Source organism: Streptomyces sp. H51 (genome assembly GCF_035656535.1).
Classification (GTDB): Bacteria; Actinomycetota; Actinomycetes; order Streptomycetales; family Streptomycetaceae; genus Streptomyces.
The window spans coordinates 1-166,013 of record NZ_JAYMHD010000081.1 but is presented as its reverse complement, the minus strand read 5'-3'; the positions used below and the strand labels follow the sequence as shown (position 1 = coordinate 166,013).

The window sequence follows — 166,013 nt, the reverse complement described above, 5'->3', positions numbered from 1 at the left end:
GGCGGTGACCAGCTCCCGCAGCGGATGCCGGGCCAGCACCGCGTCCACCTCCGGCGTCAACGCCGCCGCCAGCCGGGTGGCCACGGGCAGCGAGTCGTCGTCCAGGGTCTCGGCGGCCGCCAGCACCGTGGCGCGCGCCCCCTCGGGCACCCCGGCGGCAGCCCGCCGGTACAGCTCGCCGCCTTCCTCCAGGACCAGCCCGGTGTCGATGCCGGCGGGGACCTTGACGCGGGCGCGGTGGCGCCAGGCGGTGACCGGGTCGCTCCAGGCCTCCACGTGGTAGGTCCAGCGGCCGGTGGCGTCGGGTGTGACGGTGGCGCCCCAGCGGTCGGTGCCGGGCGCCAGTTCCCGCATCGGCGTCCACGGGCCCGGACGGCCCTCCGGACCGGTCAGGACCACGTTCGCGGCGACCGCGGTGTGCCCCTCGCCGAACACGGTCGCCGTGACGTCGAACGATTCGCCCACGACCGCCTTCGCCGGGTGCCTGCCGCACTCGACGAGCGGCCGGACGTCGCGTACCGGGATGCGGCCGATGGCCTGGGACCAGCTCATGGGTGTCACCTCCGCCGTGCTCGAGGCCGGACCCGTTGGCCCGGCCGGGGGTACAAGCCGCGCCGGAAGGATCTAGCTCCGCGCGGGGGTACGGCGCGCCGCCGCGGGTGGGGCGCGCAGGCCGGCGGGGGCCGTGCCGGTCCGGTCGTCCTCGTCCCGCAGGTAGGAGATCAGGGTGCTGTGCAGATAGCGTTCGGCCGCGTCGGCGGCCTCGCGGGCGCAGCGCTTCCCCATGAGCACGCAGAGGGTGTAGCCGGAGTCCTCGAAGGTGGCCCGCACCGCGCGGTCCGAGGGGGATGCGAGCATCGCGCGTTCCCAGGCCCGGTACCGCCGCAGTTGCCGGGCGACTTCGGCCTTGGCCGGCAGCAGCATGGCGCCGTTCACCTCCCGGGACTCGATGGCACGTCTCCCGACCGTCGGGCGGTGACCGGGCACGGGCGCGCACGGTCCGTTACGGGCAATCGAGGTCTTCACACATGGTGCACGGGTGATGACGCATCGTCTTGTTGGGGATTCAACGACCTTCGGCGGCCTTCTCGTGTTGCACGAATGGCGTACCGCTCTCACTCTTGAGGTGACTCAGGAGCGATCAGCGCTCACGCTCCGCGTTCGGGGCCCGTCCCGCGGGGACGGGGAGGAGCGGGGACTTCGCCGGTGAGGAGCCAACGAGATGAAGACCGCAGTGCCCTGCTACTACCACCTCGACGTGGAAGTCAGCCCCGATCGGGTCCGACAGGTCAGGCGCATCCTGGCCGCTCACCTCCGGTTCTGGAACCTCGACAACCTCGTCGAGCCCGTCTGTCACGGCACCGGGCTGCTGCTCGAGGCCATCGACGAGCACTCCACGGACAAGAACACCTCGATCGAGATGTGGTGGAACGGCCAGCATCTCATCACCGCCATCGGCGGCAACGACTCCCAGCTGCGCCCGGACCAGGACCTGCGGAGCTGCCTGCAGTGGATCGCCGCCATGAGCGACGGATGGGGCTGCTGCGCCACCGACAACGGCAGCAAGGTCATCTGGTTCTCGCAGCGCGCCCGCGCCGGCGAACGCGTCCCGCTGGTGCCCACGGCGCCCGCGCCGAGCCTGCGCGAGGGGCTCCAGGTCCCCCGCGAGGTCCCGGTCGTCGCGCTCGCCGGCGCGGCCGACGGCACCGGCGCCCTCCAGGACGCCCGGTGACGGCCAGGCGACGGCGCAAGGCAGGGGTGCCCGTGTGGAGCGGGCACCCCTACCCGTTGGGCGCCTCCTTCGACGGCGAGGGCACGAACTTCGCCCTGTTCAGCGAGGTCGCGGAACACGTCGAACTGGTCCTCGTCGACGACGACGGCGGCGAGCGCCGCGTCCCGGTGGCGGAGGCCGACGGGTTCGTCTGGCACTGCTACCTGCCCGGCGTCGGACCGGGGCAGCGCTACGGCTACCGGGTGCACGGCCCCTGGCACCCGGAGCTGGGCCACCGCTGCAATCCGGCGAAGCTGCTCCTCGACCCGTACACCCGCGCGGTGGACGGGCAGGTGGACGATCACCCCTCCCTCTTCGAGCGGGCCTCGCACGGCCGGTCCCGGGCCGACAGCGCCGGGCACACCATGCTCGGTGTGGTGACCGACCCCGCCTTCGACTGGGGCGACGACCGGCCGCCCGACCGGCCGTACGCCGACACGGTGATCTACGAGGCCCACGTCAAGGGCCTCACCTGCACCCACCCCGACGTGCCCGCCGGTCTGCGCGGCACCTACGCCGGCCTGGCCCACCCCGCGGTCCTGGAGCACCTCACCTCGCTGGGGGTGACCGCGGTGGAGCTGATGCCGGTCCACCAGTACGTGCAGGACGGTGTGCTGCGGGGCCGTGGGCTGTCCAACTACTGGGGCTACAACACGATCGGCTTCTTCGCCCCGCACAACGGCTACGCCGCCCGCGGCAGCCGCGGCCGGCAGGTCACCGAGTTCAAGACGATGGTGAAGGCGCTGCACGCGGCCGGCCTCGAAGTGATCCTGGACGTCGTCTACAACCACACCGCCGAGGGCAACGAGCGCGGCCCCACCCTGTCCTTCCGCGGCATCGACAACGCCTCGTACTACCGCCTGGTGGACGGCGACTGGAAGCACTACTACGACACCACCGGCACCGGCAACAGCCTGCTGATGCGGCACCCCTACGTGCTCCAGCTGATCATGGACTCGCTGCGGTACTGGGTCACCGAGATGCACGTCGACGGCTTCCGCTTCGACCTCGCGGCGACGCTGGCGCGGCAGTTCCACGAGGTGGACCGGCTGTCGGCGTTCTTCGACCTCATCCAGCAGGACCCGGTGATCAGCCGGGTCAAGCTGATCGCCGAGCCGTGGGACGTGGGCGAGGGCGGCTACCAGGTGGGCAACTTCCCGCCGCTGTGGTCGGAGTGGAACGGCAAGTACCGTGACGCCGTACGGGACTTCTGGCGCGGGGAGCCGCACACGCTCGGCGAGTTCGCCTCCCGGCTGACCGGCTCCTCCGACCTGTACCAGCACAACCGGCGCCGTCCGCGTGCCAGCGTCAACTTCGTGACCGCGCACGACGGGTTCACCCTGCGCGACCTGGTCTCGTACAACGACAAGCACAACGAGGCCAACGGCGAGGACAACCAGGACGGCGAGAGCCACAACCGGTCCTGGAACTGCGGCGTGGAGGGCGAGACGGACCGTCCCGCCGTCCTGGAACTGCGCGCCCGCCAGCAGCGCAACTTCCTCACCACGCTGCTGCTGTCGCAGGGCATCCCGATGCTGTCCCACGGCGACGAACTCGGCCGCACCCAGCGCGGCAACAACAATGCCTACTGCCAGGACAACGAGGTCTCCTGGATCGACTGGCGGCTGACCGAGGAGCAGCGCGGCCTGGTGGACTTCACCCGGTACGTCATCGGACTGCGCCGCGCCCACCCCGTGCTGCGCCGCCGCCGGTTCTTCCGCGGGGAGACCGTCCGTCGCGCCGGCCAGCCGCTGCCGGACCTGGTGTGGCTGGCGCCGGACGCGCTGGAGATGACGGAGGAGGACTGGCACCGGTCCGACGCGCACTCCGTCGGGGTCTTCCTCAACGGCGACGCCATCGCCGAACTCGACGCGCGCGGCCGGCGCGTGGTGGACGACTCCTTCCTGCTGCTGTTCAACGGCTACTGGGAGCCGATGACGTTCCGGCTGCCGGACGTCGCCTACGGCGAGCGCTGGCGGACACTCCTCGACACGGCCGAGGCGCAGGACGCCCCCGACGAGGTGGAGCACAAGGCGGGTACGGAGATGACCGTGGAGGCGCGCAGCCTGGTCGTGCTGTCGCGGCCCTCCCACGCCGCGCGGTGAGGCGGGGGCGGGGGCGGGGGAGCGTGCCGCTTCGGCGCTCGCCCGTCCCCGCCGTACCGCGGTCCCTCGGCTCTCACGGCCCCCCTCGCGGCCCTGGCGCTCGCGCGGTGCCCGCGGGCTGTCAGTGCTCGCGGCGTGAGGTCACCGTGAACTGGGCGCCGTCGCGGTCGCGCAGCACGGCCTCCTCGCTGCCCTTCGACAGGACGCTGCCGCCGTGCCGCTCCGCGGCCCGGACGCTGGCTTCCACGTCCACGACGGCGAAGTGGACCTGCCAGTGGGGCCGGATCCGCGGGTCGGGGGCCGCTCCCAGGGCGCCCGACTCGATGCGCGCCACCACGTCGCCCTGGCTGCGCAGCACGACCTCCCCGCCCTCGTAGCCGACCTCGCAGCAGCCGGGCTTCCCCGTCGCCCAGCCGAGGACCTCGCCGTAGAAGATCGCGGCGTCGAAGGCGTCGCGCGTGTGCAGCCGGATGAAGGTCGGGGCCGCGCGGCGCCAGCTCTCCCACTCCGAGACCAGTTCCCCTTCCCAGATCCCGAACGTCGCGCCGTCGCGGTCGGCCAGCAGCGCCGCCCGGCCCGGCGGGAAGGAGATCGGCCCCACCGCCGTCGTGCCGCCGCGCTCCTGTGCCCGGGCCACGGCCTGGTCCGCGCCGGGCACGGCGAAGTACGGCGTCCATGTCACGACCATCTGCCACATGGTGGCCACGGCGGCGATCCCGGCGACGGGCGTGCCGTCCGCCAGCGCGATCCTGAAGTGCTCGCCCAGCTTGGCCGCCCGCCACCGCCAGCCGAACACGGCCGTGTAGAACTCCTCGGTGGCGCGCAGGTCGCGGCTGGTCAGACTCACCCAGCAGGGCGCGCCGAACACGGAGTGCGAGGAGACCACGCTCGTCGCAGGGCCGGGGCGTGTGATGTCGTGGTTCATGGCTCACGTCCAGGTCTCGTCCACCGGCGGCCACCGGTCTGCCACCGGTTTGCCACCAGTGTCCGACCGGAACGGCTCTCCGCGCCTGTCGAGTACCCCGGCGAAGCGGCCGAAACGGCGGCCTCGCCGGGCGGCTCCCCGGTGGCGAGCGCCCGCGCGAGTGACGAGCATGGAAGGGCCGGACACCAGTAGGCCAGCGGCCGGCGGGAGGTGGCCATGCCCGTGGACGGGGGCTCGGACCGGATCGTCGAGCTGCAGCAGGAAGTCGACCAGCTGAAGGAGGCCATCGCCTCGCACGCCGTCGTGGACCAGGCGATCGGCATGGTCGTCGCCCTCGGCCGTCTGTCGCCGGACGAGGGCTGGCAGGTGCTGAAAGAAGTCTCCCAGCACACGAACATCAAACTGCGGAATGTCGCGGAATTGATTCTCATCTGGGGCCGCAACGGAACACTGCCCCCGGAAATTCGCGCTGAATTGGAAGAGGCGCTGGACCGTTACGGTCCCCCGCAGATCCCCGGCGCCCCGCCGCAGTGACGGGACGCCCTGCCGCCCGCTCCCGGTTCAGCCGGTCTGCGTCTGGGGCTGCGTCTGGGTCTGGGGCTGGCTGTCGGTCTGTGCCCCTGGCTGGGTCTGTGCCCGCGGTTGCGCCTGTGTCTCGCTGAGGAGTTCCCTGCGCAGCTCCGCGAAGCAGCCGCTGAGCAGACGTGAGACGTGCATCTGCGAGATGCCGAGCTGCTGCGCGATCCGGCTCTGCGTCATGCCCTTGAAGAACCGCAGGTAGAGGATGGTCCGCTCGCGCTCCGGGAGGGCCTGCAGGCAGGGGGCGACGGCCACCCGGTCGACGACGACGTCGTAGGCCGGGTCGGACCCGCCGACGGTGTCGCTGAGGGCGTACCCCTCGGTGCCCGGCACCTCGGCGTCCAGGGACAGTGCGGAGAAGCACTCCAGGGCCTCCATGCCGGTGCGCACCTCGCTCTCCTCGAGGCTCGTGTACACGGCGATCTCGGCGACGGTCGGGGCGCGTCCCGGGGTCGTCTGCGACAGCTCCTTCACCGCGTGCCGCACCCGGTTGCGCAGGTCCTGGACCCGGCGCGGCACGTGCAGGGTCCACATGTGGTCACGGAAGTGGCGCTTGATCTCACCGGTGACGGTCGGCACCGCGTACGCCTCGAAGGCGTGACCGCGTGCCGGATCGTAGTGGTCGACGGCCTTGACCAGGCCTAGGGCGGCGACCTGGTACAGGTCCTCGAGAGCCTCACCGCGTCCCTTGAAACGGACGGCGATCCGTTCGGCCATGGGCAGCCAGGCCTGGACCAGCTCGTCCCTGAGCGCCTTGCGCTGCGGTCCTTCCGGCAGCCGCGCGAGCCGTTCGAAGGCCCGCGCCGTGTCGGGCGCGTCGTCGTGCGGATGCGGCGTGGTTCCGGTGGTGACGCGCATGGGCGCACCTCCCTCGGCCGGTGCTGTGTGGACAGACACCACGGGAGGGGCGGGCATGGACCTGACGGAGAGCATCCGGGGCCTGCTGCCGGCTCCCGCGGACGTGCCTCCGGTCCGAAGCACTGCGATGCGCATTCCCGTCCGAAGGGATTCCAAAACAACAAGGCCAATACGGTGACGCAAGGCGACCGGGCGATTCTGAATCGTCGCGGGAATTGCCCGCGATCGCCACGGACCGGAATCACAGGAATTCGTCATGTGAGCCCGGCCGCGGCCGGTCCAGGCGCGGCCCGGCTGCTGCCGACACCGCCTGCCGACACCGCCTGCCGGCCTCCCCGGCCGGCGTCCCCGGCCGACACCCGCGGCCGGGGTCCGGCTCGGCGGGTGGCGGGGGTGGCGGGGGTGGCGGGGGTGGCGCGCCCGGCATCGTCGCGGCGTCCTCGCTCCCGGCCCGGCCGGCCCGCTGAGGGAGCCGGCCGAACGTGATGTGCGGCACGCGTGTGCCCGTGCGTTCCGGGGCGCACCGCCGATTGTTCCTGCGCACGGCTTGATCAGCGATCAAAGGGGGTGAACCGGTCGCCCACAGCGCATTCCGCTCATTTGACAGTGCACTGAGCCCACAGATAGGAAGCAGCTCTCTGAGGTCGAGAGGTGGATCGTGTACGAGCCCAACGTGGTCGGGGACTGGCAGGAGTACGACGAGCATGCCGGTCTGCGTGTCCGCGTCCACCGTCTCGAGGCCGCCGAGCCGCCGCGGGGACGTGACGACGCGGCCGCCGGACTGACGTACTTCAGCCTCCGCGTCACCGTGGAGAACCGGGGCAGCCGGAACGTCGGCATCCACCTCGAGGACGGTCAGATCGACGTGCGGACCGGTCCGGACGGTGAGGCCGCCTTCATCGACTGGCGCAACTCGCAGTTCGTCGAGGGCTTCGACGTCTATCCGCTGCGCCGGGTCACCGCCGTGCTCTACGCGGCCGGACCGGAGACGTCGCTGAGCCGGATCGACGTGCAGGTCCAGCTGCGGGTCGACGAGGAGTGGGCCGACCGCCGGATGTGGGTGGGCGGCATCGGACTGCACGAGCAGGGCGCCGGCGCGGCCCCGGGCGCCGGCCGCGACTGCCTGGCCCACCAGGTCAGCAACTACCTGCGGGACCAGGCGGAGAAGGGCACCGCCTGATCCCGCGCGCCGGAGTGCGGGACGCCGTCGGTGATCCCGCGCGCCTCAGTGCGGGATGCCGTCGATGATCTCGCGGGCGCCCTGGCGCAGCAGAGCGACCGCGACCGATGTGCCCAGCGTGGCCGGGTCAAGCCGTCCCGCCCACTCGTGGGCGTTCAGCCGGGTCTTGCCGTCCGGGGTGAACACACAGGCGCTCAGGGACAGTTCACCGCTGCGGTCCACCCGCGCGTACCCGGCGATCGGGCTGTTGCAGTGGCCCTGCAGCACGTGCAGGAACATCCGCTCGGCCGTGGCCTCGCGGTGCGTGTCCGTGTGGCCGAGCCCGCTGACCGCGTCGATGAGGTCCGCGTCGCCCTCCCGGCACTGCAGCGCGAGGATGCCCGCGCCGATCGGCGGCATCATCGTCTCGGGGGAGAGGATCTCGGTGATGACGTCGTCCCGGCCGATGCGCCGCAGGCCGGACACCGCCAGCAGCAGCGCGTCCGCCTCGCCGGCCGCCAGCTTCTCCAGCCGCCGGTTGGCGTTGCCGCGGAAGGGCACGCACTCCAGGTGCGGGTGGGTGGCGGCGAGTTGGGCGACCCGGCGCACGGAAGAGGTGCCGATCCGGGTCCCCTCGGGCAGCTCGTCCAGGGTGAGACCGTCCGGATGGACCAGGGCGTCGCGGATGTCGTCGCGTTCGAGGAACGCGGCGAACGTCGTCCCGGCCGGCAGCGGCCGGTCGGCGGGCACGTCCTTGACGCAGTGCACCGCGAGGTCGGCCTCGCCGGCGAGCAGCGCGGCGTCCACCTCCTTGGTGAAGGCGCCCTTGCCCTCGACCTGGGACAGGTCACCGAGCCACTTGTCACCGGTCGTCCGCACCGGCACGACCTCGGTGCGCACGCCCGGGTGACGGACCGTCAGTTCCGCTCGTACACGCTCCACTTGGGCGAGCGCCATCGGCGAGTCACGGGAGACGATCCGGATCAGTTCGGGTACGGACATGCGGACACGATAGACCCTCGGACGGCAACGGCCGCGCGCCACCGCCCGGTCGGCCGCCCGGCGTTCAGCGGCGCAGCACCGTCTCCCGCTGCATCCGCGACAGCTTCTCGGGGTTGCGCACGGCGTACAGCCCGGTGACGAGGCCGTCGTCGACGCGGACCGCCACCACGGTGTCGATCGCGCCGTCCATCCGCAGTACCAGCGCCGGACAGGCGTTGACCTGTGCCGGCCGCAGCGACGCCGCGGTGATCCGGCCGAGGCCGCCCGCCAGCAGACGGGCCACCTTGTCGGCGCCCCTGACCGGCTGCGGCACGGCCTGCCTGATCCCGCCGCCGTCGCCCAGGAAGACGACGTCCGGCGCGAGGATGTCGACCAGGCACTGCAGGTCGCCGGTCTCCACCGCCCGTCGGAACGCGTCGAGCGCGCTGCGGGTCTCCGCGGGGGAGACCGTCCCGCGCGGCCGGCGCGCGGCGACGTGCGCCCGCGCCCGGTGCGCGATCTGCCGCACGGCCGCCGGGCTCTTGTCGACGGCTTCGGCGATCTCGTCGTAGCCGACGTCGAACACCTCGCGCAGCACGAACACCGCCCGCTCGGTGGGCGCGAGCGTCTCCAGCACCAGCAGCATCGCCATCGACACGCTGTCGGCCAGCTCGACGTCCTCGGCCACGTCGGGCGCGGTGAGCAGCGGTTCGGGCAGCCAGGTGCCCACGTAGGACTCCTTGCGGCGGCCGAGCGTACGCAGCCGGGTCAGCGCCTGGCGGGTGGTGATCCGCACCAGGTAGGCGCGCGGATCCCGCACCGCGGCGAGATCGACGCCCGCCCACCGCAGCCAGGTCTCCTGGAGGACGTCCTCCGCGTCGGCGGCCGAGCCGAGCATCTCGTAGGCGACGGTGAAGAGCAGGTTGCGGTGGGTGACGAAGGCGTCGGTGGCGGCGTCCGTGCCGCCCGTGCCGCGCGCGGGTCGCCCGGCCGTGTCCCTCGTCCGCTCGCTGTGCTCGCTCGTCACCGGCCGCTCCTGCCTGTCCGTTCCCGTCGGTGTCACACGCACAGGACGCCGCGGCCCGCGGATCCGTGACATGCGCGGGTGGTGGCGCACGTCACAGGCGCGCTCTCGTCACAGCGAGCGGGGCGCCGGCATCTCGTGTTCGTCCGGTTCACAGCCCACGAGTGAGGACGCCGTCATGGACGCCCGTTTCGACATGTTCGCCAACGACATCGCCGCGAAGTTCGGCAAGCGTTTCGCCAACGCCTCCCTGGTGATCGGCCAGTCGCCGCTGCCGAGGTCCACGCAGGAACTGGTGTCCCTGCGCGCCAGCCAGATCAACGGCTGCGGCTGGTGCATCGACCTGCACACCAAGGAGGCCGCGGCCGCCGGCGAGAGCGCGGTCCGCCTCCATCTGGTCGCGGCCTGGCGCGAGGCCACCGTGTTCACCGAGGCCGAGCGGGCCGCCCTGGCGCTCGCCGAGGAGGGCACCCGCCTCGCCGACGCCCACCAGGGCGTCTCCGACGAGACCTGGTCCCAGGTGCGCAAGCACTACGACGACGACCAGATCGCCGCGCTGGTCTGCCTGGTCGCCATGATCAACGCGGCCAACCGGCTCGCCGTGATCGTGCACCAGAAGGGCGGCTCCTACGAGCCCGGCATGTTCGCCGCCGCGTTCGGCTGACCGCCGACGCCCGCGTCCGGCCCGGGGCACCTTCCCCCCGGGCGGGACGCGGCGCGCGTCGTACCGCGGCCCGCCGACCGCGCTCGGCCGCGGCCCGCCGACCGCGCTCGGCCGCGGCCCGCCGACCGTGCTCGGTCGTGGCCCGCCGACCGTGCTCGGTCGTGGCCTGTAGGCCGTGCTCGACCGCGGCCCGCCGACCGTGTCGCCGGCTGTCGGCCGTAGGCACGGGCTGTCGGCCGTATCACCGCCTGTCGGCCGTGCTACCGCGGCCCGGCCCGTCGGCCGCGCAGGCCGCCGCCCGGGGCTCCGGCCGGACCAGCAGCGGGAGTGCCGCCGCCGTGAGCAGCCCGCCGGCCAGGAACGTCCCCCGCACCCCGGCCACGGACAGCAGGCCGCCGCCGAGCAGCGCCCCCGCCGCCACCCCCACGTTGAACGCGGCCGAGTTGGCCGCCAGCGCCGTCTCGGTGCGGCCCGGCGCGACCCGCAGCACCTGGCTCTGCGTCGCCATGAAGACCGGCCCGACCGAGGCGCCGAGCAGCATCAGCAGCGCCACGGCCGCCGCCCGGCCGCTCCCGCCCGCGTACAGCCCGAGCAGCGCCGCCGCCTGCGCCGCCACCGGCACGCTCAGCGTGGCCCGCGGGAACCGGTCCAGCAGCGGCCCGGCCAGGCTCACCCCGGCCAGACCGGCCACGCCGAAGGCGAACAGCACCCCGCTCACCGCGCCGACGCCGAACCCGCTGACGTCGCGGAGGAAGGCGACGACGTACGTGAAGCCCGTGAACGCCCCCGTCACCGACAGGGCGGTCGTGGCGAGGACGGTCAGGAACCGGCGCAGGTCGGGCGCGGCACCGTACGCCGCGTGACTCTCCTCGGGCCGCGAGGTCGGCAGCAGGAAGGCGACGACGGCGAGCGAGACCAGCGCGAGACAGCCGAGCACGGCGAACGGCGCCGGCCAGCCGCGGTGCCCGCCCAGCCAGGTCCCGGCCGGCACGCCGAGCACCGTGGCCAGCGATCCGCCGACCGACAGCAGCCCGACGACCCGGCCCCGCCGCTCGGGCGGGAACAGCCCCACCGCGACCGGGCCCGTCACCGCCCAGAACAGCGCCTGCGCGAGCGCCGTCGCCGTCCGCGCCGCCAGCAGCACGCCGTACGAGACGCTCCCCAGCGCCGGGACCCAGCTCGCCGCCGCCAGCAGGGCCAGCAGCCCGGCGAGCAGATACCGGCGCGGCACGGAGCGGGTGAGGTGCGCGACGGGCAGCGACGCCACCGCCACCGTCAGGCCGTACCCGGTGACCAGCAGGCCCGCCGCGGCGAGCGACACCCGCAGGTCGGCCGCGATCAGCGACAGCAGGCCCACGGGCAGGTTCTCGACGGTGTTGAAGGTGAACGCCGCCAGCATCAGCGCCGCGACGAGGGCGCCCCTGTGCCAGGCGGCCGGACGTCCGCTGCCCATCCAGGTGTCCTCCGGGGTAGGTGGTCGAGGTGGCCGCCGACCGGGCCGGGGCCAGCGTTTCCGGAGGCCCGGCGCGGCTTCTACTGTTTCGGCCGGGACCGAATCAGTGAAAGCCCCGCTCCGGGAGGCCGTCTTGCCGCTCACCCTGCACCTGGGCCCCGACGACCTGGCGCGCTGCCGGTTCGCGATCTCGCCGCTGTGCCAGACCCACGAGGCGCTGCGCATGCTGCGCCGCCCGGCCCGGCACGGCTACCACCGGGCCTGGCTCGGCCGGACCCGCCGCACCCTGGCCGGCCTGGACCTGTCACCCCTGTGGCTGTTCGTCCCGCGCCCCGGCGGCTACACCCCCGACTTCCTCGGCGCGCCCCCCGACGATCCGTTCCCGTCCATCGACGACGAGCTGGCGCGGATGCGCGCCACCGACCCCTGCCTCGCCCGCGCCGAGATGGCCCGATCGCTCGCCTGCACGCCCGGGCTCGCCGAGTCGGCCGCGGGCCGCGCCGCCCTCGACGACCCGGCAGGTACCGTCCGGCGCCTGGCCGACCTCACCGAGCGGGCCTGGCACGCCCTGCTCGCCCCCGACTGGCCGCGCCACCGGGCCGTCCTGGAGGCGGACATCGCCCACCGCTCGCGCCGGGCGGCCGACGGCGGCCTCGACGCGCTGCTCACCGGCCTGCATCCCGGCATCGACTGGGCCGGCCACTCCCTCACCCTGCGCATGTACGGCGATCTCGCCGACGCCCAGCGTGCCGACGGGCGCGGCGTCCTGCTCATGCCGAGCGTGTTCGTCTGGCCCGACGTGGTGAGCGGCTTCGCCCGCCCGTGGCAGCCCACGGTCGTCTATCCCGCCCGCGGTATGGGCCGGCTGCACAGCGCACCGGCGCCCCGCCCGCCGGAGGCGCTCGCCCGGCTCCTGGGCCACCGGCGCGCCGCCGTCCTCACCGGCCTGACCACGCCCGCCTCGACCACGGAACTCGCCCGCCGGCACGGACTGGCCCCGTCCACCGTGTCGGCGCACCTGACGGTCCTGCGCGAGGCGGGCCTGCTCGACGCGCGCCGCCGGGGCTACTACGTGCTGTACGCGCGCACGGCCCTCGGCGACGCCCTGGCCGAGGGCCGTTAGCCGAGTGGCGTCGGTCGAGGACCGTCGGTCGAGGACCGTTGGCCGAGGACCGTGGCCGAGGACCGTTGGCCGGGGGCGTCGGTCGAGGGGCGTCAGTCGAGTCGGGTCAGCCGAGTTGCGTCAGCCGAGTCGGGTCAGCCGAGGGGGGAGTTGAGCTCGATCGCGCGGCCCGCGGCGGCGAGGGCCCGCTCGTCGCCGACGTCCAGGGCCGTGTCGGCGAACTTGACGACGTGCTCGTCGCCATGGGCCAGGGCCCGCTCCAGGACCTCCTCGGCCGTGGCCCGAGCCGCGGGCGGGCAGGCGACCGGTTCGGCGGGGGCGTACATCGCGGTGACCGCCGCCGACGCCGTCCACGCCGCGCGCAGGCTCGGCGCCCACAGCTCGCGGGGCAGCGAATCCAGCGTCCTGAGTACCGCGTTGGGGGCCGTGGCCGCGTGCACGAGCATGATGGCGTCGCCGTGCCCGTGCGTGGCGTAGCGGTGCGTCGCGGCCCGCACCAGTTCGGCGAGCCGCCGGTGGGCGGTGTCGGGGTCGGTCACGTCGTCCGCCCAGACCGGCAGCCGGCGCACGGCGGCCAGCCGGGCCGGGAACCCCTGCGGTTCCTCGGTGATCGCGGGGACGGCGTCGAGGGCCTGAGCGGCCGTCGGCGCGCCCGGCAGGGCGGCGATGCCGGTCACCGGCCGGTGCCGGGCGGCCCAGTAGCCCAGGCCGTGGGCGAGTTCGGTGAGACGGGGCGTGTTCTCGGCGGACTCCAGGGCGCGTACGGCGTGGCCGACGCGGATCACCGGATGCGTCGAGCCGCCGTACATGCCGGGCAGCAGGCGCGGCCACCACTCGGCGAGCACGTCCCGCCACGGGCGCTCGGCGAGCAGCCGGGCGAAGAAGTCGATCCAGTCCGCGGCCCGGCGCGGATCCCCCAGCGCCGAGGGCCAGTCGTCGTCGGTGACGGGTGCCACGCGGTCGGGGAAGTCCTCGAGCTTGCGCGTGTACAGGTCCAGCCAGCGGTGCACGGCGTCCGCGTGCCCGCGCGCGGCGAGCGCCTCGACGACCATGGGGGCGTGGTTGGTCAGCCTGCCCAGGCGTTCCGGCCCCGAGGCGTGCAGGCGCTCCAGCGCTTCCTCGAACCGTCCGCCGGTGCCGCTCGTGTGGTGCGTCCCGCTCGTGTCCATGGCCAGCAGGCTAGGCGGCGGCGCACGGCGCCGGATCGGTCCGCGGAAGCAGCCTGCCTCCGGCTCGGGTCCTCGGTCCTCGGTCCTCGGTCCGGGAGCCGGGGTTCGGTCCGGGACGAACGGCGCGACCCAGCGGCTGTGCTCGGCGATCGCCGCCGGCCTGCGGCACGCCCGAGCCGGTCCGTCCGTCCCGGCGCGAGGGACGGGCCGGACCTCGTGCGGGGGCTCCGCCGCGCCGCGCACGGCAGGGTTCCCGGAGCCGGAGCGGCTCCGGGAACCCTGAGCGACCGGAGTGAGGGGCGGTCCGACGGACCGGCCCCCGGGTCGGGCGCGTCGCGTCAGGCGTTGGGGTCGAAGGCGATGCCGGACGGGAGCGCCTTGGACAGGTGCGGGGCGAAGCTGTCGTCCTTCAGGCCGAAGTGGGCGCTGCCGAAGTCGTACGCGCTCAGCTTGTCGCGCAGGCCCGCGGGGTAGCCGTTCCAGCCGACGAGCGGCGGGTACTGCCAGGTGCCCTTGTGGTTCTCCGGCGGTTCGTCGCCCGAATTGGCCGGCCGGAAGCAGTGGGTGCTGATGCCGTCCTTGTGATAGACGATCTTCGCGTGGGTGCCCTCGAACCGGACGCCGGACGCCGCGTGGACGGTGAACGAGCCGTGGTTCGACGTCGAGACGTACTTGACCTGGTCGTCCTGCACCCAGACCACGACGTGCTCCCAGTCGTGGCGGTGCCCGCCGATGCTGGTGCCGGCCAGGGCCTGGTCCTTCTCGAAGTACAGCCCGTACATGTAGGCGCACCAGCCGTTGTTGCACTTGGAGCGCGAGTAGCTGTTGGTGTTGTCCAGGTCCGAGGCGTCCCGGCAGCTGCCGTTGAGGGCGCCGGTCGGCTTCAGGCCGCCGTTGATCGTGCCGTCGGGGCCGATGGCGGGGGACGAGTAGCAGCCGTCGGTGTCGTAGTCGAACGCCGGCTGGTACGTGAACTCGGCGGCCTCCGCGTTGGCGGGCAGCGCCTGGGGCGGGGCGGCGAAGGCGACGGCGGGGAAGGCGACGACGAGAGCGGCGGCGCCGGCCAGACCGGTCAGCCATCTCCTGCGGTGTGTCCTGAACTTCGTTGACGACACTGCGTGCTCCTCTTGAGCGCAGCCCAACGGCTGTGGGGGGAAAGGGGAGTTCAGCTTCCCCGCTTTTCACGTCCGGGCCAAGGGGTCACGCGCGTACCGACGGTGAACCGCTGCCCAAGCCTTGGATCACGGCGCGGCGTCGGGCGAGTGCGTCGCCGGTGTCAGACGGGATCGTCCGGGAGGTTGTCGGGCAGGCCGTCCGGAATGTCGTCGGGCAGGCCGTCCGGGAGGTTGTCGGGCAGGCCGTCCGGAATGCCGCCCGGGAGGTTGTCGGGGAGGCCGTAGGGGAGGTCGTCAGGCAGGTCGGCCGCCGCCTCCTCGGGTGCCAGGTCGGGCCTGAGCCGCAGCCAGGACGGCTGGCGCAGCATCCCGGCCCGGGTGCGCACGCTGTAGCGGACCTCGCCGACCAGCCGGGGCAGCACCCAGCGCGCCCCCGCCACCGGCGGCGCGGGATCGAAGGGGCACACGTCCGACACCGCGGCGCGCAACAGGGCCGCCAGCCGTGACCGCTCCGCCTCGCTCCAGCCGGTCCCCACACTGCCGACGTAGCGCAGGCGTCCCGCGGCGCGCTGGCCTACCAGGACGGCGCCGGGCAGACCCGTCAGACGGCCCTTGCCGGGCAGCCAGCCGCCCACGATGACGTCCTCGCTGCGCATGTTGCGGATCTTGATCCAGGAGCGGGAGCGCACACCCGGCTCGTACACCGAGTCCAGGCGTTTGCAGACCAGGCCCTCCAGGCCGTGCTCGCGGGTGGCGCGCAGCGCCTGCTCGCCGTGCCCGACGAGGGCGGCAGGCGTCGACCAGAAGGGGCCGTCGAGGGCGAGGCCCTCCAGCCGCCCGCGCCGCCGGGTGTACGAGAGCCCGACGAGCGGGCGGCCCGCCAGATGCATGACGTCGAAGAGCACGAGATGGACAGGCGCCCGCGCGGCCCGGCGCGCGGCCCGCTCCGGCGCGTGCGCGAGACCCATCCGGGACTGCAGCAACTGGAAGTCCGCCCGCCCCTGTTCGTCCAGCGCGAGCACCTCCCCGTCCAGTACCGCCGACGTGGTGCCCAACGCCCGCCCCAGCGGCGTGAGTTCGGGATAGGCGGCGGTGATGTCCTCCCCGGACCGGGCGCGCAGCAGCACACTGCCGTCGCCTTCGAGGTAGACGACCACCCGCTGGCCGTCCTGCTTGGTCTCGTAGGCCCAGCGCGCGTCCTGCGCGGCGGGGGGCAGGCTGCCCGGGGTGGCGAGCATGGGCGGGATCAGCGGCAGGGTCACGGCAGAAGGTCTCGACGCTCCCGCCCACCGCCACGCATCCCGCCCACCGGTTTCCCCTGAACGGCGCAACCGTCGGCCGGGAAGGGGGCGCGGTCGCGTTCCGGGAGGTCGTACTTGCCCTCGCCGAAACCGAGTTGAACGCGTCCGCCGCCGACCGAACCGGGCTCCGGCCCGGCGGTCGACGGCTCGCGTGAGCAGCGCGTCGGTTCCTCAGGAGGCGGCGGCCGGCGCCTTTGCCGCCTGGGGCGCGGCCTCGGCAGGGGACAGGGGCCGGCGGCGGGGGATGAAGGATGCCACGGCGAAGGCGAGCAGGGCGGCGCCCGCGCCGAGGCCCATGACCGCCTTGAAGCCGCCCTCCGACGGCAGTTCGTAACCGCCCAGGCTGATCGTCATCTGGGACAGCACGACACCGGCGATCGCGCTGGCGACCGACGTGCCGATCGAGCGCATCAACGTGTTGAGGCTGTTCGCGGCGGCCGTCTCCGACAGGTCCACCGCGCCCATGATCAGGGCGGGCATGGCCCCGTACGTGAAACCGATGCCGGCGCCGATGACGCAGGACACCACGACGAGGTGCCAGACCTGGCTCATCAGGACGATGTTGAGGCCGTAACCGGCGGCCACGACGAGCGCGCCGATCATCAGCGTCACCTTCGGGCCCTTCGCCCGGGAGACCGCGGCCGACACCGGGGCGAACGCCATCATCACCAGGCCGGACGGCGCCATCACCAGGCCGGCGGTCAGCAGCGACCTGCCGAGGCCGTAGCCGGTCTGCTCGGGCATCTGCAGCAACTGCGGCAGGACCAGCGACATCGCGAACATCGCGAACCCGATCGCGACGGAGGCCAGGTTGGTGACCAGCACCTGGCGGCGGGCGGTGGCGCGCAGGTCCACCAGCGGCTCGGAGGTGCGCAGTTCGAAGCGGCCCCAGGCGAGCAGCACCAGGACGGCGACGGCGAACAGTCCGAGGGTCAGGCCGCTGGACCAGCCCCAGTCGGCGCCCTTGGAGATCGCCAGCAGCAGGCAGACCAGCCCGGTCGCCATGCCGAGGCCGCCCACCACGTCGAAGCGGCCGCCGCTGCGCACCGCGGACTCGGGCACGAACAGCAGCACCAGCGCCAGGGCGACCGTGCCCATGGCGGCCGAGCTCCAGAACAGCACGTGCCAGTCGAAGTGGTCGGCGATCAGCGCCGCCGTCGGCAGGCCGAGGGCGCCGCCGACGCCGAGGGAGGCACTCATCAGCGCGGTCGATCCGGCGAGCCGCTCGGGCGGCAGCTCGTCCCGCATGATGCTGATGCCGAGCGGCACGACCGCGGCCGACAGGCCCTGCACGGCCCGTCCGACGATCATCGGCACCAGCGACTCGCTGAGCGCGCACAGCACGGAGCCGGTCACCAGCAGGATCACGCTGACCAGCAGCATGCGCCGCTTGCCGAACATGTCGCCGAGCCGGCCCACCACCGGCGTGGCCACGGCGGCGGCGAGCAGCGTGGCGGTCACGGCCCACGCGGTGTCCGACGCGGGGGCGTCCAGCAGCTTGGGCAGTTCGGGGACGATGGGGATGACCAGCGTCTGCATCAGCGATACGACGATGCCGGCGAAGGCCAGCACGGGCACCACGGCGTTCGGCCGCGGCGGGTCCGAGGCCGTGGCGTCGGCGGGTTCGGCGAGGGCATCGGGCATGGAGGTGCCTCCGGGTCGGGGGTGGAGAGTTCGTGCGTCGCCTGCGGAATTTAAGGCAGGTGATTGACTTACTGTAGCGCCTGCCCCTGCCGTCCGCGCGACGGCCGGAACGGACGGCCGCGGTGGACGGCCGCGGCGGACGAGGTGGCCACAGGGGACGGAGACGGCGGAGACGGCGGAGACGGCGGCCGGGCGCGGACTGGTGGGCGGATGCCGGCGGACGCGGACAGAGGCGGGCGGGAACGGCACGGACGGTGCCCCGCGCGTGCCTGCGGCCGGGCGCCCACCGGGCCGGTGCGCGGCCGGTGCGGGGTGGGCCGGTGCCCGTGTGACGTGCCGTTGCGTAGGCTTTCGCGCGGGAGGCCGCCGTGGTGGCGGCGCACCCGTGGCGGCTCGAGGGACTGGCCGCCGACGGGCGGAGCGAAGTCCCGGTGCGGTGGTGATCATGGTCGGCGGCACGGTGCGGGCGCGGCAGGCGAGCGCGACCCGGGAGCTGATCCTGACCGCCGCCGAGCGGCTGTTCGCCGAGCGTGGTGTGAACGCGGTGTCCAACCGTCAGGTCGGCGAGGCCGCCGGGCAGGGAAACAACACCGTCGTCGGCTACCACTTCGGCACCAAGGCCGACCTCGTCCGCGCGATCGTCCGCAAGCACGCCACCCGTATCGAGGAGATCCGGTCCCGGCTGCTGGCCGGGATCCGCGATTCCACCGACGTGCGCGACTGGGTGGACTGCCTGGTGCGCCCCATGTCCGAACACCTCGGGGAGCTGGGCGGCCCCACCTGGTACGCGCGGTTCTGCGCTCAGCTGCTGACCGACCCGGCGCTGCGCGACATCGTCGTGGAGGAATCCCTCGCCTCCCCGTCCCTGCGCGAGATCATCGACGGACTGAACCGGTGCCTGCCCGATCTGCCCGCAGAGGTCCGCGCCGAACGCGGCGAGATGGCCCGCCTCCTGATCGTGCAGATGCCCGCCGAACGGGAACGGGCGCTCGCCGAGGGCAGGCCGACGCCCCGGTCCACCTGGCACGACGCCGCCACCGGCCTGACCGACGCCATCGTCGGCATCTGGCTGGCACCGGTGACACCGGGCACCTGACGCGCGCGCCCGCCGCCGAGCAGGCGCGGTGACGGGCGGACCGGGCCGCCGCGCATCCGGTCCCGCGGCCAGGGGCCCGTTGTCGCTCCGTCCGGTGTGGCCGGTCGCCGGGCACATCGGGGCCGAGATCACGGGCGTCGACCTGACCGGCGACCACGGCGCCCGCGTCGACCCGCCCGCGGCGACGATCCTGCGCGCCGAGTCGGTGCCTCCGTACGGCGGTGACACCACCTGGTCGGACCTGGCGGCCGCCTACGCCGGACTGTCCGCGCCGGTCAGGGAGTTCGCCGACGGACTCAGGGCCGAGCACCGCCTCGGCGTCGGCTACCAGCCCCGGCCCGGCGACGACGCGTACGTGCGGCGGCTGCTCGACCACCGGGTCGTCTCCCTGCACCCGCTGGTGCGCGTGCATCCGGAGACGGGGGAGCGGGTGCTGTTCGTCAACGGCCACTGCGTCGAGCAGATCGCCGGTCTGTCCCGCCCGGAGAGCCGGGCCGTGCTCGACATGCTGCTGGAGCGGGCGACCCGGCCCGAGTACGCGGTGCGCTTCCGGTGGGAGCCGGGCAGCGTGGCCTTCTGGGACCACCGGGCCACCATCCACCTCGCGCCCGCCGACAGCGCGCACCTCGGGTTCCCCAGGATCACGCACCGGGTGATGCTCGCGGGCGACGTGCCCGTCGGGGTGGACGGCAGGCAGTCGGAGCCGGTCGTGGGCACCCGGCCGGGCCTGTGGTGACACGCCGGTGCCGGCACCGACGTGGCAGGCGGACCGTGCGGCAAGGCGATCAGACCAGCGGGATGATCACCTCGTCCTCCACGGGCGGGTCGACCTCCTGCGCGCGGTTGCCGGTGGCGGCGTGACAGCGCAGCCGGATCGCCTCCGGGGTGACGTCCAGGCGCAGGAACTGCTTGAAGAACGGCGGGCTGTACGTCGCCGAGCCCGGTGAGAACAGCCGGGTGTAGAGCTTGCGCACCGGGAGCCGGAACCGTGAGGTGCGGTCGGGACGGCCGCCCGCGCCCAGCAGGCTCGCCAGCAGACGCATCCGCCGCGACACCCGCACCGGGCCGCCCGGCGCGCGGGTCGGCGGGATGCCCAGGCGCTCCGAGACCACCGCCGTGGCCTCGGCCTCGGTGAGCGCGAAGAAGCGGCGCAGCCGCAGCCGGCGGCCGTAGAGCGCGCTGTAGAAGGCGAGGGAGTCGCCGCGCAGCGGATAGCAGCGGAAGTCCCGCTCGGTGACGCCGGCGATGCCGACCCGGGGGATGGTGTGGGTGGCGTGCATGAACGCGCCGCCGCCGCCCGAGACGACGTACTGCACGGTGCGGCCGTCCACCTGGACCGGGTAGCGCTGGTAGTTGTGGATGTCGCCGCCGATCGCGGCCACGTAGCGGTGCTCGGGCGCGCGGACGATGTCGTCGACGGTGCCGCCGCCCTCGATGGGGCAGGGGTGGTGCTCGCCGTCCACGTACAGGGGCGAGCCGGTGATCAGGATCTTCGGTCGGGGTCCTGCGGACACCTCGCGCAGCCATGCGCCCTGCTCGGCGTCGAGGGTGCCGAGCAGTCCGGTGTCGATGCCGACGATCCGCACCGGTCCGGCGTCGATGGCCCAGTAGGGGCCCGGCTGGACGGCCTGCTGCTCCGCCGACGAGCGCAACTCCCGTGCTTTCCCCAGGTGCTGACCGTCCGTCGGGCGCGGTCGGTGCCACAGGAGCGAGCGCAGCCAGGCGCGGGTGAGCGGGCGCGGCGCCGGCTCGGGCGCGAGGGGAGGGGCGTCGTCGCAGAAGACGCGCATGAAGGCGCCCAGGTCCTCGTACCAGTCGTGGTTGCCGGGTATCGCGTATATCGGCGCCCGGTAGTCCTGGTACGGGCGGAAGAACTTGGTGTCGTAGTCGTCCGCGCTGCCCACCGGGTAGATCACGTCGCTGGCGATGACGGCGAAGTCGGTGCCCCGGCCGACCTTCAGCAGGCCCGGCACGACCGCGTACTGGGAGTCGTCGCCCTCGCCGGTGTCCCCGACGACCAGGAAGGAGAAACGGTCCGGGCCGTCACGCCGGATCACCTTGTCGGCCGGTGCGCCGGCCGCCGCGCGCTGGGCCACCCACCGGCCGCGGGTACGGCCGGTGGGATCCCCGAACCAGGAGGCCAGTACGCCGTTGCGGGCGGCCCACAGGGTCTTCGGGCTGAGCCAGGAGAGCTTCTCGACCTTGTGCGGCATCAGCCGCCGGTAATCGCCGCGTTCCGCGGTTCCCCAGCCGGCGCCCGCGGCGGTATCGCGTGAAGAGTCAGACACCGGTGCACGGTAACAACGAGGGCAGTCGGCGATCGAGACCGGTCAGGTATCAACTCGACTGCGTGGGGTGCTGATTGGCTGCCCGTCAGATGGACCGCGGGTCAGGGGCCGGTGGAGGGGGCGGACAGGGCCGTCCGCTCGCACTCCTCCAGCCAGCGCAGGTACCAGCGGGCGAACGTCAGCGGTGTGCCGTCCTCGTCGAGGAGCGGGGCGAGGTCGACGTCGTCCACGCGGCAGTCGGACCAGATCGTGCCGCGCCGGGTGCCGCTGACTATCAGCCACTCCCGCTGGGCGCAGCCCAGATGGCAGATCGCGACGGCGCCGGCGGTGCGCTCCGGGGCGAACAGGACCGCCGACCACCTCTCGTCCCACGCCTCCATGGCCTCGTCGAAGTCCTCGATGTCGGTGAAGTCCTCCTCCTCGGGGCACTGGGAGAGCAGGCTCTTCAGCAGTTCGGGGTCCGGGCCGTGCTCCGGGAACGGCTCCGCGAGCCTGCCGAGGTCGGCCAGGTCCGCGCCGTCGCCCTCCCAGCGCCAGCGGCCCCGCACGCGGCGCACCGGGAACACGCCGTACGCGGGCCCGGCGCCGCCCGCGCCGACGTGGAGCAGGAAGTCCCGGTACTCCTCGGGCAGCCGCACGCCCGTCTGCGTCTCCAGCTCGGCCAGTTCGGCGGGCGCGAGCGGTTCCTCCAGCACCCACTCGTGTCCTACGGCCCCGAAGACCTCGCCCCTGGCCGCTGCCGCGCCCACCGCCGCGACGCGCTCACGCACGCCAGCCCACCACCGATCGTTCATGGGGAGGACCGTACGCGCCGCCACTGACAACCGGACCGGGCGGCCCGCCCGCGGCCCGCCACGCAGCCCGCCCGCGGTCCGTCAGGAGCCCCGCCCGCGGCCCGCCACGCAGCCCGCCCGCGGTCCGTCAGGAGCCCCGCCCGCGGCCCGCCACGCAGCCCGCCCGCGGTCCGTCAGGAGCCCCGCCCGCGGCCCGCCAGGAGCCCCGCCCGTGCCCTGCCGGAAGGCACGCCCGTGCCCCGCCGGACGGTGGGCGCCGGCCGAGTCCGGGCGGGCCGTCCCTGGTCAGCGGGCTGCCCTGCCCTGCCGGTGCGCGGACAGAGGGATAACCCTCGAATGCCCGGAGCAGGGCTGACATGCCCTGGTCAATCCTGCCATCCTCAACTGCCGCGCACCCCCCACGTGCCCGTCGCAACGTCACGGTCCCGCACAGCTGTCTCGTCCCGGTCAGTACACCCGTCTGCCCGGTCTGTTCCCGGCCGCCCCCGCGGTCGTCGCAGTAGGAGAACGAGTGAGACGCATTCCCCGCAAGCGCGTCGCGGTAGGAGCCCTGGTCTCCACCGCAGCCATGCTCGCCGTCGGCATCCAGTCGGTCCCGGCGACCGCCACGCCTGCCGCCGCCCACCCCAGCCCCCTGCGCACCGGTGGCCTCGAGGCCAAGCTGACCCCGGCCCAGCGCACCGCGCTGATCAAGAGCGCGGAGAAGAAGACGGCCGCCACCGCCCGCACGCTCGGCCTGGGCGCCAAGGAGAAGCTCGTCGTCAAGGACGTCGTCAAGGACAACGACGGCACCGTCCACACCCGTTACGAGCGCACCTACGCCGGCCTCCCGGTCCTCGGCGGCGACCTCGTCGTGCACACCCCGCCCGCCGCCAAGGCGTCCGGCACGGTCGGCACGACCTTCAACACCAAGCGCACCATCAAGGTCGCCTCCACCACCGCCACCCTGACCAAGGCGGCGGCCGAGACCAAGGCGCTGAAGGCGGCCCGCGCGCTGGACGCCAAGCAGCCCGCCGCCGACAGCGTCCGCAAGGTCATCTGGGCGGGAAGCGGCACCCCGAAGCTGGCCTGGGAGACCGTGGTCGGCGGCCTGCAGGACGACGGCACGCCGAGCCGGCTGCACGTCGTCACCGACGCCACCACCGGCAAGGAGCTCGGCCGCTACCAGGACATCGAGACCGGTACCGGCAACACCCAGTACAGCGGCACCGTGACGCTGAACACCACGCTGTCCGGTTCGACGTACCAGCTGTACGACACCACGCGCGGCGGCCACAAGACGTACAACCTCAACAACGGCACGTCGGGGACCGGCACCCTGATGACCGACGCGGACGACGTCTGGGGCACCGGGTCCGGCTCCAACACCCAGACCGCCGGCGCGGACGCCGCCTACGGCGCCCAGTCGACCTGGGACTTCTACAAGAACACCTTCGGCCGCAGCGGCATCAAGAACGACGGCGTGGCCGCCTACTCCCGCGTCCACTACAGCAGCGCGTACGTCAACGCGTTCTGGGACGACAGCTGCTTCTGCATGACCTACGGCGACGGCTCCGGCGGCACCCACGCGCTGACCTCGCTGGACGTGGCCGGCCACGAGATGAGCCACGGCGTCACCTCCAACACCGCCAACCTCACCTACAGCGGAGAGTCCGGCGGCCTGAACGAGGCGACCTCCGACATCTTCGGCACGGGCGTGGAGTTCTACACGAACAACTCCTCCGACGTCGGTGACTACCTCATCGGCGAGAAGATCGACATCAACGGCAACGGCACCCCGCTGCGCTACATGGACCAGCCCAGCAAGGACGGCGGGTCCAAGGACAGCTGGTACTCCGGCATCGGCAGCCTGGACGTGCACTACTCCTCGGGCCCGGCGAACCACATGTTCTACCTGCTGTCCGAGGGCAGCGGCAGCAAGACCATCAACGGCGTCACGTACAACAGCCCGACCTCCGACGGTGTCGCGGTCGCCGGGATCGGCCGGGCCGCCGCCCTGCAGATCTGGTACAAGGCGCTGACGACGTACATGACGTCCAGCACCAACTACGCGGGCGCCCGCACCGCCGCCCTGAACGCCGCCGCCGCGCTGTACGGCACCAACTCCACGCAGTACGCCGGAGTCGGCAACGCCTTCGCCGGCATCAACGTCGGCAGCCACATCACCCCGCCGAGCAACGGCGTCACGGTGACCAACCCGGGCAGCCAGTCCTCGACCGTCGGCACCGCGGTGAGCCTGCAGATCTCGGCGAGCAGCACCAACAGCGGCTCCCTGAGCTACGCCGCGAGCGGCCTGCCCACCGGCCTGTCGATCAACAGCTCCACCGGCGTGATCTCCGGCACCCCGACGACGGCGGGCACCTACAGCACCACCGTCACGGTGACCGACTCCACCGGCGCGACCGGCACCGCCTCCTTCACCTGGACGGTCAGCTCGGGCGGCGGCGGCACCTGCACCTCGGCCCAGCTCCTGGGCAACCAGGGCTTCGAGTCGGGCAACACCACCTGGACCGCCTCCAGCGGTGTCATCACCAACTCCACCAGCAAGTCGGCCCACGGCGGCTCGTACTACGCCTGGCTGGACGGCTACGGCTCCACCCACACCGACACGCTGTCGCAGTCGGTGACCATCCCGAGCGGCTGCAAGGCGACGCTCACCTTCTACCTGCACGTCGACACCGCTGAGACCACCACCAGCACGCAGTACGACAAGCTGACGGTCACCGCCGGATCGACGACCCTGGCGACGTACTCGAACCTGAACGCCGCCTCCGGCTACACCCAGAAGTCGTTCGACCTGTCGTCCTTCGCCGGCTCCACCGTCACCGTCAAGTTCAGCGGCGTCGAGGACTCCTCGCTCCAGACCAGCTTCGTCGTGGACGACACCGCCCTGACGACCGGCTGATCCACCGCACGACCACAAGCACAAGCACAAGGACCTCACCCCGCGCCGCGGGGTGAGGTCCTTCGCGTCGGCCGGGCGGCCGTCAACTCAGCGGGTCGAGCGTCAGACAGGCTTGCTGGGGGCTGCCGTCGTGCACCAGCGACTCCTGGTTGCCGACGTCGTCGAAGGCGAACGCGTAGGCCTTGCCGTCGGCCATCCGCGCGTGGATGTTCCGGGCGTAGTGGTTGGTCACCGCGTCCTGGTAGAAGTTCGCGGCGGTGGTGTCCGGCTGGTCGGGGTCGGCCAGCAGCGTGGAACGGTTGAAACCCGCGCACAGGGTGCGGGAGATCGGGCCGCGCACCTGGTCGTTGGGGGCGTCGAGGAGCTTGTGACAGCCGAAGACGCTGTCGGCGTCCGGCTTCTGGAAGCTGGTACCCACCCCCGTCCTTCAGAAGGTGCGCTCCAGCAGGTCGAGCAGCACGGCCCAGTGCCGCTCGGCGCCCTCCTCCTGGTACGCGGCCGTGTCGGCCTGGGTGTAACCGTGGCGGGCGCCCGGGTACACCTCGCACCGGTGCCGTACGCCCGCCGCGGTCAGCGCGTCTTCGAGGATCTTCATCTGCTCGGGCGGCATCGAGGGGTCGTCGTCGGCGTGGCCGAAGTACAGCTCGGCGGTGATGTTCCCGGCCGCCAGGTGCGGGCTGTCCGGCGCGTCCGTGGCCAACTGCCCGCCGTGGAAGCCGGCCGCGGCCGCGACCCGGTCGGGGTACGCGCCGGCGGTGCGCAGAGCCAGCCGGGCGCCCATGCAGTAACCGGTCAGCGCCACCGGGCCGTCGGCGACCAGCGGGGAGTCGGCCATCCAGCGCAGGTAGGCGCCGGCGTCGCGCATGGCGAGTGCGGGCGTCAGCGACCGCATCACCGGGCTGATCTGCTGCCAGATCTCCGGCCGCGCGGCCGGGTCGATGAACTCGGGCAGGTCGAAGACGGGCGTACGGCCGTGCCGGTAGAAGAGGTTCGGCAGCAGCACCGTGTAGCCCGCGCCGGCGAGCCGGTCGGCCATCGACCGCAGGTGCGGCCGGATGCCGAAGGCGTCCATGAACAGCAGCACGCCGGGGTGCGGGCCGCCGTCGCCGGGATGGACCAGACAGGCGTCGGCGACGCCGTCCTCGGTGGGGACGTCCACGGCTGTTCCCTGTACGGAGGTCATGAGGGGCTGCCTCTCTGCGGTCGACGGCGGAAACGCGCACCACCGGCCCGACCTGGGCCGATGATCGAACGCCCATGTTTCCACGGGGCGAGACGTCCGCTTCGTCCGCCCCCGGGTCTCACTCGAACCGTGTCGCGTCCCCCGCGCCGCGCCGTACGATCTCCGCCTCGCCGCCGGAGAAGTCGATCACCGTCGTCGGCTCGGTGCCGCACTCGCCGGAGTCCACCACCGCGTCCAGCACGTGGTCCAGCCGGTCCTTGATCTCCCAGCCCTGGGTCATCGGCTCCTCCTCGTCGGGCAGGAGCAGCGTGCTGGACAGCAGCGGCTCGCCCAGCTCGGCGAGCAGGGCCTGGGTGACGACGTGGTCGGGGATGCGCACACCCACCGTCTTCTTCTTGGGGTGCTGCAGGATCCGCGGCACCTCCCTCGTCGCGGGCAGGATGAAGGTGTAGCTGCCGGGTGTGGACGCCTTGATCGCCCGGAACACGTCGTTGTCGATCCGCACGAACTGACCGAGCTGCGCGAAGTCCTGGCACACGAGGGTGAAGTGGTGCCGGTGGTCCAGGTGACGGATGGAACGGATGCGGTCCACCCCGTCACGGGTGCCCAGCCGGCAGCCCAGCGCGTAGCAGGAGTCGGTGGGGTACGCGATGAGGGCGTCCGCGCGGACGAGGGCGGCGATCTGGCCGATGGTGCGCGGCTGGGGATTGTCGGGGTGCACGTCGAAGTACTTGGCCATCTGCCGAGCTTATGCCGTCCGCGCGCGAGCACCGCACAGGGACGGCCCCGGACGGGCTGCGCTCGCGGGGGCGGAGGGGCCGCGCCGGCGGGGGCGACGGGCTTGCGGTGAGGGCGAAGGGAGCGCGGTGTTCCGGTGGCGGAGGCGCCGGACTGCCGGAAGGCAGGGGCCGTGCCATCGGGAGTCGACGGGGGAGTGTCGGCGTGCCCGGACCCGGCTGTGCCGTCGGGGGGGGCGTGGGACCGTCCGTCGGGGCCGGTGCCACGGTGCCGTTGGGACCGGGCGGGCCGCGCCGGCGGGGTTTGTGCCGGTGGGCGCCGACCGGACTCGGGGTCGGGGGCCGTCCGGGTGGTCGGGGGGCCGACCGGGAGGCGTTGTCAGGGGGCGACCGCGGTTCGCGGCGCCGGGCGCCGGGCGGGTCGTGTGGGGTAACGTCCCCGAGCGATGTGCCGAGGCCGACGCGCTGGACGAGGAGAAGCCCGACATGGCTGGCCGTGAGGACGGGACCCGCACCACGGCGGTGACGCAGGACGACGGCCCGGAGTGGGCGCAGCAACTGCTCGATCACCTCCGGCCCACCGGACGTGACGTCCGCAAGGTCGTCGCCTGGCTGGCCGGCGCCGTGCGGGGCACCGCCTGCCTCCAGGACGGCTCCGGCGCCCTCCTCGCCGGCACCCCGACGCCGCTGGAGCAGGACCTGACCGCCGACATCGTCTCCGGCCGGATCGCCTCCGCCGCGTGGGACGGCCGGGGGCGCCACCTGCGCCTGGTACGGGTCGAGCGGCCCCGGCCCGCGTCGGCCGGCGTGCTCGTGGCCTCCCGCGAGACCCCCTTCGACCGGCGGGCCTCCGACATGGTGACGTACACCGCCCAGGTGCTGGAGGTGCTGCTCCGGGCGCGGGCGACGTCCGCCGCCGGACGCCGGCTGGAGCGGGCCACCGCCGATCTGCGTCTGGCGATCCTGCAACTGCTGATGGTGGAGGACACCGTCTCGGCGCGCCGGGTGGCCGCGGGCCTGTGGCCCGGTCTGCTCGACGCGGACACCGCGTGCGTGTACGTGCTGGAGGGGCACGTCGACGACCGCGACCGGACCGCGGAGGAGTGCATCGAGGCGACGGGCGAGCGGGTGCTCGTCGTGCGCTGCCCCGCCATGGACGCGCACGTCATCGTCGTCGCCCCGCACGACACGGCCGCCGACGAACTGCGCGCCCTGATCGGCCGGCTGCCCGGCACCTTCCTCGGCGGCAGCGCCCCGCAGAGCCTCGCCCGCACCGCCGCCGCCTACGGCCAGGCCGTCAGCGCCCTGGCGGTGGCCCGCTTCCGGCCCGACCGGCAGGCCGTGTACGCCGAACGCACCCACCCCGAGCGGCTGATGGACCCCGCCGCGCTGCACCACTGGACCGCCGGGGTGCTGCGCCCCCTGGACGGTCTGGCCCACCACACCCGCGCCGAACTCCTCGCCACCACGCGGCTGGGCCTGGAGTTCACCGCCGTCAGTGCCGCGAAGGTGCTCGGCGTGAGCCGGAACACCGTCCGCGCCCGCATGGAGCGCGTGGAGGCCCTGCTGCGGACGGACTTCTCCGACCTCGCGGTCCGTGCCGTGGTCCACCTGGCGCTGAACGCGCACGCGGGCCTCACCGAGACGCCGCAGGCCGGCACCGACGCCGCGGCGCGGGTCCGGCTCGGCGACCTCCTCACCGGTGCCGCCCTGCGCACCTGGGCCGACGACCTGCTCGGACGCCTGGCCGCGGACAGCCGCGACCTGCGTCGCACGCTGCGCACCTGGATCGCCGCCGGGGGCAACGCCGAGCGGGCCGCGCAGACCCTCGGCGTGCACGCGCAGACCGTGCGCGAGCACGTCCGCAGCGCGGAACCGGTGCTGGAACGCCAGCTCCTCGCCGCCGGCAGCGACCTCTACGAGGTCGTCCTCGCCCATCTGGCCCTCGGCGCACTCGAACCGCCCGCCCTCCACGGGGCATAACCGGGTGATCCGGACTCACTTGTGCACAGGTGAGTCCTCGGGACGCCGGGGCGGGCACCGGCACGATTCACAAAGCGCGGACCAGCGACGTAGGTTCGACGGACCGCGGGGGCGCGACCGGAACGGGGGACTGGTCGGCCCCCCGCGGTCTCACCCGCGCAGCCGCACCGGGATCTCCTGCCAGCCGGACGCGATGAAGGACGGCACCTGCCGCAACTGCCGCTCGTCGACGGCCAGTCGCAGGCCGGGGAAGCGGTCGAAGAGGGCGGGCAGCGCGGTCAGCGCCTCCACGCGGGCGAGCGGAGCGCCGATGCAGCGGTGCACACCGATGCCGAACGCCAGATGGTCGTCGGCGCCGCGGGCCGCGTCGAAGTCGTCCGCGGCCGGCCCGTAGTGGGCGGGATCGAGGCCCGCGGCGGCATACGTGGTGATGATCGCGTCGCCCGCCGCGACGGTGACGTCGCCGACGGCGATGTCACTGACGGCGAACCGCAACGGCAGCGCGGCGATGGACGGGTGCACCCGCAGCGTCTCGTCGACGACCGCGTCCCAGCCGATCGTCCCGGCCCGTACCGCCGCCAGTTGCTCCGGGTGCGTGAGCAGGGCGACCACCGCGTTGCCGATGAGGTTCACGGTGGTCTCGAAACCGGCGCCGATCACCAGCAGCAGCGTGTACAGCAGTTCCTCGTCGCTGAGCCGGTCGCCGTCCTCGTCGCGCACCCGGATCAGCTCGGTGGTGAGGTCGTCGCCGGGGTGCCGGGTGCGGTGGGCGATCAGCGCGGGCAGCACCGTGCCGATCTGCCGCTGCACCGAGGCGGCGTGCTCCGGGCTCGGGTCGGAGGTGTCCATGATGGCGGCGATCAGACGGGCGGTGTCGTCGACCAGTTCGTCCGGCACGCCGAACAGTTCGCAGATGATCCGCATCGGGAGGGGATGCGCCAGCGCCGCCTTGACGTCGACCACGTCCGTGCCGGAGGCCGCCATGGCGTCGAGCAGGTGCGCGGTGATCGCCTCGACCCGTGGGCGCATGGCCTCGGTGCGCCGGTGCGTGAAGCTCGGGGCCACCAACTTGCGCAGGCGGGCGTGGTCGGCCCCGTAGGTGGACAGCATGTTGACCACGCCCACCCAGCCCAGGATCCAGCCCCAGGAGGGGTGTTCGCCGATCTCCGGCCACAACTTCCAGTGCCGCCGCGGGTCCTTGCTGACCCGGGGGTCGAGGATCAGGTCCTTGAGGATGTCGTAGCGGGTGGGCGCCCAGGCGGGGATGGAGCCGGGCAGCTCGACGGGCACGATCGGGCCGAGGGCGCGCAGACGGGCGGTCTCGGCGGCGATGTCGGCGCCGAACGGATCGAGGGCGACGCGGTCGGTCACGGTCACGACGGATCTCCAGGATGGTCACGGTCCGCGGCCCCTCGCGGAGACGCTCGCAGGACAGTACACACCGCCGTCGATCACTCGCGCCCGGTTGAGCTGAATTTCGCCGTCAGGATTGCCGATTCCTGATCGTTTCCCTGCCGGCCTCTGAACTGCCGTGCCGGTGCGGCCGGTTGGCGGCCCGCACCGGCACGGCGGGCAGGCGTCAGCCGTTCGGGACGATCACCGCGCGTCCGCTGATCGTCCCGGCGTGCAGCCGCTGGTAGGCGAGCGGGGCGTCGTCCAGGGAGAAGGTCTCCGTGTGCACCGACACCGCTCCGGAACGGGCCAGCGCCAGCACCTCGATCAGCTCGCTGCGGCTGCCCCAGTACGGGGAGCTGACCGACACCTCGAACGGCAGGTGCCCGAAGCCGACGGGCAGTGCCGCGCCGGCGATGCCGACGATGGAGATGTCGCCCTCGACGGCCGCGACGGCCGCCGCCGTCGCGACGGTGGGCTCGGCGCCGACGAAGTCGAACACCGCCTCCGCGCCGACCCCGCCGGTGATCTCGCGGACCGCACCGGCCGCGGCGGCGTCGGACAGCACCGTCTCGTGCGCGCCGACCTCACGGGCCAGCCGCAGCTTGTCCTCGCTCACGTCGAGGGCGACGACCCGGGCCGGGGTCAGCGCTCGCAGCAGCTGCACCGCGACGTGCCCGAGCCCGCCCGCGCCGATGACGACCGCGGTGGTGCCCGGAACCAGCTTGGGCAGCGCCCGCTTGACGGCGTGATACGGCGTCAGGCCCGCGTCGGTCAGCGGGACCGCCGCGACCGGGTCGAGCTCCTCCAGCGGCACCAGGTGCCGCGGGTCGTCCACGAGCAGGTACTCCGCCATGGAACCGGGCCTGCCGAGCCCCGGCGGGAAGATGCGCAGCTTCTCGGCCCGCAGGCAGTAGTTCTCCTTGCCCTCCGCACACTTGACGCAGGTGCCGCAGCCCCAGGGCCCGTACACCGCGACCGCGTCGCCCTCGCGCACGCCGGAGGTCCCGGCGCCCAGCGCCACGACCGTGCCGACGCCCTCGTGGCCGAGGGTGAGCGGGAGTTCGTACGGAAAGCCCTCGGCGGGCCAGCTCATCACCGCGATGTCGGAGTGGCACACGCCGGCGGCGGTGACCTTCAACAGGACCCGGCCGGGGCCGGGTTCGGGGTCCGGGACGGTGACCACCTCGGGGGCGGCGCCGATGGTGCGGTACTGAAGTGCCTTCATGACCTTGCTCCTCGGTGCGGTTCAGACCGCGGTGTAGGCGCCGTCGACCAGGTGGTAGCTGCCGGTCACGAACGAGGCCCGGCCGGACAGCAGGAAGACGATCAGTTCGGCGACCTCCTCGGGACGGCCGAGCCGGCCGGCCGGGTGCAGCCCGACCAGGCCGTCGTAGGCCGCCTTGTCCATGCCCTGCAGCAGCGGCGTCTCGATGAAGCCTGGGCCGACCGCGTTGACGCGGATGCCCTTGGCCGCGTACTCGGCCGCCGCCGTCTTGGTCAGCCCCACGACGCCGTGCTTGGCGGCGACGTAGGCGGGGGAGCCGGGGAAGGCGACCGAGCCGAGGATGGAGGCCACGTTGACGATGGCGCCGCCCTTTCCGGCCGCCTCCATCACGGGCAGTTCGTGGCGCAGGGAGTAGAAGACGCCGTTGAGGTTGGTGTTGATGACGCGCTCGTAGGCCTCGATGTCGTACTCGCCGGTGGGGGCGCTGGGTCCGCCGATGCCGGCGTTGTTCACGGCCAGGTCCAGGCCGCCGAAGGTGTCGACGGCGAAGGCGACGGCGGCGGCCACGGACTCGGGCCGCGTGACGTCCACCTCCACGGCGGCGGCGGAGATGCCCTCCGCCTTCAGCGCGGCGGCCGCCTTCTCGGCCCCTTCGGCGTTGTAGTCGGCGACGACCACGCCGGCACCGCCGGCGCCCAGCCGGCGTGCGGTGGCCAGGCCGATGCCGGAGGCGGCGCCGGTGACGAGGGCGGTCTTCCCGGCGAACTCGGTCGCGTAGTCGGTGACGGGCTCGGGGGTGTGGGTGCTCATGGTGCTCTCACTCTTCGGTGGTGCTGTGCGCGGCCGCGGACGCGGCCTCGCCGGTCAGGGCGTCGTAGGCCCGCTCCACCAGGGCGGCGAGGTCTGCGGCTCCCGAGTCGTGACGGCCGTCTCCGCGGGCCCAGATGCGCAGGGCGGCGGTGAGCACCCCGGCGGCGTCCACCACGACGGCCGGGCGCACGTCCCGGACGTCGTCGGCGCCGAGCCGGCCGGCGATGATGCGGATCGACTCCTCCTGGGCGTCGCCCCGGATGCGCTCGTAGGCGGCGAACAGCGCGGGCTCCTCGTCCACCAGGCCCAGCAGGCGCCGCATCCTGGGGCGCACGTGCCAGGCCGGGTTGTCGCGGTCGGCGAGCCACTCGCGCACGGCCCGGCGGTAGGCGAGCAGCGGCGGCTCCGCCGGGGGCCGGGCGCGCAGCAGCGCGTTGATGCGGTCGCCGTCGCCGCGCACGAAGTCCAGGGCCGCGTCCGCCTTGCCGGTGAAGTACCTGCTGAAGGTCCGGCGCGTGACGTCCGCCCGCTCCGCGATCGCCTCCACCGTGGTGGCCGCCGGCCCGCGCTCGAGGATGAGGTCGAGGGCGGCCCCCGCCAGCGAGTCGCGGGTCTGCCGCGCCTTGCGCTGCCGGCGGTCCTCCGTGACGGACATGGGCTGCATCGCCTCCCTCGCCTCCATCGTGCGCCTCCCTGGCCTCCACGGTCACCTTGGCGCCTGATGTCCCAATGGGACAGATGTCCCGTCGGGACATGCTGCCGGAGGTCGCAGGACGAAGGAATCGATCGTGCCGACAACGGAAACAGCTGCCGACACTTGTCCAGGCGATGTTTTCCGTCGTATGGTCCGGCTGTTCGATCGGTACGCGACATCCCGAGGTGACCCATGGACCGCTCCCGCCTGCAGGACCTGCTGGCCCGCGAGAGGGCGGAGGCCGTGCGCCGCTGCCCGCGCTCGAAGGACGCCTACGGGCGTGCCGACCACCTGTTCGGCCGGGTGCCGATGACGTGGATGAACAAGACCGCCGGCCCCTTCCCGCGCTACCTGGCCACCGCGCGGGGCGCCCGGGTGACCGACATCGACGGGCACGAGTACATCGACTTCTGCCTGGGGGACACCGGCGCGATGGCCGGTCACTCCCCGGCCGTGGTGGCCGAGGCGGTCCGGCACCGGTTCGCCGACCAGGGCGGGGCCACGGCGATGCTGCCGACGGAGGACGCCGAACTCGTGGGCGCGGAACTGACCCGCCGCTTCGGCCTGGCCCGGTGGAGCTTCTCGCTGACGGCCACCGACGCCAACCGGTGGGCGATCAGGCTGGCCCGCGCCGTCACCGGCCGCCCGAAGATCCTCGTCAACAGCTACAGCTACCACGGCAGCGTCGACGAGTCGCTGATCGTGGTCGGCCCGGACGGCAACGGAACCGCCCGCCCCGGAAACGTCGGGGCTCCCTGCGACGTCACGCTGACCAGCCGGGTCGCGGAGTTCAACGACCTCGACCAGTTGGAGCGCGAGCTGGCCCACGGCGACGTCGCCGCCGTCCTGATGGAGCCCGCGCTCACCAACATCGGCATCGTCCTGCCCGAGCCGGGCTACCTGGCCGGAGTGCGGGAGCTGACCCGCCGGCACGGCACCCTGCTCATCAACGACGAGACGCACACCTTCTCGGCCGGACCCGGCGGCTGCACCGCCGCCTGGGGCCTGGAGCCCGACCTGCTCACCATCGGCAAGGCCATCGGCGGCGGCATCCCGGCCGGCGCCTACGGCCTGTCCGCCGAGCTGGCCGAGCGCCTGCTGGAGCGCGACGACCTCGACCTGGTCGACATGGGAGGCGTCGGCGGCACGCTCGCCGGCAACGCCCTGTCGATGGCCGCGGTACGCGCCACGCTGGAACACGTCCTCACCGACGAGGCGTTCGCCCGCATGGACGAGCTGTCGCAGCGGTTCGAGGCGGGCGTGCGCGCGGGCATCGAGGCGCACGCGCTGCCCTGGTCGGTGAGTCGGCTCGGCGCCCGTACCGAGTACCGCTTCGCCGACCCGGCGCCGCGCACCGGCACCGAGTCCGCGGCGGCCGCCGACCCCGACCTGGAGGACTTCCTCCACCTCTACCTGGCCAACCGGGGCATCCTGCTGACGCCGTTCCACAACATGGCCCTCATGTGCCCCGACACGACCGAGCAGGACGTCGACGCCCACACGGAGCTGTTCGCCGCCGCCCTGTCCGAACTGGCCGGCTGACCCGGCGACAGCGGAAGGCGGAAGGAAGGGAGGACGCAGGTGGACGAGATCGACCGGGCCATCCTGCGCGAGCTGCAGACCGACGGCCGCATCGCCTACGCCGACCTCGGGCCCCGGGTCGGGCTGTCGGCGTCGGCCGCCCGGCAGCGGCTGCAGCGGCTGCTGGACTCCAAGGCCGTCCAGGTCGTCGGTGTCACCGACCCGATGTCCATGGGCGGGCAGGCCATGGCCCTCCTCGGCATCCGAGTGGACGGCGACCCGCGTCCGGTCGCCGACGAACTCGCCCGGCGCGCCGAAGTGGTCTACTCGGTGCTGACGTCGGGCGGCTTCGACCTGTTCGCCGAGGTGGTCGCGCCGGGACCGCGGGAACTGCTCGACTTCGTCAACGACGTGGTGCGGCCGATCGAAGGCGTCGAACAGATCCAGCCGTTCCCCTACTTCGGCATCCACACCCACCGGTTCCTGTGGGACCTGGGCTGATTGCCCGGCGCGAAGCGGGTACCCGGACCGCCCCGGAACGAGAACGCTGGAGGAGGTTCGGATGACCAGCAGCACGGACACCGGCCGCGTGACCGGTACGCAGGACAAGGACTACAACCTCATCTGGTACGTCGAGGCGTGCCTGAACAACGCCCTGCGCCTGGAGACCTACATCCAGGACGCCGAACGCGCGAAGGACACCGAGGCCGCCGACCTGTTCCGCAAGGCCCAGGCCGACAGCCGCAAGGGTGCCGAACTCGGCAAGGAACTGCTGCGGGCGCGCCTCAACGGCGGCTGACGACGACTCACCGGGGCCCGGCGATCCGTGCGGCACACGGCTCGCCGGGCCCCGTGCGTGCCGGGCCCGCGCTCCCGACCGGCCCCGACCGCGTCCCCGCCTCGCCCCGCCGCCGTCCTCCGCCGCCGCCCCGACTCCGTATCCCGACCGGGCCGCTGCCGGCCCGTCGGCCCCGCCGATGCCGGGACGGAAACGGCGGAACGGGTGAGGCGCGCGACGCCGCGGCCGTCGATCTCCTCACGCGGCAGGAGGACCCGCGCGCACGGCGCGGTGCACGGCGCGGTGCACGGCGCGGTGCACGGCGCGGTGCACGGCGCGTCGTCGCCGCGGCCCGCGGCAGCCTGCCGGTCGGCCCGCGGCACGTGCCGCGGCGCAACATCCTGGTTCGCGCGCTGGACGCGGGCCACCCGATCACCGCCTCCCTCGGCCTCGACGGCCACGAGCCGGTGGCCGCGCTGTCCGTGCCGCTCCCGGCCCCGGACCTCGCCCACGGGGCCGTCCTCGCGGTCCGCGCCGGCCGGGCGTTCGGCGACGGCGAGGCCGCCGCCGTGCCCTACGTCGCCCGGCTCGCCGCCGACCGTGTGCAGCTCGCCGCCGACCGTGTGCGGCTCGCCACCGGACACCGCCCGCGGCGGGACAAGGCCCCGCCCCTCGCGGTGGGCCCGCTCGCCGGACCGCGCCGCCCGCACCCCGGCGCCGAGACGGCCACCCGCTCGCGCCCGCCGGCCCGGCACGGCGCTGGGCGGCGACTGGTTCGAGACCGTACGCCTGCGCCACGGACGCACCGTTCTCGTCGTCGGCGACGTGAGGGGGCACGGTCCGGACGCCGCGGCCGACATGAACGCCTACCGCTCGACGCTGCGCCACGCCGCCGCCGCCGCCGGCCTGCCGCCGCACCGCGTCCTGCGCCGCACGGACGCGATCACCGCCGCGGACGCCCGGCGCGGGCCCGCCACCTGCCTGCCCGCTCTGCCGGACCCGGCGGGCCGCGGTCGCCCTCGCCGCCGCCGGGCGGGCGCGAGGGGTTTCCGGCCCCGGCCCGCGCCTCCCGCCGGCCGTCCTCCACCCGGACGGCACCGGCGAGCCGGCCCCCTGCCGGCCGGTCCGCCGCCGGTCACCGGGCCGGCCGACCACACGACGACCACCCTGCCCCTGGGCGCCGGCGACACCCCGGTGACGTTCACCGACGGACTCGCCGAACGCCGCGGCGAGGACATCGATCCCTCGCCCTCCCGGCGGCCGGCCCGGCCGCGCCCGCACCCCGGCCCGGCCGCCGGGCAGGTCCTGGAGGGGAGCGTCGTCCGCCCGGCGACACCGCGGGCGGACGACGACACCGGCCGTCCTCACCGGCCGCCTGCGGCCCCGGCCCGGCTGAGCCCGCCGGCCGCCCCGCGCAGCGGGACCTGGCTCCGTGCGCTCTCGCCCGGCGCCGGGGTGTCGGGGGAAGATGGGCCGGCAGGCAACACAGGTCAACCGATGTGGAGGAGCGGGCACATGCAGCACGAGCGAGCGGGCAGTCCGGCCGGCCCCGAGGACCTCGTCGACGTCGCCCGGCTGGTCACCGCGTACTACGCGCTGCACCCGGACCCGGCCGACCCGGCGCAGCGGGTGGCGTTCGGCACGTCCGGGCACCGCGGATCGTCCCTGGCGGCGGCGTTCAACGACGACCACATCGCCGCGACCAGCCAGGCCATCTGCGAGTACCGCGCCGCGCAGGGCACCGACGGCCCCCTCTTCCTCGGCGCCGACACCCACGCCCTGTCCGAACCCGCGCGGGTCACCGCACTGGAGGTGTTCGCGGCCAACGAGGTGACGGTGCTCATCGACAGCGCCGACGGCTACACCCCCACCCCCGCGGTCTCGCACGCCATCCTCACGCACAACCGCGGACGCGCCTCCGGACTCGCCGACGGCGTCGTCGTCACCCCCTCGCACAACCCGCCCGCCGACGGGGGATTCAAGTACAACCCGCCGAGCGGCGGACCGGCCGGCTCCGACGCCACCTCCTGGATCCAGGACCGGGCCAACAGCATCATCGCGGGCGGCCTGAAGGACGTACGGCGCATCCCCCTCACCCGGGCGCTCGCCGCGCCCACCACCGCCCGCCACGACTTCCTCGGCGCCTACGTCGCCGACCTGCCGAGCGTGCTGGACCTGGACGCGGTCCGCACCGCCGGGGTGCGCGTCGGCGCCGACCCCCTGGGCGGGGCGTCGGTCGCCTACTGGGGCCGCATCGCCGAGCAGCACCGGCTCGACCTGACCGTGGTCAACCCGCTCGCCGACCCCACCTGGCGGTTCATGACGCTCGACTGGGACGGCAAGATCCGCATGGACTGCTCCTCGCCGTACGCGATGGCCTCCCTCATCGAACAGCGCGACCGTTTCCAGATCGCCACCGGCAACGACGCCGACGCCGACCGGCACGGCATCGTCACGCCCGACGCGGGCCTGATGAACCCCAACCACTACCTGGCCGCCGCCATCGCCTACCTCTACGCCCACCGCGATCAGTGGCCCGCGGACACCGGGATCGGCAAGACGCTGGTGTCCTCGGGAATGATCGACCGCGTCGCCGCCGACCTGGGGCGGCGGCTGGTCGAGGTGCCCGTCGGCTTCAAGTGGTTCGTCGACGGGCTGGTCGACGGCTCGCTCGGTTTCGGCGGCGAGGAGTCGGCCGGCGCGTCGTTCCTGCGCCGCGACGGCTCGGTGTGGACCACGGACAAGGACGGCATCATCCTCGCGCTGCTCGCCTCCGAGATCCTGGCCGTCACCGGCACGACACCCTCCGAACACTACGCGGCCCTCACCGCCCGCTTCGGCGCGCCCGCCTACGCCCGCATCGACGCCCCGGCGACCCGCGAGGAGAAGGCGCTGCTCGCCCAGCTCTCGCCCGCTCAGGTCGGCGCGGACACGCTGGCCGGAGAGGCGGTCACCGGAGTGCTGACCGAGGCACCGGGCAACGGCGCGCCCATCGGGGGCATCAAGGTCACCACCGAGAACGCCTGGTTCGCGGCCCGTCCCTCGGGCACCGAGGACGTGTACAAGATCTACGCCGAGTCCTTCCGCGGCCCCGAGCACCTGCGCCAGGTGCAGGAGGAGGCCGAGGACGTGGTGATGGCGGCCCTGGGCGGCTGACGCGGGCGGCGGCGCCGTGCTTCCGCAGGCTGGGAGCGCGACGCCGCGGCCTGTCGCCCGAAATGGTTAATATGAGGGAGTTTTACCCTGAAGGGGCCGATGCCCTCACCGGAGTGATCCATGTTCCGCACGCGCCCGACGGACGACGGGGACGAACTGCTGGCCAGGCTGTCCTCCCTGACTGCCCAGGCGCGCGAACTCGCGCAGCAGCAGCGCTCCCGCGTCGAGCTGGCCATCGCCCTGCAGCGCGGCATGCTGCCCCCGGACCTGCCCGAGGTCCCCGGTTACCGGCTGGCCGTCCGCTACGCGCCGGCCTGCCACGGCCTCAACGTCGGCGGCGACTGGTACGACGCCTTCACCATGCCCGACGGCCGCCTCGGGCTGTCCATCGGCGACGTGCAGGGCCACAACATCGAGGCGACCGCCTTCATGGGCCAGGTCCGGGTCGGCCTGCGGGCGCTCGCCTCCGTCACCGGCGAGCCGGGCGAACTGCTGACCTGCACCAACGACCTGCTGTTGTCCCTCGGCACGGACCTGTTCGCCACCTGCACCTTCATGCGGCTCGACCCGGCGACGGGAATCCTGGAGAGCGCGCGGGCCGGTCACATCCCGCACATCTGGGCCACCGCGGACGGCAGGTCCGGCATCGCCGAGACCCGGGGCGGCCCCCCGCTGGGCGTCCTGGCGGGGGTGCGGTACCCGGTGACCCGGCACCGGCTCACCACGGGCGGCGTCTTCATCATGCTGACCGACGGGGTGGTCGAGGGGCCCACCCTGAACGTCGACGAGGGCCTCGACCGGGTGGTGCGGCTGGCGGGCGCCGCGGCGGTCGCCGGGATGGAGGCGGGCGCGCTCGCCGACGCCGTGCTGAAGGTGGCCGAACGGGTGGGCCACGAGGACGACGCGGCCGTGCTCGTGGTCGGCCACGACCGGCCCGGCGTTCAGCCGTAGGGCCCGACGCCGGGGCTCTCGCCTCGCCGCCGCGCCGAGACCGGTGTCTGATGGCATCTGTGGTGACCAACCAGGACCTCCGGCGGACCGGTGCCTACGTCCTCCAGACGCTGGCCGTGGCCGCCGCGTACTTCCTGGGCGGCCGGCTGGGGCTGCTGGGCCACCTCGCCGCCAAGCACGCGGTCATCTCGCCCGTCTGGCCCCCCACCGGCATCGCCGTGGCCTGCCTGCTGGTGCTCGGCCTGCGCTGCTGGCCCGGCATCGCCTTCGGCGCCTTCCTGGTCGTCGCGTCCGTCGCCCCCTCCCTGCAGCCCAGCGCCATCGGTACGGTGTTCGGCAGCACCGCCGCGCCCGTCGTCGCCTTCCTGCTGCTCCGCGCCGTCGGCTTCAGCGCCGACCTCGCCCACCTGCGGGACGGCCTCGAACTGGTGTTCCTGGGGGCGCTGGCCGCGATGACGATCAGTGCCACCAGTGGCGCACTGCTCCTGCTGCTCACCGACAAGATCTCCGCGGGCGGCTTCTGGACGGTGTGGCTGGCCTGGTGGGTGGGCGACGCCATGGGCGTCCTGATCGTCACCCCGATCCTGCTGATGCTGCGTAACGCGCGATGGCCCATGGACATGTCCCGGTGGAAGGAGGCCGTCGGCACAGCCGTCCTGATCGGCGCTCTGGTGCCCCTGTTCAGCTACAACCGTGTCAGCGCGCTGTTCCTCGTCTACCCGCTGCTGATCTGGACGGCCCTGCGGTTCCAGCCCATGGGCAGCATGCTGTGCGCCCTGTACGCCTCCGTCCTGGCCACCCTCGCCGCGATGGACCGGGCCGGCCCGTTCGACAACCTGACCCGGGCCCAGGTGCTGATGAAGCTCCAGGCGTACAACGGCTCCATGGCCCTGACCGCCCTGCTGCTGTCCACCGTGATCACCGAGCAGCACAACACCAGGAGGTCGGTGGCACAGGCCTGCCGGGAGTTGGTGACGGTGCTGGAACACCTCACCGCGGGGGAGCCGCCGGAGACCCGGCAGCCCGAGGAGCGCTGAGCCCGCCCGTCAGTTCCACAGGGGCAGGGTGACCGTCCGCGGCTGGATGCCGGGCCTGCTGCCGTGGTACCCGAGGGTCAGCCGGGTGAAGTGCCGGACGTGCGGCCGCTTCCCCCAGGGCGCCGGGCGGCCGAGCCGGACGGTGACGCGAGCGGAGCGGAAGCTGCCCGCCGCGCAGCAGGGCTCGCGGTCGTCGACCGCGTTCACGCCCTCGGCCGTCGCCGAGTCCGGCCCCCACCGGGACCGGCGTGGCGCGGTCCGGCGGCTGTCGCCGTCACCACAGGCCGGCAGGAAGCCGGCCTGCCGTACCCGGGGGTGCCGGAGGCAGTCGACCAGTACGGGAACCCGCTGCCGCGCGACCTGCCCGGCCGGTCCACCACCCGAACGGCCCCCGGCGACGGGTCGGCAGCCGCGGCGGCGCGGCTGGATGGGGAGTGCGCGCAGCCGTGGGCCCGCGCGGTCCAGGGGTCAGGACGGGCAGCAGGCGTCGGTGGTCAGGCAGGTGCTCAGGGCCGAGTGCAGGCGTGCCGCGCTGGTCCATTCGCAGCCGCGGGACGGCGCTATGTGCCAGTGCGGGCCGGGGCCCGTGGTGCGGTGCGGGGGCGGGACGACGACGTGCGAGCCCGAGGTCAGGACGGACACCGGGGCGAGGCTCCAGCCGGCCGCGGAGCCCGGCCGGACCAGCCAGTACAGGATGCGGCCGTAGCCGTCCGTGATCACGGCTCCCGTCTCGTCCCCCAGGTGCCGCAGCGCGTGCAGCCCCAGGTCGAGCGGCACCCGGACGGCGTCCCACCAGTAGCCGGCGGCCAGCAGCTTCGCCTCGGGACTGTCCCGCGGCATCCACCGTGGAGCCCAGCTGCCTGTCATCACCCTCACCGGTCCTCCCGTCCGACGTCCCGACCCTAGGGCCGGCGCGGTACCGCCGACTTGCGGTCACGCGCACGGAAGTTGTGACGGTACGCAGCGGGCGCGGCCGGACCTCGTCCGGCCGCACGACGGCGACGTAGCGTTACGGGCCGTATCGGCGCAGGAACATCCAGGAGGCTGCGATGGGTCACCCCGACCCCATAGTGATCGACCCGACGGGCCGGGACATCCACGGCGAGGCCGCCCGGATCCGCGAGCGGGGACCGGTGACCCCGGTCGAACTCCCCGACGGCGTCGCGGCGTGGGCCGTCAGTGACCCCGGCCTGCTCAGGCGCCTGCTCACCGACCCCCGCGTCTCCAAGGACCCGCGCCGCCACTGGAGCAGCTGGATCAACGGCGAGATCGCCCCCGAGTGGCCGCTGTTCACCTGGGTGGCGGTGCAGAACATGTTCACCGCGTACGGCGGTGAGCACAAGCGCCTGCGCGCGCTGGTCTCCAAGGCGTTCACCGCCCGCCGCACCGCCGCGCTCCAGCCCCGGATCGAGGAGATCACCCGGAACCTGCTGGACCGGGTGGAGCGGGCCGGGCGGGACGGGCGGGTGGTCGACCTGCGGGAGGACTTCTGCTACCCGCTGCCGATCCAGGTGATCAGCGAGCTGTTCGGCCTGCCCGAGGACCAGGGCGCGGAACTGCGCGCCGTCGTGGACGGCATCTTCCACACCTCCGCCACCCCGGAGGAGGTCACCGACATCTACACCCGGTTCTACGCCGCGCTCGCCAGGCTCGTCGCGCTCAAGCGGGAGTCGCCCGGCGACGACCTGACCACCGCCCTCATCGCGGCCCGCGACGACGAGGACGGCACCCGCCTCAGCGAGCAGGAACTCCTCGACACCCTGGTGTTGATGGTCAGCGCGGGCCACGAGACCACGGTCAACCTCCTCGACAACGCCGTGCACGCCCTGCTCACCCACCCCGACCAGCTCGCCCTCGTCCGCGACGGCGGCGCCTCCTGGGACGACGTGATCGAGGAGACGCTGCGCGTCGAGGCGCCGGTCGCCAGCCTGCCCCTGCGGTACGCCGTGGAGGACCTGGTGATGGAGGAGTTCGGCGGCCCCGCCGGTGTGGTGATCGGTAAGGGCGAGGCGATCCTGGCCGCGTACGCCGCTGCCGGGCGCCACCCGGAAAGGTACGGCGACGACGCGGACCGCTTCGACGTCACCCGCGTCGACAAGGAGCACCTGTCCTTCGGCCACGGCGTGCACTTCTGCCTGGGTGCTCCGCTGGGGCGGCTGGAGGCGCGGATCGCGCTGCCGGCGCTCTTCGACCGCTTCCCGGGGCTGCGGCCGGCGGTGCCCGGGCAGGAGCTGGAGCCGGTGGACTCGTTCATCTCCAACGGACACCGCTCCCTCCCGGTGCACCTGCGCTGATCACTCCCCGCGCCACCAGCCCCGCAGCCGGGACCCCAGGCCGCGCCCCGCCCCGGCGGCGGCCGGAGCGGCGGCGGCCGGAGCGGCGGCGGCCGGAGCGGTGGCGGCCGGAGCGGTGGCCGGCCCCGCGGCCGGCGCCGCCGTCACGGGGGCCCGCCGTGCGGGCGGCGGACCGTCACCCGCGCCCGGCCCGGTGACGGCGGCCGGCGGGAACGCCACGGGCAGCGCGGCCAGCGCCCGGTGGAACGGACCGGGCCGCCAGAGGAGGTCCTCGGCGGGCACCGCGAGTTCCAGGTCGGGAAGGCGGTCCAGGAGCTTCTCCACCGCGGCCGCCGCGATCAGCCGGGCGGGACCCTGCGCGGGGCAGGTGTGCGGGCCCGCGCTCCACGCCAGGTGGGCGCGGTTGCCCGTGCGCCGGTCGGCCGCCAGCGACGGGTCGTTGTTCGCCGCGGCGAACGAGATCACGATCGGCCGGCCCGGGCGCAGCGCGACGCCCTCGTACACGACGTCGTGCAGCGGGTAGTGCACGCCGTAGTTGGCCATGGGCGGGTCGTTCCAGAGCACCTCGTCGAGGGCGTCCTCCACCGGCAGGCTGCCGCCCGACAGGTCGCCGGCGAACCGGTCGTCGGACAGCAGCAGCCGCAGGCTGTTGGCGATCAGGTTCTGCTGCGGTTCGGTGCCCGCGCCCATGAGCAGGACGAGGGTGTGCACCATCTCCTCGTCGGTGAGTCCGGCGGGGTGCGCCAGCAGCCAGGACGTCACGTCCTGCCCGGGCTGCCGGCGTTTCAGCGCCACGAGGTCGAACAGGGTCGTGGCGAGCAGCTCGTTCGCCTGCTCCGCGTCGACCCCGTCGAAGATGCCGGACATGCCCCGCACGAGCCGCTCCCCGTACTCGGCCGGGCAGCCGAACAGGTGGTTGAACACCAGCAGCGGCAGGACCTGGGAGTACTCGCCGAGGAGATCGGCCTTGCCCGCGGGCGCGAACCGGTCGACGAGGGTGTCGGCGCTGGTCTCGACGTATCCGCGCAGCGTGTTCGGCTCCACACGGGCCAGGCTGTCCATGATCGCGCCGCGCAGTCTGCGGTGCTCCGCGCCGTCGGCCCACAGCGCGTTCGGCCGGTACATCATCATCGGCACGACCGGGCTGTCGGCGGGGACCGTGCCGTCGGCCAGGTCCTGCCAGCGGCGGGGGTCCTTGGAGAAGGTCTCCGGGCTGCGCAGCACGTGCAGGGCCGCCTCGTAGCCGAGGACGAGCGACGCCTGGACGCCGGGGGCCAGTTCGACCGGGGCGATCGGGCCGTACCGGCGCAGCCGCCGGTAGACGGCGGCCGGGTCGGCGGCGAACTCGGGCCCGTGCAGGGCCTCATGGGCGGGGCAGCCCGGTGGCGGGCCGGCCGGCCGGGGTGGTTCGGGGCTCACACGTGCTCCAGTCGGCCGTCGGCGGCTCCGCTCGTGCGGAGCCGGGAAGCGGGGAGGGTCATGAGGTACTCGACGAGGGAGATCAGCGCCCGGGTGGAGGAGACCGGGTCGCGGGCGTCGCACCGGACGAGGGGGGTCTCGGGCAGCAGGTCGAGGGCTTCGCGGACCTCGCGCAGTTCGTGCCGGGGCGCGTCGTCGAACTCGTTGAGGGCGACGGCGTAGGGGAGGCCGAGTTCCTCCAGCACGCCCATCACCTCGAAGGACTGGCCCAGCCGCCGGGTGTCGGCGAGCACCAGCGCGCCCAGCGCGCCGCGCGTCATGTCCTGCCACAGCTGGGTGAACCGCTGCTGGCCGGGGGTGCCGAAGAGGTAGAGCACCAGGTGGTCGTTGAGGGTGAGCCGGCCGAAGTCCAGGGCGACCGTGGTGGTCGTCTTGTCGTTCATGCCGGCCAGGTCGTCGACGAGGGCGCCCGCCTCGGTCATGACCTCCTCGGTGCGCAGCGGACGGATCTCGGAGAGCGCCCCGACGTAGGTGGTCTTGCCGACCGCGAAGTGACCCACGATCAGCACCTTGACGGCGGTCTGCACACCGGGCCGCAGATAGCGGTCTTCAGAGGCGGGCGCGGAGTGCATCGAGCACCTCCTGGAGGATGGTGAGGTCGGACGGCCGGGCGGCCGGGACCGGCGCGCGGGTGACGATGTGGCCGCTGTCCATGAGGTCGGCGATCAGCACCTTGGTGACGCTGACCGGCAGTGCCAGGTGGCCGGCCACCTCGGCGACGGACAGCGCCCCGGGCCGGCACAGCTCCATGAGCCGGCGTTTCTCCGGGTTCAGCCCGGCCAGCGGCAGATCGTCGGTGGCGATCAGCAGGGTGACCAGGTCCAGGGTGTTGCGGGTGGGATGGGCGCGGCCGTCCGTGACGACGTACGACCGCACCAGCCTGTCGGGGCGTGGCCGCGGGGTCATGCCGGACTGCCGGCGTCCTGTCGCGCGGGGCTGGTCAGCTCCTTGCCGAGCCGGTCGACCAGCTTGTGCATGCGGTAGGTGACGGCCTCCATGTCCACCTCCTGGGTGGTGGACACCGCCAGGTAGGCCCCCTCGCCGGCGGCGACCAGGAAGACGTAGCCGTGCGCGAACTCGATGAGGGTCTGCCGCCACGGGGTGTGCGGGGTGCCGGTGAACTCGGCGGTGCTGCGGGATATGGACTGCACGCCGGACAGGCCCGCGGCGAGCCGTTCGGCGTCGTCCCGGCCGATGTCCTTGGAACAGGCGCGGAGCATGCCGTCGGCGGAGAGCAGGATCGCGTGGAGCGCCTCGGGCACCTTCAGCACGTCGTCCAGCATCCAGCCCAACTCGTTGTTGGTGGGCCCGGTCATTCGTGGGTGTTCCCTTCGTGTTCCTGGGTGGTGTGCCGGGCGTCCCGGCCGAAGCGGGTGCCGCGGGCGAAGGCGCCCATGCGCCGGGCGTGCTCCTCGGCCGAACGGCCGCCGGTCTCCTCGGCCGGCCCGGCCGCGGGCTCGGCCTCGTCGGCGCGGACGGACCGGCGGCGACGCTTCGGCAGGCCCCCGGACGTGGTCGGCCGGGCCGGGTCGATGTCGGGGGCCGGTGCGGCGCCGGGCACCGCCTCCCGGGCGGCTGTGACGGCTGTGGCGGTGGTGGCCGCTGTGGCGGGGGTGGTGGCCGCCGTGGTGCCAGTCGCGGTGGGCTCGGTGCGGGGCGTCGGGCCGGTGGTGGCCGTCGGCCCGGTGGCGCGGGCGGCCGGCGCGGCGGCGGTCACCGCGGGCCGCGGGGCGGTGTCCGGGTGTGTCAGCAGCGCGGACGGCAGGAACACCACGGCCCGGACACCGCCGTAGGGGGAGAGGGTGTCGGCGGAGACGCTGAAGCCGTAGCGCTCGGCGAGCACGCCGATCACGGCGAAGCCGAACCGGGGCGGGTCGCCGAGCCGGGTGACGTCCACGGACCGTCTGCCGGAGAGCAGTTCGGCGGCGAGTTCGGTCGCCCGGCCGTCCATGCCCACTCCCGCGTCGTCGATCACGACGCAGGCTCCGTTGTGCACGCTCTGCAGGGTGACCTCGACGTTCGTGTTGGGCTGCGAGTGGCGTGCCGCGTTGTCGAGCAGCTCGGCGATGGCGAGCACGACCGGCTCCACGGCGCGGCTCCCGACGGCGATGTCCACCTCGCCGTGGATGCGGATGCGCCGGTAGTCGCGGATCCGGGAGGTGGCGCCGCGGACCACCTCGACGAGCGCGGAGGTGGCGCGCTGGCGGCCCGGCCAGGAGCCGCAGAGCACGGCGATGGCCTGCGCGCGACGGCCGAACTGGGCGTTGGCGTGGTCGATCTCGAGCAGGTCGCGCAGCACGTCGGGGTGGTCGTGGCGGTCCTGCATCTCGGAGATGGACACCTGCTGCTCGTTGGCGAGGGCCTGGATGGAGCGCATGGACGCCTTCAGGGCGGCCTTCGCCGACTGGTCGGCGCGGGACTGGGCGTGCTCGACGGCCTGCGAGAAGCGTTCCAGTACGGCGTCGAGGCACTTCGCGAAGTCCGTGCCGTCCAGGCGGGTGTCCAGCGGGCCGGACGCGGGGGCCGGCCGGAGGGAGAGGTCCTCCAGGGCCGGCAGCCGGACCGTCACCAGGTGGCGCAGTTCCTCGTCGCGCGCCCGCAGGCCGTCCGACAGTTCGGCGTTCCGTCGGCGCTGCAGTGCGGTGATGCCGCGCTGCCGCACCAGCAGCACGGTGACGGCGCACAGGCACAGGCCCAGGCACCACGACACCGCCTCCGGTATCTGTTCGGTCATGGAGTCCTCTGTGGCGGGCATGGGTATGGATTGACAGGTCGCATGACGCTAGCGGCGCCCCGGACGGGCGTACTTGCCGGTACGCGAACGGAAGTTGCCGCCGGACGCATCGGTCCCGCCGGGCCCGGGAGTACCCCTGCGGTCACACAGGTTCCCGCCGCCCCACGGGCCCCACGGACGCCTCCGACGGGTCCGCTCGGCCCAGGTGGACGCGTCGGTCCGACCGACTTCCCTTTGGCATATGCCAATGTCCTTCCGGGGGTGCATTCCGGGTGGGTAGTTGCACTAGGCTGCCACCAAGTAACTCTCGGTATTCGCATGGGCCAGAGCTTTGCCTGTGCGTGTCGTCGCCACACGCCGCAACGGAGGGGTGCGTTGCCCGCGGGAAGCTACGTCGTGGAAGAGCAGACCACGGTTGACGTGGGTGCGCAGGACAGGGCCGACTTCTGGAGCGAGCACATCGCGTCGTACCAGTCCCGGATGGGCTACCGGTACGCACGGCTCGACGACTTCCACGGGGAGACGGTCCGCCAGCGCAGCGACACCTACCAGTTGGTCAGATACCGGTCCGACGAGATCGAGTACCACCGCACCCTGCAGCAGATCCGGCAGGACCCCGACGAGGACTACCGCTTCCTGGTCCCGCTCAGCGGGCGGATCGTCATGCGCTACGACGACGAGCAGGCGGTCGTCGGGCCGGGCTGCGGCACGCTGCTCAACTTCCAGACGCCCTTCCAGTGCCTCCAGGACGCCTCCGTCCGGGCGTTCATCTTCACCATCCCCGCACGCGAGATCGACGGACGGCTCAGCCGGACGTCGCCGACGGCCGCCGGTGTCGACCTGACCAAGGGCCTGGGCCGGGTGGTGAATTCCGTGCTGAACGACATGTACGAGGAGCGGTACTCACTCACCGACCCGGAGTTCGACGCCGTCGCCGACCGCGTCGTCGACCTGCTGTGCATGCTCGTGGTGGGCGACGAGCGCCCCGAGGCGCCGGGGCATCTGGCCCAGGTGGAGGCGATGGTGCGCCGCTACGCCCGCGCCCACGCCGCCGACCCCGGGCTCACCGGTACCTCCATGGCCCACGCGCTCGGCTGGTCCCTGCGCCAGATACAGCTGGCCCTGCAACGCGCGGGCACCACTCCGCGTGACCTGATACGCGAGGAGCGCCTGCGTCTGGTCCGCGATCGGCTCCAGTGCGGCAGCTGCGCGCACATGACGATCACGGAACTCGCCTACGCCACGGGCTTCTCCTCCGCCAGCGCGCTCAGCACGGCCTTCCGCCGGCGCTTCGGGGTGAGCCCCCGCGAGATGCGCCTCGGACCGCGCTGATCCCCGGTCCGCCGCCTCAGCGGGCGGCCGGACCGTGCGGGGAGTGCAGGGTCAGCCGGAGCCAGCTCGCCCAGCCGACCGGCTGCGGCATCCAGAAGCTGACGATGCGGTACAGCAGCGCCGCCGCGATCGCCTGGTCGGCGCGCAGTCCCTGGACGACGAGCAGCGCGCCGAGGCTGGCCTCGGCGATGCCGACGCTGCCCGGAGTCAGGCGGAGGCTGATGGAGATCTGGGTCAGTCCGTAGGCGACGAGGACGCCCCGCCACGGCACGTCGATGTCCAGGGCCCACAGGCAGGCGGTCAGGGCGGCGGCGTCGCACACCCAGTTCAGCGACGCCAGGGCGAACGGGCGGCCCCAGTGCCGCAGGCCGGGCTGGATGCTCTCGGCCTGGTGCAGTACCTCGGACAGCAGTTTCCCGAGCCGGCGCAAGGCCGGCCGGTTCCCGGCGACGCGGTTCCCGGCGTGCCGCATCACGCCGCGCGCGGCGGACGAACGGGTGAGCGCGACGGCCGACACGGTCACGGTGGCCAGCACCGCCGCCGACACGAGGATGACGGCGCGCAGTCCCGGGGCCGGTCCGGCGGGGTTCGCCACCAGCGCGCCCACGGCCAGCAGCGACGCGAGGGTCAGCGCGGACAGGGCGCCGGACACGGCCAGCATGGCGACGCCCAGCGCCAGGCCGATCTGCCGGCGGCGCAGCTGGCGGATCGCCCACGCCACGGACAGGGCGCTGCCGGCCGGGATGACACCGGCCATCGCGTTGGCCGCAAGCACGAAGGCCGTCATGGTGCCCAGGCCGGGCCGCACCACGGCCCGGCGCAGCAGCCACCGCTGCAGGGACGCCAGCGCGAGGAAGGACGCCGCCTCCAGCGCCACGGCCACCGTCAGCTTCACGGGGCTGACGCGAGCCAGGAGTTGGGAGGCGCCGGACAGCTCGTGCCGGTGCGAGGCGGCCGCCACGGCGGCGATGGCGACGAACGCCGTCAGGCCGGCCCACCAGGCCCACACCTGCCACCGCGGCCGTCCGGCCGCCGGCACGGCCCCGGACGGCCGGGCCGACACGGAGCCAGGGGCGTCCGGCGGCTCCGGACACCGTCCGGTCTCCCCGCCCGGCGCGTTCATCGTCCGGGTGGTGTGCGGCGAGTGGCCGGCGGACGCGGCGGCCGATTCCGGGCGGCGGCCGGTGCGTGCCGGGGCGGCGCCGCGGGCCGGGCGGCGCCCACGACGGCCGGCAGCCGTCGACGTCGTACGGCCCCCGGTGGCCTCCCGCGACGGCCGGAACCGCGACGGCCGGAACCTCGACGGCCAGGACCCTGGAGGTCCGCGCCGGGGCGGCTTGGACCGGGGTGGCTCGGGCCGGGCAGGTGGGGACCGCGGGGCTCCGGGCTGCCCGGGGCCGGGCCGGGCTGGACGGGGCGTGTCATGGCGCGGCCTTCGGAGGGGTGCCGGGCCGGTTGCGGCCCGGGCCCGGACCCGGGTCGGGGGCGGGCCGCGCGTGCGCCGCGGTGTCGGACGCGGACGACCGGCCGGTGGACCGGTTCCGGCCCGGCGCGGGCGCGGGTCCGGCCGGCTCCTGGCCGCTTCGATGCGCGGCGGCCTCCTTGGTCACGGACACGCGGCGGGGCGCGATGGTCTCGCCGGCAGGACGCGCACTCGGGGGCTCGGTGCCCAGCAGCCGGTAGACGGCCGACCCGTCGACGGTCTCCTCCACCAGCAGCACATCCGCCAACTGCCTCAGCTGAGAGCGGTGTTCGGTCAGCAGGCCGATGGCCCGCCGCTCGGCCTCGCGCAGCAGCCGGGCCACCTCGCCGTCGATGGCGGCCTGGGTGGCCTCCGCGAAGGGGCGGCTGCTCATGGGCGTGCCCGAGCCGCCGAGGAAGACCGAGCCGCCCTGCGGGTATCCCACGGGACCGACCTCGGGCGACAGCCCGAACTCGCGCACCATCTTGGTGGCCAGCTCGGTGGCTCCCGCGAGGTCGTTGGCGGCCCCGGTGGATCCCTGGCCGAGCACGACCAGCTCGGCGGCGCGGCCGCCCAGCCGTACCGCGAGGGTCTGCGTGAGATAGTCCTCCCCGTACAAGTGGCGCTCCACCAGCGGCAGTTGCTCGGTGACGCCGAGCGCCTGCCCGGCGGGCAGGATGGTGACCTTGGCGACCGGGTCCGCGCTCGGGGACAGGGCGGCGACCAGGGCGTGCCCGGCCTCGTGGACGGCGACGGCCTCCTTCTCCGCGGGCAGCAGGACGTTCGAGCCCTCGCGGCGGCCGAGCAGGATCCGGTCCCGGGCCGCGTCGAAGTCCCCGGCGGAGAGGATCTCCCGGCCGTCGCGCACGGCGACGATGGCGGCCTCGTTGGCGAGGTTCGCGAGGTCGGCACCGGAGAAGCCGGGCGTCCCGCGCGCCACCACGTCCAGGTCGGCGTCCGGCCCGAGCCGCTTGTCCTTGCAGTGGACGGCGAGGATCGCGGCGCGCTCGGCCAGGGTGGGCAGCGGGATGACGGTCTGGCGGTCGAAGCGCCCGGGCCGCAGCAGCGCGGGGTCGAGGACCTCCGGCCGGTTGGTCGCGGCCAGCACGACGATGCCCTCGGACGCCTCGAAGCCGTCCATCTCGGACAGGAGCTGGTTGAGGGTCTGCTCGCGCTCGTCGTTGGAGACGACCGAGCCGGCCGCGGCGCGCCGGCCGCCGAGCGCGTCGATCTCGTCGACGAAGACGATCGCGGGGGCGCGCTTGCGGGCTTCGGCGAACAGGTCCCGCACGCGGGCGGCGCCGACACCGACGTACATCTCGACGAAACTCGATCCGGCCACCGACAGGAACGGCACGTCCGCCTCGCCCGCGACCGCGCGCGCCAGCAGTGTCTTGCCGGTGCCGGGCGGGCCGACCATCAGCACACCGCGCGGTGCCATGGCCCCGGCCCGGCGGTAGCGCTCCGGCCGCCGCAGGAAGTCGACGACCTCGGCGATCTCGGACTTGGCGCCCTCGTAGCCCGCGACGTCCGCGAACGTGGTGCTGGGCCGTTCCGCGTCGAACACCTTCGCCTTGGACTTGCCGACCCCGCCCAGCGCCCCGCTCATCTGCGCGGCCCCGCCCTTCGACAGGCGCCGCCAGAACCAGATGATCAGCAGGAACGGGCCCAGCAGCAGCATCCAGGACAGCAGCTGGGAGCCGAACGACGGCGAGGAGGACGACCGGGACGCGGTGACCTCGACCTTCTTCTTCTCCAGCCGGTTCAGCAACTGGTCGCCGGCGAGCTGCACCGGGACGACGGTGGTGAAGCCGTCGCCGTCGGTGAGGGTGCCGCTGGCCTTGCCGTCGCTGTCGATCGTCACGGACTTGACCTTGCCGTGATCGACGTCGTCGACGAACTGCGTGTAGGTCAGGTTCGTCTTCTCCGACCGGATCGAGCCGAGCTGCGGCAGCGCCACCCACATCCCGATGACGAGGATGATCGCGAGCGGCCACAGCCAGTGCCGCCAGGCAGGCGGAGGCGGCGGCGCGGTCGGCGTCGGCCGGTCGCCGGGCGGCGGTGACTGGGCCTGCTTGCTCATCAAAGGCTCCGTACGGTCTGGAACACGGCCGGCCTCCACTGTCCGCCCGCCCCGCGTCACGCAGTAGGGACCTTCCGCCCTGCGGCATGGGGCCACCATTCCTCCGGGCTTTCAGTGTCCTCCACATGCTCCGGGAGCGGCGGGCCGCGCCGGCCCGGCCCGCGGTGTTGTACGCGGCCACGTCCGGCCGCCTCAGGCGGCCGTGAGCCGGTCCAGCTCCTCGCGGATGGCCTCACGCAGGGCGTCGTGCCGGGGGCCGAGCGCGTACCGGGCCGCGCGCCACCGCTCGGGCGGGTACAGCCATACCGGCCTGCCCGCCAGCTCGGCCGGCTCCCAGGCGAAGCGCGGCCACACATGGGCGTGGAGGAACGGATCGGTGTTCCCCAGGATCTCCAGGTTGACGCGGCGGAAGGCGGGGTCCAGGCGGGCGCAGGCACGTTCTACCGCCTCGCCGAGCCGGTCCATGTCGGAGAGGAAGGCCGACCGCCTGGGCCGGGGGAGGTCCGAGAGCCGTTGTACCGCGGGATCGTCCACCAGGAGCACCGAGTAGCCCGGCAGGAACTGGACGTCCCCGATCACCGCGAATCCGGCGTCCAGCCTCCGCAGCACCGTCGGATTCGTGCCGCGGAGCGCGCTGCCGATCCGGTCACCGCGCCAGTCGTCCCTGCGCCGGTCGTCCCCGTGCCCGTCGCCACCCATGGACGCGATCCTGCCACCCCTCCGGCGCGCGGTGGAACAGCCTCCGCAAGTGCTGGCCTGGTGCACGGCCGTGGTGGCCGCCCTCGCAGTCGGCGCGCTCGTCATGGCCCGCCGCGCGCCGCTTCTCCTGACGCGGAGCCGGCGCGGCCGCCCTCCGTGCCGTGGTACGGCCGGACACCTCCGCCTCCGTGACCGGCACCCACCCGTGTGCCCGGCCACGGAGGTCCGCGGCCCGCACCCGCTCGCGCTCCCGCATCCCCGCGCACGACCCCGCCCGGCGCCCCGTGACCGGGCTCATGGCGTGTCCGTGCACGGGTGCGCCCGGCCGCCGCGGTCCGGCGGCCGGGCGCGAACGGTCCGGCGGGACGATCAGCCGGACAGCCGAACGGTCGAACCCGGCCGAACGGCCGAACGGCCGAACAGCCGAACGGCGGAACGGCGGAACGGCGGAACGGCCGAGCAGTCGATCAGCCGAGCAGTTGATCAGTCGATGTCCGAGGCGTAGCGCCTCGACCTGCTCTGCCGTGTCCCGCTCGACTCCGCGGCCCGGACCGCCGCGCTGGCGGCCAGTGCCAGCAGCAGGGCCACCGCACCCGTGATGACGTTGCTCACGATCGTCTTGGTGGTGCTGGCGTTGCCGGCCACCACCCAGGGCGCCACGATGGTCCACACACCCAGGGCGCAGGCCGCCCAGGCCATGCTGTGGGTGCGTTCGTAGGCACGGCCGAACCCGCTCATCGTCAGCGCGTAGCCGATGCCGACCAGAAGGTTGGTGACGGCCAGCGTCGAGATGCCGTTGAAGCCGACGATCCAGGGAGACGCTGCGAGGTACAGGCCGGTGAGAAGTGCCAGCGACTCGACGGCCTGCCCCCGGGGCGTGCTGGTGGTGCGCTCGGCCATCTCGTGACGGAGCCGCATGTCGACGATGTCGGGATGCGTCTCCATCGATGACCTGGGAGATGTTGCCATGATGCTCACCTCTGAAGGGTGACGGTGTGTGTGCATGACCACGGGTAACCACGCGGGCCCGTCCGAACCGCCGTTCCCGGCGGCGACAGGCCGGGCCGCCGGGTCCTCGTACCCTGGTCGGCGTGTCAGCCAGCCGTCTCCACCGTGTCGCCGTCCTCGTCCTCGAAGGGGCCAAACCACTCGACGTCGGCATTCCCGCCCAGGTGTTCACGACGCGCAGGAGCATGCCGTACGAGGTGAAGGTGTGCGGCGCGGCGCCCGGCCCGGTGACCGGCGGGGACGGGCTGTCGTACTACGTCGCCGACGGTCTCGACGCGCTGGAGTGGGCCGACATCGTCTTCGTCCCCGGATACCGGTTCCCCGACCGTGACGATCCGCCGCGGGACGTCGTCGACGCGCTGATCGCCGCGCACCGGCGAGGGGCACGGCTCGCCGCCATCTCGACCGGTGCTTTCGCGCTCGCCGCCACCGGCCTGCTCGACGGCCGGCGCGCCACGACGCACTGGCACTACACGCGGGCGCTGGCGGCGCGCCACCCCCTGGTCAACGTGGACGAGAACGTCCTGTTCGTCGACGAGGGCAGCGTGCTCACGTCAGCCGGTGCCGCCTCGGGCATCGACCTGTGCCTGCACATCCTGCGCCGCGACCTCGGCGTGGCCGCCTCCAACCACGCCGCCAGACGCCTGGTCGCCGCCCCCTACCGCAGCGGTGGCCAGGCACAGTACGTGCCGCGCAGCGTGCCCGAGCCGCTGGGCGAGCGGTTCGCCGCCACCCGCGAGTGGGCGCTGCACCGGCTCGGCGAGCCGCTCACCCTGGAGTCGCTGGCCCGGCACGCGGCGGTGTCGCCGCGCACGTTCTCACGGCGGTTCGCCGAGGACACGGGGTACACGCCCATGCAGTGGGTCATGCGCGCCCGTATCGACCTGGCACGCGAGCTGCTGGAGTGCTCGGAGCGGAGCGTGGAGCAGATCGCCGCCGACGTCGGTCTCGGCACCGGCGCCAACCTGCGACTGCACTTCCAGCGCATCCTCGGCACCACCCCCAGCGAGTACCGGCGCACCTTCACCCAGGGCGAGTAGCCCGGCCCCACCCGGGGCGAGCAGCCGGGCCCCACCCGGGGCGAGCAGCCGGGCCCCACCCGGGGCGAGCAGCCCGGCTCCACCCGGGGCGAGGTGGTCCGGCTTCGTCCGGGGCTGGCGAGATCCTTGCGAACCGTGGCGATCACGCCGCTGTCCCGCGCGGGTGCCGCGCGCGAGCCTGGGGGCGAAACGAAGGGACAACATTCATGACTCGCATCGCCATCAACGGATTCGGCCGCATCGGACGCAACGTGCTGCGCGCCCTGCTCGAGCGCGACAGCGCCCTCGAGGTCGTCGCCGTCAACGACCTCACGGAGCCCGCCGCCCTCGCGCGCCTGCTCGCGTTCGACACGACGTCCGGCCGGCTCGGCCGCCCGGTGAGTGTCGACGGGGACGTCCTGGTGGTCGACGGCCGGCGCATCAAGGTGCTCGCCGAACGCGAGCCGGCACAGCTGCCGTGGGCCGAACTCGGCGTCGACATCGTCCTGGAGGCGACCGGCCGCTTCACCTCCGCCAAGGCCGCGCGGGCCCACATCGACGCGGGGGCGAAGAAGGTGCTCGTCGGCGCCCCGTCCGACGGCGCCGACGTCACGCTCGCGTTCGGCGTCAACACCGACGCCTACGACGCCGAGCTGCACACGATCGTCTCCAACGCCTCCTGCACGACCAACGCGCTCGCGCCCCTGGCCTCGGTGCTCGACCAGCTCGCCGGCATCGAGCACGGCTTCATGACCACGGTCCACGCCTACACGCAGGAGCAGAACCTGCAGGACGGCCCGCACCGCGACCCCCGCCGCGCCCGCGCCGCCGGCGTCAACATCGTGCCGACCACGACGGGCGCCGCCAAGGCGATCGGCCTGGTGCTGCCCGGCCTCGACGGCAAGCTGTCCGGCGACTCGATCCGCGTGCCGGTGCCGGTCGGCTCGATCGTCGAGCTCAACACGACCGTCGCCCGCGACGTCACGCGCGACGAGGTGCTCGCCGCGTACCGCGCCGCCGCCGAGGGGCCGCTCGCCGGCATCCTCGAGTACTCCGACGACCCGCTGGTCTCGTCCGACATCACCGGCAACCCGGCCTCGTCGATCTTCGACTCGGCGCTGACCCGCGTCGACGGCCGCCACGTGAAGGTCGTCGCCTGGTACGACAACGAGTGGGGCTTCTCCAACCGCGTCATCGACACCCTGGAACTGCTCTCCGCCCGCTGACGGACCGCCGCCGGTACTACCCGCCCGGCGTCCCCGCGGCCGGCGACCCCGTGTCGACCGGCCGCGGCCGGTGGATTCCCGGTGCTCCCGGCCGTTTGGCCCGGGCGGTACCGGGAATCCGCGCGTTCGGCGGCGGAGGGCGCGCCGGGAGCCGTGGCGCGGGATGTGGTTCCGGCGCTCCGGGCCGCGTGAGATCGTGGTGCCCGGCGACGACCATGGGGAGGTGCAGGGCGGAACCCGAGGCGCGCGGACAGACCGGCGGCGCCGCGCACGCGGCACGACGGACGCGCGGGGCCCGTCCGACGCATCATGAACGCGATCCGGACGACGAGTGAGACGGAGCCGGACGGCTCCGGCGCGCACGCCGCGTCGGCGCGCGCGCTGGCCCGGCTCGCCCTGCTGTGCCTGGCCGGTGCCGTCGCGGCCGTGGTGGCCGGGGCGGGACAGTGGCTGATCCTCCTGCTCGGCCTGGCCGGGCTGGCGCTGGCCGGTGCGGGCCTGTGGTGGGCGCTGGCGCACCGCGGGCCGGTGCGCCTGCTCGGCGCGGTGCTGGCGCTGGCCTCACCGGTGGGTGTGCTGGTGCTGTACGCGGTGTCCGGGCTGTGGGTCGTGGCCGTCAGCGCGGTGCTGGCCTGGGTGGCGGCGCTGGCCTGCGCCCGCGGCGCGCTGCGCCGGCTGCGCACCCCGCACGGCATGCACTCCCGCTCGGCCCGCCCGCCCCGCAGACCGGTGCTGATCATGAACCCCCGGTCGGGTGACGGCAAGGTCGGCCGGTTCCGGCTGGTGGAGCGGGCGGAGGCACTGGGCGCCCGGGTGATCCTGCTCGACCTCGACGCCGACCCCGACCCGGTGGCACTGGCGCGGCAGGCGGTGGCCGAGGGCGCGGACCTGCTCGGCGTGGCCGGCGGCGACGGCACGCAGGCCCTGGTGGCGGCGGTGGCCGCCGAGCACGGCCTGCCGTTCCTCGTCGTGTCCGCCGGGACCCGCAACCACTTCGCCATGGACCTGGGCCTGGACCGGGAGGACCCGGCCCGCTGCCTGGACGCCCTCACGGACGGGGTGGAGCTGCGGGTGGACCTCGGCGACGTGGCCGGACGGCCGTTCGTCAACACGGTGTCGTTCGGGACGTACGCGGAGATCGTGCAGAGCCCCGAGTACCGCGAGGCCAAGGCCGCCACCGCGCTCGGCCAACTGCCCGACCTGCTCGGCGGCGAGGCCGGCACGGTGCTGCACGTACGGGCGGACGAGGAGCGGCTGAAGGTGCCGCAGACGCTGCTGGTCAGCAACAACCCCTACGCGCGGGCCGACCCGCTGGGCGGCGGGCGCAGGCCGCGGCTGGACGGAGGCCGGCTCGGTGTGATCGCGGTCTGCGTCGAGAGCGCGGCGCAGGCCGCCGAACTGGCCCTGCGCGGTGAGCGGGCCAGCAGCGTGACCTCGCTGACGGCGCGCCGTGTGGTCGTCGAGGCCGAGGCCGAGCTGATTCCGGTGGCCGTCGACGGCGAGGCGCTCACCCTGCCGCCGCCCGTGGTGTGCACGGTCCGGCCCGGTGTGCTGCGGATACGGGTGCCCCGGCACCGTCCCGGTGCGCCCTACGTCGCACCGTCGGTGGACTGGCGCCGCGTCGTCCGTCTCGCGCTCGGCCGTACCCCCCTGCCCCTCCGGAAGAAACAGGAACAGACCGATGACTGACAGCCGCCCGCAGGTCCACCGGGCACGGCACCGTCTGCTGCGCGACCTGGGCGCCCTGGACCAGGCGCTGTACGAGGCCGTGACGGTCACCGAGACGCCCACCCTCGACTCCGCCCTGCGGCGGCTGTCCGCGGCGGCGGACCACTCCAAGATCTCCTTCGTAGCCGCCGCGACGATGGCGCTGTTCCCCGGTCGGCCGCGCCGTGCCGCCGTGCTCGGGCTCGCGGCCGTCGGCGTCGCCTCGGCGACGGCCAACCTGCTCGGCAAGCGGCTGGTACGCAGGCGCCGACCGCACCGCGCCGAGGACTCGCCGTTCCCGGGGCGGCACGTGCCGATGCCGGCGTCCGCGTCCTTCCCGTCGGGCCACACGGCCTCCGCCGTCGCCTTCGCGGCGGCCGTGGGGCCCGCGTTCCCGGCCGTCGCCGTGCCGTTCGGCCTGCTGGCCTGCGCGGTCGGCTACTCCCGCGTCCACACCGGTGTCCACTATCCGGGTGACGTCATCGCCGGCGCCGTCCTGGGCACCGGGGCGGCGGCCGTGGTCCTCGGCGCCGCCCGCCACGAGGTGCACGGGCGGCACGTCGCGGTCCGGTGACCCGGGCCGCCCCCCGGCCGCCGGCCCGCGCGGGCGCGTCAGTGCCCGTGGCCCCCGCGGCCCCCGTGACCCCCGTGTCCGTCGGCCAGCCGTTGCAGCACCGCCTGTGCCATGGCCTCCTCGCCCTTGGCGTTGGGGTGGGCCGGGGCCGCCGGTGAGGTGGGCCGCAGGGGCTCGATCCAGCGGTCCGCGGGGGACTTGCACATGTCATGGCCGACCGTGGGCCCGTACGTGTCGACGTAGTCGGCGCGGTTGAGCCCGGCCACCAGGCGCAGCATCAGGTTGAGGCGCTTCTCGGTGTCCTTCAGGTAGCCGAAGTCCTTCGCCGCGAACGGCACGGTGGGGAAGCAGCCGCTGCCGTCGTCGGGCAGCAGGTCGGGGTATCCGACGACGAGCACGCGCGCGTGCGGGGCCCGGTCGTGCACGGCCCTGAGCACCCGGGCCACCTTCGGCGCCGTCTCCAGCACGGCCAGCGCCAATTGGTCGGTGCCGGAGGAGGTGTAGTGGCGCCGGCACGGGTCGCCGGTGAGGTCGGAGGTGCTCAGCCCGGCGCAGGTGGCGATGATGGAGCCGAACCCGACGTCGTTGCCGCCGATCTGGACCGTCACCAGGTCGGTGTCCCGCCGCACGGCGTCGAGCTGGGGCCCGTTGCCGCCCTGCGGTTTCCACATCTCCTCGGTGGTCGCCCCCGCACAGCTGACGTCCTCGAAGCCGGCCACGGACCGCTGCGCCGCCACCAGCGAGGGGTAGTTGTGGTCGGAGCGGGCGCAGTCGGCGTCCACCTGCCGAGGTATGAGCGGCCCGGAGGTGTAGGAGTCGCCGAGGGACACGTAGTGCGTGCCGCGGCCCGTTCCGGGGCCGTGCGCCGCCGCCGGCGCGGTGAGCACCAGGACGAGGGCGCAGCCGCTCGCCGCCGCCGCGGCGACCCTGGTACGACGGCGGCCCGACGTGGGTGCGGCTGATGGAGTGTCACGCTTCAAGAAGAGCCTCCTGATGAGAACCGGCGGGCAGGTCGAGGCCCGCCTGGCCGTCGCCTGTTCGACCGGCCTTGTATACCGGCGGGTAGCGGCCGCGGGCCAGAGGGGTGCGGCAGCGAGTCGGCCGCTCATGACACCGCCGACGCCGACCACGGTCAGCGGCGGCGTCGACGCACGCCGGGACCGGGGGAAGAAGCGGGCGCGGCCGGCCGTTCAGCGGACGTCGGCGACCGAGAAGACGCCCGGCTCGGTGACCGCGTACAGCACCCCGCCCACCCTCAGCGGCGGCAACTCGCTCGGCGTCAGCTCCTCGAAGGAACGGCCCTCGGTGTCGAAGGCGGGAGCCGTGCGTCCGATCTCCTCGCCGGTCCGCGGATCAAGGGCGAGCACGCTGGTGTCCGGCAGCAGGACGTACAACCGGTCCCCGTGCACGGCCGGTTCGCTGAACACCCGCAGGCTGCGCGAACTGGTCCACAGCGGCTTGCCGCGCTTCAGGTCCAGGGCGAGCAGCGTCTCGTTGTCGTAGTCGAAGACGTACATGACGTCGCCGTGCACCAGCGGCGGGGCCTCCGGCGTCACGCTCCACGGGAAGTCGATCCGGCGGATGGCGCCGTCGCCGAGGTCCTGCGCGTACAAGGCCGCGGAGGACCCGGTGCCGCCCTCCCAACGGGCGTAGTACGCCGTGTCGTCGTGGACCGTGGCGAGCCACAGGTCGCCCTGCGGGGCCTTCAGCGTGCGCAGCGTCCGGCCGGTGCGCGCGTCGAGACGGGCGATCCCGCCCGAGCCGCCGCGCAGGTCGGCGTAGAGGATCCCGCGCGACCCGGCGTGGAACGGGTTCGCCGAGCCGGAGGTCAGTTTCCGCCGCCACAACTCCTCGCCGGTGCGCGGCTCGTAGGCGGCATAGCGTGCGGTGTCGGAGGGCCCGGGCTGATCCAGCCGCACGAGCAGGACACCACTGAGGTACGCGTACGTGCCGACCGGGCCGTCCAGATGCCACAGCCGCTCGCCGGTGCCGGCGCCGAAGGCGTCGATGCCCTCGGAGCGGTCGGCGGCGGCCGCGTACACCACGCCGTCGTGGACGACGGGGCGGCTCAGCGAGAAGGTGTGGGGCTGGGCGCCGACCATGGGTTTCGTCCAGTCCACGCGGCCCGTGGCGGGGTCGAGACGCATCAGCGCGACCCGCGGGGAGGAACAGAAGACGCCGAGCGTGCCGGGCGTGCACGCGGGGCCGATGCCGGAGTTCTCGTCGGCGTCGGCCCGCGGGTCGTACCGCCACGGCTTCCAGCCGGACGGAACGTCACGGGACGCCGCCCGCGCGTCGGCCGTACCGCCCGTTCCGGCCGCGCTCGTGGGCGCGTGGTCGCTGCGGACCGCCATCGCGGCGGCCGCCGCCAGGACGGCCGCCGCCGCGAGTGCGGCCCACAGTTTCCCGCGGTGCCGTCGCCGTCCCGGCGGCCCGGACTCGGGGGAGGGCGGTGCGGGGGACGCCGGCGGCACCGTCGGCGTGGTCACCGGTCCGGGGGAGGGCCGTGCACCGCGTTCGCGGGCGGGGTCCCGGACCGGCCCGGGCCCTCCGGCGCCGTCTTCCCGGCCCGGCAGCCGCGGCGGCAGCGCGGTCAGCATCTCGAGGGCCTCGCCCGACGTGGGCCGCCGCTCCGGTTCCTTCGCCAGACAGGCGGACACCAACGGCCGCAACGGCACCGGCAGTCCGTCCAGCCGGGGCTCGCTGTGCACCGTGTTGTACGCGGCGAGATAGGCGTTCTCCGCCTCGAACGGGCTGCGCCCGGTGGCCGCGTACACCAGCACCGCGCCCAGCGCGAAGACGTCCACGGCCGGGCCGACCTCGCGCGGGCGGCTGAACTGCTCCGGCGCCATGAACGGCGGCGAGCCCATCACGATCCCGGTCTGGGTGCGCACGTCGCTGCTGGCGGCACGCGAGATGCCGAAGTCGATGACCCGCACCGCCCCGTCCTCGCTGCCGCCCTCCAGCAGGAGCACGTTGCCCGGCTTGAGGTCCCGGTGCACGACCTCCGCGCGGTGGATCTCCCGCAGCGCCTCGGCGAGTTCGGTGCCCAGGCGGCGCAGCGACGGCCAGTCCAGGGGGCCGGAGTCGGTGACACGGTCGGCGAGGGTGACCCCGGGGACGAACGCCGTCGCCATCCACGGCCGTTCCGCGTCCGCGTCGGCGTCGACGACGGGCGCGGTGAACGCGCCGCTGACCCGCCGCGCCGCCGCGATCTCCTGCCGGAACCTGGCCCGGAACTCGGCGTTGTCCGCGTACCTGGCGTGGACGACCTTGACGGCGACGGCCCGTCCCGACACCGACCGGCCCAGGTAGACGACGCCCATGCCGCCGGTTCCGATCCGCGCCTCGATCCGGTACCCGCCGACGGACCGCGGATCGTTCTCGCGCAGGGTCACCGCATCTCCTTCACCGGCCCGGGGCGGGTCCGCGCGGCCTCGAATGGCATGGACCGCTCACTCTACTGGCCCGCGTACGAAGCGACTTCGGTGAACAGGCGGCGGCCCGGCAGCGCGGCGGCCGGCTGGGGGCGGCGGGGCGGGGCGGGGGAGAGGGGGCACCGCCCGGCCGGCCTGCGGGGCGGGCGAGCCGTCAGCCGGGGCCCGCCGCGCGGTCGGCCGCGCCTCCGGCGCCGAGGAGGCCGGTCGCGGGGAAGGCGTCCCCGGCCCGGCGGCGCGACGCGAGGCGCGACCGGCGCAGCACGAGCGGCGGCAGGGCGGTGCGCGCACCCTGCGCCAGGCGCAGCCAGGCGGGGACGTACACGGCGGTGCTGCGGCGTTCGACGGCCCGGGCCAGCCGGGCGGCGGCGGCCGGGGCCGGGCTGACACGGCGGGCCGGCGGCGGCATCTGGGCGCGCAGCTCGCGCAGCACCGGGTTCCGCTCCGCGTCGCGGACCATGTCCGTGTCGATCCAGTTGAGGTAGGCCGTGCCCACGGCCATCCCGTCCGGGGCGGTCTCGGCGCGCAGCGCGTGGGCGAAGGCCTCGACGCCCGCCTTGGAGGCGCAGTAGGCGCTCATCCGCGGGGCCGCGCCGATCGAGGCCAGCGAGGCGATCTGCAGGTAGTAGCCGCGGGTGTGGGTCAGGTCGGGCAGGAAGACGTGCGCGGTGAACGCGCTGCCCGTCAGGTTGACGTCGATCACGCGCCGCCACCGGGCGAGGTCGGCCGTCGCGAAGGGGCCGCCCTCGGCGATCCCCGCGTTGGCCACCACGACCGACGGGCGGCCGAGCTCCGCGCGGACCCGTCCGGCCGCCTCGCGGAGGGCCGCCGCGTCCGTGACGTCGACCTCCAGCGCCATGGCCGCCGTCGGCAGCGAGGCGGCCAGCTCTTCCAGGCGCGCTCCCTCGTGCCCGAGCAGTGCCAGGCGGGCGCCCCGGCGGGCCAGTTCCCCGGCCAGGGCCGCCCCCAGGCCCCGTGCCGCTCCGGTCACCACGGCGGTGCGGTCCCTCAGCGGGCTGTCGTGCATGGCTCAGGGCCTCTCCGTGCGGTTCACGTCCCGGGCGTGGCGCCGGGCCGGGCGGTGTGGTGCGGGTCGCCGGCGGTGCGGCGCGCCTCCTTCATCTCCGCCTCGTACAGGTGGCCGCGGCCTGCGGCGAGGTCCTCGACGACGGCGCGGTTGAGGTCGCGGAAGGCCTCGTAGTAGGTCCTGTCGTACGCCTCGACGATCTGGAAGGTCCAGTGGCCGGGGATGACGTTGCGCCCGATGACCTCGGTGCGGACCTTCTCCGCCCATTCCGGGTGACCGGCCTCGCGCAGCAGGGCGACCGCGCGGTCCAGTTGCAGGTCCGCGGTGCCGGTCAGCTGGTGGAAGTCGTACAGGCGGCCCCTGGCCCGTTCCGTGGTCTCCAGCGCCTTCGACAGGGCTCCGAGTGCCTCCACCGTCGCGTCGTCGACGTTCTCGGGACGCCGGTGCGCCGCGTCGGGGCCGTCCTGGGGGATGTGCATGGTTCGTGCCGTTCTCTCGTGTCTGTCTGTTCTCCGTCCACGCCGTGGGCCGCCGGCAGGCCGGCCGGCGTCAGCGCGGGGACGGCCGCCTGCGGCCCGTCCGGTCGCGGTGGGTGAGCAGGCGCTGCGCGGTGGCCAGGCCGAGGCGGCCGGAGGCGCGCAGCGCGGCGCGCGCGGCGTTGGCGCCGCAGGCTCCGTGCACGCCGCCGCCGGGGTGGGCGCCGGCGGAGGCCAGGTACAGACCCTTCACCGGGGTCTCGGGACGCCCGCTGCCGGGCACCGGACGGAAGACGAGCTGCTGGTGGACGGCGGTGGTGCCGCCGTTGATGGCGCCGCCGTCCAGGTTGGCGTCCAGGGACTGCAGGGTCGTGGGGGCCAGGACGCGCCGGGCGCGGACCAGGCCGCGGAAGCCCGGGGCGAAGCGCTCCACCTGGCGTTCGACGCGGTCGGCCATGACCTCCCGCTCGCGGGCGTCCCAGCAGCCCGTGACGCCCTCCTGCCCGGCGTCGGCCCGGATGTCGCGCGGTACGTGGGTGTAGGCCCAGGCCGACTCCGTGCCACGGGGCGAGCGCGCGGCGTCCGCGGTGGTCATCTGGCCGAACAGCAGGAAGGGGCGGTCCGGTACCCGGTGCCGGGCGATCTGCGCGGCGAACCGGGTCAGCTCGTCGATCCCGCCCGCCAGGTGGACGGTGCCGGCCCGCCGCGCCTGCTCCGCCCGCCAGGGGACGGGACCGTCGAGCGCCCAGTCCACCTTGAACGTCGAGAAGTCCCACTGGAAGCGCCGCAGGTCGTCCAGGAGCTGGGCGGGCAGGTGGTCGGCGCCGACGAGTTCGCCGTACAGGGCGGGCACCGGCACGTCGGCGAGGACGGCACGGCCGGCGGCGAGGGTGTCCCCGCCGGCCGTGCGCACGCCGACGGCCCGTCCGCCACGCACCACGACGCTCTCCACCCGCTGCCCGCACCGCACGCTCCCGCCGCGCGCCGCCAGCCGTCGTACCAGCGCGCCGGTCAGCGCCCCGGAACCGCCGACCGGCACCGGGAAGCCGTACGTCTGGCCCAGCATCGACATCAGCCAGCCGAACCCCCCGCTGCCGGTGGACTCCGGCGCCAGGTCGGCGTGCAGCGCGTTGCCGGCCAGCAGCAGCCGGCCTCCTTCGCCGCGGAACTCCTCCTCGCCCATCCGCCGCACCGGCAGCGCCAGGGTGCGCGCCATCCGCAGGCCGCCCGCGGCCCGCAGCCGCAGCGCCAGCCGGCCCGCCGCCCGCACCGGCGGGAACGGCGTGAACAGCGCGTCCAGCAGATCCGGACGCACCCGCTCCCACACCTCGTGCAGATTGCGCCAGGCCTCGCCGTCCCCGGGCGCGAACGCCTCCAGTGAGCGTGCCGTGGCGTCCACCCGGCGCTCGAGGACGGCGCAGCTGCCGTCGTCGAAGGGGTGGGCCAGCACGCTGGGCGCGTGGGTCCAGCGCAGGCCGTGGTCCTGCAGCCGCAGCCCGGCGAGGATCGGAGAGGCGGCGGCCAGCGGATAGAAGGAGCTGAACAGGTCGTTGACGAAATCCGGGTCGACGCCCGTGTCGTGCCGGACCGCACCGCCGGGCTCCGGCTGCTCCTCCAGCACCTCGACGCTCCAGCCGGCGTCCGCCAGCAGGTTCGCCGCCACCAGCCCGTTGGGGCCGGCCCCGATCACCACGGCATCAGGCATGGCCGTCCGCCCCGGCCGTCCGCACCGCTGCGGTCACCACCGGGCCGGGCCGGCCGGGCACGACGGCGCGCTCGGCCTCGCACACCTTGGCGAGGCGGGCCAGCATGGCGCGATGGCGCACCTGGATGAACGCCTCGAAGGCCCAGTTGTGCAGCACGCCGCCGGCTCCCCGCAGCGGGTGCTCGTCCACGACGACGAGGCATTCCTCGCCCCACGGACGCAGCTCGATGGCGATCCGCGCGGTGCCCAGGAACCCCGCATGGGCCTCCAGCTCGACCGCGGATCCCTCCTGGCAGCCGCGGACCACGGTCTCGTTCCGCAGCACCACCGGGCCCAGGTTCACCTCGTACCCGAGCGCCGAGCCCACCTCCGGCCAGCGCCCCCGCAGCGGGCGGGACGCGCTGGTGCCCACCACCCATTCGGCATACCGCTCGGGGTCGGCGAGAACGGACCACACCGTGGCCGGACTTTCCTTGATCAGTCGATGCCGCACCGCCACGGGTGCCTCCCTGGTCTCTCCTCGGGCATGTCGTCGCGGCCGAGTGCCCCGGGCGGTGCGGACGAATCACCTTCCCCCGCCGTCCGACCGCCGCGCCCCCGGTCAGCCGGTGGCCGGGGCGGTCGCGGGCCGCGAGGGCGCCATCGCCCACCGCACCGCCGAGGTGACGGCGGTGCCGAGCGGGCGCACGCACCACTCGTCGACCACCGGCAGCCTGGGCAGGCGCAGCTCCCGGGCGGCCCAGGACGGCAGCAGCGACACGGCGTTCGCCGCCAGGACGCCGTACGGCAGCCTCGCGGCGAGCGGGACCGGCGGGTCCAGGAGCAGGAAGCGGGCGGCCTGACGCGCCTGCGCGGAGGCCCGCAGCTGGGGACGGTAGCCGTCGAGCACCCGCGCGAGCTCGGCCCGGGTCGTGGGCGGGTCGGTCACCCCCAGCGCGGCCGCGACCCGGGCCGTGTCGGCGACGTAGCCGTCGCAGCCGGACGCGGACAGCGGCCGCGCGCCGTAGCGCTGGTGCGCGCGCAGGAAGCTGTCGACCTCGGCGGCGTGCACCCAGGCCAGCAGACGGGGATCGGCGGCGTGGTACGCCTCGCCCTCCGGGGTCACGCCGCGCACCCGCTCATGCACCGCCCGGACCTGCTCGCACGCCTCCCGCGCGTGTGCCGCGGTCCCGTAGGTGGTCACCGCCAGGAAGGTGCTCGTCCGCTGCAGCCGGCCCCAGGGGTCGCCGCGGTAACCCGAGTGGGCGGCCACGGCCGCCATGGCGAGCGGGTGCAGGGACTGCAGCAGCAGTGCGGACAGCCCGCCGATGAACATCGAGGCGTCGCCGTGCACCCGGCGGACGGGGCGCTCGGGCCCGAACCAGCGCGGGCCGGGAGTGAGGTGGATACGGTCGCGGTTGCGGGGGCCGTCCGGGCCGGCCACGCGGGCGAACAGACCGTTGCCCAGCTGCTCCCGCAGACCTGCCGCGGTGGATCCGATGCGCTTCCTCAAGGCCGGGTCCTCCTGCCTGCTCGACGAAGACGACGAAGACGACGAAGACGACGAAGACGACGACGGCGACGACGGCGACGACGGCGACGCGGCGCCGGACCGGCCGCCCGACTCCATTGTTCCGCGGTGCCCGGGCGGGCGGATGCGGCCGCCCACGGCCGGCACCGCCGGACACGGCCGGCCAGGCCCACCGGCGAATTCTCCCGCGAAAGAGCACGGCCGGATAAGGGCCGGAGCGCGGCCTTTTCGGGAAATAGCGAGCGGGTCCCGTCGGCCTTGTGCCGACGGGACCCGCTCAGGTGTCGGGCTCTATTCTACCAGCGGTACCAGCGACTCCGTCGGCCGCCTGTCTCCGCGCTCCGCAGCACGAAGCCCAGCAGCCACACCACGAGCACCACGACGGCGATCCACCACAGGGCCTTGAGCGCGAATCCCGCGCCGAAAAGAATCAGGGCCAGCAGAAGAACGAGAAGCAGGGGAACCATGATTATCAACCTCCGAGACTTCTGGTGCCCGGGGAAATCCGGTTCACGCCTCGAATTCCGGCTGTTTGTTTCGCTTACCGCCGGGAATTCGAAGACGCCGCGCATTACCGGACGATGTCAGGACTTGGCGGCCCTGGCGGCCTCCGCCTCGGTGTCCGCCCGAGCCGTCGTCAGCGAACCGCCGGCGTTCTCCAGGTGCGCCCGGACGAACCACTGGAACTGCTCCAGGTCCCGCAACTGCTCGATGAGCAGGTCCTCCGTCGCCGGGTCGATCTCCCCGACGACCTTGATCGCGGAACGCACGTCCTCGATCAGGCCCGTGTACACGACGTCCAGCGCGCCGAGGTGCGCGATGGCCTCCTCGCGGCCGATGGAGTAGTCGTCCCAGGTGCGCTCCTCGACCAGGGACCCGGGCGTGCCCTGGGCGACCCCGCCCAGGGCGGCGATGCGCTCGGCGACGTCGTCGGCCATGTCGCGCACCCGGTCGACCTGCGGGTCGACCATCTGGTGCACGGCGATGAAGTGCGGCCCCACCACGTTCCAGTGCACGTGCTTCAGCGTGAGGTGGAGGTCGTTCAGGGCGTGCAGCCGCAGGCGAAGGACGTCGATGAGCCGACCGGCCGCCTCGCGCTCGATGCCCGGCACCGTGTACTGGGGGGTGTGGTCCTTCGCCATGTTCACATCTCCTTCTCCGTGGGGTGAGACAGGAGTTCTGGTGCCCCGCCGCCGCGGCGGCAGACCTGTGACGTGGCGCTCGTGCACGGATCGGACGAGCCCGACGGAGCCCGGTCAGGTGACGCCCACCGCCGGCCCGCGCGCCGGGCCGGCGCCGTCTACGCCACCCGCACCCCCACGATGCAGGTGTCGTCGTCGGTGTCGGACCTGCTGTGGGTCAGCAGCCGGTCCAGTTGCTGGTCCAGGGTGGGCGGGACCGTGCGCGCGGCCGTGAGGAGCTGGGCCAGCGACTCCTCCACGGACCGGTCACGGCGCTCGATCAGGCCGTCCGTGTACATCAGCAGCGTGTCGTCGACGGCCAGCTGCACCTCGTGCTCCTCGTACGTCGCCTCCGGCAGGGCGCCGAGCAGCAGGCCCTTGAGCAGGGGCAGCGCCGCCGCGTCGGAGCCGCGCACCAGGACGGGCGGCAGATGACCCGCCCTGGCCCAGCGCAGGGTGCGCCGCTCGGGGTCGTACAGTCCGCACACCGCCGTCGCCGTGACGGCGCCGGTCAGGTGGTGGGCCACCATGTTGAGCCAGGACAGCAGCTGGCCCGGCCCGGCGCCCGTCACGGCCAGCCCGCGCAGGGCGTTGCGCAGGACGACCATGCTGGTGGCCGCCTCGATGCCGTGCCCGGCGACGTCCCCCACGCACAGCAGCACCAGCCCGGACGGCAGCACGACCGCGTCGTACCAGTCGCCGCCGACCAGTTGCTGCGTCTCGGCGGGCCGGTAGCGCACGGCCACGCGCAGGCCGGGAGCCTCCAGCGGGGCCTGCGCCGGCGGCATGATGGCGTGCTGCAACTGCAGGGCGAGCCGGTTGCGTTCGCTCGCCTGCTGCTCGGTGTGCGCGAGCTGGTCGCGGGTGGCGGCCAGTGCGACCTCCGTCCAGTGGTGGGCGGAGATGTCCTGGTAGGCGCCCCGTACGACGAACAGCCGGCCGTCGGAGTCCAGGACCGGCTCGGCCACCACCCGGATGTGCCGGGTCACCCCGTCGGGCCGCTGCAGCCGGAACGCCGTGGACGCCGGCCGGCGGTGGTGCACCAGGGTCCGCAGGAACCTGCCGATGGCCACGGCGTCGTCCGGGTGGGCGTGGGCGGGCAGATCCTCCAGCGGTACCGGGCCGCTGGTGGCGGGCCTGCCGTAGAGGCTGTACAGCTGCCCGTTCCAGGTGATCTCACCGGTGAGCAGGTTCTCCTCGAAGCCGCCGATGCGGCCGAGGCGCTGGGCGTGCTGCAGCAGGCTCGCCAGACGCGCCGTCTCGTCCTCTATGCGCCAGATCAGCAGGACACTGCCGCCGTGACGGCTGATGTTGATGTCGGCGACCGCCGCCAGCGGGACGTCGTCCACCAGGGCGGTGAGCCGCATGCGGTGCGCACGGAACGGCTCGCCCGTGGCGTAGACCCGTTCGACCTGCTCGAACAGCTCGCTGTCGCCGGCGGCCATCGGGTACGCCTCCAGCAGCAGGGCGCCGTTGACCACACCGCGCGGCCGGCCGGCCGGGTCGAGGAAGCGGCTGTTGACGTGGTGGATGCGGAAGTCGACCAGCTCCCCGGCGGGGTCCAGGTACGGCACCAGCACCAGGGCCGGGTCGTGCAGCCCGTCGGCCAGGGCCGTCAGCTCGGCGACGTCGGGCAGCGGGCGCGGCGTCGGATCGTCGTCCGGGCGGTGCAGGGCGTGGTTCTCCAGCGTGTGCGCGCACAGCTCGGCCAGCGCCTCGACCTGCCGGACGATCTGCGGCGGCTGCGGCTCCAGCGGCGCGGGCCAGACGATCTCCAGCACACCGTGGATCCGGCCGCCGTTGCTCGCCGGTACGGCGACCCGGCCGCCGTCGGGGTGATGGTGCTGGCCGACCGACGGCAGGCCGGTCTCGGCCAGGCAGCCGATCCACCGGCCGGACCGCTCGCCCAGCCCGCGCCGGGCCACGGTCGCCACGCCCGGCGGCACGTACCGCCAGCGTCCCGCCTCCGCGGCGGAGAACCCGGCGCTGCCCGCGAGGGTGAGGGAACCGTCGGCGCCCAGCGCCCAGATCGCCACCGCCACCGCCCCGAGCGGTGTCAGGGCGTGCTCCAGCAGCGAGTCGGCCACCGCCTGGGCGTCGTCGGCGGCCAGCGCACCGCTCTCCGCGGCCCGCAGCCGCACGGCGGAGGACCCGCCGCCCGGCACGTCGTCCCCGGCACCTTCCGACGTGGCCGCGAGGAACGCGGTCGTCACCTCGGACAGCCGGTCCCGCGAGGCCTGGTTGATGACCTCCACCGCGAACTCCAGCGGCGTGACGCCCGCCTGCTCGGTCAGTTCGGCCAGTTGCCGCGCCGCCTGCGCCGGCCCGCACCCCAGCCGCTCGACGAGGATGCCCTTGGCCAGTTCGATCAGGGCGCGCCCCTCCGCCTCCGCCTGCGCCTCCCGCACCTCACGGCGCAGCCGCTGCACGGTCGCCGCGAGCCGGCCCACCGGCGTGGCCCGGCCCGCCGCGTCCGGGTCGGCGCCGACGACGGCGGCCGGGGCGCCGCCCTCGCGGGCGGTGGGCACCGCGGCGAGCAGGCCGGGACCCGCCGCGTCGTCGCCGGACCCGTCACCCGGGGAGACGCCGGTACCCTCCGGCTCGGACGGCTGCTGGAGTTCGCTCACGGTTGACCTGTTCCTCGGCTCCGGCGTCCGGGGACGCCACCTGATCGGCTGGTGCGCACGGCGGCGTGACCCGGTCTCACGCCGACAGCCAGCGCCGGACGCGGCCGATGAGGTCGTCGGTGTCGACGGGCTTGGTGACGTAGTCGTTCGCGCCCGACGCCAGGCTCTTCTCCTGGTCCCCCGGCATGGCCTTGGCGGTGACGGCGATGATGGGCAGCTCGGCGTACTGCGGCATCGCGCGGATCTCCGCGGTGGCGGTGTAGCCGTCCATCTCCGGCATCATCACGTCCATCAGGACCAGCGACACGTCCGGATGGGCGAGCAGCATCTCGATCCCCTTGCGGCCGTTGTCGGCGTGCAGGACCTGGAAGCCGTGCAGCTCCAGCACCCCGCTGAGCGCGAACAGGTTGCGCGCGTCGTCGTCGACCACGAGCACCGTACGGCCGAGGAAGGCGTCGTCCACGACCTGCGCGGCCGGGCGCTGCGGCTCCTCGGCGCGCACCAGCGACAGCACGTCGCCCGGCTCCTCGGCGGACAGGTGCAGCGTGACGCGCTCGCGCAGCTCGTCCAGGCTGGAGAGGAAGTCCAGCGGGCGGCCGTCGGCGCGGGAGCGCAGCATCTGCTCGTGCGCCAGGTCCACCCGGTGACCGGTGTGCACCAGCACCGGCACGCTGGACAGCGCGGAGTCGCCCCGCATGGCCTCCAGCAGCCGGGCGCCCTCGTCGTCCGGCATGCCCAGTTCCAGGACCACGCAGTGGCAGGGTTCGGCGGCCAGCGTCGCCGCCGCCTCCTGGGCGCCGACGGCCGTGATGATGTCGATCGCGCCCAGCGGGTCGTCGGGGTCCGGCGCGACGTCGGCGACCGCGCGCTCGGCGACGAGGGTGAGCAGTCCGCGCGGGCGCTCCTCCACGACCAGCAGCCGCCGCCTGCGCTGTTCCTGCGTCCCGCCGTGGCCGGCGGCCTGCGCCGGGGCCTGCGCCGACGCCTCCGCGGCGGCCGAGGCGGGCGCGATCTCCGCGGGCCGGCCGCCGCCGTCCAGGAGGTCCTCGAAGTCGGCGCGCGCGACCGGCAGGTAGAGCGTGAACGTGGAGCCCCGGCCGGGCGCGCTGTCGACCGTGACGGCGCCGCCGAGCAGGTGGGCGATCTCCCGGGTGATGGACAGGCCGAGGCCGGTGCCGCCGTACTTGCGGCTGGTGGTGCCGTCCGCCTGCTGGAACGCCCCGAAGATCGTCTCCAGGTGCTGCCGCGGAATGCCGATGCCGGTGTCCTTGACCCGGAAGGCCACCACCGGACCGCCGCGGTGGACACCCCGCGGGACCTCCCGGTCGGCGGCGGGCTCGATGCGCAGCTCCACCCCGCCCTGCTCGGTGAACTTCACCGCGTTCGACAGCAGGTTGCGCAGGATCTGCCTCAGCCGGGAGTCGTCGGTGAGCAGGTCGGCGGGCGTGCCCGGGGCGGTGGCCACCGTGAAGTCCAGGCTCTTCTGCGTCGTCATCGGCCGGAACGTCGCCTCGACGTACTCCAGCAGCTTGCGCAGCGGTACGCGTTCGGGGGCGACGTCCATCTTGCCCGCCTCGACCTTCGACAGGTCGAGGATGTCGTTGATCAGCTGCAGCAGGTCCGAGCCCGCCGAGTGGATGATGCCCGCGTACTCGACCTGCTTCGGGGTGAGGTTGCGCGAGGGGTTCTGCGCCAGCAACTGGGCCAGGATCAGCAGGCTGTTGAGCGGGGTGCGCAGTTCGTGGCTCATGTTCGCCAGGAACTCCGACTTGTACTTCGAGGCCAGCGCCAGCTCCTGGGCGCGGGTCTCCAGCTCCTGCCGGGCCTGCTCGATCTCCAGGTTCTTCGCCTCGATGTCGCGGTTCTGCGAGGCCAGCAGTGAGGCCTTCTCCTCCAGTTCGGCGTTGGAGCGCTGCAGTTCGTCCTGCTGCACCTGCAACTCCTCCGACCGCGACTGGAGTTCGGCGGTCAGCCGCTGCGACTCGTCCAGCAGCTCGTCGGTACGGGCGTTGGCCACGATGGTGTTGAGGTTGACGCCGATGGTCGGCATCAGCTGGGCCAGGAAGTCCTGGTGGATCTGCGTGAAGCGGCCGACCGAGGCCAGCTCGATGACGCCGAGGACCTGCTCCTCGACCACGATGGGCAGCAGGATCAGGGCGCTGGGCACGGTCTGCCCGAGCCCGGAGGAGATCGTCACGTAGCCCGGCGGCAACTCCTCCACGCTGATCGGGCGCCGGTTGCGGGCGGCCTGCCCGACCAGGGAGCGGCCGACGGGGATGCGCTCGGGCCGGCCGGCGTCGTCGGGGTAGCCGTAGGAGCCCACCAGCCGCAGTTCGGGACCGCGTGCGGTGTCCTCCGCCAGGTAGAACGCGCCGTACTGCGCCGACACCAGCGGCGTCAGCTCGTCCATGATCAGCTCGGCGACGACGGGCAGGTCGCGGTGACCCTGCATCAGGCTGGAGATGCGGGCGAGATTGGTCTTGAGCCAGTCCTGCTCCTGGTTGGCCCGCGTGGTCTCGCGCAGGGACTCCACCATGGAGTTGATGTTGTCCTTCAACTCGGCGACCTCGCCGGACGCCTCCACGGTGATCGAGCGGGTCAGGTCGCCCTCGGCGACGGCGCTCGCGACCTCGGCGATGGCGCGGACCTGCCGGGTGAGGTTCCCGGCGAGTTCGTTGACGTTCTCCGTCAGCCGTTTCCAGGTGCCCTCGACGCCCTCCACCTCGGCCTGTCCGCCGAGCCGGCCCTCGCTGCCGACCTCGCGGGCGACGCGGGTGACCTCGGCGGCGAACGACGACAACTGGTCGACCATCGTGTTGATGGTGGTCTTCAGCTCCAGGATCTCGCCGCGGGCGTCCACGTCGATCTTCTTCGACAGGTCGCCGCCCGCCACCGCGGTCGTCACCAGCGCGATGTTGCGCACCTGGCCGGTGAGGTTGTTGGCCATGGAGTTGACGTTGTCGGTCAGGTCCTTCCAGGTGCCCGCCACGTTCGGCACGTGCGCCTGTCCGCCCAGGCGGCCTTCGGTGCCGACCTCGCGGGCGACGCGGGTGACCTCGTCGGCGAACGCGGACAGCGTGTCGACCATCGTGTTGATGACGTCGGCCAGCGCCGCGACCTCGCCCTTGGCCTCGACCGTGATCTTCTGCGACAGGTCGCCGCGCGCCACGGCCGTGGCGACCTGCGCGATGGAGCGGACCTGACCGGTCAGGTTCGACGCCATCACGTTGACGTTGTCGGTGAGGTCCTTCCAGGTGCCCGACACGCCCCGCACGATGGCCTGTCCGCCGAGGTTGCCCTCGGTGCCGACCTCGCGGGCGACGCGGGTGACCTCGTCGGCGAAGGCGGAGAGCTGGTCGACCATCGTGTTGATGGTGTTCTTCAGTTCCAGGATCTCGCCGCGGGCGTCGACGGTGATCTTCTGCGAGAGGTCGCCCTGGGCGACCGCGGTGGCGACCTGGGCGACGTTGCGGACCTGCGCGGTGAGGTTGCCCGCCATGAAGTTCACGGAGTCGGTGAGGTCGCGCCAGGTGCCCTTGACGCCCTTGACGTCCGCCTGTCCGCCCAGGCGTCCCTCGGTGCCTACCTCGCGGGCGACGCGGGTGACCTCGTCGGCGAAGGCGGAGAGCTGGTCGACCATCGTGTTGATGGTGTTCTTCAGTTCCAGGATCTCGCCGCGGGCGTCGACGGTGATCTTCTGCGAGAGGTCGCCCTGCGCCACCGCGGTGGTCACCTGCGCGACGTTGCGGACCTGCGCGGTGAGGTTGCCCGCCATGAAGTTGACCGAGTCGGTCAGGTCGCGCCACACGCCGCCGACGCCGGGCACCTGCGCCTGTCCGCCGAGCCGGCCCTCGCTGCCGACCTCGCGGGCGACGCGGGTGACCTCGGCGGCGAACGACGACAGCTGGTCGACCATCGTGTTGACGGTCTCCTTCAGCTGGAGGATCTCGCCGCGCGCGGGGACGTCGATCTTCTGCGACAGGTCGCCCTTGGCCACCGCGGTCGCCACCTGGGCGATGTCGCGGACCTGGGTGGTCAGGTTGCCCGCCATGGCGTTGACCGAGTCGGTCAGGTCGGCCCAGGTGCCCGAGACGCCCGGCACCTCCGCCTGGCCGCCCAGCGTGCCCTCGGTGCCCACCTCGCGCGCGACGCGCGTCACCTCCGAGGTGAAGACCGACAGCTGGTCCACCATGCCGTTGAACACCGTCGCGATGTCGCCGAGCAGGCCCTCGCCGTCGGACGGCAGCCGGGTGCCGAAGTCACCGTCACGTACCGCGGTCAGTCCGGCCAGCAGCTGCCGCAGCTCCTGCTCGCCCGGGGCCCGGTCCACGGCCTCGATCGTCTTGCTGGTCATGCGCGCCCTCGTTCCGCTTCCCGCTTCCCCAAGAGCCCTCACCCCGAGGGCTCGGAACCGTGCCGGGTCCCCTTTCGGCCCCGCTCACCGTCCGCATTTCCGCAGTCCGTGGATCGGCCGGATGAGAAAATCCGGTGAAGGTTAACCCAGTTGTCGTGCGACAACCAAAGGCCGATGCGAGCACTTCGGCCCGCCCGAAGAACTTCCGAACCCGGTGGAATGGCCGACCTTTTCGGGGGTACTCGAACTCGTTTTCCGATGCTCGGGGCGCCTTCAGGAATCGCCTGTCCCGAGCATCCGCAGGGCCTCGTGCAGCCCCCGGGGACGGAGCAGGCCGGACCCCTGGGGGCGGCCCCAGCCGGGGCCGCTCAGCAGCACCGCGCTGTGCGTCCGGGCGCCGCGCACACCCCAGCGGGTGACGGCGAGCCGACGTGCCAGCGGGAGGTCCGCCGTGGAGCGGGACTGCGACCAGAGCACCGCGGCGCCGGGACCGACCCGCCGCATCGCGTCGGTGAGCGCCTCGGCGGGCACCGCGCCGCCGAGCACGATGGTGGGCACGCCCCGCTCCGCCAGTGCCGCGCCCAGCGCCTCCAGGGGCAGGGTGTGCTGCTCGTCGGGCAGACAGGCCAGCAGCACCGGAGGGGTCCCGGGCCTGCGGGGCGCCGCCGCCGCGTGCACGTAGGCGTGGCGGAGCGTGGCGGAGACGTGCCAGGACAGCAGGTGCTCGACCTCCAGGTACCGGTCTCCGGCGGACCGCCACTTGCGGCCCACGGCCCGCAGTACCGGCGCGAGGATCTCCTCCCAGGCCACGACCAGGCCGTAGGTGCGCACCGCCGACGTCAGCTGCTCCTGCACGCCCGCCGCGTCCAGCCGTACGGCCGCGCGCGCCAGGCCCCGGCACTCCTGCCGCACGTCCCCCAGGGGCAGGCCGCTGGGGGAGCGCGAGGCGCGTGCCGCCGGGCGGACGTCCGGCGGCACGGGGACGGCGCCGCGGACGAGACCGGAGACCGACGCCGGCACCCGGCCGCCGGCGCCTGTGCCGACGGTGCCTGTATCGACGGTGCCTGTGTCGACGGTGCCCGTGTCGACGGTGCCTGTGCCGACGGTACCTGTGCCGACGGTGCCCGTGTCGACGGCGCCGGCGCGTTCCTTCGCGGCCCGTGCCGCCTCCGCCGGGGGGATGCCCGCGGCCGTGAGCCGGCACATCTCGAAGACCATGGCGATGTCGTCGGGCGACCACCGCCGGTGGCGTCCGTCGGCGCGGGCCGCCGGGCCGAGGCCGTAGCGGCGGTCCCAGGACCGCAGGGTGGTGGGCGACACGCCCAGGCGCCGGGCGAGGAAGCCGGTGGTCACACCGGCCGCGGGGAAGCCGTCGGCGTCCTGCCGGCTCACGTCCACCGCGTCCCGCCCGGGTGACAGCCCCCGACGTCGATCACAGCCGCCTCCGCTCACGTCAGAGCGACCGGCGGTCCCGGCACCGGTCGTCGCACCCCTGCTTCGGCGCGGGCACCGCCGACGGATGCAGCGACCGGTCTCCGGCGCGGATCACCCGAGGGAGACCGCCGCCCGGGCCGGCATCCCCACTACGGGCCTCTTTCCCTACGCCGGCCCTGGGCCGCGAGGCGGGACCGCTCCGGTCCTGCCCCTGGGGAGGAGCGTCCACGGATGTCGGATTTCGTGCCGGAGCTGCCGCCGGGGTACCGGGCGCGCCCGGCCACCGCAGACGACCTCGGCGACATCCATCGCCTGGTCACGGCCTGCGAGCGGGAGCTCTACGGGCAGGCGCACACCGATCTCGGCCGTGTCGCCGACTTGGCCGGACCGGGTCTGGACCCGGAGCTGGACACCCGGCTGATCCACGACCGGACGGGGCGGCTGGTCGCTCGGGCCTGGGTGAACCGGCGCTCGGAGGTGGACGTCCACCCCGGGCACCGCGGCCGTGGCCTGGGCGGCGCGCTGCTGGGCTGGGCCGAGGCCCGTGCCCGGCGGACGGGTGGCGCGCGCATCGTCCAGACCGTTCCGGACGTCGACGGACAGGCTGTCGCACTGCTGCGCTCGCGCGGATACGAGCCGATGGTGACCGAATGGCTGCTGGAGTTCCCCATGCCGCAGGAACCGACCGTGCCCGAGCCTCCGGCCGGCATCACGGTCCGGCCCTTCCGCCCCGGCGACGAGCACGACGCACACCGAGTCGTCGAGGACGCCTTCGACGAATGGCAGCAGCGGCGCAGGTCCTACCGGGAGTGGGCCCGGCACACCGTCGAACGCCCGGCCTTCGCCCCCGCGATGTCGGCGCTGGCGTTCGCCGATGGCCAACTGGTCGGCGTCGCGCTCTCGCTGGACCTCCCGGACACCGGCGAGGGCTGCGTCGAGCAGGTCGCGGTCCGCCGCGACCACCGCGACCGGGGCATCGCCCGACTCCTGCTCCGCACCGTGTTCCGCGGCTTCCACCGGCGGGGACGGCAGGCGTGCACCCTCTGGACGCACTCGGAAACCGGCGCACTCGGCCTGTACCTGAGCGTGGGCATGAGGGTCCGGCACAGCTCCACGGTCCTCCGGAAGAACCTGCCGGCAGAGTGATCGTCGGCCACCACACCGCAGCCCGGGCGAGGTCGGGCGCGGCGGCGGGACCGGGGCGGCCGTCAGCTCGGGGGCGCGGTGGCGGTCTCGTCGTCGTACACGAGGAGGCCGTCGGGGCGCAGGCGGGCGCCCGGCGTCGGGCGGTGAGCCGTGAGGCGTCCGTCGTGCATGAGGTGGCGGACGAGCGCGCCGCGGGCCAGGACGGCGAAGTCGGCGATCAGGCGCCGGTGGCACCGCCACCACACCGCCTCGCCGCACATCACCGCGGTGCGCTCCGCGCGTGCCTGCCGCAGCAGGTCGTCCATGGCGGCGACGAACTCCGGGCTGCGGGTGTGCGCGGCGTAGCCCCGGAAGGAGACGTTGCGCCAGACCGTGTCGGGCGAGTCCGGCGGCGGTCTGCGGAAGCCGCCCAGGCGCGGCTCCCAGCGGTAGGCGACGCCCGCCTCGGGCAGCCACCGCTCCAGCCGCTGCCGGGACATGTCCGGGTGGCGGCGGCTGCCGGGCGCGGTCCGGACGTCGACGACGGCGGTGACGCCGGCGCCCCGCAGCAGGTCCGTCAGCGACGCCCGGTCCGCGGTGCCGTGCCCGAAGGTGATCAGCTCGGGCCGGGGCGGCGGAGCTTCCGGCGGCGGGGTCTCCGGCGGGGCGCCGGTCCGGTCAGGGCCCATGGACCGAGTGCAGCAGGTCCGGGCCCGGTCGGCACGCCGGGGCGCGGGGCCCCCGCGGGGCCCCGCGCCGAAGTGCGCGGAAACGGGACGGCCGGCGTCCCGTTCGCTCAGCCCGGGAAGCGCCCGGTGGAGCGCAGCTGCCAGCGGCGTTCCGCGTAGGCCAGGTCGTCGCGCCACAGCCGTCCGGCCGCCGCCTCCATGAACCGGCACAGCACCGGGGCCATCATGCGGGCCGCGGCGAATCCGGGCCGTTCGGACGAGGCGACGACGGCCTCCACGACGGCGGTGCGGGGACGGCCCCGCTCGTCCGGACCCAGCGGGGTGGCGTGCGTCTCGACGACCGAACCCCGCCCCTCGCCCTCGGTGATGCGCATGACGACCGTGCGCGGTCCGGGTGTGGTGAAGACCGCCCGCACCGGCACGACGAGCCGTCCCGCGACCTTGAAGGAGACGTCCACGGTGAAGCCGTCGTCGGCGTCCGCCCCGCCCCCGTCCGTCCCGTCGCCGCCCGGCGTGCCGACGACCGTGAGGTCGACGAAGGAGTACGGATGGAACCAGGCCCCGTGCCACGGGTCGAGCCGGTTGGCGACGACGTCCTCGGGCTCGCACACCCCCACCCCGGTGTAGACGGCCGCGAGGGAGCGGGCCGGCTCCGGGCGGGACGGGACGACGGGGGCGTCCAGCGGCGCCTCGCCGCCCACCGGGTCCAGGCGCACCCAGACCAGGACGCCGTCGTCGTGCACGGGCAGCGGCTCCCACCCGGCGAACGGCGCCCCGTCCAGGGCCAGCCCGTGCCAGTGGCACACGAGCGTCCCGCAGCGCACCGGGCTGTCCGCGAGCGGCGCGCCCAGGTGCGGGCAGACGCCGGGACCCGCCGCCAGCCGCCCGTCGGCGGTGCGCCACACCACGACCTCCTGCCCGGCCACCGTGCCGGACAGGGGCCGGTCGCCGCGCACCTCACGCGACGCGCCCACCACGAACCAGTTGCCGGAGGGGCGCGCCTGGGCCCGCTTCAGCGCTTCGGCGATCACCGCGGGGCGCGCCTGGCGCCAGGTCGGCCGCTGCTGATGCCAGCGCACCGGGTGCCGGCGGAGCGACAGCGGATAGCGGCCACGGTCCTGCGGTCGGCGGGGCATCAGGCGACCCTTTCCTGCATCGGTTCGGACGCGGCCCCGGTCCCCGTCCCGGCCGGCGTGGTCTGCGGGGTCTTTGCGGTGTGCGTGGTCCCTTCGGTCCGCGTGGTCGGCGTGGCCTCCGTGGCGGACGTGGCGACGTTCCGGTTGCCGGTCCGGCGGGCGCGCAGCCTGGCCGCGACGACCCGGGCCAGACCGTCGGCGGCCACCACGGCGCGCCGCCGCCGCGGGACCACGGCCCGGCGCTGCACCGAGCGGTAGCCGTCCTCGGCGACCGCGTCCAGGATCCCCCCGTACAGCACGAACGCCGTACGGATGCACGGGCGGGAGACCGGTTCGAGCATGGCCAGTCCGGGCGCCGCATCCCGGTACACCTCGCGCGTCAGCCGCTCGAACTCCCGCAGCGCGGCGGTGATCCGGCGGTCGGGGCGTCCGGTGTCACGGCTCCAGCGCAGCAGGTCGCGGTCCACACCGTGGGCCGCCAGCAGGTCGGCGGGCAGGTAGACGCGGCCGCGGTCGAGGTCCTCGCCGACGTCCCGCAGGAAGTTCGTCAGCTGGAACGCCACGCCCAGGGCCGCCGCGTGCGGCTCCGCCTCCTCGCGCGGGACGACCGTGCCGAGCACCGGCAGCATCTGCAGGCCGATCACCTCCGCCGACCCGTAGGTGTAGCCGCGCAGGTCGCGGTAGGTGGCGTAGCCGGTGACGTCCAGGTCGGCGCGCATCGCGGTCATGAAGTCGGCGAAGTGCCGGTGGTCGATGGCGTACCGGCCCGCCGTGTCGGCCAGGGCCCGGACCACGGGCTCGTCGCTGTCCCCGGCGCGCAGTCCCGTCTCCAGCTCGCGCTGCAGCCGGGCCAGCCGCGCCGGGCGGTCGTCCGCGGAGGCCGCCGGGCCGCCGGTGCCGAGGGCGTCGACGATGTCGTCGGCCCAGCGGGCGAAACCGTACAGGGCGTGCACCGCGGGCCTGCGCTCCACCGGCAGCAGCCGGGTGGCGAGGAAGTACGTCTTTCCGTGCCGGGCGTTGAGCCGCCGGCAGTGCGTGTACGCCTGCCGCAGCGCGGGATCGGCGATGCCGGCTGCGTCGAGTTCGCGGTCGGTCACGCCGGCCTCCCTTCCCGGGACTCCCGCACGACCGGCCGTGGTCGCGCGCCGGCGCGCGGGGAGCGGCCGGCGCCGGTGATCCGCGCCGCGGCCAGCTTCCCGGACAGCAGCACGGTCGGCACGCCGACGCCGGGGGTGGTGCCGCAGCCGGCCAGGACCGCGTTGGCCGTACCGCGCGGCAGGTTGCGCGGCCGGAACGGACCGGTCTGGGCGAAGGTGTGGGCGGCGGAGAAGGGCGAGCCGGCGGCGTGTCCCTGCGCCTGCCAGTCGGCCGGTGTGACCAGGCACTGTTCCTCTACGGCGGAGGCGATGCCGTCGAGGCCGCGCCGCTCCAGCTCGGTGAGCAGGCTGTTGCGGTAGCCCGGGGCCAGGTCGCCCCAGTCCGCCGCGCTGGGGCCGAGGGCGGTGTTGGGGGCGGGGGCCAGGATGTAGTGCAGGTGCCGTCCGGGCGGGGCGAGGCCGGGGTCGGTGGTGGTGGGGCGGGTGATGAGCAGGGACGGGTCGCTCATCAGGCGGCCGGTCTCGGTGAGTTCGGTGAACGTCCGCCGCCAGGCCGCGCCGAAGGAGATGGTGTGGTGGGCCAGCCAGGGCCAGGTGCGGTCCGTCCCGGCGTGCAGGATCACGCAGGACGGGGAGAACCGCAGCGGCACCGGGCGCTTCGGCGCGTGGCCGAGCAGGCGGTAGGCGACGGGCAGGTCGGGCGTGAGGACCACCGCGTCGCAGGGGATCCGGTCCCGGTCGGTGACGACGGCCGTCACCCGGTCCCCGGAACGCTCCAGCCGGGTGACCGCCTCCCCGAAGCGCAGCTCCGCCCCCGCGTCGGCGGCGGCGTCCGCCATGGCCCGGGGGAGCGCGTGCATGCCGCCGCGCGGGAAGTACACGCCGGCCACGGTGTCCATGTAGGCGATCACGGCGTAGGCGGCCAGGGCGCGGGCCGGTGACACGCCCGCGTAGAGGGACTGGAAGGAGAAGACCCGCCGCAGCCGTTCGTCGTGCACGAAGCGGCCGATGCGCGCGTCCAGCCGGCCGAACCCGCCGAGCGCGGCCAACCGGGCGAGGTCCGGGCCGAGCAGTTGCAGCGGGGAGTCGAAGTTGACGTCGATGAAGCGGCGCATCTGCGCCCGGTAGAGCTTCTCCAGCCAGGCGCGCAGCCTGCGGTAGCCGGCTGCCTCGCGTGGTCCGGCGAAGCGTGCCACCTCCGCCTCCATCGCCTCGGCGCCGGTGTGCACGTCCAGGGTGCTGCCGTCGGCGAAGCGCGCCCGGTAGGCCGGGTGCAGCGGCAGGAGTTCCACCCGGGCGTGCAGGCTGTCGCCGACGGCGGCGAAGGCCTCGTCGGCGAGGTGCGGCATCGTCAGGACGGTGGGCCCGGTGTCGATGCGGTAGCCGCCTCGCACCAGGCGCCCGGCACGCCCGCCGGGCGACTCGTCGCGCTCGACCAGGGTGACCCGGCGTCCGGCGCCGAGCAGGTGCAGGGCGGCCGCCAGCCCGGACAGACCGGCGCCGACGACCACGACGTGGTCGGTGCGCCCGGGAACGGTGCGGGTCATCGGCGCGCCCCCTGGTCCGCGGCGGCCAGCAGCAGGGAGACGGGGACCGCGCTGTCCGCCGCGGGGTCCGTGGCGCCCGCGGCGTCCCCGGCATCCCCGGCGTCCGGGGACCCGGTCGGTGGCGGCGCGGCGGCGGAGCGCAGCAACGCGGTCAGCCGCTGTCCGGCGTGCGGTTCCAGCGGGGCGGCGTCCAGGTGGCGCAGCCCCTGCGCCACCAGCCGCCCGATCTTGACCTCCACCGTGTGCCGTGCCCCGGTGGCCGTGAACACCTCGCGTACGGCGTCCAGTTCGGCGTCGGAGGCGTCGGCGCGGCCGAGCGTGTCCCGCAGCACCGTCAGGGCGTCCCGGTCGCCCGCCGCCTCGGCCCGCGCCCGGGCGACGGCGGCGAGGTAGGTCGGCTTGCCGGTACGCAGATCGCCCCCGGCGGGCTTGCCGGTGCGGCGGGGGTCGCCGAAGACGTCGAGGACGTCGTCGCGCAGCTGGAAGGCGAGACCGACGCAGCGGCCGGCCGAGCACAGCGCCCGGGTGGTGAGCGGGTCCGCGCCGGCCAGGGCGGCGCCCAGCGCCAGCGGACGCTCCACGGAGTACAGCGCGCTCTTGAGGCAGGCGGCGCGGATCGCGCGGGCGAGGGACCGCGCCGAGGTGGCCTCGCCGTGGGCGTCGAGGTACTGCCCCGCGACCATCTCCATCCGCATGGTGCTCCACAGCTCCCGCACCCGGCGGGCGGTGTCCGGCGTCAGCTCGGTGTCCGCGACCACGTCGTCCGCCCAGGCCAGGGCCAGGTCGCCGGCCAGGATGGCGGCCGCCTGGCCGAGGCGGGAGCTGCCCGGCCCGGCGGCGCGGGCGTACTGGGCGGCGACGTCGGCGTGCAGCGCGGGACGGCCGCGGCGCAGCGGCGCGGCGTCCATCACGTCGTCGTGGACCAGGGCGCAGGTCTGGATGAGTTCCAGGGCGGCCCCGATCCGCAGGGCGGCGTGCGGCGCCGGGGGCGCGCTGCCGGCACAGGCGCGCTGCGCCCACCACACGAGGCGGGAGCGGGTGAACTTGCCGCCGTCCTCCGTGAACCGCGCGACCCGCGCGGCCAGGTCCCGTGCGAACAGCGGGTCGACCGCCTCGGCCGCGGCCACCCGCTCGGCGAGCAGGCCGGCCAGGACCCCGCGCACCGCCCCGGTCACGTCGGCGTCCACGCCGTGCGGATCGTCCGCGCCGGGCACGTCGCCGTCCACCGCGTGCGGACGGGCCCCGGTCACCACGCCGTGCGGATCGTCCGCGCCCGGCACGTCGCCGTCCACCGCCTGCGGACCGTCCGCGCCGGTCATGCCGGCGTCCGCGGCGTACGGGTCGTCCGCGCCCGCCGGGTGCGCGGCGGTCGCCGCGCCGTGCGGGGCGCCGTACGGCCGGTCGGCGCGGGGGCGGTCCGGCGGACGTCGGTCCGCACGGTGATCCTTCGCCGCGGTGGGGCTCATGCCGGTTCCCCTCATCGAGATCCTCGCGATCAGAGCTGGCGTCGTCGTCATCGTCGTCATCGGTTCCGCGCGGGCCGGGGCGACGGATGCGGCGATCCCTGCCGGATGACGGCTCTCGCGCCGGCTGCTGCCGAATTTTCGATGCAAAGACGATGCGAGTTGTGCCGGGGTGCATCGAATCCGCACGGTGGAGTGGTCGTAGTCGCTCTCAGTGGTGATCAGGCTCAGCAGAGGAGTAGCCATGACGACCGCACAGCAAACCCTCGCGGACCTCGACGAGACCGAACTCGTCGACGGTTTCCTCGCCGGGGACGAGGCGTGTCTCGAGGTCGTCCACCGCCGCTGGGGCCCGCTGGTGCACACCCTCGCCAAGCGCTCGCTGGGCGACGCGAGGGAGGCGGAGGACGTCACCCAGTTGGTGTTCCTGGCCGCGTGGCGGGGCCGGGCCGGGTTCGTCCCGGGGCGCGGGACCCTGCCGGCCTGGCTCGTCGGCATCGCCCGCCGGAAGATCGCCGACGCCCTGTCGGCCCGCACCCGGCGGACCGAGCTCGTCGCGGCGGCGGGCGCCAGGCTGCTGCTGACGATCCCCGACCAGGGGGCCCGGCCGGAGGCGGCGCTCGACCGGGTCCTGATCGCCCGGGAACTGGAGCGGCTGCCCGCACCACAGCGGCGCGTGCTCAACCTCGCCTTCTACGACGACCTCACCCAGACCCAGATCGCCGAACTCACCGGGTGGCCCCTGGGCACCGTCAAGAGCCACGCCCGCCGCGGGCTGCACCGCCTCGCGAGCCGTCTCGCCGACGACGAGGACGAGTACGCGGCGTGACACCGGTGCACGAACGATGCGCGCACCGCGCCGGAGCCGGTACGGCTCGGTAGGCTCACGCGGGACGCGACCGCGGGGTGACGTACCGCATCCGAACGGGTACCCCGGCGGGAATGTTCCGGACAGGCGGGACCGGTGCGGGAGGAGTGTGCAGCACGTGCTCGAGGCGGACGTCGCCATCATCGGAGCGGGAGCCGCCGGGCTGTCCCTGGCCCACCGCCTGTCCTGCCCCGGCCCCGGGATGCGGCGGCTGTCCGCCGTCCTGGTCGACGCCCCGCCCGGCCCGCTGCGCCCGCCGCCACGCACCTGGTGCTTCTGGGAGGCGGGCCGCGGCCGCTACGACGCCGCCGTCACCGCGTCCTGGCGGCGCCTGCGCGTCCACCGGCCCACCGGAGAGCCCGTCGAGGACGACATCGCCCCGCTGACGTACAAGATGCTCCGCTCGGACGACTTCGAGTACCTGGTCGGCCACGACCTCGCGCAGAGCGGACGGGTGCAGCGGCTCGAGGCGACGGTCGAGAGCGTCGAGGGCGTCCCCGACGGCGCTCAGGTCCACGCCCGGACGGCCGACGGCCGGGCCCTGTCCGTGCGGGCCCGCTGGGTGTTCGACTCCCGTCCGCCGGGCAGCCTGCCCGCCGCCCGCACCACGCTGCTGCAGCACTTCCACGGCTGGTTCGTGCGGACCGGCCGCCCCGCGTTCGACCCGGCCCGCGTGGAGCTCATGGACTTCCGCACCGCCCAGCCCGCCAAGGGCCTGTCCTTCGGTTACGTCCTGCCCACCGGCTCCGGGCAGGCCCTCGTGGAGTACACCGAGTTCTCCCCGGCGGTGCTGTCCGCCGACGCCTACGAGGCGGCGCTGCGCCACTACACCGGCACCGTGCTCGGCCTGGAGGACTTCGAGGTGGTCGGCACCGAGACCGGCGTCATCCCGATGACCGACGGCCCCTTCCCCCGGCAGACGGCGCCGTCGGTCTTCCGCATCGGCGCGGCCGGGGGAGCGACCCGGCCGTCGACCGGCTACACCTTCGCCGGAGTGCAGCGGCAGACCGCCGCCGTCGCGGCCGCCCTGAGCCAGGGGCGCCGCCCGGTGCCGCCGCAGCCCCACTCGGCGCGCTCCCGCGCCATGGACGCCGTACTGCTGCACGCCCTGGACGGCGGCCTGGTGGACGGCGCGGCCTTCTTCGCCGGCCTGTTCTCCCGGGTGCCCATGGCCCGGCTGCTGCGCTTCCTCGACGGCGGTACCCGCCTGCACGAGGAGGTCGGCATCGGCCTGCGCACCCCCGTCCTGCCCATGCTCCGCGCCGCCGTGGAGGTCCCCCGGCTGCCCCGCCGCCCCTTCCCCGGACCCTGACCGGCGTGCACCCCACCGAACACCCGCGCCCCGAACATCCGCGTCCCCGAACACCCGCGTCCCCGAACACCCGCGTCCCGAACGTCCGCGTCCCCGAAGGTCCGCGCCCCGAACACCCGCGTCCCGAACGTCCGCGTCCCCGAAGGTCCGCGCCCCGAACATCCGCGTCCCCGAACGTCCGCGTCCCGAACACCCCGCGTCCCGAACACCCCCCGAATACCCCGCGCCCCGACCGGCGTGCGCCCCGCACGCCTCGCCGGCTACACGCCCACACCCGACCACCCGACCACCTGACCACCTGACCACCCGCTCCAGGAGACGGCATGACCTTGCTGCACGACGCGGACCTGGCCGCCGCGTTCGACCGCGCGGCACACGGCTACGACACACTCGTCGCCGCCAACCCCGGCTACCACGCCCACCTGCGCCGCTCGGCGCGCCGGCTCGGCCTGCCGGGTCCCGGCACGGGACTGCGCGTGCTCGACCTCGGCTGCGGCACGGGCGCGTCCACCGCCGCCCTGTGCGCCGCGCTGCCCGACGCCGAGATCACCGCCGTGGATGCCTCCGCCTGCATGCTGTGCCGCGCGACGGCCAAGCCCTGGCCGAAGGGCGTCCGCTTCGTGTGCGCCCCGGTGGAGGCCCTCGCCGAGGCGGGGGTCGAAGGGCCCTTCGACGCGGTGTTCGCCGGCTACCTCTTCCGCAACGTGACGGACCCCGACGCCGTACTGGCCGCCGTCCACCGGCTGCTCGCCCCGCACGGCCGGCTCGCCGTGCACGAGTACACCCTCAGCGGCCGTCCCGCCCACCGCGCGGTGTGGACCGCCGTGTGCCGGGGGCTGGTACTGCCCGTCGCCACCGCGCTCGGCGACGGCGACCTGTACCGCCACCTGTGGCGCAGCGTCGTCGGCTTCGACACCGCCGACCGGTTCGCGGGCCGCGTCCGCGCCGCCGGGTTCGACCGGGTGCGGGTCCTGCCGCTGCCCGGATGGCAGACCGGCATCGCCCACACGGTCGTCGGCCGCCGCGCCCACTCCACCACCGCCGGGGGGCCGCGATGACCCGCGTGACCGCGCCCGCCGCCCGTCCCGGCCGGGACCGGCGCGCCGTCCGCCTGCCCGCGCCGCCCGGAGCGCCCCGGGTGAGCGGGACGCGCAGCACCGCCGTCGTCGGCGCCGGCATCGCGGGCCTGGCCGCCGCGACCGCCCTCGCCGAACGCGGCGTCGACGTCACCCTGTACGAGCGCGAGCCCTACCTGGGCGGCCGGGTGGGCGGCTGGCCGGTGGACCTCTACGACGGCTCGCCCACGACCATGAGCCGGGGCTTCCACGCCTTCTTCCGCCAGTACTACAACCTGCGCGCCCTGCTGCGCCGCACCGACCCCGGCCTGGAACGCCTCACCGGCCTGCCCGACTACCCGCTGCTCCACGCGGACGGACTGCACGACAGCTTCCGCAGGATCCCGCGCACCCCGCCGCTGAGCGCGCTCGGCTTCGTCGCGCTCAGCCCCTCCTTCCGCGCGCGGGACCTGGTGCGGATGAACCCGGCCACCGCCCTGGGGCTCCTCGACGTCCGCGTGCCCGACGTCTACGACCGGCTCGACGGCGTCAGCGCCCACGACTTCCTCGAGGCGCTGGGCTTCCCGCGGGCCGCGCGCCACCTGGCCTTCGAGGTCTTCTCCCGCAGCTTCTTCGCCGACCCCCGGCACCTGTCGGCCGCCGAGATGGTCCTGATGTTCCACATCTACTTCCTCGGCTCCGCCGAAGGCCTGCTGTTCGACGTGCCCCGCGACCCGTTCCCGGCGGCCCTGTGGGACCCGCTCGGCGGCCACCTGCGGCAGCACGGTGCCACCCTGCGCACCTCCACGCCCGTCGAGCACGTGTCCCCGGCCGCGGACGGGGCCTTCACGGTCACCGCGGGCGGCGAGGAGACACGGCACGACAGCGTCGTACTGGCCCTGGACACCCCCGGACTGCGCTCCCTGGTCGGCCGGTCCCCGGGACTGGGCGACGCCGCCTGGCGCGAACGCGTCGCCCGGCTGCGCACCGCACCGCCCTTCCTGGTCTCCCGCCTGTGGCTGGACCGCCCCGTCGCCCGGGACCGGCCCGGCTTCCTGGGCACCGCCGGTTACGGCTCCCTCGACAACGTCAGCGTCCTCGATCGCTGGGAGTCGCAGGCCGCCCGCTGGGCCGGGCGCACCGGCGGATCCGTGGTGGAACTGCACGGATACGCGCTGCCCGAGGACGCCGACCGCGAGGTGGAGACCAAGCGGCTGATCGACCAGCTCGGCCGCGTCTACCCGGAGACGCGGGCCGCGCGGATCCTCGACGAACGGCACGAGTGGCGCCGGGACTGCCCCCTGTTCCCGGTCGGCGGCCACGACGACCGGCCCGGAGTGCACACCCCGCAGACCGGTCTGGTGCTCGCCGGCGACCTGGTGCGCACCGACCTGCCCGTGGCGCTGATGGAGCGGGCCGCCACCACCGGATTCCTGGCCGCCAACGCCCTCCTGCGGTCCTGGGGCGTGCGCGGACACCCGCTGTGGACCGTCCCCGGCCACGGCCGCAGCCGCCTGCTGAGAAGCCTGGCGGGCCGGGCCGCCGACGGCGCCCGCCGAGCACGGTGACGAACAGCCGGGCGAAAGGGGAGGATGAAACGGGAATTCGGGGGTACCTGCCTGCCCGGGCGGCCGACCGGCCGTTCGAGACCGAGGGAGAGGGAACCAACATGACGGCGGCGTTGACGACCGAAGCCGGTGCGGGGCAACTGTCGGAGGTCGCCGACCCCTCCCGGATCGCTCCCAAGGACGCCCGCGAGCTGACCCGTCACTTCCTGGCGCGGCTGGCGGTGCTGGAGGAGGGCACCGAGGAGTACCAGTACGCGCGCAACACCCTGATCGAGATGAACATCTCCCTGGTGCGCTACGCCGCCGCACGGTTCCGCAGCCGCGGGCCGGAGGAGATGGAGGACATCGTGCAGGTCGGTGTCATCGGGCTGATCAAGGCCATCGACCGGTTCGAGGTCTCCCGTGAGGTGGAGTTCACCTCCTTCTCCATCCCCTACATCGTCGGCGAGATCAAGCGGTTCTTCCGCGACACCTCCTGGGCCGTCCACGTGCCGCGCCGGCTGCAGGAGGCCCGGGTGCAGCTGGCGCAGGCGACGGAGGAACTGAGCAGCCGGCTCGGCCGCACGCCGACGGTCGCCGAACTCGCCCAGCTGATGTCCCTGACCGAGGAGGAGGTCATCGAGGCGCGTCTGGCCTCCAACGGCTACAACTCCTCCTCCCTGGACGCGGCCATCTCCACCAGCGAGGACGGCGAGAGCGTCCTGGCGGACTTCATCGGCTGCGAGGACGCCGCGCTGGAACTCGTGGAGGACTTCCACGCCCTGGCGCCGCTGATCTCCCGGCTCGACGAACGCGACCGGCTGATCATCCACATGCGCTTCGTGGAGGAGCGCACCCAGGCGGAGATCGGGGAGCGTCTGGGCGTGTCGCAGATGCACGTCTCCCGCCTGCTCAGCCGACTGCTGACCCGTCTGCGCGAGGGACTGCTCACCACGGGGTGAGAATCCGGTCCACCGGGCCGCGGCCGCATGCCGCGGACCGCGTCCCCGTGCCTTTCCGCGCCCCGCCGGGAGCCGACGCCCCTGGCGGGGCTCGGTCGTGCCCCGGCCTCCGCCCGGGTTCGGTACGTTTCCCCCTCCGCCCGGGTTCGGTACGTTTCCCCCTCCGGCCGCGCCCGGGGGGCCCGCCGCGCCCGGCGCCCCGGCCTACCGGGAACGGCCGGGAAGGGGAGCGGAAGCACAGGTCGGGAGGTACGGAGGTGCCCGGACGGTGCGGCACGGAGATCGGGACGCGAGTATGCTCCCGACTGTTGTCGGCCGACAACGGTCGGGGCGGACACGAGGCGGGGAAGGCAGGACAATGGTGACGTCGCGGCCGAGGGCTGCCGGGTCGGCCTCTGCCGTCCGCGTCGACGTCGGGGTGCCGTGGCAGTGGCGGGAGCCGGTGGTGCTGCTGGTCGAGGACGACCCCGGCGACGCGCTGCTGGTGGAGGAACTGGTCGCCGACAGCGCCCTGCGGATACGGCTGCGGTGGGTCCGTTCGATGACCGACGCCCGCGACGCCCTGCTGCGGGAGAACCCGGACTGCGTGCTGCTGGACCTCAACCTCCCCGACGCCCACGGGCTGGAGGCGGTCTCGCAGATCCGGGCGCACGCCGACCAGGTGGCCGTGGTGGTCCTCACCGGACTGGCCGAGGAGGAGACCGGCCTGGCCGCGGTGGCGGCCGGCGCCCAGGACTACCTGGTCAAGGGGCGGGTCGAGCCGGACCTCTTCGGCCGGGCCGTGCGCTACGCCATCCAGCGCAAGCAGGCCGAACGGGCGGCCGTGGCACTGCGCGCCAGCCAGCTCCAGGCCCGGGAGAACGCCCGCCTGGAACGCGGCCTGCTGCCGCGCCCGCTGCTGCGCGGCGACGGCGTCGAGGTCGTGGCGCGCTACCGCCCCGGCCGTTCCCAGGCACTGCTGGGCGGCGACTTCTTCGACATAGTGCAGAGCACGGAAGGCACCGTGCACGCACTGATCGGCGACGTGTCCGGACACGGACCGGACGAGGCCGCCCTGGGCGTGGCCCTGCGCATCGCCTGGCGCACCCTCGTGCTCAGCGGTGTCACCGGCGCCGAGCAGGTCGCGCGGCTCGAGGAGATCCTCGTCGCCGAACGGGCCCGCACCGAGGTGTTCGCCACGCTGGCCACCCTCACCGCGGCGCCGGGCGAACGCCGGGCCCGTATCACCCGCGCCGGGCACCCGGGGATGCTGCTGCGCACGCCGGACACGCGCGTGGAATGGGTGGAGGTGCCGGCCGGGCCGGCCCTCGGCGTGGTACCCGGCCGGGCCCGGTGGCCGGTCGAGCGGCTCCACGTGCCGCCCGGAGCGGCGGTGGTGCTGTTCACCGACGGCCTGTTCGAGGGGTACGTCGGACGCGGGCCGGAGCGCCTCGGCGAGCAGGGGCTGCTGCGGCTGGCCAGGGAGACGGCCGGGCTGGCGCCGGAGGACTTCGTCGACGGGCTGATCCAGCGCGCGGAGGAGCTGGCGGAACAACAGGGCGGTCTCGACGACGACGTCGCCGTCCTGCATCTGAGCTGGAACTGAACGAGCCGGACGAACGGGTCGGAGTGTGCGTGTGAGCGACAGGACGAGCGGGCCGCCGGGCGGCCCCCGGCTGACGGTGCTGGGCTGGTTCCAGCTGGTGGTGGCCCTGATGATGGTGCTGGTGGTGGTCGGCACCGTCGTCGGCGCGCGGCTGCTCGGGCAGACCGCGGACATCACCGACCGGCTGACCGACCGCGTCCTGCCGGCCCAGACCGAGGCGTACCGGCTGCAGGCGGCCCTGGTCGACCAGGAGACCGGCGTGCGCGGCTACGCCATCGCAGCCGACCGGCAGTTCCTCGAACCGTACTCCCGGGGCAGGCGGGACGAGGCCCGCTCGGCCGCCCGCCTGCGGGCGCTCGTCGGTGACCGGCCCGCCCTCCTGAAGGACCTGCGGTCGGTGGAGCGGAACGCGGACACCTGGCGCCGCACCTACGCCGAGCCGCTGATCGCCGACGTCACCGAGGGACAGCCGGGGACGATCGACAGGGCGACCGCGGAACGGGGCCGGAAGGCCTTCGACAAGGTGCGCGCCCAGTGGGCCGCGCAGACCGCCGACCTCACCCGGGCCGTGCACGACGAGAAGGAACGGCTGGCACACCAGCGGACCGTCCGCGCGGTGGTCCTCACCGCGCTGGTGGTCCTGTTCCTGCTCACCGGCGCGGTGCTGACGGTGCTCATCCGGCTGCTGGTCGCCCGCCCGCTGGAGGCGCTGCGCGACTCCTCCCGCCGGGTCGCACGCGGCGAGTTCAGCCACGTCATCACGGGCGGGGGGCCGAAGGACGTCACCGCCGTCGCCGCGGCCGTGGAGGACATGCGGCAGCGGATCGTCGCCGAACTCGACGCCTCCCGCACCCAGCAGGACCTCCTCACCCGGCAGGCCGCCGACCTCGACGTCCAGGCCGTGGAGCTGCGCCGCTCCAACGCGGAACTGGAGCAGTTCGCCTACGTCGCCTCGCACGACCTCCAGGAGCCGCTGCGCAAGGTGGCCTCCTTCTGCCAACTGCTGGAGAAGCGGTACGGCGACCAGCTGGACGAGCGCGGCCTGCAGTACATCGCCTTCGCCGTCGACGGCGCCAAACGCATGCAGGTGCTCATCAACGACCTGCTCACCTTCTCCCGGGTCGGCCGGGTCAACGACGCCCACCTGCCGGTCGAGCTCGACCAGGCGCTGGACAAGGCGCTGGCCAACCTGGACACCGCCGTCACCGAGGCGCGGGCGCGCGTCGAACGCCCGGAGAAGCTCCCCCGGGTGATCGGGGACCCGATGCTGCTGGCCATGCTGTGGCAGAACCTGATCGGCAACGCCGTCAAGTTCAGCCACCCCGACCGCCCCCCGGACATCCGCATCACCTGCGAGGAGAGCGCCGAGAGCCCAGGCAGCTGGCTGCTGAGCGTCACCGACAACGGCATCGGCGTCCCGCAGGAGTTCGCCGAGAAGGTCTTCGTGATCTTCCAGCGGCTGCACAGCCGGGACGCCTACGGGGGCACGGGCATAGGACTCGCCCTGTGCAAGAAGATCGTCGAGTACCACGGCGGCCGGATATGGATCGACCCCGGCCACACCGACGGCACCCGCTTCCGCTTCACCCTGCCGCTCACCGCCGAGGCCGGCGACCACGTGCCTCACGACACCGACGAAAAGGCCCTGACATGACCGAGCCCGGCGCCACCCCGATCGACGTCCTCCTGGTGGAGGACGACCCCGGTGACGAGCTGATGACGCGGGAGGCCTTCGAGGACAACAAGATCGGCAATACGCTGCACGTGGTCCGCGACGGCGAAGAGGCGCTCGACTTCCTCTACCGGCGCGGCGAGCACGCGGACGCGCCGACACCGGACCTCATCCTGCTGGACCTGAACCTGCCCAAGTACGACGGCCGGCAGGTGCTGGAGAACATCAAGTCCGACCCGGACCTCTCCCACATCCCCGTGGTGGTGCTCACCACCTCCGCCGCGGAGGAGGACATCCTGCGCAGCTACAAGCTGCACGCCAACGCCTACGTCACCAAGCCGGTGGACCTCGACCAGTTCATCGCGGCGGTCCGCCAGATCGACGACTTCTTCGTCCAGGTGGTGCGCCTGCCCCGCAGCCACGGCTGAGCGCACCCGCGCGGGTGAGATGCGTCTCGATCCGTGAGCCGATCGGGTCGGGAACGCATGCTTGGGCCGACGGGGGTAGAAGGGACGGCGTGAGCGTGGTGAAGGCGGGCTTTACGGAGCCGACGTCCCCGGACGAGGACGGCACCGCTCAGGGTGCTGAGCGGATCCAGGCGATGGCGGGCTTCGACGGGGACGACGGTTCCATCGCCGAGGCCCGCCGCGTGGCGGGCGCGTTCCTCGGCAGAGCGCGGTCCCGGCACGGGGTGCCGGTGTCCGTGCGCGCGGTGGACGTGACCCGGCTGGTGGTGAGCGAGCTGGTCACCAACGCCCGCAAGTACGCGCCCGGCCCCGTGCTGCTGGACCTGCGGATCGCCGGGGACACGGTCGAGCTCGCGGTCTGGGACTCCGACCAGCGGCTGCCGGCGCCGCAGGCCCCGGACCCGGAGCGCCTCGGCCGGCACGGCCTGGAGATCGTGCTGGCCCTGGTGGAGTCCTACGAGGTGACACGCGAGCCGGTGGGCAAGCGCGTCACGGTACGGATCCCCCTGCGCGACACGCCCCACGGCGCGGCCGACCACCCGCCGGCCGCCTGAAACCGCCCCGGGGCGGCGCCGACGGCCTGTGTCCCCGACCCCGACGCCGACGGCCTGTGTCCCCGGGCCCGGCGCTGATCCCTGTCGGCCCGGCCCTGACTTCACCGTGGCCGGTGTTCCTCCGTTCGGCCGAGCATGACGGCACGGTGCCCGGGCAGACGCCTGGACGCCGGGGCAGGTAATGGCGAAGACCCGGCACCCCAGCGGCGTTGCCCTCGATCCCCGAGCCGGCGGCGACGCCGCTGCGGGGTGTCCCACGGGGAATCCCGCCGCCGGGCCGGGTGCGCCGTGCCGGCAGACCGCGCGGCATGGACGTGGACGAAGCGCTGCGCCGCCTCGCGGAGGCGGACGGCGACCGGCGCGGACCGGAGTGGTGCGGCGGACGCTACCTCGCGGTCGCCTACGGCGAGAACCCCCGAGGACCGGCTACGCCGGCGACCTCGTGGACTGGGCCCGCGACCGCCTCTGGCTCACCCGGCGAGGACGGGGACGACGTGGAGCTGCTCGTCGTACCCGAGCCGCCGGCTCGCGGACGCGGGTACATCTCACCGAGCCGACGCTCCGCCTCCTGCTGCGCCTGTCCGGCGGGCCGATCCGGCGGTGGTTCGACTGTCCGGGGGATGGCAGCAAGGAGAACCTGCGCCGGCCCACAATCGTTCTGACCTGCGGATCCGTGTCTGCCGCCGGTGAGGCAGCCGCGCGCAGCGGGTGCGCTCTCACGGAACTCCCACCAACGTTGTAGCCGTCGACCCACCTCCCGTGACACCGGGGCGAGTGGACTGCTGAGACATTGGGGTGCTGACGGACATGCGTGTGACTGGGCTAGGACATGCGGGACTGTTCATCGAGACAGCGGCGGGGTCGGTGCTGTGCGATCCCTGGGTCAACCCGGCCTTCTTCGGGTCGTGGTTCCCGTTTCCGGACAACAGTGATCTGGACTGGGCGTACTACGGGGGCGCAGCCGACTACCTTTACGTGTCGCACCTGCACAGGGACCACTTCGACGCGGAGAACCTGAGCAAGAACGTGCGCAAGGACGTCACCGTGCTGCTGCCCGCGTTCGCCACCGATGAGCTGGAGCGCGAGCTGCGTGGACTGGGGTTCACGAACTTTCTGCGCACGCGCAGCGGCTCGCCTGTCGAGCGGGACGGGCTGCGGATCATGATCACCGCTCTGACCGGACCCGGCGACGGCCCCATCGGGGACTCTGCGCTGTCACTGGACGACGGCGAGACGGTACTGCTGAACCAGAACGACGCTCACCCGCTCGACATTCCGGCGATCCGCGCGTTCGGCGAGGTCGACGCGTACTTCCTGCAGGTCTCCGGCGCGATCTGGTACCCCATGGTGTACCAGATGCCGCAGAAGGCGAAGCGGGAGTTCGCCGCCCGCAAACGCCAGGGGCAGTTCGACCGGGCGGTGCGCTACATCGACGCGGTGCAGGCGAAGCATGTGTTCCCCAACTCCGGGCCGCCGTGCTTTCTCGACGACGGCCTGTTCGACTTCAACGGCACCGGACTCGACGGGGAGAGCATCTTCACCGACCAGCGGGAGTTCCTTGAGCAACTCGCCGAGGAACGGCCCGGGCTGTCGGCGCACCTGATGCTGCCGGACAGCGTCGCCGAAGTGAGCGGGAGCGACTGCAAGGTGATCCACGGCCACACCGCAGAGCAGATCGACTACATCTTCGGCAACAAGCGCGAGTACCTGCGGGAGTACGCCCGCAGGCGGCAGCCCTGCCTCGCGGCCGAACGCGCGTCGCGTGCCCCGGCTCTGCCCCGGGAACGACTCGTCGCGGCGCTGAAACAGTGGTGGGAACCGCTGCTGGCCCGTGCGGACCGCATCTGCGCCGGCGTCGGCGGCCCGTTGCGGCTGGATGTCGACGACATCCCGATCGTGATCGACTTCCCCGCGCGGCAGGTCCGCCTGTGGGACGGAGAATCCTGCCGCTATACGTTGTCCACCACCGGCGACCTGGTGGCCACCAACATCGCGCGACGCGAGGTCGACTGGTCCAACAGCATCCTGCTCTCGTTGCGGTTCCGCGCGAGCCGGATCGGTCCCTACAACGAGTTCGTGTACACGTTCTTCAAGTGCCTGTCCGACGAGCGCATCGACTTCGTGGAGAACTACTACGCCGCCGCCCAGGAGGACAACGAGGACATCGAGCTCGACGGCTGGCGAGTACAGCGCCGCTGCCCGCACCAGCAGGCCGACCTCAGCCGGTTCGGACGCATCGAGGACGACGTGCTCACCTGCACCATGCACGGCTGGCGCTACGACCTTCCCACCGGCCGCTGCCTGACCGCGGACAACCATGACATCCGTGCCACGCCCGCCACCTCGCCCTCCGGCCCCACCGCGAGGGCGCGTATCGAGTCGTGATCAATTTGCGTGATGTGCCCTCCCCGGCTCGGCCCGGTTCGATGGACCGTCTGACATGACGCAGCTCGCCGGAGCCCGCCTCAGTCGCTCTCGTTCGGCTCCGCGAGCACGGGCACGGTCGCGGGCCGGGGTTCGGCCGCCGGGGCGGGGCCGCTCAGGCGGGAGGTCAGACGGAGCGCCACCGGCTCGGTCCAGCGGGCGGTGAGCGGGCCCACGACGACCAGGATGAGCACGTACGCCGTGGCGAGCGGGCCCAGGGAGGGCTCCACCCCGGCGGTGACGGCGAGTCCGGCGATGACGATGGAGAACTCGCCGCGCGCGACGAGGGCGCCGCCCGCCCGCCAGCGCCCCCTGGCCGAGACGCCGGCCCGCCTCGCCGCCAGGTAACCGGTGGCGATCTTCGTCAGCGCGGTGACGACGGCCAGCGCGAGGGCGGGCAGCAGTACCGGCGGAATGCTGGAGGGGTCCGTGTGCAGGCCGAAGAAGACGAAGAACACGGCGGCGAACAGGTCCCGCAGCGGGGCCAGCAGGTTGTGCGCGCCCTCGGCGACCTCGCCGGACAGCGCGATGCCCACCAGGAAGGCGCCGACGGCGGCGGAGACCTGCAGCTCCTGCGCGAGCCCGGCGATCAGCAGGGTCAGCCCCAGCACCACCAGCAGCAGCTTCTCCGGATCGTCGCTGGAGACGAACCGTGAGATGTGCCGGCCGAACCGCACCGCCGCCACCAGCACCAGTCCGGCCGCACCGAGGGCGACCGCCAGCGTGACACTGCCGGACGCCAGCCCCGTCCCGGCCAGCAGGGCGGTGATGATCGGCAGGTACACGGCCATCGAGAGGTCTTCCAGGACCAGGATGCTGAGGATCACCGGGGTCTCCCGGTTGCCCAGCCGCCCGAGATCGCCGAGCACCTTGGCGATAACCCCGGACGACGACACCCACGTCACCCCGGCCAGCACCACCGCGGCCACCGGACCCCAGCCCAGCAGCAGCGCCGCCACGGCGCCGGGCACGGCGTTCAGCGCGGCGTCGACCAGCCCCGCCGGGTACTGCGTCCTGAGGTTGGACACCAGGTCACTGGCGGTGTACTCCAGGCCCAGCATGAGCAGCAGAAGGATGACGCCGATCTCGGCGCCGATCGCCACGAACTCCCCACTGCTGTCCAGCGGCAGCAGGCCGCCCTGCCCGAAGGCGAGCCCGGCGAGCAGGTACAGCGGGATGGGGGAGAACCGGAACCGTCCGGCGAGCCGGCCCAGCAGCCCCAGGGCGAGGATGATCGCCCCGAATTCGATGAGGAAGACGGCGGAGGAGTGCATGCCGGATCACTCCCGACCGAGGATCGCGGCGGCAGCCTCCACGCCCTCACGGGTGCCGATGACGATGAGGGTGTCGCCGCCGGCCAGCCGGAAGTCCGGTCCCGGTGAGGGCACCGCCTCGGCCAGGCGCAGCACGGCCACGATCGACACCCCGGTCTGCGTCCGCATGCGGGTGTCGCCGAGCAGCCGCCCGTTCCAGTGCGAGGTGGCGGCCAGTTCGATCCGCTCGGCCACCAGCCCCAGCTCGGTCGTCGACAGCAGCCCCGCCCTGTGGTGCGCGGGCATCAGCGCGCCGACCAGCGCCTCCGCCTCCCCGGCCGACAGCCGTACGGACAGCGCGCAGGCGTCGGGATCGTCCTCGCGGTACGCGCTGAGGGTCCGCGCGCCGTCCCGGTGCGCGACCACGGACAGGCGCTGCTGCTCCCGCGTGGTCAGGTCGTAACGGACCCCGATGCCCGGCAACGGCGTACTGCTCATGCGCGCGGCGCCCACGGCTGCCCCCCTGTTCGAGACTTGGGTGTTTCTTTGGTGATTCTTTAATGACACCTTATCGAGTGGTGTCGGGGAACCGGGGCCGGGCCGGTCTACAGGAACCGTCTGATCGGGGTGACGGCGGTCTCCCGGGCCCGCTGCAGGAGCGACCGGCGCCGCCACCGGTCGAGGTCCACCGGGGCGCTGCGGTCGCGGTCCGCGTCGAAGTCGCGGTCCAGGGCCGCGGTGAACTCCTCGTCCAGGACCGCGAGCATGACCTCCTCGTCGTGCTCCAGCGAACGCCGGTTGAAGTTGGTGGATCCGATCAGCGACGCGACGCCGTCCACCGTCATGATCTTCGTGTGGAGCATGGTCGGCTGGTACTCGCGGATCTCGACGCCCGCCGCCAGCAGCGTCTCGTAGTGCTGCTGTCCGGCCAGCCGGCAGGCCCGCTGGTCGGTGTGCGGGCCGGGCAGCAGGATCTGCACCCGCACCCCGCGCCGTGCGGTGTCCGCCAGGAGGCCGACGAAGTAGTCGTCGGGGGCGAAGTAGGCGGTGGACAGCCGGAAACGTTCCTCCACGGACGCCAGCACCACCCGGATCAGCGTCTGCATGTCCTGCCAGCCGAAGGCGGCCGAGCCCCGCACCACCTGGACGGTCGCGCCGCCCACCTGCTCGTGCTCGATGAAGCGGTCGCGTTCGTCGTGGAGCGTGTCATGGCACTCGGCCCAGTTCTGCGCGAAGGCGGCGGCTATGCCGTCGACGGCCGGCCCCCTGACCCGGACGTGGGTGTCCCGCCACTCGCCGGGATGACGCGCGTCGCCGCACCACTCCTCGGCGATGCCGACCCCTCCGGTGAAGGCGGTGCTCTCGTCGACGACCAGGGCCTTGCGGTGACAGCGGTGGTTCTGCTTCAGCGGGGACAGGCGCACCGGCTTGCGGAACCACGCGACCTGCACGCCCGCGGCGTCCATGGCGTCCAGGAGGTCCTGCTCGATCTTCTGGGCGCCGAACCCGTCGAGGAGGAGGCGCACCCGCAGCCCGGCCCGGGCGCGTTCGGCGAGGGCGTCCGCGAACTCGTGGGCGATCTCGCCGCGCCAGTAGACGAAGGTCATCATGTCGACCGTGTGCCGCGCCGAACGGATCGCCTCCAGCATGGCCGGGAAGATGGCGTCCCCGTTGCGCAGCGGCGTGAGGTCGTTGCCTTCCGTCGCCGCGATGCCGATGAGGCGTTCGAGCCGTCTTCGCAGCCGCTGCTTGCGGACGCGTGCGCGGTCCGTCGTGCCGTCGCTCGCGTCAGCAGTCGCACCAGTCGCAGCCGTCGCCGTCGCAGCCGTCGCCGTCGCAGCCGTGGGCGACGCCGGCTTCGGCGACGGCGTGCCCGGTGTCTCCACCGACCGCAGGGTCATCTCACGTGCTCCTCTCCTCCTCCGCTCCGGGGCCGGCCACGGACCGGGTCCGCGGCGGGCGGGCGTACGTATACCCGGCATCACCCCCCGTACGGCCCGAACGGGCCGTTCGGGCCGTACGGGGGGTACGGCGCGTGTCGTTTCCGCCGCCGGGCGCCGGGTCCGGGCGGGCGCCCGGCGCCGGCTCCAGATAGACCTCGTCCGCGTAGCACCAGGCCCACACCTCCCCGGGCTCGGCGGAGCACGCCACCGGGTGCCCGGTCTCCTCGTAGTGCGCGGTCGCGTGGGCTCCGGCGGAACTGTCGCAGCAGCCCACGTGCCCGCAGGTCAGGCACATCCGAAGGTGCAGCCAGGTCCGCCCGCGGGCCGCGCACCGCGCGCAGCCCGGCGGGCGCTCCGGCAGCGCGACGGGAGCGGACCCGCCCAGGTGGGCGCAGCCACGCCCCTCCGGCCGGCCGCCGTCCGGCCGTACCCTCCACATGTCCACGACTCCTCAGTCCTCCTCGTCCGCGCCGGCCGACCGGCATCCGACAGTGATTCCGCCGCGGACCGGCCTCCGGTTGCGGCGTGTGCCCCGGCGCGTCGGGGGCATCAGGACCGCACGCACCGTGACGGAATCGACGATCCGAAGGGACGGCTCCCCGTGCTGGCGATCTTCTCCGCGGTCCTGTTCTTCATCGCCTTTCTCATCAACGCGGCCGACATCGCGACCAACGACACCTTCACCTCGACCAACGTGATGCTGCTCGGCCTCACCGCGCTGGCCCTGCACCTGGCGGGCATCGGCAGCGGATGGTCCGTGCCGCGCCGCCGGCGCTGACACCGGGCCGCCGCACGGCCGAGGGCGACGCCGGGAAGCCCTCGGGACGTTTTCTCGGGACGTCCTCGGCAGGTCCGCGTTAGGGTCGCGGTCATGACCGACGACAGTCTGCGCTCCGTCACCGTCGAGCGAACCGGCCCCGGCCGCTTCACCGCCACCAACGCCCGCGGCGGCACGATCGGCTTCGGCACCGGTGCCGGTCCCGACGGCGCGGAGGAGTTCACCCCGGTCGAACTGCTGCTCGCCGCGCTGGGCGGGTGCACGGCGGTCGACGTCGACCTCGCCACCACCCGGCACGCGGAACCCACCCGGTTCTCCGTCGCCGTGACCGGCCAGAAGACCGACGACGAACTCGGCAACCGGCTGACCGACCTCACGGTCACCTTCTCCGTCGCCTTCGAGGACGGCGCGGGCGCCGACCGCGCCCGCGCGATCCTGCCCCGCGCGGTCAGGACCTCGCACGACCGGCTGTGCACGGTCAGCCGCACGGTCGAGACCGGTACGCCGGTGACGGCGGCGGTCGAGGACGTCTGAGGTCCGCCGGTGGCCGCGCGCGGACCCGCTCAGCGGCCGGCTCCGTCCGCGTGCCGCCGGTCGGAGTCCGGCCAGACATAGGGCAGGTCGTCCGGCACTCCGGGAAACCTGGCGGTGTAGACGTCCGGGTCCTTGCGGACGAGGGCGGACCGGTGGCTGAGGTGGAACGCCTCGTCGCCGAGCCACGGCGGCAGCTCGCCGGCCGCCGCCAGTTCCGCCTGGCCACGCGGCGGAGTGCCGGGGCGGAAGGCGGCGAAGTCGGCCACCAGGGTGGCGGCGCAGCTGTCCTGGTGGCCCAGTTCGCGCCACACCCGGCAGACCTCCAGCCCGTAGCGCACGAGCGCCTCCTCGTAGCCGGCCCACATGCGCACGGCGGGGTGGTGACGCCATCCGTACCCGGGGACGGTCAGGCCGCGCAGCACCTGCAGCGCCTCGACGCGCTGCTTGCCCAGCCGGCGCCGGTCGAGTTCCAGCGCCGACAGCCGGAAATCGGGGTGGGGCAGAAACGTCTGCATGGGGCGGTGTCCGTTCCGGGCCGGCAGGGCGGCGGAGGTCCACCGCGTCCGGGCCCGCTGCCTGCGCCTACGCCCGCTTCCTCCGCTTCAGGGCGGACGGCCTGTGCACCGCCGACCGGCCGGACCTGTCGCTGCGGACCTGGTACTGGGGGTCGTCGGGCGAGGCGTCGACCGTGCGTCCGGCCGCCTTTGTCCGCTCGGCGATCTTCCGCTCGACGGTGCCGGTGGTCTCGGTGCCGTGCGTGCGCCAGGCGACCTTGTCGCCCTTGCGCGGTTCCGTCTCCGATCCCCTCTCCGCTCCCGTGTCCGATCGCTTCCTCGATGCCTTCTCCGGGTCCTTCCTCGGCGAGCTGTCCTGGTCCTTCGCCATGGGCCGGCCTCCTCACGGGCGGGGTCGGGCACGTCCGCGGTCCACTCCGACGGCGGTCACCCGGGGACGCACCTCGACGGGTTCCCGGTCACCGCCCGAGCATCCAGGCGCGGGTGCCGAAGGTCACGCACGCCTGCGAGGCGAGCGCGGCGGCTTCGCGCAGGGCCGTGACGAAGGCCCGCGTCGTCAGGGGGCCGTGGACGGCGAGGTGGTGGGCGAGGGCCCCGTGCAGGACGTCCCCCGCGCCGAGGGTGTCCGCCACGCGGACGGCGGGCACGTCGACGGTGCCGCCTCCCTCGGGTCCCGCCCACACGATGGACCGCCCGCCGCGGCTGACCGCCGACCAGGTGACGCCCTGGGCCCGCAGGTACTCCAGCACCTGGGTGGGCGAGCCGGTGCCGGGCGGGTGGAAGTCGGCCGAACAGACGGCGACGTCGGTCAGGGGCAGCAGGCGGTCGGTGCCGTCCTTCCAGCTTCCGCCGTCGTAGAGGACCGGGCGGCCGGCGGCACGTGCGGCGCGGGCGGCCGCCAGCGCCAGCCGCGGATGGTGGCCGTCGGCCTCGACGATGTCGCAGCCGGCCACCAGCTCGTCGAGGCCGTCGGGCGGGAGCAGCCGGTGCCGCGCCGCGTTGGTCGAGGCGACGGCGCGCTCCCCGCTGGACGCGGTCACCAGGATCGAGGACACGGCCGGCGGTACGGGCGAGTCGGCCGCCAGGTCCGTCACGCGCACGCCCAGCCGGGCGAGGTCCGCCGCGGCGGCCACGCCCAGGGAGTGCCGGCCGATCGCGGTGACCAGCGTGGCCGTACCGCCCAGGTGGCTGAAGACCGCCGCCGCGTTCGCCGCCGGGCCTCCCGCGGCGACGACCTGTTCCCGCGCGGTCACCTTCTCGTCCGGGCCGGGAGGACGGTCGACGAGCTGGATGACGTCCAGGGTGCACAGGCCGACGAAGAGACCCGCGGGCCGCTTCCGCCTCGTCGACGTCACCCGCCGCACCTCCTCGTCGCCGGGGCTCCCGCCCGGTTCTGCCGTCAGTGTAGGAACGGACGGCCGTCGTGCGCGCGTGGCGTTTCCGGGTGCGCGGGTGCGCGGGTGCGCGGGTGTGCGGGTGCGCGGGTGTGCGGGCGGGTGGCGGGGCGGTCAGCGTCGGCGCAGTGCCGGGTCGAGGAGGGAGGGCGGGGTGTCGTTCTTCTCGTGCGGGGCGAGGTCGACGCCGGGGGCGACCACGGCGTCGATCGCGTCGAGGACGTCGGCGGACAGCACGGTGTCGGCGGCGGCGAGCTGCGCGCGCAGGTGGTCCTGCGTGCGCGGCCCGATGAGCGCGCTGGTCACCGCCGGGTGGGCGGTCACGAATCCGAGCGCGAGCTGGATCATGGTCAGGCCGGCCTCGTCGGCGATCCGGGCCAGCCGCTCGACGGCGTCGAGCCGGGCCCGGCCGGCGGGGAGGGCGGTGTCGAACCGCTGCGGCATGAACGTCGAGCGATTGGTGGTGATCTCCCGGCCCTCGCGGATCGCGCCCGACAGCCAGCCGGAGGCCAGCGGGCTCCACACCAGCACGCCGAGGCCGTACTCCTCGGTCACCGGCAGTACATGGGTCTCGGCCCCGCGCTGCAGGACGGAATAGCCGGGCTGCTCGGTGACGTACCGGCCCAGGCGGTGCTCGCGGGCCGCCCACTGGGCCTGCACGATGCGGTGGGCCGGGAAGGTCGAGGAGCCGAAGTAGCGGATCTTGCCCGCGCGTTGCAGGTCGGTCAGCGCCGACAGGGTCTCCTCGTCTCCGGTGCTCGGGTCCCACCGGTGGATCTGGTACAGGTCGATGTGGTCGACGCCGAGCCGGCGCAGGCTGTCCTCCACCGCGGTGACCAGCCAACGGCGCGAACCTCCCCGGCTGTTGCGCCGGTCGCCCATGGGCAGTCCGGCCTTCGTGGCCAGCACGACGTCGTCGCGGCGTCCGGCGATCGCCTTGCCGGTCATCTCCTCCGATTCGCCGTCGCCGTACTTGTCGGCGGTGTCGATGAGGTTGATCCCGGCCTCGAGGGCGGTGTCGACGAGGGCGGTGACCTCGTCCTGGGTGGTCCGTCCGATCCTGCCGAAGTTCATCGCGCCGAGCGCGAGGGAGCTGACCTGAACGCCGGTGCGGCCCAGGGTGCGGTACTGCATGGCTGTGTTCCTCCGGGAAGGGGCGGGGTGCGGGCACGGCTTGGCCCTGGGTTCCCGCTCTGGCATCATGAGAAAGCGGAACGTTGTTCCGGAAATGAAGATACGGAACGTTGTTCCGGTTGGCAAGGCCGACTGTGGAAGGAGTGCGCCGTGAACGACGGCGAGGAGGGCGCGGGCCGCGCGGCCCCGGCCAGGCGGGCGGACGCCCGGCGCAACAAGGAGACGCTGCTGGACGCCGCCGCCGCGGTCTTCGTCGCCTCGGGAGTGGAGGCGCCGGTGCGGGACATCGCGGCCGAGGCCGGCGTCGGACTGGGCACGATCTACCGGCACTTCCCGACGCGGGCGGACCTCATCATCGCCGTCTACCGGCACCAGGTCGAGGCCTGCGCCGAGGCCGGCCCCGCTCTGCTGGCGAGCTGCGCGACCCCGTACGACGCGTTGCGGGAGTGGATCGACCGCTTCGTCGAGTTCCTGGTCACCAAGCACGGCCTGGCCGCCGTACTGCAGTCCGACGACGCAGGATTCGAGGCGCTGCACGCCTACTTCCTCGACCGCCTCGTGCCCGTGTGCGCCCGGCTGCTCGACGCCGCCGCCGACGCCGGCGAGATCAGCCCCGGCATGGACGCCTTCGCGTTCATGCGTGGCGTCGGCAACCTCTGCATCGGCGCGGAGAGCGATCCCCGCTACGACGCGCGCCGGCTGGTCGGGGTCCTCGTCGCGGGACTGCGGCGGGACTGACGCTGCCTGACGTACCGTCAACCGGTGGTCCGGCGAGGCGGCGTGTCCCTAGGATGGACTGCCTCAAGGGCGAAGGCGCGGGTGCGTGACGGGAGTTGGGGAGACGATGGAGTCCGGGAAGCAGCAGTTGTCCACCAGGATCGATGCCACGGTGCCGACGGCTGCGCGCATGTACGACCACTACCTCGGCGGCAAGGACAACTACGCCGCCGACCGGGCCGCCTGCGAGGAACTGGACAAGGTGGTGCCGAGCACGCGGGCGCTGGCGCTCAACAACCGGCGCTTCCTCCAGCGCGTGGTCAGGACGCTGGCCGAGGAATACGGCATGCGGCAGTTCCTCGACCACGGATCCGGGCTGCCCACCCAGAACAACGTGCACCACGTGGCCCAGGCGGTCGACCCCGCCTCGCGGGTGGTGTACGTCGACATCGACCCGATGGTCCTGGTGCACGGCCGGGCCCTGCTGGAGCAGAACGAGCGCACCGCCGTCATCCAGGCGGACTTCCGCGACACCGAGGGCATACTGTCCCACCCCGACACCCAGCGGCTGATCGACTTCTCCCAGCCGGTGGCGGTGCTGTTCAACTCGGTGTTCCACTGCATCCCGGACAGCGACACCGACGGCCCCCTCGCGGTGATCCGGCGGGTGACCGAACGGCTGGTGCCCGGCAGTCACCTGGTGATGTGCCAGCTCGTCAGCGACGACCCCGAGGTGCGGAAGTTCGTCACCGACTTCATGGGCCAGGCCACGCAGGGCAACTGGGGGCGGGTGCGCGAGGAGAAGGACGTCGCGGAGTGGTTCGACGGCATGGACATACTCGATCCGGGCCTGGTGGAGGTGTCCACCTGGCGCCCGGACACCGAGGTGGCGCCCCGTCAGCTCACCCAGGAATGGATCGAGTTCGGGGGAGTGGGGCGCCTGCGCTAGCAGGTCGCCCGGTCACGTCTCCGCGTACCGCCGGACGGCGGTGTCGCGGAGGCGGGCCAGGGAATCACGGGGGTCGAGGGCTTCGTCGGCCAGCCGGTCCAGGGCCACCCGGTACTCCTCCGTCTCGTCGCGGTCCTCCAGGAACGTGGCGCTCCTGATGTGCTCGAGGTAGACGACGTCGGGCAGGTCGGCGCCGCCGAACCGCAGGTAGGTGACGGGGATGGCGGGCGCGGAGGCGTTCGTGACGTCCAGCGGCACGATCTGGAGCGTCACGTGCGGCAGTCGGGCCATCTTGATCAGGTGCTCGAGCTGCTCGCGCATGATCTCCCGGCTGCCCAGCACCCGCAGCAGCACCGACTCGTCGATGATCGCCCACAGTTGGGGCGCGTCCGGCCGCTCCAGCAACTCCCGCCGCCGCATGCGCAGTTCGACGCGGCGCTCGATCTCGCGGCCGGTCGCGGTGGGCAACCCGCGCTCGACCACGGCGCGCGTGTAGGCCGGTGTCTGCAGCAGGCCGGGCACGTACTGGATCTCGAAGGTACGGATGGCGTCGGCCGCCTCCTGCAGCCCGACCAGCCGGTCGAACCACTCCGGCATCAGCCGCTTGTCGAACCGCTGCCACCACCCCGGTTCCCCGGCCCGCCGCAGCAACTGCAGCAGCACCGACGTCTCGTGCTCCCCGGTCCCGTACAGCTCCAGCAGCGCGCGGACGTCCGCCTCGGTGGGTGGTCGGCGGCCCTTGCCCGCCTCGATCCGCGACAGCTTCGCCGCGCTGAAGCCCGCCGCGCGGGCGGCCTGCTCCTGGGCGAGGCCCGCGTCCTCCCGGATGCCCGCCAACTGCACGCCGACCAACATCTTCAGCAGGGTCGGGGCGGGCTCGGTGCGGCTCAGATACGGCTCCAGGCGGGAGATACGCGGTGACTCGGAGGGCATCCTGACTCCCGGTGGGCAGACGGCGACAGGACGCATTATCGCACCGGGGGACCCGCTGTCGCAGGGCACCGACCGAAGCGGAGCGCCGCGGTCCGCCTCCGGGTGGGGCGGCGGTGCGTCCCCCGGTGCGGTGGCGGTCGCGTCTCCCGGTGCGGTGGCGGTCGCGTCCCCGGGTCACAGGAGGTGGTCGAACTCGCCCTCCTTCGCGCCCGCGAGGAAGGCGGCCACCTCGGCCGGCGTGTAGATCAGCGCCGGCCCGTGCGGGTCACGGGAGTTGCGCATCGCGATGCCTCCCCCGGCCAGGGCGGCGACCTCGACGCAGTTGCCCTCGGCGTTGCTGTGGCGGCTCTTGATCCAGTCGACGCCCAATGAACTGGCCCGCACCCCGTTCGGAACCGATGCCATGCATCCTCCTCCACGTGTTCCGCCACGTCGGCCGCTCCGAAGCGGCGTGCTCCGCGTGGCGGCCCCTTCACTCGATCGTGCGCAATTTCCCGTGAAATTGCATGAAGTTGCTGACGGCGTGGATAATAGCCAAGGCGTCAACCTCCGCGCTGACGCTTTGTCCTGACGTCACCTCAGGGAGGCGCCGTGTCGCTGCCCGTGCACCCAGCGCCCTGGTCGGGGACCGGTGCGGAAGTCCCGCCCGCCCGGCCGGCGAGGCGGCCCCCGCCGGCCGGTGCTCGCCGGCGCGCCGCGCCGCTGACCGCCGCCCTGTGGCTGACCGGCGACGACCACGGCTGCGCCGAGGCGCGGGACTTCACCGGCCGCACCCTCGCCGCCTGGGAGCTGGAGCACCGCCGTGACGACGCGCTCGCCGTCGTCAGCGAACTCGTGGGCAACGCCGTGCTGCACGCCCGGCCGCCCACCCCGGCCGACGGGACCGCCTTCGAGGCGCGGCTGAAGCTCACCCTGCGCCCCCGCCACCTGGTGTGCGCGGTCACCGACCGAAGCGACAGCCTGCCCCTGTACCGGCCCCTGACCAGCCCGCTGCAAGAGCACGGACGCGGCCTGCACATCGTCGAGGCCCTGTCCGAACACTGGGGCTGACCCAGGTGCAACCCCGCCGGCAAGACCGTCTGGGCCATGCTGCCCACCCGGTCGTGCCCCTGAGACGACGGCTCGGAGAAGACCGATGACAGGCGTCCCGACGCAGACCGAACCGGCACCGGTGTTCGGGGACCTGGTACGCGTGCCCTGGAGCGACATCGAGGACGCCACCGGGTCCGCCGCGGCCATCCCGTTCCTGCTCGCCGCCATCGCCTCCGGCGACCCGGCCGCCGCCGACACCGCGCTGGACAGGCTGCGCCACCGCATCTGCCAGTACGGCTTCGTCGTCGGCCAGGCCACCGCCGTCACCGTCCCCTTCCTGTGGGACCTCGCCCAGCGCCCCCAGGTCACCTGCCGGGCGCGGATCCTGCGCCTGCTGAAGAACATCGCGGACGCGCGCCAGTGGGAGACCACGGCCGCCGCCTACCCCAAGCTGCGCCGTCACCACAACGACTACGTCGAATGGGAGTCGGCGGCCCGCCGCGCCGTACGCGGCCAGAGCGGCGCCATCCCGCGCCTGCTCGCCGAGCGGGACACCGAACTCGTCCAGGCCACCCGGGAACTCGCCTCCGCCCTGGCCCGGTGACGGCCACCGGGCCGGGCGCGGCGGTCACCGGCCCGCCTCCGGGGCCGGTCTCATCTCCGGTGCCGGTCCCCCCTGCGGTAGGTGCGCGCCACCAGCACCGCGGTCATGACCAGTACGAGGACGGCGACGGCAGCCCAGGGAGGGACGACGCCCGCCGACGGCTGAAGGGCGAGGGTGCGCGTGCTCACGTGAGCCTCCGTGGATGAGTTCGATGGGGCGTGGGGTGCGGCGACCGGGCCGGGGCCTACGGCAGAGGGGTGCCGCCGGTGGCGTTGAGGATCTCCGCGGTGACGAAGCTCGCGTCCTGGGAGGCGAGGTAGACGTACGCCGGCGCCAGTTCCGCCGGCTGCGCCGGACGGCCCAGCGGGCTCTGCTTGCCGAACTCCGCGGTGTCGGGCATCGTCGCCGGGATCAGCGGCGTCCACACCGGGCCGGGCGCGACCGCGTTGACCCGGATGCCGCGTTCCGCGACCATCTGCGCCAGGCCCTGCGTGAAGGTGACGATCGCGCCCTTGGTCATCGCGTAGTCCAGCAGGTGCGGGCTGGGCTTGTATGCCTGCACCGACGCGGAGTTGATGACGCTGCCGCCCGCGGGGACGTGCGGCAGGGCGAACTTGGTCAGCCAGAACATCCCGTAGAGGTTCGTGCGCAGCACCCGGTCGAACTGCTCGGTCGTGATGGCCTCGATGCCGTCCGGCTGCGACATCTGGTAGGCGGCGTTGTTCACCAGGACGTCGATCCGCCCGAACTCCGCGACCGCGCGTTCGATCAGCGCCCGGCAGTTGTCCTCCTGGCGGATGTCGCACGAGACGGCGACCGCCCTGCGGCCCGCCTCCTCCACCAGCCGGGACGTCTCGCGCGCCTCGTCCGCCTCCTCCTCCAGGTGGGTGAACAGCACGTCGGCGCCCTCACGCGCGTAGGCCAGCGCGACGGCCCTCCCGATGCCGGAGTCCCCGCCCGTGACGACCGTCTTGCGCCCCTCCAGGCGGCCGGAACCGCGGTAGGACTCCTCGCCGTGGTCGGGCGGCGGGTCCATCGGACCGGTCCAGCCCGGATGCGGCTGGTCCTGGGAGGGGAAGTCGGGCCGGGGGTGCTGCGTGGTCGGGTCCTGCCGGGCGTCCCGCTCGTGGCTCACGTCGGCCTCCTCATCGGTCCGGGATTCGTCCGGGCGTCGTGCCCGGGCCACCGGGTTCCCTGATCACGCCCGTCGAAAAGCCCTCTCCGGCCGCGCGCCCGGCCGGGCGGGTCACGAGCCGACGGCGGCCGGGAACAGCACCGGCAGGACGGCCCCGTCGGCACCGCCGTCTGCACGGCGAGCCCGCCGAGGATGTCGCCGACCGCGGCCTCCAGCCGCCCGAGCAGCCGCCGCACGGCCGCCCGTTCCCCGGGACCCCTCGGCACCTCGCGGCGCCGGATCCTGCGGCTCGGTCCGGCCACGCCGTCCGGGGCGGTGCCGGCCGTGCGGGCGGCCCGGCGACGCCGCACGGTCAGGGCGGGTGCCTGTGGGGGTCCGCGAGCACGTCACGCCCGGCCGGCCTCAGGAGCCGGTGAGGACGACGAGTCGCTGGGTCGCCCGGGTCATCGCGACGTAACGGTCGACCGCTCCCTCGATGCCGTCGCCGAACCGCTCCGGACCGACGAGGACGACCAGGTCGAACTCGAGCCCCTTCGCCAGTTCCGGGGACAGGGACCGGACGCGCGCGGTCGGCCGGAACGCCGGATCGCCGATGACGCAGGCGATTCCGTCGGCGTGCGAGGTGAGCCAGGCGCCGAGGACCGCGTCCAGATCGGCGACGGAGCCGTGTTCGACGGGGATGCCGGTGCCGCGGACGGAGACCGGCACGTTGGCGTCCGGGAGCGCGGCCCGGATGACCGGCTCGGCCTGCGCCATGACTTCCCGCGGTGTCCGGTAGTTGATGCTCAGGGAAGCCAGACGGATCCGGTCGAACCCGACCCGTCCGAGCCGCTCCTGCCACGACTCGGTGAACCCGTGCCGGGCCTGGGCACGGTCCCCGACGACGGTGAAACTCCGCGACGGACACCGCGTCAGCAGCATCTGCCACTCCGCGTCGGTCAGTTCCTGCGCCTCGTCGACGACGATGTGCGCGAACGGGCCGGCCAGCAGATCGGGGTCGGCGGTGGGCAGTTCGGACTCGTCGACCAGGCTGACCCGGGCGTCCGCGCCGCGCAGCATGGTCACCAGGCCCTCGCCGTCGTCACCGTCGGCGCCGGAGTCGGCCACGGCCTCGATCAGGGTGTCGACGACCCGTGTCATCCGCTCACGCTGCGCGGCGAGGGCCGCCTCCTGCCGGCGCTTGCGCCGGGCCGTCTCGGGGTCGCCGAGCCGCTGCCGTGCCGCGTCCAGCAGCGGCAGGTCGGACACCGTCCAGGCCCGGCCGTCCGCCCGCCGCAGCCTGCGCACCTCGTCGGGGCTCAGCCATGGGGCGCACAGGCGCAGATAGGCGGGCACCGTCCACAGGTCCGACACCAGGTCGGCCGCTTCGAGCAGCGGCCACGAGCGGTCGAAGGCCGTCACCAGTTCCCTGTTCCGCAGCAGCGAGCGCCGCAGCAGGTCGGGCGAGACCTCGCCCTGGTGCTTTTCCATCAGGATCGTGAGCAGCTCGTCCCAGACCTGGTGGCGCGCCTCGTTGTGCGGCGTTCCGGGTTCCGCGGCGTCGAACGCCAAGGCCCAGTCGTCGGCACTCAGTTGGATGTCGGACCAGTGGGTGGTGACCGTCATCCCCTCGGCGGGCGGCTCCTCGTAGAACCCGACGGCCGTCTCGATCGCCTTGACCACCATGTCCGCGGAGGACTTCAGACGGGCCACGTCCGGGTCGGTCTCGACGGCCGCCCCGGCGCCCTCGGCGACGAGGTCCCGCAGGACGCAGGTCTGCACGCCCTCCTCGCCGAGGCTGGGCAGCACATCGGCGACGTAGGCGAGGTAGGGCCGGTGCGGGCCGACGAACAGGACCCCGCCACGGCGGTGCCCGAGCCGGGGGTCGGAGTGGAGCAGGTAGGCCGAGCGGTGCAGCGCGACGACGGTCTTGCCGGTGCCCGGACCGCCGTCGACGACGAGGGCACCGCGGGACCCCGCGCGGATGACGGCGTCCTGGTCGGCCTGGATGGTGCCGAGGACGTCCCGCATCCGCGGCGAGCGGCTGCCGCCCAGGCCGGCGATGAAGGCGGACTGGTCGTCGAGCGCGGCGTGCCGCTCCAGCCCGTCGGCGGTGAAGACCTCGTCCCAGTAGTCGCCGATCCGGCCGCGGGTCCAGCGGTACCTGCGCCGGCTCGCCAGCCCCATCGGGTTGGCGTGGGTGGCGCCGAAGAACGGTTCGGCGGCGGGGGAACGCCAGTCGACCAGCAGCCTGCGGCCCGTGCTGTCGGTGAGGCCGAACCGGCCCACGTACACCGGCTCGGGGTCGTCCGTGCCGACCATGCGTCCGAGGCACAGGTCCAGACCGAAGCGGCGCAGTGCGCGCAGGCGCGCGGTCAGCCGGTGGACCTCCGCGTCCCGGTCCATCGCCTGCCGCCCCAGCCCACCGGGCGCCCTGCGCTCGGCGTCGAGGCGGTCGGACAGTTCGGCGATCGTCAGTTCGAGGCACTCCGCGACGGCCGCGAAGTGCCGTTCGTCGTCGGAGACCAGTGCCGGGTCGGCCTTGGCGGACAGGCGGTCGGGAAGGTCGAACACGCTGGTGGTCAGCGGTTTCACGCTAGGGGCTCCGATCTGGGGCCGCACCGGACATGGCGCGCGGCGGCAAGGCGGGGGCAGAGCCGCGAGGCGGCGGCTGCGGCCGTGGTGACGGCCAGACCGGTGATTGTGCGACACCGACGGGGCCTTGCCGCAAGCCCCCCGGTGCGCTATAGGTTGAGAGTGGCAAGGAGTGGGCGAACTCCTTGCCTTTCTCGTTCCCCCTGTCCCCCTGCTCCCCCAGTGCTTCCCCAGGCGGCCCCGGTCAGGAGCCGTGGACCAGCTTCTTGATCTCGGTCGGACCGGTGCCCGAATCGACGCCGACGATGACGATGTGGTCCCCGGCCTGCTTCGACGCGATGGCGACGCCCGGGTCGACCCCCTCGATCGAGTAGGCCGTTGTGAGGTCCGGCGTCGTCCGGCCGTCACTGTCGTCGTCGGGTGTGTCGTCGCACGGGGGGATCGTGGCGGCACCGAGCTCGTCGCCGATGGTGAACCCGGCGACCTCCGTACCCGCGTACGCGCGCTCCTGGTACACCACCAGGTACGCGCACGACGACGCGGACCCACCGTCACCGCCGCTGCCCGACGCCGTGCAGCCGACGGCCGTCGCGGCCGTGACCACCGCCACCAGCACCCGTACCGCTCCCGTTCCGCCGGTCGCGCGCGGAATCCTCGTCACCATGCCTCCTCATGCCGCATCGGCTCGGCGTCCCGTCCGCGGACGCGGAGGCGGAACACGCTCCGGGAACGCGTCGGGCTCCCAGAACACCGACGCCGCGAGGGCGTGGTTCGTTCGGAGGCCCGGCGCCCGGCCCCGTCCAGCGCGTTCCCAGCCGACTGCCAGTGCCGTCGCCCATCGTGGGCGGTGAGGCGATCGCCTCACCGCCCACGCCCGGTGCGCCGGGCGTGACGGACGACGGGGAACGGGGACACCGCATGGGCGACATGGGGATGAAGGAGACGAAGGAGCCGAACGGTTGCGTTCGGGCGTCCGGGCGCGGGGGAGCGCGGGGGGTCCGGCGCGGTCTCGTGGCGGCGGTGGCCCTCGGCGGCGTCCTGCTCGCCTCGGGATGCCGGACGGACGACGCCGCCGTCGACGTGAACGGCACCGGCCGCCCGTCGGCCGGGGCCTCCGCCGAGGGGGACGGGGCGGACCAGGAGCCGGCCGGCGGCCTCAGGGTCACGGGCGTGTCGCTGACCGTCGTGCCCGCCGGTCTCACCTCGGTGAAGTGCAGGACGGCCGTGCCGGAGAGCTACCTGGCGGTGATCACCTTCGCCAAGGGCCACCGGGGAGGCAAGGTCACCGTCCGCTACGGCGCGACCAGCAGCACGATGAAGGAGGAGACCCTGAGCGTCCCGGCCGGCAAGACGTCGGTGACGAAGAGTTTCTTCCACTCGGAGTACATCCTGAGCGGCTCGCTCGCCGCCGCGCAGGTGAACGTCGTCGCACCCGACCCCGTGCAGTCGGCGACCGTCCGCCCCACGGGCACGTGCAGCGACGGCGGCATGTGGGACATGGGCACCGACAGCGGCGCCACGGGCGGCTACTGACCCGGCGGCCGGACCGCTCGAAGACCCGGGACCTCGCACACCGCGAGGTCCCGGGTCCTTCGCCGTATGCCGTGACGCGGGCCACCGCACCGGCCGGTCGGCCGGTATCTCACCTTCACCCCTTATGTCCCCGCGGTTTCTGTGTATCCGCTGATCCCGCTGTCGCAGTGAACCGCCGCCGTCTGGCACCCTATGCGCCAGAACTGTGAGAAAAGGCGGGGCATCGGTGGACATACAGGTCGGTGTTCTGGGGCCGATGACGGCCATGGTCTCGGGGCGGCACACCGGCCTCGGCGGACTGCGGCAGCGCGCCGTCCTCGCCGTGCTGGTCGCCGCACGCGGACGCATGGTCCCGGAGGACCGGCTGCGCGCCGACGCCTGGGGGCAGACGCGCAGCGCGTCCGCGGCCACGCTCCACTCCTACGTCGGCGAACTGCGCAAGCTGCTGGAACCCGGCCGCCCCGCCCGGCAGCCCGCCCAGGTCCTGGTGCGCGAGGGCGTCGGCTACGTGCTGAGGCTGGACGCGGAGGCGGTGGACGCCGAGCGGTTCACCACGCTGACCGAACACGGGCAGCGCCTCCTCCAGCGCGGCGAGGCCGCCGCGGCGGTGACGGCGCTGCGCGAGGGACTCGCCCTGTGGCGGGGCCCGGCCTACGCCGAGTTCGCCGACGCCCCCTTCGCCCGGCCGGAGATCGCCCGCCTGGACGGTCTGCGTCTGGCCGCCCAGGAGGACCTGTACGCCGCCGAACTGTCGACGGGCCGGCACGCCGTGATCGTCGGCGACCTGGAGAAGCACACCGCCGAGCATCCCCTCAGCGAACGCGGCTGGGAACTGCTGACACTGGCCCTGTACCGGTCCGGGCGCCAGGGCGACGCGCTGGGCGCCCTGCGCGCCGCGCGCCGTACCCTCGCCGAGGAACTGGGCGTCGACCCCGGGCCCGGGCTGCGGCAGCTGGAGACGGCCGTCCTCGCACAGGACGACGACCTCGCCGCGCCCCCCGCGGCCCGGCCGGGGCCGGCCGCGGCGCGGCCCGCCGTCCGGCCGTCCCGGTGGCCGCCCGCGCCGCCACCGGCCGACCCGGACGGCCCGCAAGCGGCACCCGTGGCCGGGCGGCCGCCGGACACCTCGGACGGCGTCGCCGCCACCCGCCGGTCGCCGCACACACCGCACACGCCGGGCACGCCGCTGGTCGGCCGGGACCGCGACATCGCCGAGGTCGCCGCGCTGCTGCTGCGGCCGGAACACCGGCTGGTGACGCTCACCGGGACGGGCGGGGTGGGCAAGACGCGGCTGGGCATGGCGGTGAGCCGACGGCTGGCGGACGACTTCCCCGACGGGATCGTCTTCGTGGCGCTCGCCTCGGTGCGCGACCCCGCGCTGGTGCTGTCGGCCGTCGGCCACGCCGTCGCGCCGGGAGCGCAGGAGGGGCTGGACGTCGAGGCGCTGGTCGTCGACCAGGTGCGAGGCCGGCGGATGCTGCTCGTCCTCGACAACTTCGAGCACGTCGTCGACGCCGCGCCGGCGGTGGCCCGGCTGCTCGCCGCGTGCCCGCTGCTGAGCGTGCTGGTGACGAGCCGGGCGGCCCTCCGCGTCCGCGACGAGACCGTCCACCCGGTGCAGCCCCTGGACCTGCCATCCGGCTCGCGGACGGACCCGGAGGCCGTCGGGTCGGCCTCCGCGGTGCGGCTGTTCGTCGAACGCGCCCGCGCGGTGGCGCCCGGATTCGCGCTCACCCCGGACAACGCCCCCACCGTGGCCGCCGTCTGCGAGCGGCTCGCCGGTATCCCGCTGGCCCTGGAGATCGCCGCGGCCAAGGCCCGTTTCCTGCCCCCGTCGCTGCTGCTCGCCCGGCTCGACGAGGCGATGGCCGCCGACGGGGCACGGGACCTGCCCGACCGCCAGCGGACCATGCGCGCCACCCTCGACTGGAGCTACGGCCTGCTCGGCGAGCCCGAACAACGGCTGTTCAGGCGGCTGGGGGCCTTCTCCGACAGCTTCACCCTGGAGGCCGCGGAGGCCGTCGGCTCCGGCCCGGACGGCGACGACCCGGTGCTCGGGCCGCTGGCGGAACTGGTGGACCAGTCGCTCGTCGTCACGGTCACCGACAGGGGCTGCCGGTTCCGCTACCGCATGCTCGAACCGGTGGCCCAGTACGCCCGGACCCACCTCGCCCGCGGCCGGGCGGAGGCCTGGGCGGCCGGTCACGCCCACGCCGCCCACTTCCTGGAGCTGGCCGAGCGGGCCGCGCCGGAGTACATGGGCGCCGACCAGGTGGGCTGGCTGGAGGTGACCGACGCCGAGCACGGCAACATGACCCGGGCGATCCACTGGGCGCTCAGCGACGGCTCGCCGGAGACCGCGGGACGGCTGGGCTGGGCACTGTGGCTGTACTGGTGGGTGCGGGGGGACCTGCTGCTCGGCCGCCGCGCGCTGGAGGCGACGCTGGAGCAGCCGCTGCCGGCCGGGCTGCGCTCCCGGGTGCGGTCCGCGGCCGCCGGGATGGCCTTCGCGCAGGGCGACTTCGCGGCCGCCGGCCGCTGGTGGCAGCAGGCGTACGAGGACGGGGAGGCGGCGCAGGACGTGGCGGCGCGGGCGCATTCGCTGGCCGGTGTCGGACTGGTGGCGCTCGCCGAGGGCGATGCGGGGAAGGCCGCGGCCCTGTTCCGCGACTCGATACCGCTGGCGGAGCGGGCGGGTGAGACGGGCCCGTGGCTGTGGTCGCTGATCCACGTGTGGCTCGGCACGACGATCATGATGGAGACGGGTCCCACGGACGCCGTCCCGTACATCGAACTCGGGCTCGCCTCCGCACGCAGCCGCGGTGACCTCCTCGCGATCTACGTCGCGCTGTTCAACCTCTCCCAGGCGAGGATCAGCGAGGGCGACCACGAGCGGGCCAGGGAGCACCTGGAGGAGGGCGTGCGCCTGTCGGAACAGACGCGCGACCTGGCCAACCTGGCCTACTTCCTCGACGCGCTGGCGGTCGTGGAGGACGCCGCCGGGGACGCCGTACGCGTCGCGACGCTGCTGGGCGCCGCGCAGTCCCTGCGCGAGTCCGTGGGTTCCCCGGTCTACGGCTACTACCAGCCGGACGACTCGCTGCGGGACGGTGCGGCCGTCCGCGCCCGCGGGACACTGGGCGCCGCGGCCTTCGACGAGGCCGTCGCGGTGGGCCGCTCGTTCGCCCTCACCGAGACCGTCGCCTACGCCGTCCGCCGCCCCTGACCGGCGGCCGGAAGGCCCCACCGGGCGGGCCGCGGAGCGGTGCGGCCCCACCGCTGCCACGCCCTGGACGCCGGCCCGTGCGAACACTGGGCGCGCGTCTCCAGTCGCTTCCCAGGTGATTGCCAGCGGCCGACGGCACCGTCTGACGGGAAGGCGGCCACCGGTCCGGTGGTGACGCCTCGACACATCGTGTGCGGGCCTCGTTCCGAGCGCCGCGCCCGTCCACGCCGATCCGGCCGGCGGACCGCCGGTCGTCAGGGGGAGCCGTTCATGCGCGTCACGCGAATTCCTGCACTCACCGCCGCCGTCCTCGCCCTCGTGCTGCTGGCCGGCTGCCGCACCGACGGCCTCGGGGGCGGGCACGGCAGATCGTCCAAGGGCACCTCCAAGGGCTCCTCCAGGGGCATCTCCAAGGGCTCCTCCGGGACGGGTCCGTCCGCCGGGTCCGGGAAGACACGGACCGCCCGGCCCTCCGCCACCGCGAGGGCGCGCCGGGTGGTCGACGCCGCCACGGCGGGCGGACTGGCCAGGGTCACCGGACCGGACGCGCCCGGCGACACGGTCATCGACCCGGGCGAGATGCGCGGCGGCATGCGCCTGGTGGTGAACGGCTACGCCCGCTCCGGCGCGGGGAGCGGCGACGCCGTCCTCGTCGTCGCGGTCGACAACGTGCCCGAGGAGACCACCGGCCGCCGCGAGCACCTGTGGCGGGGCATGCTGGACCACATCCGGTGGGACGACGACCGGGGCCGGCCCGAGGCCCGGCCGGTCGACGACCCGGGCGCCCTCGGCGGCTCGGTGGAGTGCATGCTCGCCTCGCTCGGCAAGGACGGCGACGTCATCTGCGGCTGGGCCGACGCCGGCACCGTGGGCGTGGCCCACTTCCCCGGCAGCACCCCGGCCGAGGCGGCCAAGCTGTTCGTCGCGATGCGCGCCGACCTGGAGAAATGAGTCCCGGCTGCCCGGCGCCGCCCCCCGTACGGCGCCGGAAAGCCGGTCGCGGCACGGCGGCGAAGGGTGCCGATGAAAGGTTTCGCCGCCTGCCATGTCCCCAGGGTGTCCGCCAGGGCTGGGAAGCGGCTGGGAACCGGATCGGAAACGGAGGATCCTATTCCAGAGGGATCAAGGACAGGCCCGTCCGGTGCGCCGGGTGCCCGGCGCACCGCGCAACCGGCGCACCGCGCAACCGGGCGCACCGTGCAACCGGCGCACCGGATACCCGGCCGGCGGCCTCAGCCCAGGAGGTCGCGGATGTACGCGGTCGCCTCGGCGCGTGCCATCCCGCGCCCCTCGGCGAACCGCGCGTCGAATTCCTCCGCGCTGAGCGCCGCCCGCACGGCCTCGGCGTTGCGCGGTCCGTCCAGGGGGTCCATCCGCTCCGGGAAGAAGCCGATCCGCCCGCCGATCGCCGCCACCGTGCCCAGCAGCACGGCGCCGTCCCCGGGACGGCCCAGCATCGCCAGGCAGCCCGCGAGCGAGTGCAGGCCGACCAGCCAGGAGGTGACGTCCCACTCCTCGTACAGCTCGTGCACCAATTCCCGGGCGCGGCGCACCAGATGGTCCCGGTCGCCCATGTCCATCGCGATCTTCAGGCCGATCCAGGTGGACGACAGCGCGGCCCACTCGTGCCCCGACGCGTGGGCCGCCGACACCGCGCGGACGATCAGCGCGTCGGCCGCCGCCAGGTCGCCGCTCGCCCGGGCGACCTGGCCCAGCACCATCAGCGCCTCCGCCTCCACCCACGGCTGGGCCGCCTCGCGGGCCAGCGCGAGCGCCCGCTCGCCGCACTCGGCCGCGCCCGGCACGTCGCCGGTCGCGGCGAGGAAGTAGGCGCGGTAGCACAGCACCAGCGCACGGTGCTCGGGGTCCTCCGCCTCGAGGGCGAACGGCTGCGCCGCGTCCAGGGCGGCGCCCGCCGAGGGCAGGTCGCCCGAGAGGTAGTGCAGCACCGCCTTGCCGATGTAGCTGCGGGCGTACAGCGCGGGGTCGGCCGGCGGCGCCTCGGCGAGCCCGCGGGTGAGCCAGTCCAGGCCCTCGCCGACATGCCCGCGCCGGTAGAAGAACCAGTACAGCTCGGTCGCGATGCGCAGGGCGACGACCGGCTCCCCGACCGCGAACGCCGACGCGATGGCGGTGCGGAAGTTCGGCAGCTCCGCCTCCAGGCGGCCGAGCCAGCGGGAGGTGTCGGCACTGCGCGCCCGGCGCCCTGCCTCCTCGGCGAACTGCTCTGCCCACGCCCGGTGACGGGCGGCCACCTCGCGGCGTTCCCCCTCGGTCAGCTGCCGGTCGCCGTAGTGGCGCAGTGTCTCCAGCATGCGGTAGCGGCGCGGCTCGGTGCCCGGCTCGACCGCCACCAGCGACTTGGCGACCAGGCCGGTGATCCGCGACAGCGCGGCGGTGTCCCCGGTCACCCGGCGTGCGGCGTCCAGGTCGAAGCTGCCCGCGAACACGCTGAGCCGGTCGAAGAAGCGCCGCTCGGCGACGTCCAGCGACTCGTGGCTCCAGGCCACCGCCGCCTCCAGCGAGCGGTGCCGCTGCGGCGCGGTGCGGGTGCCGCCGCTGAGCAGGGCGAAGCGGTCGTCCAGGTGGTCGGCGATCTGCCGCACCGACAGGGTGCGGCTGTGCGCGGCGGCGAGCTCGATCGCCAGCGGCATGCCGTCGAGCGTGCGGCACACCTCGGCTAGCGTCGCGAGTTCCTCGGCCGAGGGCTGCCAGGTGGGCACGAGGGTGCGGGCACGGTCGCGGAAGAGGCGGACGGCCTCGGAGTCGGGGCCGTCCGCGTCCAGCGGCGGCAGGTCGAGCACGGCCTCACCGGCGATCCGCAGGGGCTCCCGGCTGGTGGCGAGCACCCGCAGCTCGGGGCACTGCTCCAGCAGCGACTCCACGAGTCCGGCGGCGGCGTCGATGACGTGCTCGCAGTTGTCCAGCACGAGCAGTGCGCTGCGGCCGGCCAGCGCCGGGGCCAGCGAGCGGGCGGAGTCCGCGCCCGCCAGGCCGAGCACGGAGCCGATCGCGTGCGGCAGGTCGGCCGGGTCCGTGACGGTCGTCAGCTCGACGAGCCAGGGACCGTCGAGGTCGTCGCGGGCCGCCGCGGCTTCGTTGGCGAGCCTGGTCTTGCCCATGCCGCCCGGTCCGACGACGGAGACCAGCCGGTGCTCGTCCAGCAGCGAGCGCAGGCCCGCCAGCTGCTCCTGGCGGCCGACGAAGCTGGAGACGTGCCGGGGCAGGTTGCGGGTGCGGTCGGAGGCGGACGCCGTGTGCACCGGCTCCGGGCCGGAACCGGTCCGCGCGGCCGGAGCGAACGACGCCGCGACCGGCCCGGGCAGATCCAGCGACGGGGACTGCGCGAGGATGTCCGCCTCCAGCTCGCGCAACTCCGGGCCCGGGTCGGCGCCGAGCTCGTCCACCAGCCGCTCCCGGACGGTGCGCAGCGCGGCGAGCGCGTCTCCCTGCCGCCCGCACCGGTACAGCGCCAGGGCCAGCAGCGACCACGTCCGCTCCCGCAGCGGGTGCTCGTCGGCGTGCGCCTGCAGCGCCGCCACCGCCGTCACGTGCTCGCCCTGCCGCAGGGCGCACGCGAAGCGGTCCTCACGGGCGGCCAGTCGCAGCGCCTCCAGCCGCACCACCTCGGGGCGGGCGAACGCGGCGTCGCGGCAGTCGGCGTAGGCGGGGCCGCGCCACAGCCGTTCCGCGGCGTCCAGCTCCTCGGCGGCGCGGGCCGGGTCACCCGCGGCCAGGGCGCGGCTGCCGAGCTGGGCGTGCTGGGTGAAACGTTCGGCGTCCACGGCCTCCGGCGGCACGCGCAGCACGTAGCCGGGGCCCTGCCGCACCAGGAGCGTGGACGGCGCGCGGGCCGCGCGGTCCGGTTCCAGGGCCCGGCGCAGCGAGGCGATGTAGCCGTGCAGGGTGGTGACGGCGCTCGCGGGCGGCGCGCCCTCCCACAGCTCGTCGACGATCCGGTCCGCGCTGACCATGCGGCCTCGCTCGGACACCAGCAGGGCGAGGAGCGAGCGGGGCACCCGGCCGCCCAGCGCGGCCGGTTCACCGGCCACGTCCGCACTGATGCGTCCCAGTACCCCAAGGCGTATGTCGGTCATGCGTCCCCTCGCCGGTCGTTTTCCGGTGAGCTTCTTGCCGGCGGCTGGCAACCGACTGGGGACGGGTGCTCCGGCTCGCTGCCAGTGGCTTCCCAGTCAGATCCGTGAGTGTTCCTCCCGTGGCCGATGCCAGGCCCGCAGCAGCGAGGACTGCTGGAACACCTGATCCGACGGTCCGGGCGGCCGCACTCCGGCCCGCCCGGCCCGGTGCCCGTCCGGATCCGGAACGCACAGCGCGGCCAAGGAGCCCACACCATGATCCTGATCATAAGCGACCCGCAGGACGCGACGGTCCACTTCGTGCTCCCGCACCTGGAGCGGTTCGGCGCCGAGGTGCTGTGGTGGAACGAGGACCGCTTCCCGGCGGAGAGCCGCCTGACCCTCCAGGTGCGGGGCGGGCTCCCCCGCGCGCTGCTGCACACCGGTGGCGCCACCCACGACCTCGCCGACGTGACCGCGGTGTGGGTACGCCGCCCCGGGCACGCCCGTACGGCGGACAGCGTCCGGGAACCGACGCACCGCGCCTGGGCGGAGCACGTCTCGACGTACTTCCTGCGCGGCCTGACGGAGATCCTGCCGGCGCGCCGCTGGATGCCCGGACCGGTCTCACGCGCCGCCGTCGCCGACAACAAGCTGGTCAACCTGACCCGCGCGGCCGAGCTGGGCTTCACCGTCCCGGACACCCTGGTCACCAACGACCCGGACGAACTGGTGCCCGCCTGGGAGACCGCCGGCGGACGCCTGATCAGCAAGACCCTGACCTGCCACGACGTCCGTGTCGACGGTGAGCGCCACCACATGCACACCGTGCCGGTGCGCCGCCGTGACCTCGCCGGACGCGCCCGCATCCGCCACGCGCCGGTGATCCTCCAGCCCGACGTGCCCCAGCGGGTCGCGCTGCGGGTCACCGTCGTCGCGGGAGAGGTGTTCGCCGCCGAGACCGACTCGCACGCCGCCCGCACCGGCGGGCAGGACCGGCGCCACCACCAGGACGCCGCCGTCGCCTGCCGCGAGCACCGGCTGCCCGACGAGGTCCGGCGGCGCTGTGCGGCCCTCGTCGAGTCGCTCGGACTGTCCTACGGCGCGATCGACCTGGCCCTCACGCCCGACGGCGACTACGTCTTCCTGGAGATCGACGTCAACGGCCGGTGGGGCTGGGTGGAGACGCTCACCGGCATGCCCATCGCCCACGCCGTCGCCGACTGGCTCAGTGCCGACGAACCCGCCCGCGGCTCCGCCGCCCCCACCGCCCCCGACCAGCCCGCGAAGGTTGTGACGCCATGACCCCCGCCCCCGCCCCCGCCGTCCCGGCCGCCTCCGCGCGGCCCACGCCGGCCCCGGCCCTGTCCTTCGACGCCGCCCTCGCCGAGGCCGTCACCCTGCTGCGCGCCCTGCCGCGCCGCCGCGAGAGCCTGCCCGGCGCCCGCCGCACCGTGGAGCACTGGGCCGCGGACGTGCGCCGCCGCGGCGGGCCCGCCGCCCTGCTCGTGGTCGACGAGCCGCCGGGCACCCCGCTGGTCGACTACGACCTGCTCATCGACCACCCCGACGGCGGCTGCGTCGCCGTCAACTCCCAGGCGGAGGACGGCCTGCCGTGGGCCGTCGACCACTCCACCCACTGGGCGGCCGGCCGGGTGCTCACCGTCGACGGGCGGCACTCGCTGCCCATCCCCGCGGCGCTGTACCTCCTGCGGGCCGCGGGCCTGCCCGACCGCACCCTGCACGACCGGCTCGTGGACCACGTCCTGCTGCTCGCGGACGCCCACGCCGACCCCGGTCCGGCGACCCCGGCCGAGATCCAGGCCGCCGCGGACGACTTCCGCCGCCGCCTGGGCCTGCACAGCCGCGACGCGCTGTTCGCCTGGCTCGACTCGCTCGGCCTCACCCGCGCCGCGTTCGAGCGGCAGATGACCGAGGAGGCGCTGGTGGCCCGGCTCCGCCGCCGCATCGCCGAGAGCCAGGCCCGCGACCATCTGCGCGCCCACGAACGGGACTTCGAGCACGTCCACGCCGTATGGGCGACCGCACCGCACCCCGCGCTCCTGGCCCCCCTCGCCGCGGCCGGCAGCGCCGAGGAGTTCGCCGCGTTCGCCCGCGCGGCGGCCGACGCGGGCGCGCCGCTGCGCGTGACCACCGGCACGAGCCTGCCCGACCGCCTGCCGCTCCCGCTGCGCCACCTCCCGGCGGGCACGCTCGTCCCCCGGCCCGTCCGGCACGACGGCGAACTCCTCGTCGGCGCCGTCCTCTCCCGCCGTCCCGCACCCCACGACGACGAAACCCTCGCCGCGGCGGGCCGCGCGGCCGTCGCCGCATGGCTGGCCGAACGCCGCTCCCGCGCGCAGATCACCTGGCACTGGCTCTGACCCGGCCCGCCCACCCGCCCACCGGCCCGGACCGCGCTGAACACCGACGGCGCCGATAATTCGGGACGGCCTGTCAGTGGCCCCTGTCAGCTGGTCGGCCGGGCGAAGGTCGGCGACGGCTGGGGCGAGTACCTGCACGGCGACGTGGACGAGGTGCAGGCCTACTCCGGAGCGTTCAGCAACCAGGACATCCCCTTCCTGGGGCTGGGCACGGAGTACTGCCCGTGCTGACGGATCGCGCCGACCGCGGTGACGTGAGGTCAGGACGGCTCGTGCGAAACCGTTTTCGCGCGCCGTTCCGTTCCGCCCGCGCCCGCGGCGCCCACTGGAGTGGGACGGTGACCTCCCTGCCGGAAAAGCCCCCGCTCCCGCTCCGCGAGGACGACCGCGACACGGCCGTCCGGCGTGTGCAGGAGGCGTACGCCGCCGGGCACCTCTCGCACGAGGAGATGGACGAACGTCTCCAACGGGCGCTGACCGCCAGGACGCACGGCGAGCTTTGGCCGGTCCTGGCCTCGCTCCCGCCGGAGAGCCCGGGCACGACGTCCCTGATCGCCGCGGCCGGCGGACGGATCAGGCGGCGCGGCCCCTGGCGGGTGCCGCGGGCGCTCAAGGTCGAGTCGGCGTACGGACGCGTGCACCTGGACCTGTCCGAGGCGGTCATCGAGCACCCGGTGGTCGACGTCGAGTTGCAGCTCGGCACCGGCAAGGCCAGGATCACGGTGCCTCGCGACGCCGTCGTCGACTTCGACGGTCTGCGTACCGAATGGAAGGACACGCGGCACAAGGCCCGGCCGCGCTCAGGTCCCGGCGGGCCGACGATCCGGATCTCCGGCGCCATGGGATTCGGACGCCTGACGATCCGCCACGCGCGGCGCTGATGCCGGACGGGACCGCCGGCCGACGGCAGGATCACCTTTCGCCGGCCGGCGGACCGTCCCACCGGTCTCCTCACACCGCTCTCACCTGACGATCGGGCCGTGGCCGCTCCCGGGCGCTCCTCGGGGTGGACGTCGGTGACGGGCGTGGCCACCGCGCCGAGCGGTCCGGCGGCGACCCCGAACAGCGGCCGGCGGACGCGCCTCGACGATCCGTCGGGTGCGGGAGCGAGCCGTACAGGACCGGCGGTCGCGGCCGACGAGCAGTCCGACCGCCGTACGCGAGTACTCTCGCCCGCCGCGCCGGGAAGGGACCGGCAGACCGCCGGCGGTGCGCAGGACCCGCGCCCGCCCCGTCCCCCGCCTCCGTCCCCCGCCTCCGTCCGCCGCTCACGACGCGGCGAACAGGCAGGCCCAGAACAGCGCGAACGCCGTCCAGAAGAAGCACTCGGAGAGCCTGCGCAGCCACCGCAGCGGACTGCGGCCGTCCATGTCGTCGGCGAGGGCGGCGCCCGCGCCGAAGGAGACACCCAGCGCCAGCGACGCCAGCATGCCGACGACGATCCGCGTCACCGCGTCCGTGTCGTCCGGCCGTACCGCACCGAACGCCAGCAACAGCCCGGTGAGCAGGGCCAGCGCGGCGAACAGGGCCAGCGCGGTGCGAACGGCGGCCCGTGCCGCAGGGCTGCCGCCCGTCACCGGCCGGGCCGGACCCGGCCGGGGCGCGGCCTGACCGCCGCCCGGACCGCCGTTCTCGTGCGCGCGGCGCAGCGGATGCGACTTGGGCAGTTCGTCGTACTCCAGCAGCCCGGCGCGGACCGCCAGGGCGTCCTGTTCGGGCGGGGCGGCCTTGTGCTCGCCCTTGAGGCCCCGCCGTCCGCGGGCGTGCGTCAGGACCGGCCGACCGCCGCCGACGGGAGACACCACGCCGCCGAACCGCAGGTCACCCGCGAACCACGCCTGCTGCTGACCGCCGGCGGCGTCGAACGCCTCGTCCAGGACGTGCGGGGCGCACGGCGACCGGACGGAGGAGTTCAGCGGGCCGGGCCCCGGAACGCCGTGCACCCACACGCCCCCGGCGACGTCGGGATCGGCCAGCCGGAAGAACGGGCCCCGCCACTTGCGCGCGGAGGCGCGGTCCGCCTGGTCGTCCAGATCCGCCCCGCGTTCCAGCAGACACGGCCGCCACGGGTAGTGCTCCAGGACCAGCCGCGCCCGGCGGGCGTTGACCGAGGCGTGTCGGCAGTGCCACCGGTGGGCGGGCACGGCGACGACCAGACCCGTCCCGACCACCACGGCGACGAGCCACCGGGGCACGCCCAGCGCGGTGCACAGTCCCGACAGCACGGCGAGAAGCGCGTAGGGGCCGAGGTGGCGTACCTGGTGCAGCGCTCTCGACCGGCGCCAGGCCCGGCGCGTGGCAGGACACGAGAACGCGGTCTCCTTCCCGGGCGGCACACCGAACGCCCCGCTGTGCCCAGCTCCTCCGCTCGTTGACGACATTGGACTTCCTGTCTCTCGTCTCCGCTGTCACGGGCGGCCCTGGGAACCGCCCCTGACATGGTGCGGACCGCGACTGGGAAACCGCTGGAGACGGTGTCATTCGGCGGGCGCCTCCTGCGGCTCGGAGGCCGTCACCGGGGATGCGGGGGCTGTGGGAGCGGAGGTGCCCGGCCGTCGGTTCCGCCGCAGTACGGCGATCAGCAGGCACGACGGCGAGTCCGAGGAGGGCGAGCGGTGCCACGTCCTCAGGGCGCCGTGGCCACCGTGGTGGCCGTCAGCGGCAGCGCGCCACGGTTCGCCGGTCACCGGCGGCTCGGCGGGGCGAGGTGGGGCGATGCGGGGGAGGCGGTGGAGGCGGGGGAGGCGGGGCGATGCGGCGGGGCGGGCCGGTCAGTGACCGGCCGTGGCCAGGGGCAGGTCCAGACGGCCCGCCAGCTCGTCGAGGGTGATGCCGAAGGTCTCGCGGACCACGACGCCCTCCGGGATGATGTCGAAGACCGCGAGGTCGGTGTAGACGCGGTCGACGCAGCCCAGCCCGGTCAGCGGGTAGGTGCACCGGGGAACCAGCTTGGGCGCGCCCGTCTTGGTGAACAGCGTCATCATGACGAACACCTTCTTGGCCCCGATCGCCAGGTCCATGGCCCCGCCGACGGCGGGGATGGCGTCGGGTTCGCCGGTGTGCCAGTTGGCGAGGTCGCCGGCCGCGGAGACCTGGAAGGCGCCCAGCACGCACACGTCGAGGTGGCCGCCGCGCATCATGGCGAAGGAGTCGGCGTGGTGGAAGTACGCCGCTCCGGGCAGCTCGGTGACGGGGATCTTGCCCGCGTTGGTGAGGTCGGGGTCGATCTCGTCGCCGTGCGCGGCGGGCCCCATGTTGAGCATGCCGTTCTCGGTGTGGAGCACCACCCCGGAGTCGGCCGGCAGGTGGTCGGCGACGAGGGTGGGCTGGCCGATGCCGAGGTTGACGTAGGCGCCCCGGGGGATGTCGCGGGCTATGAGGGCGGCGATGTCGTGCTTGCCCAGAGGGCCGCGCATCTCGGTGGACCGTGCGTTCGTGCTCATGCGGACGTCTCCTGCACCACGCGGTCGACATGGATGCCCGGCGTCACGACGGTCTCCGGGTCGATCGCGCCGGTCTCGACGATCTCGCGGACCTGCGCGACGACGGTGGTCGCGGCGGTCGCCATGACCGGCCCGAAGTTGCGGGCGGTCTTGCGGTATACGAGGTTGCCCATCCGGTCGGCCCGGTGCGCGCCGATCAGCGCCACGTCGCCCTTGATCGGGTACTCCAGGACGTAGGTGCGGCCGTCGATGACCCGGGTCTCCTTGCCCTCGGCCAGCAGGGTGCCGACGCCGGTGGGGCAGAAGAAGGCGCCGATGCCGGCCCCGGCGGCGCGGATCCGCTCGGCGAGGTTGCCCTGCGGCACGACCTCCAGCTCGATCCGGCCGGCCCGGTACAGGCCGTCGAAGACCCACGAGTCGGACTGGCGCGGGAAGGAACAGACCACCTTGCGGACCCGGCCCTTCGCCAGCAGCGCGGCGAGTCCGGTGTCGCCGTTGCCGGCGTTGTTGGACACCACGGTCAGGTCCGTGGCGCCCTGGCGGATGAGCGCGTCGATCAGCTCGACGGGCATGCCGGCCATGCCGAACCCCCCGACGAGGACCGTGGAGCCGTCCTCGATCCCGGCCACCGCCTCGTCGGCGTGATCACACAGCTGTACGGTCATCGGGTCCGCTCCGTGACGTTCTCCAGGACGACGGCGAGTGCCTGGCCGACGCCGATGCAGATGGCCGCGACGCCCCACCGCTCGCCGGACTCCCGCAGCCGGTGGGCCAGCGTGCCCAGCAGCCGGCCGCCGGAGGCGCCCAGCGGGTGGCCGAGCGCGATGGCGCCGCCCTTGGCGTTGACCGTCTCCGGGTCGATCCTCCAGGCGTCCACGCAGGCCAGCGCCTGGACGGCGAACGCCTCGTTGAGCTCGACCGCGGAAACGTCGGACCAGGAGATGCCGGCGTTCTTCAGGGCCCGGTTCGCCGCCTCCACGGGGGCGAAGCCGAACTCCTGCGGGTCCAGCGCGAAGACGCCGCGGCCGGCGACGCGGGCCAGCGGATCGGCGCCGATGCGGTCCGCGGCGGCCCCGGAGCCCAGCAGCACGGCGGAGGCGCCGTCGCTCAGCGGGGAGGCGTTGCCCGCCGTGATCACGCCGTCGGCGCGGAACACCGGCTTCAGCGCGGCGAGCTTGTCCACGCCGGATCCCGGGCGGATGCCCTCGTCCCGGCTGAGGGCGCCGCCCTCGGCGTCGGTGGCGACCGGCGCCACCAGGTCGTCGTAGAAGCCGGCGTTCCAGGCGGCGTCGGCGAGGTCGTGGGACCGTGCGGCGAACTCGTCCTGGCGCTCCCGGGGGATGCCGAACCGGTCGGCCAGCCGCTCGTTGGCCTCGCCGAGGGAGACCGTCCACTCCTTCGGCATGCGCTGGTTGACCAGCCGCCAGCCGAGCGTGGTGGACACCGCGGTGACGTCCCCGGCGGGGAAGGCGCGCTCGGGCTTGGGCAGGACCCACGGGGCACGGGTCATCGACTCCACACCGCCGGTCAGGACGATGTCGGCGTCGCCGGTCTCGACGGCGCGGGAGGCGATGATCGCCGCGTCCAGGGAGGAGCCGCACAGCCGGTTGACGGTCGTGGCGGGCACCGAGGTCGGCAGCCCGGCCAGCAGGACGGCCATCCGGCCGACGTTCCGGTTGTCCTCGCCGGCGCCGTTGGCGTTGCCCCAGACGACGTCGTCGATCTCGCCGGGGTCCAGCGCCGGCGTCTTGGCCAGCACCGAGGTCACGGCGTGGGCCGCGAGATCGTCCGGCCGGACGCCGGCGAGGGCACCCGAGAACCGTCCGAAGGGTGTTCTTGACGCTGCGTACAGGTAACTGTCGGTCACGCCTTCACGGTAGGCACTGCACTTCATCACGTCCAAGACCTAGTAATGAGGCATTGATAAGCAGGCGCTATAAAATGGCTCCATGGAACTGCGTCAGGTCCGCTACTTCCTCGCCCTCGCGGAGGAATGCCACTTCGGCCGCGCGGCGGCCCGCCTGCACGTCGCCCAGCCGGCCCTCTCCCAGCAGATCAAGCAGCTGGAGCGGGAGCTGGGGACCGCCCTGTTCGCCCGGTCCACCCGGCACGTGGAGCTCACCGAGGCCGGCCGGCACCTGACCGGCTACGCGCGCACCCTGGTCGCCGAGGAGGAGCGGGCGCGCGTCCACCTGGCGGAGCTGGCCACCGGCCGCGCCGGGCGGGTGTCCGTCGGCTTCATCGGCACCGCCACCTACGACGTACTGCCGCGCGTCGCCCGCACCGTGCGCGCCCGGCTGCCCGGTATCACCCTGGACCTGCACGGGGAACTGCTCACCCCACAGCTCGTGGACGGCCTGCTCACCGGCGCCTACGACCTCGCGGTGTCCCGCGCCGGCACGGCCGACGCCGCACGGGTCGACGTCACCCCGCTGCGGACCGAGCCGCTGGTGGCCGTACTGCCGGCGCACCACCAGCTGGCCGCCGGCCCGCGGATCTCGCTGCGGGCGCTGGCCGGCGAGACGTTCGTCATCCACCCCTCCCAGCCGCGCTCCGCCATGTACGACCGCGTCCTGTCCGCCTGCGACCGGGCGGGTTTCCGGCCCGCGTCGCTCGTCGAGGTCGGCGAGACGGCCACCCTGGTCGTCCTGGTGGCCGCCGGACACGGCGTGGCCCTGGTGCCGCAGTCGGTGCAGAGCCTGCGGCTCGACGGCGTGACCTACGTACCGCTGGCCGAGACGGAGTCCGTCGATCTGGTCCTGGCCCGCCGGGCGGACCGCAACTCCCCGGCGACGCGGCAGGTCGCCGCGGTGATCGAGGAGTGCGTCCGCGGCTGAGCGGCGCCCGCCGCGACCCGCGACGCGCAGCGGATGCGCCGGTCCTTCCGGCGGGATCCCGGGAGTACGTGTACGCGCACGGCCCGGGCGCACCGGCATGGCCGCACCAGCATGGGCGCACCGGCATGGGCCGGCGGCAGGCCCGGCCTGCCCACCCACCGGTCGGCCCGCCGAGGAGCGCCCACGCGTGTCGCCGGTCCGCTGCTCCGGCGTACCCCTGCCTGTCGTGCCGGTCTGAACCGTCCGCCTCGGAGCGGCCCCCCGTGGCCGGCGGCCGTGACGGTGGAAGCGGAACGGCTCGCCGTTCTCGCCCCGCGGCAGGGCACCCCGATCCGCACCCGCACCCGCGTCCGGTGACGGCGGCGCGCAGTTCACGCAGCGCCGTCACCGCCGGGATGCAGGCGCGGGCCGGGCCGGACACCGCCCGCGGCAGACGCGCGACGGCGTCGAGGACGACGACGGTGGAACCGATCGCGGCGAGAACGGTGGCGGAGGCCGTGGGAGGACGGTCCGCCACCGAGCCGTTCGGTCGATTCCGGCCCGGCGCTGTCCGTCATGGCCCTGCGCGCCGCCCGGCACACACCCGCCCGCGGTCGACCTCGCCCGCCCGGGGCCGCCGACCCAGGGGATGACGTCCCCTGGTTGCCCCGCCCGGCGTCGCGCATCGTGGAGGCATGACTACGAACCACCCCACTCACGCACCCGCGACGGCCGCACGCGTCGCCGTCGTCACCGGCGGATCACGCGGCATCGGGCGGGCCGTCGCACACCGGCTCGCCGGGGACGGCCTGGCCGTCGTGGTGAACTACGCCAGTGACGCGACCGCCGCCGAGGAGACGGTGGCGGCGATCACCGCGGCCGGCGGACGGGCGATCTCCGTGCGGGCGGACGTGGCGGACGAGAACGAGGTCGCCGCGCTGTTCGACCGGGCGGAGGCGGAGTTCGGCGGCGTGGACGTCGTCGTGAACTCCGCCGGCCGGCTCGCTCTGTCGCCGATCGCCGACCTCGACCTGGCCGCGTTCGACGCCCTGCACCGCACCAACGTCCGCGGCGCGTTCGTCGTCGCCCAGCAGGCCGCCCGGCGACTGCGTGCGGGCGGCTCGTTCGTGGGGTTCTCGACCTCCGTGGTCGGCACCCAGTTCCCCGGCTACGGCGCCTACGCGGCCGGCAAGGCCGCCGTCGAGGCGATGACGCTGATCCTCGCCCGCGAGCTGCGCGGACGCGACGTCACCGTGAACACGGTCGCCCCCGGGCCCACGGCCACGGATCTGTTCCTCGCCGACAAGACCCCCGAGCAGATCGACCGGCTCGCCAAGGCCCCGCCCTTGGAACGGCTGGGCACCCCGGAGGACATCGCCCGCCTGGTCGCCTTCCTCACCGGCCCCGAAGGGCACTGGGTGAACGGCCAGGTCCTGCGGGCCAACGGGGGCCTGGTCTGACGGCTGCTCCGGCCCCTCGACGGTCACCGGCCCGTCCGCAGGCCCGTCCGCCGGCCCGTCCGCCCGCGCGACGAACCCGCGCGACGAACCGGCTCGACGAAGCCGCGCGACGAACCGGCTCGACGAAGCCGCGCGACGAACCGGCTCGACAAACCCGCGCGACGAACCGGCTCGACGAATCCGCCCGACGAACCGGCCGCCGCGTCAGTCGTTTGCCCCGCTCCGAGTGCACTGCTCCCACCCGTCGCTTTGACTGGCCGCGACGACGGGAGGAAGACTCCGATGGAGCGAGAGCAGGACCTGGACCGAACGGCGCCCACCTCGTCGGCGGCCGTTCGGGAGACCGTCACCCGTGGCGCGGACACGCCGGCCACCCCCGAGGTACCCGGCCCGGCCGCACCCGGTGCGCAAGGCCGCTGGTGGCGGTGGCCGGCCGCGGCCGCGGCCGTGTTCACCCTCGCCCAACTGCTCCTCGTGCCGCCCGGCCTCGGCCTGGGCTGGGACGAGGTCATCTACGTCAGCCAGGTCGGCCACCACGCTCCCACCACCGCCTTCAGCGCGCCCCGCGCCCGTGGCGTCTCGGTGCTGGTGTGGCCGGTGGCGACCCTCACCTCCTCGACCGTCGCGCTGCGCGTCTACCTCGCGGCCGTCTCCGGACTGGCCCTGTTCCTGGCCCTGCGGGCCTGGCGCGGACGGCGTCCCCCGGCGGTGCTGGCACTGGCGGGACTGCTCTTCTCCAGCCTGTGGGTCACCGTCTTCTACGGGCCGCAGGCCATGCCGAACCTGTGGGTCGCGCTCGCCGCCCTCGCGGCGGTCGGCTGCTTCCTGCGCGCCGCGGACGACCCGCACGCGCGCGGACCCCTGTGGGGGCTCGCGGGCTGTGCCGCCGTGACGGCTCTGATGCGGCCCACGGACGCCGTCTGGACGGCGCTGCCCCTGCTGGCCGCACCCGTCCTGGTACGCCGCTGGCGGCGCCCGGCGCTGTTCGGCGCGGTGCTGCTGGGGCTGGCCGCCGGGGCGGCCGAGTGGGTCGTCGAGGCGTACGTGCGCTTCGGCGGCCTGGCCGAGCGGCTGCACCAGGGCAGCGAGTTCCAGGGCGGCCTGGGCTGGCACATCGCCGTCGGCGACCAGCTCCGCTCACTCGCCGGGATCAGCCTGTGCCGCCCCTGCCAGGCCCCCTGGCCGAGCCCCGCCGTCTACCTGTGGTGGCTGGTGCTCCCGGTCGCCGCCGCCGGCGGGGTGACGCTCGCCCTGAGATCCCGCAGCAGGCGCCGCCGCGCCGACACACTGCTGGTCACGGCCTGCGCGGTGACCTCCGCGGTCCCGTACCTGTTCTTCATCGACTACGCGGCGCCCCGCTTCCTGCTGCCCGCCTACGCGCTGTTCGCCCTGCCGGTCGCGGACTGCCTGGTGTGGGTGGTGTTCGCGGCGGCCGGCCCCCGGTGGCGACGGGCGACCGCCTCCCTGGTCGCCCTCGCGTTCCTGGGGCACCTGGCCGTGCAGTACGCCGTCCTGCACCACATCGTCGTCCGCACCGACGCCAACCACCGGGACTGGAAGCGCATCGCCGACGGCCTGCGACAGCTCGGGGTCCGGCCGCCGTGCCTGGTGAACGGCCCCGCGACGATCCCCATCGCCTACTACGGCGGCTGCCTGTCCATCGCCACCACGGGACCCAACGTCAACATCACCACGGCCGGGATCGCGGCTGCCGCCCGCGACCACAACGTCGCCGCCCTCGTCGCCCCGGGCGGCCGCCCGCCCGCCTTCGCCAGGTCCTGGCCCTCCCGCCCGCTGCCCGCCCCCGGCCGGCTCGCCGGCTACCGGGTCTATCTCGCGCCGCGCCCTTAGCGAGCCGCGGCATCCGGCCGGGCACGGTCCGGCACCCCCTCGCCGGAGGTGGTTTCATCCCCGATTGTGATGTTTTGTCGTAATCTGGCTGCGGCACTCGGATCTCTCCGCATGTGACCCCGCCCCCTCCGAGGCGGCCGTCGCCGCGGGAGAAACGCCGGCCGGCCGGCGCATCGGGATCCGGCCCGGCAGCCCGGCAGCCGGGCGGAACAGAGGGCGGTCGATGACGACGATCGGCGTGGAAGAAGAGTTTCTGCTGCTCGACCCGGTCACGGGCCTGCCGGTGCCGCAGGCGGACAAGGTCCGCGTCGCGGCGGGCCTGGGACATCTCGTGGCCGACCAGGAGGTGCAGTACGAACTGCTCCAGGCTCAGGTCGAGGTGGCCACACCGGTGTGCGGCGCGCTGGAGGAGATCGGAGGGCACCTGCTGCGACTGCGGCACGCCGTGGGAGTGGCCGCGGAGGAGCACGGCTGCCGGATCGCGGCCTGCGGGACGCCGCCCGTGCGGCACGGCCGTCCGGTGGCCGTGACCGACCAGGCACGGTACCGGGCCATGGTCACCCAGGCGCCGCAGCTGGTCGCGGAGCAACTGGTCAACGGCATGCACGTGCACGTCGCCGTCCCCGGACGCGAGGAGGGCGTCCAGGTGCTGAACCGCCTCCGCGTCTGGCTGCCGACACTCACGGCCATGTCGGCGAACTCCCCGCTGTGGGACAGCCACGACACCGGCTTCGCGAGCTGGCGCACGGTGATCTTCAGCCGCTGGCCGGTCAGCGGCGTCCCCCCGCACTTCCACGACGTAGCCGACTACGACCAGCGGGTGCAGCGGCTGCTGGAGAGCGGACTGATCTCCGACACCGGTCAGCTGTACTGGCAGGCCCGCCTCTCGGACCGGTATCCCACCCTTGAGGTGCGGTGTCCGGACGTCCAGCTCCGGGTGGACGACGCGGTGATGCTCGCGGGGATCGTCCGCGCCCTGGTGGACACGGCCCTGACGGAGGTGGCCGCCGGAGCTCCCGCCCTCGAGTGCGCCCCCGAACTGCTGCAGGCGAGCATGTGGCACGCCGCCCGCCACGGCCTGGGCGGCACCCTGGTCGACCCGATCGGCCGGCCCCGCCGGGCCGGAGACGTGCTGTACGAACTCCTGCGGTACGTCGCTCCCGCGCTCGACGTGTCCGGTGACACCCGGCAGGTGACCTCCCTGACCCACCGGCTGTTGCAGGACGGCACCGGCGCGGACCGGCAGCGCGCCGCCCTCGCCGAGGGCGGCCTGCGCGCGGTCACCGACCTGATCAGTGCCCAGAGCGGCATGACCTGACCGCGGCCGGTCCGGCGTGCTCACCGTCCCCGTGACCGCGGCGGGGAGAGCCGGGTGACGGACGGCGGTGCGGGCACGGCGGCCGGGACGCGTTCCAGCACGCCGCCCGCGAAGACGTCGTACAGCGGCAGGGTCTCCAGGTGCACGTACCCGATGTGGCAGTCGCAGGAGGCCAGCGGGCACGGCCGGGGACGCAGGGCGGCGCGGTAGGAACCGTCGTAGAGGTTGCCCAGTTCGTCGCGGACGAAGTGGCAGCGGCGCACGGTGCCGGCGCCGTCCACCGAGACGACGGTGTCGCCGGTGCGGCAGGGCAGCCCGGCACTGGCGTGCGGCCGGCGACTGTAGGGGAACAGCGGGTCGAGCGCGGTCCACTCGTCGGCCTCGGCGTCGTGGTAGGTGTGCCCCTCGGCCGCGTTGATCCACAGGTAGACGTGTCCGGGCAGATCGGCGCGCAGCCGGCGCGCCGCCTCCAGGTGTTCGGGCAGCCCCACGACGCCGACGCTGAAACGGACACCGAGGCCGGCGAGTTCGCGGCACTTGGCGAGGAAGCGGTCGTAGGGCGTCTGGCCCGGGTGGTAGGTGCACCACAGGGCGAGGGTGGCGAGGTCGGCCTCGGCGAGCCAGCCGGTGCGGCAGCTGAGGTTGGTCTGGACGGCGACCCGGCGGATGTGCGGCAGGTGGGACAGCTCGGTCAGGGTGCGCCGGTACCAGGAACGCACCAGGCCCTCGCCCCACGGGGTGAACAGCAGGGAGAGGCGGTCGTCGTGCCGGGTGCCCGCCCACCGCGCGAAGCGTTCCAGGGCGGCGCGGTCGGCGCGGAGCTCGGCCGGGGAGTCGCGCCGCTTGGCGAACGGGCAGTAGGGGCAGTCGTAGTCGCAGGAGGCGAGGGGGCCCCGGTACAGGACGGTCAGGTCCATGGCGGCGCGGTCACTTCCTGTCGTAGGCGGCCATGGCGGCCCGGACGGCCGGGGAGAACAGTTCCGGGCCTATGGCGTCGGAGTGGGCGAGGCCCTCCGGGGTCAGGCGCAGGTGGGCGGGACCGGTGTCGGCCAGCCAGCCGCGGTCGGCGAGGCGCTGGAGTTCGGCCCCGAAGTCGTCTGCGGGGGCGCTGCCGAAGCGGGCGCGGTAGTCGGCGGCCGGCAGGCCCTCGGCCTGCAGGAGGGACTGCAGGAGGTGGCGGCGGCGTGCCTCGTGGGCGTCGACGCGGTAGCCGGTCTCCGCGTGGGCGAAGTCCGTCGTGGCGACGTAGGAGTCGATGATGCCGCGGATCTCGTGCATGCCGACCGCGTAGTCGAAGGAGTAGTGCAGCGTGCTGGTGTAGGAGCGGGCGCCGCAGCCCAGTCCGATCATGCCGTCGGTCTGGCAGGCGTAGTCGTCGGCGCCCTGCGGCGGGGCGTCGGCCCGGCGGAACATCCGCATGGACTGCTGGGTGTAGCCGTGAGCGAGCAGGTGGTCGCGGCCCGCGCGGTACAGCCGCAGCCGCTGCTCGTCCCACGCCGGGTCGGGTCCGGGAGCGGTGCGGTGCCGCCCCAGGCCGGTCAGCGGGCGGACGTAGAGCGGGTACAGGTAGAGCTCCTCGGGCCGCCAGGCCAGGGCCGCGTCCAGGGACTGCCGCCAGGTCCGCTCGGTCTGGCCGTCGATGCCGTAGATGAGGTCGATGTTGAGCACCGGGACGGAGGTGTTCCGGATGCGGGCGAGCGCGGCCTCGACGTCGCAGCGGCGCTGCGGGCGTACGGCGGAACGCGCCTCGGAGTCGACGAAGCTCTGCACGCCCAGGCTGAGGCGCGTGGTGCCGCGGTCCGCGAGGACGGCGAGCCGGTCGGCGGTGGCCGTGGCGGGCGAGGCCTCGACGGACAGGGGAACGGCGCGCAGGTCGGCGCCCATCCGCTGCTCGGCGATGTCGCAGAGGCGCTCCAGCTCGGCCGCGGTGAGGAAGGTGGGGGTGCCGCCGCCGAAGGCCGCGGTGGCGAACCGGACGTCGGCCGGGTCGCCGAGGGCCTCGCGCACGGCGTCGGCCTGCCGTGCCAGCGCGTCCAGGTAGGCGCCGGTCAGGCCGTCGGGGGCGCCGATGCGGGTGAAGAGGTTGCAGAAGCCGCAGCGGACCTCGCAGAACGGTATGTGCAGGTAGAGGGAGAGGGCGCGCTTGTCCTCCGCCGCCCACAGGGACCGCAGCGGGGGACGGTCCGGCAACGCGCGGTAGGCGGTCTTGTGCGGGTAGGCGTACACGTAGTGCTGGTACGGGCCGGTGAGCTGTGCGGTGGTCATCGGACGGCCTCGGCGGGGTCGAGGAAGAAGTGGGCGTACGGCACGGTCCACACGGACTCGTGGCCGAGGCGGTGGCCGGTGAAGCCGTCGTCGCCGTAGGCGGTGCCGTGGTCGGAGCAGACGATCGCGAAGCAGCGGCGGCGGGAGCTCGCGGCGGCGAAGAGGCGGTCGATGTGCCGGTCGACGTACTCCAGCGCGGCGGCGTGCGTCTCGCGGGTGTCACCGGCCTCGCGGGTCGCGCCGGGCAGGTGGAACCAGTTCGGCTGGTGCAGGGCGGAGACGTTCACGAAGAGGAACAGCCGCTGCTCGGCGGGCAGTCGGGCGACGACCTGCTCGGCGCGGGCGATCTGGTGCTCGAAGGAGTGGGGCGAGGTGACGCCGAACTCCGGCTCCCAGTGGGACTCCTGGAACAGGCCCGGCAGGACGGAACCGAGCGGGGCCTGCTTGTTGAAGAAGCCCACGCCCCCGATGCACACGGTGTGATAGCCCGCCTCCGCCAGTCCGGAGACCAGGTCCGGGGTGTCGTGGACGAAGGTGCGGGCGGCGGTGGTCTCGCTGCCGGCGAAGCGCGCCGCGAACAGCCGGGGATGCGGTCCTGGCGTCGCCGGGGTCGGCAGGAATCCGGCGAACATCGCCTGGTGGGAGGCGTAGGTGAAGCTGCCCGGCGCGTGCCGCTGCTGCCAGGCGCCGCCGGGGAGACGGCGGGCGAGGCGCGGGATACGGCCCTCGGCGGCCAGCTCGGCGGCCACGTCGTAGCGGAGCGTGTCCAGCGTGACGAGGAGGATGTCGTGGCGGCCGACGACCTCGTTCATGTCGGGCTCATCGGGTACGGGCACGCGGTGTTCCTGTTCTGTGCGGGTGGAGCGGGTGGAGCGGGTGGAGCGGGTGGAGAGGGGGAGCGGGTGGAGCGGAGCGTGCGGGTCGTGCGGATCGTGCGGTCATGCCGGTCGAGCGGGCCGGAGTGCGGGCGGGGCGGCCCGGGCGGCGGGTCGGTCCGGGCGTGCGCGCGCAGGGCGGCCGTCACCTGCGCGGCATACGTGTCCAGGCCTTCGGCGCCGCTGCCGGGCAGGCCGGTCAGCCGGGGCAGCAGGTCCCCGAAGGCGTTGACCTCGCCGACGGACGCTCTGCGCCAGCCGACCGCCGGCAGCAGGTCCACGCCGACGCACAGGGTGCGCGGGAAGCAGGCCGCGGCCCGCTCGCACACCTCCAGCACGTCGGCCCAGCGGGCGCCCGCCGCCTCGACGGCCTGCCGGGCCGCGTCCAGGTCGCCGCGGCTGCCGCCGAGATGGAGGTTGGTCAGCGGGGTGCGGCTGGTGCGGACGACGGCGTGGGTGGCCCGGCCGGCCACCACGACCACCCGCAGGTCGGTGACGCGACCGTGCAACGAGGCCTTCGGCAGCCAGCGTTCGAGGTGCAGCCCGTCGGGCGCGAGCGCGTCGACGATGCCGGCGATGTCCGCTTCGCGCTCGTAGCGGCGCACCTTCAGCGAGTTGTGCAGCCGGCCGTCGGCGGCGATCTCCACCGAGGTGGTGGCCCTGATCCGGCCGCCGCCGCCCGTCTCGACGGCGAGGACCCCGGACGCGGACGACCCGTGGGCGGGCTTGACGAACAGCCGGGGCATGCGGTGCTCGCGCATCAGCGCGCGTACGTCGTCCCAGCCGCGCACCCGGGCGCCGTGCGGGCCGGACGTGGGCGAGGCCGGGACGGGAACCCCGGCCGCGCGCAGTACGCCGTGGCAGCGGCGCTTGTCGAACAGCACGGCCAGGTCGTCGGCGTCGTCCAGCCGGATGCCGCCGCGCAGCGTGCGCAGCGCGGCGGTGAACCCGGCGTACCAGCGGGCCGAGCCCTCGACCCGGGTGGCGTCCGAGGTGCCCCTGAGCAGCCGGTCGACGTCGGCGTTCTCGCCGGGGGAGTCGATGCGGACGATCTCCTCGGCGGCGAAGTCCGCACCCCCGTCGCGCAGGACGCCTGCCCAGGGCACGACACGCGGGCCGGGCAGACCCGCCGCGCGCACCGCGTCGGCGAACAGGGCCACCCGGCGGTTCTCGGGGTTGCCGACCACGGCGAAGCGCGGCCGGGTGCCGGAGGGCGTGCTCACTCGCCCACGGCGACGTAGCGCCAGACCGTGCCGTCGTCCTCGGTGTCCTCCTCGGCGTCGTCGCGGCTGAGATCGACCTCCACGCCCGCCGGTTCCAGCGTCTTGAGGACGCGGTCCACGAAGGACTCGCTCAGGTAGTGATGGTGGAGGTCCAGCTTCTTCAGATGGGTGAGCGGCTGACCCCCGAGCAGCGCGCCGGCTCCCTCGTCGGTCAGCACGCCCATGGACAGGTCCAGCACCTCCAACTGCGCGACGACGGGCGCGGAGGCGAGCGCCGCGGCCACGGCGTCCTGCATCTCGCTGTTGCGCAGGGCCAGATGACGCAGCCGCGGCAGCCGGGTGCCGGACAGGATGGGCTCCAGGTCGGAGACCTCGCTGTCGCCGCCGTAGTCGGGGGTGCCGAGCCACAGGTCGAGGTGTTCCAGCGCGGGCAGGTCGCAGGCGCCGATCCCGCGCACCACATGGCCGGGCAACCCGCCCGCCTGCACGACGAGTTCGCGCAGTGCCTGGTGGCGCACGCCGTCGAACCGCAGGTTCGACCCGCCGCGCACCCCGAACACCTCCAGCGCCGGGAAGCCGGTCAGCAGGGGAGTGACGTCGGTCTGGGTGATCCAGGAGATCTCGCACTCCTCCATCACGATGTCGCCGAAGAACAGCGCACGCAGCGCGGGGAAGCGGTCCCGCGCGGCCAGCAGGGCCGACACGACGGCGGAGGGCGCGGTGTCGTAGGCCTCCTGCCAGGCGCCCACGATCAGGGCCCGCACCCGGGTGGTGTCGACGGCGGCGCAGAAACGCGCGAAGGCGTCGGTCCACTGCTCGTCGGAGTCGTACACGTCGCTGGTGATCCGCCAGGCGACGGCGTCCGCGTCGGGCAGGTTCGCGGCCTTCGCGTCCGGACCCGGGAACGTGTGGGCGGGCAGCCGGTACAACGCGTCGAGATGGCTGTGGATGGTCATGCGGCTGCTCCTGGGACGAGGAAGGGCCTGGCTCGTGATGTCGGCAGTTCTACCAACAGGCACTGACAACGCCCGTCGCCGGGGCGGGACCGGGGGCGTTGTCAGTGCCGGCCTCTACGGTCCTGTTCATGAGGCCGGTGCGCGGTGCACCCGGCGGTGGGGGGAGAGCCATGTACCGGCAGGGAGACGTGCTGATCGTGCCCGTGACGGAGGAAGCGGTCCCGGCGCACGTGGCACACGCGCCCAGGGAACAGCGGGACGGACGGGGCCGGCTGGTGCTGGCGCTGGGCGAGGTCACCGGGCACGCCCACGCGGTCGTCGGGCCGGGCGAGCTGGTGCGGGAGCCGGGCCCCCTCGGACCGCTGCTGCTGCACCTGCCCCAGGGCGGCCGGGTGGTGCACGAGGAACACGCGGTGATCCCGCTGCCGAAGGGGTGGTACCGGGTGATCAGGCAGCGGGAGTACGTGCCCGGGTCCGTCCGGATCGTCGCCGACTGAACGGCGGACGAAGGACGACGGGACGACGGGATGACGGACGGAAACTTGATGGAGAGTCACATGGACACCACAGGCACCGCGGCGGGCACCGACGGGACGGGCACCGACCGGGCGGCGGCGCGTGACACCGCAGACGGTCTCGACGCGTGGCGGGCGTGTGCGTGGGCGACCGGCCCCGCCGACCGGGCGGCCGCCGAGGAGGGCGTCCGGCGGGCGTACCGGCGAGCGGGGCTCGCGGAACCGGAGCAGGTGGTGTGGGCCGGCTCCCCGCGCGCGGCCACAGCGCTGATACGGCAGCTCACCGACCGCGGACCCAGTGTGCGCGAGGCGGTGCGCACCGCACCCTGGGCGCTGGAGAGACGCCGGCTGCACGCCGAGCTGGGAGCGGCGGGCTGGTCGGCGCACTGGGCGGCGACAGGGGGACGGCTGTGGGCGTCCGTCCAGGCCCTCGTGGACCGGATCACCGCCGGGCTGCTCGAGGAACTCGTGGGCCGCGACACGGGCAAGGAGGCCGCGGAGGTCCGGCTGCTCCTCCTGGACGCCGTCCTCGGACAGCACGACGCGCCGTGGCTCGCCGCGTTCCCGGCCGACGGCGGCCCGCTCGGCGCGCTGGCCGAGGTGAGCCGCAGCGCCGGCTGGTGGTGGCCGTACGGCCGCGTGGCGGTGGTGTCCGAACGGCCCGTGGCCCTGCACCGCGACGAGGCCGGCCGGCTCGACTGCGGGAGTGGGCCGGCGCTCGCCTACCCCGACGGGTTCGCCCTGCACGCCTGGCGCGGCATGCCTGTGCCGCCCGCCTTCGTCGCGGAACTGCCCTCCCTGACACCGGAACGCATCCGCTCCGAGGAGAACGCGGAGCTGCGCCGGGTGATGCTGGAGTACTACGGCTACGACCGCTACCTCGCTGACTCGGGGGCCCGGCCCGTGCACCAGGACCGAACGGGCACCCTGTGGCGGATCGACCTGCCCGACGACGAACCCGTGGTGATGGTCGAGGTGCTCAACTCCACGCCGGAACCGGACGGCACCCGGCGCACCTACTGGCTCCGGGTACCCCCCTCGACCCGGACCGCCAAGGCGGGCGTCGCCTGGACGTTCGGCGTGCCGGCCGCCGAGTACGCGCCGGTGCGGGAGACCTGACCCGGGCCGGTCGCGGAGCCGGGCCGGAGAGGCACCGCCGTCGTACCCCGGACAAAGCCGTCGCGGGCCTGACCCGGTGTTTTACAGTGACCTCAATTGACCTGTTGGCGACCCAGTGACCTGTGGGGGACACGCGAACCATGCCGACCGAAACGTTGGAGTTCCAGGTAGAGGCCCGTCAGCTGCTCCAGCTGATGATCCACTCGGTCTACTCGAACAAGGACGTCTTCCTGCGCGAGCTCGTCTCCAACGCCTCCGACGCGCTCGACAAACTGCGCCTGGCCGCACTGCGCGACGACAGCCTCGAGGCCGACACGTCCGACCTGCACATCGACATCGAGGTCGACGACGACGCCCGTACGCTCACCGTGCGGGACAACGGCATCGGGATGTCGTACGACGAGGTCGGCAAGCTGATCGGCACCATCGCCAACTCCGGCACGGCCGCCTTCCTCAAGGAGCTGAAGGAGGCGCAGGACGCGGCCGGGGCCGAGGGGCTCATCGGCCAGTTCGGCGTCGGCTTCTACTCCGGCTTCATGGTGGCCGACGAGATGACCCTGGTGACCCGGCGGGCGGGGGAGAGCGGCGGCACCCGCTGGTCGTCGCGCGGCGAGGGGACGTACACCCTGGAGACGGTCGCCGACGCGCCGCAGGGGACCGCCGTCACGCTCCACCTCAAGCCCGCCGACCCCGAGAACAACCTGCACGACTACACCTCCGCCTGGAAGATCAGGGAGATCGTCAAGCGGTACTCCGACTTCATCACCTGGCCGGTCCGGCTCGTGCCCAAGCCCGGCGACGGCGAGGACACGCCCGAGCCCGAGACGCTGAACTCGATGAAGGCGCTGTGGGCGCGCCCGCGCGAGGAGGTCTCCGACGACGAGTACCACGTCCTGTACAAGCACGTCAGCCACGACTGGCGCGACCCCCTGGAGACCGTCCGCCTCCAGGCCGAGGGCACCTTCGAGTACCAGGCCCTGCTGTTCCTGCCGGAACACGCCCCCGCCGACCTGTTCACCCGGGACTTCCGGCGCGGTCTGCAGCTGTACGTCAAGCGCGTGCTGATCATGGACGACTGCGAGGCGCTGCTGCCGTCCTACCTCCGCTTCGTCAAGGGCGTCGTGGACGCGCAGGACCTCTCGCTCAACGTCTCCCGCGAGATCCTCCAGCAGGACCGGCACATCCGGATGATCCAGCGCCGGCTGACCAAGAAGGTCCTCTCCTCGGTCAAGGAGATGCGGGCCAAGGACCCGGACAAGTACGCCACGTTCTGGCGGGAGTTCGGCGCCGTGCTGAAGGAGGGCCTGCTCAGCGACCCCGACAACCGGGACGCCCTGCTCGCCGTCGCGTCCTTCGCCAGCACGCACTCCGAGGACGAGCCGACCACGCTGCAGAGTTACGTGGAGCGGATGAAGGACGGCCAGGACGACATCTACTACATGACCGGCGAGTCCCGGCGGAGCATCGAGAACTCGCCGCACATGGAGGCGTTCCAGGCCCGCGGCATCGAGGTCCTGCTGCTCACCGACCCCGTGGACGAGGTCTGGGTGGACGCCGTGGGCGAGTTCGAGGGCAAGCGGCTGCGGTCCGTCGCCAAGGGCGAGACCGGCCTGGACGCCGTGCCGGACGACCGGGCCGACGACGGCGAGAAGGAGAAGCAGGCCGAGGAGTACGCCGGTCTGCTCGGCTGGATGAAGGAGCAGCTGGCGGAGGACCTGAAGGACGTCCGCCTGTCGACCCGGCTCACCGTCTCCCCGGCCTGCGTCGTCTCCGACACCCACGACCTCACCCCGGCGCTGGAGAACATGTACCGGGCGATGGGCCAGGAGGTCCCGACCGCCAAGCGCATCCTCGAACTCAACCCCGGCCATCCGCTGGTGCGGCACCTGAACGAGGCCTACCAGGAACGCGACGACCGCTCCGGACTCGTCGAGACGGCCGCCCTGCTGCGCGACCTGGCGGTGCTGGCGGAGGGCGGCCAGCCGAAGGAGCCGGCACGGTTCGTGAAGGCGGTGGCTGAGCGGTTGGAGCGGACGCTGTAGCCCCGCCGGGCGGGGTCCCCGGCTCGCGGACCCCCGGCGCGCCCGTTCCGCCCTCCCGGACGCCGGTCGCGGTGTCCGGGAGGGCGGGGCCTTCCGGGTCAGTCGCCCGCGCGCAGGAACCGCCGCTGGTGACCACGGGCCCGGCGTACGGTGCCGGGGCCGCTCCCCATGAGCCGCCGGTCCCGGCGGACCAGCACCGCCGTACCGCTCGCGACGATCATGACGGCGACGACGAGAGGCGTGAGGAAGAAGACCATCGACTGCTCCTGTGGACCGGGCCGGTGCTGGGTGTGCCGGGGGCCCCGCGTTGCGCTCTGGTGGCCGGCGCCGGGCGCTGTTGCCAGTGCCCGGCACCGCAATCTCCCCCTGTTTCTGCCGACCACCATCTTCGACGTGGCATGCTCACAGCGCATTGCCGTGTCCCGGCAATCTTGACGGCTCGTTGATGCCGGACGCCGACTCCGCCTCCCGCCGGGACCGCGGTGCCGGGACGGCGCGGGCGGCCTGCGATGATCTCCCGCAGCGAGGCCTCGGGCGTCGCGGCGGGTTCGTCAGGCCTGCCCGGCCCGCGCCGGACATGCGCCGGCTGCGCGTGATGGACACGCGTCAAGAGCACAGGAGGAACCGGTGACAGGGCGGGAGATCCCGGACGAGTACGTGGCGGGCTACGACCGGACGGTGGCCGACGCGTCCGCGACGGGACGCCGCCTCACGCGGGACGAACTGGAGGCGCTGCGCACCCGGGGAGAGGCCGCCGCCGAGGCGGGCTTCGGGCTGCGGGCCCTCGTCCGCCGGCACCTGTCCGTGACCCGTGAGCGGTGGCCCGCCCTGTCCGCCGCGGACGGGCACGCGGTGCTCGCCGCCGTCGAGCAGGCGATCGACGCCCTCGCCGAGGGGCACGAGCGGGCTCAGCGGCTCGCCGTGCGGCAGGAGGAGGCCATGCGCCGGGAGTTCGTCGACGACCTGCTCTACGGCCGCAGCGACCTGGGCCGCCTGGCCGAACGCGCCGAACGCTTCGGGCTGCTCCTCGCGCGTGCCCACGCCGTCGCCGTGGCCCAGGGCGGGGAGCCGGTGGAGGACACCCACCCGGCCACCCGGCAGGTCGAGAGTGCCGTGATCGGCCGGTTCGGCGAACGGCGCATCCTGCTCACCACGAAGGACGGACGGCTGGTCTGCATCGCCCCCGGGGACCAGGACGACGTCCTGACCTTCTTCGCCGAGCAGGCCCTCACGGCCACCGGAGGCGGCCGGGTCGCCATCGGGCGCGCCCACCCGGGAGCCGGAGGAGTCGTGCACTCCTACGAAGAGGCGCTCAACGCCCTGGAGTTGGCCGACAGGCTGCACCTGCGGGAACCGGTGCTGCGCCACGCCGACCTCCTCGTCTACCCGGTGCTGACCCGTGACCGGCAGGCCATGGTCGACCTGGTCGACAACACCCTCGGCCCGCTGCGGACGGCACGCGGCGGCGCCGGGCCGCTCGTCGACACGCTGACCGCCTACTTCGACGCGGGCTGCGTAGCGGCGGAGGCGGCCCGCCGGCTCAACCTGAGCGTGCGCGCCCTCACCTACCGTCTGGCCCGCATCCACAAGCTCACCGGCGCCGACCCGGCCGACCCCGTGCACCGCTACACCCTGCAGACGGCGGTGATCGGCGCCCGGCTCCTGGGCTGGCCGGACGACGAGGGGTGACGGCCCCGGCACCCGCCCGCCCGGCGACGACCCGAACGGTGAGCGTCATGAGAGGTGTGGAGGCGTCGCGGGCGGGTACACGCAGCGAGCGGCAGGGGAGCGCGGCGCAACGCCTGGGGAGGTCGGCGCCGCTTCCCCTGCTCCATGCGCACGCCGTGAAGGCAGGGCGGCTTACCGTCGGAGGAGGCGCGTGACCATCGCGTCGACCAGGGCCTCGAACCGGTCCTGTGCGAGGAGTTCCGGGACGGTCAGCTCGTCCACGATCAGCCCCGGCATCGCCGGGTAGAGCCTGACCACCCCGGTGCGGTCGCCGGGCAGGCCGCTGCCCAGGTGGAAGTCGATGTCGGCGTCGAGTCCGGCTGTGAGGAATCGCGCCCGCCACGCAGGGTCGGACACCGGTGCCGGCCGTGGCTGTTGTGTCGGCCACCCGCCGAGTGCGGGCAGCTTCAGCCGTAGGAGCCCGGCCAGCCCCTTCGCCGGTGCGGCGGCAGTGGTACGCGCGGAGTCGGCTCCTCGGAAGACACCGACGCCTCGGAGGACACGGACGCCGGGTGATCCGTGGCGGGTTCTCACGCTTGACGGTTTGACGGTGTGTTGCCGGGAAACACGTCCGGCGAACCGACAGCAAGGAGACATTCTGCTATGGGCATCATCGCGTGGATAGTCATCGGCCTGCTCGCGGGCGCCATCGCCAAGGCGCTCATGCCGGGCAAGGACCCGGGCGGAATCATCATCACCATGCTCATCGGAATCGCCGGAGGACTTCTCGGCGGATTCCTCGGCAAGGTGATATTCGGCGTCGACTCGATCGACGGCTTCTTCGACCTGTCCACCTGGATCGCGGCCATCGTCGGCTCCGTCATCCTGCTCGCGCTGTACCGGCTGTTCACCGGCCGGGGGCACGGTCGCGGACGTCATCACGTCCACGCGTAACAGGCGTGAGCCGCCGGGTCGCCCTGGCTGAACGCACGGCAGGAGAAGGCGCGTTCGACGAGCGCCCCCGTCCACCCGGACGGGGGCGCTCGTGCCGCTCCCGCTCAGACGCGGAAGAGCGTACCGATGTACTCCGTCAGCAGCCGCTCCTTCAACCGGGACGGCAGTGCGTCCAGCAGCACCAGCACCGGTGCCGTCCGCGACGGCAGTCCCTGCCCGCCGCCCAGCCCCGCGAACGCCAGGACGCCCGCCACCTCTTCGGGGGTGAGCGCGTCGGGGTCGAGGGTGGCGGCGAGTTCCGCCAGCGCCGGGTCGACGGTCACCGGTTCGCTCGCGCGCGCCGCCGCGACCGACTCGGCCAGATCCGCGAGCAGGGCCTCGACCTGGCCGCCGGTCGCCGGGGTCAGCGTCAGGTGCAGGTTCGCAGGCAGGCCGTCGTGGGAGAGCTGCGGCTGGAGGTACCAGCCGCGTTCGCGCATCTCGTCGGCCACCTGCAGCGTCCGCCCCAGATCGCCGGTGCCGTCGGCACCGGTCACCGTGAACGCGACCAGGCTGCCTGCCGGTTCGCCCAGCACCCGGACCCCGTCCGTGGCACGCAGTCCGGCCAGTACCAGGTCCGCCGCCCGCGCCACCTGCCGGGCCAGCTCGGTGTAGCCGTCGTGGCCGAGGTGGTGGAGGACCGCCCACGCCTGAGCCAGCAGTCCGCCCGGTTTGGTGCCCTGCACGGTCGGGTTCACCACCGGGTAGCCGGGCCAGTCCGCGTGCGCGAAGTACTGGTGGCGCCGCAGCTCGGCGTCCCGGTACAGGACCACGGACGCCCCCTTGTCGGCGTAACCGTACTTGTGCAGGTCCACCGAGACCGAGGTCACCCCGGGCACCGAGAGACCGAACGGTTCGACCGTACGGCCGGTGCGGGACAGGAACGGCAGGAACCAGCCGCCGATGCACGCGTCGACATGGCACAGCACGTCCCGCGCCGCGGCGGCCGCCGCGATCTCGGACACCGGATCCATCACGCCGTGCGCGTACGACGGCGCCGACGCGACCACCAGGACGCTGCGGTCGGTCAGCGCGTCCGCGACGGCCGCCGCGTCGGCACGGAACGTCACCGGATCGACGGGCACCACCACCGTCTCCAGCCCCAGATAATGGGCGGCCTTGTGGAAGGCCGCGTGCGCGGTGGACGGCAGCACCAGCTGAGGCCGGGTCACCCCGCGGACGTTAAGCGCGTGATCGCGGGCCGTCTTCACGGCGAGCAGGATGGACTCGGTCCCGCCGCTGGTGAAACTGCCCTGCGCGCCGGGTGCGCCCAGCACGGAGTTCACCGCGCCGACCACGTCGTTCTCCAGCCGGGCCACGCTCGGAAACACCGTGGGGTCGAGGCCGTTGACGGTGGCGAAGACGCCGTACGCGGCGGCGGCCAGCTCGTCGGCCGCCGGCAGCCCGGCGTCGTAGACGTAGGCGAACGTCCGGCCGCCCCGGGTCGGGGCGTCGCCCGCGCGCAGTTCCCGCAGCTCCGCCAGCAGCGCCTCGGCCGGGCGGCCGGCGGGCAGCGCGACGGCGGTCTGCTCGGTGGTCGGCTCGGGAGGCTGTTCGGGAGGCTGCTCGGTGGTCTGCCCAGCGGTCGGCGCGGCGGCCTGCGGGGCGGTGTGCGCGACGGGATCGGCTGCGGACTCAGGGGGCACGGCGTCTCTCTTCCGGGATGCGGGCGGGGTCGGGGGTGGGGGACTCCGTGCCGGCGGCGACGGCAGCGGAGTCCGCGGACGGCGTGGCGCCGCCCGGCTCGCCCCGCGGCACCTCGCGGGCGAGCCGGGCGGACTCCTGCCCGTAGCGGCGCAACAGCCAGAGCGCGGCCAGGGACAGGAACGCCGGCAACAGGCTCATCCCGGTCGCGATGCCGGTGAGGGCCGCGGCCGGCTGCGCCACCTCCTCGTCGGCGTCGGAGGAACGGAACCCCGTGACCGCCAGGACGAGAGCGAACACCGCGGGTCCGGTGGCCATCGCGAGTGTCTCCGCCGCCGTCCACACTCCGGTGAACGTCGCCGCCCGGCGCCGCCCGGTCCGCTCGGCGTCCGCCGACTGGGTCTGCGCCAGCAGCGTCAACGGCAGCAACTGGAGACCGGCGTAGGCCACGCCCACCAGGGCCACGGCCACGTACCCGACGGCGAGGTGCGTGTACCGCGTCGCGGACAGCAGCACGGCGGCGGCGGTGAACAGCACCGAGGCGCACCACTGGGCGTACTCGGCGCCCCGGGAGCGGGCGAGCCGGTTCCACAGCGGCGTCACCAGGATCAGCGGGCCGATCATGCAGGCGAACAAGGGCGTGACGGCGCTCGCCGATTCGAGGACGTACGTGGCGAAGTACTGGGCCCCGGCCAGCATCACGCCCACCGCGAGCGCCTGGACCGTCCACATCCCGGCCAGGTGGGCGAAGGCGCGGTTGTCCCGGGCCGCCGCGAGCTGTGCGCGCAGCGACCCCTCCGCCGCGCTGCGCGCGACGACCGGCGCGTGCCGGGTGGCGCGCCAGGCCCCGAGCATCCCCGCCGCCAGGAAGCCGGCGACCAGCACGCCCATCGCCCGGTAGCCGGCCGGGGTGTCCCCGTCGGCGTGGGCGACGGCGGGCGCCAGCGCCCCGGACAGCAGGATGGCCACACCGAGGAAGCCGACCCGCCAGCCCAGCACGCGGCCGCGTTCGCCGGGATCCTCCGTCATCTCGGCCGGCATCGTCACGTACGGCACCTGGAAAACGGCGTACGCGGTCGCCGCGAGCAGGAACAGCACGGACACGTACCCGGCGGCGACCGTGCCGTGCAGCGGGGGAGCGGCGAAGATCAGCGCGAACAGCGGCGGCAGGGTCAGGGCGCCCGCCAGCAGGAAGGGACGGCGCGAGCCGCTGTGGGCGCGGCTGCGGTCGGCGGCGGCGCCGACCAGCGGGTTGATCAGGACGTCCCACGCCTTGGGCAGGAAGACCGCGGCGCCGGCGACCGCCGCCGGTACGGCCAGCACGTCGGTCAGGTAGTACAGCAGGATCAGTCCGGGGACGGTACCGAAGGCGCCGGTGGCCAGGGAGCCCAGCCCGTACCCGATCCGCACGGTGCGGGGCAGCGCCGTCCCGCCGCCGTCGGCCGGCACGTGGCTCTCGGCGCCGGACCGCGCCGCGGGAATGCCCGGACCGCGCGGGTCGGGGGCGGGACTCTGCTGCATCGGCATCCAGGACGGTCGTCGGGGCGGGCGTGGGGTCGCGCAGAGCATGGGGCAGCGGAAGGCCGCTCGGCAAGAGCCGGGCCGTACCGCATCGCCGGAAGGCGGTATCGGACGGGGACGACTCCGCCGGGAAGCGGCCCCGGCACTCCCAGGCCGTCGGACGGCGGCCCCGAGGGGAGCCGCCCTGCGGCGCGGCCCGGTGAACACCACCGCCGTCGCGACGATCGGTCGGCTGCCGGCCCGGCAGGACGCGCCTCGACGTCCGCGGCGACCACGCCCGGCATCGTGCCGCACCGTCTCCGTCCCGCCGCACCACGGCCGCGTCCTGGTGACCTGCGACGTCGGCGGCTTCGAGCCCGGTGCGGACAACGGCCGGCAGGTCGCGCACCGGACGGGCTGCCCGCGAGCGCGTGGGCGTCGGCCTGCCTGCCCGACGGGCGCCGGATGCCGGCGTGCCGCACCGGCCGGCCCTCACCGGCGGGCGCGGCCCAGCTGCGCCGTGATCTCGGCCGGTTGCCCGCGCGTCCACTCGTACTGTGCGGGGTCGGTGTGGCCCCGGTAGACGGTCTCGATCACCATGACGAGCGTCAGGTGCAGGCACTACAGGCGGCGGCGCACGCCCTCGGCCGGTGCGAAATCACGAGTTCCCCGGTTCGGCCGCTGATGGCCGGCCCGGCGCCTTCAGCGTCCCGACGGCCGGGGCCGCGCGGAGCCGGCCGACACCCGCTCCTCGATGTGGCGCCGGACGCGGGCGGCGAGCGCGGTCAGGCGCTCGGAGGCCGTCGCGCGCGGCGCGACCGGCGCTCGCACCCGCCGGGCCGCCGACGGCAGTTCACCCAGGTCCGCGGCGAATCGCCGCCGGCACTCGTCGAGCGTGGACCGGTGGCCGGTGCGTCGCCCGTCCCGCATCACCGTCTCCAGCAACGGTCTGCCGTCCTCGGGCGGCGGTTCGTCGGCGAGCCCGATCACGTCGGTGTACCCGGGGCGGCGGAACACCTGCTTCGGCGCGGGCGCCGTCACCTTGGCCGAGGACAGCTTCATCACCGGCCGGCCGTCGTACTCCACCATCTTGTAGGCGGAGTCCAGGAAGGGCGCGTCGGCCGAGACCCCGACACGGGTGCCGACCGCGTAGACGTCGATCGGGGCGCCCCGGCGGACCAGGTCGTCCACGCCGTACTCGTCGAGACCGCCGCTGGCGGTGATCCGTACGTCGGGCAGGCCCGCGCCGTCGAGGACGGCCCGTGCGCGCACCGCCAGCGCCCCGAGGTCGCCGCTGTCCAGCCGTACGGCCGAGCCCGGCCCGCGGTCCAGGTCCCGCAGCACGCGCGCCGCGACGCGCACCCCTTCCTCGGTGTCGTAGGTGTCCACCAGGAAGGTCACCGGACCGGGGTGGCAGCGCGCGAAGGCGCGGAACGCCTCCTCCTCCGTGTCGAACGCCTCCACGAAGGAGTGGGCCATGGTGCCGACGGCGGGAATGCCCACGGCGGTCGCCGCGGCCACGTTGCTCGTCCCGGCGAAGCCGACCAGCCCACCGAGGCGGGCCGCCTGGAACCCGGACTGGGGACCGTGGGTGCGCCGCAGCGAGAAGTCCACGACCGGACGCCCGGCCGCGGCGAGCACGCAGCGCGCGGCCTTCGAGGCGATCGTGGTCTGGTGGCTGAGCTGGTTGAGCATGTACGTCTCGGCCAACTGTGCCTGCGGAAGCGGCGCCGTCACCTCCAGCAGGGGCTCTCCCGCGAGCACGATCCGCCCCTCCGGCACCGCCCGCACGCTGCCGGTGAACTCCATGCCGAGCAGCGGCTCCAGGTCTCGTGGCGGCCGGTGCAGCACGGAGGCGAAGGCGTCGACGTCCTCGGGGCCGACACGCAGGCCGGACAGGTGGTCCAGGGCCGACTCCAGCCCCGCGGCGACCAGGAAGCCCCGTTCGGGAGGCAGCTCGCGAACGAAGAGACTGAAGGTCGCCGGGCCGGTCATGCCCTCCCGCAGATAGGACATGGCCATCGTCACTTCGTACAGATCGGTGGTCGTCGCATCGGACATGGGCGGCACCTCCTCGGCCTTCGCCCGGTCGCCCCCTCCGTCCCCGGCAGGCACCACAGCGGCACGCCCGCCCGTCGAAGCCGGCCTCCGGCAGGTCGCCCGCCGTTCCACGACCGCTTGGTCCCACCATCGAACGGCGGAGCGGCCCGGCACAGGGCCGAAAGTCCCCGCGGGGCCGACGTCCGGCTCAGGACTCGCCGCCCGGCCGCGCCCGGCCCCGCCGCCCGGCCGCGCCCGGCCCCGCCGCGCCGCGCCCCGCCCGGCCCCGCCGCGCCGCGCCCCGCCCGGCCGCGCCCCGCCCGGCCGGGCGCCGGCCCGGCCCCGTGACCGGCCGCCCCGGCCGAGGTGCAGCCGGGGCCGGGCTCGGCGACTCTGGAGACCGGGGGCAGTGGCGGGAGGAGCGCCCATGCACTGGGAAACCATCCACAAGGACACCGCACCGGTCGTCGCTCCCCGCCTCACCGACTACGACCGGACACGCTCCGCGTTCACCTGGTCGCAGGCGCGTACCGCACTGGCCGGGCTGCCCGGCGGTGGCCTCAACATGGCCCACGAGGCGGTCGACCGGCACGCGGGCTCGGACCTGGCGGACAAAGCCGCGCTGCGGTGCGTCGCCCGGGACGACTCCGTCACGACCGTCACCTACGCGGAACTGGCCCGCCGTACGGCCCGCTTCGCGAACGTCCTGCGCTCGCTCGGCATCGGCCACGGGGACCGGGTGTTCACCCTGCTCGGCCGCTGCCCCGAGCTCTACACCACGGTGCTGGGCACACTGAAGAACACCAGCGTGCTGTGCCCGCTCTTCTCCGCCTTCGGCCCCGATCCGGTTCAACAGCGCCTCGGGCTCGGTGACGCGCGGGTCCTGGTCACCACCGCTGCCCTCTACCGGCGCAAGGTCGCCGAGCGCCGGGCATCGCTCCCCCGGCTCGAACACGTCCTGATCACCGGCCCGGGCGCCGAGGACCTGCCGGGCACCGCGTCCTTCGACGACGTGCTGTCCGCCGCCCCGGACACCTTCACCATCCCGCCGACCTCGCCCGACGACATGGCCCTGCTGCACTTCACGAGCGGCACCACCGGCACCCCCAAGGGTGCGGTCCACGTCCACGAGGCCGTCGTCGCCCACCACGCCACCGCCGCGTACGCGCTCGATCTGCGCCCCGAGGACGTGTACTGGTGCACCGCCGACCCCGGCTGGGTCACCGGCATGTCGTACGGCATCATCGCCCCGCTCGCCCACGGCGTGACGGTGGTCGTGGACGAGGGAGACTACGACGCCCGGCGCTGGTACCGGATCCTCGGCCGGGAGCGGGTCACCGTCTGGTACACGGCCCCCACGGCGCTGCGCATGCTGATGCGCGCCACCCCCCGCCAGGGCCCGTACGACCTGCCGCGCTCCTACGATCTGTCGGCCCTGCGCTTCATCGCCTCCGTCGGCGAGCCGCTCAATCCGGAGGCCGTCGTGTGGGGCCGGGACGTGCTGGGCCTGCCCGTGCACGACAACTGGTGGCAGACGGAGACCGGTTGCATCATGATCGCGAACTACGCGGCGTGCGAGATACGGCCCGGATCGATGGGACGGCCGCTGCCCGGCGTCCACGCCACCGTGCTGGAGCAGGGAGAGGACGGCCGGGCGCTGGTCGTCGGCGGCAGGGTCAAGGAGGTGCGCGGCCCGGACGTCGAGGGCGAGCTGGCGCTGCGCCCGGGCTGGCCGTCGATGTTCCGCGGCTACCTGCACGACAAGGAGCGCTACGACGCCGCGTTCGCCGACGGCTGGTACCTGACCGGTGACCTGGTGCGCCGGGACGCGGACGGGTGGTACTGGTTCGTGGGGCGGGCCGACGACGTCATCAAGTCGGCGGGGCACCTGATCGGCCCGTTCGAGGTGGAGAGCGCGCTGATGGAGCACCCGTCGGTGGCCGAGGCCGGGGTGATCGGGCGGCCGGACCCGGTCGCCGGGAGCGTCGTCAAGGCGTTCGTGTCGCTGTGCCCCGGTGTCGAGCCGAGCCCGGACCTGGAGCGCGACCTGCTCGCCTTCGGCCGCCGCAAGCTGGGCCCGGCCGTGGCGCCCCGGGAGATCGCGTTCGACCAGAACCTGCCCAAGACGCGCAGCGGGAAGGTGATGCGCCGTCTGCTGCGCGCCCGCGAACTCGGGCTGCCCACCGGCGACTTGTCGACCTTGGAGGGACCCTCATGAATGTGGCCCGCACCCGTGCGCGGACGGACCCGACGCACCCGAAGCCCCCCGCGAAGTCCGCCGCGTCCGCCGCGAAGTCCGCCGCGGAATCCGCCGGGAGGTCCGCCGCGAAGCCCGCCGCGGACAAGGAGAAGGCGACGAACGGGCACCGCATGGATCTGCTGGAGGCGATGCTGCGCATCCGGCGCTTCGAGGAACGCTGCGTGGAGCTCTACAGCGCCGCGAAGATCCGCGGTTTCGTCCACCTCTACATCGGTGAGGAGGCCGTGGCCGTCGGCGTCAACGAAGCGCTGACCCCCGCGGACGCGGTCGTCTCCACCTACCGGGAACACGGTCACGCCCTGGCCCGCGGGATCACCGCCGAGGCCGTCATGGCGGAGATGTACGGCCGGACGACCGGCTGCAGCGGCGGCCGGGGCGGATCGATGCACCTGTTCGACGCGAGCCGCCGCTTCTACGGCGGCAGCGCGATCGTCGCCGGCGGGCTTCCGCTCGCCGCGGGCCTGGCGCTCGCCGACCGCATGCGCGGACGGACCGACGTCACCTGCTGCTTCTTCGGCGACGGCGCCTTCGCCGAGGGCGCGTTCCACGAGACGGCGAACCTGGCGGCCCTGTGGAAGCTGCCGCTGCTGCTCGTCTGCGAGAACAACCTCTACGCCATGGGCACCGCGCTGGCCCGGGAGCACGCGCAGACCGACCTGGCGATGCGCGCCGCCTCCTACGGCATGCCCGCCTGGGCCGTGAACGGCATGGACGTCGAGGCCGTCGAGCAGGCCGCCCGCCGGGCCGTGGAGGGCATCCGGGCCGGCACCGGGCCGCACTTCCTGGAGCTGCGCACCTACCGCTTCCGCGCCCACTCGATGTACGACCCGGACCGCTACCGCGCCAAGGCGGAGGTCGAGCGGTGGAAGGAACGGGACCCGATCAGCCTGCTCACGGACCGCATGCGGGAGAGCGGTGAGCCGGCCGGCGAGCCCGGCGACAAGGAACTCGCCCGGATGGAACAGCGCATCGCCGCCGAGATCGACGACGCCGTGGAAGCGGCCGAGCAGGCACCCGAGGAACCGGTGGAGAACCTGCTCCGCCACGTCACCAGCACCTCGGCGGAGTCGGTGAGCTGACCATGGGCGCCGCCGGAACGCGGGAGGCGAGGACGACCTACCGGGAGGCGCTGCGCGAGGCGCTCCGGGAGGCCCTGCGCACCGACGACCGGGTCTTCCTCATGGGCGAGGACGTGGGCCGGTACGGCGGCTGCTTCGGCGTCAGCCTCGGCCTGCTGGAGGAGTTCGGGCCCGAACGCGTCCGCGACACCCCGCTGTCGGAGTCCGCCTTCGTGGGCGCCGGCATCGGCGCCGCGCTGGCCGGGCTGCGGCCCGTCGTCGAGATCATGACCGTCAACTTCAGCCTGCTCGCCCTCGACCAGATCCTCAACAACGCCGCCACCCTGCTGCACATGTCGGGCGGCCAGCTGCCCGTGCCGCTGGTCATCCGCATGACCACGGGCGCCGGACGGCAGCTCGCCGCACAGCACTCGCACAGCCTGGAGGGCTGGTACGCGCACATCCCCGGCATCCGCGTCCTCGCCCCCGCCACCCTGGAGGACGCCCGCCACATGCTGGCCCCGGCGCTCGCCGACCCCGACCCCGTACTGATCTTCGAACACGGCAGCCTCTACAACGCCTCCGGTGAACTCCCGCCGCCCGCCGCCCCGATCGACCTCGACCATGCCGCCGTCCGCCGCCCCGGCAGCGACATCTCCCTCATCACCTACGGCGGTTCACTGCCCAAGGCCCTCGCCGCGGCGGACGAACTGGCCGCCGAGGGCATCAGCGCCGAAGTGATCGACCTGCGCACGCTCCGCCCCCTCGACGTCGCGGCCGTCACCGCCTCGGTGACCCGAACCCACCGTGCGGTGGTCGTCGACGAGGCATGGCGGACCGGAAGCCTCGCCGCCGAAGTGTCGGCCCGCATCGCGGAAACGGCGTTCTACGAACTGGACGCGCCCGTCGAGCGGGTGTGCAGCGCCGAGGTGCCCATGCCGTACGCCCGGCGGCTGGAGGAGGCCGCCCTGCCGCAGACCGCCGACATCGTCGCGGCGGCCCACCGGGCGGTGGACTGATCATGGCCGAGTTCACCATGCCCTCCCTCGGCGCGGACATGGACGAGGGCACGCTCCTGGAATGGCTGGTGTCGGCGGGCGACCCGGTCCGCCGGGGTGACCCGGTCGCGGTCGTCGAGACCGCCAAGTCGACCATCGAGGTGGAGTGCTTCGAGACCGGGACCATGACGGAGCTGCTCGTCGAGCCCGGCACGACGGTGCCGGTGGGCACGCCGCTCGCGCTGATCGGGCCGGCGGCGGAGAAGACCGCGGAACCGGAGGAAGCGGGACGGCCGCACAAGCCTGGGAAACCGGCGAAGGCCGGGAAACCGGCGAAGGCCGGCAAACGCGGGGTACCCGCGGAAGCCGGGAGGGCGGAGGAACGGGGACCGGCCCGTCAGGCACCGAAGAAGGCCACGCCCGCCGCGCCCGTTCCGGTGCCGGAACCCATGCCGGAACCGCCCGCCGACCGGCTGCCCGGCCACGTCGAGGCCGGCCCCTTGGTCCGGCATCTCGCGGAACACGGCGACGTCGACCTGGAGACCCTGCACGGCTCCGGACCCGGAGGGCGCGTCACCCGGACCGACGTCGAGCGGGCCGCGGCCGCCCGGGCCGCTCCCGGGGCACCGCGCGTGCGGGCCACCCCGCTCGCCCGGCGGCTCGCCGCCGAACTGGGCGTCGACCCGGCCACGGTGACGGGCACGGGCAGCGGGTCCGCCGTGCGGGCCGCGGACGTACGCCGAGCGGCCCCCGGCCCGGCCGCCCCCGGCCCGGTCGCCCCGGCCCCGCCCGCGGACGCCGCGACCGTACGCCCTGCTCCGCGGCCCGCCGAAGAGCGGGCGGCGGCCATGCGCCAGGCGATCGCCGGCCTGATGAGCCGCGCCAACCGGGACATCCCCCACTACTACCTCTCCACGACCGTGGACCTGGCCGCCGCGATGGACTGGCTGCGCGAGCGCAACCGGCGACGCCCGGTCGGCGAACGGCTGCTCCCCGCGGCTCTGCTGCTCAAGGCGGCGGCCCTGGCGGCCCGGGAGGTGCCCGAGCTCAACGGCTTCTGGACCGACGACCACTTCGTCGCGGGCGAGGACGTCCACCTCGGCGTGGCCGTGTCCCTGCGCGGCGGAGGACTCGTGGCCCCCGCTCTGCACCACGCCGACACCCTGGCACTCCCGGAGCTGATGACCGCCCTGAGGGACCTGGTCGCCCGGGCCCGTACCGGCCGGCTGCGCGGTTCCGAGGTGTCCGACGCCACGATCACCGTCACCAACCTCGGCGATCAGGGCGTGGAGACGGTCTTCGGCGTGATCTACCCGCCGCAGGTGGCCCTGGTCGGCTTCGGCCGGGTGGTCGACCGGCCGTGCGCCGTCGACGGGCTGCTGGGCGTGCGGCCCGCGGTCACGGCGACCCTCTCGGCCGACCACCGGGCGACGGACGGTGCCGTCGGCGCCCACTACCTCACGTCGGTCACCCACCTCCTGCAGAACCCGGAGCAGCTGTGACATGAACCGAACCGATGCACTGGACATGGTCAGGGAATCGATCTCCCGGGTCGTCCCCGGCGCCGACGTCGCCGCCCTGGGTCCCGACGACGCGTTCCGCGAGGTGCTGGAGATGGATTCGCTGGACTTCCTGAATTTCGTCGAGGTCCTCAGCGAGCGGTCCGGCGTGCGCATCGAGGACGAGGACACGCCACGGCTCGGCACCCTGTCCGCCAGCGCCGACTTCCTCGTCGCCCACACCGGGTGACGGGCGGCGCCGGACAGGCGGAGCCGACCGGATTTGAACCGGCGTCCTCGCGATTTTGGAGACCGCGCGCGACCTCCAGCTCCTGACGCAGCTCGTCGAGCAGCCGGTCACGCGTACCGCAACCGGCTCGAACAGAGCGCGGATCAGCGCCGTCGCGGGCCGTGTCCGGATACAGCCGCCGGGGCTGGGAAACGCTCTAAGGGCGCCGCGTGTGGGGAACGGTGATGACCGGGCAGCGCGCGTGGTGCAGTACGCCGTGGCTGACGGAGCCCAGCAGCATGCCGGTGAAGCCGCCGTGCCCGCGGGTGCCCACGACCAGACCGAGGGCGTGCTCGGCCGCGTCGGCCAGGACCTGCACCGGGTGGCCGTGCACGACCTCGTGGCGCAGTTCCACCTCGGGGTGGGCGGCGGTGCGCCCGGCCACCGTCTCGGACAGCAGCCGGCGGCACTCCTCGACGGCCGCGTCCTCGTCCAGCACGCCGAGCCGCGGCGGGTGCCACGCGTACAGGGCCCGCAGGACGGCGCCGCGCAGCGCGGCCTCCTCGAAGGCGACGTCGACGGCGGCCGCGGACTGTGGGCTGCCGTCCACCCCGACCACGAAGTACGGCGGCTGCTGCGTGGTGTGCTCCGCCTCGGGCACGACCACCACGGGGCAGGGGGCCCGGGCGACGAGCGGCAGGGCGACCGCGGTGGAGGCGAACAGTTCGTGGAGAGCGCTCAGGTGCCAGGAGCCGAGCACCACCATGCCGGCGTGCTGGGCCTGCTCGCGCAGCACCCACGCGGGATGTCCCTCCGCGAGCAGCCCGGTCACCCGTAGCTGCGGATGCCGGGACTCGGCGAAGGCCACCGCCTCGTGCAGCGCGCGATCCCCCGTCGCGTGCAGCGCCGTGTTCCATTCTTCCCAGGACGGCAGCCCGCCGGCCGGCCGGTACCCGGGGGTCGGCACGTTCTGCGCGAGGACCACCAGCAGGGGCAGGTGCCGTCGGGCCGCCTCGTCGGCGGCCCAGGCGAGCGCGACGCGTCTGCCGGGATCGGGGTCGAGGCCGGCCACGATCGGTTCACGTCCTGGTGCGTGCGTCATTGCGGACTCCCGGTGGTCCCGCGCGCCGGGCGGCTACAGGCCCTGGGAGAGCAGGAGCTCGTGGGCGAACCGGGCGCCGCGTGCGGCTTCATCGGGCGCCACTTCCTCGGAGGGCACGTTCTCCAGGCCACGGGCGAGTACCCGTACGGCCTCGGCCAGGGTCGCGACCTGTGCTTCCAGCCGGCTCAGCCGGGCTTCCGGTCCGAGCGGGGCGTCGGGTTCTCCGGGCTGGTTCTGAGTCATTCGATCTTCCTTTCGAGGTGGTGACGGGGCCGGGCCCGCTCGGCGGGCGCGATCAGGGTCGGCCGGCCACGCGTGCCGGCCTCTTCCGGCCGCGGCGAGGTGCCGCTCGACGGCGGGTTTCCCTCGTCGCTCAGCCCGTGCGTGCGCGGGGTGAGGGCGAGCACCACCGCTCCGGCCGCCCCGGCAGCGCGTGCCCTGCCGGTCACCGCTCATAGCCAGTAAACAACGGCCGGCCGGTGCCCGCAGCGGACGAGCGCCGCCTCCCGGGCGGGGCTCAGCCGCGCAGGCCGCGCGCGGGGACGACGACCCGCGCCGACGACTTCAGCGTCTCCTCGTCGTTGGCGAAGGCAGCCAGGGCCCCGTAGTCGCCCGGATCCCCGCCGGCCCACGGGCGCGTGGTGAAGACCAGACAGGCGATCCCCTGCTCCTCGGCCGCGGCCAGCCACCCCTCCGGCGGGACGAACTGGGCGGTGATGTGCGGCATGGTGAAGACGGCCGACCCGGGCACCACGAGCAGGCTGACCGGCAGGTCCGATCGCCGGGTCGCGTCGACGACATCGCCGCCCACGGTGAGTCCGGTGCTCAGCAGAAGCTGCTCGACGGCTGCCGACGAGTGCTCGCGGTCCCCGAGGGAACAGGCGAGGAGGTAGGGCAGGGTCCCTCGCTCGGTGGGGCGGTTCCAGGCCATGACGACGATCTTGCCGAGGTCCGAGGTGCGCAAGGACGGCGTTGCACGTGGGGGTGTGGTCACGGCGGGAATCTATCGGCGCGCCGATTCGCTCCGGCTCGACTCTCACCCCGATGGCCGACACCCCGGCGGCCGGGTCACCCGAACGAGAGGACGACACCGTTGACGGACCCGTCGGCGCGTGTGTCCCGCTCGTACTCGTCCGGAGACCGCGACGCGCCCCGGGGCGGTCGAGGGCGGACACGACGCAGCGAGGAAGACCGCGCCTTCGGCGCGGAGCGCAGCCGGGCGACGCGCGAAGGCACGACTGCCGCGCAGGGCCGGCCGGCCGCGCGGTGCCCGCCCGGCCGGGGAGCGGGAGACGACGGGGCGCGAAGTCGGCGCCGGCCACGCCGGCCGACGGTCCGCGCCGACGGTCCGCGCCGACGGTCCGCGCCGGCGGGGCCGGCAGCGGAACCCGGGGCCACCGGAGCGGCCGCTCGACCACCCGCACGGGTGGCCGGCGGCGTCGGCGCGTCCCCCGCCTGGCCCCGTGTGCGGCCCGGAGATGCCGGCCGGGGGTATGTACCTCCCCGACGTCGATGACGCTCACAACCCAGGAGTCCTTCATGCCGACCCCCCGCACCGGACACCCAGGTGCCGCGACCCGCCACAGAACCCGTCTCCGGCCCGCGCTGAGCGGCGCCGTCTGCCTGCTCGCCTTCGCCGGCACCGCGCTGAGCACGGCCCCGCCGTCCACCGCCGCCCCCCGCACCGGCACACCCGGCGCCGAGGCGTCGCGGCAGTCCTGGCGCGTGGACCTCTCCGCACTCGGCGTCGACGGCGTCAACGTCCGCTACAGCGGCGGCGCGCTGGGCATGCGCGACCGTTCCCTGAGCCCCGCCTCGCTGGGCCGGAACCGGGGATACGCCTCCGCCGTACTCCGGTCGCACCACCTCGACCGGCCGGTGAACCGGGTGATGGTGGACCTGGACGCCGCCGTGCCGGCCGGCGCGAGCGTGGTGGTCGACGTCCGAGGCCGGGACGCCGACGGAGTCTGGTCCGAATGGCGGCAGGCGGCCGCGGGCACCCGGGCCCGGCTGCCCCGCATGGCCGATGACGTGCAGGCCCGGGTGACGCTGTGGAGCACCGAGGCCGGTGCCGAGCCCCTCGTCCGCCGCCTGACGCTGACCGCGGACGACACCGGTGGCTCGCCCGCCGAGCGTGCGGCCGCCCCTTTCTCGGCCCGCGTCTACGCCACCCGGGAGGGACTGGTCGGCGGCACCACCGCCAACGGTCACGTCATCACCGGCGACGACCACTTCGTCGCCCTGCCCTCACGGCGCGCCCTGTCGCCCAAGGGCAGTCGCCAGTACTCGGTGCAGGTGTGCGGACCGGTGCGCTGCGAGACGGCGCCGGTGTGGGACGTCGGTCCCTGGAACACGCACGACGACCACTGGAACCCCGCCGCGCAGCGGGAGCAGTGGAGCGACCTTCCCCGCGGCCTGCCCGAGGCGCAGGCGGCCTACGAGGAGGGCTACAACGACGGACGGGACGAGTTCGGCCGCGAGGTCGCCAACCGGGCCGGCATCGACCTGGCCGACGGCACCTTCTACAACGTCGGCCTGAACGACAACGGCTGGGTGACCGTCACCTACTTGTGGACCGACGGCGGTGACACCAAGTCGTTCCCGGCCCGGGGCACCGACACCGTCTCCCGGGCGCGGACGGACACCGGCTCCGAGGGCGGCCGGTCCGGCCGGCCCCATCCCGAGGGAAGGGCTCCGCGGCACCGGTGAAGGCGGCCGGCGGGCCGGTCCACGGCATCCCGGCACGCGCGCGTGCGCAGCGTCCTTCCGGGCGGTCGGCACGTTTCCGGTGACTAGGGACGGCGAAGGCGGCCGAGCACCTCGCAGGCGTGGGAAGTGCCGTCCTCGGACCTCAGCGTGTGGCCGAGCCGGCGGGCCGCCTGTGCGTAGGCGGGGTTCCGAGTGAGGTCGTGCAGGCGTCGGCTGAGGGCAGGGACCGTGAACCCGCGTGCCGGCAGCGGAAGCGGGCCGGCACCGAGGCGGTGCACGCGAGTGGCCCAGTAGGTCTGGTCCCCGAAGAAGGGACAGAGCAGGGAGGGGACCCCCGCGCGAAGTCCGGAGGCGGTTGTCCCCGCGCCGCCGTGGTGGACCACGGCGGCCATCCGGGGGAACAACCAGTCGTGGGGAATGTCGTCGACCACCAGCATGTCGTCATCGCTCGTCGCCGGGTCCCCGGCGAGTACGCCCCGCAGTCCGGCGTGTCTGAGTGCCGCGCGTACGAGCCGGTCGGTGGCCTGCGGATCGCCGGTCTTCATACTGCCGAAGCCGACGTACACCGGCGGGGGCCCGTCGGCCAGGTAGGCGAGGAGTCGCCGAGGTGGCTCCCACAGCGGCTGGTCGTGGTGCCAGAAACCGGTGACGTGGACGTTGTCCCCCCAGTCCGGCGGCCGGGGCACCAGGGCGGGGCTGAACGCGCACAGCACGGTGGCGCGGCGGGCCCGGCGGAGGAGTCCCAGCGGGGACATGGCCGGCAGGCCGAGGCGCTCGCCGCGCCACTCGTTGACGAATCGGCGGCACATGAGCCAGGAACCCGCGTCCACCGCGGCGAAACCGAGGCGGTTTCCGGGAGCGCCGAGGAACCGGCTGCCCGGGACGAGGGGGTGGGGGAACTCACCGGTGGGATGGCTCGGCTGAAAATGGATGATCGCGTGCGGGACGCGCAGGTACTGGCTGAGGTGAACGCCGAGGAAGCCGAACGTGGGGGCCAGGACGAGGTCGGCCCCTCTGGCGCCGTCCTGGGTCTGTTCGAGGATGCCTGCCATGCGGGGGCGCAGCACTCGGCCGAAACCGCGCAGGAACGCCACGGCGTTGTTCCGGCCTGCCAGCAGTGCCTGGCCTTCCGCCGACTGGATGATTTCGGCGGGATCGGCGGGGAGCGGACGGAACTCCAGTCCGGCCCCGTCGACGAGGCGCTGATAGCGGGTGCTGGCGAGAAGGCGCACGGTGTCGCCCCGCCGGGCCAGCGCTCGGCCGAGTGCCAGACAGGGCTGCACGTCCCCCCGGGACCCCGCCGCGAAGATGACCACTGTTCGGTTCACGATCCTGCCCTCGTCACGGCCGCAGGTTCGTTCCGGAGCCGGCTGAGCCGCTTTCCAGGGTCATCTCGATGGCGGGCCAGATGCGGTGCAGTTCCTGCTTCCAGTACGGCCAGGAGTGCGTTCCGGGCGCGTAGAAATGCGTCGTGGTGCTGACGCCCGAGGCACGGAGCGACGAGGCGAATCTCTTCGTCGACCGGGGGAGTACGGCCTCGGCCAGCGTGCTCGCCAGCAGGGCGTCGCGTGGCCGGTTCGCGTCCCAGGGGCCGGGCGCCCCGTTGCCCGCGGACAGGTGGACCGTCGTCCCGCGGAAGGCGGCCGGCATCGCCGACGGGTTGTGCGCCCGCCAGATGTCCGCGTTCTCGCCGGGGTCGCCCCAGACGTCCTTGAGGTCGGTGCCCTCCCTGCGGGATCCGAGCAGCAGGGACAGACGCGCTGCGGGGTCGTCGAGGTCGACGTAGGAGCTCATCGACGCCACGTAACGGAACATCCCCGGGTGGTGTGCCGCGTAGTTGAGCGCGCCGAAACCTCCCATCGACAGGCCCACGACGGCGCGTGAGGCGTTGGCCCGGAAGTCCCGCTCCATGAGCCGGACCAGCTCGACCGTGTGGAAGGTCTCCCAGCGGGGCCTCCCCACGCGCCAGTCGGAGTAATAGCCGGCCCTTCCCGCGTCGGGCATCACGACGAGGACGTCGGATCGTTCGGCGAGCGCCTCGATGTCCGTCTCGCGTGTCCAGGACGTGTAGTCGTCGTCCCCGCCGTGCAGCATGTACAGCACGGGAAAGGTGGCCTGCGGCTCCGTGTACCAGTCCCTGGGCAGGATGACCCTGACCGGGACGGACGTGCCCATTGCCGGAGAACTGACCGTCAGGTCCAGCACCCGGGCGTCCAGTTGCCTGACCGCGGTGATCCGGGCCTGGTCGGCGGCGTCCGACGGAGATGCCCGCTCCGCACGGGCGTGTGCGGTCCCGGAGCCGAGCAGCGCGGTGACGAGCAGGAGGGAGCAGGCGAGAAGCGGGGTGCGTCTGGTCTTCCGCTCACGGTCGGCGGGGGAGAGGGCGAGGTGGCATGACATGAGCTGCGGATACTCCTCGGAGAAGCGACCAGCCCCGGACGAGACGGTGACAGGGCCCGGGGCATGCGTCAGCGATGTGCCGGGAAGCCCGTGGGGGGTGCCCGGGCGAGGGAGACCGGGCGAGCTGGTTCCTTCGCGTCCGTCCGCCTGCATGAGCTGCGGCAACGTTCACGCTGACGACCGTGCCGAGACGGGGCCTGGAGCACCAGGTGACACACCGGGATGCCGCCGGCGATCACCGGAAGGGCGGTCACCGGTCAGGCGGAACGTCGAGTTCCGGGAGGGCCGCCCACTCGGTTCCGGGCTCGCGGGCCGTCCTTCACGCGATCGCCTCACTTCGCTGACCCAAGCGGGCTGATCGCGAGGGAGCCGCCCGGCGTCACCTCTCCCAGGCACCTAGCGTGAGGCTGATCGCAACAGTCGGTCGCAGTCGACGACGAAGGAGCCGAATCGTGGAGCGCAGATTTATCCGTAGCAGGTGGGCCGGGCTCACAGCGGCAGCTGTGGCGACGGTGCTCGCCGTCGCGTCACCGGCGTCGGCGGTCCCGTCCACCACGGTCGTCACCGCGTCCCCCGCCCAGACCACCGTCGGAGGGACGGTCAGACTCACCGCGACGGTCACCTGCGCGTCCGACCCGAGTGGCGGCATCGGGGTGACGTTCTACGACGACACCGAGGAACTGGCCACGGTGGACGTGACGAGCGGCGGTCAGGCCCAGTACACCACGACGCTCAGCAGGGTCGGTGCCCACACCATCACGGCTGCCTACAACGGGAACGCCTCCTGTGACGCCTCCAACAGCACCACGTCGGTACAGGTTTCGGAGACCCCTGTTCCACCCACCCAGCCGTCGGGCGGCTGCCTGCTGTTCTGCGGCGGTCTGTTCGGCTTCACGACCGGGAACGTCAACAACAACATCTATGTGAGCTGAGGGCCGGGCCGTGCGGACACGGCCCGACCGGGCCTCGGCTGACCAGGAACTCGCAGTTTTTTAACGCGCGAGGGCCGGTCTGAGGCTGTCCTTTTCCCGCCCGATGGTGGGGTGAGTGCTTCTCTCTTGCGGTTGCGTCACTCCATGGTTACCGCTTTCCATAACCTTTGAACGGCTTGTGAACCACCTCGGTGAAAGCCGCCTCAACCATCGAAAAACATGGAGCCTCGATGCAGTCGTACATGTCCGAAGCGGTCCTCGCAGGCGCCGAGGCTGCGGAACTGGAATCCCTTCCGGTGCCGGATTACTTTCCCGCTGCGGTCGTCCGCGAGGAGGACGCCGACACCTTCCAGTCCATGACGGACAAGGACGTCAGCAAGACCCTGCACGTCGAGAAGGTTCCGATGCCCGAGTTGGCGCCCGACGAGGCGCTGGTCGCCGTCATGGCGAGTTCCGTCAACTACAACACCGTATGGACCGCCATGTTCGAACCGGTCCCCACGTTTCAATTTCTCAAGAGCATGGGCAGGAACGGTGGATGGGAGGAACGCCATGACCTTCCCTACCACATCGTGGGCTCCGACGCGTCAGGGGTGATCGTCCGGACGGGTTCGTCGGTACGCAAATGGAAGGTGGGCGACCGCGTCGTCATTTCCCCCGCCTATGTCGACGAACAGGATCACGACACGCACCGGGACGGCATGCTCGGCGAGGGACAGAAGGCCTGGGGATTCGAGACCAACTTCGGCGGGCTGGCCCACTACACCGTCGTGCGCGCCAGCCAGTTGATGCCGAAGCCTGCCGCCCTCACCTGGGAAGAAGCGGCGGTGAACCCCCTGTGCGCCAGTACTGCCTACCGCATGCTGGTCAGCGAGCGCGGGGCCCGGATGAAACAGGGGGACATCGTCCTGGTGTGGGGCGCGACCGGGGGTCTGGGCGCCTATGCCGTTCAACTCGTGCTCAACGGCGGAGGCATTCCCGTCGGAGTCGTCAATTCTCCGGAGAAGGCCGAGGTGCTGAAGTCACTCGGATGCTCGGCGGTCATCGATCGCACGGAGGTCGAAGAGGGCGACAGCACACTCCTGCAGCGTCCCGAGGGCTGGAAGAAGATGGGAAAGGCGGTCCGCGCCGCTGTCGGAGAGGACCCGCACATCGTGTTCGAACACGTGGGGAGGAGCACCTTCGCCGCGTCGGTCTTTCTGGCGAGAAGGGGAGGCACCGTCGTCACCTGCGGTTCGAGTACGGGATATGAGCACGTGTACGACAACAGGTATCTGTGGATGCGTCTGAAACGCATCATCGGAAGCCATGGCGCCAACTTCCACGAGCAGTGGGAGGTCAACCGGCTGATCGCGCTGGGCTCCCTGATGCCGGCCCTTTCCGAGACCTACCCGTTGGACGAGGTGGGTGCCGCGGCGAGAACCGTGCAGCTCAATCGGCACATGGGCAAGGTGGGAGTGTTGTGCCTCGCGCCGGCCACCGGCCTGGGCGTCACGGATCCGAGCGCGCGAGCCCGGATCGGCGAGCAGCGTCTCCGCGCGTTCCGTAGGTGAGCCGCAGCGACCGAGGAATCGATCCAGCGCCTTCCGCGCGACGTCGAAGGCGCGCCGCGAGAGCGCCGCGGGCCGTGGGCTCGCGATCCGGGGCCGCCCCTGGCGGGTCGCCGCACAGGCGAATCCGCCGGGGCTTTCGTCATGCCGGAGGGCAGGTCCGTCCGTGCGGCAGGGCCGGTCGGCCACGGCGTCCGGCCGTGTGCCCGGTGGTACGCCGTCGGTGTTGCACACCACCCGTGCGCTCACTCGTACGGGTGGCGTCCGTACGAGGGCCTGGCCTCCTTTGCAGCGGCCAATTATCACTGAAGTACCGGTAGGCAGCCCAGCCCCGCCGGGTAGTGCGACATCCCGGATGTCCACTGGCCTGTCCGATGGAGCTGCCACAGCTCGTTCGACGTCGCCGCCCGAGCGACGGAACCCGGCAGGCCGAAGGCGGCCCATGAGGGCCGCCCAGTCAGCCGTCGCGATGCGTGCCTCAGTGACGAAGCCGGCTCCCGGAAGATCGCCCGCCCCCGAAGGCGAGCCCTGGGGCCGGGCCCCGACCGGCACCTCCGGGCACGTCAGCCGCATGCGGCGGATCAACCACCAAGCTCGCTAGGAGTCCACATGTCTGTGAACCTGCTGCCTGGCCTGCCCCCCGTGCTGACGCAGCCGACCCTGCTTGCCGTGGTACCGGGCTTCGGTCCCACCACCGGCGGTAACGTCGTGCTGCTCATCGGCGCGAACCTCGGCGCAGCCACGTCCGTCACCTTCGGCGGCACCCCGGCGACGATCCTGTCGCAGGACCCGTTCGGTTTCCTGATCACGGTGACGGCCCCGCCGCACGCCGCCGGGAACGTGCCCGTCGTCGTGACGACCGCGGCCGGAGCCGGCTCACCCGCCAACTACACCTACATCGCCCCGCCGACGGCGCAGCCGCCGACCGTCGTCGGCATCACGCCGCAGTCCGGACCCACCACCGGAGGCACCCCCTTCGTCATCGTCGGCACCAACCTGGCAGGCGCGTCGGTCACCTTCAACGGGGTCCCCGCCACCGGCGTCAACGTCATCGGCGGGGTCGTGCTCACGGGCGTCACGCCGCCCGGGGCCGCGGGCAACGTGTCCGTGCAGGTGACCACCCCGGCCGGGACCGCGGAGGTCCCCGGCGGCTTCACCTACGTCGCGTCGGCCCCGCCCACCGTCACGTCCATCATCCCCACGAGCGGGCCCGCGGCGGGCGGTACTCCCTTCGTGATCACCGGTGCGAACCTGGCCGGCGCGCAGGTCACCATCGGCGGCGTCCCGGCGACCAACGTCGTCGCCGACCCCTCCGGCACGCTTGTCGCCGGGCTGACGCCCGCGGGAACGGCCGGAAACGCGGCCGTCGTCGTCACCACCGCGGCAGGCAGTGCCTCGGTGGTCGGTGGATACACCTACACCTGACGAGCGGATCCGGTCCGTGGCCCGGCTGCCGGCCGGGCCCGCACGGAGACCGACCGCCGCTACGACGAGATCAACCGCTTCGAGCGGCTCCTCGCCGACGACCGGGTGACCGTG

The 166,013-nt window shown here is 73.9% G+C and carries 144 protein-coding genes, 1 tRNA gene and 3 pseudogenes; 64 read left to right on the top strand and 84 right to left on the bottom strand.

Translation table 11 applies throughout. From position 1 onward, the window contains the following. Nucleotides 1-552, bottom strand: a 552-nt coding sequence (locus tag VKA29_RS32620; protein WP_324789631.1) for a maltotransferase domain-containing protein, incomplete at its 3' end; no start/stop codon positions are given. Between the two features lie 72 nt (nt 553-624). Further along, nucleotides 625-924 (bottom strand): DUF5133 domain-containing protein, encoded by a 300-nt coding sequence (locus VKA29_RS32615; protein ID WP_324789630.1) that lies wholly within the window; start codon nt 922-924, stop codon nt 625-627. A gap of 298 nt (nt 925-1,222) precedes the next feature. Between VKA29_RS32615 and VKA29_RS32610 the strand changes: the two genes are divergently transcribed. Next, nucleotides 1,223-1,732: a pep a2 gene (locus VKA29_RS32610; protein WP_324789629.1), complete on the top strand. Its 510-nt coding sequence runs from the start codon at nt 1,223-1,225 to the stop codon at nt 1,730-1,732. Continuing rightward, on the top strand, nt 1,729-3,876 hold the full coding sequence (gene glgX / locus VKA29_RS32605) for a glycogen debranching protein GlgX (RefSeq protein ID WP_324789628.1): 2,148 nt from the start codon (nt 1,729-1,731) through the stop codon (nt 3,874-3,876). The genes VKA29_RS32610 and glgX overlap by 4 nt, the downstream gene beginning before the upstream one ends. Before the next feature lie 121 nt (nt 3,877-3,997). On the opposite strand, the gene VKA29_RS32600 is transcribed toward glgX, so the two are convergent. Beyond that, nucleotides 3,998-4,801 carry a VOC family protein gene (locus VKA29_RS32600; RefSeq protein WP_324789627.1) on the bottom strand — a complete coding sequence of 268 codons (804 nt, stop codon included), beginning with the start codon at nt 4,799-4,801 and terminating at the stop codon, nt 3,998-4,000. Between the two features lie 216 nt (nt 4,802-5,017). Here VKA29_RS32600 and VKA29_RS32595 point away from each other — a divergent pair, with 216 nt between their 5' ends. Beyond that, on the top strand, nt 5,018-5,335 hold the full coding sequence (locus tag VKA29_RS32595) for an ANTAR domain-containing protein (protein WP_324789626.1): 318 nt from the start codon (nt 5,018-5,020) through the stop codon (nt 5,333-5,335). 27 nt (nt 5,336-5,362) lie between these two features. Here VKA29_RS32595 and VKA29_RS32590 read toward each other — a convergent pair whose 3' ends face one another. After that, nucleotides 5,363-6,238 carry a SigB/SigF/SigG family RNA polymerase sigma factor gene (locus tag VKA29_RS32590; RefSeq protein WP_324789625.1) on the bottom strand — a complete coding sequence of 292 codons (876 nt, stop codon included), beginning with the start codon at nt 6,236-6,238 and terminating at the stop codon, nt 5,363-5,365. Between the two features lie 658 nt (nt 6,239-6,896). Here VKA29_RS32590 and VKA29_RS32585 point away from each other — a divergent pair. Beyond that, on the top strand, nt 6,897-7,418 hold the full coding sequence (locus VKA29_RS32585; RefSeq protein ID WP_324789624.1) for a hypothetical protein: 522 nt from the start codon (nt 6,897-6,899) through the stop codon (nt 7,416-7,418). A gap of 45 nt (nt 7,419-7,463) precedes the next feature. On the opposite strand, the gene hemC is transcribed toward VKA29_RS32585, so the two are convergent. Then, the gene (hemC, locus tag VKA29_RS32580; protein ID WP_324789623.1) at nt 7,464-8,399 is read right to left on the bottom strand and encodes a hydroxymethylbilane synthase; all 936 of its coding nucleotides are present in this window, start codon (nt 8,397-8,399) and stop codon (nt 7,464-7,466) included. Between the two features lie 64 nt (nt 8,400-8,463). Beyond that, a complete protein-coding gene (locus VKA29_RS32575) occupies nt 8,464-9,405 on the bottom strand; it encodes an RNA polymerase sigma-70 factor (RefSeq protein WP_324789622.1) in 942 nt (313 codons plus the stop codon). A gap of 175 nt (nt 9,406-9,580) precedes the next feature. Between VKA29_RS32575 and VKA29_RS32570 the strand changes: the two genes are divergently transcribed. Beyond that, nucleotides 9,581-10,066, top strand: a complete 486-nt coding sequence (locus VKA29_RS32570) for a carboxymuconolactone decarboxylase family protein (protein WP_324789621.1) — start codon at nt 9,581-9,583, stop codon at nt 10,064-10,066. A gap of 241 nt (nt 10,067-10,307) precedes the next feature. Here VKA29_RS32570 and VKA29_RS32565 read toward each other — a convergent pair whose 3' ends face one another. Next, a complete protein-coding gene (locus tag VKA29_RS32565) occupies nt 10,308-11,519 on the bottom strand; it encodes an MFS transporter (protein ID WP_324789620.1) in 1,212 nt (403 codons plus the stop codon). 133 nt (nt 11,520-11,652) lie between these two features. Here VKA29_RS32565 and VKA29_RS32560 point away from each other — a divergent pair, with 133 nt between their 5' ends. Then, the gene (locus VKA29_RS32560) at nt 11,653-12,642 is read left to right on the top strand and encodes an ArsR/SmtB family transcription factor (protein WP_324789619.1); all 990 of its coding nucleotides are present in this window, start codon (nt 11,653-11,655) and stop codon (nt 12,640-12,642) included. A 134-nt stretch (nt 12,643-12,776) separates the two neighbouring features. On the opposite strand, the gene VKA29_RS32555 is transcribed toward VKA29_RS32560, so the two are convergent. The 4 genes from VKA29_RS32555 to VKA29_RS32540 all read right to left on the bottom strand — a co-directional run bounded on the left by VKA29_RS32555 (nt 12,777) and on the right by VKA29_RS32540 (nt 17,871). After that, nucleotides 12,777-13,811: a questin oxidase family protein gene (locus tag VKA29_RS32555; protein WP_324789618.1), complete on the bottom strand. Its 1,035-nt coding sequence runs from the start codon at nt 13,809-13,811 to the stop codon at nt 12,777-12,779. Nucleotides 13,812-14,149: 338 nt separating this feature from the next. Further along, the gene (locus VKA29_RS32550) at nt 14,150-14,926 is read right to left on the bottom strand and encodes an NPP1 family protein (protein ID WP_324789617.1); all 777 of its coding nucleotides are present in this window, start codon (nt 14,924-14,926) and stop codon (nt 14,150-14,152) included. Nucleotides 14,927-15,087: 161 nt separating this feature from the next. Beyond that, nucleotides 15,088-16,188, bottom strand: coding sequence for an ATP-dependent DNA ligase (locus VKA29_RS32545; protein ID WP_324789616.1), 1,101 nt, complete (start codon nt 16,186-16,188; stop codon nt 15,088-15,090). A 210-nt stretch (nt 16,189-16,398) separates the two neighbouring features. After that, nucleotides 16,399-17,871, bottom strand: a complete 1,473-nt coding sequence (locus VKA29_RS32540; protein WP_324789615.1) for an MFS transporter — start codon at nt 17,869-17,871, stop codon at nt 16,399-16,401. Nucleotides 17,872-18,316: 445 nt separating this feature from the next. Here VKA29_RS32540 and VKA29_RS32535 point away from each other — a divergent pair, with 445 nt between their 5' ends. Together VKA29_RS32535 and VKA29_RS32530 are read left to right on the top strand one after the other, a co-directional pair. Further along, entirely contained in the window at nt 18,317-18,967 is a 651-nt protein-coding gene (locus VKA29_RS32535; RefSeq protein WP_324789614.1) for a TetR/AcrR family transcriptional regulator, read from the top strand. A 151-nt stretch (nt 18,968-19,118) separates the two neighbouring features. Further along, nucleotides 19,119-19,703: pseudogene (locus tag VKA29_RS32530) on the top strand (TauD/TfdA dioxygenase family protein); the annotation flags it as partial. A gap of 49 nt (nt 19,704-19,752) precedes the next feature. Here VKA29_RS32530 and VKA29_RS32525 read toward each other — a convergent pair. Beyond that, complete coding sequence (locus VKA29_RS32525; protein ID WP_324789613.1) at nt 19,753-21,255, bottom strand: metallophosphoesterase family protein; 1,503 nt, start codon at nt 21,253-21,255, stop codon at nt 19,753-19,755. Between the two features lie 101 nt (nt 21,256-21,356). Continuing rightward, nucleotides 21,357-22,049 carry an SMI1/KNR4 family protein gene (locus tag VKA29_RS32520; RefSeq protein ID WP_324789612.1) on the bottom strand — a complete coding sequence of 231 codons (693 nt, stop codon included), beginning with the start codon at nt 22,047-22,049 and terminating at the stop codon, nt 21,357-21,359. A gap of 568 nt (nt 22,050-22,617) precedes the next feature. On the opposite strand from VKA29_RS32520, the gene VKA29_RS32515 reads away from it, so the two are divergent. Beyond that, nucleotides 22,618-24,954 (top strand): M4 family metallopeptidase, encoded by a 2,337-nt coding sequence (locus VKA29_RS32515; RefSeq protein WP_420718618.1) that lies wholly within the window; start codon nt 22,618-22,620, stop codon nt 24,952-24,954. 82 nt (nt 24,955-25,036) lie between these two features. On the opposite strand, the pseudogene VKA29_RS32510 reads toward VKA29_RS32515, so the two are convergent. From VKA29_RS32510 to VKA29_RS32500, 3 genes and pseudogenes are all read right to left on the bottom strand, one after another. Beyond that, nucleotides 25,037-25,372: pseudogene (locus VKA29_RS32510) on the bottom strand (beta-1,3-glucanase family protein); the annotation flags it as partial. Between the two features lie 9 nt (nt 25,373-25,381). Continuing rightward, nucleotides 25,382-26,137, bottom strand: a complete 756-nt coding sequence (locus VKA29_RS32505; protein WP_324789610.1) for a dienelactone hydrolase family protein — start codon at nt 26,135-26,137, stop codon at nt 25,382-25,384. 118 nt (nt 26,138-26,255) lie between these two features. After that, the gene (locus VKA29_RS32500) at nt 26,256-26,876 is read right to left on the bottom strand and encodes an L-threonylcarbamoyladenylate synthase (protein ID WP_324789609.1); all 621 of its coding nucleotides are present in this window, start codon (nt 26,874-26,876) and stop codon (nt 26,256-26,258) included. A gap of 484 nt (nt 26,877-27,360) precedes the next feature. Here VKA29_RS32500 and VKA29_RS32495 point away from each other — a divergent pair, with 484 nt between their 5' ends. After that, nucleotides 27,361-28,857, top strand: a complete 1,497-nt coding sequence (locus tag VKA29_RS32495) for a helix-turn-helix domain-containing protein (RefSeq protein ID WP_324789608.1) — start codon at nt 27,361-27,363, stop codon at nt 28,855-28,857. Between the two features lie 150 nt (nt 28,858-29,007). On the opposite strand, the gene VKA29_RS32490 is transcribed toward VKA29_RS32495, so the two are convergent. From VKA29_RS32490 to VKA29_RS32475, 4 genes are all read right to left on the bottom strand, one after another. Next, complete coding sequence (locus VKA29_RS32490; protein ID WP_324789607.1) at nt 29,008-30,234, bottom strand: cytochrome P450; 1,227 nt, start codon at nt 30,232-30,234, stop codon at nt 29,008-29,010. Between the two features lie 202 nt (nt 30,235-30,436). Beyond that, on the bottom strand, nt 30,437-31,477 hold the full coding sequence (locus tag VKA29_RS32485; protein WP_324789606.1) for an NAD(P)-dependent alcohol dehydrogenase: 1,041 nt from the start codon (nt 31,475-31,477) through the stop codon (nt 30,437-30,439). Between the two features lie 21 nt (nt 31,478-31,498). Continuing rightward, nucleotides 31,499-32,287, bottom strand: coding sequence for an SDR family NAD(P)-dependent oxidoreductase (locus VKA29_RS32480; protein WP_324789605.1), 789 nt, complete (start codon nt 32,285-32,287; stop codon nt 31,499-31,501). Between the two features lie 7 nt (nt 32,288-32,294). Beyond that, a complete protein-coding gene (locus VKA29_RS32475) occupies nt 32,295-32,969 on the bottom strand; it encodes a TetR family transcriptional regulator (protein ID WP_324789604.1) in 675 nt (224 codons plus the stop codon). A 204-nt stretch (nt 32,970-33,173) separates the two neighbouring features. Between VKA29_RS32475 and VKA29_RS32470 the strand changes: the two genes are divergently transcribed. The 7 genes and pseudogenes from VKA29_RS32470 (at nt 33,174) to VKA29_RS32445 (ending at nt 40,424) form a co-directional block, all read left to right on the top strand. Continuing rightward, nucleotides 33,174-34,523, top strand: coding sequence for a transaminase (locus tag VKA29_RS32470; protein ID WP_324789603.1), 1,350 nt, complete (start codon nt 33,174-33,176; stop codon nt 34,521-34,523). A 39-nt stretch (nt 34,524-34,562) separates the two neighbouring features. After that, the gene (locus VKA29_RS32465; RefSeq protein ID WP_324789602.1) at nt 34,563-35,003 is read left to right on the top strand and encodes an Lrp/AsnC family transcriptional regulator; all 441 of its coding nucleotides are present in this window, start codon (nt 34,563-34,565) and stop codon (nt 35,001-35,003) included. Between the two features lie 61 nt (nt 35,004-35,064). Further along, on the top strand, nt 35,065-35,301 hold the full coding sequence (locus VKA29_RS32460) for a hypothetical protein (protein ID WP_324789601.1): 237 nt from the start codon (nt 35,065-35,067) through the stop codon (nt 35,299-35,301). Between the two features lie 27 nt (nt 35,302-35,328). Next, nucleotides 35,329-36,276, top strand: a pseudogene (locus VKA29_RS37085) (SpoIIE family protein phosphatase); the annotation flags it as partial. Nucleotides 36,277-36,795: 519 nt separating this feature from the next. Continuing rightward, nucleotides 36,796-38,436 (top strand): phosphoglucomutase (alpha-D-glucose-1,6-bisphosphate-dependent), encoded by a 1,641-nt coding sequence (pgm, locus tag VKA29_RS32455; protein ID WP_324789600.1) that lies wholly within the window; start codon nt 36,796-36,798, stop codon nt 38,434-38,436. A gap of 120 nt (nt 38,437-38,556) precedes the next feature. Beyond that, a complete protein-coding gene (locus VKA29_RS32450; protein ID WP_324789599.1) occupies nt 38,557-39,387 on the top strand; it encodes a PP2C family protein-serine/threonine phosphatase in 831 nt (276 codons plus the stop codon). Nucleotides 39,388-39,437: 50 nt separating this feature from the next. Continuing rightward, nucleotides 39,438-40,424, top strand: coding sequence for an MASE1 domain-containing protein (locus VKA29_RS32445; RefSeq protein WP_324789598.1), 987 nt, complete (start codon nt 39,438-39,440; stop codon nt 40,422-40,424). Nucleotides 40,425-40,433: 9 nt separating this feature from the next. On the opposite strand, the gene VKA29_RS32440 is transcribed toward VKA29_RS32445, so the two are convergent. Together VKA29_RS32440 and VKA29_RS32435 are read right to left on the bottom strand one after the other, a co-directional pair. Continuing rightward, on the bottom strand, nt 40,434-40,631 hold the full coding sequence (locus VKA29_RS32440; protein ID WP_324789597.1) for a hypothetical protein: 198 nt from the start codon (nt 40,629-40,631) through the stop codon (nt 40,434-40,436). A gap of 261 nt (nt 40,632-40,892) precedes the next feature. Then, on the bottom strand, nt 40,893-41,291 hold the full coding sequence (locus VKA29_RS32435) for a hypothetical protein (RefSeq protein ID WP_324789596.1): 399 nt from the start codon (nt 41,289-41,291) through the stop codon (nt 40,893-40,895). A 182-nt stretch (nt 41,292-41,473) separates the two neighbouring features. On the opposite strand from VKA29_RS32435, the gene VKA29_RS32430 reads away from it, so the two are divergent. Further along, nucleotides 41,474-42,718, top strand: coding sequence for a cytochrome P450 (locus tag VKA29_RS32430; protein ID WP_324789595.1), 1,245 nt, complete (start codon nt 41,474-41,476; stop codon nt 42,716-42,718). On the opposite strand, the gene VKA29_RS32425 is transcribed toward VKA29_RS32430, so the two are convergent. The 5 genes from VKA29_RS32425 to VKA29_RS32405 are packed head-to-tail and all read right to left on the bottom strand — an operon-like array spanning nt 42,719 to nt 46,931. Continuing rightward, nucleotides 42,719-44,137, bottom strand: a complete 1,419-nt coding sequence (locus VKA29_RS32425; protein WP_324789594.1) for a cytochrome P450 — start codon at nt 44,135-44,137, stop codon at nt 42,719-42,721. Then, nucleotides 44,134-44,769 (bottom strand): GTP-binding protein, encoded by a 636-nt coding sequence (locus tag VKA29_RS32420; protein ID WP_324789593.1) that lies wholly within the window; start codon nt 44,767-44,769, stop codon nt 44,134-44,136. Before VKA29_RS32420 ends, VKA29_RS32425 begins: the two co-directional genes overlap by 4 nt. Continuing rightward, nucleotides 44,747-45,103: a DUF742 domain-containing protein gene (locus tag VKA29_RS32415; RefSeq protein ID WP_324789592.1), complete on the bottom strand. Its 357-nt coding sequence runs from the start codon at nt 45,101-45,103 to the stop codon at nt 44,747-44,749. The genes VKA29_RS32420 and VKA29_RS32415 overlap by 23 nt, the downstream gene beginning before the upstream one ends. Continuing rightward, a complete protein-coding gene (locus tag VKA29_RS32410; protein WP_324789591.1) occupies nt 45,100-45,513 on the bottom strand; it encodes a roadblock/LC7 domain-containing protein in 414 nt (137 codons plus the stop codon). Before VKA29_RS32410 ends, VKA29_RS32415 begins: the two co-directional genes overlap by 4 nt. Further along, entirely contained in the window at nt 45,510-46,931 is a 1,422-nt protein-coding gene (locus tag VKA29_RS32405; protein WP_324789590.1) for an ATP-binding protein, read from the bottom strand. Before VKA29_RS32405 ends, VKA29_RS32410 begins: the two co-directional genes overlap by 4 nt. A gap of 375 nt (nt 46,932-47,306) precedes the next feature. Between VKA29_RS32405 and VKA29_RS32400 the strand changes: the two genes are divergently transcribed. After that, nucleotides 47,307-48,263: an AraC family transcriptional regulator gene (locus VKA29_RS32400; RefSeq protein ID WP_324789589.1), complete on the top strand. Its 957-nt coding sequence runs from the start codon at nt 47,307-47,309 to the stop codon at nt 48,261-48,263. Between the two features lie 16 nt (nt 48,264-48,279). Here the strand turns inward: VKA29_RS32400 and VKA29_RS32395 are convergent, their stop codons facing one another. The 4 genes from VKA29_RS32395 to VKA29_RS32380 form a co-directional block, all read right to left on the bottom strand. After that, a complete protein-coding gene (locus tag VKA29_RS32395; protein ID WP_324789588.1) occupies nt 48,280-49,326 on the bottom strand; it encodes a YbhN family protein in 1,047 nt (348 codons plus the stop codon). Nucleotides 49,327-49,684: 358 nt separating this feature from the next. Beyond that, nucleotides 49,685-51,808 carry an ATP-dependent zinc metalloprotease FtsH gene (ftsH, locus tag VKA29_RS32390; protein WP_324789587.1) on the bottom strand — a complete coding sequence of 708 codons (2,124 nt, stop codon included), beginning with the start codon at nt 51,806-51,808 and terminating at the stop codon, nt 49,685-49,687. Nucleotides 51,809-52,000: 192 nt separating this feature from the next. Further along, nucleotides 52,001-52,507 (bottom strand): diadenosine tetraphosphate hydrolase, encoded by a 507-nt coding sequence (locus VKA29_RS32385; protein WP_324789586.1) that lies wholly within the window; start codon nt 52,505-52,507, stop codon nt 52,001-52,003. A 483-nt stretch (nt 52,508-52,990) separates the two neighbouring features. Next, nucleotides 52,991-53,476 carry an SPW repeat protein gene (locus VKA29_RS32380; RefSeq protein ID WP_420718615.1) on the bottom strand — a complete coding sequence of 162 codons (486 nt, stop codon included), beginning with the start codon at nt 53,474-53,476 and terminating at the stop codon, nt 52,991-52,993. Between the two features lie 122 nt (nt 53,477-53,598). Here VKA29_RS32380 and VKA29_RS32375 point away from each other — a divergent pair, with 122 nt between their 5' ends. The 4 genes from VKA29_RS32375 to VKA29_RS32360 all read left to right on the top strand — a co-directional run bounded on the left by VKA29_RS32375 (nt 53,599) and on the right by VKA29_RS32360 (nt 58,041). After that, nucleotides 53,599-54,555 carry a GlxA family transcriptional regulator gene (locus VKA29_RS32375; RefSeq protein WP_324789585.1) on the top strand — a complete coding sequence of 319 codons (957 nt, stop codon included), beginning with the start codon at nt 53,599-53,601 and terminating at the stop codon, nt 54,553-54,555. 206 nt (nt 54,556-54,761) lie between these two features. After that, on the top strand, nt 54,762-55,760 hold the full coding sequence (gap, locus tag VKA29_RS32370) for a type I glyceraldehyde-3-phosphate dehydrogenase (RefSeq protein WP_324789584.1): 999 nt from the start codon (nt 54,762-54,764) through the stop codon (nt 55,758-55,760). A gap of 309 nt (nt 55,761-56,069) precedes the next feature. Next, complete coding sequence (locus tag VKA29_RS32365; protein WP_324789583.1) at nt 56,070-57,449, top strand: diacylglycerol/lipid kinase family protein; 1,380 nt, start codon at nt 56,070-56,072, stop codon at nt 57,447-57,449. Next, nucleotides 57,442-58,041, top strand: coding sequence for a phosphatase PAP2 family protein (locus VKA29_RS32360; RefSeq protein WP_324789582.1), 600 nt, complete (start codon nt 57,442-57,444; stop codon nt 58,039-58,041). The genes VKA29_RS32365 and VKA29_RS32360 overlap by 8 nt, the downstream gene beginning before the upstream one ends. 38 nt (nt 58,042-58,079) lie before the next feature. Here the strand turns inward: VKA29_RS32360 and VKA29_RS32355 are convergent, their stop codons facing one another. The 12 genes from VKA29_RS32355 to VKA29_RS32300 form a co-directional block, all read right to left on the bottom strand. Next, nucleotides 58,080-59,021, bottom strand: coding sequence for an SGNH/GDSL hydrolase family protein (locus VKA29_RS32355; RefSeq protein WP_324789581.1), 942 nt, complete (start codon nt 59,019-59,021; stop codon nt 58,080-58,082). Between the two features lie 210 nt (nt 59,022-59,231). Beyond that, nucleotides 59,232-61,439 (bottom strand): serine/threonine-protein kinase, encoded by a 2,208-nt coding sequence (locus VKA29_RS32350; protein ID WP_324789580.1) that lies wholly within the window; start codon nt 61,437-61,439, stop codon nt 59,232-59,234. A 193-nt stretch (nt 61,440-61,632) separates the two neighbouring features. Further along, nucleotides 61,633-62,505, bottom strand: a complete 873-nt coding sequence (locus VKA29_RS32345) for a short-chain dehydrogenase/reductase (protein WP_324789579.1) — start codon at nt 62,503-62,505, stop codon at nt 61,633-61,635. Nucleotides 62,506-62,528: 23 nt separating this feature from the next. After that, nucleotides 62,529-62,984: a hypothetical protein gene (locus VKA29_RS32340; RefSeq protein ID WP_324789578.1), complete on the bottom strand. Its 456-nt coding sequence runs from the start codon at nt 62,982-62,984 to the stop codon at nt 62,529-62,531. A 70-nt stretch (nt 62,985-63,054) separates the two neighbouring features. Next, nucleotides 63,055-64,686 carry an NAD(P)/FAD-dependent oxidoreductase gene (locus VKA29_RS32335; RefSeq protein WP_324789577.1) on the bottom strand — a complete coding sequence of 544 codons (1,632 nt, stop codon included), beginning with the start codon at nt 64,684-64,686 and terminating at the stop codon, nt 63,055-63,057. Further along, the gene (locus VKA29_RS32330) at nt 64,679-65,185 is read right to left on the bottom strand and encodes an SRPBCC family protein (RefSeq protein ID WP_324789576.1); all 507 of its coding nucleotides are present in this window, start codon (nt 65,183-65,185) and stop codon (nt 64,679-64,681) included. The genes VKA29_RS32335 and VKA29_RS32330 overlap by 8 nt, the downstream gene beginning before the upstream one ends. Before the next feature lie 102 nt (nt 65,186-65,287). After that, nucleotides 65,288-66,178, bottom strand: coding sequence for an oxygenase MpaB family protein (locus VKA29_RS32325; protein ID WP_420718614.1), 891 nt, complete (start codon nt 66,176-66,178; stop codon nt 65,288-65,290). Nucleotides 66,179-66,492: 314 nt separating this feature from the next. After that, nucleotides 66,493-66,663, bottom strand: coding sequence for a hydrophobic protein (locus VKA29_RS32320; protein ID WP_324789575.1), 171 nt, complete (start codon nt 66,661-66,663; stop codon nt 66,493-66,495). A 117-nt stretch (nt 66,664-66,780) separates the two neighbouring features. After that, nucleotides 66,781-67,338, bottom strand: coding sequence for a DNA starvation/stationary phase protection protein (locus VKA29_RS32315; protein ID WP_324789574.1), 558 nt, complete (start codon nt 67,336-67,338; stop codon nt 66,781-66,783). A 158-nt stretch (nt 67,339-67,496) separates the two neighbouring features. Next, nucleotides 67,497-70,004 (bottom strand): SpoIIE family protein phosphatase, encoded by a 2,508-nt coding sequence (locus VKA29_RS32310; RefSeq protein WP_324789573.1) that lies wholly within the window; start codon nt 70,002-70,004, stop codon nt 67,497-67,499. A 76-nt stretch (nt 70,005-70,080) separates the two neighbouring features. Further along, nucleotides 70,081-74,358, bottom strand: coding sequence for a HAMP domain-containing protein (locus VKA29_RS32305; RefSeq protein ID WP_324789572.1), 4,278 nt, complete (start codon nt 74,356-74,358; stop codon nt 70,081-70,083). 273 nt (nt 74,359-74,631) lie between these two features. Continuing rightward, nucleotides 74,632-75,750 (bottom strand): MerR family transcriptional regulator, encoded by a 1,119-nt coding sequence (locus tag VKA29_RS32300; protein WP_324789571.1) that lies wholly within the window; start codon nt 75,748-75,750, stop codon nt 74,632-74,634. A 273-nt stretch (nt 75,751-76,023) separates the two neighbouring features. Here VKA29_RS32300 and VKA29_RS32295 point away from each other — a divergent pair, with 273 nt between their 5' ends. Beyond that, the gene (locus tag VKA29_RS32295) at nt 76,024-76,938 is read left to right on the top strand and encodes a GNAT family N-acetyltransferase (protein WP_324789570.1); all 915 of its coding nucleotides are present in this window, start codon (nt 76,024-76,026) and stop codon (nt 76,936-76,938) included. A gap of 62 nt (nt 76,939-77,000) precedes the next feature. Here VKA29_RS32295 and VKA29_RS32290 read toward each other — a convergent pair whose 3' ends face one another. From VKA29_RS32290 to VKA29_RS32270, 5 genes are all read right to left on the bottom strand, one after another. Further along, complete coding sequence (locus VKA29_RS32290; RefSeq protein ID WP_324789569.1) at nt 77,001-77,606, bottom strand: DUF488 domain-containing protein; 606 nt, start codon at nt 77,604-77,606, stop codon at nt 77,001-77,003. A gap of 107 nt (nt 77,607-77,713) precedes the next feature. Next, on the bottom strand, nt 77,714-78,742 hold the full coding sequence (locus tag VKA29_RS32285; protein ID WP_324789568.1) for a DUF5914 domain-containing protein: 1,029 nt from the start codon (nt 78,740-78,742) through the stop codon (nt 77,714-77,716). Then, a complete protein-coding gene (locus VKA29_RS32280; protein ID WP_324789567.1) occupies nt 78,742-79,839 on the bottom strand; it encodes a phytoene/squalene synthase family protein in 1,098 nt (365 codons plus the stop codon). The genes VKA29_RS32285 and VKA29_RS32280 overlap by 1 nt, the downstream gene beginning before the upstream one ends. Next, complete coding sequence (gene crtI, locus VKA29_RS32275) at nt 79,836-81,386, bottom strand: phytoene desaturase family protein (protein ID WP_324789566.1); 1,551 nt, start codon at nt 81,384-81,386, stop codon at nt 79,836-79,838. The genes VKA29_RS32280 and crtI overlap by 4 nt, the downstream gene beginning before the upstream one ends. After that, nucleotides 81,383-82,852 (bottom strand): polyprenyl synthetase family protein, encoded by a 1,470-nt coding sequence (locus VKA29_RS32270; protein ID WP_324789565.1) that lies wholly within the window; start codon nt 82,850-82,852, stop codon nt 81,383-81,385. The genes crtI and VKA29_RS32270 overlap by 4 nt, the downstream gene beginning before the upstream one ends. A 241-nt stretch (nt 82,853-83,093) precedes the next feature. On the opposite strand from VKA29_RS32270, the gene VKA29_RS32265 reads away from it, so the two are divergent. From VKA29_RS32265 to VKA29_RS32220, 10 genes are all read left to right on the top strand, one after another. Next, nucleotides 83,094-83,678: an RNA polymerase sigma factor gene (locus tag VKA29_RS32265; RefSeq protein WP_324789564.1), complete on the top strand. Its 585-nt coding sequence runs from the start codon at nt 83,094-83,096 to the stop codon at nt 83,676-83,678. Between the two features lie 157 nt (nt 83,679-83,835). Then, nucleotides 83,836-85,029 (top strand): lycopene cyclase family protein, encoded by a 1,194-nt coding sequence (locus tag VKA29_RS32260; protein ID WP_324789563.1) that lies wholly within the window; start codon nt 83,836-83,838, stop codon nt 85,027-85,029. A 323-nt stretch (nt 85,030-85,352) separates the two neighbouring features. Continuing rightward, nucleotides 85,353-86,087: a class I SAM-dependent methyltransferase gene (locus tag VKA29_RS32255; RefSeq protein ID WP_324789562.1), complete on the top strand. Its 735-nt coding sequence runs from the start codon at nt 85,353-85,355 to the stop codon at nt 86,085-86,087. After that, nucleotides 86,084-87,652 (top strand): FAD-dependent oxidoreductase, encoded by a 1,569-nt coding sequence (locus VKA29_RS32250; protein ID WP_324789561.1) that lies wholly within the window; start codon nt 86,084-86,086, stop codon nt 87,650-87,652. The genes VKA29_RS32255 and VKA29_RS32250 overlap by 4 nt, the downstream gene beginning before the upstream one ends. Before the next feature lie 101 nt (nt 87,653-87,753). Then, nucleotides 87,754-88,593: a SigB/SigF/SigG family RNA polymerase sigma factor gene (locus VKA29_RS32245; protein WP_324789560.1), complete on the top strand. Its 840-nt coding sequence runs from the start codon at nt 87,754-87,756 to the stop codon at nt 88,591-88,593. A gap of 358 nt (nt 88,594-88,951) precedes the next feature. Beyond that, the gene (locus tag VKA29_RS32240) at nt 88,952-90,178 is read left to right on the top strand and encodes a fused response regulator/phosphatase (RefSeq protein WP_324789559.1); all 1,227 of its coding nucleotides are present in this window, start codon (nt 88,952-88,954) and stop codon (nt 90,176-90,178) included. 109 nt (nt 90,179-90,287) lie between these two features. After that, a complete protein-coding gene (locus VKA29_RS32235; protein WP_324789637.1) occupies nt 90,288-91,832 on the top strand; it encodes a sensor histidine kinase in 1,545 nt (514 codons plus the stop codon). Continuing rightward, nucleotides 91,829-92,278 carry a response regulator gene (locus tag VKA29_RS32230; protein ID WP_324789558.1) on the top strand — a complete coding sequence of 150 codons (450 nt, stop codon included), beginning with the start codon at nt 91,829-91,831 and terminating at the stop codon, nt 92,276-92,278. The genes VKA29_RS32235 and VKA29_RS32230 overlap by 4 nt, the downstream gene beginning before the upstream one ends. A 173-nt stretch (nt 92,279-92,451) precedes the next feature. Next, nucleotides 92,452-92,871, top strand: coding sequence for an ATP-binding protein (locus tag VKA29_RS32225; protein ID WP_324789636.1), 420 nt, complete (start codon nt 92,452-92,454; stop codon nt 92,869-92,871). Between the two features lie 807 nt (nt 92,872-93,678). Then, nucleotides 93,679-95,256, top strand: a complete 1,578-nt coding sequence (locus VKA29_RS32220; RefSeq protein WP_324789557.1) for a Rieske 2Fe-2S domain-containing protein — start codon at nt 93,679-93,681, stop codon at nt 95,254-95,256. An 80-nt stretch (nt 95,257-95,336) separates the two neighbouring features. Here VKA29_RS32220 and VKA29_RS32215 read toward each other — a convergent pair whose 3' ends face one another. The 4 genes from VKA29_RS32215 to VKA29_RS32200 form a co-directional block, all read right to left on the bottom strand. Beyond that, nucleotides 95,337-96,569: a cation:proton antiporter gene (locus VKA29_RS32215; protein ID WP_324789556.1), complete on the bottom strand. Its 1,233-nt coding sequence runs from the start codon at nt 96,567-96,569 to the stop codon at nt 95,337-95,339. A 6-nt stretch (nt 96,570-96,575) separates the two neighbouring features. Next, on the bottom strand, nt 96,576-97,046 hold the full coding sequence (locus tag VKA29_RS32210; protein WP_324789555.1) for a cation:proton antiporter regulatory subunit: 471 nt from the start codon (nt 97,044-97,046) through the stop codon (nt 96,576-96,578). A 107-nt stretch (nt 97,047-97,153) separates the two neighbouring features. Beyond that, complete coding sequence (locus VKA29_RS32205) at nt 97,154-98,449, bottom strand: phospholipase D-like domain-containing protein (protein WP_324789554.1); 1,296 nt, start codon at nt 98,447-98,449, stop codon at nt 97,154-97,156. A gap of 1 nt (nt 98,450) precedes the next feature. Beyond that, a complete protein-coding gene (locus VKA29_RS32200; RefSeq protein ID WP_324789635.1) occupies nt 98,451-98,930 on the bottom strand; it encodes a UBP-type zinc finger domain-containing protein in 480 nt (159 codons plus the stop codon). A 162-nt stretch (nt 98,931-99,092) separates the two neighbouring features. Here VKA29_RS32200 and VKA29_RS32195 point away from each other — a divergent pair, with 162 nt between their 5' ends. Together VKA29_RS32195 and VKA29_RS32190 are read left to right on the top strand one after the other, a co-directional pair. Next, nucleotides 99,093-99,269 carry a hypothetical protein gene (locus VKA29_RS32195; protein WP_324789553.1) on the top strand — a complete coding sequence of 59 codons (177 nt, stop codon included), beginning with the start codon at nt 99,093-99,095 and terminating at the stop codon, nt 99,267-99,269. Nucleotides 99,270-99,362: 93 nt separating this feature from the next. Next, a complete protein-coding gene (locus VKA29_RS32190; RefSeq protein ID WP_324789552.1) occupies nt 99,363-99,803 on the top strand; it encodes an OsmC family protein in 441 nt (146 codons plus the stop codon). Nucleotides 99,804-99,832: 29 nt separating this feature from the next. On the opposite strand, the gene VKA29_RS32185 is transcribed toward VKA29_RS32190, so the two are convergent. From VKA29_RS32185 to VKA29_RS32170, 4 genes are all read right to left on the bottom strand, one after another. Then, a complete protein-coding gene (locus VKA29_RS32185; RefSeq protein WP_324789551.1) occupies nt 99,833-100,318 on the bottom strand; it encodes an MSMEG_6728 family protein in 486 nt (161 codons plus the stop codon). A 67-nt stretch (nt 100,319-100,385) separates the two neighbouring features. Continuing rightward, nucleotides 100,386-100,688: a DUF2945 domain-containing protein gene (locus VKA29_RS32180; RefSeq protein ID WP_420718613.1), complete on the bottom strand. Its 303-nt coding sequence runs from the start codon at nt 100,686-100,688 to the stop codon at nt 100,386-100,388. An 88-nt stretch (nt 100,689-100,776) separates the two neighbouring features. Then, nucleotides 100,777-101,682, bottom strand: a complete 906-nt coding sequence (locus VKA29_RS32175; RefSeq protein ID WP_324789550.1) for a PfkB family carbohydrate kinase — start codon at nt 101,680-101,682, stop codon at nt 100,777-100,779. Between the two features lie 144 nt (nt 101,683-101,826). Further along, on the bottom strand, nt 101,827-102,846 hold the full coding sequence (locus VKA29_RS32170; RefSeq protein WP_324789549.1) for an aldo/keto reductase: 1,020 nt from the start codon (nt 102,844-102,846) through the stop codon (nt 101,827-101,829). Between the two features lie 150 nt (nt 102,847-102,996). Here VKA29_RS32170 and VKA29_RS32165 point away from each other — a divergent pair, with 150 nt between their 5' ends. Together VKA29_RS32165 and VKA29_RS32160 are read left to right on the top strand one after the other, a co-directional pair. Further along, on the top strand, nt 102,997-103,584 hold the full coding sequence (locus VKA29_RS32165; RefSeq protein WP_324789548.1) for a TetR/AcrR family transcriptional regulator: 588 nt from the start codon (nt 102,997-102,999) through the stop codon (nt 103,582-103,584). Nucleotides 103,585-103,690: 106 nt separating this feature from the next. Further along, nucleotides 103,691-104,512, top strand: a complete 822-nt coding sequence (locus VKA29_RS32160) for an SAM-dependent methyltransferase (RefSeq protein ID WP_324789634.1) — start codon at nt 103,691-103,693, stop codon at nt 104,510-104,512. Between the two features lie 12 nt (nt 104,513-104,524). On the opposite strand, the gene VKA29_RS32155 is transcribed toward VKA29_RS32160, so the two are convergent. Next, nucleotides 104,525-105,445, bottom strand: a complete 921-nt coding sequence (locus VKA29_RS32155) for a helix-turn-helix transcriptional regulator (RefSeq protein WP_324789547.1) — start codon at nt 105,443-105,445, stop codon at nt 104,525-104,527. A gap of 174 nt (nt 105,446-105,619) precedes the next feature. Continuing rightward, nucleotides 105,620-105,850 carry a DUF397 domain-containing protein gene (locus VKA29_RS32150; RefSeq protein ID WP_324789546.1) on the bottom strand — a complete coding sequence of 77 codons (231 nt, stop codon included), beginning with the start codon at nt 105,848-105,850 and terminating at the stop codon, nt 105,620-105,622. A 186-nt stretch (nt 105,851-106,036) separates the two neighbouring features. Between VKA29_RS32150 and VKA29_RS32145 the strand changes: the two genes are divergently transcribed. Together VKA29_RS32145 and VKA29_RS32140 are read left to right on the top strand one after the other, a co-directional pair. Continuing rightward, nucleotides 106,037-106,495, top strand: a complete 459-nt coding sequence (locus VKA29_RS32145; protein ID WP_324789545.1) for an ATP-binding protein — start codon at nt 106,037-106,039, stop codon at nt 106,493-106,495. Nucleotides 106,496-106,580: 85 nt separating this feature from the next. After that, complete coding sequence (locus VKA29_RS32140) at nt 106,581-107,081, top strand: hypothetical protein (RefSeq protein WP_324789544.1); 501 nt, start codon at nt 106,581-106,583, stop codon at nt 107,079-107,081. A 50-nt stretch (nt 107,082-107,131) separates the two neighbouring features. Here the strand turns inward: VKA29_RS32140 and VKA29_RS32135 are convergent, their stop codons facing one another. From VKA29_RS32135 to VKA29_RS32120, 4 genes are all read right to left on the bottom strand, one after another. After that, nucleotides 107,132-107,269, bottom strand: a complete 138-nt coding sequence (locus tag VKA29_RS32135; protein WP_324789543.1) for a hypothetical protein — start codon at nt 107,267-107,269, stop codon at nt 107,132-107,134. 56 nt (nt 107,270-107,325) lie between these two features. Next, nucleotides 107,326-108,216: an SDR family oxidoreductase gene (locus VKA29_RS32130; protein WP_324789542.1), complete on the bottom strand. Its 891-nt coding sequence runs from the start codon at nt 108,214-108,216 to the stop codon at nt 107,326-107,328. Nucleotides 108,217-108,618: 402 nt separating this feature from the next. After that, on the bottom strand, nt 108,619-110,790 hold the full coding sequence (gene helR, locus VKA29_RS32125) for an RNA polymerase recycling motor ATPase HelR (protein WP_324789541.1): 2,172 nt from the start codon (nt 110,788-110,790) through the stop codon (nt 108,619-108,621). Nucleotides 110,791-111,034: 244 nt separating this feature from the next. Continuing rightward, nucleotides 111,035-111,454, bottom strand: a complete 420-nt coding sequence (locus VKA29_RS32120) for a DUF6281 family protein (protein ID WP_324789540.1) — start codon at nt 111,452-111,454, stop codon at nt 111,035-111,037. Between the two features lie 161 nt (nt 111,455-111,615). Here VKA29_RS32120 and VKA29_RS32115 point away from each other — a divergent pair, with 161 nt between their 5' ends. From VKA29_RS32115 to VKA29_RS32105, 3 genes are all read left to right on the top strand, one after another. Then, nucleotides 111,616-112,323 (top strand): hypothetical protein, encoded by a 708-nt coding sequence (locus tag VKA29_RS32115; RefSeq protein WP_324789539.1) that lies wholly within the window; start codon nt 111,616-111,618, stop codon nt 112,321-112,323. 226 nt (nt 112,324-112,549) lie between these two features. Next, entirely contained in the window at nt 112,550-115,549 is a 3,000-nt protein-coding gene (locus VKA29_RS32110) for an AfsR/SARP family transcriptional regulator (RefSeq protein ID WP_324789538.1), read from the top strand. Nucleotides 115,550-115,819: 270 nt separating this feature from the next. Then, nucleotides 115,820-116,500, top strand: a complete 681-nt coding sequence (locus tag VKA29_RS32105; RefSeq protein WP_324789537.1) for a hypothetical protein — start codon at nt 115,820-115,822, stop codon at nt 116,498-116,500. Nucleotides 116,501-116,781: 281 nt separating this feature from the next. Here VKA29_RS32105 and VKA29_RS32100 read toward each other — a convergent pair whose 3' ends face one another. Beyond that, a complete protein-coding gene (locus VKA29_RS32100; protein ID WP_324789536.1) occupies nt 116,782-119,646 on the bottom strand; it encodes a BTAD domain-containing putative transcriptional regulator in 2,865 nt (954 codons plus the stop codon). 255 nt (nt 119,647-119,901) lie between these two features. Between VKA29_RS32100 and VKA29_RS32095 the strand changes: the two genes are divergently transcribed. The 3 genes from VKA29_RS32095 (at nt 119,902) to VKA29_RS32085 (ending at nt 122,890) form a co-directional block, all read left to right on the top strand. Next, nucleotides 119,902-120,930: an MvdC/MvdD family ATP grasp protein gene (locus VKA29_RS32095; RefSeq protein WP_324789535.1), complete on the top strand. Its 1,029-nt coding sequence runs from the start codon at nt 119,902-119,904 to the stop codon at nt 120,928-120,930. After that, nucleotides 120,927-122,009, top strand: coding sequence for a TIGR04500 family putative peptide maturation system protein (locus VKA29_RS32090; protein ID WP_324789534.1), 1,083 nt, complete (start codon nt 120,927-120,929; stop codon nt 122,007-122,009). The genes VKA29_RS32095 and VKA29_RS32090 overlap by 4 nt, the downstream gene beginning before the upstream one ends. 338 nt (nt 122,010-122,347) lie before the next feature. Further along, nucleotides 122,348-122,890 (top strand): DUF1707 domain-containing protein, encoded by a 543-nt coding sequence (locus tag VKA29_RS32085; protein ID WP_324789533.1) that lies wholly within the window; start codon nt 122,348-122,350, stop codon nt 122,888-122,890. A gap of 387 nt (nt 122,891-123,277) precedes the next feature. Here the strand turns inward: VKA29_RS32085 and VKA29_RS32080 are convergent, their stop codons facing one another. The 4 genes from VKA29_RS32080 to VKA29_RS32065 all read right to left on the bottom strand — a co-directional run bounded on the left by VKA29_RS32080 (nt 123,278) and on the right by VKA29_RS32065 (nt 127,346). Further along, nucleotides 123,278-124,390, bottom strand: coding sequence for a hypothetical protein (locus tag VKA29_RS32080; RefSeq protein ID WP_324789532.1), 1,113 nt, complete (start codon nt 124,388-124,390; stop codon nt 123,278-123,280). Nucleotides 124,391-124,780: 390 nt separating this feature from the next. Further along, a complete protein-coding gene (locus VKA29_RS32075) occupies nt 124,781-125,452 on the bottom strand; it encodes a 3-oxoacid CoA-transferase subunit B (RefSeq protein ID WP_324789531.1) in 672 nt (223 codons plus the stop codon). Continuing rightward, nucleotides 125,449-126,117, bottom strand: coding sequence for a 3-oxoacid CoA-transferase subunit A (locus tag VKA29_RS32070; RefSeq protein WP_324789530.1), 669 nt, complete (start codon nt 126,115-126,117; stop codon nt 125,449-125,451). The genes VKA29_RS32075 and VKA29_RS32070 overlap by 4 nt, the downstream gene beginning before the upstream one ends. Continuing rightward, a complete protein-coding gene (locus VKA29_RS32065; protein ID WP_420718617.1) occupies nt 126,114-127,346 on the bottom strand; it encodes a thiolase family protein in 1,233 nt (410 codons plus the stop codon). Before VKA29_RS32065 ends, VKA29_RS32070 begins: the two co-directional genes overlap by 4 nt. 55 nt (nt 127,347-127,401) lie before the next feature. On the opposite strand from VKA29_RS32065, the gene VKA29_RS32060 reads away from it, so the two are divergent. From VKA29_RS32060 to VKA29_RS32045, 4 genes are all read left to right on the top strand, one after another. Then, the gene (locus VKA29_RS32060) at nt 127,402-128,289 is read left to right on the top strand and encodes a LysR substrate-binding domain-containing protein (protein WP_324789528.1); all 888 of its coding nucleotides are present in this window, start codon (nt 127,402-127,404) and stop codon (nt 128,287-128,289) included. Nucleotides 128,290-128,963: 674 nt separating this feature from the next. Further along, on the top strand, nt 128,964-129,728 hold the full coding sequence (locus VKA29_RS32055) for an SDR family oxidoreductase (protein WP_324789527.1): 765 nt from the start codon (nt 128,964-128,966) through the stop codon (nt 129,726-129,728). 282 nt (nt 129,729-130,010) lie between these two features. Further along, nucleotides 130,011-131,579, top strand: coding sequence for a hypothetical protein (locus VKA29_RS32050; protein ID WP_324789526.1), 1,569 nt, complete (start codon nt 130,011-130,013; stop codon nt 131,577-131,579). Nucleotides 131,580-131,802: 223 nt separating this feature from the next. After that, a complete protein-coding gene (locus VKA29_RS32045; protein WP_324789525.1) occupies nt 131,803-132,897 on the top strand; it encodes a glutamate--cysteine ligase in 1,095 nt (364 codons plus the stop codon). Between the two features lie 20 nt (nt 132,898-132,917). Here the strand turns inward: VKA29_RS32045 and VKA29_RS32040 are convergent, their stop codons facing one another. From VKA29_RS32040 to VKA29_RS32020, 5 genes are read right to left on the bottom strand one after another with little or no spacing between them, the layout of a single operon-like run. Further along, nucleotides 132,918-133,814, bottom strand: coding sequence for an STM4011 family radical SAM protein (locus VKA29_RS32040; RefSeq protein WP_324789524.1), 897 nt, complete (start codon nt 133,812-133,814; stop codon nt 132,918-132,920). A gap of 10 nt (nt 133,815-133,824) precedes the next feature. Then, a complete protein-coding gene (locus VKA29_RS32035) occupies nt 133,825-135,162 on the bottom strand; it encodes an STM4012 family radical SAM protein (protein ID WP_324789523.1) in 1,338 nt (445 codons plus the stop codon). Next, complete coding sequence (locus tag VKA29_RS32030; RefSeq protein ID WP_324789633.1) at nt 135,159-135,974, bottom strand: STM4013/SEN3800 family hydrolase; 816 nt, start codon at nt 135,972-135,974, stop codon at nt 135,159-135,161. Before VKA29_RS32030 ends, VKA29_RS32035 begins: the two co-directional genes overlap by 4 nt. Further along, the gene (locus tag VKA29_RS32025) at nt 135,971-137,260 is read right to left on the bottom strand and encodes an STM4014 family protein (RefSeq protein WP_324789522.1); all 1,290 of its coding nucleotides are present in this window, start codon (nt 137,258-137,260) and stop codon (nt 135,971-135,973) included. Before VKA29_RS32025 ends, VKA29_RS32030 begins: the two co-directional genes overlap by 4 nt. Next, the gene (locus VKA29_RS32020; RefSeq protein ID WP_324789521.1) at nt 137,257-138,216 is read right to left on the bottom strand and encodes an STM4015 family protein; all 960 of its coding nucleotides are present in this window, start codon (nt 138,214-138,216) and stop codon (nt 137,257-137,259) included. The genes VKA29_RS32025 and VKA29_RS32020 overlap by 4 nt, the downstream gene beginning before the upstream one ends. A gap of 170 nt (nt 138,217-138,386) precedes the next feature. Between VKA29_RS32020 and VKA29_RS32015 the strand changes: the two genes are divergently transcribed. From VKA29_RS32015 to htpG, 3 genes are all read left to right on the top strand, one after another. Then, nucleotides 138,387-138,713 (top strand): hypothetical protein, encoded by a 327-nt coding sequence (locus VKA29_RS32015; RefSeq protein ID WP_324789520.1) that lies wholly within the window; start codon nt 138,387-138,389, stop codon nt 138,711-138,713. A 60-nt stretch (nt 138,714-138,773) separates the two neighbouring features. Beyond that, nucleotides 138,774-139,850, top strand: coding sequence for a DUF6745 domain-containing protein (locus tag VKA29_RS32010; protein ID WP_324789519.1), 1,077 nt, complete (start codon nt 138,774-138,776; stop codon nt 139,848-139,850). A gap of 140 nt (nt 139,851-139,990) precedes the next feature. After that, entirely contained in the window at nt 139,991-141,892 is a 1,902-nt protein-coding gene (gene htpG, locus VKA29_RS32005; RefSeq protein WP_324789518.1) for a molecular chaperone HtpG, read from the top strand. A 98-nt stretch (nt 141,893-141,990) separates the two neighbouring features. On the opposite strand, the gene VKA29_RS32000 is transcribed toward htpG, so the two are convergent. Continuing rightward, nucleotides 141,991-142,149: a hypothetical protein gene (locus tag VKA29_RS32000; RefSeq protein WP_324789517.1), complete on the bottom strand. Its 159-nt coding sequence runs from the start codon at nt 142,147-142,149 to the stop codon at nt 141,991-141,993. Nucleotides 142,150-142,519: 370 nt separating this feature from the next. Here VKA29_RS32000 and VKA29_RS31995 point away from each other — a divergent pair, with 370 nt between their 5' ends. Next, the gene (locus VKA29_RS31995; protein ID WP_324789516.1) at nt 142,520-143,581 is read left to right on the top strand and encodes a PucR family transcriptional regulator; all 1,062 of its coding nucleotides are present in this window, start codon (nt 142,520-142,522) and stop codon (nt 143,579-143,581) included. Nucleotides 143,582-143,752: 171 nt separating this feature from the next. On the opposite strand, the gene VKA29_RS31990 is transcribed toward VKA29_RS31995, so the two are convergent. Continuing rightward, nucleotides 143,753-143,977: a hypothetical protein gene (locus VKA29_RS31990; RefSeq protein ID WP_324789515.1), complete on the bottom strand. Its 225-nt coding sequence runs from the start codon at nt 143,975-143,977 to the stop codon at nt 143,753-143,755. 246 nt (nt 143,978-144,223) lie between these two features. On the opposite strand from VKA29_RS31990, the gene VKA29_RS31985 reads away from it, so the two are divergent. Next, nucleotides 144,224-144,514, top strand: a complete 291-nt coding sequence (locus tag VKA29_RS31985) for a GlsB/YeaQ/YmgE family stress response membrane protein (protein ID WP_324789514.1) — start codon at nt 144,224-144,226, stop codon at nt 144,512-144,514. A gap of 104 nt (nt 144,515-144,618) precedes the next feature. Here the strand turns inward: VKA29_RS31985 and VKA29_RS31980 are convergent, their stop codons facing one another. From VKA29_RS31980 to VKA29_RS31970, 3 genes are all read right to left on the bottom strand, one after another. Then, nucleotides 144,619-146,067 carry a pyridoxal phosphate-dependent decarboxylase family protein gene (locus VKA29_RS31980; protein ID WP_324789632.1) on the bottom strand — a complete coding sequence of 483 codons (1,449 nt, stop codon included), beginning with the start codon at nt 146,065-146,067 and terminating at the stop codon, nt 144,619-144,621. Nucleotides 146,068-146,188: 121 nt separating this feature from the next. After that, nucleotides 146,189-147,718 (bottom strand): MFS transporter, encoded by a 1,530-nt coding sequence (locus tag VKA29_RS31975; protein ID WP_420718612.1) that lies wholly within the window; start codon nt 147,716-147,718, stop codon nt 146,189-146,191. 681 nt (nt 147,719-148,399) lie between these two features. Further along, nucleotides 148,400-149,758, bottom strand: coding sequence for a nicotinate phosphoribosyltransferase (locus tag VKA29_RS31970; protein ID WP_324789512.1), 1,359 nt, complete (start codon nt 149,756-149,758; stop codon nt 148,400-148,402). Between the two features lie 406 nt (nt 149,759-150,164). On the opposite strand from VKA29_RS31970, the gene acsA reads away from it, so the two are divergent. From acsA to VKA29_RS31945, 5 genes are read left to right on the top strand one after another with little or no spacing between them, the layout of a single operon-like run. After that, nucleotides 150,165-151,955 (top strand): acetate--CoA ligase, encoded by a 1,791-nt coding sequence (gene acsA, locus VKA29_RS31965; RefSeq protein WP_324789511.1) that lies wholly within the window; start codon nt 150,165-150,167, stop codon nt 151,953-151,955. Continuing rightward, complete coding sequence (gene pdhA, locus VKA29_RS31960; protein ID WP_324789510.1) at nt 151,952-153,076, top strand: pyruvate dehydrogenase (acetyl-transferring) E1 component subunit alpha; 1,125 nt, start codon at nt 151,952-151,954, stop codon at nt 153,074-153,076. The genes acsA and pdhA overlap by 4 nt, the downstream gene beginning before the upstream one ends. A gap of 2 nt (nt 153,077-153,078) precedes the next feature. Then, entirely contained in the window at nt 153,079-154,074 is a 996-nt protein-coding gene (locus VKA29_RS31955; protein ID WP_324789509.1) for an alpha-ketoacid dehydrogenase subunit beta, read from the top strand. A 2-nt stretch (nt 154,075-154,076) separates the two neighbouring features. Beyond that, on the top strand, nt 154,077-155,555 hold the full coding sequence (locus VKA29_RS31950; protein ID WP_324789508.1) for a dihydrolipoamide acetyltransferase family protein: 1,479 nt from the start codon (nt 154,077-154,079) through the stop codon (nt 155,553-155,555). A gap of 1 nt (nt 155,556) precedes the next feature. After that, nucleotides 155,557-155,802 (top strand): acyl carrier protein, encoded by a 246-nt coding sequence (locus tag VKA29_RS31945; RefSeq protein ID WP_324789507.1) that lies wholly within the window; start codon nt 155,557-155,559, stop codon nt 155,800-155,802. A gap of 18 nt (nt 155,803-155,820) precedes the next feature. Here VKA29_RS31945 and VKA29_RS31940 read toward each other — a convergent pair. The 5 genes from VKA29_RS31940 to VKA29_RS31920 form a co-directional block, all read right to left on the bottom strand. Further along, nucleotides 155,821-155,885, bottom strand: a tRNA-OTHER gene (locus tag VKA29_RS31940). Between the two features lie 113 nt (nt 155,886-155,998). Beyond that, nucleotides 155,999-156,883, bottom strand: coding sequence for a universal stress protein (locus VKA29_RS31935; RefSeq protein WP_324789506.1), 885 nt, complete (start codon nt 156,881-156,883; stop codon nt 155,999-156,001). A gap of 33 nt (nt 156,884-156,916) precedes the next feature. Next, nucleotides 156,917-157,126: a hypothetical protein gene (locus tag VKA29_RS31930; RefSeq protein WP_324789505.1), complete on the bottom strand. Its 210-nt coding sequence runs from the start codon at nt 157,124-157,126 to the stop codon at nt 156,917-156,919. Then, a complete protein-coding gene (locus VKA29_RS31925) occupies nt 157,123-157,332 on the bottom strand; it encodes a hypothetical protein (protein ID WP_324789504.1) in 210 nt (69 codons plus the stop codon). Before VKA29_RS31925 ends, VKA29_RS31930 begins: the two co-directional genes overlap by 4 nt. 68 nt (nt 157,333-157,400) lie before the next feature. Then, nucleotides 157,401-157,877, bottom strand: coding sequence for a DUF5949 family protein (locus tag VKA29_RS31920; protein ID WP_324789503.1), 477 nt, complete (start codon nt 157,875-157,877; stop codon nt 157,401-157,403). A 545-nt stretch (nt 157,878-158,422) separates the two neighbouring features. On the opposite strand from VKA29_RS31920, the gene VKA29_RS31915 reads away from it, so the two are divergent. After that, nucleotides 158,423-159,592: a hypothetical protein gene (locus tag VKA29_RS31915; protein WP_324789502.1), complete on the top strand. Its 1,170-nt coding sequence runs from the start codon at nt 158,423-158,425 to the stop codon at nt 159,590-159,592. An 83-nt stretch (nt 159,593-159,675) separates the two neighbouring features. On the opposite strand, the gene VKA29_RS31910 is transcribed toward VKA29_RS31915, so the two are convergent. Together VKA29_RS31910 and VKA29_RS31905 are read right to left on the bottom strand one after the other, a co-directional pair. Next, entirely contained in the window at nt 159,676-160,920 is a 1,245-nt protein-coding gene (locus tag VKA29_RS31910) for a glycosyltransferase (RefSeq protein WP_324789501.1), read from the bottom strand. A 13-nt stretch (nt 160,921-160,933) separates the two neighbouring features. After that, nucleotides 160,934-161,992, bottom strand: coding sequence for an alpha/beta hydrolase family protein (locus tag VKA29_RS31905; protein ID WP_324789500.1), 1,059 nt, complete (start codon nt 161,990-161,992; stop codon nt 160,934-160,936). A 452-nt stretch (nt 161,993-162,444) separates the two neighbouring features. Between VKA29_RS31905 and VKA29_RS31900 the strand changes: the two genes are divergently transcribed. The 3 genes from VKA29_RS31900 (at nt 162,445) to VKA29_RS31890 (ending at nt 165,899) form a co-directional block, all read left to right on the top strand. Beyond that, nucleotides 162,445-162,924: an Ig-like domain-containing protein gene (locus VKA29_RS31900; RefSeq protein WP_324789499.1), complete on the top strand. Its 480-nt coding sequence runs from the start codon at nt 162,445-162,447 to the stop codon at nt 162,922-162,924. Nucleotides 162,925-163,154: 230 nt separating this feature from the next. Then, nucleotides 163,155-164,477 carry a crotonyl-CoA carboxylase/reductase gene (gene ccrA, locus VKA29_RS31895; protein WP_324789498.1) on the top strand — a complete coding sequence of 441 codons (1,323 nt, stop codon included), beginning with the start codon at nt 163,155-163,157 and terminating at the stop codon, nt 164,475-164,477. A gap of 606 nt (nt 164,478-165,083) precedes the next feature. After that, complete coding sequence (locus VKA29_RS31890) at nt 165,084-165,899, top strand: IPT/TIG domain-containing protein (protein ID WP_324789497.1); 816 nt, start codon at nt 165,084-165,086, stop codon at nt 165,897-165,899. The last annotated feature ends 114 nt before the right edge of the window (nt 165,900-166,013 follow it).

Bases quoted from the DNA above. Each gene is read 5' to 3' on its own strand.
- VKA29_RS32235 (WP_324789637.1), top strand. From the start codon at position 90,288: ATGATGGTGCTGGTGGTGGTCGGCACCGTCGTCGGCGCGCGGCTGCTC.
- VKA29_RS31950 (WP_324789508.1), top strand. From the start codon at position 154,077: ATGGCCGAGTTCACCATGCCCTCCCTCGGCGCGGACATGGACGAGGGC.
- VKA29_RS32055 (WP_324789527.1), top strand. From the start codon at position 128,964: ATGACTACGAACCACCCCACTCACGCACCCGCGACGGCCGCACGCGTC.
- VKA29_RS32485 (WP_324789606.1), bottom strand. From the start codon at position 31,477: ATGAAGGCACTTCAGTACCGCACCATCGGCGCCGCCCCCGAGGTGGTC.
- htpG (WP_324789518.1), top strand. From the start codon at position 139,991: ATGCCGACCGAAACGTTGGAGTTCCAGGTAGAGGCCCGTCAGCTGCTC.
- ftsH (WP_324789587.1), bottom strand. From the start codon at position 51,808: ATGAGCAAGCAGGCCCAGTCACCGCCGCCCGGCGACCGGCCGACGCCG.
- VKA29_RS32600 (WP_324789627.1), bottom strand. From the start codon at position 4,801: ATGAACCACGACATCACACGCCCCGGCCCTGCGACGAGCGTGGTCTCC.
- VKA29_RS32170 (WP_324789549.1), bottom strand. From the start codon at position 102,846: ATGCAGTACCGCACCCTGGGCCGCACCGGCGTTCAGGTCAGCTCCCTC.
- VKA29_RS32265 (WP_324789564.1), top strand. From the start codon at position 83,094: ATGACGACCGCACAGCAAACCCTCGCGGACCTCGACGAGACCGAACTC.
- VKA29_RS32405 (WP_324789590.1), bottom strand. From the start codon at position 46,931: ATGACCGAACAGATACCGGAGGCGGTGTCGTGGTGCCTGGGCCTGTGC.
- VKA29_RS32495 (WP_324789608.1), top strand. From the start codon at position 27,361: ATGGCTGGCCGTGAGGACGGGACCCGCACCACGGCGGTGACGCAGGAC.
- VKA29_RS32415 (WP_324789592.1), bottom strand. From the start codon at position 45,103: ATGACCCCGCGGCCACGCCCCGACAGGCTGGTGCGGTCGTACGTCGTC.
- ccrA (WP_324789498.1), top strand. From the start codon at position 163,155: ATGCAGTCGTACATGTCCGAAGCGGTCCTCGCAGGCGCCGAGGCTGCG.
- pgm (WP_324789600.1), top strand. From the start codon at position 36,796: ATGCAGCACGAGCGAGCGGGCAGTCCGGCCGGCCCCGAGGACCTCGTC.
- VKA29_RS32155 (WP_324789547.1), bottom strand. From the start codon at position 105,445: ATGCCCTCCGAGTCACCGCGTATCTCCCGCCTGGAGCCGTATCTGAGC.
- VKA29_RS32150 (WP_324789546.1), bottom strand. From the start codon at position 105,850: ATGGCATCGGTTCCGAACGGGGTGCGGGCCAGTTCATTGGGCGTCGAC.
- VKA29_RS32595 (WP_324789626.1), top strand. From the start codon at position 5,018: ATGCCCGTGGACGGGGGCTCGGACCGGATCGTCGAGCTGCAGCAGGAA.
- VKA29_RS32250 (WP_324789561.1), top strand. From the start codon at position 86,084: ATGACCCGCGTGACCGCGCCCGCCGCCCGTCCCGGCCGGGACCGGCGC.
- VKA29_RS32505 (WP_324789610.1), bottom strand. From the start codon at position 26,137: ATGACCTCCGTACAGGGAACAGCCGTGGACGTCCCCACCGAGGACGGC.
- VKA29_RS32430 (WP_324789595.1), top strand. From the start codon at position 41,474: ATGGGTCACCCCGACCCCATAGTGATCGACCCGACGGGCCGGGACATC.
- VKA29_RS32535 (WP_324789614.1), top strand. From the start codon at position 18,317: ATGGTCGGCGGCACGGTGCGGGCGCGGCAGGCGAGCGCGACCCGGGAG.
- VKA29_RS32565 (WP_324789620.1), bottom strand. From the start codon at position 11,519: ATGGGCAGCGGACGTCCGGCCGCCTGGCACAGGGGCGCCCTCGTCGCG.
- VKA29_RS32380 (WP_420718615.1), bottom strand. From the start codon at position 53,476: ATGGCAACATCTCCCAGGTCATCGATGGAGACGCATCCCGACATCGTC.
- VKA29_RS32285 (WP_324789568.1), bottom strand. From the start codon at position 78,742: ATGCCCCGCCGACCGCAGGACCGTGGCCGCTATCCGCTGTCGCTCCGC.
- VKA29_RS32305 (WP_324789572.1), bottom strand. From the start codon at position 74,358: ATGACCAGCAAGACGATCGAGGCCGTGGACCGGGCCCCGGGCGAGCAG.
- VKA29_RS31970 (WP_324789512.1), bottom strand. From the start codon at position 149,758: ATGTCCGATGCGACGACCACCGATCTGTACGAAGTGACGATGGCCATG.
- VKA29_RS32435 (WP_324789596.1), bottom strand. From the start codon at position 41,291: ATGACAGGCAGCTGGGCTCCACGGTGGATGCCGCGGGACAGTCCCGAG.
- VKA29_RS32360 (WP_324789582.1), top strand. From the start codon at position 57,442: ATGACTGACAGCCGCCCGCAGGTCCACCGGGCACGGCACCGTCTGCTG.
- VKA29_RS32365 (WP_324789583.1), top strand. From the start codon at position 56,070: ATGAACGCGATCCGGACGACGAGTGAGACGGAGCCGGACGGCTCCGGC.
- VKA29_RS32000 (WP_324789517.1), bottom strand. From the start codon at position 142,149: ATGGTCTTCTTCCTCACGCCTCTCGTCGTCGCCGTCATGATCGTCGCG.
- VKA29_RS32480 (WP_324789605.1), bottom strand. From the start codon at position 32,287: ATGAGCACCCACACCCCCGAGCCCGTCACCGACTACGCGACCGAGTTC.
- VKA29_RS32240 (WP_324789559.1), top strand. From the start codon at position 88,952: ATGGTGACGTCGCGGCCGAGGGCTGCCGGGTCGGCCTCTGCCGTCCGC.
- VKA29_RS32075 (WP_324789531.1), bottom strand. From the start codon at position 125,452: ATGAGCACGAACGCACGGTCCACCGAGATGCGCGGCCCTCTGGGCAAG.
- VKA29_RS32020 (WP_324789521.1), bottom strand. From the start codon at position 138,216: ATGACCATCCACAGCCATCTCGACGCGTTGTACCGGCTGCCCGCCCAC.
- VKA29_RS32500 (WP_324789609.1), bottom strand. From the start codon at position 26,876: ATGGCCAAGTACTTCGACGTGCACCCCGACAATCCCCAGCCGCGCACC.
- VKA29_RS31985 (WP_324789514.1), top strand. From the start codon at position 144,224: ATGGGCATCATCGCGTGGATAGTCATCGGCCTGCTCGCGGGCGCCATC.
- VKA29_RS32570 (WP_324789621.1), top strand. From the start codon at position 9,581: ATGGACGCCCGTTTCGACATGTTCGCCAACGACATCGCCGCGAAGTTC.
- VKA29_RS32450 (WP_324789599.1), top strand. From the start codon at position 38,557: ATGTTCCGCACGCGCCCGACGGACGACGGGGACGAACTGCTGGCCAGG.
- VKA29_RS32045 (WP_324789525.1), top strand. From the start codon at position 131,803: ATGACGACGATCGGCGTGGAAGAAGAGTTTCTGCTGCTCGACCCGGTC.
- VKA29_RS32445 (WP_324789598.1), top strand. From the start codon at position 39,438: ATGGCATCTGTGGTGACCAACCAGGACCTCCGGCGGACCGGTGCCTAC.
- VKA29_RS32205 (WP_324789554.1), bottom strand. From the start codon at position 98,449: ATGACCCTGCGGTCGGTGGAGACACCGGGCACGCCGTCGCCGAAGCCG.
- VKA29_RS32520 (WP_324789612.1), bottom strand. From the start codon at position 22,049: ATGAACGATCGGTGGTGGGCTGGCGTGCGTGAGCGCGTCGCGGCGGTG.
- VKA29_RS32065 (WP_420718617.1), bottom strand. From the start codon at position 127,346: ATGAAGTGCAGTGCCTACCGTGAAGGCGTGACCGACAGTTACCTGTAC.
- VKA29_RS32385 (WP_324789586.1), bottom strand. From the start codon at position 52,507: ATGGGTGGCGACGGGCACGGGGACGACCGGCGCAGGGACGACTGGCGC.
- VKA29_RS31915 (WP_324789502.1), top strand. From the start codon at position 158,423: ATGCCGACCCCCCGCACCGGACACCCAGGTGCCGCGACCCGCCACAGA.
- VKA29_RS32050 (WP_324789526.1), top strand. From the start codon at position 130,011: ATGGAGCGAGAGCAGGACCTGGACCGAACGGCGCCCACCTCGTCGGCG.
- VKA29_RS32095 (WP_324789535.1), top strand. From the start codon at position 119,902: ATGATCCTGATCATAAGCGACCCGCAGGACGCGACGGTCCACTTCGTG.
- VKA29_RS32200 (WP_324789635.1), bottom strand. From the start codon at position 98,930: ATGTGGAGGGTACGGCCGGACGGCGGCCGGCCGGAGGGGCGTGGCTGC.
- VKA29_RS32185 (WP_324789551.1), bottom strand. From the start codon at position 100,318: ATGCAGACGTTTCTGCCCCACCCCGATTTCCGGCTGTCGGCGCTGGAA.
- VKA29_RS32475 (WP_324789604.1), bottom strand. From the start codon at position 32,969: ATGGAGGCGAGGGAGGCGATGCAGCCCATGTCCGTCACGGAGGACCGC.
- VKA29_RS32230 (WP_324789558.1), top strand. From the start codon at position 91,829: ATGACCGAGCCCGGCGCCACCCCGATCGACGTCCTCCTGGTGGAGGAC.
- VKA29_RS32540 (WP_324789615.1), bottom strand. From the start codon at position 17,871: ATGCCCGATGCCCTCGCCGAACCCGCCGACGCCACGGCCTCGGACCCG.
- VKA29_RS32070 (WP_324789530.1), bottom strand. From the start codon at position 126,117: ATGACCGTACAGCTGTGTGATCACGCCGACGAGGCGGTGGCCGGGATC.
- hemC (WP_324789623.1), bottom strand. From the start codon at position 8,399: ATGTCCGTACCCGAACTGATCCGGATCGTCTCCCGTGACTCGCCGATG.
- VKA29_RS32190 (WP_324789552.1), top strand. From the start codon at position 99,363: ATGACCGACGACAGTCTGCGCTCCGTCACCGTCGAGCGAACCGGCCCC.
- VKA29_RS32590 (WP_324789625.1), bottom strand. From the start codon at position 6,238: ATGCGCGTCACCACCGGAACCACGCCGCATCCGCACGACGACGCGCCC.
- VKA29_RS32160 (WP_324789634.1), top strand. From the start codon at position 103,691: ATGGAGTCCGGGAAGCAGCAGTTGTCCACCAGGATCGATGCCACGGTG.
- acsA (WP_324789511.1), top strand. From the start codon at position 150,165: ATGCACTGGGAAACCATCCACAAGGACACCGCACCGGTCGTCGCTCCC.
- VKA29_RS32555 (WP_324789618.1), bottom strand. From the start codon at position 13,811: ATGGACACGAGCGGGACGCACCACACGAGCGGCACCGGCGGACGGTTC.
- VKA29_RS32245 (WP_324789560.1), top strand. From the start codon at position 87,754: ATGACGGCGGCGTTGACGACCGAAGCCGGTGCGGGGCAACTGTCGGAG.
- VKA29_RS32180 (WP_420718613.1), bottom strand. From the start codon at position 100,688: ATGGCGAAGGACCAGGACAGCTCGCCGAGGAAGGACCCGGAGAAGGCA.
- VKA29_RS32255 (WP_324789562.1), top strand. From the start codon at position 85,353: ATGACCTTGCTGCACGACGCGGACCTGGCCGCCGCGTTCGACCGCGCG.
- VKA29_RS32140 (WP_324789544.1), top strand. From the start codon at position 106,581: ATGACAGGCGTCCCGACGCAGACCGAACCGGCACCGGTGTTCGGGGAC.
- VKA29_RS31955 (WP_324789509.1), top strand. From the start codon at position 153,079: ATGGGCGCCGCCGGAACGCGGGAGGCGAGGACGACCTACCGGGAGGCG.
- VKA29_RS32215 (WP_324789556.1), bottom strand. From the start codon at position 96,569: ATGCACTCCTCCGCCGTCTTCCTCATCGAATTCGGGGCGATCATCCTC.
- VKA29_RS32295 (WP_324789570.1), top strand. From the start codon at position 76,024: ATGTCGGATTTCGTGCCGGAGCTGCCGCCGGGGTACCGGGCGCGCCCG.
- VKA29_RS31930 (WP_324789505.1), bottom strand. From the start codon at position 157,126: ATGACTCAGAACCAGCCCGGAGAACCCGACGCCCCGCTCGGACCGGAA.
- VKA29_RS32515 (WP_420718618.1), top strand. From the start codon at position 22,618: ATGCTCGCCGTCGGCATCCAGTCGGTCCCGGCGACCGCCACGCCTGCC.
- VKA29_RS32270 (WP_324789565.1), bottom strand. From the start codon at position 82,852: ATGAGCCCCACCGCGGCGAAGGATCACCGTGCGGACCGACGTCCGCCG.
- VKA29_RS32410 (WP_324789591.1), bottom strand. From the start codon at position 45,513: ATGACCGGGCCCACCAACAACGAGTTGGGCTGGATGCTGGACGACGTG.
- VKA29_RS32335 (WP_324789577.1), bottom strand. From the start codon at position 64,686: ATGCCTGATGCCGTGGTGATCGGGGCCGGCCCCAACGGGCTGGTGGCG.
- VKA29_RS31890 (WP_324789497.1), top strand. From the start codon at position 165,084: ATGTCTGTGAACCTGCTGCCTGGCCTGCCCCCCGTGCTGACGCAGCCG.
- VKA29_RS32015 (WP_324789520.1), top strand. From the start codon at position 138,387: ATGTACCGGCAGGGAGACGTGCTGATCGTGCCCGTGACGGAGGAAGCG.
- VKA29_RS32615 (WP_324789630.1), bottom strand. From the start codon at position 924: ATGCTGCTGCCGGCCAAGGCCGAAGTCGCCCGGCAACTGCGGCGGTAC.
- VKA29_RS32120 (WP_324789540.1), bottom strand. From the start codon at position 111,454: ATGGTGACGAGGATTCCGCGCGCGACCGGCGGAACGGGAGCGGTACGG.
- VKA29_RS32030 (WP_324789633.1), bottom strand. From the start codon at position 135,974: ATGAACGAGGTCGTCGGCCGCCACGACATCCTCCTCGTCACGCTGGAC.
- VKA29_RS32100 (WP_324789536.1), bottom strand. From the start codon at position 119,646: ATGACCGACATACGCCTTGGGGTACTGGGACGCATCAGTGCGGACGTG.
- VKA29_RS32225 (WP_324789636.1), top strand. From the start codon at position 92,452: ATGGCGGGCTTCGACGGGGACGACGGTTCCATCGCCGAGGCCCGCCGC.
- VKA29_RS32105 (WP_324789537.1), top strand. From the start codon at position 115,820: ATGCGCGTCACGCGAATTCCTGCACTCACCGCCGCCGTCCTCGCCCTC.
- VKA29_RS32345 (WP_324789579.1), bottom strand. From the start codon at position 62,505: ATGCACGACAGCCCGCTGAGGGACCGCACCGCCGTGGTGACCGGAGCG.
- pdhA (WP_324789510.1), top strand. From the start codon at position 151,952: ATGAATGTGGCCCGCACCCGTGCGCGGACGGACCCGACGCACCCGAAG.
- VKA29_RS32035 (WP_324789523.1), bottom strand. From the start codon at position 135,162: ATGACCACCGCACAGCTCACCGGCCCGTACCAGCACTACGTGTACGCC.
- VKA29_RS31905 (WP_324789500.1), bottom strand. From the start codon at position 161,992: ATGTCATGCCACCTCGCCCTCTCCCCCGCCGACCGTGAGCGGAAGACC.
- VKA29_RS32040 (WP_324789524.1), bottom strand. From the start codon at position 133,814: ATGGACCTGACCGTCCTGTACCGGGGCCCCCTCGCCTCCTGCGACTAC.
- VKA29_RS32010 (WP_324789519.1), top strand. From the start codon at position 138,774: ATGGACACCACAGGCACCGCGGCGGGCACCGACGGGACGGGCACCGAC.
- VKA29_RS32320 (WP_324789575.1), bottom strand. From the start codon at position 66,663: ATGGTTCCCCTGCTTCTCGTTCTTCTGCTGGCCCTGATTCTTTTCGGC.
- VKA29_RS32090 (WP_324789534.1), top strand. From the start codon at position 120,927: ATGACCCCCGCCCCCGCCCCCGCCGTCCCGGCCGCCTCCGCGCGGCCC.
- VKA29_RS32340 (WP_324789578.1), bottom strand. From the start codon at position 62,984: ATGCACATCCCCCAGGACGGCCCCGACGCGGCGCACCGGCGTCCCGAG.
- VKA29_RS32470 (WP_324789603.1), top strand. From the start codon at position 33,174: ATGGACCGCTCCCGCCTGCAGGACCTGCTGGCCCGCGAGAGGGCGGAG.
- VKA29_RS32060 (WP_324789528.1), top strand. From the start codon at position 127,402: ATGGAACTGCGTCAGGTCCGCTACTTCCTCGCCCTCGCGGAGGAATGC.
- VKA29_RS32290 (WP_324789569.1), bottom strand. From the start codon at position 77,606: ATGGGCCCTGACCGGACCGGCGCCCCGCCGGAGACCCCGCCGCCGGAA.
- VKA29_RS32610 (WP_324789629.1), top strand. From the start codon at position 1,223: ATGAAGACCGCAGTGCCCTGCTACTACCACCTCGACGTGGAAGTCAGC.
- VKA29_RS31945 (WP_324789507.1), top strand. From the start codon at position 155,557: ATGAACCGAACCGATGCACTGGACATGGTCAGGGAATCGATCTCCCGG.
- VKA29_RS32315 (WP_324789574.1), bottom strand. From the start codon at position 67,338: ATGGCGAAGGACCACACCCCCCAGTACACGGTGCCGGGCATCGAGCGC.
- gap (WP_324789584.1), top strand. From the start codon at position 54,762: ATGACTCGCATCGCCATCAACGGATTCGGCCGCATCGGACGCAACGTG.
- VKA29_RS32080 (WP_324789532.1), bottom strand. From the start codon at position 124,390: ATGTCGTCAACGAGCGGAGGAGCTGGGCACAGCGGGGCGTTCGGTGTG.
- crtI (WP_324789566.1), bottom strand. From the start codon at position 81,386: ATGACCCGCACCGTTCCCGGGCGCACCGACCACGTCGTGGTCGTCGGC.
- VKA29_RS32210 (WP_324789555.1), bottom strand. From the start codon at position 97,046: ATGAGCAGTACGCCGTTGCCGGGCATCGGGGTCCGTTACGACCTGACC.
- VKA29_RS32420 (WP_324789593.1), bottom strand. From the start codon at position 44,769: ATGCACTCCGCGCCCGCCTCTGAAGACCGCTATCTGCGGCCCGGTGTG.
- VKA29_RS31935 (WP_324789506.1), bottom strand. From the start codon at position 156,883: ATGACGCACGCACCAGGACGTGAACCGATCGTGGCCGGCCTCGACCCC.
- VKA29_RS32460 (WP_324789601.1), top strand. From the start codon at position 35,065: ATGACCAGCAGCACGGACACCGGCCGCGTGACCGGTACGCAGGACAAG.
- VKA29_RS32220 (WP_324789557.1), top strand. From the start codon at position 93,679: ATGCGTGTGACTGGGCTAGGACATGCGGGACTGTTCATCGAGACAGCG.
- VKA29_RS31975 (WP_420718612.1), bottom strand. From the start codon at position 147,718: ATGCAGCAGAGTCCCGCCCCCGACCCGCGCGGTCCGGGCATTCCCGCG.